Source organism: Pseudooceanicola aquaeponti (assembly GCF_050897975.1).
In the GTDB taxonomy this organism is placed as follows: Bacteria; Pseudomonadota; Alphaproteobacteria; order Rhodobacterales; family Rhodobacteraceae; genus Pseudooceanicola.
Genome location: NZ_JBPAXY010000008.1, coordinates 166,762 through 359,886, shown reverse-complemented (window position 1 = coordinate 359,886; position 193,125 = coordinate 166,762). Strand labels below are relative to the sequence as shown.

Sequence of the window (193,125 nt, the reverse complement as noted above, 5' to 3'; positions counted from 1 at the left end):
ACAAGCTCAAGAACGCCAGGCGTGTCGCGACCCGCTACGACAAGACGGCGGAAAGCTTCCTCGGCTTCATTGACATCACGTCGATCCGTCTCTGGATCCGCCATTTGTCAACATGACCTAGTTGCCCGAGGTGTCGTCTTCCGACGCGACTTTGGGGAGGACTGCTTTAGTCCTCGATGTCTTCTTCATCTTCCGGGTTTCTTCTCGCTCGCGGAGGATATTGTCGGCCTTCTGCTGTTCCAGATGCCCGAGTGATACGAGCTTGGCGATGGCAATCTTGCTCAACGTTGGCGCGATCGTCTCGACATATCCGTCGCGCACTTCAGCGGGCAGAGCCTCGATGATGTCGAGGGTCTTGTGCCCGATCTCAAGCCGCGCAAGGTCATCTTGCTTGGCCTTCTCGAGGGTGTATTCCGTGTCGACCTTGTCGGCACGTTGCCGCGCTTTCAGGCGGCGCTCTTTCAGTTTATCCAGGTCTTTCATGGCTTCTCCTATGCCTTGCGAACCAAGGAGGAGATGAGCAGGAAGAAAGGCGTGCGGCCTTTCTTTCTCAAGGGGTTTGTCGGGTCTCAGTATTTTGGATCTTCGGTCTTTCGGTCGCGGCGCGCCTCGACGACCGTCACGCGCTTCTCTTCTTCCCTGAGTTCAGCGGCAGCAGGGTCTACGCGCCGCAGAATGCCTTTCCGGAGCCCTTCGGGAATGGCTTCGATCAGAGCGGCGCGGAAAGTAGCGGCGGCTACGGCCAAGCTTTTTGCCTGCTCTATGCGCTCTGCGATCATGTGGTCTGCGTCTCGCAAAGCCTTCTTCTTCGTTTCCTCGAAGGCGCGGGTGGTCCTCTTCCGCAGGCGGCGTATCCGGTCTGGTTCGTCTCCGACGGGCGGCGGGAGTGCCTTACCCGTGCCTGCGATATCGAGCAGTGTCTCAGCATTCGCCATGTCCAGTTCTCGCTTCTCCATAGCCTCAGAGCGGCATGACAGGGCCGCGTCCCGCTGATCATGCTCTTCGATTGCCTCGGAGAGCGTCACCTCCTTCTCTTCATGTTGCCTCTTCTTTTCGGCAAGCGCGGCTTTCTCGGCCTCAAGCCGCGAAGCCTCTTGCTGCCGCCAGATATGGGGCGGCGTATGCTGTGGCGGCTTGGGCTTCTTCTCGCCCGCGGCTTCTGCCTCCCGGCGCTCCTTGGCGAGCGGCTGGCCGCGGGTCAGGCCGATCTCGCCGAAGAAGGCGCCCACGTCGTCCTGTGCCTGTTCGTAGCTCGCAAGCAGGGGCATGGAGTTCGGCACCAGCAGGCGCTGCCGTCCGCGGCGCTTGCTGGTCTTCTCCGCCCAAGGCGCAATGATTGCGTGGATATGGGGAGCCGTCTCGTCAAAGTCGGCGCGCGCAGTGATCACCGCATCGCCGAAGCGACTTTTGAGCCATCGGATGCCGCAGTCGACAAAATCATCCGCGCGCCTGGCCTGCTCGATCATGTCGACCTCGCCGAAGTCGTTCGTCGTGCCATCGAACCACTCGGCATTCGCCGTCAGGATGACTTCGCGCAGGGGACCACCCTTGGACGCCCGCCAAGGGTCCTGACGGCCAGCGCGCCCGCGTGCGAGGTAGTCCTTTTGGCGGTTCAAAGCCTTGAGCGCGTCGATCTCTTCCGCGAAGTTCTCGTCGGCAGCGGTCTCAAGCTCGAGCGTGAGCCGTGTTCGCCAAGTGTCGTCGCCGATCAGGTTTAGGCGATTGGCGTTGCGCATGTCAGGGTCGCAATGTTTCGATCCACGGCCCTTGCGGTCTTCGTGCAGGACATATCGGTCCAGCTGATGCGGGAACATCGACTGGAAGCGTAGAACGACCGGATGGGTCTTGGCGGCATCGGCGGGCACGGGCTGTCTCCTTTTGAGGCAGCCGGGAAATCGGTTCGTTCGAATCCGTTCGGAAATCGCGGGGACGACAAAGTGTTGGCCATCTACTCACTAGGAAAGTGACGCTCCGGGCCGTGGGCCCTCCTTGTCACTTTGCGTTCGCCGGGGGCTGTCGCCCCCGGACCCCGGCGTCGCTGACGCGCCGCTCGAAAGGCGTGTTGCCCTCTCGAGCTCTCCAAAGGCCTCCGGCCGGGGCAGGGCGTCGTTCCGCACTCCCCTGCACCCCTGCTCGGCAGGAGTCGCTCGCCACTCTCCCACCACCCGCTGGCAGCCGTCGGCTCGACCAGGGCGGCATTCCATCCGCCCTGGACCCACCCGGGCAGGGACACTCGCCGTTCCCTGCTCCCAAGGCCGCCTCAAGCGGGACCGGAAGGGCGTTTGCCACCCCTTCCGGCCTTCCCAGGCCTGAAGGAGGGCCGGTCCGGGCTGCGCGCGTCTTCGTGACGCGCAGCCCGGGCCAGCCTCCGAGAGAGAGAGGTTCGGAACGCGTCGATCATCCACAACAGGAGAGATTGATGCTCGATCAGAATACCCCAGACACCACCGAAGAGACCGCCGATTGGGCCAAAACCGTGCAACGCGGCGATATCGTGTTGTTCAAGTTCCCGATCCGGCTTGCCGGTGAAGGCGACAAGCCGAAGGTGCGGCCCTGCCTTGTGCTGGAGGTCGACGGCGACGGCGGTGAGCGGCGGATCGTGCTCGCTTACGGCACCTCAGCGTCCACCCCAGCCAATCGTGGCTACGAGATCGCGATAACCCATGTCGCGGACCTGCGAGCCGCCGGTCTGAACCGCGCAACCCGGCTTGTCGGTGCACGGTTGCTTTCGGTGAGTCCCAAGCACTCTGGTTTCAATGTCGGCGGCGCGGGGTCTCCGGTCGTCGGTCGCCTTACCGGCAATCGGCTCGAGCGGATGCAGCGGGTGCGCGCACGCCTGCACGCAGAACATGACATCGCTGCTGAACGCCGTTCGGAGTGCGGCCGAAAGCCGGTGACGGTCGAATATCGGGCTCGGCGAAAGACTCTCAAGGCTCGCAAAGCAGCAGCCTGACGACCGGCTGAGTGACCGGCCCCTCCTGTGAGGGCCGGTCCCGCACCGGTTCCCAGGCAATCAAAGGAAAACAGATGTTCCCAGCACCCACGACTTACCTGACCGCCAACACGCACCGGATGGTGCTTTTCCACGACCAGAAAATCCAAGCTGATTTCGCACGGATGGAGGACATCCACGCGGACGCTACCCAGCAGGTCCGCAATGCACTCGAAGCCATTGCTTTGCTTCCCTACGACAGTTTCAAGCCGATCCAGCGATGGGCCGACGATTTCACCAAGCTGGTCGAGAAGCATCGGCTTTTGTCCGAGGACTTCCGGCATGCTGCGCAATCTGCCTTGCGCGAGTTGGCAAAACTTGATCCCGAAGCAGCCCCGGGTGTGATCGATCGCACGATGCGTCACCTGCGCAATGCGTTGGAGGGATCCTATCGCGTTACCGATCTGCTCGCGGCTGACTTTGAGATCACCCGCTATCGCATCAGGCAGAGCTGACACCGAGATCGGCGGGTTTGACTCACCCGCCGTCAGGGCGCGCTGGTCTCACTCCCTTTCTGCTGTCCAGCCAGCGCGCCCGCACTTCCCAACAGAGCAGGCAAACCCCTTGAGGCATTTCCTCCGGGGGCCCTTGGTCTGTCTCCATTTCCCCGCCAGCACTGAAACCGAAGCCAGGAAGAGCACGAACAATGGCCACTGTCTCCACTCCAATAACTGCTGGCGCGGCTGCACTCGAAGAGTTCGGCCTCAACATGATCTCTGGCGAAGAACTCGCGCAGGCCGTCCGCTTTTCGGGAACGACCGGGCGGTTCCAGACCTGGTGCCGGCAGATCGGCATCAAGCCGGTGCCCGGGCGTCAAAACGTCTACGATCCAAAGCAGGTGCGTCATGCGCTCGATATCGCGCAGGGCATCATGTCGCCGCCCCCGAAAGTGGAAGAGGCCGCAAGCCTGACTGAGCAGCGGAGGGCGCGCCGTGCGGGAGCATGAGTTCAAAGGCGTGCATCGTGTGACCAAGGAACTCGCGGATGGGAATGCGCGCGTGTATCACTATGCCTTCCGTGGCGGACCGAAATTCTGGGACAGCTCGATGTCCTTCGGGCCGGGGTCCGATGAATATGCCTTCGCCTATGCGGATGTTCTGAGAGGTGCGGAAAAGCGCAGCGTGGGCCCGAAGCGGTCTTTGACCACGTCAGTCCTCGACCAATATCGTCGGTCGGCTCATTTCCAGAAACTCGCCCCACGGACGCGGTCCGACTACAACAAGTATCTCGACTCCTTCGATGCCGAATTCGGCGCCGACCCGATCAAGATGTTCGAAGAGCCTGAGTCCATCGGCGAAATCCGCGAGTGGAAGAACCAGTGGGCGCATTCGCCCAAGCAATACGACTATGCCACGACAGTCGTTACGCGCCTCCTGAACTGGGCGAAGGAAGAGGAGGGTGCAATTGCGGTGCATCATCACCATAGGGTCAAGCGGCTTTATGGCTCTGATCGCTCGGACATCATCTGGCTGCCTGAAGAACTGAATGCGATGCTTGCCGTGGCCGATGAGCGGGAGCGCCGTATTATCATCGCGGCGTCCGAAGGTGGGCTGACACCACAGGACATTGGCATTCTGACGCGCAGCCATGTTCAGAAAACGCCGATGGGTCGGCGGCTATACTTCCGGCGCACCAAGTCGGCCAAGCCAACCAGCATTCCCGTGACGCCAGCGTTTGCGTCGATCATCGATACGACACCGGCTGATCAGAAGTATCTCATTGTTTCGCTGAGTGGTCGGAAGTTGCAGGCGGTGCGTGCCTCACAGATTGTTTCCGACGTGAAGGCGCGGGCGAATGCCATGGCGAAGAAGGATGCGCGGCGTATTCACGTGCGCGATGAGCTGCGCCTTTACGATATGCGCGGCACTGCGGCGACGGAGCTGCTGCGCGCTGGTTGCACCTTGGACGAGATTGCCGCGACCATGGGGTGGGGCCTGCGCCACGCAGGCAACATGATCGAGAAATACGCGGCGGTCAGTCCTGACACATCCGACGAGGTTCTGCGCAAGCTGATGGTTGCGCGCACGCGGGCGCGTCAGGACGGCCACGAGTTCTAATCGAAGCGCGCCTGAAAACTCGTGGGCGTCAATGTCACATGGTGATCCAGCGGGGGCCGGAGCTCGAAAGCTCTCGGCCCTCGCGCGTTGTTGTAGATCCTGAAGAGATGCCAGGTGTCGCGGTTCGCCTCGGCGACGCGCAATTCGTTCTGCGAGATATGGAAGGGCGTCCGATCCCAGCCATTTGTCGTCTTCACTTCCAGCAGGCGCGGGGTGCCATCGGGAGCGTAGCTTGAGATGTCGTAGCCCGCGCCGTCGCCGATATCCTCGCTGACCCAAATCACCTTCCGCGCCAGATCATCTCGACCGGCATCTCTGAGCGTCGCACGTTCGTGGGCGAGGGCGCGTTCTTCCCCCAATCGTCCGAGGGCGCGATTTCGCTCTTGCTGGGCCGCGACATTGAAATGCCGAGCAATGGTGCGCATCTGCTCCGCCTCCTCCGGGGGAGGGGTGTTGCGCATTGTCGGTGGCGTGTCGACGAAGAGGCGAGGGTTTTGATAGGCCATCCCGGAAGGGGCCGCCTTGGGTAGCCTTTCGATCCATTCCGGATTGGCTTCGAGCCAGCGGTCGACGGCCTCGGCCAGCGCCATCTGCACGTTGAAGCGCGGCAGGTAGCCCTTGATGATTGGCTGACCAAACGCGGGCATCAGGGCCGAGATGTTTGCGTGCTTGAATTCGATGGAACCCTTTGAACGACCGATGCGATCTTGCAGCGCCCGGTTGTGCGCCGCTTTCACATATTTGCGGCCACAGAGATCATCCGCGAGCATGGCGAAGTAATCCGCCACGATCAGGTCGTTCTCTTCGTCTGTCCAAGGACCATCTGCCATTTCAGGACCTTAGCCACGGCCTCGCAACGTGTCACGCGCAGAGGCGAAATCCTACGAAACTGTAAACCGGCCTGTAAACCGGGCCGTTTTTCAGCCCGTCCCGGCAGCGAATTCGGCACTAATGTCGTTGAAAATAAGGTGGAGGCGAGTACCGGAATCGAACCGGTGTACACGGATTTGCAATCCGCTGCGTCACCACTCCGCCAACTCGCCATCCGTGGTGTGTTTCAGGCGTTTAGACGACTGAAGGGTAGAGCGCAAGAGGTTCTGCCATCGGCGCGCGCGGCCTCGCTGGTTTCGCCATTGTGCGGGCCGGGCGCGGGGCGGCGGGGCAGGGGCGGGCGTGGCCCGAAAGGCCGTGCGGTGTCTGTCTGGCAAGGCGCCAGGGGCCGCGCTTGGGGGACCGGCGCGGCGGGCGCGCCGGTCAGTGACAGATCGGTCTAGCCGAAATCGTGTTTCGACAGGGGCAGGCTGCGCACCCGCTGGCCGGTCAGCCGGGCCACGGCATTGACCACGGCGGGGGGAACGGCGGGCAGGCCCGGTTCGCCCACGCCGCCCATCTGGGCGCCGCTTTCGATCACCGCCACATGCATCTGGGGCATCATCTCGGGGCGCAGGATCTCGTAGCTGTCGAAATTGCGCGCAGTGGGCTCGCCGTTTTCATAGACCAGCTCTTCGACCAGGGTTTCCGACAGGCCCAGGGCCACGGCCGATTGCACCTGCGCCTCGATCACCGCCGGGTTGACGATCTGGCCCGGGTCGATCGCCGTCCAGATGTTGTGCACCCGCACCGCGCCCCGGTCGAGCGAGACCTCGGCCATTGCCGCCGCCTCCGAGCCGAAGGGCGAGGCCATGGCGACCCCGCGCGCCCGCATCGTGCCGTCCTCGGCCTCATAGGGACCTGGGCGCCAGCCGCCCGCCAGATCGGCGGTGCGGGTCAGCAGGGTGGTCAGCCGGTCGTTGCCCGACAGAAGCGACAGGCGCATCTCGTAGGGATCCAGCCCGCCCGCCTCGGCCATCTCGTCGAGGAAGCTTTCATACATGAAGTCATGCATCGAATGGCCGACCGACCGCCAATAGCCGATTACCGCCGGGTTGGGCATGTAGACCTGGCCGATCCGGCGGTTGGCGATGGCATAGCTCTTGCCCGAGATCCCCTCGGTGGCCGAGGCATCGCTGCCTGCGGGCGCGTTGTACCAACGTCCCGTGGGGCCTTCGCCCACCACCTCGGCGCTCAGCGCCACGGGGCCGTCGGGGCCCATGGCGCCACGGAACCGTGCCAGGCCCAGGGGGCGCGGGGCGTCGCGCAGGAAATCCTCTTCGCGGGTCCAGATCAGCTTCACCGGGCGGCCCACGGCGCGGGCCAGGGCGATGGCCTGGGGGAAGGGGTTGGCGGTCGGGTACAGGAAGTGACGGCCGAAGAACCCGCCCAGCATCTGGCTGTGGATGGTCACCTGGCCCGGCTCGATCCCGGCGGCCTCGGCCGCGGCGCCCTGGAACTGTTCGGGGGCCTGGTTCGGCAGCCACAGATCCAGCGTGCCATCAGCGTTGAACCGCGCGGTGGCCGAGGGCGGTTCGAGCTGGCCATGGACGACGAAGGGCGCGTCATAGGTTGCCTCGACCACCGTCTCGGCCCCCTCCAGCGCGGCCAGGGCGTCGCCTTCGGTCTCGACCGGGGTGAAGTCGCCATCGAAGCCCGCCAGGGTGTCGCGGAACCCGGCAGAGGAGAATTCGGCGGGCATCGGCCAGCGCGCCTCGCCCTCGGTCCAGGTGATCTGGGCGGCCTCGACCGCGCGGCGGGCCTGCCAGAACTTCTCGGCCACCACGGCCACGGCGCCGTCCAGCAGGTGCACCGAATGCACGCCGCGCATCGCCTCGACCTCGGCCTGGTTGGGGATCGCCTGCGGTGTCAGGCCCAGGCGCGGGGCGTGCTGGACGGCGGCCAGCAACATGCCGTCCACCTCGACATCCAGGGCATAGCGGGCCTGGCCGGTGGATTTGTCACGCACGTCAAGGCGCGGCATCCCGGTCTTCAGCCAGCGGAAATCGGCCTCGTCCTTCAGCGCCACTTCGGCGGGCACCGGCAGGTCCATGGCCGCCTCGGCCAGATCGCCATAGCTCAGCCGGTTGCCCGAGGCCGGGTCGACCACGGCGCCCGGTTCGGTGATGAGCGTGGCCGGGTCCAGATCCCACTGGGTGGCGGCGGCCTGCACCAGCATGGCGCGGGCCGAGGCGCCCAGCTGACGCATCACCGGATAGGCGGTGCGGGTCGACATGGATCCGCCGGTCAGGCGATAGCCGCCCATGATGCCGAAGGGGCCGCCCGGCGGGGCGATCTCGACGGCAAAGGCCATCGGGTCGAGGTCCAATTCCTCGCCCACGATCTGGGCCATGGCGGAATAGATGCCCTGGCCGCCCTCGATGAAGGGGCTGCGCAGGAAGGCGGTGCCATCGGGGCGCAGCTCAAGGAAGGCCTGCACGGCGGCGGGTTCTGCCGCGGCGCCCGCCTCCTGCGCCTTCGAGGCACGCAGCGGCAGGGAGGTGGCCAGCACCAGCGCGCCCGAGCCTGCCAGGAAGCCCCGGCGCGAGACGTTGACGGGGGCGGAGGCGGTCAGGATCTTGTCGAGAATACCCATGGATCAGCCCTCCGACGCGCTGTGCACGGCGGCACGGATCTTGTTGTAGGTCCCGCAGCGGCAGAGGTTGGTCATGGCCGCGTCGATGTCGTCATCGGTGGGGTTGGGCGTCTCGGTCAGCAGGGCCGTGGCGGCCAGAACCTGGCCCGACTGGCAATAGCCGCACTGGGGCACCTGGTTCTCGACCCAGGCCTCGACCACGCGGCGGCCAGTCTCGGTTTCCTCGACCGTCTCGATGGTGCGGATCTCGGCGCCTTCGACACTGTCGGCAGGGGTCACGCAGGACCGGGTGGCATAGCCGTCCACCAGCACGGTGCAGGCGCCGCATTGGGCCACGCCGCAGCCGTATTTTGTGCCCAGAAGGCCCAGTTCCTCGCGGATCACCCACAGCAGCGGGGTATCGGGCTCTACATCCACGTCATGTTCGGTGCCGTTGACTGTCAGCTTCATGGGGGCCTCCTTGCAGGTCCTATGTGGCGCGTCGGCGGCAGGGTGGCCCGGGGGAAGGGGCACGAGGGGCAGGCCGGCCGACGTCTGGATCATCAGGGTATAGAGTAGGGCGCCAGAGGCGATCCGCTAGGCCGGGCCCCGCGATAGGAGCGATGAGCGGACCTCATGAATGGGGTCCATACCTGCGGCGCGCGGGGCGCTGCGGCGTCATTTCCGTTGGAAATGCGGCCCCGCCCCTGTAGCACTGGGCGGCAAGAGACGGGCAGGGAGGGGGCCATGTCGCAGGCGGAAAGCTTCGACTATATCATCGTGGGCGCGGGCACGGCGGGCTGCCTGCTGGCCAACCGGCTGAGCGCCGATCCGGGCACCCGGGTCCTGCTGCTGGAGGCCGGGCCGCGCGACAGCTACCACTGGATCCACATCCCCGTGGGCTATCTTTACTGCATCGGCAATCCGCGGACCGACTGGCTTTACTCCACCGAAGGGGCGCCGGGGCTGAACGGGCGCAGCCTGCTGTACCCACGGGGAAAAACCCTGGGTGGCTGTTCCTCGATCAACGGCATGATCTACATGCGCGGCCAGGCGCGGGATTACGACAACTGGGCCCGGATCACCGGCGAGGGGGAATGGGCCTGGGATTGCGCGCTGGAGGATTTCAAGCGCCACGAGGATCACTATCGGCTGGACGGCGGCGCCGATCCGGTGACTGGCGACAACAGCCGCTTTTCCGACCTGCACGGGTCGGGCGGCGAATGGCGGGTCGAGAAACAGCGCCTGCGCTGGGACGTGCTGGACAGTTTCGCCGAGGCCGCCACCGAGGCGGGCATCGAGCCCACCGAGGATTTCAACACCGGCGACAATGCGGGGGTGGGCTATTTCGACGTGAACCAGCGCGCGGGCTGGCGCTGGAACAGCTCGAAGGCCTTTCTGCGCCCCGCCAGACACCGCCCGAACCTGACCATCTGGACCGAGGCCCAGGCCGAGCGGCTGACCTTCGCGCCCGAGGGCGCGCTGCGTTGTGACGGGGTGGTGGTACGCCGCGCCGGGCAGCAGGTCACCGCCCGCGCCCTGCGCGAGGTGGTGCTGTCGGCGGGCGCGGTGAACACGCCGGCCCTGTTGCAGCTGTCGGGGCTGGGCCCCGCGGGTCTGCTGCGCGAGACCGGGATCGAGGTGGTGCAGGACATCCCCGGGGTGGGCGAGAACCTGCAAGACCACTTGCAGATCCGCGCGGTCTTCAAGGTTGCGGGGACCAAGACCCTGAACGCCCTGACCGCCAGCCTGTGGGGCAAGGCGAAGATCGGGCTGGAATATGCCCTGCGCCGCTCGGGCCCCATGAGCATGTCGCCGAGCCAGCTGGGCGCCTTCACCCGCTCGGACCCCGACCGGCCCCATCCCAACCTGCAATACCATATCCAACCGCTGAGCCTGGAGGCCTTCGGCCAGCCCCTGCATCCCTTCCCGGCCATCACCGTCTCGGTCTGCAACCTGAACCCCACCTCGCGCGGCCATGTGCGCATCGCCTCGGCTGACCCGCGGGCGGCGCCGAAGATCGCGCCCAACTACCTGTCCACCGACGAGGACCGCCGCATCGCCGCCGCCAGCCTGCGCCAGGTGCGCGGCATCATGGCCCAGCCCGCCATGGCCCGCTACGCCCCCGAGGAATACAAGCCCGGCCCCAAGTACCAAAGCGACGAGGACCTGGCGCGGCTGGCGGGCGACATCGCCAGCACGATCTTCCACCCCGTGGGCACCGTGCGCATGGGCGCCGCCGAGGACAGCGCCGCGCCCCTGGACCCGCATCTGCGGCTGAAGGGCGTCGCCGGGCTGCGGGTGGCCGATGCCTCGGTCATGCCCGAGATCACCAGCGGCAACACCAATGCGCCCACCCTGATGATCGCCGAAAAGGCCGCCGCCTGGATCCGCCAGGGGCTGTAGGACAAGCTTTGAGGGTGCCAGGCGGCGTTTTGCTGCCTCTCTGCTGGGCGGCGGGGCGCGAAACGGGGGGCAGGGGGCGCTTCGCTCTTGACGATACGCGGGCCGAGGCCGCAAACCGCCCAAATGGCGGCCCGCCCCCCGACTCCCCCGCCCCCCGTGCCGCACGCCCTGACGTCCCCTGATCCCTGCCGGAGGCCTGCCTGATGGAAAACTCGTTCAAGGACCGTTTCACCACCGCCGCCCCCGTGGTGCCCCAGGGCGACGCCTTCTTCCCGCTGCCAGCCCCCGACAAGCCGCGCGTCTTCGCCTTCCTGCTGGTGCCGGGCTTCACCCTGCTGGCCTTCTCGGCGGCGGTCGAGGCGCTGCGGATCGCCAACCAGCTGTCGCAACATGCCCTCTATCAGTGGCGGGTGCTGTCGGTGGACGGGCAGGCGGTGACCTCCTCCTCGGGCATCCCGATCGGGGTCGAGGGGGCGATCGACCGGCTGTCGCGTGACACCAACCTGTTTGTCTGCTCGGGCAACCCGGCCTCCGAGGCGATGGTGCCCGCGGTGGTGGGCGCGGTGCAGCGCCATCACCGTTTCGGCGGCATGGTGGGCGGCATCTGCACCGGCGCCGTGGCCCTGGCCCGCGCCGGGCTGCTGTCGGACCGCGCCTTTACCCTGCATTGGGAGAACCTGCCCGCCTTCCGCACCCATTTCCCCGACCTGGTGCCGAAGGAAACCAAGTACGAGATCGACGGCCGCCTGATGACCTGCGGCGGCGGCTCGGCCGCCATCGACATGATGCTGGAACTGATCGGCCGCGACCATGGCGAGGAATTCGCCGCCATGGTCTCTGAAATGTGCCTGCGCAAGGTCCGCGTCGGTCGCGAGGAAGAACAGCGCAGCTCGACCTCGGTGCTGATCCGCACCCGCCATCCGGGCCTTCTGTCCATGGTCGAGCTGATGAAATCGCACCTCGAAGATCCGCTGACCATGGAAGAGCTGGCCCTGACCTCGGGCTATTCGCGGCGCCATATCGAGCGGCTGTTCATGTCGGTCTTCGGCAAGACCCCGGGCGAGTTCTATCGCGGGTTGCGCTTGGATCACGGGCGGATGCTGCTCAGCTCGACCGATCTGGAACTGATCGACGTGGCGACCGCCTGCGGTTACGCTTCGGTCGGACATTTCTCGCGCTGCTTCAAGACGCGGTTCGGGGTGGCGCCCACGGCCTATAACCGGGCCCTGGGCCGCGCCCGGCGCAGCACCCGGCGGGGCTGACCGTCGGGGCCTGGCCCCCGATCCCGTTCCGGCGGCGCGCGCGATCTGCGCAGCACCGAAGGAGACGGCCATGGCAAACCCCCTTTACGACACCCTGTTCGGGGCGCATCGCGGCAGCGGTCGCCCCTTCCTCTACCTGCCCGGAGAGGACACCCTCAGCTATGACGGCTTTCTCGACATTGCCGCGCGCTTTGCCCATGCGCTGACCACCTGCGGGCTGGGGCCGGGCGACCGGGTGGCCATCCAGGTCGAGAAATCGGCCAAGGCGCTGGCGCTTTATGCCGGGGCGATCCAGGCGGGGGTGATCGCCCTGCCGCTGAACACCGCCTATACCCCCGCCGAACTGGCCTATTTCGTCGAGAACTCGGGCGCCCGGCTGCTGGTCTGCGACCCGGCCCGCGAGGTCGAGCTGGCGGCGATGGCGGCAGGGTTCGGCGCGCGCTGCGAAACCCTGGGCGGCGACGGTCTGGGCTCGCTGAACGAGATCGCCGGGACCATGCCCGCGACCTTTGCCACCGTCGATCGCGAGGCCGACGACCTGGCGGCCTTCCTTTACACTTCGGGCACCACGGGGCGGTCGAAGGGCGCCATGCTGACCCAGGCCAACCTGCTGTCCAACGCCCAGACCCTGGTCGAGCTGTGGCGCTTTACCGACCAGGACGTGCTGCTGCACGCCCTGCCGATCTTCCATACCCACGGCCTGTTCGTGGCGACCAACGTGATCCTGGCGGCGGGGGGCGCGATGATCCTGCTGCCAAAGTTCGACCTCGATCAGGTGATCGCGGCCCTGCCGCAGGCGACCTCGATGATGGGGGTGCCGACCTTCTACACCCGGCTGCTGGACGATGCCCGCTTCACCCCCGAACTGACCGGGCACATGCGGCTTTTCATCTCGGGCTCGGCGCCCCTGCTGGCCGACACCCATGTGCAGTTCGAGGGGCGCACCGGCCACCGCATCCTGGAACGCTATGGCATGACCGAGACCAACATGAACACCTCGAACCCCTACGAGGGCGAGCGGCGGGCGGGCACCGTGGGCCTGCCCCTGCCGGGGGTCGAGCTGAAGGTGACCGACCCCGAGACCGGCGCCGAATTGCCGCGCGGTGAGGTGGGGGTGATCGAGGTGCGCGGCCCCAACGTCTTCAAGGGCTATTGGCAGATGCCCGAGAAGACGGCGGCAGAGCTGCGCGCCGATGGGTTCTTCATCACCGGCGATCTGGGGCAGCAGGCCGCAGACGGCTATGTCACCATCGTTGGCCGCGCCAAGGATCTGATCATCGCGGGCGGCTACAACATCTATCCGAAGGAAATCGAACTGGTACTGGACGACCAGCCCGGCGTTCTGGAAAGCGCGGTGATCGGCGTGCCCCATCCCGACCTGGGCGAGGCGGTGGTGGCGGTTCTGGTGCCGGAAAAGGGCGCCACGCTCGACCTGGCGCAGATCGAGGCGGCGGTCGGTGACGCCCTGGCCCGGTTCAAGCATCCCCGCCACTATGTCCTGGTGCCGGAACTGCCGCGCAACACCATGGGCAAGGTGCAGAAGAACCTCCTGCGCGAGACCCACGGCGGGCTGTTCGCCAAGGGGTGACGGGCCAAATCCCAAGGCGGGCGGATCCGGGGAAAGGAAGGGAAGCACCGGAGGCGGGGGACATGCCCCCGGTGCCCAGGGATCGCGACGAGGGTTACACGATCCCTAAAACCGATGCGCGGTCTTGTACGGGACGGGGGCATCGGACAGGAACTCAACGGTCCCAGCACCGAGGAAGTTCCCGCAAAAAGTCAGTCGCGGGCGAAAAAAGTTTCAGAGGCGTCGACCGGGGGCATCCGGTCCACGGCTTCGGTCTGGCAATCGCCCTGAAAACGGGCGCCCGCGGCCGAGACCAGGGCGCGGAACAGGCGGCGCTGGCGATGCGCATAGACCAGGTGTTCGGGGTGCCATTGCACGCCGATGGCAAAGGGATCGGCCAGGCTTTCCAGCGCCTGGGGCATCCCGCCTTCGTCCCGCGCCGACAGGCGCAGGCCCTGGCCCAGCTGGTCCACCGCCTGGCTGTGCAGGGCGTTGACCCTCATCGGCTGGGTGCCCGCCAGATCCGCCAGCCGGGTTTGGGGCAGCACCTCGACCCGGCGGCGCGGCAGGATGGTGCGATAGCGGCGCGAGGCGTCATAGACCGCGAAGGCATCCTGGTGCAGCGTGCCGCCCAGCACCACGTTCAGCATCTGCGCGCCCCGGCAGATGCCCAGCACTGGCAGGCCCTGACCGCGCGCCGCCTCGATCACCCGCGCTTCCATCCGGTCGCGGGCCGGGTCCAGGGTGACGCCCGCGCGCAGCTCGCCACCGTAAAGCATCGGCGCGATGTCGTCGCCGCCGCCGATCACCACCCCGTCCACCGCGGCCAGGTCCACCTCGGCCTCGGTGATCCAGCGCAGGGCGCGCCCCCCCGCCAGGGCCACCTGTAGGCGGATCAGCGGGAAGATGCGCCAGGCCGAGCGGGCCGAGACGGTGACCCCGATCCGGGGGCGCGCGGCGCGGTCCCCGTCGCTATCGCGGCGGCGCAGGATCATCCGCGCAGGCCCTCGGCCAGCCTGCGCAGGTCGCCATGCCCCGCCGGGGTCAGGATCTCTTCCGAGGCCTCGACCCAGCCGTTCAGTTGCAGGCGCACCCGGCCCACCGGATCGGCGCGCATCTCGCGCCAGCGGGCGGAAAGGCGGTCGAGCGTGGGCCGGTCCTCGGCCAGGCGTTCGATGGCGCACCACAGGGCCCATTCGCCCGACAGGCTCCAGCCCGGATCGTCGATGCGGCAATCGGGCATCCGGTAGTGATAGGCGGGCCGCGCCGAGACCGTGCCGCCCGCGCCACGCGCCAGGGCGTCGCGGGTCAGATCGGGGCACAGGTGGGCGAAGATCGGCAGCATGTCGAGGGCGTGGTTCCGCGAATGGGTGACGCCCAGATAGCTTTGCACCAGCGCCTCCAGCCGGTCCGGGCAGCCCTGGGCCAGCACGTCCAGCAGCCGTTGCGGATAGGGGTCGACGAAGGGCAGGGCGCGGCGCGACAGGTCCAGGCTGTAGGCGTCGCGCAGCAGCGGTTCGGCCAGGGCGAAGGCGGTCAGCACCGACCACAGGTGATCCGCCGTGGCGGCGGCGATCTGCACGTTCAGATGCAAGCCAAAGCCCAGCAGGATCCCCTCGTCGGTGCCGCTGGCCCCGGCGGCGCGGAACCGGGCCAGCACCGCGTCCAGATCGCCCAGCCGGGCGGGGTCGAAGGGGGCGGTGACCAGTTCCACCGGCACCACGTTGCGCGCCAGATCCAGCGCGGCGCGGCCCAGGGCGCTTTGGCCCCGGTCGCGCAGGGTGGTGTCCATGTAGATCTTGCAATCGCCGAAGGGGGTGCCGCTGACCGTGTAGTCGCCCGCCGTCTCGGACAGCTGCCCGCCCGTGACCTCGGCCAGGATCCGGGCGGCGCGGCCCTCGGTCAGGCCGCCGAACTCGACCTCGACCCCCAGCAGACGGGGCTGGCCCGCGTCATCCTCGGGCCGGGGCAGGGCGGCGGCGTTGGGGCGGGGCGACATGGCGGCGGGTCCTTTCGCGGCAGGGGGGGCGCCGGGCGCGGCCTGGCGGCGCCCGGGCCGGGGTCAGTAATCCAGCGGTTCGGGCTGGAAGCTGGCGACCTCGAAACTGATCGTGGCGCGGTACTCGTGTTCGCCGTCCTCGATCTCGATCTGGCTGCCCAGCTGGGTGGCGAAGGCGCGGATCAGCTGGTTGCCCAGCCCGGTGCTTTCGACATCCTCGATCATGTGGTGGCCGCGCCCCTTGGAATTGGCCACGCTGAGGCGCGCGCGCGTGCCCTCCTGCACCAGCGACAGGGTCATCCAGGGGGTGCCCGCATCGCTGCCGGTGTATTTCACCCCGTTGGCCATCAGTTCCGAGGCCAGCAGCGACAGCGGCACAGCCTGGTCGGGGTACAGGATCACGTCCTCGACGTCATATTTGACCCGGATGTGATGCCCCCCCGAAGAGGAGGCCTGCAAGGTCTGGTTGGCCACCTCGTGCACCAGCTTGCCGACGTTGACCTGGCCCTGGCTTTCCACCTGGTGCAGGTTGCGGTGGATCGAGGCCATGGCCAGCACCCGGTCCTGAAGCCGCGCCAGGATGGCCTTGGTTTCCGGCGAATGGGCGCGGCGGATGTTCATGTTCATGATCGAGCTGATCAGCTGAAGATTGTTCTTCACCCGGTGGTGCACTTCCTTCAGCAGCACATTGCGTTGGCGCACGGCGTTTTCCAGCTCGGCCTGGTCGTGCAGGATCGTCTCGGCCATGAGGATGAAATCCTCTTCCATGTTCTTCAGCTCATCGGCGGCATAGCGCATCGAGCGCGCGCCCTCGAAGGTGCGCACCCGTTCAAAGCGGCGCATCCGGCGCGACAGCTGGCGGATGTGGCGGCCCGCCATGCGGTCGATGGCCACCAGCCCGACCACGGCCGAGGCGATCCACATCAGCAGCGGGAACAGGATCACCGGCACCTGGACGCGGTCGCTCATGTCGTCGACAGAGGGCCAGATGCCCAGGGCGAAAACCTCGTCCTCGACGATGGGCACGATGACGTAAAGGCGGTCGTCGCCCAGGCGGCTTTGGCCGGAAAAGACCATCGGTGCCAGCCGCGCCATGTCTTCCGGGGTCGAGCGGATCGGCAGCAGCTCCTGGGTCAGATCGCCGCCTGGCCCGCCCTTTTCGGCATTGCTGGTCAGTACCTCGCCCAGGGCGTTGAAGGTTATCAGGTAATCGGGGGCGGCGCCGAAGCTGGGTTCCTGCGCCAGGTTCAGATTGGCATGGGGGACCGAAATGGCAGTGTAGCCCACGTAGTCGCCCTGGACCATGACCGGATGCGAGACCACCAGCACCGAGGTGCCGCTGATTGCCGCCTCATGGGCGACCATCACGCGCGGGCGGCGTTCGCGGATCAGTTCAAGGTGCGCGGCATCTTCCGAAACGTCCTGACCGACGCCCCGCGACGAACAGCTGACCTGACCGTCCACCGGCACGAAGGCGGCGACGCTGAAGTCGGGCATGGCCGCGTTGAACTCTTCCATCACCTGGCGACAGCCCGGCGCGTCGCCGCCCTGGGTTTGCACCATGCGCGCCAGGGCGGCCGTGGCGCCGAAGGCCTGTTGCAGCACCGCGCGTTCCTGTTCGACCCCCTGCTGGGTCAGGGCCAGCAGGGACAGGCGGGTGACTTCCTCGGCCTGCGAGGACACCTGATTGGTCTGATAGATCGCGATGGAGCCGATGGGGATCAGCGCCAGGGACAGGACCCCTGCGATCCGGACCGACAGGGACCGGAACCAGGGGGTATTCGCACTATGCGGCATTGGGTCTCCCGCCGGTCAACGCGCGGTCATCGGCTTTGAGGTGACCACGGCCATGGTGGCGGGGTCCGTCAGCTCCAGCGCTTCGTCATCGTTCAACTGCATCAGTTCCGCCAGCTTGGCCCGGCCACGGTTGGCGCGGCTCTTGATGGTGCCGACGGCCACGCCACAGCTTTCCGCCGCTTCCTCGTAAGAGGCGCCAAGCGCGCCCACCAGGACCAGCGCCTCGCGCTGTTCATCGGGCAGCTGGTTGAAGGCGGTGCGGAAATCGGCCAGGGCCAGACGGCCGTCATGGGCAGGCTTCTCGGACAGGCTTTCGGCAAAGACGCCGTCCACATCGGCCACTTCGCGGCGGGTCTTGCGCAGGGACGAGTAATAGGTGTTGCGCAGGATGGTGAAGAGCCAGGCGCGCAGGTTGGTCCCGGCCTGGAACTTCTCGATATTGGTCCAGGCCTTGACGATGGCGTCCTGAACCAGGTCGTCGGCGGTGGCCGAGTTCCGGGTCAGACCCAGGGCGAAGGCCCGCAGCGCCGGCAGGTGATCGACAAGTTCGTCGCGCGGATTGGGGCCCGACAGGCCGCTGGCCTCGGTCGCGGCGCTGCCCTTGGCAGGGGTCGCAGAGACGCTCATTCTCCATGCTCCTGCTGATCGGGGGCGGAGGCGTGGCTATCCTGCTCCTGAAGTTGCTTCAGCAGATCCTTGAACCGGTCGGGAACGTCCTCGTCCAGAGTGGTCTGGAACACGCGACGCAGGTTATCGTCGATCCCGCCGACTGCGCTTGATTTTGTCTGGCCCAATGTCATGTTCCCCTTTCGATAGTCCGAGAAATTCTCATCGCTGGCGGAACCCAACGTGTGATCCGGAGTTAGGTTCCTGAAAAATGCAAAAAAGGGGATAAAATGTCAGTCTCTTCCGGCAACGCATCGTCTACCGGTGATCTCGCAAGCCTGATCGGTGCGCACCTGCCCTTCCTGCGCCGCTACGCGCGGGCGCTGACCGGGGCACAGTCCAGCGGTGACGCCTATGCCGCCGCCACGCTAGAGGCGATCCTTCAGGACCGTTCGGTCTTTGAAGGGGGCATCGGCGAGAAGGTCGCCCTTTTCAAGGTTTTCCATACCATCTGGGCCAGTTCCGGGGCCCCCGTCGCCGTCGAGGCCGCGGGGCTTGAGGCGCAGGCGCAGCGGCATATGGCCAAGCTCAGCCCGAACACCCGCGAGGCGCTGCTGTTGCACACCATCGAAGATTTCAACGTCTCCGAAGTGGCCGCCGTCATGGGCACCGACGAGGCCGAGGTCGAGACCCTTCTCGACACCGCCCGCCAGGAGATGGCCGATGCGGTCTCGGGCCGGGTGCTGATCATCGAGGACGAGGCGATCATCGCCATGGACCTGGAGGCCCTGGTGGCCGAGATGGGCCACAAGATCACCGGCGTCGCCCGCACCCATACCGAGGCCGTGGCCCTGGCCAAATCCGAAACCCCGGACCTGATCATGGCCGACATCCAGCTGGCCGACAATTCCAGCGGCATCGACGCGGTGAACGAGATCCTGGGCGAGCTGGGCGAACGTCCGGTGATCTTCATCACCGCCTTCCCCGAACGGCTGCTGACCGGCGACCGCCCGGAACCGGCCTTCCTGATCTCCAAGCCCTATCGCGAGGATCAGGTGCGCTCGGCGGTCAGCCAGGCGATGTTCTTTGCCTCGACCGAGACGCTGAAGACCTGAGGGCGCCGCACAGCGCCGTTGCAAAGAAAGACCCCGTCGGTTGTGACTCCGGCGGGGTCTTTTCATTGTTGACGTTTCTTGCTCTGCCTGGGGCTCAGTACCAGCGCGAGTTGTCGTCGAACTCGTCCCGGTGCCGAGCCTCCGTTACATGCAGCAGGAGCGACAGGATCCCGAGCCCCGCAAAGAGCAGGAACAGGATCTGCGCGATCCCCGCAGAGGCTGCCGCGATCCCCGCATATCCGAAGACTCCGGCGATGAACGCGACAGCGAAGAACGTAATGGGCCAGATCATGGCGCACCTCCGTTTCTGTGCCGCTTAATGGCCTCTCGGCCGTCTCGGGGATTCAAACGCGGTACGCCACCGCAGGTTCCGCCGCACCCGCGGGGAATTCGGCGAAATTTATCTCAAATCGGGGGTGTTACGGTCTCTCACCGGTCCAGATCGTCACCTGCCGTGACGCCCGAGATCAGCTGATAGGACAGCAGGTCGGTCATCTTCGCCGGGTCGCGCAGCAGCGGGGTCACTCCCTGGCGCAGGCGCTGCAACAGGGTGTCGGGCGCCACCAGGACGCGGGCGGCCTGGGCGGCGTCGGGGCACAGGGTGAACTGCACCAGATCCCCCGGCCCGGCCTGCATCAGACGCGGCAGATCCTCGGGGTGCAGGGATCCGATGCGGGGATAGCCGCCGATGGTCTGGCACTCGGGGCCCAGCACATAGGGCGTGCCGTCGCCGGTGATCTGCACATCCCCCGCCTGGATCGGCTCCGAGGCCATGGCCCCGGCGGCCAGATGCCAGAGGGGCGGGCCCGCGCCCTGCGACCGGTCCAGCAGTTGCAGCGCCTGGCGGTTGCTGCGCGGGCCACGGGCGAACCGGGCGGCGCAGAAGGCCTCCAGCCGCTCCGGGCCGAACTGGTCGGTCTGCGGTCCGGGCAGCAGGCGCAGGGTGCCGCCGCCGAAACGTGGCGCGGGGCGCAGGGTGCAGGCGGGGCGGGCGGGATCAGGGTCGGGGCCGACCGGCAGGCGCGCGCCGTCGTCCAGGGGCGCGCCGATCCCGGCGGCCAGATGGGTGGCGCGGCTGCCCAGCAGGGCGGGTGTCTCCAGCCCGCCTGCCGGGGTCAGATAGCCCACGGCGCCGCCGGTCGCCCCGCCGATGCGCAGCACCTCGCCCGGGCGGACCGGATGGGCCGCGTGCCAGGCCAGGGGGCGCCCGTCCAGCTCGGCCTGCATCGGCGCCCCGGTCAGGGCCAGGCGCAGGGGGGCCGTCACCTCGAACCGGGCGCCCAGGCCCGGCATTTCGACCGCCGCCACCGGGGCGGGCAGGCCCAGCAGGGCCGCGGCCTCCCACAGGGCCAGGGGGTCGAAGGCGCCGCCCCGCGACAGGCCCTGCGCGCCATAGCCCGGGCGGCCCAGGTCCTGCACCGTCAGGGCGGGGCCGGGGGCGCGCAGGATCAGTTGGGCGGCGGGGGCGCTCATTGCAGCACCTCCAGCCGGGCGCCGCCCATCGGGTCCAGCCCCGCCAGCTCGGCCGCCGGGGCGATGTGAAAGCGGATCTCGTCGCCCGCCCGCAGCGGCATCGGCTCGGGCGCCTCGGGCTGGAAGGGGCGGAAGGCGCAGCGGCCACACTGCATCCAGCCGGTCGGCGAGGCATTGGCGAAAAGCACCAGTTGCCGGATCGCCAGGGTCAGCGCGCCCGCGGGCACGCGGCGCAGCTCGGCCCGGCGCGGCAGGTCGAAGGCGGGGGGCAGGAGGCCCAGATAGGGCTGGCCGGGGGCAAAGCCGATGGCCAGCACCCGGGGCCGCGCCGCCTGCAAGGCCGCGATCACCTGATCCTCGCTCTGGCCGCTTTCGGCGGCGATCTCGGGCAGGTCGGGGGCATCCGCCGCCTCGACGCTGACCGGCAGATGCCAGCGCCGCGCGGGCGGCGCCTCGGCCAGCGCCAGCCAGTCGCGCGCGGCCAAGAGCGCCCGGGCGTCTTCGAGGATCCGCGCGCCTTCGACCGCCAGCGGGTCATAGCGCAGCAGGACCGAGGCCGGGGCGGGGACCACCTCGCTCAGACCCTCCAGCGCGCCCGCCTCGGCGGCGAAGGCCTGGGCGGCGCGGTTGGCCGCCGCGCTGAAGGTCGTGCCGAAACGCACCAGGATCCCGTCCAGCCCGAGGGGCAGAAGGGCGGGCAGGGCGTCGGTGTCGGCGGCGGTCATCAGGCAGGCTCCGGGGCGCGGGCGAGGGAAAGGGCACAGCTTGCAACTCCGCCCCCGCTTGTCAATCCGGGCAGGGGGGCGGGCAGGGCAATGCCTGGACCGCGCAAAGGCACCCCTTTCATCCGACAGCCGGAAATACTCCGGGGGGACGCGCGCGGGACGCGCGGCCGGGGGGGGGGCAGCGCCCCCTTGCTTGCGCCGCCCCTCGCTTGCGCGCCGGGGCTTCGATCCGCCGCCGCGATCGGCTAGACTGGGGGCCGAGCAGACGAGGTGGGTGCATGACAACGACAACACAGGGCGCGGGCGCCCCGCGCCGGATCCCCCTGTGGCAGGGGCGGATCCGTGCCGCGCTGACCGCGTTGTTCCTGGCCGCCATGGTGATTCCGGGCCCCGCCGTCCGTGCGCAGGACTTCACCGGCCGCGCCACCCTGCTGCCCGGCCAAAGCGAAATCCGCGACCGGCGCGGCACGCTGGATCTGCGCCTGGAGCTGAGCCAGGGCGTACCCTACCGCATCTTCACCCTGGAGGATCCGCGCCGCATCGTGCTGGACTTCCGCGAGGTGGACTGGCGCGGGGTGGACCCCAAGGTGCTGCTGAATTCCGACCTCGCCTCGGGGCTGCGCATGGGCCAGTTCCGCCCCGGCTGGTCGCGCATGGTGATCGACCTGACCGCGCCCCTGGCCCTGGAAGAGGCCGAGATGCGCATCACCCCCGACAGTGGCCGCGCCCGGCTGACGGCGCGCTTTCGCCCGGTGACGCCCCAGGCCTTCGCCCTGCTGTCAGGCCTGCCGGAAACGCCGGGCTGGGGCGTCGAGACCGGCCCGGTGCTGATGCCAGAGGCGCCGCCGCGCGCCCCCGACGGGCCGCTGCGCATCCTGTTGGACCCGGGCCATGGCGGCATCGACCCGGGCGCCGAGCGCGAGGGCGTGGTCGAGGCCGACCTGATGCTGACCTTCGCCCGGGAACTGCGCGAGGCGCTGCGCCGCGCCGGGGCCGAGGTCTATCTGACCCGCGACAGCGACACTTTCGTCAGCCTCGAGGGGCGGGTGGCCATGGCCCACGCGCTGGAGGCCGATCTGTTCGTCTCGCTTCATGCCGATGCGCTGCCCTCGGGGCGGGCGCTTGGGACCACGGTGCATACCCTGGCGCGCTCGGCCAGCGACGAGGCCAGCCGCCTGCTGGCGGAACGCCATGACCGTGCCGACCTGCTGGCGGGTATCGACCTCAGCGACAGCGACGACCAGGTGGCGGGGGTGCTGATGGACCTGGCCCGGGCCGAGACGCAGCCGCGCAGCGAGCAATTGGCCGATGCCATCGTCGGTGCCCTGCGGGTCGAGGGGCTGCCGCTGAACACCCGGCCGCGCCGCTCGGCGGGCTATTCGGTGCTGAAGGCGCCCGATGTGCCCTCGGTGCTGGTCGAAACGGGCTTCATCTCGTCGCAGCGCGACCGCGAGAACCTGACCGATCCCGCCTTCCGCGCCCGCCTGGCCGCCGCCGTGCGCGACGGCATCCTGGCCTGGAAGATCGCCGATGACACCCTGGCGCCGCTGCGCCTGAAGTAAGGGCGGCGCCCCCGGGGCGCTGTTTCGCCGGGGCGCGGGCCGGGCCACCGCCCCGCCTGGCAAGGCAAAGGCGCCCCGCCGCCGGTGCCGGGCCCTTGCAGGGATGTGTTTTGACCGCTGCGGGCCCCGGGTCTATATGGTCGGGCCTAATCAGAGAGGCCCGGGCGCGTGATCAGATTCGTACTTTCCTTCTTCGGCGGTATTTTCACCCTGGTGACCGCCGGTATCGCGATGGTGGCCCTGTCGGTGGGCGCGATCTTCTGGGTCTATGGCCGGGATCTGCCCAGCCATGAGGCCCTGGCGCGCTATCAGCCGAAATCCATCAGCCGGATCTATTCCGGCGAGGGCCAGCTGATCGACGAATTCGCCCGCGAACGGCGCCTTTACACCCCCACGGACGAGATCCCGGACCTGGTGAAATTCGCTTTCATCTCGGCCGAGGACAAGAATTTTTACACCCACGCGGGCTATGACATCCGCGCCATCGCCGCCGCGGTGGTCGAGGCCGTCCGCTCGGGCGGGCAATCGGTGCGCGGGGCCTCGACCATCCCGCAGCAGGTCGCCAAGAACATGTTCCTCAGCGGTGACCGCAAGATCGAGCGCAAGGTGAAAGAGGTGATCCTGGCCTCGCGCCTGGTGGAAAGCCTGCCCAAGGACGAGATCCTGGGGATCTACCTGAACGAGATCTTCCTGGGCCAGAACTCTTACGGGGTGACCGCCGCCGCGCGGACCTATTTCAACAAGTCCCTGGCCGATCTGACCCCGGCCGAGGCGGCGATGCTGGCCTCGATGCCCAAGGCGCCCAGCGATTACCACCCGGTGCGCCGCGAGGCGCGCCTGCACGAACGCCGCGACTACGTGTTGGGCGAGATGGTGCAGAACGGCTATATTGACCAGGCCGCCTATGAAGAGGCGATGGCCACCCCGATCCAGTCGGTCCAGGGGGGCGATTTCGAACCCTTCCGCAAACAGCTGCCGCCGCGTGATTATTTCACCGACGAGATCCGCCGCCAGCTGTCGCAGGACTTCGGCGAAGAGGAATTCTTCTCGGGCGGTTTCACCGTGCGCGCCACGGTCGATCCCGAGATGCAGGAGGTGGCGGCCCGCGCCCTGCGCCACAAGCTGGAAGAGTTCGACCGCACCCTGGGCGTCTGGCGGGGCACCGAGGCGGTGATCGCCGCCGATCAGCTGGGCAGCGAAGAGGCCTGGCGCGCCGCCCTGGCCGAGGCCGAGGTGCCGCGCGACATCGACCTGGGCGGTCCATGGATCCCGGCGGTCGTGCGCGAGGTTGCGGCGCAAAGCCTGACCCTGGGGATCGAGGATGTGGCGCTGGACGACCCACGCGGCGCGGACGTGCCGCGCAGCGACATCCAGTGGCTGAAGGGCGATTTCTTCGACAATTTCGAGGTCGGCGACGTGGTGCTGGTGCGCGAGGCCAAGGCCAGTTCTGGCGCCTTCGATCACTGGTCCCTGCGCCAGGTGCCCGAGGTGCAGGGCGGCTTCATGGCGATGGACGTGAACAACGGCCGGGTGATCGCCATGCAGGGCGGCTTCAGCTATCAGGATTCGGTCTTCAACCGTGCCACCCAGGCGCGGCGCCAGCCCGGCTCCAGCTTCAAGCCCTTCGTCTATGCCTCGGCGCTGGACAGCGGCTATACCCCCGCCACGATCGTCATCGACGCGCCGATCGAGATCGACACCGGCGAGGGGATCTGGCGGCCCAAGAACTCGTCCAACAAGTTCTACGGGCCGACGCCCCTGCGCACCGGTATCGAGATGTCGCGGAACCTGATGACCATCCGCCTGGCGCGCGAGGTGGGCATGGACACGGTGGCGCAATATGCCGAACGCTTCGGCGTCTATGACGAGATGGGGCCCTATCTGGCCAACTCGCTGGGGGCGGAAGAGACGACGCTGTACCGCATGGTCGCGGCCTATGCGATGTTCGCCAACGGCGGCGAGCGGGTGGAACCCACCCTGGTGGACCGGGTGCAGGACCGCTACGGCAAGACGATCTATCGCCACGACCAGCGGATCTGCGTGGAATGCGAAGATCTGGCCCTGCCGCCCAGCCAGAGCCCGCGCATCCTGCCCAACCGGCAACGGGTGATGGACGCGATCACCGCCTATCAGCTGACCTCGATGATGCAGGGCGTGGTGCAGCGCGGCACGGCCTCGAGCGTGGTCAACCTGCCGGTGCCCACGGCGGGCAAGACCGGCACCTCGAACGACGCCCGCGACGCCTGGTTCGTCGGCTTCACCTCGAACATCGTGGCGGGCTGCTATATCGGCTATGACACCCCCCGGCCGATGCTGGGCGGGCGCGGCTATGGCGGCACGCTCTGCGGTCCGGTGTTCCAGGAGTTCATGACCGAGGCGGTGAAGAAGTTCGGCGGGGGCCCGTTCAATCTTCCCGAGGGCGGCCATTTCATCAAGATCGACCGCTACACCGGCGCGCGCCTGCCGCAGGAGGCCTCCGGCGCCAATGTGGTGGCCGAGTATTTCCGCGACGGCGAAGAGCCGATCTTCGGCATCTTCTACGATGGTGGCTTCGCCATGGGCTCGGACCTGCCGCTGTTTGATGGCGCCGCAGAGGCCCAGACCCAGGCGCAGCGCCAGGTGACCACCTCGACCGGGGAAACCGCCACGGTGGGGCCGAACGCGGGCTTCGGCACGCTGTCCTCGGGCGGGCTGTACTGAGCCTTTGGCGGGGCTGAACGTGACATGGAGAGGGGGCGGGGGCTCTGCCCCCCTTGAGCCCTCGCGGGCTCAATTCCCCCCGGGATATTTTTGGCAATGAGAAGAGGGGGCGGGGCGCGTGGCGGCGGGCGTGGCGTCCGGGCCCCTGAGGTGAGGCGTCTCTGTCTCGTCATGGGGGCGGCCTGATGGGCGCGGGCGGGGCTGCGGGCGCCCTTGTTCCGGCACGGGGCATGGGATAAACCCCGGGCTCAGACCTGCCAGTAAGGAACCACGATGCGCGCCGAGGCACAGAACACCGTTACCGAGATCGAGAAATCCCTGGAGCTGCTGCGCCAGCGGGTGGATTGGGAGACGGCCCAGCACCGGCTGGAAGAGTTCAATGCCCGGGTCGAGGATCCCAACCTCTGGGACGATCCGGCCAAGGCCCAGGCCCTGATGAAGGACCGCCAGGCGCTGGTAGATGCCATCGACACCCATAACGCCCTGCAACAGGAGCTGCGCGACAATGTCGAGCTGATCGAGCTGGGTGAGATGGAAGAGGATGACGAGGTCGTCGCCGAGGCCGAGGAGGCGTTGCGCGCGCTGAAGGCGCGTGCCGCCGAGAAGGAGCTGGAAGCGCTGCTGAACGGCGAGGCCGACGCCAATGACACCTTCCTGGAGATCAACGCCGGCGCCGGCGGCACCGAGGCCTGCGACTGGGCCTCGATGCTGCAACGGATGTATGTCCGCTGGGCCGAGAAGCGCGGCTACAAGGTAGAGCTGCAATCCGAGGAAGCGGGCGCCGAGGCGGGGATCAAATCCTGCGCCTACAAGATTTCCGGCCATAACGCCTATGGCTGGCTGAAGTCGGAAAGCGGCGTGCACCGGCTGGTGCGCATCTCGCCCTTCGGCAAGGGCACCCGCGAGACCAGTTTCGCCTCTGTCTGGGTCTATCCGGTGGTCGACGACAATATCGACATCGAGGTGAACCCCGCCGATATCCGTATCGACACCTACCGTTCGTCCGGCGCGGGTGGTCAGCACGTCAACACCACCGACTCGGCGGTGCGGATCACCCACCACCCGACCGGCATTGTCGTGACCTCTTCCGAGAAGTCGCAGCACCAGAACCGCGACATCGCCATGAAGGCGCTGAAATCGCGCCTCTACCAGCTGGAGCTGGACCGCCGGAACGCGGCGATCAACGAGGCGCATGAGAACAAGGGCAGCGCGGGCTGGGGCAACCAGATCCGGTCCTACGTCTTGCAGCCCTACCAGATGGTCAAGGACCTGCGCACCAACCACGAGACCTCGGACACCTCGGGGGTGCTGGATGGCGCGCTGGACGGGTTCATGGCCGCCACCCTGGCGCAGAACGTCGCGGGCAAGAGCCGCGCCGAGGCTGCGGGCGAGTAACGGCCGGGCGCCCCTTGGCACCGAATTGGGCCGGGAAGGGGGCGCCGTTCCATTCCGCTGACCTGGCGGTAACAGTTGCGAATCTCAATTCCATGCATTGGGATTGACCGGAAATTGACCATTCGGGTCTGATCAAATTCCGGCGCCAATCCAGAAATTATCTGTCTCAACGGCCCGAAACCCTCACTTTTTCGTTCTCGGCGCATTCGTCGCACGCAGGAAACCGTCGCATCGGCTAGTCTTTGCCTGTGTGCGGTGAAATTCGTTTGATTTTGCGACACCGCCACGCCAAGAGGCCCGATGCGCTGCGGGACCCCGTGCCCGGGGCGGCGCATGTGAATGTTCGCTTGTTTGCTTGTGTGCGGGTGCGGTCGGTCTGTTTCGGGACCGTCGTCGCCCGAGGGTTACCAGAAAGGTGGGGCAATGACACAAAAGGTATTGATCAGGGGGCCCTTCGGGTCAGGGGCGCCGACGGGTTGGACCCGGTCCTTTCCCAAGGGCAGCGTCAGCGGATCGCGCTGGATGCTGGACGTGGTCGCGGATCTGCGGGCCTATGCGGCCCATCACGACATGGGCGAGGCCGAAGAGATCCTGGCCGAGACCGAGGACCGGCTGAGCCAGGTGCTGGCCCACGGCTGATCGCCGGGCTCGCCGCAGCAGGCGGGACCGGCGCGCCCAGGCCCTCTAGCCGTCGATCCGTGCGGCGGCATAGGCGATGGCCTGTTGATAGACCGTCGCCGCGTTCCAGTCGTTCAGCACCCGGAAATTCGCCGTGCCTTCGCCATAGGGCTGGCCGGGTTTCCAGCCATGTCCTTTCAGGTAATTGGCCGTCGAGGCCAGGGCATCGGGGGCATCGTAAAGATTGATCCGCCCGTCGCCATTGCCGTCCGCGCCGTATTTCAACACATTGCCCGCCAGGAATTGCGTATGGCCGATTTCGCCATGGGCGGCGCCAATAGCATTGGCGGGCAGCCAGCCGCGATCGACCATTTCCAGCGCCGCCAGAAGATGGGCGGTAAAGAATTCCGACCGGCGGCAGTCATAGGCCACCGTCGCATTGGACGAGATCACCGGGTATTTGCCGAAGAATTGGCCAAAGCCGCTTTCCATGCCGTGAATGGCGATGACGATCCCGGCGGGCACGCCATAGGTGGCCTCGAGCCAGTCGTAGAAGGTGGCATCGCGGGCGCGGCGCTTGGCCCCCAGGGTGGCGATGTAGTCGACGCCGCGAATGCGTTTGAAATCCTCGAAGCTGTAGCGCACGCCGGTCTGCTTGCGGTCGGCGCCGATGGTGCCGTGGGAATACTGCGTGGCCGCCAGGGCGGCCAGGCCCGCCGCGCCGATACCCGCCGCGCGGGCCTCTTCGGCAAAGGCGGCCTTCCAGGTGGCGAAACCTGCCGAGGTATCGCCACAGGGGGCGGCGGCCAGCGGGCTGGCCAGGGCAAGGCATCCGGCAAGGGCCAGGCCGAGGCGGCGGAAAGGGGACAAATGGGTCATGAAAATACCTGCTGAAATCTGCGGAAGGCGCGCCGCAGAGCCTAGGGCGCGCGCGGCCTCCGGGCAAGAGGGGGCAGCCAGGGGCGAGGAAGCGCTTGATCGCCGGGGCCCGCCCGCTGCATCCTGATCCCGCGCCGGGGAGGCGACCGGGGAGGGTCGTGGCGCAGACCAAGGGGCCGCAGAGGGAGGAGAGCGGGATGGAGACCATGATCGAGGAGGCGCCCCGCGAGGGGGTGCCGCAGCTGCGCCCGGTGCGCCCGGAGATGCTGCGCGAGGCGCTGCGCCGGGGCTGGGCGGACCTGCGCCGCGCGCCCCTTTGGGGGCTGTTCTTCGCCGGGGTCTATGTGGTGATCGGCTGGGCCCTGGCCTGGGTGACCCTGGCCACCGGCCAAAGCTACTGGCTGATCTTCGCGGCGCTGTCCTTTCCCCTGGCCGGGCCCTTCGCGGCCGTGGGCCTTTACGAGGTGTCGCGGCGCCTGGAACGGGGCCAGCCGCTGGACCGGCGGGCGATCCTGACGGTGGTGCTGCGCCAGTCGCGCCGCCAGCTGCCCTCGATCTGCGCCATCATCATCTTCCTGCTGCTGTTCTGGTTCTTCCTGGGCCACATGATCTTTGCCCTGTTCCTGGGCCTGTCGGTGATGACCAATGTCTCCAGCTCGATGGAGGTTTTCCTGGCCCCCGAAGGTCTGATGATGCTGGGCTTCGGCTCGGTCGTCGGGGCGGGCTTCGCCCTGCTGCTTTACATGATCACGGTGATCGCCCTGCCGCTGCTGCTGGACCGCGAGGTGGATTTCGTCACCGCGATGATCACCAGCTTTGCCACGGTCACCGCCAGTCCCGGCCCGATGCTGACCTGGGCGGGGTTCATCGCCGTGGTGACCTTTCTGGCGCTTGTGCCCGGGTTCCTGGGTCTTTTCCTGGTGCTGCCGCTTCTGGGGCACGCCACCTGGCACCTTTACGACCAGATCGCGGGCGAGGGCTGAGGAAAGGGGCTATGCGCCGTCGCGCGCAGCGCGACACGTAAAGGAGGGGCTCTGCCCCCCTTGAGCCCGTGCCGGGCTCAATTCCCCCCCGGGATATTTTTGGCAAACGAGAAGAGGGGGGACGGCGCGCCGCCCGGGGCAGGGCGCGCCGGGGGCAGGCGGGCCCCGCTTTTATCCGATTGCCGGAAATACTCCGGGGGAGTTCGCCGTAGGCGGACGGGGGCAGCGCCCCCTTTGCCCCCTCGGGGCCCTGCGCGACGCCTCAGTAATCCTTCTCGAAGAAGACCCCCAGCCCGGTATCGCCGGTGGTGTCGAAAGAGCCCTTGGCACGGATATTGTCCGTCAGGTCGAGGTTGATCGACAGCGAGGTCTGGCCCTCGGCGGTCACCTCGGTCTCGGTATAGATGTTCTCGCTGAGGTACTTGCCCGCCGTGACCGAGGCCGAGCCGTCGGCGTCGGTGGCCACGTCGAGATTGTCCAGCCCGGTGCTTTCGCGCAGCCGGTTCAGGGTGCCGCCGCCGCCTTGGCCGGTCAGGGTGGCCACCGCCGCCGCCAGCTGGGCCGCCTGCACCGCCGAAAGCTCTGACAGGGGGCGGTCGAAGAAGAGCCGCGACAGGATCTCGTCCTCGGGCAGGCCGGGGTTGGAGGAGAAGGTGATCTCGGGTTCCGAGGCGGTGCCGTCGATGCCGATCTGGTAGATGTAGCTGCCCGATTGCGAGCTGGCGACGAAATGCAGGATCGGTTCGAAGCCGCCCGCCAGGCGCAGCTGGCCTTCGGACAGGTCCAGCCGTTTGGTCAGGATCGCCAGGCGGCCGCGCACCAGATCGAACTGGCCCACCGGGCGCGGGTCGGCGGTGGTGCCCGCCACGGTCAGATCGCCGCGCAGTTCCGCATCCAGACCACGGCCCCGGATGAAGACCGAGGTATCGGTCACCACCCGGATGTCGAGGCCCAGCCCCCCCGAGGCACCGCCGCCCGACGTCACCACAGAGGCGCCGTCGTTCTCGCCCGTCAGCCCGGCGCGGGCGCGGGTCACCTGGCTGGCCGCCGGTTCGGCCACATGGGTCATCTCGGGGATCGCTTCCTGGCCGCCGAAGCCGCCCGAGGGCACGCGCACCTCGGTGTCCGTCAGGCCGATGCGGCCCGAGATCGACCCGTTGCCGGTCAGCGGGCCCGAGACGTCCAGCGCACCGTTCAGCACCGTGGTCAGCAGCCCCGCCTGGGTGAAGACCACCCCGTCGATGCCGATGTCGAGGCCTGCAGTATAGGGCGCCGACAGGGCCAGGGGGCCCGCCACAGTCAGCCGCCCGCCCTCGGCGGGACGCGCCGACAGGTCAAGCCGCGCCTGACCGCCCGCCAGTTGCACCGTGCCGCCGATCCCCTCGATCACCTGGCTGAGGCTGGGGGCGATCAGCCGACCGTCGGACAGGGTGATCTGCCCCGAGACAGAGGACAGCGCTGGCTGGCCCGTCACCGCAAGGTCGAACCGTGCCAGGCCCGAGACCGAGCGCGGCGCGAGGAAGGGATTTGCCAGCCCCAGCGGGGCCGAGCCGGTCAGGGTGATGTCGACGCTGCCATCGGGGCGGGCCACCAGGCCCGCAAGCGTGGCGGCCGAGCCTGCGGGACCCGAGGCCTGGGCATTGACCTGCAAGGCGCCCTCGGCGCCCGGCGCCACGCGGCCAGTGACGGTCAGCGGCCCGGCAAAGCCCTCGGCCAGCCGTGCCACGTTGTCGAGCCCGGCAGAGAACTCCAGGGTGATCTCGCTGCCCGCCACCTGGCCCGAGGCCGAGGCGTCCAGCGCGGTGGAGGCGACCTGGGCCGTTTCGATCTGCACCACGCCCGCAGGCGTCAGCGTGACCAGGGCCGACAGGGTGGTGTCGCCCGCAAAGAGGGCGTCGAGCTGCGGGTTGCCGATGCCGATATCGCGGCCCGCGCCCTGCGCCTCGATCCGGTAGGCGCCACTGGCCGCGCCGGTGACCCGGGCGGTCAGCTCCAGCGGACCGGCAGAGGCGCCAAGGGGGGCGGCGGAATTGGGCAGGCGCAGCGCCACGTCAAGGCCGGTGTCGGCGCCCGCGACGGTGCCCTGGGCCGTCAGGTCCAGCCCGCCGGCGTCCAGCTGGGCGCGGGTGACGGTGATCCGCTCGCCTGCCAGGGTCACATCCGCGTCCAGTCGTGTGGGGCCGGTCAGCAGGTTGTCCACCGCCGCGATCCCGGTCCCGATGCGCTCGCCGCCGCCCGACAGAGTGGCGCGCAGTTCTTCGCCTGCGCTGGTCAGGCGGCCCGTCAGTTCCAGCGGACCCGCCTGGCCGCCGGTGAAGGTGGCGGAATTGGCCAGCCAGGCGCCGAAGTCCAGCGCCATATCGCTGTCGGTCCCGGCCAGCGGCCCCGAGGCGGTCAGGCGCAGGGCGTCGTTTTCGATCCGGGCGCGGTCGATGCGCGGCGCGCCCTCGCCCGGCAGGGTGACCAGCGCATCCAGCGTCAGGCCAGAGGCCAGAAGATCGTCCAGGGCGTCGATGCCAAGGGCCAGGCGGTCGCCGCCGCCCTGGGCGGTCAGGGTCATCGCCTGCGCCGTCTGGCTGACCGCCCCCGCAACGGTGAAGGGGGCGGGATCGCCCGCCACCCCGGTCAGCAGGTTGGCATCGGCCAGGGCCAGCTCATAGGTGATCTGGCCGTCGTCCGAGGCCAGGCGGCCTTCGCCGGTCAGGGACATCTCGTCGGTGCCGATCGCCAGGTCCGACAGGGTGATGCCGGTCTCGTCGCGGGTCAGGTCCAGCGCCAAGGTGGCGGGTGAGGCCAGCAGGGCGTCGGCCTGGGGAATGCCGGTGGCCAGGTTCCGGCCCGTGCCTTCTGCCGTGATCCGCCCGGTGCCCGCGGGCAACTGCATCTGGGCGTTGACAGTCAGGTCGGCCTGGCCCGCCAGGTCCAGCCCCGAGAGAGAGGCGAAGGCCGCCAGGTCCGCGACCTGGGCGCCCGCCTCGACCGTCAGGCCTGCCTGTTCACCCGCCTCGGTGGTGCCGTCATAGCGCGCCGCGCCGGTCAGGCGCAGGGCGGGGCCTTCGACCACCAGGTTTTCGATGCTGACCGGCCCGTCGCCGAAGGTGATGTCGGCGGCGCCGGTGATGCGGTCGCCCAGGGCCTGGGCCACGGCGGCGTCCTCTGCCGAGAGGCCCGAAGCGTCCAGCGCCAGGGCCAGGTCGCTGGCGCGCCCCTGGCGCAGCGGCCCCGACAGGGTCAGGCTCAGCGCCTCGGCGGAAAAGCCGGTGGCGCGGGCCGCCTCGGCCTCGAGCCGTGCCTCCATCTGGTTGGAACTGTCGCGGTCGAAGCTGGCCGACAGCCGACCCGAGGCCAGAGACAGACCCTCGCCCATGGGCAGATCCAGCCGCTCGGCGCCATCGGGGGCGGCCAGCAGCCCTTGCAGGTCAAAGCTTTGCGGGCTGCCCTCGGCATCCAGGGCCAGCCGCCCTTCCAGGTTCACCGAGGCCGAGCGCAGGCGGAAGAGTTGCAGATCCAGCGCGCCATCGGCGCCGGCGGTGCCGGTGGCGGTCAGGCCGATGTCGGTGCCCAGGAAGTCGCGATAGTCGGGCGCCAGCAGGGCGGTCAGGTCGCCGCCCAGATCGGCGGTGAACTCGCGCCCGCCATCGTCGCGGCCGCGCAGGGCCACCTGGCCGGTCAGCCGTTCTTCGCCATCGGTCAACAGCAGCAGGTCGGCGGTGTAATCGTCCAGCGGGCCGGTGCCTGCCACGGTCAGATCCACCGAGGGCGTGCCGGGCAGGTTCATCAGCGAGGCAACAAGGCCCCCCTGGGGTTCATTGGCGCGGATGTCCACGGCCAGCCGTTCGTTTTCGGGGGCGTAATCGGCGGCGATGGCGATCTGGCCGGGCCGGTCCAGCCGGTTGATCGCCAGATCGGTGGCCAGGGCGCCCGAAGCCAGGCTGGCGGCACCGTTCAGCGACAGTTCGGCCGCCTGGCCCACCACCGCCTCGCCCATGGCGAAACGGTCGATGGCCAGTTCGCCGATGGCAATCGCCACGGGCAGGTCGGGAATGGCAAAGCCCGAGGCCTCGGGCGAGGGCGCGGCGGGCTCGCTTTCGGGCAGGCGGGTCAGGGTGATACTGTCGGCGCGCAGGGTGTTCACGTCCAGCCGCCCGCGCAGCAGGGCGCCGCGGTTCCAGTCCAGCGTGGCGCCTTCCAGGTCCAGCCAGATCCCGTTCTCATCGGCGATGGTCAGGCGCTGCATCGTCGCCTGCGACGACAGGGCGCCCTCAAACCCGGTGATGTCCACAACCATCCCGTCCGACGACAGGGCGTTTTGCAGGGTGCGGGTCAGGAAGCCCTCGCCGTCGTCCTCGGCCGAAGGGGTCTGCTGGGCGGCGGCGGGCGTCAGGGCGAGGGTGGCGCAGGTGGCCAGCGCGAGGGAGCGGGAAAAACGCATCAGAAGCTCTGTCCAATTCCGACATAGACCGAGACCGAATCCGTCGCGCCGGTGACCGGCACGGCCAGGTCGGCGCGGATCGGCCCGATGGAGGTGTAGTAGCGCACGCCGACCCCGGCGCCGCCGTGCCATTCGCCGCCCGAGAAATCGGGATCGGCCGAGACATAGCCATAATCGACGAAGGCCGCCGCGCCCCAGCTTTCGCCGATGCGCGCCCGCAGTTCGGTCGAGACGGCGGCAAAGCCGCGCCCGCCGGTGGCGGTGTCGCCAGAGCCGACGCCCAGGGACTGGTAGCCCTGGCCGCGCACCGTGTCGCCGCCGCCCGACCAGAACAGCCAGTCGGCGGGCACCTCGTCGATCTCGGGGCCGGCCACCACGCCCATCTGGACGCGGGCCGCCAGCACGAAGCGGCCATCAGAAAAGCCGCGATAGCCGCGCAGGTCGGCAGTGCCCAGCACGCCGCTTTCGGTGTCCGACAGCCCTAGGAAGGGCATTGCCGTTACCTCGGCATAGGCGCCGTCTGTGGGGTTGGTGGCGCTGTCGCGATTGTCCCAGGTCAGCCCGCCGGTCAGCAGCAGATGGGTAAAATCGCGGGTGCCGTTCGCATCTTCGGTTTCCGAGATGCGGAAGCCCAGCTCGTAGTTGGCCGACAGGGTCTCGGTCAGGTAGCGATCGACGCCCACCGAGGCCTCGGCGAAGGTCGAGATGTAGTTCGGCTCATCCTCGCGCGCCAGGTCGAGGCCGAAGATCAGGCTGCGGTCGGGGCTGAGGAAGGCGGGGAAGGTATAGGTGGCGCCCAGGGCATAGTCGATGCCGCCGGTTTCACCACCGATGCCCGCCACCTCGGCGTCAAAACGCAGCCGGTCGGCGGCGCCGGTGATATTGCGGTGCAGCCAGTAGCCCGACAGGGTCAGACCGTCGACCGAGGAATATTCCACCCCCGCGCCCAGGCGGCGGGGCTTGGCGTCCTCGACCTCCAACGTCATGGGCAGGGTGTTGTTGGGCCCGATCTCTTCGGCCTCGGTCACCACGGCGCTGGCAAAGGCGCCTGCGGTGCGCAGCCGGGTCTCGGCGCGGGCGATTTCCGAAGGGGCATAGACCTCGCCCTCGGGGATCCCGGCGATGGCGCGGATCCGCTCGGGGCGCACGCGGCTCAGTTGCGAGGTTTCCGACAGGCGGGTCGGGCCGAAGGTCAGACGCGGGCCGGGGTCCAGGGTGAAGGCGGCATCGACGCGGCGCTCGGCGTGGTTGGCCACGATCCGCTGATCGGTGATGGCGGCCTTGGCATGGCCACGCTCGGCCCAGGCATTGCGGCCCGCCTGGGCGGCCTGGCGCATGACCACGGTGCCCGCCGGGTCGCCCGTGGCGAAACCCTCGGGCGGGCTGACGCCCTCGGGCAGGGGGGCCACCGAGGTGGTGCCGAAGGTGAAACGGGGGCCGGGAGTGACGGCGATGTCGATCCGGTTGACCTGCGCGTTGCGGTCCAGCACCGACAGGGTCGAGGCCTCGCGCCCGTCGATGCGGATCGAGATCGCGCCGGAGAAATAGCCGTCTTCGTAAAGCGCGGCCAGCAGGCGCCGGTAATCGGCCTGGGCCGCCGCGATCAGTTCCTGGGCATCGGTCGTGCCCTCGTCCTGGGCCGAGACCGCCAGCGAGGCGCCGCGCATCCGCCCTTCCAGATCCTCGTCCCCCGCGACGCTGACCGAGACCTCGGCGGCCGACAGCGCGCCGGGCAGGGGCAGGGCCAGGATCGCGGCGCCAAGCGTGGTGGCCCAAAGCGTGGCACGCAGGGTGGCGCGGGCAGCCCGGCGAGGGCGGGCGGACAGGGCGGGGGCGTCATCGGGGCAGCGAGGCGTCATCGGGCGCGGGGCCTTTCCTGTAGGCCCATCGGGCCAGGTCGTCGTCAGCGAGGCTTTCCAGGCGAACGGGGGGCAGAAACCCGCGTCCCGCAGGCGGCAGCAATGCGGGACAGCCAATCAGAGAGCGTCGCCCATCAAGCTAGTTCGACGAAAGGTAAATGACCAGCATTCCCGCGTCCCGACAGCCCCGATCCAGCGGAAAACCCCGTCCCTGCGATCCCGTATCGTTTGCGTCATCAGTCGCCTCTGATCCGCGCACCATCTGGAGGTATCGGGCCGGGCCGGATCCGCAACCAAGGGCTGTATCGCCGCGCTCGGGGGGCCGCACAAATGCGCAGCCCGGGGCAGGACATCCTGACTTGACCGGCGTGATCCCTGACGCGGCGGGTGACAAAAGCTGTCAGCTCGGCAAAACTTCTCTCAGGGATGGCGCTTTTTCGCCTATTCTACCCGAAAGTGCAGATTCTGACCGGTGCGATTATGCCAAAAGCCAAATTCTCCGCCCGGCCCCTGCGGGCCATTGCCGCCACTGTCCTATGCGGGCTGGCTCCGATGTTGGCGCCCACCTTGGCCCAGGCCGAACCCTTCGCGGCGGGCGCCTTCGACAGCTACCAGCCCGACCGGGCGCGCGGCGAACGCCTGTTCCAGCTGGGCGGCTGCGCCTCCTGCCACCAGGATCCGGCGGCGGTGCTGGATCCGGCGGCCCCGCTGCTGGCGGGGGGAATGAAGATCGACAGCCCGAATTACGGCCTGATCTCGGTGCCCAACATCACCGGCAGCGCGGCGGGGATCGGCGACTGGTCCCGCGCCGATTTCCTCAACGCCATGCTGTATGGCCTGTCGCCCGATGGGGGCGAGTACACGCCGCTGTTCCCGTATGAGTTCTATTCGGGGATGAAGCCCGAGCATGTCGTCGACCTTTTCGAATACCTGAAGGCTGAGGCGCCGAAGTCCGACCGGCCCAGCGAGGATCACGAACTGACCCTGCGCTACCGGCTGAAACGCTCGAATCCCTGGCGCTATTCCTTCGAGCCCGCGAGCTATGACGGCGCGGGCGACAGCGAGGTCGACCCCCTGGCCTGGGGGCAATATGTGGTGGAAAACGTCGCCGCCTGCGGCAGCTGCCACACGCCGCGCAACTCGGCCTTTATCCTGCAAGGCGACCAGGCGCTGACCGGCGGGATTTCCGTGCTGGGCGAAGTGGCGGGCGACATCACCCGGGGCGCCGTCTCGGGCCTGGCGCCCGAGGATTTCGTGGATCACGTGCTGGGGCAGGGGATGGGCCTGGACCTGACGACGCCGGTCAAGGGGTCGATGGCGCGGGTTGCGGGCCAGCTGGGCCAGGCGCCCGAGGCCGACCGGCAGGCGATCTTCCAGTACCTGGCGGATATGCAGGACCTGCCCAAGCCGGTGATCGAGATGGAATGCGCCGCGCCCACGCCGCTGGTGCAGACCGCCGCGCCGGACCTGACGGCCAAGGTCGACGCCTATTTCAATTCCGACTGCAAGGCCTGCCACGCCCGTGGCGGATCCGCCGCCGCCCAGGCCACGCTGGTCTCGGCCGCGAAAACCGCCGCCGACAGTTCGCTGGTGGTGCCGGGCGACCCGGGTGCCTCGGCCCTTTACAAGTCGCTGAACCGGATGCCCACAAGCCAGGCGGCCAGCGATGCCGACCGCGCCCTGATCGCCGAGTGGATCGAAAGCCTGGCGGTGAACGCCGAGCTGCTGACCGCCGAGGTGAAGACCCCGCCGCGCGATGCCTCGCGCAGCCCTGCGGGCTTTGCCTCGGAATTTGCCGCCGTGCAGCAACATCTGATCGCCCAGGACGAGCTCGACCGACCCTTCCTGCGTTACTTCTCTTTCGCCCATCTGGAAAACGGCCAGCTGCCCTGCCAGCCGATGGATGATTTCCGGATGCAGCACCTGTCGGGCTATGTGGCGGCGCTGAACAAGATGGTGAACTCGCTGTCGTGGGAGCCGCGCATCACCCAGGTGGCCCCGATCGCCGAGGGGGCGACGATCTTTGTCGCCGACATCCGCGACTACGGCTGGACCCCCTTCCAGTGGGAGGTGCTGGTCGCGGGCCAGATCCCCGGCATCGCCACCGCGCGGCCCTATCCCTACGGGCTGGACCCGCAGGGGATGAACGCCGACCCGAACCTGCGCCAGCTCAGCGCGATCACCGGCACCCAGGTGCCCGTCATGCGCGGCGACTGGTTCGTGTCCAACGCCGGGCTGCCCTTCACCTACAAGTTCATGCTGGGCCTGCCCGATGACGTCGCCACGCTGGAGGCCACCCGGCTGCGCATCGACCGCACCGCCGACATCCGCAATTTCGACGTGATGCGCGCGGGCTTTCTGGAAGGGGCCTCGGCGGTCAGCCAGAACAACCGCCTGATCGAACGGCTGGAGCAGCCCGCGGGCGGCTACTACTGGACCTCCTACGATTTCGACCGTGGCGTCGACCCGTCGCGGCGGCTGAAGGAAACGCCCCTGGGACCGGCGGCGGCCTTCCCCAACTCGCCCCATTTCGAGGAAGACGGGGGCGAGATGCTGTTCTCGCTGCCCAACGGGATGCAGGGCTATTACCTGACCGATCCGGCGGGCGGTTACCTCGACAAGGGGCCCACGGGGGTGGTCTTCCTGAAGGATCCCAGCCCGATCTACGGCACCACGATTTCCAACGGCAAGGCCTGCATGGTCTGCCATACGCGCGGCCCGATCGAGGCCTACGACAACCTGCGCGAGGCGGTCGAGGCGACCGGCGCCGATGCGCTGACGCTGATGGCGGTGCAGCGGCTGCACCCCGAGGATGATGTGCTGGAGGCGGCCTATGCCGAGGATACCGACCGCTATCTGACAGCCCTGTCGCGGGCGGGCGCCGAGATGACCATCATGGAAGGGCCGGGCCGTTTCCACCCGGAACCCGTGACCCATACCGCCAGCGTCTATGCCGAGAACCTGGACCGCGATCTGCTGGCGGCGCAGTTCGGCCTGACCTGGGAGGACTTCCAGGCGCGCATCCTGACCCTGCCACGCCATAGCGAGGCCTTCGCCCGGGTCTCGGGCTGGCTGGCCGAGATCGACACCCGGGGCGAGGTGGAGCGGCTGGACGTGGAACTGGCCTGGCAACAGGTGGCGGCGGGCCTTTACCTGACCACGCCGCGCGGCCATCCGGGCGTTGGCGCCCAGGCGATCCAGCAGCATCTGGCCTCTTACGTGCCGGGCCATGGGGTCACGCCCCAGGCCACCCCGGCAGCGGCCCATGTGCCCGCGCCGCCGCCCGCGCCCAAACCCGTGGCGCAGGACCGCCAGACCGTCACCAGCGCCCCCGGCGCAGTGAAGGCGGGTCGCCCCGGGCTGACCATCAACGTGGCGAACCAGCACCTGAAGGTCTGCGAGGGGGTCAGTTTTACCGTCCAGACCGATCAGGCCTGCCTGCTGGACGTGATCTATCCCGACACCTCGGTCGGCAGCTTCTTCCGCCTCAGCCCGGCGGCCATCGGCAACCCGGTCCTGATGCCGGGCGAGGTGCGCCAGGTGCCCCAGCCCGGGCGCGAGCTGCAATCGCATACGCCCTCCACCGGGGTTGATATCGCGGTGAACTGCTATCCGGGCCTGACCAGCTATGACCAGCTGGGCACCGACCTGATGGCAACGCTGGAAGAGTATCAGCGCACCGGCCCGGCCCAGACCAAGAACTTTTCCGAGGTGGTCAGCACCGTTACCCAGCAGACCCTAGCGCCCGCCCAGGGCGGCCAGCCCGATCCGCTGGCGGCCAGCCGGGTGCCGATCACCTCGGTCCTGCGCTTCACCATCGCCGAGGATCGCGCGGCGCTGGATGCCAACGGATCCTGCCTGCCGTGAGGCGGGGCGGATCCCAGACCTGCCATCGGGGCGCCACCGGTTCGACCGGCGGCGCCCCTGCCGCCGTCGCGATGACGACCCGCCCCCGGATCCTGCCCGGGGCCAAGACGACCATGGAGAAAGACGGATGACCCCGCTGCCTGCCACCCGCCGCCTTCTGCTGCTGCCTGTCCTTGCCCTTGCCGCGCTGCTGCTGCCCGCGCCTGCCGCAATGGCCCAGGACGTGGCCTTCAAGAACTTCTCCGAGGTGCGCGTCACCGGCCCCGTCACCCGCGAGGCCAGCGCCGACAACTACGCGCTGATCCTCTACAACTCGAACTACGACGACGACGCCATCAGCGACCTGGCGGTGACCGAGCTGGACGCCAAGGCGATGCAGAAGCTGTTCATCGACATGGGCTACCCGGAAGAGAACATCATGCTGGTCGGCGACGGCACCAAGCAAGAGATCGAGGATCAGGTCTATTTCTTCGCCGAAAAGCTGGATGGCGACGCTACGGTGGTCATCTACTATTCCGGCCACGGCATCACCTTTGAGGGCGACCCTTCGAACTACATCGTGCCGGTCAACATGACCGCCAGCGCGCCGGGGGCCGAACGCGCCACCCGCGAGGCCTTCTTCAAGCGCCGCGCGGTGAATTTCAACCGCGACATCCTGGGGGTGGTGAAGGCGGCGGGGCCCAAGGGGGTGGTGGTCTTCTACGACGCCTGCCGCAACTCGCCCCTGGCCTCTGCCGATCCGACCAAGGCCGTGGGCCAGGAACAGGGGTTTGTGCCGGCCAAGGTCGAGGGCACCGCGATCTTCTATTCCGCCCGCAACGGCGAGACCTCGCTGGCGGCCCTGTCCACCGACGATGACGTGCGCCTGTCGGTCTATACCCGGGTGCTGGTCACCCAGCTGTCGCGCAACCCCACGATCCGTCTGTCGGACCTGCACCGAGAGCTGCAATCCAGCGTCGCCCGCATGGCCCGCAACAAGCCGGGCGGCTCGCATTCCCAGAATCCGGTGATGGAAAACGGCCTCGATTACTCGCGCTCGGAACGTAACGAATTCTGCCTGGCGGTGGCCAATATCAACGGCGCCCCGGGCTGTACCGGGCCGGGCGGCGTGCCCGCGCCGATCGCGCCCGGCGCGCTGGACGCGGTCTGCACCTCGGCGCCCATTCGCGGCAATATCGACGCCATCGCCACCATCGAGCAGGCCCGGGCCGAGCGCGACCGCTATATCCAATGCGACGACCTGCGCGAGGCGATCAACGCCCGCATCGCCACGCTGGCCTGGGAAGAGACCAAGGCCGAGAACACCTGCGCCGCCTACCGCGCCTATCTGACCTTCCACGAGGGCAGCGCCCATACCGAGGCCGCCCGCGCCGCCGAAGCCGAGGCCTGCCGCCAGATGAGCCGGGACGAGATCAATGCCCATGTGGTGCGCTGCGAAACCACCGCCGCGCGGTTGGGTTCGGTCTTTTCCACCGTCGATGCCGCGACCCTGGCCGAGGCCGACCAAAGCTGCGCCATTGCCGCCACCGCCGATACGGTGGATGGCCGGGCGATTTCCTTCAGCCGCGCCCTGATCCTGCTGGAGCAGGGCGAACAGGCGCGCGGCCTCGACGCGCTGAAGTTCGCCGCCGGCACCGTGCCCCGCGCGGCGCTGAAACTGGGCGACGTGCTGTCCTCGCCCGAGATCCCGCTGCCGCAACGCGACCTGAACGAGGCGCTGTTCTGGTACGAACGGGCCGCCAATTCCTCGACCATCTCGGCCGAGGATCAGCGCCGGGCGCTGTTCCGGGTGATCGAGTTGCAAAACGAGATGGGCAACCCCTCGGCGGCGATGGATGCCTATTCCCTGCTGATCAACCGCGCCAGCGAGGCGCGCCAGGTGCTGGCCCATCTGCGCCAGTTCCCCGAAGGCCAGCCGGGCAAGCTCTCGCCCTCGGATGTCTACGAGATCCTGTTCTTCCGCTTTCAGGACGGCAACCTGGCCTATCAGATCGGCGAGGCCTGGGAGACCGGGGTGCATGGCGGCCAGAACCTGGAGCAGGCGCAGGTCTGGTACACCCGCGCCCAGGAACGCGGCAACATGCGCGCCCAGGGGGCGCTGGAACGGATCGGCGCGGGCGGCGGCACGGCGCCGGATGCCGAAAGCCTCTGGGCCGAGCTGATTTCCTGCCTGCAACAGGCCGAAGGCTCGCTCAGCGAGGCCGCCAGGCTGGAAAAGGGCGTGGCCTGCACCGACAGCTGGCTGACCCGCGCCAGCCGCGACGATTTCCGCCGCCCCGAGGTCGAGGAACACCGCGAGGCCCTGCAAACCGACCTGGCGGCCCTGGCCCGCCCGGCCAGCGGCGGGGGCGGCCTGGATCAGTTCCGCCAGCCCAGCGACCCCTGGGACGGGCGCAACGGCAGCTATGCCGGTCAGCGCGGCTATACCGACAATGGCCGCCGCAGCCCCAGCGTGGAATGCAAGAACCGCTACGATTTCACCGCCCAGGTCGACAACGGCACCGTTACCTTCTGGTCGGACGGGCGGACCTTCACCGGCCAGATCGACCTTGGCGGCAATATCTCGCTGGATCGCAACGGGCTGTCGCCCCGGTCGAAGACAGACTTCTGGATCCAGGGCAATGTGGCCAATGCGGCGATGTATTCGGGCTATTGCGGCAATGGTTATTTCCGCCTGAACGGCTATTGAGGCCTGGGCTCCCGGCCCACTCGACAGACGCCCCGCTCGACAGAAGTGAAGTGAGATACGAATGAGCATTCTGCGCACCGCCCTGGCCAAGTTCCTCTCTCCGGGTCTGATCGCCTGCGGGGTGATCCTGCCGCTGTCGGCGGTCTGGGCCGGGCCGCAACTGGGCAGCGCGCGCGCCCAGGCGGCGGAAGGGGCGGCGCCTGCGCCGGTGGCCACCGCCCCCCTGGCCTCGCTGGTGCCGCAAGAGGGCGGCGGCCTGGCGCCCGCGCGCAGCCTGCGCCCGCCCTCGGGCAGCGCGGGGGCAGGGGGCGCGGCCCCCGAGGCCCCTGAGACCCCCGTAGCCCCCGCCGGCGCGCCGGCGCCCCGGGTTGCCGACAGCACCCCGGCGCCCCTGGGCGCGCAGCCCGATCCCGAAAGCCGGATGATCGCCCGCTCGGTGATGGGGATGCTGTCCACCACCACCGAGGCGGGGCGCGACGGCGCGGTGGCGGCAGCCCTGGCCGCAGAGCAGGCCGCGAGCCCGGCGCCCGAGGGCCTGAGCGCCGCCGAGGCCGTGGCCGCCGTGACGCCCCTGCGCCCGCGCGCCCGGCCCCAGGGCCTGGCCGCCACCCCCGCCGCCTGGTTCAGCGCCCCCGACGCGCCCTGCCTGGCGGCGGCGGATTTCCCCGACCCGGACGTGCGCCGCAACGCCGCCCAGTTCGCCGAAGACGGCGATCTCTGCCTGTCGCGGCACAGCTTTTCCGAACATGGCCGCAATTGGCAACTGACCGTGGTGCGCAACCTCTCGACCCGGCGCGGGCCGGTCTGGGCGGTGCTGCACGACAACGAGAACGCCGCCTTCGACAGCGCCCTTTACGCCGTGCGCCGCTACGGCGGGGCGATGGTGGCGGTCGAGGCGGGCGAGAACCGGGTGTTCCAGGGCCAGGATCCGAACCGCAACTTTTCCCTGACCGCGTCAGAGGCCGCGACCTGCCGCGACATCTCGGCCAAGCCGACGCCGGGCTTTACCAAGGCGATCACCAGCTTCTTTTCCGACCGCTACCCGGTGCTGACCCTGCACAATAACGACGAGGGCTATTCCGGCGCGGGCGGGCGCGGCCATATCTCGGCCCGGCGTAGTTCGGCCTCTATGACGGGGATGATGACGCCCGCGCCCCAGGGCGCCCTGTCGGACGAGGATAACGCCATCCTGCTGGCCGACACCCGCCCCTTCGAGCAAAGCGCGGCCTCGCGCAAGGCCACGGCGGCCTTCCATGCCCAGGGGGTCAACGTGATCTATGAACACGTCCGGCCCGAACGGAACGATTGTTCCTTCTCGTTCTTTACCAAGATGAACGGGCTGGGCGAGTATTACAACATCGAGGCCCAGTTCGGCGCCGGAGAGGCGCAGCAGCGCATGGTCGATGTGTTGATGGGCTATCTCGATATCGCCCCGCTGTGGTAGGGGCGCCGGGGGCAGGCGGCGCCTGACCCCACGGCCCGGCCCCGCTCGATGCGGGGGCGGGGCGTGCCGCCCGGGGCACGCCCGGATCAGAACTCGAAATATTCGAAATGCAGCTTGCGGCCAAAGCGTTTGCGCAGCGCGTCGCGCACCATGGGCGGGCCACAGAAGAGGACCGCGCGCAGGTCCGGCGGCGTCTCTTCCGGCGCGCTCCAGCGGCCCTTTTCCTTCGAGGGATGCAGGGTGAAAGAGAAGTTGGGCACCCGCTCTGCTGCCGCCTCCAGCTCGTCCAGCGCCAGGGCCTCGTCGCGGGTGCGCACCAGATAGACCATCTCGACCGCGCAGGGCAGATCCTCGGGCAGGGAACGCACGAAGCTGAGGAAGGGGGTGACCCCGATCCCGGCGGCGATCCACAGCTGGCGCCCCTCGCGGGTGGGATAGCGGAAATGGCCATAGGGCCCTTCCACGGTCAGCCGGTCGCCCGGTTGCAGCGTGGGCAGGTGCGCGGTGAAATCGCCCAGGGCCTTGATGTTGAACTGCAATTCGCCGTTCTGCCCCTCGCCGCCCGAGATCGAGAACGGGTGTGCCTCGCGCAGGCCGGCGCGATTGGCGCGGATATAGGCGAACTGGCCCGCGCGATGCCGCAACCCCCGGCCCAGGGGACGGGCGCGGATGCCGGTCACATCGCCCTGGCGGGTGACCTCGACCACCTCGTATTTGCGCGCGCCGATCATCCGGGCGGCAAAGCTGGCGATCCACAGCAGGGCGCAGATCGCCCCCAGGGCGGCGAAGCCCTCGGCCAGGGTCTGGTAGGTCACCGGCATCTTCATGTTGAAGGCCAAGTGGAAGGTGGCCGCGCCGAAGGGCAGCAGCATCAGGTAATGGGTCCGCTTCCACCAGTGATAGGGCAGGGTGTAGCCGCGCAGTTTCATCCGCCGCAGGGCGCTGACCAGCCCCAGCACGATGAGCCAGTTGAAGGCCAGCTCGCCCCCCTCGATCGCCGCCTTGCAGCTGTCGTCGCAGGGGTAGAGGCGCCCCGAGAACTCGGGCGGGCCGATCCAGTGCAGCACGGCGGCGATCAGCGCCAGATAGCCGAACTGCCGGTGTTGCAGGAACATTTTGTCCATGCCGCCGAAGGCGCGTTCCACCGGGCGCAGCCGCGCTCCCAGCAGAAGGTTCAGCGCCATGGAGGCATAGGCCACCAGCCCCGCATAGACCGCCCCGATGGCATCCAGGTCGCCCGTGGGGTTCACCGCCAGAAGCACGACGCCGACGATCAGCACCAGCGCGATCTGCGGCAGCAGCCGCCTTGCCCAATCCATCGCCTGAAATCCCCCGGCTATCGCTGCGTCAAAATCCGTTGCTTGCCGGGCCTATCGCTCCGGCGCGGGCTCAGGATAGGCGGAGGGCCGCCGAGGGCGCAAAGGTTTTCCGGGCCGGGCGCGGGCTAAAGCGCGTCGTAGACCTCGGTGATCCTATGGCCGTCAAAGCGCAGCGGCGCGGCGCCCTGCAACCGCCAGACCGGCGCCGTCTCGCCCGCCAGCAGGCGGCAGGCGGTGGCGCTGTCGCAGACCGCCCCGCCGTAAAGGCGGTTGGCCAGGTTGATGATGCCGGTCTCATGCATGTGGCGGCTGCCCGATCCGCAGGCGTCCTTGGCCAGCAGCACCCGGTATCCCGCCGCCACCGCGTCGCGGCAGGTGGCGGCCACGCAGGCCTCGGTCCAGACGCCGCAGATCACCAGCCAGTCGGGCGCCGCCCCGGTCACGGCCTCGCGGAAGCCTTCGTCGGTGAAACACGACAGGTCGTTCTTCAGCACCACCGGCTCGTCGGGCAGCGGGGCCACTTCGGCGCAGAAATCGGTCAGGGCCGAGCCCGGGGCGGAAAAGGCCGGGCTGCCGCAGGGCATCACCGGCTCGAAGGGGCGGGGCGGGACGCGGGCGAAATCGCGCAGATAGCCCGCGTGCAACACGCCCGTCCCATGGGCTCGGGCAGCGGCCAGCAGCCGGGCGGCATTGCGCAGGACCTGGGCGTAACCCGCCACCAGATAGCGTGGATCGGCGCGGTGTTCCTCCTGCATGTCGATCGGCACCAGCAGGGCGCGGGTGGGATCGAGGGTCAGGGGCTGGTGCGGCAGGGGCGCTTCGGTCATGCGGGGCTCTTTGCTCGGGCGGTCGGGATCAGCTTGTGCGAGCCCGTGGCCCGGGGCCAGCCTGTCCGCGCCCCGCCAGGGGCGGGACGCGACATCGCCGGGGGGGGGGCTCTGGCACCGCTTGCGCCGCCGCCTCGCGCAGACAGATCCGCCCCGTCCCGCACAGGCCGTGGCCCAAACCCTTGACCTTTGACGCCAAAATGCGCCTCCTTGGGGGGACCGTATCCTTGCGGACAGAACTGGGGAGAAGGACAGTGCGCCAGGGGCCACCAGGGCCGGAGAGAACCGGACCGGGGCCGAGCGCCCGCGAATTGGGCAACAGCCCGGTTTCTCACCGTCTCTGCCGTGGGCTGTGGTCATCCGCCCCTCGCTTCCCCTTCGGGGCTCTGCGAGGATCGGGGTCCGGGCGCCGCCCATGGCGTGGGCCCGGCGCGGGACGGATGCAGGCAGGCTGGCCCGCCCGCCGCATCCGGGCGCAACAAAAGGGCGCCGAGACTGGGACAATAAGGGCTGAGGGAGACCATGACCGACAATCGGTTCTTTGACGAGATGCTGACCGGCGCCGGCGATGCGCGGGTCCCCTATGCCGACTATGCCAGCTGGTTTTCCGGCGAGGACCCGAAGGTCCTGCTGAAGAAATCCGCCGAGGCGGAGACCTTCTTCAGGCGCATTGGCATCACCTTCAACGTCTATGGGCAGAAAGAGGCGCAAGAGCGCCTGATTCCCTTCGACATCGTGCCCCGGATCATCGCGGCGCGCGAATGGCGCCTGCTGGAAAAGGGCATCGAACAGCGGGTCCGCGCCCTGAACGCCTTCCTGGCCGACATCTATCACCGCCAGGAAATCATCAAATCCGGCCGCCTGCCGGAAGAGATCATCGCCCGCAACGAGGCCTTCCTGCCGCAGATGATCGGCATGACGCCCCCGGGCGGCGTCTATACCCATATCGTCGGCACCGACCTGGTGCGCACCGGCGAGGATGAGTTCTATGTGCTGGAAGACAACGCCCGCACGCCCTCTGGCGTCTCCTACATGCTGGAGAACCGCGAGACGATGTTGCAGATGTTCCCCGAGCTGTTCACCAAGATGAAGGTGCGCCCGGTCTCGTCCTATCCGGCCGAGCTGCGCCGGTCGCTGTCGGAATGCGCCCCGCCGGGGTTCGATGGCAGCAAGCCGCGTGTGGCCGTGCTGACGCCGGGGATCCACAACTCGGCCTATTTCGAGCACAGCTTCCTGGCCGACCAGATGGGCGCCGAGCTGGTCGAGGCCAGCGATCTGCGGGTGGTGGACGGCAAGGTGCAGATGCGCACCACCATGGGCTACAAACCCATCGACGTGATCTATCGTCGCGTTGACGACGACTTCCTGGATCCGCTGTCCTTCAACCCCGACAGCCTGCTGGGTGTGCCGGGCATCATGGATGTCTACCGCGCGGGCAATATCACCATCGCCAATGCGCCGGGCACCGGCATTGCCGACGACAAGGCGCTTTACAGCTACATGCCCGATATCGTCGAATTCTACACCGGCGAAAAGGCGATCCTGAAGAACGTGCCCACCTGGCGCTGCTCGGAACCCGACAGCCTGAAATACGTGCTGGATAACCTCGCCGATCTGGTGGTGAAAGAGGTGCACGGCTCAGGCGGTTACGGGATGCTGGTCGGGCCTGCGGCCTCGAAGAAGGAACTGGCCGACTTCGGCGCCAAGCTGCGCGCCAAGCCGGGCAACTACGTGGCCCAGCCGACGCTGGCCCTGTCGACCGTGCCGATCATGACCAAGAAGGGGTTGGCGCCGCGCCATGTGGACCTGCGGCCCTACGTCCTTTGCGCGCCCGGACGGGTGCATATCACGCCCGGCGGGCTGACCCGCGTGGCGCTGAAGGAAGGCTCTCTGGTGGTGAATTCCAGCCAGGGCGGCGGCACCAAAGATACCTGGGTTCTGGGGGACTGATGACGATGCTGGGACGGACCGCAGGCGGACTTTTCTGGATGTTCCGCTATCTTGAACGCAGCGAGAATACCGCGCGGCTTCTCGAAACCGGGTTCCGCATGGCGCTGACCGTGCAGGACAATGCCGAAAGCGAATGGGAAAGCATCGTGATCACCGCCGGTGCGCGGGACGAATTCGTCAAGAAATACGATGAATTCGACCAGGCCAACGTGACCAACTTCCTGCTGCGCGACCGCGACAACCCCTCTTCGGTGATGTCGTGCATCGAGGCCGCGCGCTCGAACGGGCGGATGGTGCGCACGGCGCTGTCGACCGAGGTCTGGGAGGCGGTGAACGAAGCCTGGATGGTCCTGAAAGAGGATCTGAAGCGCCCGGTATCGGTCAAGAACCTGGCCGAGGTGCTGACCACGATCCGGCAGCATTCGTCGCTGGTGCGGGGCGCGTTGCATGGCACCATGCTGCGCAACGACATCTTCGATTTCTGCCGCCTGGGCACCTTCGTGGAACGGGCCGACAACACGGCGCGGATCCTGGATGTGAAATACTACGTCCTGCTGCCCTCGGCGGCCTATGTCGGCTCGCGCATGGACAATATCCAGTGGGAAACCATCCTGCGCTCGGTCTCGGCCTTCCGCAGCTATCGCTGGGTGAACGAGGGCGAGGTCAGTCCCAAGACCATCGCCGATTTCCTGATCCTCGACCGGCGGATGCCGCGGTCTCTGGCCTTCTGCTATTCCAAGATCGTGGGCAACCTGAACTACCTCAACGGGCCCGATCAGCCCGAACTGCCCTGCCTGCGCCTGGCGACGCAGACCCATGCGCGGCTGTCGGGGCGCGACATCGACGGGGTGATCGACGACGGGCTGCACGAATTCCTGAAGGTGGCGATCAACGACACCGGGCGTCTGGCCAGCCAGATCCAGGAAGATTTCAGGTTCTACGGGTGACGACATGCGGCTGAAGATTTCCCACACCACCACCTATTCCTACGACCGCCCGGTCGACTACGCGCTGTTGCAGCTGCGGCTGATCCCGCGCAGCGGGGCGGGGCAATCCGTCCTGTCCTGGGAAACCCGTTATGACGGCGCGACCCGTCAGGTCGCCTATGAGGACCATTTCCGCAACGCGGTCGAGATGGTGCAGATGGACGAGGGCGGGCAAAGCGTCTCGATCCATTGCACCGGCGAGATCGAGACCGAGGATCGGACCGGCGTGGTGGGACCCGGCTGTGGGCTGGCACCGCTGTGGCTGTACCGCCAGGCGACCCGTGCCACCACGGCGGGCCCGGTGATCCGCAAGCTGGCAGCAGGGGCCAAGGATACCCTGGCCGCGAATCCACTGTCGGGGGTGCATGACCTGTCGGCCCGGGTGGCCGAGGCGGTCAGCTATGCCAAGGGGACCACCCATGCGGCGACCTCTGCCGAAGAGGCGGCCGAGGCGGGGCAGGGGGTGTGCCAGGACCATGCGCAGATCCTGATCGCCGCGGCGCGCCATCTGGGCCTGCCCGCGCGTTATGTCTCGGGCTATCTGCTGCTGTCGGACCGGATCGACCAGGAGGCCGCCCATGGCTGGGCCGAGGTCTGGCTGGAGGGGCTGGGCTGGGTCGGCTTCGACGTCTCCAACGCGATCTGCCCCGATGACCGTTACGTGCGTGTTGCCGTGGGCCGCGATTATGCCGAGGCGGCGCCGGTGCACGGGCTGCGGCAGGGCGATGCCAGTGAAGAGCTTTGCGTTTCCTTGCAGGTTCAGCAATAGAGTGGCCCGGCCCGACTCGTTCGCGGGCAAGCAATCGGAGCTTTGACGCCAGATGACCTATTGCGTGGCCCTGCAACTGGATCGTGGCCTGCTGTTCATGTCGGACACGCGGACCAATTCCGGCGTCGACAATATCTCGACCTTTCGCAAGATGGTCCATTTCGAGGTGCCGGGCGAACGCTGCATCACCTTGATGACGGCGGGCAACCTGGCCACCACCCAGGCGGTGGTCAGCCTGTTGCAGGAACGTTCCAAAAGCCCCGATGAACGCAGCCCCGACATTCTGCAACTGCCCACCATGTTCCAGGTCGCCGGGCTGATCGGCCAGACCCTGCGCGAGGTGATCGCCCAGCATGACGACAACGGGCAGAAGGCCAGCTCGACCTTTTCCGCCACCATCCTGCTGGGTGGGCAGATCGCCGGGGGCGAGCCGCGGATCTACCTGATCTATCCCGAGGGCAACTTCATCGAGGCCTCGGCGGACACGCCCTTCTTCCAGATCGGCGAAACCAAGTACGGCCGCCCGATCCTGGTGCGCGCCTACGAGGCGGGGATGTCCTTTGAGGAGGCGATGAAGCTGATCCTGGTCAGCTTCGACAGCACCATCAAGGCCAACCTGTCGGTGGCCCTGCCGCTGGATTACCACGTCTACGAGACCGGCAGCCTGCGCCTGGGCAAGACCGGACGGATCGAGCAGGACGACCCCTATTACCAGGAAATCTCCTCGGGCTGGGGTGTGGCCCTGCGCGAGGCCTTCGCGGCCCTGCCCGAGTTTCGCTTCGACGACAGCGCCAGCGCGCCCGCGCCCGACACGGTGACCGGCCCGACGGGCTGAGCCCGTACGTTTGCCGCCCTGACCCGCGCGTCTTCCGATTGCCGCTGCCGCACCATGGCCCCGCGTGAGTACCGGGGCAGGGCGCGCCTTTGGCCCTAGATGCTCAACCGCCAGCGGTTCATCGCGCGCTCCAGCTCGGCCGAGCTTTGCGCGAAACGCGGCCCCGACAGTTCATCCTCGGCGGCGTCGCGGGCGCCGGTTTCGACCTTGGCGGCAATCGCCCCGGCGAGCTGGTGAAAGGCCGCATGGGCGCGGACCACGGCGCCATATTCGGCGCTGCCGCTGACCGTGCTGTCGCCGCGCAGCCCGTGCAGCCACTTGCCGAAGGCGCATTGATCGTCGACCGCGATGTCGCGCGCGGGCTTCGGCAGGACGCCCGTCTGCACCGCCTGGTTCAGCTTGCTTTTCCAGGCGCCATGGGCGGCCACCGCATCCTTGATCTGTCGGTCCAGTACCAGCTTGTCCATTCTCGCCCCTCCGCGGCGTGTCGATCCAGGCGTCGCGCCCGCGCAGCCTGGCCCGCGAGGGGTTAGGAAATCGTCAAAAGGCCGCCTCGAGTCGCCCCGTCCGGGCCGGTCCGCCCGGGTGGGGCCGTCACGGGCACGTCACAAAGCGCAGGCCGAAGATGCCGATTTTCGCACAAATGGCGGGCATGTGTTGTCAAATCTGCCTTCAGATTGGGCAAATTCCGGGGTCGCCCCGGCTTTTGCCCGGCCTCTTGGCTGTGAATGTAGGAAAACTTTGCCGAACCGGCGTTCATCATAGCGCGCCGCGCAAGACGGCGTCGAAAACAAAATGTGCGGTGGCATCCAATCTGGCGGTTCGGTCACCACCGCACGAGAAGCAACTTTTGATAAAGTCGCTCGGGGAGATATAGGACGGTTCGCCCGCGGTTCCAACCGCGACGGTCCCCCTGTGCCCGATGCGGCGCCACGAAGGGGAAATCCATCCTATGTCGCATTTCAAGAAAATGATGCTGAGCGCCACCGCAGCCACCGCGCTGCTGTCCGGCGCGGCCTATGCGCAGGACGACACGATCAAGGTCGGCATCCTGCATTCGCTTTCCGGCACCATGGCGATCTCGGAAACCACGCTGAAGGACACCATGCTGATGCTCATCGAGCAGCAGAACGCCAAGGGCGGCGTCATGGGCCGTCAGCTGGAAGCCGTGGTTGTCGACCCCGCCTCCGACTGGCCGCTCTTCGCCGAAAAGGCGCGCGAGCTGCTGACCGTCTCCGAAGTGGACGTGATGTTCGGCTGCTGGACCTCGGTCAGCCGCAAATCCGTCCTGCCGGTGATCGAAGAGTTGAACGGCCTGCTGTTCTACCCGGTGCAGTACGAGGGCGAGGAGAGCTCCTACAACGTGTTCTACACCGGCGCCGCGCCGAACCAGCAGGCGATCCCGGCCACCGATTACTTCCTGGATGAACTGGGGGTCGAGAAATTCGCCCTGCTGGGCACCGACTATGTCTATCCCCGCACCACCAACAACATCCTGGAAAGCTATCTGAAGGACAAGGGCATCGCCGAGGAAGACATCTTCGTCAACTACACTCCCTTCGGCCATTCCGACTGGTCCAAGATCGTCTCTGACGTGGTGGCCCTTGGCGCCGACGGCAAGAAGGTCGGCGTGATCTCGACCATCAACGGCGACGCCAACATCGGCTTCTACAAGGAACTGGCCGCCCAGGGCATCTCTGCCGAGGACATCCCCGTGGTCGCCTTCTCGGTCGGCGAAGAGGAACTGTCGGGCCTGGATACCTCCAACCTGGTGGGCCACCTGGCCGCCTGGAACTACTTCCAGTCCGCCGATACCCCCGAGAACGAAGAGTTCATCGCCGCCTGGAAAGAGTTCGCCGGCGAAGAGCGCGTGACCAACGACCCGATGGAGGCCCATTACATCGGCTTCAACATGTGGGTGAACGCGGTCGAGGAATCGGGCACCACCGACGTGGATACCGTGATCGAGGCGATGGTCGGCCAGACCTTCCCGAACCTTACGGGGGGCACCGCCGAGATGCTGCCGAACCACCACCTGACCAAGCCGGTGCTGATCGGCGAGATCTTGGAAGATGGCCAGTTCGACATCATCTCGGAAACCGATCCGGTGCCGGGCGACGCCTGGACCGACTTCCTGCCGGAATCCGCGGTGCTGAAGTCCGACTGGCCGGGTCTGGACTGCGGCATGTACAACACCGAGACCGAAAGCTGCGTGCAGAAACAGTCCAACTACTGATCTGACACCTGCGAACGATCCGGGCGGCCTCGCGCCGCCCGGTCTGGCCCGGGCGGGTCGGCATCCTCCTCCCTGCTGCCCCGCCCGCCGCCCCCCTCTCGCCGCCCTTGCCGCCTTTCGCCGCCCGCAGGATCCCAATGCCCAGACGCCTCTTCCCGGCCCTTGCGACCCTGCTGATCGGGCTCGCCGTCCTTCTGCTGCCTCCGCCGCCCGCCGCCCGGGCCCAAAGCGCGCCCGAGGCCACCGCCGAAGCCTCGCTTCAGCCGGTGCTTCAGGCCCAGGCCGAGGTCTTCCTTGAAAGCTCGCGCCGCACCATCCAGCCCGCCATCGACGCCGTGGCCGGATCCGGCCTGCCCCAGGCCCCCGATTTCCTGGTCGCCTGGGCCGAGCGCGAGATCTGGGTGCGCGAGGCGGACATGACCTTTTTCCGCGTCACCCGCGACGACGACCGCATCTATCACCTTTACGATCTCGACACCGGGGCCGAGGTGATGACCCTCGACGACGACGAGGGCTACGAGGATCTGCGCCCCAATTCCGGCATCCGCGCCCTGATCGGCGCCGCCCTGGTCCGCTTCCAGCTGGAAGATCCCGACCCCGCGATCCGCGCCGAGGCGCTGGACAGTATCGACCGCAACGGCGAGGCGGGCCACCTGGCGCCGCTGGCCGCCTCGATCGAGGGCGAGACAGATCCCGCCCTGCGCGCCCGCAAGGCGCAGCTGCTGACCCTGCTGACCATCCGCTATGCCGAGGACAAGGACGCGCGTATCGCCGCCATCGAAAGCCTGGCGGGCAATCTGGACGTGGCGGTGCGCGCCACGCTGAACCCGCTGGTGGCCACCACCCGCGCCGCCGCCGCCACGCTGCCTGAGGGCCGCAACATCGCCCGCCAACTGCGCCCGGGCTCTGACGCGCTGCCCCGCACCGAGGCCTATCAGCTGCTGGTCGACGCAGGGCTGGCGCCGCCTCTGGTCTCGGCAGGCGATCTGCGCGCCACCCTGGCCCAGCATATCGACGCGGGCGCCGTCGGTGGCGTGCCCCTGGCAGATCTCGCTGACCCCGGCGCCCGCGACCGCGCCTTCGACGGGCTGGTGGCCGCAGGCACGGTCGAGCCCGCCGCCACCGAGGCCGATATCGACGCCGCCCTGGCCGCCCATGTCTTCTTCGAGACCTACGCCGAAGCCGACCCCGATGTGACCGAGGCCGCCAATGCCGCGCTCAACTCGATCTCGCGCCGGGTGGCGCTGAACCAGGTGCTGGATCTGGCGCTGGATGCGCTGTCGCTGGGGTCGATCTACTTCCTGGCGGCCATTGGCCTGGCCATCACCTTTGGCGTCATGGGGGTGATCAACATGGCCCATGGCGAGTTCATCATGATGGGCGCCTACACCGGCTATGTGCTGCAACAGGTGATCCCCGACTATACGGTGTCGATCCTGGTCGCGATCCCAACGGCCTTTGCGGTGACCTTTGCCGCCGGTGTCGCCATGGAACGGCTGGTGATCCGCTGGCTCTATTCCCGCCCTCTGGAGACCCTGCTGGCCACCTTCGGCGTCTCCATCGCGCTGCAACAGCTGGCCAAGAACATCTTCGGCACCCAGGCGCGGCCCCTGACCTCGCCCGACTGGCTGAACGGGTCGTGGATCCTGAACGACATCGTCGGCATCAGCTATATCCGCATCGCCATCTTCGTGCTGGCGCTGATCTTCCTCGGCCTCTTCCTCTTCATGATGAAGAAGACGCGCCTCGGGCTGGAAACCCGCGCCGTGACCCAGAACCCCAAGATGGCCGCCTCGATGGGAATCAACCCCGACCGGGTGAACATGCTGACCTTCGGCCTGGGGTCCGGCATCGCGGGCATCGCGGGCGTGGCCATCGGCCTTTACGCCCAGGTCACCTCGGAGATCGGCCAGCAGTACATCGTGCAAAGCTTCATGACCGTGGTCGTGGGCGGTGTCGGCAATATCTGGGGGACGCTCCTGGGCGCGGGCATGATCGGTGCGCTGCAAAAGGGCATCGAATGGGTCTACCCCTCCAACACCCTGGCGGCCCAGACCTACATGATCGTCTTCATCATCATCTTCATCCAGTTCCGCCCCCGCGGCATCATCGCCCTCAAGGGCCGCGCCGCCGGAGATTGAGCCCCATGTTCTACCAGCTTCCCCCCGCCAATCTCGACCGCCCGCCGCTGCCCGTCATCGACGGTGGCCGCCCGGACACCGATGAGGAGGGCGCCCGATGATCCCGATGACCACCCCGCTGGCCGGCCTGATCTTCGCCCCCTGGCCCTCTCATTTGCTGGCTGAAAATATCCTGGGGGGAGGGGCCAGCGGCCCCGGGGGGGGCCGCCCCCCCCCCCCCCCCCCCCCCCCCCCCCCCCCCCCACCCCCGCCCCCAAGGGAGAGACGGCATGAGACAAAGCTTTGTCGCCCGCAACCCCTCGATCCTGATCTTCCTGGCGCTGCTGGCGCTCTTCACCCTGGCGGTGACGCTGATGTCGCATGCCTTCGGGGCCGAGCTGATCTCGACCTCCTTCATCAAGACCCTGGGCCGCACCCTCTGCCTGTGCCTCGTGGCCATCGCCATGGATCTGGTCTGGGGCTATTGCGGCATCCTCAGCCTCGGCCATTTCGCCTTCTTCGGGCTGGGGGGCTACATGATCGGCATGTGGCTGATGTATGCCCGGACCGAGATCATCGTGGCCGAAAGCCTGGCCAATGCCGCCATCCCGCCCACACCGGATGAGGTGCGCGATGCCATCGGCACCCAGATCTTCGGCGTCGTCGGCAGCTCGGACTTCCCGGCAATCTGGGCCTTTGCGCATTCGCTGCCGCTGCAACTGGCGCTGGTGGTGCTGGTGCCGGGGCTGCTGGCGCTGATCTTCGGCTGGCTGGCCTTCCGAAGCCGCGTCACCGGGGTTTACCTGTCGATCCTGACCCAGGCCATGACCCTGGCCCTGTCCCTCTACCTCTTCCAGAACGAAAGCGGGCTGCGCGGCAACAACGGCCTGTCGGGGCTGCAAAACCTGCCCGGCGTCGAGGCCTCGCAGGACTGGGTCTCGCTGTGGTTCCTCTGGGCCTCGGCCCTGGCCCTGGGCCTGGGCTATGTGCTCTGCGCCTGGGTGGTCTCGGGCAAGTTCGGCTCCGTGGTGCGCGGCATCCGCGACGACGAGGCGCGGGTGCGGTTCCTCGGCTATTCGGTCGAGGGCTACAAGCTTTTCATCTTCACCTTCACGGCCATCATCGCCGCCGTGGCGGGCGCCCTCTACTATCCGCAGGCGGGCATCATCAACCCGGGCGAAGTCGCCCCCATTGCCTCGATCTACCTGGCGGTCTGGGTGGCCATCGGCGGGCGCGGGCGGCTTTACGGCGCGGTGATCGGCGCGGCGCTGGTCAGCCTGGTCTCGACCTGGTTCACCGGCGGGCTGGTGCCCTCGGTCCCGCTGGGGTTTTACACCATCGACTGGGTGGACTGGTGGCTGGTCCTGCTGGGGCTGAGCTTCGTACTGGTCACGCTTTTCGCGCCGAAGGGCATCGGCGGGCTGGTCGATCTGGTCACCGCCCGGGTGGCGCCTGACCGCCACGGCTCCGACTACGGCCCCGACAAGGGCAGTTTGCGGGAAGAGGAGGGCCGGAAATGAGCGCGCTGCTAGAGGTCTCGGGCATCTCTGTCACCTTCGATGGCTACAAGGCCATCCGTAACCTGTCCTTCTCGATCGGCGAATGCGAGCTGCGCGCCATCATCGGCCCCAACGGGGCGGGCAAGACCACCTTCATGGATATCGTCACCGGCAAGACCAAACCGGACGAGGGCAAGGTCCTGTGGGGCGAGCTGTCGCGCAACCTGCTGAAGATGCGGGAATCGAAGATCGCCCAGGCCGGGCTGGGACGCAAGTTCCAGCGCCCGACGGTCTTCGAGGATCAGTCGGTCTTCGACAACCTGCTTATGGCCCTGAAGAACCCGCGCGGCGCCTTCGCCTGCCTTTTCTACCGCCCCACCAAGGCCGACCGCGCCCGGGTGGGGGAGCTGGCCGAAGAGGTGGGCCTGGCCGACCAGCTGACCCGCACCAGCGGAGAGCTGTCCCACGGCCAGAAGCAATGGCTGGAGATCGGGATGCTGCTGGCCCAGCAACCGCGGCTGATGCTGGTCGATGAACCGGCGGCAGGGATGACCCTGGCCGAACGCGAACATACCACCGACCTGCTGGTCAACCTGGCCAAGACCCGTGCCGTGGTGGTGGTGGAACACGACATGGAATTCGTGCGGCGGCTGAACTGCAAGGTGACGGTGCTGCACGAGGGCTCGGTGCTGGCCGAAGGCTCGCTTGACCATGTCACCGCCGACCCGCGGGTCATCGAAGTCTACCTGGGGCGCTGAGACGATGCTGGATGTGAAAGACCTGACCCTTCATTACGGGCAAAGCCAGATCCTGAACGGGATCGACCTGGCGGCGGCGCAGGGCGAGGTGACCTGTATCATGGGCACCAATGGGGTGGGCAAGACCTCGCTTCTGAAGGCGATCTCGGGCACGCACCCGCGCTCTGGCGGGTCCATGGCGCTGGATGGCGAGGACCTGGGACGGTTGCCGGCGCATATGCTGGCCCAGAAGGGCATCGGCTATGTGCCCCAGGGGCGGATGATCTTCCCGCTGCTGACCGTGCAAGAGAACATGGAAACGGCCTATGCCTGCCTGCCGCGCTCCGAACATTTCATCCCCGACGAGATCTACGAGCTGTTCCCGATCCTGAAAGAGTTCCTGAACCGGCGCGGCGGCGACCTGTCGGGGGGGCAACAGCAACAGCTGGCCATCGCGCGGGCCATGCTGACCAAGCCCAAGCTGCTGCTGCTGGACGAGCCGACCGAGGGCATCCAGCCCAATATCATCCAGCAGATCGGCCGGGTGATCGAATACCTGCGCGATCGCGGCGACATGGCCATCGTTCTGGTCGAGCAGTATTTCGAATTTGCCTATGGGCTGGCCGACAAGTTCTACGTCCTGCGGCGCGGCGCGGTCACCGCCTCGGGCAGCAAGACCGAGCTGACCAAGGAGGCGCTGATGGCCGAGGTCTCGGTCTGAGCCGCCCGCGTCACCTCTGGCGACACGTAGAAGGAGTGGGGCTCTGCCCCCCTTGAGCCCTCGCGGGCTCAATTCCTCCCGGGATGTTTCTGGCAATGAGAAGCACAAGGGGCGGGGCACGGCAAAGCCCAGGCCTTTCCCCGGCTGCAAACTCCGCCAACGGGCGCGCTGCGCCCTGTTGGCCTACGTGGCAGCCTGGGGGCGGTCGACCCTTTCGGGCGCCACTCCCTTGTGTTTCTCAATGCCAGAAATATCCCCGCCGGAGGCATCGCCCGTCAGGGCGATATTACACCTCCAGCCAGATGGTGATCGGCCCGTCATTGGTCAGGCTGACCTGCATGTCGGCGCCGAAGCGACCGGTTTCGACCGGCAGCCCTTCGGCGGCCAGGCGCGCGGCGAAATGCTCGTAAAGGCGGCGGCCCTCCTCTGGGGCGGCGGCGGTGCTGAAGCCGGGGCGGTTGCCGCTGCGGGTGTCGGCGGCCAGGGTGAACTGGCTGACCACCAGCGCCGCGCCGCCGATGTCCAGCGCCGAGCGGTTCATCTTGCCCGCCTCATCCTCGAAGATCCGCAGCTTGGCCGCCTTGGCCGCCAGCTTTTCCGCCTGGGCCTCGCTGTCGCCCTGCATGGCGCAGACCAGGATCATTAGACCTCGCCCGCAACGTCCGACGGTCTGGCCGTCGATATCCACCCTGGCTTTGCTTACCCGTTGCACCAGCGCCCGCATCGGCTGTCTCCTTCGTTTTCCGCCTTCTAGCCGATCCGGCCCGGCCGCGCGAGGGCGGCAGGGCGCGGCAAAGCGTCGGGCGTTCAAGGCGGCGGTAACAGATCGCACGAAAGATGACAGCAGGTTGCAGATGTGAGGATGAGAGGAGGTCCGCCATGGGACGCAATGACGATCTGATCCGCGAGTTGGAAGCAGCGCGGGATGCGCTCGACCGCTGGCGGACCCTGCATCTGGAGTTGGCCCTGCGCCTGCGCCGGGGGCGCCGGTCCGGCCTGGCGCATCTGCGGCCCCAGGACGAAAGCCAGTGCCGCCTGGGCCGCTGCCTGAGCGCGCTGCGTCGCCAGGCGCCGAAGGATCCCTATGTGGCCGAGCTGTGCCACCTGCACGACGATTTCCACGCCTACGCGGGGGCGGTGCAGCAGATGATCGCGCAAGGCAGGGCCGAGGCGGCGATCACCGCGCTGACGGGGATGGAATTCGAGGGCCGGCGCGGCGCGCTGACCGACCGCATCACCGAGCTACTGGCCGAAGCAGCGGCCTGACCCCCGAGGACGCCCGTCAGGGCCGAGGAAGGCCCCGGTGGGCGGCGCTTACAGCTCGGTGCCCTCGGGGGCGGGCATCAGCTCGGCGGCGATCTCTTCGATGATCGGATGCGCCTCGTCCAGGGACATGCCCGGGCGCAGACGCGCATCGTAGAGGATGCGCAGCATCGCCTCGTCCTGCACCGTCAGCAGGGCAAATTCGCCGTCATCGTTGAAGATCGAGGGCCGCGCCGCCAGGCTGTCGTTGCGCAGGCCCAGCCCCTGGGCGATCTCCTCGTGGAAACAGGCGCGGCGCATCAGCTCGGGCAGTTCGGCCCGTACCAGCGCCACGGCGCGGTCATAGGTCGCCGGATTGCCCGCCCCGGCAAAGCCCATGACCAGGCAGGGCACGTCGCGGGGCAGGGTGCGCAGGGTGTTCAGGGTGCGGGCCGAGAGGTTGGGCACCAGGGCGCGCAGCCGCTCTGTCGCCTCGGCGCGGTCGTCCTCGCCCATCACCAGCACATGGAAATTGCCGCCGTTGCCCGTGCCCAGGCTCATCGCATGACCAGTGGCCCGGGACAGGCGGCGGACATAGCCGCGCAGCACCGCCCGGTCGTCGTCGCGGGTGGCCTCGGGGACCGAGGCGCCGAACTCGACCCGCATCCGCACCGGTTGCTGCCAGCGCAGCAGCTGGCCGGGCATGTCGTCGCCCGGTTCCAGCCCGTCACCCTGGCGATGCTCGCTGTAGAAGGCGATGCGTTCGAAATTGCGCACCAGATCGGCGCGGTCATAGGTGGTATCGGCGCCGCCACCGCCATCCATGCGCAGCAGGCCCCGGGCCAGGTCGCGGGTCTGGGCCTCGGCGTAATGGGCCGCCAGCAGGCGGCTTTCGACCGAGGCGACCTGCGGCTGCGCCAGCCCTTCGGCGCGCGGCACCGGGCGCAGGCTTTGCCGGGGCGGGCCCTTCTGGCCCAGCAGGTCGGTGAAATCGGCGCAGCCCGCCAGCAAGAGCGGCAGGCTGAGCGCCAGGGGCAGGATCAAGGGCCGGGGCTGACCGCTGCGACGCGGGGCCGGGTGGGTGGTCGTCGGCGCCCGCCCGCCGAGGAGGGCCCGCAGCAGGCCCCACTGCCGCCCTGCGAAGGGGCGCGATACGTGGCGCGAAAAGCCGCCGAATGGCGGCGCGGCTCTTTGTTTCATGGCCCTTCGGTCCCCACCGAACACGATTTACTGCCTCTCCCATACGACAGGACAGCGCCGCAGGGAAGCGCCCCACAGGTCGTGCAGGGCCCCCAGGGCCCCCGTCTGGGCGGGCTTTTGCCGGTTCCGGGGGCCATTGTCCGGGTGGCGCGCAGCTCCGGCCGGTCTCAACCCCGTTCGGAGAGGGCGTGGGCGCGGGCGCCTTGTTCCGGGGCGCTGGCCCCCTTGTTTGATGCGCGCTCTGGCTCGCTGCGGGGCGGGCTCAGGGCCTGGATCAGGCTGTTCAGCCCGTCCAGGGCGGCGCTGTGCCGCTCTTGGCTGTCTTCGGCCAGGGCCTGGCCCTGGATCAGCGCGGAAAGGCAGTGATCGTGCTGCGCCGCCCGGGCGCCCGGGGCCGAGGGGCCAAGCGGCAGGGCGCGGGTCAGCAGGTCCGACAGGTGCCGCAGCAGGGCCTTGTCCCCTTCTTGCGCCAGGCGCACGGGCGGTAGGGCGCGGGCGATCTGTCGCCGGGTCTGGCTGAGCGCTTCGAGCCGGGCAGCCAGCGCCGCGCAGGCTGGGGCGGGGGGAAGGGCGCGCGAGGTGCCTTCGGGGCGGGCCGCGCCCGCCAGGCGCAGCCGTTCCTGGCCCGCCGCCAGCACCAGCGCCAGTTCATCGTAATGGTCCAGGCCCTGTTCATAGAGCAGGTCCAGGGTGCGGATCCGGGCCAGCAGGGCGCGATGGCGCACCAGCAGGTCGCCCGCCAGCCGGTCCAGCTGGCGGCGCGTTTCGGCCGGGCGCGGCCCCAGGCGGCCCCGGCCCGCCGCGCCGGCCGCGCGTCGCGTCAGGAGGGGGCGCAGCCGCCGCCAGAGGCCGCCGCCGGCCCGGCCAGGGGCAGGGGGTGGGGCGCTAGCCAGCACAGTGGCCAGATCGGTCAGGGGGGCTGTCAGACGGCCCGGGGCGGCCTCGGTCAGGCTGCGGCGCATCTCGCGCAGGATCCGCACCAGGGCCTCTTCCTCAGCGCTGCCGAAGCGGGCCAGGGTCTGGGGACTGTCGATGTCCAGCGCGGCCATGCGGGCGCGGATCTGCTCGGCGAAGGCATCGCTGACCGCCTCCAGCGCCAGCGGGCTGTCGGCGGGCGAGGGTTCGGGCAGTTCCAGCGCCGCGACATCCTCGATCTGCTGGCGCGTCTGCTGGGCTGCGGCGCGAATGGCCTCCGACATCTGGTGCTCTCCTCCTCCTTGTCCGGCTCCTTGTCCGGTCCCGCAGCGGCGGGGCGCGGGCAGCGGGGCCGGTCCTGGGGGCTGTGGTCGGGCCACACAGGAGCGGGCCGGTGCCCGGGGTGCCCCGACTCTGCCGCCTTTGGGCGGTCTCTCAGTGAAACACCGGAATGTAACATTTCTTCGGGCCTGCCGCAGAATGTCACCCCGGCGCGGCGGCCGCCCTGCGAGGTTCCGCCACGCTAGGCAAGGACGCCCCGGGGGAAAACCCCCGGGGCGCCACGATCCCCCGTCCGGGGGGAAATGTCATGAAACTGTCAGATCCGGCGCCTGGCCAGGCAGCAGGGGCTACCGCCCGCCACGCGGGCCACGGGGCGGTTTCCCGTTGCCCGGGCGTCCACCAGGGCCGCCCGCACCGCCGCTGCCGCCGCGTGGGCCGCGCCCGGCAGGCTTGCCCCCCTCGGCGCCCGCGCGGGGGCCGAAGCCGGATTTGCCACCCATACCGGGCTTGCCTGCGCCGGGCTTGCCGGAGCGTGCCTTGCCGGGGGCGAAGCCGCCCGGGCGGGCGCCCTCGGAGCCGTCGCCGACGCGGGCGCGGTCCTTGCCCGGCCCGCCCGGCTTGCCGACGGTCTTGCCCCGGGGCGCCTCGGCGCGACCGATCAGGCCGCGCGCGGCGCCACCGCCCTTGCCGCCGGACCGACCCGGGCCCTTGGCTGCGCCGCCGCGGCTGCCCTGACCCGCGAAACCGCGGGCGGGCACGCTCTCGGCGGCCTCGGCGCCCTTGCGCGGCTGGCGTTTGGGGCGCGGCGCGGCGTCGGGGTCGATCTCGATCCCCAGCTGATCGCGCAGCACGCGGGGGCGCAGTTCCTCGACCTCGCCCGCCTTCAGGGTGCCCAGCTGGAAGGGGCCATAGCTGACCCGGATCAGCCGGTTCACCACCAGGCCCACGTTTTCCATGGCGCGGCGGATCTCGCGGTTGCGACCCTCGCGCAGGCCCACGGTCAGCCAGGCATTGGCGCCCTGCTGGCGGTCCAGGCTGACCTGCATCGGCTGGAAATGCTCGCCATCGACCACCACGCCCTCGCGCAGCGGCGCCAGGGTGGCATCGCTGGGCGCGCCCTTGACCCGCACGCGGTACTTGCGCACCCAGCCGGTCTCGGGCAGCTCCAGCCGCCGTTTCACCTCGCCGTCATTGGTCAACAGCAGCAGCCCCTCGGAGTTGAGGTCGAGGCGGCCGACGCTCATCACCCGGGGCAGATCCTCGGGCAGGGCGTCAAACACCGTCTCGCGGCCCTGTTCGTCCTTGGCGGTGGTCACCAGCCCCGTGGGCTTGTGATAAAGCCAGACGCGCGGCGGTTCCGCCGGGCCAAGGGGCTTGCCGTCCACGGTGATCCGGTCGGCGGCGGTGACGTTCAGCGCCGGGCTGGTGATCACCTTGCCGTTGACGCTGACCCGGCCTGCCTCGACGATCTTCTCGGCATCGCGGCGGCTGGCCAGGCCCGCGCGGGCCATGACCTTGGCAATCCGGTCGCTGCCGCTGCCCGGGGTCGGGGCGGCGGCGGGCGGCGTGGCGCTGCCTTTCGGGCCGGGGCGCCGGGGGCGGCCGGGTTTGGCGGAACGGTCGGGGCGGGGGGCGCCGCCGGGCGGGGTCGGTTTTTTCGGGCTCATGCCCCGGCTCTAGCGCAGCTTGGGCGCTTGCGAAAGCGTTCTTCGCGCGCCAGACAGGGGCATGAGCGCAGCACAGCCCCCCTTTACCTCGCATATGGACGCGGCCCTGGACGAGGCCCGCGCCGCTGCCCGGCGCGGCGAGGTGCCCGTGGGCGCGGTGCTGGTCGATGCGGCGGGCCAGGTGGTGGCCCGGGCCGGGAACCGCACGCGCGAGCTGTCGGATCCCACGGCCCATGCCGAGGTGCTGGCGATCCGCGCGGCCTGCGCGGCGGCGGGGTCCGAGCGGCTGCCGGGCCATGTCCTTTACGTCACGCTGGAGCCCTGCCCCTTCTGTGCCGCCGTGATCTCGGCCGCACGCATTGCGCGGGTGGTCTATGGGGCGGCGGACCCGAAGTCGGGCGGGGTGGCCCAGGGGCCGCGCATCTTCGCCCACCCCCAGGCGCATCATGTGCCGGAGGTGGTCGAGGGGGTGGGGGCCAGTGAGGCCGAGCGCCTGCTGAAGGGGTTCTTCGCGGCGAAGCGGTGAAGGCGTGACGGAGGCAGGGGGGCTCTGCCCCCCTCTTGAGCCTGCGGCTCAATTCACCCCCGGGATATTTTGGGCCAACAAATAGGGGGAGGCGCCGCGCGTGGGTGGCGGTGGGCGCACCCGGTGGGGCGCTGGCCCTGCTGATGTTGTCGCCACGAAAAACGGCCCGTCCCCGGGGGGCGGGCCGTTGCAGTCTCGTGCCTTGGGCGGGGTCAGCCGCGGAAGAAGCCTTCGTAGATCGGTTCCAGCGTGCCGGTCTCGAACAGCGAGGAGACCGAGGTGCCGTTCCAGATGTTCAGGATCGCCTGGGCGAACATCGGCGCGGTCGGCAGGACGCGGATCTTTTCGCAGGCCTCAACCGGGGCGGTGGCGGCGATGGAATCGGTGATCACCAGGTTTTCCATCACGGAATTGGTGATCCGCTGCACCGCCGGGCCAGACAGGACGCCGTGCGAGATATAGGCGTGTACCTCTTTGGCGCCGAAATCGAGCAGCAGTTCGGCGGCCTTGCACAGCGTGCCGGCGGTATCGCACATGTCGTCGACGATGACGCAGATCTTGTCCTTCACCTCGCCGATGACGGTCATCTCGGCCACTTCGCCCGGCTTTTCGCGGCGCTTGTCGACGATCGACAGCGGCGCGTTGATCCGCTTGGCCAGTTCGCGGGCCCGGGCCACGCCGCCGACGTCCGGCGAGACGACCATGATCTCGTCGATGCGGTCCTTGAATTTCTCTTTGATATCAAGGGCGAAGATTGGGCTGGCGTAAAGGTTGTCGACCGGGATGTCGAAGAAACCCTGGATCTGGGCGGCGTGCAGATCCATGGTCAGCACCCGCTCGACGCCCGCCTCGACCAGCATGTTGGCGACCAGCTTGGCGCTGATCGGCGTGCGGGCCTTGGTGCGGCGGTCCTGGCGGGCATAGCCGAAATAGGGGATCACGGCGGTGATGCGGCTGGCCGAAGAGCGGCGCAGCGCGTCGGTCATGATCAGCAGTTCCATCAGGTTGTCGTTGGCCGGGTTCGAGGTCGACTGGATCACGAACATGTCCTCGCCGCGGACGTTCTCGAAGACCTCGACGAATATCTCGCCGTCGTTGAACCGCTCGACGCGGGCGTCCACGAGACCCACGTTCATGCCGCGATGCATGGACATGCGGCGCGCGATCGCGGTCGCCAGCGGCATGTTCGAATTGCCCGCGATCAGCTTGGGTTCGATGATATTCGGCATGAGGATGTCTCCGGGAGGCAGCAGGCCCGACAGGGGCAGGGGATGACAGATTCGTGACGTTGAACACGCCTTAGCACCCCGGTAACGTCTTGCCAAACCACGCCGCACGGGAGGGGCCGCCAGGATGACGCGGATCATCGACTATTATTTCACCACCATTTCGCCCTGGGCCTATCTGGCCGGGGACGAACTGGAACGGATCGCCGCCGAACATGGGGCCGAGATCCGCTATAAACCCGTTGATCTGATGGCGGTTTTTTCCCAAAGCGGCGGCGCGCCCCTGGGCGAACGGCCTCAGGCGCGGCGCGACTACCGGATGCAGGAACTGCGCCGGGCCAGGGCCAAGACCGGCCTCGATCTGGTGCTGGAACCGGCCTTTTTCCCGACCAACCCGGCGCCCTCCTGCTATGCCATCATCGCCGCCGACCGGGCCGGCGGGGGCGACACCGGCCTGCTGGTGCGCCTGCTGATGCGCGCCTGCTGGGCGGAAGAGAAGAACATTGCCGAAGATGAGGTGATCCGCGCCGCCCTGACGGCGGCGGGTTTCGACCCCGCGCTGGCCGACAGCGGGTTGCTGACCGGGGCCGAGATCTTCGCGCGCAACACCGAAGAGGCGGTGGCGGCGGGGGTCTTCGGCTCGCCCTTCTACATCGTGGACGGGACCGAGCGGTTCTGGGGCCAGGACCGCCTGGCGGATCTGGCGGCCCATCTGGAGGGCAAGCTGTGAGCGTTGCCGAGCTGCCCGGGATCGGGCTGCGACACTGGGGTGAGGCCGGGCCCAAGCTGTTGATGATCCACTGTTCCCTGGCGCATTCCGGGGCCTGGGGCGGGGTTGCCCGGGCGCTGGACGGTCTGGCGCAGATGCGCGCCTTCGACCTGCCGGGCCATGGCCGCAGCGCCGACTGGGATCCCGAGCAAAGCTTTCAGCAGCAGGCCCGCGACATGGCGGTGCGGGTGATCGAGGACTGGGGCGGCCCGGTCGATCTGGTGGCCCATAGTTTCGGCGCCACCGTGGCGCTGCGCCTGGCGGTGGACCGGCCTGATCTTGTGCGTTCGCTGGCGCTCTACGAGCCGGTCTTCTTTACCGCGGGTTTCCGCGCCTTTCCGGGGCTGGAGGCCCAGCACGACGCCGAATTGCAGGGCTATGCCGAGGCCTGGGCGGCGGGCGACCGGATGGAAGCGGCGCGGCATTTCATGTCGGTCTGGGGCGATGGCCGCCCCTGGGAGGCCCTGCCGGAGGCGCAGCGTGCGGGCTTTGCCGCGCGGATCCATCTGATCCATGCCATCCGCGACACGAATTACGGTGATCCCTCCGACATGCTGGCGGGGGGCAAGCTGGCGGCGCTGCGTATTCCGGTGCTGCTGATGGATGGGGCCGACAGCCCGGTTTACGTCGGGCGGATCAACCAGGCGCTGGCGGCCGAGATCCCCGGGGCGCGGCGCGAGGTGATCGCCGAGGCCGATCACATGGGGGTGCTGACCCAGCCCGAGACGGTGGCGGCGCTGGTACGCGACTTCCTGAACCTGACCCCCGCGCGGGCCGCTGAGAGCGTCGCCCGGGCCTGAAAAGGCCCGGGGTGGCGCCCCGGCTGGCGGGTGCGAGCGGGAAAGCAATATCACTTTCCGAACATTTGGGGCGGAATGGTCGGGCGCGGCCTTCTTCGCGCGAAGCCTGAGCTTCGCCGCGCAAGCGATTTTGCTTTCTGACTGAATCCCCTGCGGCCGGTGCTGCCGTCCGGTGGGGCGGCTAGCAGAGTCTCAACCTGGTGAGAAAATTCACCAGGTGAGGGGCCTAGCCCGCCGCGATCTCGAGGAAGCGGGTGATTTCCTCTTCGGGCAGCGACCAGTCGCAGACGAAGCGGGCCTGAAGCGGGGTCTCGTCCGGGCCCTCGACCGATCCGTCGAGGTAGTAGACCGCGCCCGCGGCCTGAAGGCGGCGGTGCATGAGGCGGGGCAGCGAGGCGAAGGCCAGGTTGGCCTGGGGCTCTTGCAGGAATCTGGCGCCGAGGGCGCGCAGACCGTCGGCCAGCATCCGCATCCGGGCGTTGGACCGCCGCGCCAGATCCAGCCACAGATCATCGGCCAGATAGGCCTCCATCTGGGCCGAAAGATAGCGATGCTTCGAGAAGAGATGCGCGCCGCGCTTGCGGCGCAGCTCGAATTCGCGGGCCTTGGCGGGGTCGAAGAAGATCACCGCCTCGACACCGACACAGCCGTTCTTGGTGCCGCCGAAGCTGACCGCGTCGACCCCGGCGCGCCAGGTCATCTCGGCGGGGGAACAATTCAGGGCCACCAGGGCATTGGCGAAACGCGCCCCGTCCAGATGGGTGGGCTGACCGGCGCGGGCGGCGATGGCCGACAGTTCGGCGATCTCGGCGCAGGTATAGATGCGGCCCTTTTCGGTGACCTGGGTGATCGACAGCGGCCCGGGCTGGGCATTGTGCACCGAGATCTCGGCGCTGTCGCCCATGGCGGCGGCCAGGGCGGCGGGGTCGATCTTGTCGCCTTCGCCCACGGGGAAGAGCTTGCCCGCGCCCATGTAGAACTCGGGCGCGTTGCATTCATCCTCGTAGATATGGGCGACGGGCGAGCAGAAGACCTGCTGCCAGGGCTGGGCGAGGGTGGCCAGGGCCAGGGAATTGGCGGCGGTGCCGGTGGCCACCAGGTAAACCGCCGCCTCGGGCGCCTCGAAGATCTCGCGCAGACGGGCGCGCACCCGCTCCATGGCCACGTCGGCGCCATAGGGCATGGCATAGCCGGTATTGGCGCGGATCAGCGCCTCGGCGATGGACGGGTGGGCTGGCCCGGCATTGTCGGATGCGAAATACATCAGAGCGGCTCCTCTATGATGTGATCTTCCCAGTCGTCGTCATCGACCTCGAACTCGGGCACGGTCATGCCGCGCACCGAAACCCCGGCGCGATGCACGCTTTCGGGATCGCCGGAAATCAAGGGATGCCAATCATATAGCGGCTGACCTTCATGCAGCAGACGGTAGGCGCAGGTCTGGGGCATCCAGTACAAATGCTGGTCCAGGGTGCGGGCGGTCAGGCTGATGCATTCGGGTACGAACTGGTGCCGGATGGGGTATTGCGAACACAGGCAGGTGGCGTCGTCCAAGAGGCGGCAGGCGACCCGGGTCAGGGCGACCTCGCCGGTCTCCTCGTCCTCAAGCTTGTTCAGGCAACATTTGCCGCAGCCGTCGCAAAGCGCCTCCCACTCGCGCTGCGTCATCTTCTTCAGGGGCACATGCTCCCAGAAGCGGTCGCGCAGGCCAGAGCGGTCGATCGGATCGCTCATAGCGCCGCCAGGATCTCGCGCGCCTGGGCGCAGTCGCGGTCCATCTGCTCGATAAGCGATTGGATTCCGTCGAATTTCATCTCGGGGCGCAGAAAATCGACCAGGCCCACGGAAATCTCGCAGCCGTAAAGATCGCCGCGGAAATCGAACAGGAAGCTTTCCAGATTCGGCTCGGCCCCGTCGAACATCGGCCGCATCCCGAGGTTGGCGGCGGACAGATAGCTGCCCTTGTGCGGCCCGGTCAGCACATCCACCAGCGCCGCATAGATGCCGAAGCGCGGACGGTGCAGCCCGGTGATCGCCATGTTGGCGGTGGGAAAACCCAGGTCGCGGCCGCGCTGATCGCCGCGAATGACCGTGCCCTCGATCCGGTGCCAGTGGCCCAGCATGGCGGCGGCGTCGCGCGGGCGGCCTTCGGCCAGGGCGGTGCGGATCTCGGTCGAGGAAATCTCGCGTTCGCCACTTTCCAAAAGCTGCGCAACCGAGACGCCAAAACCGTATTCCTCGCCAAATTCTTTCAAAATCTCCACATTCCCGGCGCGCTTGGCGCCAAAGTGGAAATCGGCGCCCACGACCACATGGCGCAGGCCCAGCCCGTTGACGATGACCTTCTCGACGAAGTCCTGGGGCGTCAGCGCGGCCAGGGCATGAGTGAAGCTCAGCTCGTAAAGCACGTCGACGCCAAGTTTTTCCAGCCGGTGCGCCCGGGCGGCGGCGTTGGTCAGGCGGAAGGGCGGGCTGTCGGGGGCAAAGACCTGCCGCGGGTGCGGTTCGAAGGTCATGATGCCCAGAGGCGCGCCCAGCTTCTCGGCCTCGGCGCGGGCGATGTCGATCACCGCCTGGTGGCCCAGATGGACGCCATCGAAATTGCCGATCGCGGCAACGGCGCCCCGGTCGGTCTCGGCGGTGAAAATGTAATCCCGGACGGTCTTCATGCAGCAGGGCCTATCCCCGAAACCCGGACAAGGCAAGGGGCGGGCAAAGGCCCGCCCCCCGATGATCTGAGCAGAGGCGCGCAGTGCCTCTGCAAGCCGCTCTTACATCTCGGGATAGAGCGGGAAGTTGACGCAAAGCGCCTCGACCTCGGCCTTCACCTTGGCCTCGACCTCGGCATTGCCCTCGTCGCCATTGGCGGCCAGCCCGTCGACCACTTCGACGATCCAGTCGGCGATCTGGCGGAACTCGGCCTCTTTGAAACCACGGGTGGTGCCCGCCGGGGCGCCCAGACGGATCCCGCTGGTCACAAAGGGTTTTTCCGGGTCAAACGGCACGCCGTTCTTGTTGCAGGTGATGTTGGCGCGGCCTAGGGCGGCCTCTGCGGCCTTGCCGGTCACGCCCTTGGGGCGCAGGTCGGCCAGGCACAGGTGGTTGTCGGTGCCGCCGGAGACGATGTTGATCCCGCCCTTCATCAGCTGGTCCGCCATGGCCTGGGCGTTTTTCACCACCTGGGCGGCGTAGTCCTTGAACTCGGGGCGCAGCGCCTCGCCGAAGGCCACGGCCTTGGCGGCGATGACATGCATCAGGGGCCCGCCTTGCAGGCCGGGGAAGACGGCCGAGTTGATCTTCTTGGCGATCGCCTCGTCATTCGACAGGATCATGCCGCCACGGGGGCCGCGCAGGGATTTGTGGGTGGTGGTGGTGACCACATCCGCAATGCCGATGGGCGAGGGGTGCTGACCACCCGCGACCAGGCCCGCGATATGGGCCATGTCGACCATCAGGTAGGCGCCGACCTCATCCGCGATCTCGCGGAAGGCCTGCCAGTCCCAGACGCGGGAATAGGCAGTGCCGCCGGCGACGATCAGCTTGGGCTTATGCTCCAGCGCCTTGGCGCGGATGTCGTCCATGTCCAGCAGCTCGTCCTGCTGGCGCACGCCGTAGGAGACGACATTGAACCACTTGCCGGACATGTTCACCGGCGAGCCGTGGGTCAGGTGACCGCCCGAGTTCAGGTCCAGGCCCATGAAGGTGTCGCCCGGTTGCAGCAGCGCCAGGAACACGGCCTGGTTCATCTGGCTGCCCGAGTTGGGCTGCACGTTGGCGAAGTTGCAGCCGAACAGCTCTTTCGCGCGTTCGATGGCCAGCTCTTCGGCGATATCGACGAACTGGCAGCCGCCGTAATAGCGCTTGCCCGGGTAGCCTTCGGCATATTTGTTCGTCATCACCGAGCCCTGGGCCTGCAACACGGCCAGAGAGACGATGTTTTCCGATGCGATCAGCTCGATCTCATGGCGCTGGCGCCCCAGCTCCTTGGTGATCGCGCCGAAGATCTCGGGGTCGCGGCTCTCCAGAGCCTCGGTGAAAAAGCCGGTGTCCGACATGGGCGTCCTCCTTGGTCAGGTTCTGCGCTAGTTAGCGCGCATGGGGCGCGGTCGGAAGGCCCCAAATCGTCATGATGATCATGAAAAGCGGCGTCGGTGCCCGGTTTGCGGCCGGGGCTGGTGCCTCGGGGACATTTGTGATTGTTTCGGACCCGGATGGGGGCTTTCGGAAACCGGCGCTGGTCGGTGTACCTGGCCCCGCGCGGGAGACGACAGCAGATGCCCATCAAGATTGCCTTTACCGCCAGCCGGGGCCAGACCGCCCAGGCGGCGCGCAAAGCGCTGTCCGCACGCTATGGCGCCGTGCCCGAGGCCGAGGCCGACGTGATCGTGGCCCTGGGCGGCGACGGGTTCATGCTGGCCACGCTGCACCGCACCCAGGCCCTGGCGGCGCCGGTCTATGGCATGAACCGGGGCACCATCGGCTTTCTGATGAACGAATTTTCCGAAGACGACCTGGTCGAGCGGCTGTCGGGCGCCGAGGAAGAGGTGATCAACCCGCTGCTGATGCGCGCCACCCGGGCCGACGGCAAGGTGCAGGAGGCCCTGGCGATCAACGAGGTCTCGTTGCTGCGCGCGGGGCCCCAGGCGGCCAAGCTGAAGATTTCGGTCGACGGCCGGGTGCGCATGGACGAGCTGGTTTGCGACGGCGCCCTGGTGGCCACGCCCGCGGGCTCGACCGCCTATAACTACTCGGCCCATGGGCCGATCCTGCCCATTGGCTCGGACGTGCTGGCGCTGACCGCCATCGCCCCCTTCCGCCCCCGCCGCTGGCGCGGGGCGCTGCTGCCGAAAGAGGCGCTGATCCGCTTTGACGTGCTGGAGCCGGAAAAACGCCCGATCATGGCCGATGCGGACAGCCGCCGCTCGGTCTCGAACGTGCTGTCGGTCGAGATCGGCTCGGAACCCCGGGTGGAACACCGCATTCTCTTCGACCCCGGCCACGGGCTGGAGGAACGGCTGATCCGAGAGCAATTCTCGTGAGTGTCACCTTGCGGCCCCTGGCGCCCGGCGACCTGGGCTGGATCGTGGCCGCCCAGACGCGTCTTTACGTGGGCGAAATGGGCTGGGCCGAGGGGATGGAGGCGACCTTGCTGCGGATCGCCCTGGACTTCGCCGAGGCCCGCGACCCGCGCAGCGCGGGCTGGATCGCCGAAGGGCCCCAGGGGCCCCTGGGCGCCGTCCTGGTGGTGCCCCAGGCGCCGGATGTGGCGCAGCTGCGCCTGCTGCATGTGGAAAAATCCGCGCGCGGCCAAGGGGTTGGCGGGATGCTGGTGGATGCGGTGCTGAACTTCGCCAAGGCCCAAGGCTACGCCCGCATCCTGCTGGAGACCAAGGACGTGCTGACCCCTGCCCATGCGCTTTACCGCGCGCGCGGCTTCGCCCTGATCTCTGAGCGGGCCGAGGCCGCCTATGGGCAGCCCATGCACGACCAGCTTTGGGCGCGCGATCTCTGAGGGGAACCCGGGCCGGGGCCTTTGGGTTGATCTGGTGACGGAGGGGCGCCCCCCTTCTGCCGCAGATGACCCGAAAGGAGGTTCCCGATGAACTGGGATCGTATCGAAGGCAATTGGAAGCAAGTGAAAGGCGAGGCCGTGGCCCAATGGGGCAAGCTGACCCATGACGACATGGATGTGGTCAATGGCGAGCGCCAGAAGCTCGTGGGCCTGATCCAGGAACGCTATGGCCTGGCCAAGGACGAGGCCGAACGCCAGGTGGACGACTTCGTCGCCAAGCACTGATCTACTTGGATGGATTGAGGGAAAGGGCGGTGCCTTCGGGCCCGCCCTTTTCGCGTTCCGGCTTTGCCAGCGCCTGCGGCGGGCGGGCAGGGGGCGCTGCCCCCCTTGCGTCTGCGACGCAATTCCCCCCGGAGTATTTTCAGCCTTCAGAATGGGAAAGGGCGCGGGCTGCTCGCCTTGCGCCCTTGGGCCCGGGGGCTGACTCTTTTTCTATTCGTCGGCCAGAAATACTCCCGCCGGAGGCAGGCAGGCGCGCGGTCCCCTGGGGCCGCGCGCCTGCCTTCTTCTGGGGCCGGTCACGCGCCCTGCGGTTCCGGGGCGAAGCCGATCGTTTTCAGCGCCACGGCGATCTCGTCCAGGATGGCCGGGTCGTCGATCGTCGCGGGCATCTTGAAGCTTTCGCCATCGGCGATCTTCACCATGGTGGCGCGCAGGATCTTGCCCGAGCGGGTCTTGGGGAGGCGATCGACCACCACGGCCTGTTTGAAGGCCGCCACCGGGCCGATCTGGTCGCGCACCAGGGCCACGCATTCCTTCACGATCTCGGCCGGGTCGCGGTTAACGCCCGAGCTGAGGCAGAGGAAGCCGACCGGCACCTGGCCCTTCAGCGCGTCCGAGGCACCGATCACCGCGCATTCGGCCACGTCGGGGTGGTTCGCCAGCACCTCTTCCATGGCGCCGGTGGACAGGCGGTGCCCGGCCACGTTGATCACGTCATCGGTGCGCGCCATGATGTAAAGATAGCCGTCTTCGTCGATCATCCCCGCATCGCCGGTCTCGTAATAGCCCGGGAAGGTGGTCAGATAGCTTTTCTTGAAGCGCTCTTCGGCATTCCACAGCGTCGGCAGGGTGCCCGGCGGCAGGGGCAGCTTGATGGCGATGGCGCCCAGCTCGCCCGGGGCCATGGGATTGCCGCCCTCGTCCAGCACCTGCACGTCATAGCCCGGCATCGGCACCGAGGGGCTGCCCGGTTTCACCGGCAGCAGCTCGATCCCCAGCGGGTTGGCGGCGATGGCCCAGCCGGTTTCGGTTTGCCACCAGTGGTCGATCACCGGCACGCCGAAGTGTTTCTCGGCCCATTCGATGGTCGCCGGATCGGCCCGTTCGCCCGCCAGGAAGATGGCCTGAAGCTCGTGCTGGGCATAGCGGCGGATCCATTCGCCGTCGGGATCCTCGCGGCGGATCGCCCGCAAGGCGGTCGGGGCGGTGAAGAAGCTCTTGATCCGGTTGTTCTGGATGATCCGCCAGAAGACGCCGGGGTGGGGGGTGCCAACGGGCTTGCCCTCGAAGACCACGGTGGTGGCTCCGGCCAGCAATGGCCCGTAGCAGATATAGCTGTGGCCCACGACCCAGCCCACGTCCGAGGCGGCCCAGAAGCGATCCCCGGCCTCGATATTGTAGATGTTCTTCATCGACCAGTTCAGCGCCACCAGGTGACCGGCGGTGTGGCGCACCACGCCCTTGGGCTGGCCGGTGGTGCCGGAGGTGTAGAGGATATAGGCCGGGTGGTTGCCCTCGACCGGCACGCAGTCAGCGGGTTTTACCCCGTACTGGAAGCCGTGCCAGGAGAAGTCTCGCCCCTCGATCAGCTTGGCAACCTCTTGTTCACGCTGGAAGATCACGCAGAACTCGGGCTTGTGCTCGGCCTGTTCGATGGCGGCGTCCAGAAGCGGCTTGTAATGCACCACCCGGTTGGGTTCCAGGCCGCAGGAGGCGGCGATGATCGCCTTGGGGGTGCAGTCGTCGATGCGCACCGCCAGCTCATGGGCGGCGAACCCGCCGAAGACCACCGAATGCACCGCGCCCAGGCGGGCGCAGGCCAGCATGGCCTCCAGCGCCTCGGGGATCATCGGCATGTAGATGATGACCCGGTCGCCCTTTTCCACGCCGCGCATCCGCAGGGCGCCCGCCAGGCTGGCGACGCGCTTTTGCAGCTCGGCATAGGTGATGCCCTTGGTGGCATGGGTGATCGGGCTTTCGTGCTGGATGGCGATCTGATCGCCGCGGCCCGCCTCGACATGGCGGTCGACCGCGTTCCAGCAGGTGTTGACCATGCCGTCGGCGAACCATTCCCCGGCCGGTCCGGCGTCGGGGAAACAGGCCTGGCTGGGCGCCGTGGCCCAATCGATGCCCTGTGCGGCATCCATCCAGAATGCTTCGGGATCTGCCTTCCAGGCGTCATAGACCTCGGAATAGGTCATTGGCCTCCTCCTCCTTAAACCCAATGATCCGAAGGTAAGGGAGGAGTTCGCGAAGGGGCAAGCGCAGAGGAGGTGCCTGCGTCAACTTGGTATGCAGAATTTGCAGGTCCGGCATGTTAGCGCCTGCAAACTTTTGCAAAGTCCCTGACGCTATGCAGAAATCGGCAAAGTCGGCGGGGTTTTGCAAATTTTGCAAACTGTGGGCTGCAAATCCTGCGCGGCAAAGGTCGGTCTGCCGCGCAGGGATTCGGGGGGCTGCCGCCCGCCGCTTAGCCGTAGTGGGCCACCGGGGTCCCGGCGATGGCGGCCATGTTCAGCAGCCCGCGCGCGGTGATCGAGGGGCTGACGATATGGGCGCAGTTGCCCATGCCCATCAGGATGGGCCCCACCTCCAGGGCGCCGCCCTTCATCTTCAGGATGTTGCGCACCCCCGAGGCCGCATCGGCCTGGCCGAAGACCAGCACATTGGCGGTGCCCTCCAGGCGCGAACCGGGGAAGACCCGTTCGCGCAGCTCGGCATCCAGGGCGGTGTCGACGTTCATCTCGCCTTCGTAAGAGAAGTCGCGGGGCTTGGCGTCCAGGATCTCCATTGCGCCGCGCAGACGGCGGGCGGTCTCGGTGTCCTGGTTGCCGAACTGCGACCTGCCGCAAAGCGCGATCTTCGGCTTCAGGCCGAAGCGTTTGACGTGGCGGGCGGCGCCGATCACCGCCTGGGCGATCTCTTCCGAGGTGGGTTCGGACCAGACATGGGTGTCGGCCAAAAACAGCGGCCCGTCTTCCATGATCATCAGCGACAGGGCGCCGTGCGGCGTGCGCCCGGGGCGACCCAGGATCTGTTCGATATACTTCAGATGCCAGCGGTATTCGCCGAAGGTGCCGCAGATCAGGCTGTCGGCCTCGCCGCGATGGACCATCACCGCGCCAATGGCGGTGGTGTTGGTGCGCATAATCGCCTTGGCCAGATCCGGGGTCACGCCGCGGCGCGCCATGATCTTGTGATAGGTCTGCCAGTAGTCGCGATACCGCGGGTCGTTTTCCGGGTTCACCACGTGGAAATCCTCGCCCGGGCGGATGGTCAGCCCGGCGCGTTCGCAGCGCGCCGAAATCACCTCGGGGCGGCCGATCAGGATCGGCTGTTCCGGGGTCTCTTCCAAGATCGCCTGGGCGGCGCGCAGCACGCGGTCATCTTCCCCATCGGCAAAGACGATGCGCCGCGCGGCGGTGCTGGCGGCGTCGAAGACCGGGCGCATGAGCAGGGCGGATTTGAACACCGAGGAGTTCAGCTTGGCCTTGTAGGCGGCCATATCCTCGATCGGGCGGGTCGCTACGCCGGTTTCCATCGCGGCCTTGGCCACGGCCACCGAGACCACGCCCGACAGGCGCGGATCGAAGGGTTTGGGGATCAGGTAATCGGCGCCGAAGGTCAGCCGCTCGCCCTGGTAGGCGGCGGAGACCTCGGCCGAGGTGGTGGCCCGCGCCAGGGCCGCGATCCCTTCGATGCAGGCGATCTGCATCGCATCGTTGATCTCGGTCGCGCCCACGTCCAGCGCGCCCCGGAAGATGAAGGGGAAGCACAGCACGTTGTTGACCTGGTTGGGAAAATCGCTGCGCCCCGTGGCGATGATCGCGTCGGGGGCCACGGCGCGGGCCTCGTCCGGCATGATCTCGGGGGTGGGGTTGGCCAGGGCAAAGAGGATCGGGCGCGCCGTCATCTTCTGCACCAGCTCGGGCTTCAGCACGCCGGGGCCGGAGAGCCCGAGGAACATGTCCGCGCCGTCGATCACCTCGTCCAGGGTGCGCTTGTCCGACGGCTGGGCAAAGGCCGCCTTCTGCGGGTTCATATCCTCTTCGCGGCCCTCGTAGACCAGCCCGTGGATGTCGCACAGCCAGACGTTTTCGCGCTTCACACCCAGTTTCAGCAGCATGTTCAGGCAGGCGATGCCCGCCGCCCCGCCACCCGTCGAGACGATCTTGATATCCTCGAAGGACTTGCCCGCCACGCGTAGCGCGTTGGTGGCCGCCGCCCCCACCACAATGGCGGTGCCGTGCTGGTCGTCGTGGAAGACGGGGATGTTCATCCGCTCGCGGCACAGCTTTTCGACGATGAAGCAATCGGGGGCCTTGATGTCCTCAAGGTTGATCGCGCCAAAGGTCGGCTCCAGCGCGCAGACGATATCGGCCAGCTTCTCGGGGTCGGGCTCGTTCACCTCGATGTCGAAGGCGTCGATGCCCGCGAACTTCTTGAACAGCACCGACTTGCCTTCCATCACCGGTTTCGAGGCCAGCGCGCCGATATTGCCCAGCCCCAGCACCGCCGAGCCGTTCGACACCACCGCCACCAGGTTGCCGCGCGAGGTATAGCGCGAGGCGGTCTGGGGATCGGCCTTGATTTCCAGGCAGGCCTCGGCCACGCCCGGGGAATAGGCCAGCGACAGGTCGCGGCCGTTGGCCAGGGGCTTCGTCGCGCGCACCTCCAGTTTCCCGGGCTTGGGATTCTCGTGATAGCCCAGGGCGGCGGCGCGGAAGGTCGATTTGTCGGTGGTCGGGCCGGTGTCGGACATGGGGTGCCTCTCTCTCCGAAAAGTAGTTTGGCGTTAAACTATCTTGGACGCGGGGGAAAGCCCCGCCTTTGGACAGGTCCGCCGGGCAGCGGAAACCGGCGGGGGATGCGGAAAGTTTCGGTCAGCGGGGCAGGGGCGGGGGCCGGGCAGCCGTGCCCCCTTGCAAACCCTGCGCGGCCCCGAAAGACTGCGCCGCAAATCGCCGCTGCGCCGCTTTTCGCGCGCGGGTGTTTCAGGACAATGAAAATCACGGAGAAGATGATGACGGATCTGCTGACGGCGGCCACGGCCGTGTATGAAAAGGCCTATGCCCCCTATTCGCGTTTCAAGGTCGGCGCCGCCGTGCGCACCCCCTCGGGTGCCGTCTATTCCGGCTGCAACGTGGAAAACGTGGCCTACCCCGAAGGCACCTGTGCCGAGGCGGGCGCCCTGGCGGCCATGGTCGCGGGCGGCGAGACCGAGATCACCGAGGTTGCGGTGATCGCCGATGCCACCGCCCCCGTGCCGCCCTGCGGCGGCTGCCGCCAGAAGCTGGCCGAATTCGGCAAACCCGACATCAAGGTGACCATGTACACCCTGTCGGGCGAAAAGCTTGAGACGACCCTGGCCGAGCTGCTGCCGGGCAAGTTCACCAAGGACCACATGAAAGACTGATCATGGATGCGCGTCACATCATCGCCACGCTGCGTGACGGCCATGTGCCGCGCGCCGAGGAAATCAGCTGGTTCGCCCAAGGTCTGGCCAACGGGCATGTGACCGACGCCCAGGCGGGGGCCTTTGCCATGGCCGTGCTGCTGCGCGGTCTGGGCGAAGAGGGGCGCGTCGCCCTGACCCGCGCCATGCGCGACTCGGGCCGGGTGCTGAGCTGGGATCTGCCCGCGCCCGCGCTGGACAAGCATTCCACCGGCGGGGTGGGCGACTGTGTCTCGCTGGTGCTGGCGCCGATGCTGGCGGCCTGTGGCGCCTATGTGCCGATGATCTCGGGGCGGGGTCTGGGCCATACGGGGGGCACCCTGGACAAGCTGGAGGCGATCCCGGGCCTGTCGACCGAGCTGTCCGAGGCGGCCTTTCGCCGGGTCACCGCCGAGGCGGGCTGTGCCATCGTCGCGGCCTCGGCCGACATTGCCCCCGCCGACCGGCGCCTTTACGCGATCCGCGATGTCACCGCCACGGTCGAAAGCCTGGATCTGATCACCGCCTCGATCCTGTCGAAAAAGCTGGCGGCGGGGCTGGACGCGCTGGTGCTGGACGTGAAATGCGGCGCGGGCGCCTTCATGAAAACCCAAGAGGACGCCGCTGAACTGGCCCGCGCCCTGGTCTCGACCGCCAATGCGGCGGGCTGCCCGACCGAGGCGCTTTTGACCGACATGAGCCAGCCGCTGGCGCCCGCCCTGGGCAATGCGCTGGAGGTGGCTGAAAGCATGGAAGTGCTGTCGGGCGCCAAGCGCGGGCCTCTGGCCGAGCTCACCATCGCCCTGGGCGCCGGGCTGCTGGTGCAGGGCGGGCTGGCCGAGACGCCCGAGGCGGGCGCGGCGCGGCTGGAAGAGGCGCTGAGCAACGGTGCCGCGATGGAGCGGTTCGGGCGCATGGTGGCCCTGATGGGTGGCCCCGTCCGCTTTGCCGAGGATTGGCGGCGCCTCCTGCCCGAGGCCAATGTGATCCTGGAGGTCACCGCCGAAGGCCCCGGCCATATCACCGCCATGCAGGGCGAGGCCCTGGGGCTGGCCGTGGTCGGCCTGGGCGGCGGGCGGCAGGTGGAAAGCGACCGGATCGACCCTTCGGTCGGCCTGTCGGATCTGCTGCGCCTGGGGCAGCGGGTGGAAAAGGGCCAGGTGCTGGCCCGGGTCCATGCCGCCCGGATCGAGGCCGCAGAGGCTGCCGTGGCCCAGGTGCGCGCCGCCATCACTATTACCGACAGCGCCGCCGCGCCCGCCCCGGCGCCGCTGGTTCTGCAAAGGATCACCGCATGACCCGCGCCTTTTTCGTCGTCATGGACAGTGTCGGCATCGGCGGTGCGCCGGATGCCGACCGTTTCTTCAACGGCACCACCCCCGATAGCGGCGCCAATACCCTGGCCCATATTGCCCAAAGCTGCGCCGCGGGCCGCGCCGAAGAGGGGCGCAGCGGGCCTCTGCGCCTGCCCAATCTGGCCGCCCTTGGCCTGGGCGAGGCGGTGAAGCTGGCCTCGGGCGATGTCGCCCCGGGCATAGAGGCGCCCCTCACCGGGCATTACGCCGCCGCCACCGAGGTCTCGCCCGGCAAGGATACCCCCTCGGGGCATTGGGAGCTGGCGGGGGTGCCCGTGCCCTGGGACTGGCACTATTTCCCCGATACGCAGCCCGCCTTCCCCGAGGCGCTGGTGGCCAAGGTCTGCGACATGGCGGGCACCGAGGGCATCCTGGGCAATTGCCATGCCTCTGGCACCCAGATCATCGCGGAACTGGGAGAGGAGCACATGCGGACGGGTTGGCCCATCTGCTATACCTCCGCCGACAGCGTCTTTCAGATCGCCGCGCATGAGGGCAGCTTCGGCAACGACCGGCTGCAAAAGCTCTGCGCCGATCTGGCGCCTGTGCTGCACGAGATGAAGGTGGGCCGCGTCATCGCCCGGCCCTTCGTGGGCGAGCCGGGCGCCTTTGTCCGCACCGCCAACCGCCACGACTACGCCATTGCCCTGCCCAGCCCGGGCCTGTGCAACTGGGCCAAGGACGCGGGCCGCCCGGTCCATGCGGTGGGAAAGATCGGCGACATCTTTTCGATGTCGGGGATCGACGACGTGGTAAAGGGCAGCGATGCCGAACTGATGGACCAGCTCGACCGGCTGGTGGCCGGGGCCGAAGAGGGGTCGCTGACCTTCGCCAATTTCGTGGAATTCGACAGCCTCTATGGACATCGGCGCGATATTTCGGGATATGCCCGCGCGCTGGAATGGTTCGATGCCCGGATCGGCCAGGTGATCGCGGCGCTGCGCCCCGGCGACCTGCTGCTGATCACCGCCGATCATGGCAACGACCCCAGCTGGACCGGATCGGACCACACGCGCGAACGCGTGCCGGTGCTGATCGCGGGCCTTGAGGGGGCGGGCGCCCTGTCGCCCGTGCCCTGCCAGTTCACCGACGTGGCCGCCACCCTGGCCGCGCATCTGTCGATCCCGGCCCAGGGGCCGGGCAGGAGCCTGATATGAGCCGTGCCGAAGAGGGCGCCGATTTCGCCGCCTTGCCCAAGCTGGAACTGCACCTGCACCACGAAGGCGCGGCGCCGCCCGCCTTCATCCGCGGCCTGGCCGCCGAGAAGAAGGTGAATATCGACAAGGTCTTCGACGAGCGCGGCCACTATGCCTACGACGACTTCTGGCATTTCCTGGACGTCTACGAGGCCGCCACCTCGGTGCTGAAATCGCCCGAGGACTACGCCCGGCTGACCACCGCCGTGCTGGAGGAAAGTGCCGCCTCGGGCGTGATCTATACCGAGACCTTCCTGTCGCCCGATTTCTGCGGCGGCCGCGATCTGGGCGCCTGGCGCGAATATCTGCACGCCATCCGCGAGGCCGCCGATGCGGCCGAGCGGGATCTGGGCATCGTCACCCGGGGCATCGTGACCTGCATCCGCCATTTCGGCCCCGACAAGGCCCGCGAAACCGCCCTTTGCGCCGCCGAGACGGCGGGCGACTGGATCGTGGGTTTCGGCATCGCGGGGGATGAGAAGGCCGGCAAGCCGCGCGACTTCGCCTATAGCTTCGACATGGCCCGCGAGGCAGAGCTGGCGCTGACCGCCCATGCGGGCGAATGGGGCGGCCCGCAGTCGGTGCGCGACGCGCTGGATGCGCTGCGCCCGGCACGCATCGGCCACGGCGTGCGCGCCATCGAGGATCTGGAGCTGGTCGACCGCCTGGCCGAAGAGGGCGTGGTGCTGGAGGTTTGCCCGGGCTCGAACGTGACCCTGGGGGTCTATCCCGACGTCGCCCGCCACCCTATCCAGATGCTGCGTGAACGCGGCGTGAAGGTCACCGTTTCCACCGATGACCCGCCCTTCTTCCACACCACCATGGCGAAGGAATACGAAGCATTGCATCATGCCTTCGGCTGGGAGGAAGAGGTCTTTTCCCAGATCGCCCGCACCGCCCTGGACGCCGCTTTCTGCGACCAGGCCACCAAAGACACACTCGCCAAACGCCTGGAGATCTCTGCATGACCGATCATCTGACCATCGTCACCCACCCGCTGGTGCAGCACAAGCTGACCCTGATGCGCGAGGAAGAGACCTCTACCGCCAAGTTCCGTCAGCTGCTGCGCGAGATCTCGCAGCTGCTGGCCTATGAGGTGACGCGCGAGATGGAGATGACCACCAAGACCATCCGCACGCCGATGTGCGAGATGGACGCGCCCCTGCTGGACGGCAAGAAGCTGGCGCTGATCTCGATCCTGCGGGCGGGCAACGGCCTGCTGGACGGGATCCTGGAGCTGGTGCCCGCCGCCCGCGTGGGCTTTGTCGGGCTTTACCGCGATGAAGAGACGCTGCAACCGGTGCAATACTACTTCAAGGTGCCCGAGAACCTGGAAGACCGGCTGGTCATCGCCGTGGATCCGATGCTGGCCACCGGCAACAGCTCGGTCGCGGCCATCGACCTGCTGAAGAAGGCGGGCGCCACCAATATCCGCTTCCTCTGCCTGCTGGCCGCCCCCGAAGGCGTGGCGCGGATGAAAGAGGCGCACCCCGATGTGCCGATCGTCACCGCCTCGCTGGATGAGAAGCTGAACGACCAGGGCTATATCGTTCCGGGCCTAGGGGATGCGGGCGACCGCATGTTCGGCACAAAATAAGCCAAGGCCGCTTTACTCGGGCCCGGCTCTGCGGCAGAGTCGGGCCAACATCTGTCGGGGGGCATGATGACGCTGCTGCATATGAAATATCTTCCTGTTGCCTGTCTGGCCCTTGGCCTGTTGATCGACCCCTCGGTGGGCTCGGCCCAGTCGCTGCGCCGCGATGACGGCCCGGCGGAAATCCCGCCCGCCTCGTTCCAGGGCAGCCAGTATGTGGACAGCGAGGGCTGCATCTACATCCGGGCCGGTGTCGATGGCGCCACCACCTGGGTGCCGCGCGTCAGCCGCGACCGCAAGGTGGTCTGCGGCTATCAGCCCAGCCTGGCCGCGGGCCAGGGCAGTCCGGCGCCCGCCGGGACCGCCACCGCCGCTGCGGGCGTGACCACGATCACCGCCGCCGTGCCCGAGAACGCCGCCCCGGCGCCTGCCCCTGCCACGCCCGCCTCCGTGGCCGCTGCGCCCGCGCCGACCCCGGCCCGGGTGCCAAGCGCGCAACAGCGCCGCGCCGCCACCCAAAGCGCCCAGGTCCCCGCCACGCAAGGATCCGGCGGCCTGCGCTATGCCGCCCGCCCGGCGGTCGAGCAACGCCCCGTCCTGCCCGCCGCGATCACCCCCGCGCCGCGCCCGCAAGTGGTGCGCCCCGCCGCTCTGGCCAGCGGCGCCACCGCCTGTCCGAACCTCTCGGCCGTGGGCCAGCGCTATGTGCGCCCCGGCCCCTACGAGATCAGCTGCGGCCCCAGTGGCTATACCCCGCCGCAGATGCACACCTCGTCCTACCAGCGCCCCGTGCCTGGGCAGGTGGTGAAGCCGGGCCAGGTGGCGCCCGGCACCCGGGTCGTGCCCAAGCATGTCTACGACAACCGCGTCCTGGCCCATGGGGCCAATGCGCCGCAGGTGCCCGAGGGCTATCAGCGGGTCTTTGACGATGGCCGCCTGAACCCCTACCGGGCCGAGCAGACCTTCGAGGGCAAGGCCCGGATGGAGCTGATCTGGACCAACACCGTGCCCCGTCGCCTGATCGAGGTCGAGACGGGCCGCGATGTCACCGCGCGCTTCCCCGGGCTGCGCCCCGGCCAGACCGGGCCGGTCTCGCCGGTGATCTCGACCCAGACCCGCGCGCCCGCCGCCGTGCCGCCGCGCCCGGTGCAGACCCAGGTCGCGCGCGGGGCGGCCTATCGCTATGTCCAGGTGGGCAGTTTTGCCGAGGCGGGCAACGCGGGTAGCACCGCGCGGGCTTTCGGCGCCTATGGGGCGCGGATCGTCGACAGCGGGCGCTACAAGGTGGTGCTGCTTGGCCCCTTCGGGTCCGAGGCGGATATGGCTCATGCCCTGTCGGCGGCGCGCCGCGCGGGCTTTGACGACGCCTTCCCGCGCAACTGATCCCGGGGCCGCCGGACGCGGTAAATCGTTGAAATCCATGCAGGACCGGGCGGCAACGCGCGGTCCTTCTCTTTTGCGTGGGGACGGTGGGCCTAGCCGCCGCAGATCCCTTGCAGGCGCAGCCAGTCGCTGTCGCGCAGCACCGGTTCCGGCGCGCCCGAGGGGTAGGGGTCGGCCTCGATCAGCTGCAAGGTGGTCTCGCCGGTAATGTCGACGGCAAAGCCATAGGGCCGGGTCTGGATGCCCGCGGCGGCAAAGCCCGCCAGCAGGGCCTCGGTGGGCAGGGCGCGGGGTTCGGCGCTGACCAGGGAGCGGGCATGGTCGCCCAGGTTGTCGGCGCTCAACTCGCCGGTGGTCAGCAGACGCAGCACGGCGCCGGTGCCCGCCTCGTCCAGCAGCCGCGCCATGGGATCCTGGGCCCGGGCGCGCAGGTATTCGGCCACCACATAGCCGGCGGCGATCTCGGGATCCTCGAAATCCTCGACCACGCTGCGCGACAGCAGCAGCAGGTTGCCCGGCAGGTGCAGGCTGTCATGCAGCCCGGTGCGCATGACGTAAAGATCGGGGGGCGTGCCGCCCTCGGGGGTGATGCGCGCGGCCAGCAGGGCCAGGGCCTCGGCGCCGCCGGGGCCAGCGCAGGGCGGGCCGGTCAGGGTCTGCACCTCGTCAAACAGCTGGCGGCCGATCTCGTCGCGTTTCACCTGGGGTAGGACGGAAAGGGCGTGGGATTGCAGCGCGCCCGGCAGCCAGAACAGGCCAAGGGCCAGGATGCCCGCGGCGAAACCACCGACAACGCCCAGGCGCAGGCGCCCCCGTTGCGGGCGCCGCCGGGCCACGGCGCTGCGCAGCTGTTCCAGCGCGTCGATCATCTGGCCCTCGTCCTCGGCCAGTTCCAGCGTCTCGTCGGGGTCGCCGTCGGGGTGGTAGATCGCGGGCAGGGCGCCGGGATTGGCGCGGGTCAGGGCAGAGATCGACCAATGGGTCAGGGGGCGGTCCTGGCGGTCGGCGATGGTGATCGTGGCCTCGCCGATCGAGATGATCACGTCGCGGCGCTGACCCTCCGGGCCCTCGCGCCACAGCGCCGCGGCCTCCAGCCGCTGATACTTCTCCAATGCCGTCATGGGCCTGCTGCGTCCGGGCTGCTCTGCTGGGGGCAGGGCGGGCGCGCCCCTCTGCGCGGGCGGCGGTCCGGCCCCGGTCCCCCGGGTTCGGCGGACAATAGCACGAGGCGGCGAAGACCCGCAATTGCGCAGAGGCCGCGCCCCTGCCGCGCCTTTTCCCGCGCCCGGGGCTGCGCTAGCCTCGGCCCATGATCCTGTCGCGCGGCCGCCGCTATATCTTCATCCACATTCCCAAGACCGGCGGCACCTCGATGGCGCTGGCGCTGGAAGGGCGCGCGATGAAGGACGACGTGATGCTGGGGGACACCCCCAAGGCGCGGCGCAGGCGGCGCCGTGTGGCGGAGGTGAGCGCGCGCGGGCGGCTGTGGAAGCACTCTACCCTGGCGGATATAGAGGGGCTGGCCTCGCCCGAGGAAATCGCTGATTTCTTTGTCTTCACCCTGGTGCGCAATCCCTGGGACCGGATGGTCAGCTACTATCTATGGTTGCGGAGACAACGCTTTGCCCATCCCGCCGTGGCCCTTGCGAAGGCGCTGTCCTTCAGCGACTTCATTCGCGCGCCGCTGATCGTGCGCAGCATCGAATCGACGCCCTATGGCAGCTATCTGCGCGAATCATCGGGGCGCGAGAAATGTAACGTTTTCATCCGATTGGAGTACTTCTGTGAAGACTCTGATCCTCTTTGGCGTCACCTTGGCTTCCGTTTGACGCTGCCGCGCGTCAATGCGGTTGACGTTGATGTCAAGTCGCAACTTGTATACCGCGACGAAGATCGTAATTTCATCGCGGATCTCTGCGCGGAAGATATCGAACGCTTCGGATATGGTGGTTTTTCAGGCGAAAACTGGCGCAGTTGAGCGTCACTCGAAAACAGTTCGTTAAAAAACCGTAAATTGTTTCCCGATTTCGCGCATTGCCCCTTTCCTGCCCGATTTCGTCCCAAGACCCGTCTTAGTTGTAGGGCGCAATGGGTCACATAAGCGGGTCGCAGAAGCGGCCAATGCGCAATCGGGAAACGACAGAATGTTTGAGATCAAAACACGGCGCGACGCGCTGAGACGATCCGCGGAGGCCGAGGTGGGACACGGCTCCGATGCCGAGGTCGGTCCGGAAACGGCCCTGTCCGGCATTGTCGCGGGTACTCGTGTTGCAACGGCCGTCGGCTGGCGCAATGTCGAGGAACTTGAGCCCGGCGATGCGGTGCTGACCTTCGACAGCGGTCTGAAGGCGGTCCAGAACATCAAGCGCAAGGCGCTGTGGGATGGCAACGGCACCTGCCCGTCGCGCTATCAGCCACTGCATGTGCCGCGCGGTGCCATTGGCAACCGCGAAGAGATGCTGCTGCTGCCGCGCCAGGGTGTGCTGGTGGAAAGCGATATGGCCGAGGAAGAGCTGGGCGATCCCTTTGTCCTGATCCGCGCCGAGGCGCTGGACGGGGTCTGCGGCATCTCACGCCGCCGTCCGATCTTCGCCCCCGAGGTGTTCGTGCTGGAATTCGAGGAAGATCAGGTGATCTTCGCCAGCTCCGGCGCGCTGTGCGTCTGCCCGGCGGCCGGTGACATGCTGAGCCGTCTGTTCAGCCGCAACCAGGAAGCCACCAGCGATTACACCATCCTCAGCCAGGACACCTCGCGGGATCTGATCGAAAAGATCACCTGGGAGCTGGAAGAGAAATGGGCCTTCGCCCTGGCCCGTCGCGGCCAGCCCGAGGGCGGGCGCAGCGCGGCCCGGCAACAGGAGATGCGCGCCTCCCGCTAAGGGGGCGCCGCCCGCCGGTCGCGGACCGGGGCAGGGCGCAAGACATTCGGCTGGGGGGCCGCCGACCGGGATCCGTGACGGATCCGCCGCCAGGCGCGGCCCAGGCCCCCGATGCGACCGGGGGTGCACTCCCCAGTCAGACAGAAGAATACGGTGGGCCCTCGGGCCCGCAGGAACCTCGCCCCGTCTGCCGATCGGGTGCCCTGAGTGACCGGACGTGTCCCCCGTTCGGTTCGTTTCCCCAAACAGGGTCCGGTCAGAACACGTGCAGAGAAAGGCCAGTGGCAGCGGCGGCGATGAGCGCGCCGGCGGTCAGTTCGACCAAGGAAAGAAGCGGAGCGGGCCCTTTGTCCCAACCACCCGTCTCCGTGGACCTGTCGAGCGCGCCGGTGCGCAGAAATACCGAGGCCAGCGCGACCGCAACGGTTACGCTGGCTACCCCCAGCCCCATGGCGAAGGCCCCGGCCACGCCCGAGGCGAAGATATCCATCCGCCAGGTCAGGATCAGCAGGAACAGCGCGCCGGTGCAGGGCCGGATCGCCACCGTGCCGATCAGCAGCACCGCGTCGCGCAGCGAGGCGACCTTTGCCGCCTCTTCCGCCGTGGGCCCGTGGCGATGGCCGCAGGCGCAGGTACCGTCGGCCCCGTGATCGTGGGTGTGATGATCGTGGTCATGGTGCCCGTGGTCGTGGTGGTGGTCATGGGTCTGCGTCCGGGCCAGCCGCACCGCCCGGCGCCGGATCTGCACCGCCTGCCACAGATGGCGCAGCCCGCGTAGCGCCAGCCACAGGCCGACCAGGCCGATGGCCGCATAGGACAGGGGCGCCAGCCAGGTTTCGGCCAGGCCCACCATGTGGCTGCGGCTCCAGCCGAACAGAAGGACGCCTGCGCCCACCAGCAGCACCGCGCTGGCCGATTGCGCCAGGGACGAGGCCAGGGCGAGGCCCGAGAGGCGCAGCGCGCTGACCCGTTGCGAGACGCCATAGCCGCCGATCAGGATCTTGCCATGGCCCGGCCCCGCGGCGTGAAAGACCCCGTAGGTGAAACAGATCCCCAGAAGCAGGGCCAGCGCCCCCGGCTCGCCCGCGCGCAGGGCCCGCAGGGTGCCCGCCATGGCGTTCTGCGCATCGCGCTGCCCCTCGGTGGCCCAGGCTTCCAGGGCGCGCATCCCGCCATAGCCCCAAAGATAGACCGCCAGCGCCAGCAGGCCCGCCAGCATCCCCGCGGGCAGGGCGATGCGCGCCAGGCGCCAGATCTGCCGCAGTCGGGGGGCGGGCAGCGGAGAGGACAGGCTGGGATCGCTCATGCCGGGGCCTCGCAAGTCAGGCGGATGGTATCGGCGAAGGTCTCGCCGACCTGCGGATAGCCTGTGGCATCGGGGGGCAGTTCCGACAGCTCGGCCGCCAGGGCCTCATAGGCGTCGTCGATCTCGGGCGGGATGATGTCGAGGGCGCAGCGTGCCGCGCCGGGGCCAGTCAGGGTGACGCCCCCTTGCAGGTCATAGGCGGTGTAGAACCCCGGATCATAGGCCTTCACCACGGCGCCGTCGGCGGCCAGCGGTGCCAGGGGCGCACGGCGGTGACGGCTGGCATAGACATTGGCGTCAAAGCTGACGCCCAGCCCCTCGGGCGGGCCCAGGGGCACGTCGTGCCCGTCCGGGGCGGTGACGTAAAGATCGCCCGCGAAGCCCTCCATCCAGTTCAGATCGTAGCCGTCCAGCTCGTCCAGCTCGGCCTCGGTCAGGATGCCGTCGTAATCGGGATCCAGCGACAGTTCGTCCAGCAGCAGCATGGAATACATCTCGTCATAGGCCCAGGTGACCTCGATCCCGGCCAGCTGCCCGGCGGCGTCGACCTCCAGCGCCAGGGTGGTCGAGATGAACACATGGGGGTGCGCCCGGGCCAGGCTGGCGGGCGCCAGCAGCGCCAGGGCGGCCAGCAGGGGGGCGGGGCGGGGGATCAGCGACATCATGAGCGCAATCTATCCCCCGAGCCGCGTCTGGGAAAGCGCCCATGAAGTCCTCCGCTCGTCCCGCGCGGGCCCGTGCCGATACCGGGCGCGCGGGCCCCTATTGGCCCGTGCCGGGCCGATGCCTCCCTAGCGGGGATATTTTGGGCAATGAGAAGAGAGGGGGATGGCACCCCAAAGCTCCGGCGCGCCCGCCCGGCTGCCAAAGTCCGCCAACAAGGGCGGCGTACCCAGTTGGCCTACGTCACAGCCGGGGGGGCGCCGGGGCTTTGAGGGGCTCCCCCTTGCCCTTCTCATTGCCCAAAATATCCCGGGGGGAGTCTCCGGCACGGAGACGGGGGGCAGAGCCCCCCGCCCCCTCTACGTGTCGCGCGCGCCGCGCGATTGGGGGCCGGCATGAAAAAAGCCGCCCGGGATCTCTCCCGGACGGCCCTGTCACTTGCGCTTTGGCGCCGCTCAGGCGGCCTTGGCCTCGGGGCCGAAGCGGCCGTAGAAGCTCTGGTTCTTCTCCGCCATCTCGCGCAGCAGCGCCGGGCAGGCGAAACGCGGGCCATAGGTGGCTTCCAGATGGTCGCAGCGCTCGGCCGCATAGGCCGCGCCCAGCATGTCGAGCCAGCCGAAGGGGCCGCCGGACCAGGGGGCGAAGCCCCAGCCGAGGATGGCGCCCACGTCACCCTCGCGGATGTCCATCAGCACGTTCTCTTCCAGCGCACGCACCGCTTCCAGAACCTGGGCGAACATCAGGCGATGCTGCACCTCGGTCAGGTCGGGCTGGGTTTCGGCCAGGGGGTATTTCTCCTCCAGACCGGCCCACATGCCGGTGCGCTTGCCCTTCTCGTCGTAGTCGTAGAAGCCCGCGTTCGACTTGCGGCCCTTGCGGCCGATGTCGAACATCCAGAACATCAGATCGTCCACCCCGGCCGCATCGGCCGGATAGGCATCGCCCATGGCTTCCTTGGTGGCCTTGGCGATCTTCACGCCCAGATCGATCGAGGTCTCGTCGATCAGTTGCAGCGGGCCCACGGGCATCCCCAGCAGGCGGGCGGCGTGATCGACCAGCACCGGGCTGACCCCCTCGCTGACCATCCGCGCGCCTTCGTTCAGGTAGGGGATGATGCAGCGGTTGGCGTAGAAGAACCGCTCGTCATTGACGACGATCGGCGTCTTGCGGATCTGGCGCACGTAGTCCAGCGCCTTGGCCACCGCGCGGTCGCCCGTCGCCTTGCCCTTGATGATCTCGACCAGCAGCATCTTCTCGACCGGCGAGAAGAAGTGAATGCCGATGAACTGCTCAGGGCGCGAGCTGGCCTTGGCCAGGCCGGTGATCGGCAGGGTCGAGGTGTTGGAGGCAAAGATGCAATCCTCGGGGATCACCGCCTCGACCGCCTTGGTGATCTCGGCCTTGACGCCCGGATCCTCGAAGACCGCCTCGATGATCAGGTCGCAGCCTTCCAGCGCGGCGTAGTCGGTGGTGGCAGTGATCAGCGACAGCATCGCCTCTTTCTTCTCTGCCGTCACCTTGCCGCGCTTGATGCCCTTGTCGAGATAGCTCTCGGTATAGGCCTTGCCCTTGTCCGCGGCCTCTTGCGTCTGGTCGATCAGCACCACCTGCATCCCGGCCTGGGCCGAGACCAGCGCGATGCCCGCGCCCATCATGCCCGCGCCCAGAACGCCCAGCTTCTTGACCGTCTGATCCGGGGCCTCGGGGCGGTTCGCGCCCTTCTCCAGCGCTTCCTTGTTGAGGAAGAGCGAGCGGATCATGTTCCCCGAGCTGGGGTTCATGATGACATTGGTGAACCAGCGCGCCTCGATCTTCAGCGCGGTGTCGAAGGGCACCATCAGGCCTTCATAGACCGCCGACAGCATGGCTTTGGGCGCGGGGTAGGCGCCCCAGGTATTGGCCATGATCATGGCATTGGCGCCGACCATGGTGTTGAAACCCGCCGGGTGATAGGGCGCGCCGCCGGGCACCTTGTAGCCCTTGGCATCCCAGGGTTTCACGATGTCGGCGTCCTTGGCCGCCAGCACCCAGGCGCGGGCGGCGGCCATCGGATCCTCGGAGACCTCGTCGATGATGCCCGCCTTCACGGCGCCCTTGGGGTCGCTCAGCTTGGCTTGCAGCAGGAAGGGCGAGGCGCCCATGACGCCCAGCTTGCGCACCAGCCGCGTGGTGCCGCCCGAGCCGGGGAAGATGCCCACCTGAATTTCCGGCAGGCCGATCTTGGCCTTGGGATTGTCGGCGGCAAAGACGCGGTGCGTCGACAGCGGCAGTTCCAGCCCGATGCCAAGGGCGGTGCCCGGCAGCACGGCGGCAATCGGCTTGCCGCCCTTCAGGGTCTTGGGGTCCATCCCCGCGCGCTCGATCTTGCGCAGCAGGTGGTGCAGGGACATGACGCCCTCGAAGACGCCCTCGGCACCCTGCTCCTTGAAGCCCGCGAGCACGTTCAGATCCATACCGGCGGCGAAAGTGTCCTTGCCGGAGGTGATGACGATGCCCTTCACGGCCTCATCGGCCAGCGCATCGGTGACGGCGGCGTCAAGTTCGCCCGCGCCAGCCATGCTCAGCACGTTCATCGACTTGCCCGGCACGTCCCAGGTGATCACGGCGACGCCATCGGCGCCTTTTTCCATGGTGAATTCAGCCATTTTCCTGATCCTCCCTTACACCAGTTCGATGACGGTCGCGGCGCCCATGCCCGAGGCCACGCAAAGCGTCGCCAGGCCGGTGGATTTGCCGGTGCGTTCCAGCTCGTCCAGCAGGGTGCCGATGATGATGGCGCCCGATGCGCCCAGCGGGTGACCCATGGCGATGGCACCGCCGCAGGTGTTCAGCTTGGAATGATCCACGTCGAAGGCCTGCATGAAGCGCAGCACGACCGAGGAAAACGCCTCGTTCACCTCGAAAAGGTCGATGTCGCCGATCTCCATCCCCGCGGCCTTCAGCACGCGTTCAGTGGCCGGCACGGGGCCGGTCAGCATGATGGTCGGATCGGTGCCGATCTTGGCGGTGGCGCGGATGCGGGCGCGGGGCTTCAGCCCGTATTTCTCGCCGAATTCCTTCGAGCCCACCAGGATGGCGGCCGAACCGTCCACGATGCCCGAGCTGTTGCCCGCGTGGTGCACGTGGTTGATCGCCTCCAGATGCGGATACTTCAGCATCGCCACTTTGTCGAAGCCGGGCATCACCTCGCCCATGTCCTTGAAGGCCGGTTTCAGCCCGCCCAGGGTCTGCATGTCGGTGCCGGGGCGCATGTATTCGTCATGGTCCAGGATCGGCAGGCCGTTCACGTCGCGGATGGTGATGATGGACTTGTCGAAACGCTTCTCTTCCCAGGCCACACCGGCGCGGCGCTGGCTTTCCACGGCGAAGCTGTCGACGTCATCGCGCGAGAAGCCGTATTCGGTGGCGATGATATCGGCGCTGATGCCCTGAGGGACGAAATACTGTTCCATCGCCACGGTGGGGTCGATGGCGACGGCGGCGCCGTCGCTGCCCATGGCCACGCGGGACATGCATTCCACGCCGCCGGCGATATAGGCCTCGCCTGCGCCGCCCTTCACCTGGTTGGCGGCCAAGTTCACGGCTTCCATGCCGGAGGCGCAGAAGCGGTTGATCGACAGGCCCGGGATGCGTTCGTCCAGGTCCGAGGCCAGCACGGTGGTCCGCGCCAGGCAGCCGCCCTGCTCGAACGCCTGGGTGGCATTGCCCCAGATCACGTCCTCGACGGCGTGGCCGTCCAGACCGGACCGCTCCTTGATCGCGTTCAGCATCTGCTTGCCGAGCGCGACCGAGGTCACCTCGTGCAGGCTGCCGTCCTTGCGGCCCTTGCCGCGCGGACTGCGCACGGCATCATAGATATAGGCTTCGGTCATGGGATCCTCAGCTCCTTCCTTGAAATGCGGGCAGGCTCCTCCGCCGCCCGTTCCCTGATACTGTCGGGTCTCGGGGCGCGCATTTCCATCGCGACGTTGCGTGAGTTTCGCTGACGTGCCGCCACGTCCACGTCAACTTTCGCCCGCGCGCGCCCCGCGGGACTCACATCCCCCGGTCAGAGGGGCGGCCCGGCATCAGGTCATAGGGATGCTTCCAGCCCGGCAGGCCCTGGATGTTGGACAGCCAGCGGTCGATATTGGGCCAGTCGGCGCGGTCGAAGGTGAAGGGTTCGGGGTAGAATAGGTAACCGCAGCAGGAGAAATCGGCATTGGTCGGCCCCTTGCCCACCAGCCAGTCGCGCCCCTCCAGGGCCTGATCCAGGGTGCGGAAGGCGGCCTTCAGCCGGGCGGCGGTGAAGTCGATCACCTCACGCGGGCGTTTCTCTTCGGGGAGGAAGTTCATCAGGAAGCGCAGGGTGCCGCAGACCGAGGACATCTTGTGATTGTCCCAGAAGCACCAGCGCATCACCTGAAGGGTCTCTTCGCGGGTCGCGCCGCCGAACTTGCCGGACTTGTCCGAGATATACATCTGAATGGCCCCCGACTGGCTGAGCAGGGTGGGGCCGTCGACCATCACCGGCGCCTCGGCCATGATGTTCATCTCGGTATATTCCGGGCTGCGCGCCGCGCCGTTGAAAAAGTCGAGCTTCACCGGCGCCCAGTCGAGGCCGGAAAGCTCCAGCGGCAGGGCCGCCTTGTAGGAATTGCCGCTTTCGCCGAAGCAATAGAGTTTGATGGTCATGGGTGATCTCCGTCCCTTTGGTTGCGCCGCGGGGGTTTCACACCCCCGCACCCCCGTGGAGTATTTACAGCCCAGTGAGGAGAGCAGGTAACGCCCAATTAACCAAGCCCCGTCATTGTGATCCGGCGTTACAGGCTGGAGAGCCGATGGACGCGCCCGGTGACGCCTCGGTCTGATATATCTGGTAGCCAATCCGGTGAGGCGGACCGGGGCGGAGCTTCCTCTCGCCCGCTGGGGCAGAGGCACCCTTGCTCTTTTCACTGGGCCTGAAAATACTCCCGCCGGAGGCTTTGACCGCTGGCGACCCGCGCGCGGGCGCCGTGACGGCAGGTCGTCAGCGCTTGCGCGCTTCCAGCTCGGCGTTGAAGACCCGCAGGCGGTGGGTCAGGTTTTCCTCGTGGGTGACGCTGTCGAAATTCTCGAAGAGGAAGGACAGGGCCTCGCCCTCGTCCAGACCTGCCTCGCGGGCGAAACGGCGCAGGCGGCGGTAACCGTCTTCGGTCATGGCCACGGGAAATCGGCGGGTCAGGCGGAAACGTTTGGGCATGTCCCAGACCTAGCGCAGCGGCGGCGCCCTGTCTGCGGTCAATATCCGCTGTCGATCGCATCGGTCCGCGCTGTGTCGCGCAAGGCGCGCAAGGCGGCAAAAAGAGGGGCGCGCGGCCATCCCCGACCGCGCGCCCGGACCCGTGAGTGGGCCTTTCTTTCGTGACGCGCGCGGCTCGGGCCGCGCGCGGGCCGGATCAGAACGCCTCGGCGTCCAGCGACATCACCGTGTCGGCGCCCGACAGGATGCGTTGCAGGTGCATCGCACAGGCCGGCATCCGGCGCGCCATGTAGTAGCGGCCCGTCACCAGCTTGGTCTGGTAGAACTCGGCATTGCCTTCCCCGGCGGCCAGCTTGGCTTTGGCAGCCAGCGCCATCTGCGTCCAGACGTAGCCCAGGCAGACATGGCCGAACATGTGCATGAAGTCATAGGACCCGGCCAGCGCGTTGTTCGGGGTCTTCATCGACTGCATGAAGTACATCGCCGCTTCCTGAAGCTGCTTCGAGGCCACTTTCAGCGGCTCGACGAACTCCTTGGCGATCTCTTCGTCCTGGGCGGCGGCTTCCTTGCAGAAGTCCTTGATCATCTGGAACAGCGCCATGGCGGGCTTGCCGCCGTTGGACGACAGTTTCCGGCCCACCAGGTCCAGCGCCTGCACGCCGTTGGCACCTTCGTAGATCTGGGTGATGCGCGCGTCGCGGGTGAACTGCGACATGCCCCATTCCTCGATGTAGCCATGGCCGCCATAGACCTGCTGCGCCTGGACGGTGGCCTGGAAGCCCTCGTCGGTCAGGAAGCCCTTCAGCACCGGGGTCAAGAGCGAGATCAGCCCTTCGGCCTCGGCATCCTGGTTGCGATGCGCGCGGTCCAGCATGGTGCCGCCCCACAGGCCGAAGGCCCGGGCACCCTCGATGAAGCTTTTCTGATCCATCAGCATCCGGCGCACGTCGGGGTGCACGATGATCGGATCAGCGGGGCCATCGGGGTTCTTGGTGCCGGTCACGTCGCGGCCCTGAAGACGGTCCTTGGCGTAGATCACGGCGTTCTGATAGGCGGCGACGGCCTGCGAAAGGCCCTGCATCCCGACGCCCAGACGGGCCTCGTTCATCATGGTGAACATGGCGCGCATCCCCTTGTGCGCCTCGCCCAGCAGATAGCCTTCGGCCTCGTCGTAGTTCAGCACGCAGGTGGCGTTGCCGTGGATGCCCATCTTCTCTTCGACCTTGCCGACCGAGACGCCGTTGCGGGCGCCCAGGTTGCCCTCGTCGTCGACCAGGAACTTGGGCACGATGAACAGCGACACGCCCTTGATGCCCTCGGGGCCGCCGGGGATCTTGGCCAGCACCAGGTGGACGATGTTCTCGGCCATGTCGTGGTCACCGGCCGAGATGAAGATCTTCTGGCCGCTGATCTTGTAGGTGCCGTCCTCTTGCGGTTCGGCCTTGGTGCGCATCAGGCCCAGGTCGGTGCCGCAATGGGGCTCGGTCAGGTTCATGGTGCCGGTCCAGTCGCAGCTGACCATCTTCGGCAGCCACTTGGCCTTCTGCTCGGCGGTGCCGTGGGCATGGATGGCGGAATAGGCGCCATGGGTCAGGCCGGGGTACATCATCAGCGCCTGGTTGGCGGCCGAGAACATCTCGCCGGTGGCCACCTGCATCAGGTAGGGCATCCCCTGACCGCCATATTCGGGGTCGCAGTCCAGCCCGGTCCAGCCGCCTTCGCGCAGCTGGTCAAAGGCCGCCTTGAAGCCCTCGGGGGTGCGCACGACGCCGTTTTCCAGGGTCACGCCCTGCTGGTCGCCGATGGCGTTAAGGGGCGCGATGACCTCGGACGAGATCTTTGCCGCCTCGCCAAGGATGGCGCCGGTGAAATCCGCATCAAGCTCGTCATAGCCCGGAACGTCCTGTTCCGAGATCTTCAGGACTTCGTGCAGTACGAACTGCAGGTCCTCGACGGGGCCGGTATAGCTGGGCATGTTCTCTCTCCCTTCGCTTTCCTGCCCGGGTGCTGCGCATCCCGGACGTTTATTCTGCGGCGTCGTTTGCCTGCATCTCGGCAATCACGTTCGCCACCCAATCCATCTGCTCTTTCAGCTCGCCGATCGCCAGGTTCAGCTCATCCCTCTGGGCCTCCATGGAGTGCAGACGCTCGCGCGCCACTTCCAGGGTCTTGGTCAGCTGGGTCTGTTGCTGGTCGCCCATGTCGTACAGGTCGAGCAACTGCCGGATCTCCTCCAGGCTGAAGCCGAAGCGCTTGCCGCGCAGGATCAGTTTCAGCCGGGCCCGGTCGCGCCGCGTGAACAGCCGTTTCTGGCCTTCGCGGATCGGAAAGAGCAGCTCCTTCGCCTCATAGAACCGCAACGTGCGCGGGGTCACCTCGAAGGCGTCGCACATGGCACGGATCGTCATCAGATCGTCGGTGTCTGTCATTTCCACCCCTCAAAATTTTATCGTTCGGTAAGGAATGCAGGCCACATTCTTTCGATACAACGCTGATCTAAGTTGACGTAAGTGATACGTCACGTCACTTGCCGGCTGACGTAAGATCAGGCGTGTTCGCGGCCCGGCGGCGCAATTTCCTTCCCCTGAAAATACGGTGCCGCAGGGCGTGTGGCCAGGGCGCCCGGGGCCCTGCGCCGGCTTTTGCGGCGCCGTCACGCGGGCGGGCGAGCGATTCGTTCGGGAATCTGCCTGCGGTTTGGGCGCGCCGGACACGCCGGGGCCACCGCCAGGGCGGCGGGTCTTCGGGGCAGGGGCGGGGGGCGTTTGGGGGCTAGTGCGGGTCCAGCTCGCCCGAGGTGGCGTCGCGAAGCTGGCGCAGCTCGTCCATGGCCTCGTCGATCTGGCGGCGCTGCTCTTCCAGCTCGGCCATCTGGCGGTCCGCCATCTCGATCCAGGTCTTCATCTGCGCCTCGGAGCCCTGCTGTTCGCGCATCTCCAGCCATTGCCGGATCTCTTCGAGGCTAAAGCCGAAGCGGCGGCCGCGCATGATCAGGGTCATGCGGGCGATCTCGCGCGCGGTGTAAAAGCGCGAGCGGCCCTCGCGGTCGGGCTGCAACAGCTCGATATACTCGTAATACCGCAGGGTGCGCGGGGTCACTTCGAAGCGCTCGCACATCTCCTTGAAGCTGAGACGGGCATCGGCATCGGCGGCGGCGCTGGCAGAGGAGATCTGATCGGTCATGGGCCCATGCGGTCGTGAACTGTCTACCTGTGAAACTATGCCGCCCGGATGCGAAGGGCAACAGCGGGGTGCTTGCCCCCGGCGCGGATCGGAGGTTTGATGCGCGGCAAGACCCGCCCCGGGGGCCCGCCGTCGGCGCAGGCCCGCCCCTCCCACCCTGCGGGCGCACGGTCACGAGAGGATCCCATGGACGAAACCCCGGCGCTTCAGATCGCGCAGCAATTCATCACCAGCCTGCCCCATGCCCGCGCCCTGGGCCTGTCGGTGGTCGAGATCGGCCCCGGCCGGGCCAGTTTCTCGATGCCCTATGACGAAAGGCTGATCGGCGATCCGGAAACCGGGGTGCTGTCGGGGGGCGCGGTCTCGGCCCTGCTGGACACCACCTGCGGCGCGGCGGTGATGAGCCACCCCGAGATGGCCGGGCTGACCGCGACGCTGGATCTGCGCATCGACTACATGCGCCCCGCCGTGCCGGGCCAGACCCTGCGGGCCGAGGCGGAATGCACCCATGTCACCCGCTCGGTGGCCTTCGTGCGGGCCCGCGCGCTGGATGACGACCCGGACAATCCGGTGGCCACCGCCGCCGGGGCCTTCACCTTTACCAAGCGCGAGGATCAGGCATGACGGCCCGGCGCCCCCCCGAACCCGTGCAGGTGATCAAGCAGCGCCGCGACGCGGCCCTTCAGGCGCTGGTCTCTGCGGTGCCCTATATCGGCTTCCTGGGCCTGCATTTCGACCGCCGCGGCGATGAGCTGACCGCGATCATGCCCTTTGACGACAAGCTGATCGGCAATCCCGAGCTGCCCGCCCTGCACGGTGGCGCCACCGCCGCCTTCCTGGAGGTGACGGCGGTGATCGGCCTGGCCTGGGCGCATTACTGGCCGCAGCTGGAAAGCGGTGCGCTGGATCCCGAGGCGATGGCGAGCGGGCAGTTGCCGCGCCTGCCAAAGACCATCGGGATCACCGTCGATTACCTGCGCTCGGGCCTGCCGCGCGACGCCTATGCCCGGGCCGAGGTGACCCGGTCGGGGCGGCGCTATGCCTCGGTCCGGGCCGAGGCCTGGCAGGACAACCGCGACCGCCCGATTGCCCAGGCCACGGCGCATTTCCGGATGCCGCTGCCGCCGCGCGGCGGCGCCCAGGGCGAGGGCGCGGCGTGACGACGGCGACCGGGGCCGAGGTGCTGCCCGCCGGTGAAGAGCTGCGCCGCCTGACCCACGGCCGGGTGCTGAAGATCGCCGTGCCGGTGGTGCTGTCCAATGCCACCGTGCCGATCCTGGGGGCGGTGGATACCGGGGTGATCGGCCAGATGGGCGAGGCTGCGCCGATTGGTGCCGTGGGCATCGGCGCCATTGTCCTGGCCGCGCTTTACTGGATCTTCGGCTTTCTGCGCATGGGCACCACCGGGCTGACCGCCAATGCCGCAGGGGCAGGGGACCAGGCCGAGGTCGCGGCCCTGCTGACCCGGGCGCTGATCCTCGGCTTCGGCGCCGGTCTGGCGATCCTGGCGCTGCAACTGCCGCTGTTCTGGCTGGCCTTCCAGGCCTCGCCCGCCAGCGCCGAGGTCGAGGAGATGGCCCGGGCCTATATGTCCATCCGCGTGCTCTCGGCCCCGGCGGCCATTGCCATCTACGGAATCACCGGTTGGCTGATCGCGCAGGAGCGGACCACCGGCGTGCTGATCCTTCAGGTCGGGATGAACCTGATCAACATCACCCTGGATTTGGTCTTTGTGCTGGGGCTGGACTGGGGTGTCGAAGGGGTGGCCCTGGCGACGCTGATTGCCGAATATTCCGGCCTGGCCCTTGGCTTCTGGCTGTGCCGCGCGGCCTTCCGGGTGCCCGCCTGGCGCGACTGGGCGCGGGTCTTCGACGCCACCCGGCTGCGCCATATGGCGCTGGTCAATCGCGACATCCTGCTGCGTTCGCTGATGCTTCAGGGGATTTTCATCTCGTTCATGTTCCTGGGCGCGGATTTCGGCGATGTGCAACTGGCGGCCAATCAGGTGCTGCTGCAATTCCTGGAGATCACCGCCTATGCGCTGGACGGTTTCGCCTTTGCCGCCGAGGCCCTGGTGGGCCAGGCCATGGGCCGGGGCGACCGGGCGGGCCTGCGCCGTTCGGTGCTGCTGTCGGGGGGCTGGGGGGCGGCGATCTCGGTCCTGATGGCGCTGGCCTTCGCCCTGTTGGGCGGACTGGTGATCGACCTGATGACCACGGCGCCCGAGGTGCGCGAGGCGGCGCGGCGCTTCCTGCCCTGGATGGTGGCGGTGCCGGTGCTGGGCTTCGCCTCCTGGATGCTGGACGGGGTCTTTATCGGCGCCACCCGGGCGCGGGACATGCGCAACATGATGGCGCTGAGCCTGGGCGTCTATGTGCTGGCGGCGCTGGCGCTGGTGCCGATGCTGGGCAATCACGGCCTTTGGGCGGCCTTCCTGATCAGCTTTGTCGCCCGGGGGGTGACCCTGGGGCTGCGCTATCCGGCGCTGGAACGGGCAGCGGTGCGGGGCTGACGACGAGGGGTGGTCGCCGGTTCGGGTTTGGTGTGCCGGGGCGGGCGGGGTCAGAGCAGCTCTTGCGCCTTTTCCGGCGGGCGGGCGATGACGGCGCGGTTGTCGCGGATCACCACCGGGCGTTCGATCAGCTTTGGATGGGCGGCCATGGCGGCGATCAGCTGCTCCTCGGGGGTGTCGGGGCCGAGGCCCAGTTCCCTGAAGAGCGCCTCCTTGGTCCGCATCATCTGGAGCGCGGGCAGGCCCAGCAGGGTTTGCAGCGCGCGCAGTTCCGCCTCGGAGGGCGGCTCGTCGAGGTAGCGGCGTTGGGTGAATTCCACCCCAGCCTCTTCCAGCAGGGCCAGGGCCTGGCGGGATTTCGAACAGCGGGGGTTGTGCCAGATCGTGATCATAGCCAGTCCTTTCGGCCCGTGCCCACGGCCTCGGCCACATTGGAGAAACCGTCGCGGGCCAGCAGATCGTGCAGCCCTTCGGCGATGCGCGGCACCAGCGACAGGCCCTCGTAGACCAGCGCCGAGTAGAGCTGCACCGCCGAGGCGCCGGCGCGGATCTTCTGATACGCCTCTTCGGCCGAAGAGACCCCGCCCACTCCGATCAGCGGCACGCGGCCTTCGGTCAGCTGCGACAGCCGCGCCAGGACGCGGGTGGATTTGTCGAAGAGGGGCGCGCCGGAGAGGCCGCCCGCTTCGGGCGCCTGGGGGGCGCGCAGCCCGTCACGCGCGAGCGTCGTGTTGGTGGCGATGACCCCGTCGAGTGAGAGTGCCGTGGCCACTTCGGCGATGTCGGCCAGCCCTTCGGCGTCGAGGTCGGGGGCGATCTTGAGGAAAATGGGAATGCGCCGGTCGAGGCTGTCGCGGGTGGCCAGCACCCCTTCCAGCAGGGCGGTCAGCGCCGCCTTGCCCTGAAGGTCGCGCAGCTTTTCGGTGTTGGGCGACGAGACGTTGACCGTGGCGAAATCCAGATGCGCCCCGCAGCAGCCCAGCACGGCGGCGAAATCGCCCGCGCGGTCGGCGCTGTCCTTGTTGGCGCCCAGGTTCAGCCCGATCACCGCGTCGCGGGGGCGGGCGGCCAAGCGGGCGGCGATCGCCTCCATCCCCTGGTTGTTGAAGCCGAAGCGGTTGATCACGCCCCGGTCCTCGGTCAGGCGGAAAAGGCGCGGTTTCGGGTTGCCGGGCTGCGGGCGGGGGGTGGCCGCGCCCACCTCGACGAAACCGAAACCGGCGCGCGACAGGGGCGCCAGGGCCTCGGCGTTCTTGTCATAGCCCGCGGCCAGGCCCAGGGGATTGGCCAGGTGCAGCCCCGCCACCTGGGTGCGCAGCCGGTCAGAGGTGACCAGGCCGGGCAGCGGCGCCAGCCCGCTGCGCAGGGCGAAAAGCGACAGGGCATGGGCGCGTTCGGGGTCCAGCCGGTGCAGGGCCATCAGGCCCAGCTTTTCCACGCCGCGATCCCAGGCGCCGGGAATATCGGTGCCGGTGGTGGAACTGCGGCTCATGCCATCCCCTCCGGGAAGCGATGCGCGCCGTTGTCCAGCGGCAGGGGCCAGTGGGCGGTCACCTCGGCCAGGGCCAGGGGGCGGTAGAGATGGGGGAAGAGGGCGCCGCCGCGCGACACCTCCCATGTCAGGGCCTCGCCCAGCTGGTCGGTCTCGACGGCGGCCAGCACCAGCCCCTCGACCCCGGCGAAATGCTTCGCCGCCGTCTCGGCCGCCTGTTCGGCGGTCGAGAAGTGGATATAACCGTCGGCCAGGTCGATGGGGGCGCCGGCGGTCTCGCCTGCGGCCACGAGGTCCTGCCATTCGGCAGCGCGGAAGATCTTGTAAATCAGCATGGGGCTGCAATGCCCCGAAACGCGGCACCGGTCAACGGCGCCGCGTGGGGGAGGGCGGCCTAGGCGCCCAGATCGGCCAGGATCCGACGGATCAGGGCGATGTCCTGGGGGCGCGACAGGGTGGGGGCATGGCCGCAATGGTCGATCACCGTGCAGCCCGCGCGCGGCCCCTCGGCGCCCATGCGCGCGGCGATCTCGGCCGGGAAGAGGTCGCTATCGGCACCCCGGATCGCATGGACGGGAATGGCGATGCGCGCCCAGCGGTCCCAGGTGGTCATCTCCTCGGGCGAGGCGGAGAACTGCACCGTGATCTTCGGGTCGTAGTGCAGGGTGAACATGCCGTTGCCCTTGCGTCGGACCGAGGCCCGGGCCATGCGCCGCCAGAAGGCATCCGAGGCGGGGCCGAAGGGGATATAGGCCTGGCGGAACCAGACCTCGGCCTCGGAGACCGTGCGCCATTCGGGGGCCGAGCCCGCATAGGCCAGGATCCGGTCGATGGCCGGTTGCGGCACTTCGGGGCCGATGTCGTTGATGATCAGGCAGGACAGCCGCTCGGCCAGGGGACCAGAGGCCATGCGCATCCCGATCAGACCGCCCATCGAGGTGCCGATCCAGGCCGCCCGGGTGATGCCGTAGCGGTCCAGCAGGTCGCCCGCGATCCCGGCGTAGTATTCCACCGAATATTCCGCCTCGGGGTTGGTGGACCAGCTGGACAGGCCGCGCCCGATGGTGTCGGGGCAGAGCACGAAGAAGCGGTCCGACAGGGCGCGGGCCAGCTCGTCGAAGTCACGGCCCGTGCGGGCCAGCCCGTGCCACATCACCAGCGGCGGATTGGCCGGGTCGCCCCATTCGGTCACATGCAATTCGTGATCCAGAACGGGGACGAAGCTGAAGCGGGGATCGGGGCTCATGCGCTTTTCCCCCGGGCCGAAAGGGTCCCTGCAATCCCCTTGGGGAAGAAGTAGACCAGCAGGATGAAGACGATGCCCAGCCACAGCAGCCAGCGATCCGGCGACAGGATGTCGGGCAGGACCGGCACATTGGCCAGGGCCTCGGCGGCAGAGCCCATCAGGTCGCGCAGGTAGTATTGCGCCAGCACCAGCAGGGTGGCGCCAATGACCGCGCCCCACATGGTGCCCATGCCGCCGATCACCACCATCAGCAGGATGTCGATCATGATATCGAAGGACAGCGCGGTTTCCGGCCCGGTGTATTTCAGCCAGACCGCATAGACCGTGCCCGCCAGCGAGGCGATGACGGCGGCGACGCAGAAGACGAAGGTGCGATAGGCTACGACGCGATAGCCGATGGCCTCGGCCCGGGCCTCGTTCTCGCGGATCGCCTTCAGCACGGTTCCGATGGGGGCGGCGACCAGGCGCAGCATGACCAGGAAGAGGACCAGAGAGCTGGCGAAGACGAAGTAATAGGCCGCCAGCTTGCCGTTCAGGCGCACGCCGAAGAGGCTGACCACCTTGCCGTCGGCATCCACCAGCAGCTTGGTGGCCGGTTTGAAGAGGTCGGGGGCCTTGTAGGTGATCCCGTCCTCGCCGCCGGTCAGCCCCGACAGCTGCGAGGCCAGCACCAGCGCCACCGAGGCGGTGGCCAGGGTGATCATGGCAAAGAAGATCGCCTTGACCCGCAGGGACAGCAGGCCCACGGCTACGGCTACCACCAGCGACACGGCCACGCCCGCCAGACCGCCAAGCGCTACGGCGTCCCAGCCCGGGCCCATGCGGTCCAGGGCGATGGCGGCGCCATAGCTGCCGAAGCCGAAGAACATCGTATGGGCAAAGCTGACGATGCCGGTATAGCCGATCAGCAGGTCATAGCTGGCCACCAGCACGATGAAGACGCAGATCCGCGCCGCCACCTGGATAGAGCGCACGTCCTGGAACAGGAAGGGCCAGAACAGCAGCGCCGCGGCGATGGCCAGAACGGCCAGTTTCACGATGGGGGAGGTTTGGTTTTTCATCTCGGCCTCACTTCACCGCCGGCTTCAGGCCGTTGGGCCGCCACATCAGGATGACCATCATCAACAGCATGTTCGACGCCAGCGACAGTTTCGGCGCCAGAAAGCCCACATAGTTGGACATCAGCCCGACCATGATTGCCCCCAGAAGCGTTCCCTGGACGCTGCCCAGACCGCCGATGATGACGACGATGAAGACGACGATCATCATATCGGCGCCCAGATGCGGCGTGATCAGCGTCTCATAGCCCGCCCACATGGCGCCGCCGAGGGCGGCAAGGGCGCTGCCTGCCATGAAGACGCCGATGAACAGCCGGTCGATGCGGAAGCCCAGGGCCTCGACCATCTCGCGGTTTTCCACGCCCGCGCGGATCAGCAGGCCCAGGCGGGTGCGGTTCAGCACCCAGTAAAGGCCCGCATAGACGATCAGCCCCAGCACGAAGGCGAAGAAGCGGTAGATCTCGATGGTGACGTCGCCGATCACGAAGGCCCCTTCCAGGAAGGCCGGGCGCCCGACGCTGAACGGCGTGCCGCCCCAGATCGCCAGGATCAGTTCCTCGACAACGATCAGAGCGCCCATGGTGATCAGGATCTGGCGCAGGTGGTCGGAATAGACCGGCTTGATGATCACGGTTTCAAAGAACCAGCCCGCGATCAGGCCAAAGATCATCGCCGCGCCGAAGGCCGCGACCAGGGCCGCGATGTTCAGCATCAGCGAGGGCGAGCCCAGCCAGCCGCCCAGCGAGGCCAGCACGCTGGCGGCGATGAAGGCGCCGAGCGACACAAAGGCCGAATGGCCGAAGTTCAGCACGTCCATCAGCCCGAAGACCAGGGATAGGCCCGAGGCCATCAGGAAGATCATCATCCCCATGGCCAGCCCCGCCACGGTCAGCGTGGCCCAGGACGAGGGCGCGCCGATCAGCACGAAGCAGACCGCGGCCACGGCGACCGGCAGCAGGTAGACCCCGCCCAGCCGGTCGATGGTTTCATTCAACTTGTCCATTGTCTCTCCTCGGGCCTCCTCACGCGGACAGGGACAGCAGGCGATCCTGCAAGTCCTTGTCGGCCACGAAATCCGCCATTGTGCCGGTATGGGCGACGCGGCCGTCCTCGATGACGGCCATGTCGCGACCCAGCGAGCGGGCAAATTCGAAATTCTGTTCCACCAGCAGGATGGTGGTCTTGTCCGAGATCTCGCGGAAGGCCTCGGCCATGTTGTCGACGATCGAGGGCGCAAGGCCCTTGGTGGGTTCGTCGATCAGGATCAGTTCGCGCGGCTCGATGATGGCGCGGGCCACCGACAGCATCTGTTTCTGCCCGCCCGAAAGGGCGCCCGCAGGCTTGTCCCAGAACTTTTCGATGGCCGGGAACAGCTCGTAGATCCATTTCAGCCGGGTCTTGTCGAAACTGCCGTTGGCCGAGGCCAGGATCATGTTCTCTTCCACGGTCAGCCCGCCGAAAATCCCCATGTCCTCGGGGACAAAGGCGATGCCCAGGCGCGAGATGTCGGCGGTGTGCATCCCCGTGATGTCGGTGCCCCGAAAGGTGACCGAGCCGGGCGAGGGGGACCACAGCCCCATGATGGATCGCAGCGTCGTGGACTTGCCCGCGCCATTGCGGCCCAGCAGGCAGAAAACGCCGCCCTCGGGCACGTCGAAGGTGACATCGTGCAGCACATGGTACTGCCCGATCGAGGTCTTCATGTTCTTCAGCGACAGAAGGGTCATGCGGCATCCACCCCCTTGCCCAGGTAGACATCCTTGACCAGCTGGCTCGACATCACCTCGTCGGGTTTGCCATCGGCCAGCAGGGTGCCGTTGTGCAGCACGATGATCCGGTCGGCGAGCGCCCGGACCACATCCATCTTGTGTTCCACCAGCAGCACGGTCTTGGACTGGTCGTGCTTGATCTCGGCGATCAGCTCCAGCACGTCGGGGGCATGGTCCAGGCTCATCCCGGCGGTGGGTTCGTCGAACATGTAGATGTCGGGCTCCATCGCCATCAGCAGGGCGACCTCCAGCTTGCGCTGGTCGCCGTGGCTCAGCTCCGAGGCGGGCTGATGCGCCACATCCTGCAACTTGGTGGCCTCAAGATAGCGTTCGGCGCGGGCGGTCAGCTCGGTCAGGGCGCTGGCGGCGCGGAACATGCGCCAGCCGTCGCCCGAGCGGGCCTGCACCGCCAGCCGGATATTCTCCAGCACCGACAGGGCGGGAAAGAGGTTGGTCAGCTGGAAGGCCCGGCCGACCCCGTGGCGGGCCCGCGTCGAGGGGGCCATCGCCGTCAGGTCGGTGCCGTCCTTCAGTACGCGGCCCGAGGTGGCGCGCAGCTGGCCGGAAATCAGGTTGAAATAGGTGGTCTTGCCCGCGCCATTGGGGCCGACGATGACCGTCAGCTCGCCAGGGCGGAACGCGCAGTTGACGGCGTTCACGGCCACATGGCCGCCGAACCGGATCGTCAGATCCTGCGTGATGAGAGAGGGTTGGGACATGGGAAACCTGGGGTCAGCCGGGGCGCGCGCAGGCCCGGAGGCGGCGGCGCAGCGGCGATCTTTCAAGGGAAAATCCCCGGGCCGGGGATGGACCGGCCCGGGGGAAGGGATCGGCGCGATCAGTTCTCGCGGCCGATCGGGATCTCCATCTCTTCCGGCTTGATCTCACGCACCAGCTCGGGGATGGCCCAGTCGACATCCTCGTCGACGCGGATCTTGAAGTGGTACATGGATTGCAGCGCCTGGTGATCTTCGGGACGGAACATCATCGGGCCCTTGGGGGTCTCCCAGGACATGCCTTCCATGGTCTCGATCAGGGTCTCGGTGTCCCACTCCTCGGCGGTTTGCAGCGCCTTGACCACGGCCATGGCGGCGGCCATGCCCCCTGCGGTGAAGAAGTCCGGCGGGGTCTCGAAGCGTTCCATGTGGGTGGCGACCAGCCAGTCGTTCACCTCGTTCTGGGGCGCCTCATAGTAGTAGTAGATCGCGCCTTCCATGCCCGGCACCCGCTTGTAGGTGGGCAGGACAGGCAGGATGTGACCGCCGGTCGAGATCTCGATGCCGTAGCGCTCGGGCTGCATCGCCTTGATCTTGCCCATCGGGTCGCCGCCACCGGCGACGTAGATCATGATGACCTTGCGGCCCTCGTGATCCTTAAGGGCGTTGAACATGCGTTCGGCCGAGGCGGTGAAGTCGGTGGTGCCCTGGGGCACGTATTCCTCGGTCACCACGGTGGCGCCGGTGCCGTCCAGCGCGGATTTGAAGGCGGTGATGCCGTCGCGGCCAAAGGCGTAGTCCTCGGCCAGGGTGGCGACGAAGAGGTTTTCATCGGGCGCCAGCGCCAGCGCCTGGGCCTGCATGTCCATGGACGAGTTGCGCGAGGTCTTGAAGATGTAGCGGTTGCTGTCGGGGCCGGTCAGGCTGTCGGCCACGGCCGGTTCCACGATCAGGATCTTCTCGTATTCCTCGGCAATGGGCAGCATCGACAGGGTCACGCCCGAAGAGGTCGCGCCGACGGCCAGCAGCACGTCGTCATCGCCATAGGCCTCTTCCAGGACCGCGCGGGCCACGTCCGGCTTGAACTGGGTGTCCTTGTGGATGATCTCGATCGGATGACCGTTGACCTCGTTGGTGCCGCCGGTGGCATATTCGATGCCCAGCTCGAACCCGGTCTGGGACTGCTTGGAAAAGGCCTCGAAGCTGGAGCCGGACATGCCGTGCACCAGGGCGATCTTCACCGGCTCCTGGGCCTGTGCCGCCCCTGCGACGCTCAGGCCGAACGCAAGCGCGCCGACCAGTGTGAACACTGATTTCATGGGTCCTCCCTCCCTGAGGTTCGTCTGGACGGTCGCATTGCGCGAACCCGTCCATTTCAGTATCTCCTTGCGGCAGGAAGATCCCATTGCCCGGGGTCGGGAGCAATATCGTGGAACTACTTATCACCGAGGCCTACCGTTCCGGACGGTTCGAAGAGATCGCCTTCCTGCACGCGCCGGTCGGTCTTGTGGTGACCGAGGACCGGGTGATCCGCGATTGCAACATCGCCTTCGCCGAGATGTTCGGCTATGGCCGCGACCAGCTGCGCGACCAGACCTTTTCCATCCTCTACCCCTCGCGGGAAGAGTTCGTGAACATCCGCGACCGGGGCATCCGCACCCTGGCGGAAAAGAACGTCTACTGGGACGAGCGGATCATGGCGCGGCGCGACGGCACGCTGTTCTGGTGCCGGGTGCGGGGCCATTCCTTCACCCCCGACACGCCGCTGACCCGCGCTGTCTGGTCCTTTGCCGACCTGTCCTCGATCCGGCCCTACAACGAGCTGACCCGGCGCGAGCGCGAGATCATTTCCTTCCTGGCAGACGGTCTGACCTCGAAAGAGATCGCGCTGAAGCTCGACATCTCGCACCGCACGGTCGAGGTCTACCGCGCCAAGCTGCTGAAGAAGTTCGGCGTGGTGAACACCTCGTCGCTGCTACAGGCGCTTGGCCATATCGACGCCGATCACGTGGTCGACCGCAGCTAAGGGGCGGGGGCCATTGCGGCCCCGGGAACTGCGGACCCGACGCGCCCCGAGGGAATGTAAGGCGGCAATGTGGCGACCGCGTTGCGATTGTCTCTGATTATGTGGGTAGTTCCGGGGTCGTCCGGGCATTGTTGCCGTCTGGTGGCCGCTGTGCCTTACTTTCGCCACGGTTGATCGCCTTAAGGTTGTGGTGTCGTGACGGGGGCGCCAGGGCTTTGCTGCAGCGGGGCAGGGGGAAACAGCCGCGAATCCCGACGCCCGCGCCGACCCTCGCAATAGGGTGCAAAACGCGGATTTCGAACATTCGCAGGCGTATTACGACCAATGTCTAATGCGTTTGTGGCGCCGGGGTGGCCAAATCTGGCTGATGCCGTGACGGGATGGTTGCGCTTACCTGCACGTCAATCTGGCGGATTAGGGGGAAATCTTCCCGGTTTCCGAGCCGATTTCCCCGATTTGGGTGACATCTGCCCCGATTCGGCGGCGCGCGGTCCGCGCCAGGGCCGGATCGTTGCGCGACAGGCCCCCGGGGCAATCTTTTCTACCAAAAACCGACTGTTTTCGACTAGTATGTCGTCAGGATACAGCTTTGCTCCGTCACCCTGACACACACACACACCCGATGGTCATTGAGTGTATCTTGGCAGTGAGAGGCTCCCGACAGGGACCTCTCACTCGCCCTATGGGTGAAAATCTAGCCGTTTCATCCGCTATGACGCTCTTGCAGGGACGCCCTTGCATTCTTGTATTCCCGCTAAAAGTGTGTCGCTGCTGCCCTGCGTGCAAGCTATACGCAGTCGGATTTTCCCAGCTTTGACAAGGCTTTGAGCTGCTAAGGTGCTGTATACAGGCGCTTTTGGCGGGCCTGTCGTTCGTGTCCACTCAACTTTAACGTAAAGCTGTCGTTGCACGTATTTCGGTTCCCGACCGCGAAAATTCCGGCAAGCTGTCCTTGTGTGTGTCAGTTGTGAGTGCGGAGTTTACGTGTGGAACCGTTACTAGTGTCGCTCTTCGGCATGATGGCCTCGGGCTATGTCGCCGAAGACAGTACTTTGGGTAAAATCCTCGGTGTCGAAGGAGAGGACGAGGGAGACGACGAAATCGCAGAAGACCAGGAGCCGGCACAAGACGGCACCTCGATCCTCGATTTCGCCTTCCCCGATGACGCCTCTGCCGATGACGGAGGGCAAGAAGAAGGGGAGCCGGCCGACCAGGCCGGTTCCCCGGATAACCAGGCCGCGACGGGAGAAGCCGCGGCACTTGATCCGACGCTGGCCCAGCAGGCCGCCGGCGCGGAGGATGCACTGTCGGCCGATACGGTGGACGTGCAAGAGGACGACACGGTCAAGTTCGATGTCGTCACCGGCCTGGCAGGGGCAGCGCCCGCGCTGATCTCGGGCTTTGACAATGCCAGCCATGACCCCAGCCTGAAATCCGACCAGGTCTATCTGTATGACAGCGAAGGCACGCTGATCCCGGAAAGCGACTTTGTCGCCGGGGACCGGATCCTGTCGATCGTCGACATGGAAGACGGCTCTGGCGCGGCGCTGTACCTGGACGATGAACTGGTCGCGGTGGTCGAGGATTACACCGCCGACGAGCTGGCCGCCGATACCTCCTGGGTCGGCAACTTCACCGGCGGCGAGGGCGAGGTGGTCGAGATCACCGAGCCGGAAACCACCAACATCTTTGCCGATCTCGACGAGGAGGAGGCCGAAGAGGCCGAGGCCCCCGCCGCCGCAGAGGCGCCCGCGGCTGAGCCCGAGGCAGAGGTTGCCGCCGAGGCAGAGCCCGAGGACGACCCTGTGGCCGAGGCCCCGACGGAAGAGCCCGAGCTGGCCGCCGCAACCCAGGCCGCCGAGCCCGAAGCGGAGGCTCCGCTGGAGGCCCAGGCCGGGGACGAGACCCTGGCAGGCGCCGAGGCCGCGGATACCCTGGCCGCCGAGGACGAGACCGCCGAGGAGGACGCGGCAGCGCCCGAGCTGGCCGCCGCCACCCAGGACGACAGCGCCGAGACCCCGACGCCCACCAAGACGCTGGTGGTCGAGGGCGCCACCGCGACCGGCAACAGCGTCGCCGACGCCATGTTCGGCGGCAACGTGATCTTCGGTATCAACTCGGTGGGCGGCGATCTGAACGCCAACCTCGAAGATGCGCTGGACGCGACCGATATCGACCACATCCGCTTCCCCGCCGGCAAGGGCGATGGCATTGCCTCGGAAGAGGGCGACAAGTGGCTGAACATCGTCGATCTGGACTACGACGCCGAGGGCAACGCCGCCCTGTCGCAAGAGGTCACCGACCTGCTGGACTGGGCGCGCGATCCCAATGGCGATGGCGATTTCTCGGACGCCAAACAGGTCACCCTGGTGATCCCGACCCAGCACCTGAGCGTCGAGGAGTACGAGGAATTCGGCACCGACATCGAGATGTTCTCGCAGCTGGTGATGGAGCAATACGGCGACGTGGTCGCGGGCTTCGAGGTCGGCAACGAATACTGGACGACGATTGGCGAGACCGAATACGGCGCCAAGGCGAACATCGCCGTCAAGGCTCTGGCCGACGGGATGGAGGCCGCAGGCATCGACGCCGAGGACCAGCCCGACATCGTGGTGCAGATGGCCACCCCCACGGGCGCCTCGGACTTCCACGCCAGCGTGGCCGACGGTTCCTGGATCGAACGGCTGGAGGGCGCCAACCAGGCGATCATCGACCAGCTGGACGAAGAGGCCCGCGCGGATCTGGATGGGGTGGTGGAACACTACTACTACCGCCAGGACCACGACACCTACGAGGACAGCCTGGAAGAGTTCAACTACATCGAGAAGGACTACGACGTCTGGGACGCCGCCTTCGACAAGGAGCTGGACCTTCACATCACCGAGTGGAACATCAAGACCTCGAACACCGCCGAGACCGGCATGAAGGCCGCCTCGACCATGCTGGAGCAGTTCGAGAACATGATCGAACAGGGCGTGGATCACGCCGACGCCTGGGCGGTGATGCACAATACCTCGACCGATTTGGCGGGCGACCGCGACGGCGAGGTGCAGGTGGACGATCAGGGCCGGGTGACCAGCTCGATCAACGGCGCCACCTTCGATCTGATGTCCACCGCCCTGCCGGGCAAGGAACTGCTGGAGCTGGACATTCCCGGCGATGACGGCAGCATCGAGATCAACGCCTATGCCGATCAGGACGAGACGGTGGTCTACCTGTCCTCCCGCTCGCTGGAGGTGGAGACGATCGAGATCGACCTGCGCGAGCTGGTCGGCGGCGATGTCGAGGGCGCCACCGGCGTCAAGATCGGCATCGACCAAAGCACCTCGAACGGCTGGCACTGGGTGTCGGGCGAGGGCCGCGTGGATGCGGATTATGTCGAGATCAACGGCGAGAAGTATTACTACAATGAGCATGACGTCGGCGCCGAGCTGACCGATTATGCCTACGACAGCTCGGTCATCACCGTGACCCTGAAACCCTATGAGGTGCTTCAGGTGACCATTCCGGGCTCGGCGGTCGATCTGTCGGACGGCACAGGGGCGGATGACCTGGCCGGGTCGGCTGGCAATGACGACCTGACCGCGCCCGACGCGGGCAGCGTCACCCCGCCCGATGCGGCAGAGCCGGTGGTCGAGGCGCCGGTCGCCGAACCCGAAGACACCGTCTCGCTGGACGATCACCTGGTGGGCACCGGCTATGCCGATTACCTCAAGGGTTTTGAGGGCGACGACACGATCGACGGCGACCGCGGCGACGACACGCTGGCGGGCAGCCAGGGCAACGACATCCTGAACGGCGGGGCGGGCGAAGACCTCCTGAACGGTGGCCAGCAGGATGACCGCCTGTTCGGCGGCTCGGGCGATGACGAGATGATCGGCTGGACCGGCGAGGACTACCTGAAGGGCGGCCATGGCGATGACCTGATCGACGGCGGTCAGGGCAATGACACCCTGGCCGGGTCGCAGGGCAACGACACGATGTATGGCGGCGCGGGGGCCGACGAGATGAACGGCGGCAAGGACGATGATTACATCTCGGGCGGCGCAGGTGCCGACACGCTGACCGGCTGGTCGGGCAACGACACTTTCGCCTTCGCCGAAGGCGACATGGTCGAAGGCGATGTGATCACCGACTTCCAGCCTGCCAAGGACGTGATCGAACTGGACGTGCCGGGGCTGACCTCGATTGCCGATCTGGTCTTCAGCCAGCGCGCCGAGGGCGGCGTCCTGGTCGAGATCCCGGGCCATGGCACCCTGCTGCTGGAGGGCGAGCTGACCGTGGCCGAGGTGGCCATGGACGAGAACTTCATCTTCCTGGCGGGGGCCTCTTCGGCCGCTGCCTGAGGCAAGCGATACCGGCCGGGGCGGCACATCGCCCCGGCCCGAGAATTCGACCGATCCGGGTGCCCCGGTTCTGCCCGAAGGGGCAGGGCGGGCCCGGGTCGGAGCAGCAATCCCGGGCGCACAGGGCCCGGGCGGATCCGCGCCCCGCAGGGCGCCCGACAGCGAAGGACGAAGGACAGACCCAGATTGCGACCCGCCCGGGCCTGCCCCGGGGCACGGGTCATTTCATTTGCGGGGGGGGGACACGGTTCCACACATCCCTTCTCGCAAAGTGCGGGCGGGCCCGGCACGGCCCACCCGCGGCTTCCGGCGGTTGACGGCACTCACACACACAACCAACCGCCGCAAGCACCCCCGCGCGCCTCGGGCCCATTGCCCGGGGCGCGCACCCGTTCCGGCCTGGCCACGCCCAAGGCGTGCCCCCCGGGGGGTATTCACTGGGCATCCGGGGATGCCGATCTCGCTGAGTCCCAACAGGCCCCAGTATAGGGACCGACGCGCCCCGGAAAAGAGGGCGCCTGCGCCGCGCCGCCGCGACGCTGCGGCCACCGCCCTGTCGCCAGACCGCGCGGCCTTGCCTTTCCCGGCGCGCTGCCGCAGCCTTTGGCGGACATTCTCCCGAAGGACAGACCCATGAGCCGTTCCGCCGCCCCCTCCGCCGTTGCCCGTTTCCTGGCCAGCCGTTTCGACGATCTTCAGGCCCTGCGCCGCGACATCCACGCCCATCCCGAGCTGGGCTTCGAGGAAACCCGCACCGCCGCCCTGATCGAGGAACGCCTGCGTGCCGCGGGCTACGAGGTGACCACCGGCATTGCCCGCACCGGCATGGTGGCGACGCTGAAACGTGGCGAGGGGCCCGCCATCGGCATCCGCGCCGACATGGACGCCCTGCCGATGGACGAGCAGACCAACCTGCCGCACGCCTCGAAGTTGGCGGGCAAGATGCACGCCTGCGGTCATGACGGCCACACCGTCAGCCTGCTGGCCACCGCCGAGGCCCTGGCGGCCGAGGGCAAATTCTCGGGCACCGTCCACCTGATCTTCCAGCCCGCCGAGGAAGGGCTGGCGGGCGGTGCCAAGATGGTCGAGGAGGGGCTGTTCGAGCGCTTCCCCTGCGACCGGATCTTCGGCTTCCACAACGAGCCGCGCATGATGCTGGGCCAGGCGGCGACGCGCAGCGGGCCGACCATGGCCTCGGCGGATGAGTTCCGCATCACCTTCACCGGCAAGGGCGGCCATGCCGCCGTGCCGCATATGGCCAAGGATTGCGCCCTGGCCCTGTCGGAACTGGTGGTGGCCCTGCAACAGCTGGTGGCACGACGCATCGACCCGCTGCATTCGGCGGTGGTTTCGGTGACCCAGATCCATGTGGGCTCGGCCCATAACGTGATCGCGGGCGATGGCTGGATCGGCGGCACCGTGCGTTGCCTGGTGCCCTCGGACCGCAAGGTGCTCGAAGAGGGGATCCGCTCTATCGCCCAGGGCCATGCCGATGCCGCCGGGGTCGAGATGAGCTTTGACTGGTCGGGGGGCTATCCGCCGCTGGTCAACGACACGGCGGCGGTGGCCGATGTGGCCGTCGCCCTGTCCTCTGACGCGGCCCCGGTCACCTATTCCGAGGCCACGCCGATTATGGCGGGCGAGGATTTCGCCTTCATGTTGCAGGAAGTGCCCGGCGCCTACGTCTTCTTCGGCATGTCCGAAGAGGGGGCGCCCTCGCCGATGGTTCACGATCCGGCCTATGATTTCAACGACAAGCTGATCCCCATCGTGGCCGAAAGCATGGTCGCCCTGGTCGAGGCCGAGGCCCCCGCGACCTGATCCTGTCCCCTGCCGCGCGCGCCCCGGGTCTGCCAGGGCGCGCACCCCGCCGCGCCTGACGCAGGGGCAGGGTTGGGCGCTATGTGACAGTTTTGTGACTCTTTTGATCGTCTGGTCAGATCGGGCGCTGCACCGGGCCATTGTCACGCCCCTGACGCAGAGATCGGCTTTGACAGGGGGCATTCGCCGGGGCAGCATCCCGGTATAAGAATTGACCTTAAAGGGGAGTTACCCGATGTCCGTCCGTCTTCTGACGAGCGTGGCCGCCCTGGCGCTGAGCGCCGGCACCGCCATGGCCGATTATTCGCTGACCATTCTTCATACCAACGATTTCCACGCCCGTTTCGAACCGATTTCGAAATACGATTCCGGCTGCTCGGCCGAGGACAACACCGAGGGCAAATGCTTTGGCGGCTCCGCCCGCCTGGTGACCGCCGTGGAAGAGGCCCGCGCCCGCGCCGGCAACTCCATCCTGGTGGATGGCGGCGACCAGTTCCAGGGCACGCTGTTCTACACCTACTACAAGGGCAAGCTGGCCGCCGAGATGATGAACAAGCTCGGCTATGACGCAATGACCGTGGGCAACCACGAGTTCGACGACGGCCCCGAAGTGCTGCGCGGCTTCATGGATGCGGTCGACTTCCCGGTGCTGATGTCCAACGCCGACGTCTCGGGCGAGCCGCTGCTGGCCGATGTGCTGATGAAATCGACCACCATCGAGGTGGGCGGCGAGACCATCGGCCTGATCGGCCTGACGCCCCAGGACACCGACGAGCTGGCCTCGCCCGGTGACAACATCATCTTCACCGACCCCTCTGACGCCGTGCAGGGCGAGGTCGACAAGCTGACCGAAGCGGGCGTGAACAAGATCATCGTCCTGTCCCACTCGGGCTATGGCGTCGACCAGACCGTCGCCGCCAATACCACCGGCGTGGACGTGATCGTGGGCGGTCACTCGAACACCTACCTCAGCAACATCGCCGACAACGCCGAAGGCCCCTATCCGACCATGATCGGCGAAACCGCCATCGTCTCGGCCTATGCCTACGGCAAGTTCCTGGGCGAGCTGAACGTGACCTTCGACGACGCAGGCACCCTGCTGTCCGCCGAGGGTGAGCCGCTGATCATGGACGCCGCCGTGGCCGAGGATGACGCCACCGTGGCGCGCATCGCCGAAGCTGCCGCGCCGCTGGACGAGATCCGCAACATGGTCGTGGCCGAGACCACCGAAGAGATCATCGGCTCGCGCGATGTCTGCCGGGCGATGGAATGCGCCATGGGCAACCTGATCGCCGACGCCATGCTGGAGCGGGTGGCCGACCAGGGGATCCAGATCGCCATCGAGAACGGCGGCGGTATCCGCGCCTCGATCGACGCGGGCGAGGTGACCATGGGCGAAGTGCTGACCGTTCTGCCCTTCCAGAACACCCTGTCGACCTTCCAGGTGACCGGCGCGACCTTCCTCGAAGCGCTGGAAAACGGCGCCAGCCAGATGGAAGAGGGCGCAGGCCGCTTCCCGCAGGTCGCGGGCGTGACATTCACCGTCGATCCCGCCGCCGAGCCCGGCGCGCGGATCTCCGAGGTGATGGTGGCAGGCGAGCCGATCGACCCGGAAAAGGTCTATGGCGTGGTCTCCAACAACTACGTCCGTAACGGCGGCGACGGCTACGGCATGTTCAAAGATGCCATGAACGCCTATGACTTCGGCCCCGACCTGGCCGATGTGATGGCGGAATACCTGGCCGAAACCGGGCCCTACACCCCCTATACCGACGGCCGTATCACCGTGAAGTGACGCCGCGCGCCCGGTCCCGCCGTCGCGCGGGCCCGGGTCTCGGACAGGAAAGAACGCCCGCCGGTAGACCGGCGGGCGTTTTGCTGTCGGGCTGTCCGGCGCGGGGCCGGCTGGGCCGGTCGATCAGTTGGGGCGAATATTCTCGCCGCCGCCCGCACGAATGCGGCGGGGGCGGTCGTCCTGAATATCCGCACCGCCGAGGGCCAGGCCGAAGTCGAAGCCGCCGCCGTTCAGGCTGACCCCGGCTTCGGCGCCGATGTAGATATCCTCCATCAGCTGGGCGACCCCGGCCGAGGCGCGCCAGCTTTGCGAGGTGAACATATAGTCCATGCCGATCATCGCCACGGTGCTGTCTTCCTCGTCATCCGAGAAGACGCGGACACCGGCGCCGACCTGCGGGCCGGAGCCGCCGAAGGCGAAGGTCACGCCGAAGCCCAGCATGGGGTCGGCGGCGGCCGAGCTGGCAAGGCCCAGGGCCAGAAGAAGGGCGGGAATGCCGAAACGGGAATTTTTCATGAAATATGACCTCAGATTGAAAAGTGAGATCAGTTTCCTACAGAGGTTGCCGTTGGGTCAATATTCCAATTGTGACACCCTGGGGCGGGGCGGCGGCCCGGAGAGAGGCAAAACGCCCGCCGGGTGACCGGCGGGCGTGGCAGAGCATCGTTTCGCGTGGCCGCCCCTCTGGGCTAGCCATCCTGGTTGCCATTGGGCGGCGGCGAGGGCGGAACGTTGATCTGGCTGCGGTCGATCTCGTCTTCGGTATCTGCCGCGCCCAGCGACAGGCCGAAGTCGAAACCGCCGCCGTTCAGCTTCAGCCCGACATCGGCGCCGATGTAGGAGCCGTCCATCAGATGGGCGACACCGGCGGTGGCGCGCCAGCTTTGCGAGGTGAACATATAGTCCATCCCGACCGAAGCCACGGTGGTGTCTTCCTCGTCATCGGAAAAGACCCGCAGGCCCAGGCCCACATCGCTGCTGCCGCCGCCGAAGGCAAAACTGACCCCGAACCCGACCAGTGGGTCGGCGCTCGCGGGGGCGGCCAGTCCCAGACCCAGGGCCAGAGTGGCGGCGCTCAAAAGCTTGGCTGTCATGACATCCTTGTCCTGTTGTTGGTTCGTCGGCGTCAGTCTGGCAGCTGGGGTCGCTGGAACAATGCCCCTATTTAGGGGGTATACCCATTTTCTCGGGGCCGCGCCTTTCGGGTACGCCTCAGGGCTGTTCCGCAGGCGTGGCCAGCGCCAGGGCCAGGGCCTGGCTGTTGCGCGCCCGGTCGCCGCCGGTCAGCTCGGTCAGGGTGCTTTGGGCGGTGACGCCGTCAAAGCCCGCGTCGCCGAGCGCGGCCATATAGGCCTCGGGGCTTTGCCCGCCCAGCTGGGCCAGGGTGGCGACGGGGGCCCGCGACAGGGCGCCGAAGACCTGGGCCGGGTTCAGCTGCGGTCCGGACTGCGGCGTCAGGTTGATCGAGGTCAGCATGGTCACCACCACGCCCAGGGCCAGGATCGTGGCCGCCAGCGGCTTGCGCAGGGAATTGCGGAAGGGGCGCCAGTTGGTGAACAGGTGCAGCCCCACCACCGCCATCACCCCAAAGCCGATCTAGATATGGGCATCGCGCGACAGGGCGCCGCCCTGGTGCAGGAACAGCAAAACGCCGGTGACGGCGGTGACAAGAAAGCTGGCCGCGGTCAGGGGCGTGGCCCATTTGCGCAGGGCGGCGGTGGATAGGGACATGGCTGGGTCTCCCGGGCTGGTGTCGGACCCGCGCAGGCGGCCCTTGGGGGCGGGGCGCGGTCCTGGTGTCAATGGGGATGATACGCAGGCCCGCTTTCCTTCCGTCGCCTCGCGCGGCCCGTTTCGCGCCTCTTTTCGCGGTCGGGCCTGCGACATCCTGGCCGGGCAGGGCTTGCCGCGCCCCGGGGTGCCCCCCTATCTTCGGGGAAAGGAGCGCGCCCATGGATCACCCCCTGATCGACCTGATCAACAGCCGCATCAGCGAAGCCGAGGCGCAGGGCGACTTCGATGATCTGCCCGGGGCGGGCAAGCCGCTGCCACCGGTGGACGACCCCGAAAACGCCCTGCTCAACCGCATGGTGAAGGAGGCGGGCGGCGAGCCCGAGTTCGTCACCCTGTCCAAACAGCTGCGTGCCCTGCGCGCCGAGCTGCGCGAGACCGGGGATCGCACCCGGCGTCAGGAGATCCTGAAAGAGCTGTCGCTGATGGATGCCCGTATCGCCATGGCCCGCAAGGCCTACAGCCGGTAGGCGCCATGTGCGGGCGCATCGCCAATACCCTGCCGCAGGATGCCATGGCGCGGCTGTTCTCGGCGCGGCCCGACAATGATCTGCCCGCCGGGCCCGACTACAACCTCTGCCCGACCGAGCCCCTGGCGGTGGTCCGCGCGGGGGCGGGCGAGGCGCCACGCCGGTTGTCTGCCATGCGCTGGGGCTTTCTGCCCAGCTGGTACAAGACCCCGACCGATGGCCCCTTGCTGATCAACGCCCGGGCCGAGACGATTGCCGAAAAGCCCGCCTTTCGCGAGGCCTGCCGCCAGCGGCGTTGCCTGGTGCCGGTCAGTGGCTTTTACGAATGGCACCGCGCCGAGGGGCAAAAGCTGCCCTGGTATTTCAGCCGCGCCGATGGCGCGCCGCTGGTGCTGGCGGGGATCTGGCAGGACTGGGGCGCGGGCGAGGACCGGCAGGCCACGGTGGCGCTGGTCACCACCTCGGCCAATGCGCTGATGGCGCCGGTGCATCACCGGATGCCGGTGGTCGTCGAAGAGGGGGACTGGCCGCTGTGGCTGGGCGAGGCGGGCCATGGGGCCGCGCCCCTGATGCGCCCCGCCGCCGAGGGCGTGCTGCGCGGCTGGCGCGTGTCGAGTCGGGTGAATTCCAACCGCGCTGCCGGGCCCGAGCTGATCGCCCCGCTGGTCGAGGACGACCCCGAGCCGATCTGAGCCGCGTGGGCCCGGCTGGGGCCCTGCCGCCAGGGCGCGCCGCTACGGGGCCTTAGCCGCCGGGGCCGCCGTTCAGCACATTGCCCTGTTCATCCACCGTATAGACATGCTGCCGGGTGGTCAGGATGCGCTGCACCGCTTCGTTGATGTTGAACTTCTCCGCCAGGCTGGTGGCCACATAGGGGTAATCCTGCGGGTCGGTCTCGTCGTCGTTCGGTGTCTCCAGCGCGCGGCCGGAATAGGTGGAAGAGTAGGTGTAGTAGCCGTAGCTGTAATAGGTCGTGCCGGTGAAATCCCAATCCGTGTCGTGGTCCAGCAGGATCGGATAGGTATTGCCGTAATAGAGCGTCCCCGAGGCCCAGCTGTCGTCGTTGGCCTCGATCAGCTGGTTGCGGTTGGTCAGGTTCACGAACATCAGCGTGTCACCCAGCTGGGCGTGCACCTCGTCGGGGAAGAAGCCATAGCCCACCAGATAGATCACATGGGTGATGCCCGTGGGCTCGACAGGTTCGGGTTCGGGCTCAGGGTCCGGTTCGGGCTCCCAACCGCCCCAGCCCCCGCCCCAGCCCCATTGCGCCGCGGCGGGCAGGGGGGCGAGGGACAGCCCCAGCAGGGCCGCCAGCATCAGCAGGAAGGGGGCACGGGGGCGAAGACGGGTCGGTCGGGTCAACATGGCGATCACGGGCACTCGGAATCAGGTCAGGATCTGTCCTAGTCCCAGAATGCGGCTGTTTTTTGGCCGGTTTGGTGCGATGCGCCGCCGCCGCGCGGGAACCCTTGCGGGGGGATCGGCGTTGGCCCGGTGACAGATAGATGCCAGTCACCGCAAGGAGATCCCAGATGGCCACCGCGAAAACCACCACCGCCGCCAACAGCAAGACCACCGATCCCGCCGATCCGGCCGCCATCCAGGCGCAGCTGGACGCCGTGCGCGCCGACATCGCCGAGCTGACCCGCACCATCGGCGCCTACGGTCAGGCCCAGGGCGAACAGCTGAGCGCCTCGGCCAAGGCGCGCGCCGAGAAGCTGCGCGGGGACGCCGAGGCCGGGCTGGCCGAGGCCGAGGCCCGCGCCCGCGCCGCCTATGGCCAGGCCGAAACCGCCGTGCGCGACAATCCCGCTTCGGCCATGGCGATTGCCGGGGGCGTGGGCTTCCTGCTGGGTCTGGTCCTGTCGCGTCGCTGACGGGGGCGCCGGATGCTCAGCTTCCTGTCTTTCGCCCTGCGCCGGATGGCGCTGCGCGCCGGCGCCTCGCTGGCGGGCGCGGTGCTGATTGCCGTCGGCCTGGCCTTCTTTACCGGGGCGCTGTGGCTGGTGCTGGTCGAGATGCGCGATGCCCTGTTCGCCGCCCTGGTGCTGGGCGGGCTTTACCTGGGGCTGGGGCTGATCGTGCTGGCGCTGGCGCTGCGCCACCCGCGCCGCAAGCTGCCCTACGGCTATCCGCCCGCCGCCCCGGCGCCGCCCGCGCCGGGCGCCGCCCCCGGCGCGACGATGCCCGGCCTGATGGGCGCCCTGATGCAGGGCGTGGGCGCAGGCATGGCCGCAGGCGCCGCCCGCCGCGACCCGGGCGCGCCGCGCTAATGTGACCCGGGAGCGCCGGTGCCGAGACGGCCCCGGCGTCCGACCCCGGCCCGGTTCGGGGCCGGGCGCCACCCGTCCGGCCCGGGCGTCTGCGCGTCCATCGGTCTTTTGATCGGTCAAAAGAAATATTTTCGACAAACCTTTGCTGCAAAAGAGCTTAACGCCGCGCCCTGGCGTGAAAACCTCCGCTGTAAGGGCGCCTTTGCCGATCTCCCCCCCTTCCCTCGGGCGCCATTCTGGTCTTTGGTAGCCTCGACTGTGGTGTCCGGGTGTTCGATCTGAACCCCAGGGGGAGCTTCCATGCGCATTGCCATTATCGGGGCCGGGGTGATCGGCCTGAACACCGCCCTTGCGTTGATTTCGCGTGGCGCCGAGGTGACCGTTTTCGACCGCGAAGGGGTGGCGGCGGGGGCCTCGCGCGGCAATGCCGGGATCTTTGCCGATTATGCGGTGTTGCCCGAAAGCTCGCCCGACATGCTGCGCCAGGTGCCCCGGATGCTGTTGCAGCCCGACGGCCCGCTGTCGCTGCGCTGGCGCTATCTGCCCCGGATCGCGCCCTGGCTGCTGCGCTTTCTGGCGGCCGGACGGCCCGCGCGGGTGAAGCACATCACCCTGGCCATGGCGGCCTTGATGGATCATGTGCGCGGCGACTGGGATCAGGTGCTGGCCGAGATCGGGGCCGAGGATCTGCGGGTCACCCGGGGTGCACTTCTGGCCTATACCAGCCGCCGCGCCTTCGAGGCCGACCGCGCCGCCTGGCAGGCCAAGGCCGAACACGGCGCCTGTGACGTCGAGCCGGTGATGGGCCAGACCCTGCACGACATGGAACCGGCGCTGAACCGCGATCTGCTGCATTACGCGATCCACCTGCCCAACCTCAGCCACTGCCTGAACCCTCATGGCCTGGTCGAGCGGCTGGCCCAGGCCGTGCGTGACCGGGGCGGCGAATTGCGCCACCACGAGGTGACGGGGCTGCACCCGACCGAAGCCGGGGTGCGCCTGCACCTGCCGGATGGCGCGGCGGTGGATTTCGACCGCGCCGTGGTCTGCGCCGGGGCCCATTCCGCCGCGCTGACCCGTTCGCTGGGGCTGAAGATCCCGCTGGAGACCGAACGCGGCTACAATGTGACCCTGCCCGCGCCGGGGGTGGCCCTGTCGCGCCCGGTGTCGATCCCGGAAAAGGGCTATTACATGACCCCGATGTCGGTGGGGCTGCGCATCGGTGGCGGGGTGGAACTGGCCGGGCTGAAGGCGCCGCCGCGCTGGTCGCGGGTCGAGGTCATGGCGCGCCATGCCGAAACCGTGCTGCCGGGGCTGAACCGTGCCGGTGAGGCGCGCTGGATGGGCTTCCGCCCGGCGATGCCCGACACGCTGCCGGTCATCGGCCCGGTGCCGGGGGCGGAACGGGTGCTGCTGGCCTTTGGCCACGGCCATCTGGGCCTGACGATGGGCGCCACCACGGGGCGGATGATCGCGGGCCATGTCTATGGCAGCAACCACCGTATCGACCCGATCCCCTACCTGCCGACCCGCTTTACCTGATTTGCCGAGGGAAGGGGGCACCTGCTGCGCCCCCCGCAGATCCCGGCGGGGTCTATCCTGCGGCCTCTGGCGCGCCCTCTGCGGCCAGGGTCTTGCGCGCCTGCATATGGGTGCGGGCCTGATTGACGGTTTCCACCGCGCAAAGGCGTCCGTCGCGCAGGCGGCGCAGGATCAGGGTGGCGTCGTCGGACACATCCTCCAGATCCCCCTCGATATCGGTCGCATCGCCGGGCTGTGCCAGGCCCGCGATCTGCAAGCGCGCGCTGCCCTGATGGGACCAGAACCAGGGCGGGCCCTGAGGCGGCGGGGCCTTGTCCGTCAGGATCGCCGCCACCCGGCGCGCCTGTTCCGAGGCGCAGGCCACGGATTCCAGCCGCACCGGCGCTGGCGCAAAGGGATTGGGCGCCTCGGCGCAATCGCCGATGGCGAATATGGCCGGGTCGCTGGTGGCATGGCTGGCATCGGTGCGGATGCCATTGCCGATGGTCAGGCCCGCGGCGGCGGCCAGCTCGACGTTGGGCATCACGCCCGCGGCCAGTAGCAGGGCGTCGAAGGCCTGGGCCTCTCCGCCCGCCAGCAGCAGCTGGCCCGGGCGCACCGCCTCGATCCGCGCGTTCAGCCGGATGTCGGTGCCCCGGGCCGCGTGGAAGCGGCGGAACCAGTCCGACAGCTCGGCCGAGACAGAGCGGGCCATGAGGCGCGGCGCGGCCTCGAACAGCGTGACCCGGGTGTCGCTGCCATGCAGGGCGGCGGCGGTTTCCAGGCCGATGAAGCCGCCACCGATGATCGCCAGGCGGCCCGTGTCGGGCAGGGCGGCGATCAGGCGGCGGGTGTCGGCCGCATTGCGCAGGGCCAGGGGCGCGGCCTCGGCCAGGCCGGGCAGGGGCGGCAGGCGATTGCGGGCGCCCGTGGCCAGGACCAGGTGGTCATAGGGCAGGGCGCTGCCGTCCTCCAGCAGGACCTGCCGGTCGGCCCGCCGGATCTCTTGCACCCTGACGCCCCGCCGCAGGGCGATGTCCTGCTTGGCATAGAGAGCCTCGCCCCGCAGCGGCAGCCAGCCTGCCGCGCCGCGCGATTTCAGCACGTCCTTGGACAGGGGGGGGCGCTGGTAGGGCAGTTCCGGGTCATCGCCCAGCAGGGTGATCGGCCCCGCATATCCCTGTTGGCGCAGGCCGAAGGCGCAATCGACCCCGGCCTGGCCACTGCCGATGATGACGATGCCGCTCATCGCATCAGATCCGGCAGGAAGAGGGTGATCGAGGGGAAGGCGATCAGCAGGGTCATCACCACCACCTCGCACATCAGGAACCAGCCCACGCCGCGGAAGATGGTCCACATGGGCACCTCCTTGCCGACCACGGATTTCACCACGAAGACGTTCATTCCCATGGGGGGCGTGATCATGCCGATCTCGATATACTTGACGACGATGATGCCGAACCAGATCAGGTCCAGGTCCAGCGCCTTCATCATCGGCAGGAAGACCGGCATGGTGATCAGCATGATCCCCAAGGGGTCCAGGAACATCCCCAGGATCAGGAAGACGATCGACAGGGCAATCACCACCATCAGCGGATCCCCGGCCCAGCCCCCGACCATGTCGACCAGCATGGAACTGACCCCGGTCAGCGACAGCAGGCGGGTGTACATGACCGCGCCCATGCCGACGAAGAAGATCTGCGCGGTGACCGACATCGTCTCTTTCAGCGCCTCCAGGAAGCGGCGCGGCGTCATGCGGCCCTGCACCAGGGCGATGGCCAGGGCCAGGGCGGCGCCCACGGCGCCTGCCTCGGTCGGCGTGACGATGCCGCCGTAAAGGCCGCCGATGATGCCCAGGATCAGCACGCCAAGCGGCCAGGTTTCCTTCAGCGAGGACATGCGGTCGCGTTTCAGCGTCGCCAGGTCCGCGTCGTCCAGCCTGGGCGCCAGGGCCGGGTTCAGTCGGCAGCGCACCAGGATCATCACCACATAGGCCGCGCCGGTCAGCAGGCCGGGGATGATGCCCGCAATCAGCAGCCGCGAGATCGAGACCTCGGCGAAGACCCCGTAGAGGACCAGCAGGATCGAGGGCGGGATCAACGCCGACAGCGTGCCTGCCGAGGCAATGACCCCGGTGGCCAGACCCTTGTCATAGCCGGTGCGCAGCATCTCGGGGATGGCCAACCGGCCCATGGCCGCGGCCGAGGCCAGGGACGAGCCGCAGGCGGCGGCGAAGCCCGCGCTGGCCATGTTGGCGGCCACGGCCAGCCCGCCGGGCAGGGCCGAGAACCACAGCCTTGCGGCGCGGAAGAGGGCGCTGGAAATCCCGGTCTGGTTGGCAATGGCGCCCATCAGAAGGAACATCGGGATGGCCGTCAGATCCCAGCTGGCGGCGAAGGCAAAGGGCGTCTCGCGCAGGATCGACAGGGCAATGGGCCAGTTGCGCACATAGGCCAGGCCACAGACCGAGACGACGCCCAGGGCGACACCGATGGGGGTGCGCAAGCCGATGAGGGTCAGCAGGATGGCCAGGGTGACGAGGCCGAAGATCAGGCTGTCCATGTCATTCAGTCTCCGTCTGCGAGGTCGGGGTCGGGGTGGTCAGCCGTTCGGCCAGGCGCAGCAGCAGCACCAGCACCATGGCGGCGCCCGCCACGGGCAGCAGCCAGCGGGTGGGCCAGATCGGAAGGTAGCCGCCGAAGATCTCCCAGACCTCGGCGCGGCGGGTCTTGGCCATGGCGGAAACCCAGGTCTGCCAGACGAAGGCGCCGACATAGGCGATGGTCAGCAGTTCGACGAAGATTTCCGAGCCCTTGCGCAGCCCGTCGGGCATCAGCGAGGTGAACAGGTCGGCGCTGACATGCTGGTCACGCAGGGTGACCCAGGCCAGCGGCAGGAAGGCCACGGCGATCATGTAGTAGGTGGCGGTGATCTCGCCGGTGCCGGGCAGGGGGTGGTGGAAGACGGTGCGCGAGACGACGTCGACGGTGACATGGATCATCATCAGCGCACCGGCCAGCAGCGCGACGTAGAACAGGGCATCGGCCACGCGCGACAGCATTCGGTTCAGGCGGGTCATGACGCCTCCGGTTGCAGGGAATTGGGGACGGGATGGGGAGCGGGGAAGCTGGGAAGGGCAGGGGGGTCGGGGCGCCGCAGCGCCCCGACCGGCCAAGCTTGGGGATCAGAGCGACCCGGGGTCGACCTTCGAGAAGACCTCGTCCCAGAGCTTGGCGGAGAAGGCCTCGACATCGGTGCCGATCTCGGCCGAGTAGCCGCGCCAGGTCTCGACATTGGCCAGGTAGGTGTCGATCAGGGCGCCGGGATCGCTGACACCAAGCTGCGTGCCGTTCTCGATCAGCCGCGCGCGGTCGGTCTCGACGAAGCCGTCGACCATGGCGGTGATATCCGCGCCCGCGGGGACCAGCTCGACCCCCATCTCAGCCTGCTGGGCCTCGAAGCTTTGCTGGTCGCGCAGGACGTAGTTGCCGATCGTGTGCTTGGCGGTGACCAGGGCCGAGGCGCGCAGATGGGCGGCCTGGGCCTCGGGGCTGAGGTCCAGGAAGGTCTCGCGGTTCATCAGGAAGCCGACGGCAGGCCCCGAGACGCCAAGCGGCAGGTCGGTGACATGCTTGGCATATTCGCCGTAGCCGTAGGTTTGCAGCCATTCCCGCGCCGCCATCAGGCAATCCAGGCCGCCACGTTGCAGCAGGCTGACCGCCTCGGTCAGGGTGACGGACATCGGGGTGGCGCCGCCCAGGGCCGCCATTTCGCCATAGCCGCCGGTGGCGCGCACGCGCATCCCCTTCAGGTCGGCCATGGTGGCGACGGGTTTGGTGCACATCAGCCGGTAAGAGGCCGAGGCGAAGCCGCCCAGGGGCAGCACGTTGTTGTCCTTCGCCTCTTCCAGGCACTCGGGGCAGTCGAGGAAGATCGTCTGCGCCGCGGCCCCTGCCACGGCCACCGGGTCATCGCCGGGAACCACGGTGGAATACAGCAGCGTCAGCGAGGGCATTGCCTCGGGCGTGTAGACCGGGATCGCAAGGCCCGCCTGCATCAGGTTGTCGTCCACCGCCGCCAGGGTGCCGCGCCCGTCGGACAGCTGGCCACCGGCGATCAGTTCCCACTGGATCTCGCCGTCGGTCTCGGCCTCGATCTGGGCGAAGGCCTCGGGCAGGGTGTCGGTGTTGAGATAGTCCGAGGCCGGCGGCCAGGAGCCGTAGATCGGCGTGTCGGCCAGGGCCGTGCCGGCGAACAGGGCCGCCGTGGCGGCGAGGGTCATCGTGATCTTCATCTTGGGTTCCTCCCTTGAAATGGTCCCTTGCTGGACCGCCGCGCCCTCCTCCGGCGCGGCAAGACTGGTCATGGTCGTCAGGCGGGCTCTACCTCGACGGGGATCGAGTGATAGCCGCGCAGCCAGTTGATATGGATGCGTTCCGGGGTGCCGGTCAGGTGGATACGGCGCACCTTGCGGGCCAGGGCGGTCAGCACGCTTTCCGCCTCGAGCCGGGCCATCATCTGGCCGACACAGCCGTGAATGCCGGTGCCGAAGGCCAGGTGGCCGACCGGGCGCCGGGTGATGTCGTAGCTGTCGGGATCGTCCCAGCGGGCCGGGTCGCGGTTGGCGGCCGACAGCCACATCAGCACCTTTTCCTCGGGCCCCATATGCACCCCGGCGAACTCGGTCGCGGCGCGGGTCGTCCGCCCGATCACCGGGCTGGGCGCGCGGAACCGCAGGCCTTCCTCGAAGGCGGGGCGGGCGAGGGACAGATCGGCGCGCAGCATGTCCCATTGCTCGGGGCGTTCGATCAGCGATAGCAGGGTCAGGCCGATACCGAAGACGGTGGTGTCGATCCCGGCCGAGATGAAGGCGCGGACCAACATGCCCGCGTCCTCGTGGCTGATCTCGCCCGCATGGGCGGCGGCGTAGATCTCGGCGCCGAAGCTGTCGGGCAGGATGTTCTCTTCGCGCATCTGCTCGGTCACATAGGCGAAGGTGCCGTTCTCCTCGACGATGCGGCGAGCCTCCTGGTACAGCTCGTTCTTCGGTCCCATCGCGTTGAAATTCAACGTGGAATAGGGCATCAGATGCGACCGGCCCTCGGGCCGCAGCCCGGCGGCGTCGGGCAGCACCTTGAAGGGAAAGGCGAAGGCCAGGTCGGCGGCGATGTCGAAGCGGCGGCGCGCCACCAACTCGTCGACCATGCGCTCGGCCTCGGCGGCCAGCCTGTCCGCCAGGGCGCGCAGGGCGCGCGGCGACAGCACCTTGGCCAGGACCTGGCGGTTAGGGGTGTGCACCGGCGGATCGGCTTCCAGGATGATCGAGGGTTTGCGCCAGGGTTCATCGCGCACGACATTGGTCATCCCGGTGCCAAAGGCCGACGAAAACCGTTCCCAGTCGCCGAAGATCTCGCGGATCTCGGCATCGCGCCCCGTGGCCCAGAACCCGTATTTCGGGATCCAGACCATCGGCCCGGCCTCGCGGATCGCACGGTCCAGCGTATCGGGGTCGTTGCGGGCCTCGGCGCAGAACGGATCAACGTCGAGCACCGGCCGCGTGTCGGTCAGTGTCATGATCTGGGGTCTCCTCCTCAGATTAGTTTAATGAGCAACAAATTTACTTTGCAACTCAATTCTGGTGCTGCGGCAAAATTCTCCGCATTGGGATTGGCTCAGAGGGCGCGGGCGGCGGCGTCGAGCCAGAGGGCGACGGCATGGGCGCCGGGGTCCACATGGCCCAGAACGCGATCACCCACATAGCTGGAGCGGCCCCGGCGGGGGCGCATCTGCTTGGTCGCCTCGGCGCCGTCGCGGGCCGCCTGGGCGGCGCGGCGCAGGGCCTCCGCCGGATCCTCGGCGGCGGCCATGGCCTGGGCGGCGGGCCGCAGCGCATCGACCATGGTCCGGTCCCCCGGTTCCGCCCCGCCAAGCGCCTGAAGGGCCTCGACCCCGGCGGCGAAGGCCCGGGCCAGCTGCGCGCCGGGCGTGCCCTCACCCTCGTCCAGGGCATTGCCCGCGGCGGTGGCCAGGATCGCGTAAAGCGGGCCCGAGGTGCCGCCCGTGGCGCGCCGCACGATGGCCCCGACCGCACGCCAGAAGGCCGCGCCCGAGAGGGTGGCAAGCTGGGTCTCGGCGGCCAGAAGGGCCTCGGCCCCCGAGGCGAGAGAGCGGCCGATGTCGCCGTCGCCCACGATCTGATCCATGCGGGTCAGTTCGGGTTCGGCGGCGATGATCGCCTCGCAGCAGGCCAGGGTGACGCGCAGCAGCGCCGGATTGCCCTGGCCGGTGCCGGCCTCTGCGGGCGGTTCGGCGGGGGCGGGCACCACGGGGGTTGCGGCGGGGCAGGTGGCCGGGACCCAGGCGGGGGCGGCTGCTGGCGCGTCCAGGCCCGTGCGGCTGCCTTCGTCCAGCCGCATCAGCGACAGCGAGACCCCGGCCATGTCGATGGCGGTCAGCAGCGTGCCGGCGATCACCCGCTCGACCCGCAGGCCCTGGCGGGCGCAGGCGGTCAGGGCGTCGCCGGTGACGATGGCCAGCTCCATGGGCGGGGTGGCGCCCAGGTTGTTGACCAGCAGGCAGACGGGGGTGTCGGCGGCCAGGGCGCGGTCGGCCACGATCTTGTCGATCATCAGCGCGGTCAGCTCGCGCGAGGAGGACAGGGCGACCCGGTCCAGCCCGGCCTCGCCATGGATGCCCAGGCCCAGCTCGATCTCCTCGGGTCCCAGTTCGAAATTCGGACGCCCGGCGGCGGGCACGGTGCAGGGCGACAGGGCCACGCCCATGGAGCCCACGGCGGCGATGGCCGCCTCGGCCCGGGCCTTGACCTCGGCCAGGGGCAGCCCGGCTTCGGCGGCGGCGCCTGCGATCTTGTGCACCAGCACGGTGCCCGCGATGCCGCGCCGCCCGGCGGTCTCCTCGGCGCTGCCCAGGGCGCAGTCGTCATCGACCACCACCAGTTCGGTCTCGATCCCCTCGCCGCGCGCGATCTCAGCCGCCAGGCCGAAGTTCAGCCGGTCGCCGGTGTAGTTCTTCACGATCAACAGGACGCCCCCCGGCCCGGCCACGGCGCGGATCCCGTCCAGAACCTGATCGGTGGAAGGCGAGGCGAAGACATCCCCCGCCACGGCCGCGGTCAGCATCCCCGGACCCACAAAGCCCGCATGGGCGGGCTCGTGCCCCGAACCGCCCCCCGACAGCAGCGCCACCTTGCCCGCGCCGGTCACCGCCTCGAGATCGGCGCGCAGCACGATGGTGCGCCCCTCGATCAGGCGCAGGCCCGGCTGGCTGCGCACATAGCCCGACAGGGCATCGGGCACGACCGAGGCCACCTCGTTGATCAGCTTTTTCATTGGTTCCTCCCATTGCAGTTTGCAATTAAACTTGTTTCCGTAGCATCTGACGACACCAGAAGGAGAGCGCCGATGGCCGATGACCAGATTGTCACCGATGGGGATCTCTCCGTTCGTGCCGAAAGCTACGCCCCCTATTTCCTGTCGTTGATCAACAACCGCCTCTCCTGGGGGGCGTCGCAGCTGTATCTGACCCTGTTCGACCTGGGCCTGAACGAATGGCGCATCCTGTCCGCGCTGCGCAACGAGCCCGGGGTGCAGGCCCTGCGCGTGTCGGAAATGGTGGCGATGAACAAATCCGTGGTCAGCCGCTCGACCCGCCGGCTGGAAGAGCTGGGCCTGGCCGTGGCGCGGCTTGAACTGGGCAAGCGGCGCCTTTTCCTGACGCAGAAGGGCGCCGAGATGCACGACCGGATCATCGAGATCGCCCTGCGCCGCGAGGCCGCGCTGCTGGACGGGATCGAGGGCGAAGAGCGCGAGGTGCTCTTCGGCCTGCTGCGCCGGATGACCGAGAACCTGTCGAAGGTCGAGGCCGTGGATCGCGAACTGGCCGGCAAGAGCTGAGCTCGCATTGGCCTAGTACTGGCAGGAGGGCATCTGCACGATCATGCCGTCCATCTCGGGGGTGACAGGGATCTGACAGCCCAGGCGGCTGCGCTCGGTCACCTCGTCGGCGGCGCTTTCCAGCATGTCATCCTCGATCGGGGCGCGGGGCGGCACGCGGCCCTCGTCGGCCTCGGCGATATAGACGTGGCAGGTGGCGCACATGGCCGAGCCGCCGCATTCGCCCACGATGCCGTCGATCCCGTTGCTGATCGCGGCCAGCATGAGGCTGGTGCCGGGGTCGACCTCGACCGGGTGGTCCTCGCCCTGGGATGTGCGGAATACGATTCTGGTCATGTTGGTCCTCCTTACGGGCGTTTATATAGCAACTAGTTTAAGTTGCAACAATTCAGGCCTTGCCCGAAGCCTGCCCGAGGATCTGCAAAACGGGGGAGGGCGGAGTGCTGTGCGCCGCCACCGCGCCCGCGCTGCGACGAGGCGCGCCTTGCCTTCGCCGGTGCTTCGGCCTATGACCGCGGCAAGGTGCCGGGCACCTGCCGCCTGCGGACGCAAGTCACGGTGAAGCCCGGATCAAGACGACATCTCACCCTCGAAGCATTTCGCAGGTGGGCAATGCAGGCTCCCTCCCGATCCGAAATGCCTCTTTGGAGGAGTGAGCGATGTCCGTCCGACACGCCCCTGTCCCCTGTGACAATCCCTTTCTGACCCGGCCCGTCTGGCGCCTGGTGCTGTCCAACGCCCTGCCGATGGCCATCGTGCTGTCCATGGGCGGCCTGCTGAGTGTGGTCGACGGCGTCTTCGTCGGCCGTTTCGTCGGGGTCGACGGGCTGGCCGCCGTCAGCGCGGCCTTTCCGGTGGTCATGCTGCTGACCGCCCTGACCGCGCTGATCGGCGGCGGCATGTCCAGCTTTCTGGCCCGCCAGCTGGGCCGCGGCGCCCGCGCGGCGGCGGCAGGCACCTTCGCCTCGGCCCATGGGCTGGCGGTCGCGCTCAGTGTCGGGCTGCTTGGCGCGGCGCTGGCCTTTGGCCCGGCGGTGGTCGGCGCGCTTTCGGCGGGGGATCCGGTGGTGGCACGCCTGGCGGCGGACTATCTGCTGATCCTGATCCTGGGGGCGCCGGTGCAGTTTGCCCTGGGGGTGCAGTCCGATGCCCTGCGCAACGAGGGCCGGGCCGGGCAGATCGCCCTGCTGTCGGTGCTGGTCAACCTGGTGAACCTTGCCGCGAACTATGGCGCTATCGTGCTTCTGGATCTCGGCGTGATCGGGTCGGCCTTCGGCACGGTGACGGCCCAGGGGCTGGGTCTGGCCCTGGCTGTGGCGCTGCGGGCGACCGACCCCGAGTTGCTGCCGCTGGCGGCGTTGCACCGCCACCCCTGGCATGGGGGCTGGGGGCGGATCCTGGCACTGGGCCTGCCGCTGTCGCTCAGCTTTGCGGGCATGGCGCTGGTCGCGGGCACCGTCCTGCTGGCCCTGCGGGCCGTGCCCGGTGCTGGCCCCCAGGTGGCGGCCTATGGGGTGGTGACCCGCCTGCTGGGCCTGGCCTTCCTGCCGTTGATGGCAATGGCGCTGACCACGCAGAGCATCACCGGCCACAATGCCGGGGCCGGTCGGATGGATCGGGCCCGGGCCGCGCTGCGCCTGGCCGTGGGCGGCGCCTTCCTCTGGGGGCTGGCCGTCTCTTTGCTGGGGCTTTGCGCGGGGCGCTGGCTGGGGGCGCTTTTCTCGGACGACGCTGGGGTCATCGCCGCCACCGCCACGATCCTGCGCCCGATGACGGCGCTTTACGCCTTCAGCGGTCCGATCCTCGTTCTGGCGATGCATTACCAGGCCCTGGGGGCGCCGCTGCGCACCGCCGTGCTGACGCTGGTGAAACCCTGGCTGCTGACGCCCGGGCTGGTCCTGGGCGGCGCGGCGGTGGTCGGGCCCGAGGGGCTGTGGCTGGCCTTTCCCGTCGCCGATGCCTCGCTGCTGCTGCTGACACTTGCTATGCTGATCGGGTGGCCTTCGGTCGCCCCGGTCCCGGTCGGGTTCGATGCAAAGGAGGAGGGGGCATGACGCAGCCATCCCTTGAGACCGTGAAGGCCCAGGCCAAGGCCCTGCGCCAGGCGCTGCGGGACAGTGGCACGGCGGTCAGCCACGCCCAGGCTCTCGAACTGGTCGCCCGGCAATACGGGGCGCGCGACTGGAACACGCTTCATGCGCGGTTGACGCGCGGCAATGCCCCGCCCGCCCTGGCGCTTGGGGATCGGGTGACCGGGCGCTATCTGGGGCAAAGCTATCGCGGCCGGATCGTGAGCCTGTCCGGGCCGCCGGGGCATCGCCAGATCGAGATCGCCTTCGACGAGCCGGTCGACACGGTGCGCTTCGACAGCTTCTCGAACTGGCGCCGCCGGGTGCGCGGAACCATCGGCGAAGACGGCATCAGCCCGCGTCGCACGTCGGACGGCACGCCGCATCTGACGGTGGCCCTGGCGCCTTCTGGCACGTAGTCGTGGGGCGGGGCCTTGGCGGGCAGGTCACGGGGGCGATAGGGTCCCTGATCTGCGGGTCCGGGCCCCCTCATGGCAGGGCGTGCGAAATCTGCATCTTGCTTGGGCCCTCGGAAGGCAAGGGTCAGGGGGGCACCAAGAGATGACGGTTGCCACGCGCCGCTGGTCCTTGGGCCTGCCCAACATGATCTCGATGCGGTCGCGCCGTTTGCATCGGTGCTAGCCCTCTGCGTGGCAGGGCCTTGCGTGGCGATGGTCCTGAAGGGGCATTCGACCGGTGTCTTGCGGTGCTTTGGTCGGGGACGCCGGCGCCTATGCCCTGCTCGCTGCAACGTTTCCACCGGCTGTCGAGCCTCTTGGGCGGCTCATGTTCCTTGGCGGCGTCTTTTCCGTGCAAGCCATCGCAATGGATGAAGGCGCCCCTCGGAACAGGCTTGTCATCGCCCCGGGACTTGCCCGCGACTTCGGGGGGAAAGGTCGCCCATGCCACCGTTCCGCTGTCCGCGCCGGGACGCACGTTGCACAGTGAAAATCAATGCCGCCTGACCCTAGTTTCCCTGCCGGGCGCCGACCGAGGCCAAGAGCCAATCCAGAAACGTCTGAGCGGTGTGGGCGCAGCGGGTGCTGGTGGTGACGTAATAGGCCGTTCCCAGATCGACTTCTGCATCAGGCCACTGGCGCAGCGCGCCGTCACGGACCGCGCCATGGGCGATGGAATGCCAGCCCAGCATCACGCCGCGCCCGTCCAGCACCGCCTGGGCGGCCTGGACGTAGTTGTTGAAGGTCTGCCCCGACAGGCGCGCGCGCTGGATGCCGCGGGCCTTCAGGTAATCTTCCCACCCGGCCCAGTGCTGATTGTGGGGGCTGCGCACATGGATCAGCGGCGCCTGATCCAGGCCGATCCCCTGGGCCTGCAACCGATCCAGCAGGGCGGGGGCGGCCACCGGGCAGACGCGCTCATCGAACAGCTTGAAAGTGCTGCCCTCGTGCCAGCGGCCGGTGCCGTAGCGGATCGCGATGTCGATCCCCGGCGACAGATGCGGCAGATCGGTAGAGGGGGCCTGCACGTTGACCGTGATCTCGGGGTGGCGGGCGTAGAAGTCGGGCAGGCGGGGCATCAGCCAGTAGGTGGCCATGCCGAGGGTGCAGGACACGGTGACCTGCGCCCCGTCCTGACCGCTGAGGGCGCGGATATCCTCCAGCGCGGCGGCGATCTGGCCCAGTCCATCGCGCAGGGCGCGCGCCAGCAGTGCGCCCGCCTCGGTCAGCTGGGCGGGCCGCGTGGCACGGTCGATCAGCGGCACGCCCACATGGGCCTCCAGCGACTTCAGAGCCTGGCTGACGGCGGGCTGGGTCACGTTCAGCCGCGCTGCCGCCAACCGCATGGACCCATGCCGGGCGACGGCTTCGAAGGTGGTCAGCAGACGCAGGGGCGGAAAGCGATCCAAGATAACCTCTGGGTTAAGTTACCTTCAGGCTAATCCGGCTGTTCGGCTTTTGGAAGGCGTGAGATGCTTCTTTTGCCAACCCGCCTCTGCCTCCCTCCAACGCATTGAGATAAAAGATGAATGTTATGACTTCCCCCGTCGCTGCCCCGGTTCTGAAGGACAAGGGGCTGGAGATCGTCCTGTCGGACGGTCAGCCGCATTACTTCAACTACTACTGGCTGCGCGACAACTGCCCGACCTCTTTCAGCAGCGCCACGCGCGAGCGCAGCTTCGACATCTTCCACCTTGACGCCGCCCCGGTCGCGGCCAGCGCCGAGGTGATCGGTGATGCGCTGAAGATCACCTGGACGGGCGAGGATCACGTGACCCGCTTCCCGCTGGCCTGGCTGGAAGGCTACGCCACCCCGGGCCGTCGCCCCGATCCGGCGGACCTGCCGCGCCAGGCCTGGTTCGGCGATCACTACCCGAACGTGCCGCGCTTCAGCCAGCCCGCGCTGCTGGCCGACCCCGCGACCCGCGCCCGCTGGATCGAGGCGCTGCTGGTCGAGGGCTTCGCCATCGTCACCGACATGCCCGACAGCGACGCGGGCCTGACCGAGACCGCCGAACTGCTGGGCCAGATCCGGCCGACCTTCTTTGGCGCCTATTTCGACGTGAAGACCCACATCAACCCCACCAACACCGCCTATACCGCCGCCGCGCTGGAGTTGCACACCGACACCCCCGCCGAGGAACATGCACCGGGCGTGCAGTTCCTGCATTGCCGCGCCAATACGGTGGACGGGGGCGAAAGCCTCTATGCCGATGGCGTGGCCGTGGCCAATGATTTCCGCCACCGCGACCCCGAGGGTTTCCGCCTGCTGGCCGAAACGCCGGTGCCCTTCTTCTGCGAACATGACAGCTACGACATGCGCTCGCGTCAGACGGTGATCGAGCTGGACCAGCACGGCGAGGTTTCGGGGCTGACGATCAGCCAGCACATGCTGGACATCTCGGACCTGGATCAGCACCTGCTGGACGCCTGGTATCCGGCCTTCTGCCGTTTCGGGAAGATGTTGCAGGAAGAGAAATACATGATGACCTTCCTGATGAAGGCGGGCGAATGCATGGTCTTCGACAACCACCGCATCGTGCATGGCCGTGCCGCCTATACCGCCGAAAGCGGCGACCGCTACCTGCGCGGCACCTATGTGGACCGGGCCGAGATGCGCTCGACCTATCGGGCGCTGGTCAGCGAAGGGCGGTTCAAGGCATGAACGCGCCCGTTGATCCCGCAACCCTGGATCCTGCCGTGCTGCGGCAGGACCTTTCTGCCGCCTTCCGCATCTGTCACCAGCTGGGCTGGAGCGAGTCGGTGGGCAACCATTTCAGCGCCGCCGTTTCGGAGGATGGGGCCGAGTTCCTGCTGAACCCCTGCTGGCAGCATTTCGCGACGATCCGGCCGCAGGACCTGCTGCGCATCGACGCCCGCGACGGTCGGGTGATCGAGGGGCAGGGGGCGCCCGATGCCTCGGCCTGGTGCGTCCATGGCACGTTGCACCGCAAAAAGCCCGAGGCGAAGGTGATCCTGCACGCCCATTCGCCCTATGCGACCGCGCTGGCCTGCCTGAAGGATCCAACGGTCGTGCCCATCGACAACAACACCGCGCGTTTCTACGGGCACACGGCCTATGACCTCGACTTCGGCGGCATTGCCGATGCCGAGGAAGAGGGCGAGCGCCTGGCCGAGGCCCTGGGCGACAAATCGGTGCTGGTCATGGGCAACCACGGTGTCACCATCGTCGGCGAAACCGTCGCGGCGGCCTTCGAGGATCTCTATTTCTTCGAGAAGGCGGCCCAGACCCTGATCCTGGCGCGCTCCAGCGGGCAGCCGCTGGCGGTGCTGTCGGATGCGGTGGCGCAGAACACCGCCGACGGCTGGCGCGCCTATGCGGGCATGGCGGACCGTCACTTCGCCTATCTCGCCGCGCAGCTGCCGGCGCTGTAACGCCGCCGCTCTCTCGATCCCGCGCCCTCGCTGCGATATGCAGCGGGGGTGTTTTCGTTTCCCGCCCCCCGTTCCCGGAGGTCCGCCATCAACCGCTATCCGTCCATCCAGGCCCTGCGGGCCATCGAAAGCGTGGCGCGCAACGGGGCGCTCTGGCGCGCCGCGACAGAGCTGAACGTCACCCGCAGCGCCATCAGCCACCAGTTGCGCCTGCTGGAACGCGACCTGGGGTTCAAGATCCTGGAACGCAGCGGCAACCGGACCGAGATCACGCCGCGCGCCCGCGCCTATGCCGAGGACGTGCGCCGGGCGCTGAACATGATCGCCAGTTCCACCGCGCGGGTGGCGCAAGAGGGGCTGACCGGGTCGCTGACCATCAGTGCCACGCCCGGTTTCGCCGATGGCTGGCTGTGCCTGCACATCAGTGATTTCCTGGCCGAACATCCCGATGTGGTGGTGACCGTCCTCAGCTCTCAGCGGATGGCGGATACCAGCAATCCGGCGGTCGATACCTTCATCACCTTCGGCGATGACAGCCGGGCCCATGTGGCGGTCGAGCCGCTTCTGTCGGTCGAGTTCACCCCGCTGTGCAGCCCGGCCTATCTGAGCCGCTTCAAGAACTTCAACGATCCAAGCATCCTGAAGGGCGCCACCCTGCTGCACATGAGCGATTTCACCGACTGGGAAAACTGGATGCGCCTGTCGGGCCTGCCGCCGGAAAGCGCCCATCGGGGGGTCTGCTACTCGGATATGAACATTGTCCATACGGCTGTGATGGCGGGCGAGGGAATCGCGATCGGCGATACGGTGCTCTGGGGCAAGGACCTGCGCGAGGGCCGGTTGATGCGTCCCTTTGCCCGATCCTTGCACTTCGACACCGGATATTTCCTTTGTACTCCCGAAGAAAATCTGTCGAACCCGGTCGTGGTTGAATTCCATAACTGGTTGAAAACACGGCTTGAAGTGAGCCGCATTCGCCCGGAAAGTTCCGCGTGACAAACGTCATTTGTTGCCCGGCTGAATAAGTTTCATTTGCAGTTCACCTCTCTGCCTCGCACCCTCGGCCCATAACGGACAGGAATGAAAAGAGAGGCGATTGTGGCCAACACAACGCAGATCGAAGCACGTTCGGTCGGAAAAAAGTTTGGGAAATTCCACGCCTTGCAGGACATTTCCCTGGAAATCGCCGAGGGCGAGTTCCTCTCGCTTCTGGGCCCGTCGGGCTCTGGCAAGACCACCTTCCTGACCCTTCTGGGCGGCTACGAGGATGTCACCTCGGGCGAGCTGCTACTGGAAGGGCAGGACATGACCAACTGGTCCGCCAATCAGCGTGGCTTTGGCATGGTCTTTCAGGGCTACGCGCTGTTTCCCCACCTGACGGTGGCCGAGAACATCGCCTTCCCGCTGAAGGTGCAGAAGCGCAGCAAGGCGCAGATCGCGGACCGCGTTGCCCAGATGGTCGAGATGGTCGGCCTTTCGGGGCACGAAGCCAAGAAACCGCGGGCCCTGTCGGGCGGGCAGCAACAGCGGGTCGCCCTGGCGCGGGCCCTGGCCTATGAACCCAAGGTGCTGCTGCTGGACGAACCCTTTTCGGCGCTGGACAAGAACCTGCGCGGCCAGATGCAGGAAGAGCTGCGGCGCCTGCACCGCGACCTGGGCACCACCTTTGTCTTCGTGACCCATGACCAGGAAGAGGCGCTGGCGCTGAGCTCGCGCATCGCCATCTTCAACCATGGCAAGCTGCAACAGCTGGGCACCCCGGGCGAGGTCTACGAACGGCCCGCCAACCGCTTTACCGCCGAATTCCTGGGCGACATCAACATCCTGTCGCTGGACCCTTCGGCCGCTGGCATCGCCGGCACCGCGCTGGAACTGCCGCCCAATGCCGGCGCCTTCCAGCACGTCGCGATCCGTCCTGAACACATGCGCCTGGCGGGTGAGGGGGACGGCAACCAGCTGCCCGCCAAGGTGCGCGACCGCGTCTATCTGGGCGCCAAGTCGCGGCTGCTGCTGGAGACGCGGGCGGGTGAAGAGCTGATGCTTTACCTCGACAACGGCACCGGCGCGCCGCCGCCCGCGCCGGGCAGCGAGCTGCGCATCGCCTGGGATACCGGCGACAGTTTCGCCCTCTGATCCCCCCGACCATTTCGAAAGACCCCCACCCGGAGCGCCCCCCCCGCGCGCCCCGGGGCCGGGGAAGACTGACCCGGAAACCAGAAACAACAGGTGAGAGAATGACCAACCACTTCCAGCAAGACCTTGTCGAGATCCTGAAAGAGCGCGCCGCCAAGGGCCAGATCTCGCGCCGCCAGATGATGCAGGGTTTCGCCGCCCTGATGGGCACCACAGCCCTGGGCCTGGGCGCCAGTAAGGCCCAGGCGGCAGAAGGCCGTCTGGTCTTCGTGAACTGGGGCGGTGATGCCCTCGACACGATGGACGAGGCCTTCGGCACCCCCTTCACCGCCGAAAGCGGCATCCAGGTGCTTTACGACGGCTCGGGCCCGACCGAGGGCGCGATCACCGCACAGGTGCAGGGCGGCCGCCCGACCTGGGACCTGGTGGATGCCGACCCCTTCTCCTCGCAGGCGCTTGGCCGCAAGGGCATGATGGAACCGATCGACTATGCCATCGTCGACCCCGCCAAGCAGCGTGAGGGCTTCGGCTGGGAGTATTCTTCCTCTGCCTACTTCTATTCCTACGTCATCGCCTATGACGCGACGAAGTTCGACACGCCGCCGACCTCGATTGCCGACTTCTTCGACGTCGAGAAATTCCCCGGCAAGCGGTCCATGTACAAATGGGGCGCAGGCATGTGGGAAGCGGCGCTGCTGGCCGATGGCGTGGCGCGCGAAGACCTCTATCCGCTGGATCTGGAGCGGGCGCACGCCAAGATCGAAGGCTTCAAGGAGCATATCGGTGCCTTCTGGGGTGGCGGCGCGGAAAGCCAGTCGCTGCTGCTGAACGGCGATGTCTCCATGGCGCTGATCTGGAACACCCGCGCCAGCCTGCTGGACAAGGACACCGAGGGCGACATCAGCTTTGTCTGGGATGACGGTATCGTCGGCCCGGGCGGCATCGGCGTGGTCAAGGGCAACCCGGGCGGCACCGAGGCGGCGATGCGCTATATCGCCAGCACGCAAGAGCCCGAGCGCCAGGCGAAGTTCTTTGAATTGATGGGAAATGGCCCGTCGAACCCGGCGGCGGACAGCCTGATCCCGGAAGAGCTGCGCAAGTACAACCCGATGGACCCGGAAAACCTGCCCAAGCAGGTCGCGCTGGATACGGACTGGTACGAAGAGAACTACGGCGCGGCGCTCGACGCCTACCTGCAAATCATCTCTGCCTGACCTGTCCGTCCTCGCCGCCCCCTGACATCTCCCCCTCGCCCGAGCGGGGGGCGGCGACCCTGAAGGAGCTTCCATGCGCGCCTCGCTCGTCCTCATCGCCCCCGTGTTGCTGTTTCTGGGAGGCAGTTACCTTCTGCCCTTCCTCGGCATCATGCAGCTGAGTTTCACCGACCCGGATCCGGGGCTGGCCCAGTACCAACAGGTCCTGTCCGATCCGCTGACCCTGTCGGTGATCTGGCGCACCCTGCGCCTGTGCGTGATCGTCACGGCGGTCTCGGTCAGCTGCGCCTATGTCATCACCCTGCTGTGGGTGCGGGGCAGCCCGGTGGTGCGGCTGCTGACCGAGCTTTGCATCATGATTCCCTTCTGGATTTCCGTCCTCAGCCGCGCCTTCGGCTGGCTGTCGATGCTGTCGAACCGGGGCCTGCTGAACACCTGGTTGCAGGACCTCGGGATCATCGACAGCGCCATCCAGATGACCCGCAATGAATTTGCCGTGGTCGTCGGCATGTCCCACTACCTTATTCCCTTCGCCGTCTTCCCGCTGGCCACGGCCATGCGCAACGTGGACGAGCGCGTGTTGACGGCCGCCGACGGCATGGGGGCCTCGCGCCTGCGCATCTTCTGGCAGGTCTTCCTGCCGATGACGTCGAGCGGGATCATGGGCGCCACCCTGCTGGTCTTCGTCTTCTCCATCGGCTTCTACGTCACGCCCGCGCTTCTGGGGGGCGGCCAGTCGGTGCTGATCGCGGAACTGATCTACCTCTGGATCTTCCAGATCCCGCAATGGGGCGTCGCCGCCGCCATGAGCGTGGTGCTGATGATCGCCGTCGGCGGGATCCTCTACCTACTCATGCGCCGCTACGGGGAGATGGCCAAATGACCCGACTGCGTCCCGGCGTGATCGCCACGCTTCTTTCCGCCTTCGTCGCCCTGTTCCTGCTGATGCCGCTGATCGCGGTGGTGCCGGTCAGCTTCACCTCGAAACGCTACCTGTCGCTGCCCAATGGCGACTGGTCCTGGCGCCACTACCTGTCGCTGCTGGAAGATCCCGACTGGGGCGCCAGCCTGTGGACCTCGGTGCAGGTGGGCGTGCTGGCCAGCCTGCTGGCGGTGATCCTGGCCACGGCCTTCTGCATCGGGTTGTGGATGCTGCGCCCGCGCTTTTCCGGGCTGATGACCGGCTTTGTCCTGCTGCCGATGGTGGCGCCGCCGGTGGTGTCCTCGCTGACGCTCTACTTCTTCCTGACCAAGCTGTCGCGCTGGAACGGGGTCGTGGCCTACGACAAGCTGGGCGGGGTGGTGCTGGCCCATATGGTGATGGTGATCCCCTATGCGGTGGTCGTGGTCATGGTTGCGCTCAGCCAGCTGGACCGGCGCATGGACCTGGCGGCGCAAAGCATGGGCGCCTCGGTCGCCACCCGCGTTTTCGGGGTGATCCTGCCCAACATCCGCTTCGGCCTCCTGGGCGCCTTCTTCCTCTGCTTCCTGCTGTCGTGGGACGAGATCGGCGTGACCCTTTTCGTCACCTCGGTGGAAACCATCACCCTGCCGCGCCGCATGTGGATGGGCCTGCGCGACAATGTCGACCCGGCCATCGCCGCCCTGTCGGTCGTGCTGATCTGCGTGGTCACCGTCGCGATCCTGATCCGCGCGGCGCTGCAATTCCGCAAGGCGCGCCAGGCGCGCTGAGCCCCGAAAACCACCGTGCGGGGCAGCCCCCGCGCGGCCCCCAACTCTCCCCTCAAGAACCACATGGTGCCCCGATGCATTTTGGACTGACCGAAGAACAGGAGATGATCGTCTCCACCGTCCGCAGTTTCGTCGAGAACGAGATCTACCCCCACGAGGCCGAGGTTGAACGCCTGGGCGAAGTGCCCGCCGAGATCGGGCAGGAGATCAAGCGCAAGTGCCTCGATCTGGGCTTTTACGCCTCGAACTTCCCCGAAAGCGTCGGCGGGCCGGGCCTGTCCCACGTCGATTTCGCCCTGGTCGAACGCGAGTTGGGGCGCGGTTCGATGGCACTGACGCACTTCTTTGGCCGACCGCAGAACATCCTGATGGCCTGCGAGGGCGAGCAGGTTGAGAAATACCTGCTGCCCGCCGTGCGCGGCGAGAAGATGGACGCGCTGGCGATGACCGAACCCGACGCGGGCTCGGATGTGCGCGGCATGAAATGCACCGCCGTGCGCGAGGGCGGCGACTGGGTCGTCAACGGTTCGAAACACTTCATCTCGGGCGCGGAACACGCGGATTTCGTGATCGTTTTCGTCGCCACCGGCGTGGATGAAACGCCGCGCGGCCCCAAGAAGCGGATCACCTGTTTCCTGGTGGATCGCGGTACGCCCGGTTTCGAGATCGCGCGCGGCTACAACTCGGTCTCGCACCGGGGCTACCAGAACTCGATCCTCTATTTCGACAACTGCCGCCTGTCGGACGCGCAGGTGCTGGGCGAGGTCGACGGCGGTTTCGACGTGATGAACGAATGGCTTTACGCCACCCGGATCACCGTCGCCACCAACTCGGTGGGCCGGGCGCGCCGGGTCTTTGACCACGCGCTGACCTATGCCGCCGAGCGCAAGCAGTTCGGCCAGCCGATCGGCAAGTTCCAGGGCGTCAGCTTTCAGATCGCCGACATGATCACCGAGATCGACGCCGCCGACTGGCTGACCCTTTCCGCCGCCTGGCGCCTGGACCAGGGGCTGCCCGCCAACCGCGAGATCGCCTCGGCCAAGGTCTATGCCTCGGAAATGCTGGCGCGGGTCACCGATGCGGCGCTTCAGATCCATGGCGGCATGGGGTTGATGGACGAACTGCCCATCGAACGCTTCTGGCGCGATGCCCGGGTCGAGCGCATCTGGGATGGCACCTCGGAAATCCAGCGGCACATCATCAGCCGCGAACTGTTCCGCCCGCTGGGAGCCTGAGGGATGGCGCCGCTCAGCCGCTTCCTGTCGCCCCGTGCCATCGCCGTCGTCGGCGGTGGCAGCTGGTGCGAGGCCGTGGTGCGCCAGTGCCGCGCCACGGGTTTTGCCGGGCCGATCTGGCCCGTGCACCCCAAGAAGGCAGAGGTCGGCGGGCTGCCAGCCTATGCCAGCCTCGACGCGCTGCCCGGCGCGCCCGATGCCGCCTTCATCGGGGTGAACCGGGAGCTGACGGTGCAGGTCGCGGGCCAGCTGTCGGCTATGGGCTGTGCCGGGGCGGTCTGTTTCGCCGCCGGGTTCAGCGAAGCTGTCGCGGAACTGGCGGACGGGGACGCGTTGCAGGCCAAGCTGGTCAAGACCGCCGGTGATATGCGCGTGCTGGGCCCCAATTGCTACGGCATCGTCAATGCGCTGGACGGCGTGGCCCTTTGGCCCGACCGCCACGGCATGAACCCGGTTGACAGCGGCGTCGCCGTCATCGGCCAGTCGTCCAACGTGCTGATCAACCTGACCATGCAGCGCCGGGGCCTGCCGCTGGCCGCCGTGGTGGCGGCGGGCAATCAGGCGCAGACCTCGATGTCCGATCTGGGCATCGCCTTGCTGGAAGATCCCCGCATCACCGCCCTTGGTCTGCATATCGAGGGTATCAGCGATCTTCCGGCGTTTGAGGCGCTGGCGGCCCGCGCGGCGGAACTGGGCAAGCCGATCGTTGCGCTGCGCGTCGGGGCCTCGGAACAGGCGCAGGCGGCGGCGGTGTCGCATACGGCCTCGCTGACCGGGTCCAACGCTGGGGCGGTGGCCCTGCTGAAACGTCTTGGCATCGCCCAGGTGGACACGCCGAGCGAGCTGATCGAGACGCTGAAGATCCTGCATGTGACGGGCGGTCTCACCTCGGCGCGGATCGCCTCGGCCAGCTGCTCGGGCGGTGAGGCCTCGCTGACGGCCGACATGGGCGCGGGGGCCGGGGTCACCTATCCAGCGCTGACCGAGACCCAGAAGACGGGCCTGCGTGCCGCGCTCGGCCCCAAGGTCGCCCTGGCCAACCCGTTGGATTACAACACCTACATCTGGGGCGACGAGGAGGCGCTGACCGCGACCTTCACCGCCCTGTGCGATCGGGAAGCAGACCTGGGCATGGGCTGCGTCGTGGTCGACTACCCCCGCGATGACCGCTTTGACGCCCCCGACTACGACCAGGTGATGCGCGCCGTGGCCGCGACCCGCGAGGCCACCGGCACGCCCATGGCCATGGTCTCGCTGCTGGCCGAGGGCCTGCCCGAGGCGGTGGCGCAACGTGCCCTGGCCCTGGGCATCGTGCCCCTCTGCGGCATGGGCGACGCGCTGACCGCGATCCGCGCCGCCGCCCAGGTGGGCCGCGCGGGCGGCGCCAACACCCGCCCCGCGCCGGTGACGCTGCCGGTCGAAGGACAGGGGACCCCGCGCGTCTTCTCCGAAGCAGAGGCCAAGCTGTTGCTGTCCGCGGCCGGTGTCCGCGTGCCGGGCTCGGCCCGTGCGGCGACGGCGGAGGATGCGGCCAGTTCCGCCGCGCAGATCGGCTTTCCCGTGGTGCTGAAGGGCGAGGGGATCGCCCACAAGACCGAAGCGGGGGCCGTGGTGCTGAACCTTGCGGATGCCGCCGCCGTGGCCGAGGCCGCAGGCGCCATGCCGGCCTCCAGCTTCCTGGTGGAAGAGATGATCACCGGCACTCTGGCCGAGCTGATCCTTGGCGTCACCCGCGATCCGGCGCATGGGTTCGTGCTGACCCTGGGCCTGGGCGGCATCCTGACGGAACTGATCCGCGATACGGCCTCGGTACTGATTCCCGCCAGCCGGGACGAGGTCCGTGACGCGCTGGCCAGCCTGCGCACCGCGCCGCTGCTGACCGGCTATCGGGGCCGCCCCGCCGCCGACATCGAGGCAGTGATCGACACCGTCATGGCCCTGCAAACCCTGGTGCAGCAACACGCAAGCGCGCTGCACGAGATTGAAATCAACCCGCTGATCTGCCGCGCCTCGGGCGCGGTGGCGGCGGATGCCCTTATCAGGATGGAAGAATGATCGACAACGTCTTGACGACGCGCCGCGGCGCGGTGCTGGAAGTCACGCTGAACCGGCCCAAGGCCAATGCCATCGACATGGCCACCTCGCGCCGCCTGGGCGAGATCTTCACTGCCTTTCGCGATGACCCCGAGCTGCGCGTGGCGATCCTTACCGGCCAGGGAGAGAAGTTCTTCTGCCCCGGCTGGGATCTGAAGGCGGCAGCCGAAGGCGAGGCGGCGGATGCCGATTACGGCGTCGGCGGTTTCGGCGGCCTGCAAGAGCTGCGCGGGCTGAACAAGCCCGTCATCGCCGCCGTCAACGGTATCGCCTGCGGCGGCGGGCTGGAGCTGGCGCTTGCCGCCGACATCATTCTGGCCGCCGATCACGCCACCTTCGCCCTGCCGGAAATCCGCTCGGGCACCGTGGCCGACGCCGCCACGATCAAGCTGCCCAAGCGCATCCCCTATCATATCGCGATGGAGCTGCTTTACACTGGACGCTGGTTCGACGTGGAAGAGGCGCATCGCTGGGGGCTGGTGAACCGGGTGATCCCGGCGGCCCAGCTGATGGCCGAGGCGCGCAAGATGGCGGATGAGCTGGCCGCCGGTCCGCCGCTGGTCTTCGCCGCCATCAAGGAGGTGGTGCGCGAGGCCGAGGACATGAAGTTCCAGGACGCGCTGAACCGCATCAACGGCAGCCAGTTCGAAACGGTCGAGCGGCTTTATCGCTCGGAGGACCAGAAGGAAGGCGCCCGCGCCTTTGCCGAGAAACGCGATCCGGTCTGGAAGGGCCGGTAAGGGAGAGACGACGATGCCTTTGCAGATGAACCGCAAACCCTTCATCACCGCCGCCATTACCGGCGCGGGCCTGACCCAGGACAAAAGCCGCCTGGTGCCCCGCTCGCCCGCCGAAATCGCCGAGGCCGCCATCGACGCCGCCCGGGCGGGGGCGGCAGTGGTGCATTGCCACGTCCGCGACCCCGAAACCGGCGCGCCCTGCCGCGACCGGGCACTGTTTCGCGAGGTGACCGACCGCATCCGCTCGTCCGAGGTGGATGTGGTTCTGAACCTGACCGCCGGAACGGGGGGCGACCTGACCTTTGGTGACCCGGAAACGCCGATGGACCTGGACGCGGCCAATACCGACATGATCGGCGCCACCGAGCGCATGGCCCATATCCGCGACTGCCTGCCCGAGATCTGCACGCTGGATTGCGGCTCGATGAACTTTGGCGATGGCGACTACGTCATGACCAACACGACCAACATGCTGCGTGCCATGGGCGCGATGATGACCGAACTGGGCGTGAAGCCCGAGATCGAGGCCTTCGACACCGGCCACCTGTGGTTCGCCAGCCAGCTGGTGAAGGAAGGGGTGCTGGCAGATCCGGCCCTGGTGCAGCTGTGCATGGGCATTCCCTGGGGCGCGCCCAACGACCTGAACACCTTCATGGCCATGGTCAACAACGTGCCCGCGGGCTGGACCTGGTCGGCCTTCTCGCTGGGCCGGGACGAGATGCCCTATGTCGCCGCCGCCGCCCTGGCGGGGGGCAATGTGCGCGTCGGGCTGGAAGACAACCTCTATCTTGAACGCGGGGTCATGGCGACCAATGCGCAGCTGGTGGAAAAGGCCGTGACGATCCTGGATGGCCTCGGCGCCACGCCCATGGGTCCGCAAGAGGTGCGCGACCTGCTGGGCCTGGTGAAACGCGACATGCCGGTGCCGGCATGAGCGGCGGGGCGAAGAAGGCCGCGATCATCGGCGGCGGTGTCATCGGTGGCGGCTGGGCCGCGCGCTTTCTGCTGAACGGCTGGGACGTGGCGGTCTTCGATCCCGACCCCGAGGCGGGCCGCAAGATCGGCGCGGTGCTGGACAATGCCCGCGCCTCGCTGCCCGCGCTCTATGACCGCCCGCTGCCGCCCGAAGGCCGACTGACCTTCTGCGATACCCTGGCCGAGGCCGTGACAGGCGCGGACTGGGTGCAGGAAAGCGTCTCCGAACGGCTGGAACTGAAACAGAAGGTTTATGCCGAGATCGCCGGGCATCTTCCCGAGGGGGGCTTCATCGCTTCCTCGACTTCGGGGTTCAAGGCCTCGGACCTGGCGGCCGAAGGTGCGCCGGTCGTGGTGGTGCATCCCTTCAACCCGGTCTATCTGCTGCCCCTGGCCGAGATCAGCGGAGCGGAAGAGCTGCGCGCCAAGGCCCTGCCGGTGGTCCAGGCCATCGGGATGTATCCCCTTGTCCTGAAGACGGAAATCGACGCCTTCATCGGCAATCGCCTCCAGGAGGCCGTCTGGCGCGAGGCGCTGTGGATGCTGAAGGACGGCATCGCCACGACCGAGGAAATCGACGAATCCATCCGCATGTCCTTTGGCCTGCGCTGGGCGCAGATGGGCATCTTCGAGACCTACCGGATTGCGGGCGGCGAGACCGGCTATGCCAATTTCCTGGCGCAATTCGGCCCCTCGCTGAAATGGCCCTGGACCAAGTTGATGGATGTGCCCGATCTGGATGACGATCTGATCGCCAAGATCACCGACCAGTCCGAAGCGCAGTCGGGGCACCTGAGCATCCGCGAGCTGGAGCGCCTGCGCGACGACAACCTGGTGGCCATCCTGCGCGGCCTGCGCCGGACGGGCAGCGGGGCCGGGGGCGTGATCCTCGCCCATGAGGACAGCCTGGCCACCGGTGGAGAGATCGACGGCCTGCCCGTCACCCTGCGCCGCGCCGTGCCCGTCACCTGGACCGATTACAACGGCCATATGAACGAGGCCGCCTATCTGGAACTGGGCACCTGGGCCACCGACGGGCTGATGCAACTGGTGGGGGCGGATGCCGCCTATATCGCCAGCGGCAAGAGCTATTTCACCGTCGACACCCGCATCCGCTATCTGGACGAGGTGCACCGCGATGCGGTCCTGACCGTCACCACCCAGGTGCTGGAGGGCGAGGGCAAGAAGATGAAGCTGTTCCATCGGGTGCTGAAAGAGGACGGGACCCTGGCGGCGACGTTGGAAACCCTGCTGCTGCACACTGACCTGACCACCCGCCGGGCCTGTCCGCCAGAGCCCGCCGTGGCCCAGGCGCTGGCGGCCCTGGCCCTGGCCCATGCGGGCCGCGACGCCCCCGGCGCGGGCGGCGCCGTGGGCACACGCAACTGACAACCGGAGAAGACCCATGTCCCCCGAAGAACGGAAAACCCGCGAAGAGCTGGCCGCCTGCTATCGCCTGGCGGCGCTGCATCGTCTGACCGACCTGATCTATACCCATATTACCGCCCGCGTGCCGGGCGAGGAGGGGCATTTCCTGATCAACCCCTACGGCTGGCGATGGGAGGAAATCACCGCCTCATCGCTGGTCAAGATCGACGTCGAGGGCAACAAGGTGGACGGCAGCCCGCACCGGGTGAACCCGGCGGGTTTCACCATCCATTCGGCGGTGCACATGCATCGCCACGATGCGGCCTGGATCATGCATACCCATACCCGCGCCGGTGTCGCGGTGTCCTGCATGGAAGAGGGTCTGCTGCCGCTGAACCAGATCTCGCTGCAATTCCACAACCGCACCGCCTACCACGATTTCGAGGGGATCGCCCTGGACCTGGAAGAGCGCGAACGGATCGTGGCCGACTTCGGCGCGCATCCGGTGCTGGTGCTGCGCAATCACGGGCTGATCGCCACGGGGCGGTCCGCGGCCGAGATGTTCAGCAACATGTTCTACCTGGAACGCGCCTGCGAGATCCAGGTGGCGGCGCTGTCCACCGGGCGCCCGCTGCGAATGGTGGACGAGGAGATCGCCACGCGGGTTCATGGCCAATACGTGCAGATGAACGAGGAAGACGGCGACCTGGCCCTGGAATGGGCCGCACACCTGCGCTCGATCGAGGGGCTGGGCAGCGATTACCGGGGCTGATGCCCGGGGCACGCCTGCAAAGGGCAGGGGGCGTGGCCGTCAGACCGCGCCCCTTGTCGTCGTCAGTATCCGGCGGCGCGGTCCACCGCATAGGTCAGGGGCAGGCCGTCGCGGGCCTCGCGCGCGCTTTGCAGCAGCTGGCGGGCCACGGCACGGTCGGTGGCGGCGCTGGCCACATGGGGGGTGATGCGCAGGGCCGGGTGCTGCCACAGGGGGTGGTCGCGGGGCAGGGGTTCGTCGCGCAGGACATCCAGCGTGGCACCCGCCAGATGCCCCTCGGCCAGAAGCGCCAGCAGATCCGCCTCGACCAGATGTTCCCCGCGCCCGATCTGGACCAGCCAGCCGCCCGGCGCCATGCGCGCCAGCAGCGCCCGGTCCAGCACGTCGCGGGTGGCCGAGGTCAGCGGCAGGACGTTGATCAGGAATTCGGCCCCCTCGGCGGCGCGGGGCAGGCTGTCGTCGCCGTGCAGGTAGCGCACCCCGGGCAGGGGATCGTCGGGCGCCCGGCGCACCGCCACGCGCACGTCAAAGCCAAGCGCGGCGATGGCCCGGGCCACCGCGCGGCCCATGCTGCCCCCGCCCAGCACCGCGACCTGCACATCGCCGGGGCGACGCAGGGGCAGTTCCTGCCAGACCCCGTTCCGGGCGTTGGCCGCCATCTGCTCGAACCGGCGCTCGACGTGCAGCACCTCGTGCAGGGCGAAACCGGCCATCTGCATGGCCTGGTCCGGGTCGCGCACACGGCAGACCGGCAGCCCCTCGGGCAGGCCGGGATGGGTCAGCAGGGCGTCGACACCGGCGCCCACGCCCATGGCGAAGCGCAGGTTGGGGTAGGGGGCGAAGGCCCGGGGCCCCGGCTGCCAGCAGAGCGCAAAGCGGATCTCTGCCGGGTCGGTGACCGCGCGTGGCTCCAGCAGCTCGATCCCTTCGGCACCAAGCGCGGCCAGGGCCGGGCCGTAATGCGCCGAAAGGTCGTGGCTGTCCGAAAGGTAGACCCCGCGCATCGTCGTCTCGGTGGGCATCGCCTGTCTCCTGGTCATCGTCGTTGCCCGGCTTATCCTTGCCCGGCAGCACAAGTTCAACCGAGGGCCGTCTGGTGCCCCCGCACGGCGGCGCGGGTCGGCCTTTAAATCAGCAAAGAAGAAAGGGTTTCCCTTGAAACAGGTCACACTTCGCGCCCCCGGCGGGCTGGACAACCTGGTCGTGCAAGAGGCCGCCGCCCCGGCGGCGCCGGGCGCGGGCGAAATCACCCTGCGCCTGCGCGCCAGCTCCTTGAACTACCACGACTACCGCGTCTGCGCGGTGGAAGGGGCGCTGCCCGACGGGCGCATTCCCATGGCCGATGGTGCCGGCGTGGTCGAGGCCGTGGGCCCGGGCGTGACCGATCTGGCCCCCGGCGATCATGTGGTCTCGGTCTTCTTCCCCGACTGGCAGGAGGGCGACGACCGGCCCAGCAGTTTCGTCACCACCCCGGGCGACGGGCGCGACGGCTACGCGCGCGAGGCGGTGACGCTGTCCGCCACCTGGGTGACCCGCGCCCCCGAGGGCTGGAGCCATGAGGAAGCGGCGACGATCACCACCGCCGGGGCAACCGCCTGGCGCGCGCTGGTGGTGGATGCGGGCCTCAAGGCCGGGGACGTGGTGGCGGTGCTGGGCACCGGCGGCGTGTCGATCTATGCGCTGCAACTGGCCAAGGCCATGGGGGCGCGGGTCATCGCCACCTCCTCCTCGGACGCCAAGCTGGAGCGGCTGCGGGAACTGGGCGCCGATCACGTCATCAACTACCGCAAGACCCCCGACTGGGGCGCCGAGATGCAGCGTCTGACCGGCGGGCGCGGCGTCGATATCGTGGTCGAGGTCGGCGGCCCGGCGACCCTGGCGCAATCCATCGTGGCCGGGCGCCCCGGTGCCCATATCGCGCTGATCGGCGTGCTGACCGGACGCGCGGGCGAGGTGCCGACCGCGGCGCTGATGGCGAAGCAGCAGCGCCTTCAGGGGCTGATCGTCGGTTCGCGCCAGCACCAGCTGGATTTCGTCCGCGCCCTGAACGTGCTGCCCCTGCGGCCGGTGATCGACCGCAGCTTTGCCCTGACGGAGCTGGCCGAGGCCTTCCGCTATCAGGAAAGCGGGGCGCATTTCGGCAAGATCTGCGTGACGATCTGATCCGGCAGGACCCCTGGTGGCAGCGCAATCAAGTGCTGCCGCCTCCGGCCGATACGACGGCGCGCGCTTTGCTGGCCGCGCCCCTTGTCCGGGCGGGAAGCGCAAGACAGAGGTTTGATTACTGCTGTTCATTCACTGCCCGCCATCGCGTCACCCTAGCCCCTTTGCGGCAGGGCTGTTTGCGCCTTGCGGATCCGCTGGTCGGGGCGGGCGCTGGATCATGTTCAGGCGGTTGCAGTCTGCTTTGGCGGCGGGCTGAGGCCGCAACCATCCATGGAAACGCAGAGGCAGACTATGACCTGAACTGGCAGGGATAAGCCCGGCGCGCTCGTCGTTCGCCCGTTGCGACTTGCGCCTTGGCGCGAACCGACCCGCGTCTTCTGGATGCTTTCGGGCATCAGTTTCTCCTGTCGCTTGAACTCTGGGGGTCTGATTGCCGCGATGGGAACTGTCACGCTGAAGAGGCGCTAATGCGCGCGCTGGACTGGCGGCACCTGAAAAGAGCGCACGTGTCCCACGCGCCTATCCTGCATGGGACACAAGGGTGCCCAATGCTCTGTAACGCATGGAGATTTTCGTGGAAAATGGAGCGGGCGACGGGAATCGAACCCGTATCTCTTGCTTGGAAGGCAAGGGTCTTACCATTACACAACGCCCGCAGACCGGCCCCCTTCCTATTGGATCGGATTCTGGCGGTCAAGATCCCCCCTTACCCGGTGGTGCCGCCTCGGCGCCATCGAGGCGCCTCGGCGGCGGGGCGCGGTTCGCCCCGGTGGTGCGGCTTGGTTGGCTTGGGTCTGTTCCGGGCTCTTGCGTTTGTTTTCGGCCCGTGCGGGGCCGAAGCCTCCGGCGGGGATATTTCTGGCAATGAGAAACGTAAGGGGGTGGCCCCTGAAAGCCCCGATCGCCCCCCGGCTGAGATCTGGGCCAACGGCGGCGCTGGCACCCTTGTTGGCGGACTTGGCAGCCGGGGGAGGGCTGGGGCTTTGGGGTGCATCGCCCCTCTTTTCTCATTGCCAAAAATATCCCGGGGAGAATTGAGCCGCAGGCTCAAGGGGGGCAGAGCCCCCTGCCGCCTGCCTGGATAGCAAAAGGCCCGCCACGAGGGGCGGGCCTTTCGGGTGTCAAAGGGCGCTGGACGCCTTAGAGCTTCTCGAGCAGCTCGGGCACGGCGTCGAAGAGGTCGGCGACCAGGCCGTAGTCGGCAACCTGGAAGATCGGCGCCTCTTCGTCCTTGTTGATCGCCACGATGACTTTCGAGTCCTTCATCCCCGCGAGGTGCTGGATCGCCCCCGAGATGCCGACGGCCACGTAGAGCTCGGGCGCCACGACCTTGCCGGTCTGACCCACCTGCCAGTCGTTCGGCGCAAAGCCCGAATCGACCGCCGCGCGCGATGCGCCCACGGCGGCGCCCAGCTTGTCGGCCAGTTTCTCGATCAGCGCGAAGTTCTCTTCGGACCCCACGCCACGGCCACCGGAGACGACGATGCCGGCCGAGGTCAGCTCGGGGCGGTCCGAGGTCGCGACCTTGTCTTCGACCCAGCTCGACAGGGCCGGATCGGCGGCGGCGGCGACGCTTTCCACGGGCGCCGAACCACCGTCACCGGCGGCGTCGAAGGTCGAGGTGCGGAAGGTGATAACCTTCTTTTCATCCTTCGACTTTACGGTCTGAATCGCGTTGCCGGCATAGATGGGACGCTCGAAGGTATCGGCGTCGACCACGGCGGTGACGTCAGACAGGATCATCACGTCCAGCAGGGCGGCGACGCGGGGCAGGATGTTCTTCGCATCCGTCGTGGCGGGGGCCACGATGTGCGAATAGTCCGCGCCCAACGAGGCGACCAGGGCCGAGACGGGCTCGGCCAGGCGGTGGCCGTAAAGGGCGTCCTCGGCGACCAGCACCTTGGCGACACCGACGATCTTGGCGGCCTCTTCGGCGGCGCCCTGGGCGCTTTCGCCGACGCACAGCACGGTCACGTCGCCCAGGGTCGCGGCGGCCGAGACGGCCTTGGCGGTGGCATCCAGGCCCAGGGCCCCATCGGTGATTTCAGCAAGCAGAAGAACGGCCATTACACGATCCCCTTCTCTTTCAGTTTCGCCACCAGCTCGTCGACCGAGCCGACCATCTCACCGGCCTGACGGGCCTCGGGCTCGGCGGTCTTGAGCACTTCGAGCCGCGGCGCCGGATCGACGCCCAGATCCGCGGGCGTCTTCTCGTCCAGCGGTTTCTTCTTGGCTTTCATGATATTGGGCAGCGAGGCATAGCGCGGCTCGTTCAGGCGCAGGTCGGCGGTGACCACGGCGGGCAGTTTCACGCTGATGGTTTGCAGACCGCCGTCCACCTCGCGGGTGACCTTAGCCGCGTCGCCCTCGACGGTGACGGCGCCGGCGAAGGTCGCCTGGGACCAGCCCAGCAGGGCCGAGAGCATCTGGCCGGTGGCGTTCATGTCGTTGTCGATCGCCTGCTTGCCGGCGATGACCAGCTGCGGCTGTTCCTCGTCGACGATGGCCTTCAGCATCTTGGCGACGGCCAGGGGTTCGATGTCGGTATGCACATCATCGGCGGCGACCACCAGGATGGCGCGGTCGGCGCCCATGGCCAGCGCGGTGCGCAGGGTTTCCTGCGCCTGCTTCACGCCGATCGACACCGCGACGACCTCGGTCGCCACACCCGCCTCTTTCAGACGGATCGCCTCTTCAACGGCAATCTCGTCGAACGGGTTCATCGACATCTTCACATTCGCAAGATCGACACCGCTGCCATCGGGTTTGACCCGCGCCTTGACGTTGTAATCAATGACCCGCTTCACGGGCACGAGGACTTTCATGGCTCACTCCTTCTCGACCGGGACGGGACCGCCCCCTGACGGAGCCCCGTGGTAAAGCGCCCGCCGACGCCGTTCAAGTAGAATGTTGACAGTTGACAGGTAGCGAGGCATCGCCTTAGATCGGGCCAAGAGAGGGAGGAAGATTGACGCCATGACTGACAAGCTCGGGGGCCCGGCCGGGTCCGGGTCCTTTCAGGATCTGTCGGATCGCCGCAAGGCGCTCAAAGCGCTGGTGGCCGAAGGAAATGCGGCCCTGCTGCCGGGGGCGGCGAACGCTCTGACCGCCCGCATCATCGAGGATCTGGGGTTTCGCGCCGCCTATCTGACCGGGGCGGGGCTGACCAACACCCATCTGGGGATGCCGGATCTGGGCATCGTCACCGCCAGCGACGTGGTCGAGACCACCAGCCGGATCAGCGATGTCTGCCAGCTGCCGCTGATCGTGGATATGGATACGGGCTTTGGCAATGCGCTGAACACCTATACCACCGTGCAGCGGCTGGAACGCGCGGGTGCTGCGGGGATTCAACTGGAAGATCAGGTCTTTCCCAAGAAATGCGGCCATTTCTCGGGCAAGGATGTGGTGCCCCTGGACGAGATGCTGGGCAAGCTGAAGGCCTGCCTGGATGCCCGCCGCGACAGCGACACCCAGATCATCGCGCGCACCGATTCCCGCGCCGTGCTGGGCTTCGACGCGGCGATCGAGCGCGCCCATGCGATGATCGAGGTGGGCGCCGACATCATCTTCGTCGAGGCCCCCGAAACCCTGGAAGAGATCCGCGCCATCGGCCAATTGCCGGCGCCGCAGCTGATCAACCTGGTGGTCGGCGGCCGCACCCCGATGGCGGGGCTGGACGATCTGAAAGAGGCCGGTTTCTCGCTTGTGCTCTATGCAAATGCCGCGCTTCAGGCTTCAGTGAAGGCGATGCAGGAGGTGTTGGGCTCGTTGAAGGAACACGGCTCCTTGCAGGAAGTCTCCGACCGGCTGGCCGAGTTCACCGAGCGCCAGCGCATTGTCGGCAAACCGGCCTTTGACGCGTTGTCCGACCGTTACGAAGGCGCCTGAGCGGGCGAGGCGTGATGCAACTGAAAGAGATACCGGCCCTGTTCATGCGCGGCGGCACGTCCAACGCGCTGGTTTTCCTGCGCGAGGATCTGCCCGCCGATGCCGGGGCGCGGGATGCGATGATCCTGTCGGCCATGGGCTCGCCCGATCCCTACGGGCGGCAGCTGGACGGGATGGGCGGGGGGATTTCCTCGCTGTCGAAGATCTGCATCCTGGCCCCGCCCAGCCGGGCCGATGCCGATATGGACTATACCTTCGGCCAGGTCTCGGTGGGGGCGGCTGTGGTGGATTACGGCGGCAATTGCGGCAACATGAGTTCCGCCGTGGGCCCGGCGGCCATCGACCTGGGGCTGATCCCCCCGCCGCCTGACGGCCAGACCACGGTACGCATCCACAACACCAACACCGGCAAGATCATCGCCGCCCATTTCCCGGTCCGGGGGGGGCGGCTTGATCCTGCCGGGGACCTGGCCATCGACGGGGTGGCGGGAACGGCGGCGCCGATCCGGCTGGCCTTCCTTGATCCGGGCGGCACCAGGACCGGGGCGCTGCTGCCCACCGGGCGCGCGGTCGAGACCCTGACCCTGCCCGACGGCCGCGCGGTCCGCGCCAGCCTGGTGGATGCGGCGAACCCCTGCGTCTTCGTCGCCGCCGCCGATCTGGGCAAGACCGGCACCGAGGATCCCGAGGCGTTGGAGGCCGACGCGGGGTTCATGGCCGCGATGGAGGCGATCCGTTGCGCAGGCTCGGTCCAGATGGGGCTGACCGCCGATCTGGCCGCCGCTGCCGCCCTGCCCAGCATCCCCAAGGTCGCCATCCTGGCCGCGCCGCAGGACAGCCGCACCCTGGCGGGGGCGGTGTTGCCCGCGGGCGAGGTGTCGATCCTGGTACGCATGATCTCGATGGAACGGCCGCACCGCGCGGTGCCGATCACCGGATCGGTCTGCCTGGCCCTGGCCTGTCGCACACCCGGCACCCTGGCGGCCGAGGCCTGCACCTCGACCGAGGGGCCGATCACCATCGCCCACCCCTCGGGGACCATCCTGGTGGACGGCGAGGTCGACACCAGCGGCGCTGTGCCCCGCGCCCTCAGCGGCTCGGTCTTCCGCACCGCGCGCAAGCTTTTCACCGGCGTGGTGCATTACACCGCGGAGGGGTGAGGGCGTTCCGACATTGCGACCAAGACAACAGGGCCGGTCATTGACCGGCCCTGTTGTTGTTTCGGCGGTGCTGCTTGGCCTTCTTGATCCTGGAAACGCAGAAGGGGCGGCCCGAAGGCCGCCCCCTGAATTTCTTCGAGCCGTCGCTTACGCCTTCACGTAATCCGCGGCACTTTCGCCGGCCAGCTTGCCGAAGACCGAGCCGGACATCAGGCCGGTGCCGCCGGGGTAGTTCTCGTAGAAGAGGCCGCCGATCAGCTCGCCCGCGGCATAAAGGCCGGGGATCGACTGGTCGGTCATGTCCTGCACCTCGCCCTTGGTGTTGATCTGCAAACCGCCGAAGGTGAAGGTGATGCCGGTGGTGCAGACATAGGCCACATAGGGCGGCTGGTTGATCGGCAGGGCCCAGTTGGTCTTGTTGGGCTCCAGCCCCTGGGTGGTCACCCCGTCCAGCACCGCCGGGTTGTAGTCGCCGCCCTGGCAGGCGTCGTTGTATTCCTGCACCGTCGCGGCCAGCTTGGCGGGGTCGAGGTCCAGCTGTTCGGCCAGCCCTTCGATGGTGTCGGATTCCGCCTTGGTCACCTCCTTGATCCGGTATTCGTCGCGCAGCTTGTCGACGGTCTGCTGGTCGAAGATCTGGATCGCGGTGCGGTTCGGCTGGGCCATGATTTCGCGGCCGTATTTCGCATAGGTCAGGTTGCGGTAGTCCGCGCCCTCGTCGACGAAGCGTTCGCAGTCGGTGTTGACCATGATCCCCAGCGGATAGGAATGCTTCTGGAAGTTGTCGAGGATCCAGCGGTCGCCATAGGGCGGGGCGGAGATGTCCCATTCGCAGGCATGGCAGGACGACCAGTTGCCATAGGGCTTGGCGCCGATGTCCAGGGCCATCTTGATGCCTTCGCCCATGTTGTGGCGCGTGCCACGCACCCGGCACAGATCCCAGCCGACGCCCAGGTAGCGCACCCGCCATTCGGGGTTGGATTCAAAGCCGCCGCTGGCGATGATCACGGCCTTGGCGGTGATTTCCCCATAGCCTTCCTTGGTGCGGGTCTTCACCCCGGTCACGGTGCGGTCATTGTCTTGCAGCAGGCCGATGGCGGCGGTGCCATAGCGGATCTCGATGCCCAGCTTGCCCGCCTCGGCCAGCTCGGCCTCGACAAGGCCCGCGCCGCCGCCGACCGCCTCGATGTTCACGCCGCCGTAGAAATGGTGCTTGCCCTCCACCAGGTAGGACTGGCGCCCGAACATCGGCACGAAGCGGATGTTGTGACTGCGCAGCCAGCCCATGGTCATGCGCGAGCGGTCCACCAGCAGGTTGGCCAGATCCTCGTCACACTGATAGCGGGTGACCTCGCGCATCTGGTCCATGAAGAATTCGCGGCTGTGCGGCGGCAGCACGATCATCTCGCGTTCGCTGTCCGACAGGTCGGTCAGGATGTCGTCGGTGACATCGTCCAGCCCCTCATGGGCAAAGCGGAAGCCACCGGCGGTGAAGTAGGAGTTGCCGCCTTTCTCTTCCTCGGGCGCGCGTTCCAGGACCAGGGTCTTGGCCCCGTTTTCATGCGCCGACAGGGCCGCACACAGGGCCGCATTGCCGCAGCCCACGACGATCACATCGTATTCACTCACGTTCAGTCTCCTTTGGTCGTTTGCCGCGTCGCGCGGCGTCAGGGGGCGCAGCGGGCCCGGCCGCGCCAGGGCGCGGGGCGGGCGGGCTGCAAATCTGGGGGTCAGCCGCCGAGGTAGGCCCGGCGGACGTGTTCGCTGGCGGCCAGCTCGGCGCCGCTGCCGCTGAGGGTGATGGCGCCGCTCTCGATGACATAGGCGCGCTGGCTCAGGCGCAGGGCCATGTTGGCGTTCTGCTCGACCAGCACGATCGAGATCCCTTCCTCGCGGTTGATCTCTTCGATGATCTTGCCGATCTCCTGCACCCGGATCGGTGCCAGCCCCAGCGAGGGTTCATCCAGCAACAAGAGCTTGGGTCGCGCCATCAGGGCCCGACCGATGGCCAGCATCTGCTGCTCGCCCCCGGACATCGAGCCCGCCATCTGGGTGCGCCGCTCGCGCAGGCGGGGGAAATAGGCATAGACCCGTTCCATGGTGCGCGCGATCTCGTCCTTGTCGGTCTTCAGATAGGCGCCCAGTTGCAGGTTCTCTTCGACGCTCATCATCGGGAAGACGCGGCGGCCCTCGGGGGACAGGGTGATGCCCATGGCCACCATTGCCGGCGGCGCCTTGCCCGAGATCTGCGTGCCGCCAAAGGTGATGCGGCCCTTGTCGGGCGGGGTCAGCCCCATGATGGCGCGCAGCGTGGTGGTCTTGCCTGCCCCGTTCGAGCCGATCAGGGCCACGATCTCGGCCTCGCCCACCTCCAGCGAGACATCGCGCAGCGCCGAGCGCACGCCATAGCTCACGTCGATATTCTCAACACTCAGTCTGGTCACGACACCACCTCCGTTCCGAGGTAGGCCTCGATGACTTTCGGATTGTTGCGGATCTCGTCGGGGCTGCCCGCGGCGATCAGCTCGCCATGGTCCAGCACGATGATCCGGTCGCAGATGCCCATGACCAGGCGCATGTCGTGTTCCACGATCAGCACGCTGGCCTGGCCGCTGTCATGGATGCCCCGGATCAGCGCGCCCATGGCCAGGCTTTCCTCGGGGTTCAGCCCGGCGGCGGGCTCGTCCATCATGATCAGCTTCGGGTTCGAGGCCAGGGCCACGGCCACGCCCAACCGGCGCTGGTCGCCATAGGGCAGGGCGTCGGCCAGTTCCCCGTGCACATGGGCGATGCCCACCTGTTCGAGGATCTCCATGCAATGGGTGCGGGTCGCCGCCTGGGCCCGGGCCGAGGCGCGGGTGCCCAGAAGCGAGCCCAGGAAACTGTCCTGGCTGCGCACGAAGGCGCCGCGCACGACGTTTTCCAGCACCGTGGATTTCGGAAAGACGCTGGTCGCCTGATAGGTCCGCGCCAGGCCCATCTGGACGATGTCGCAGGTGCGCCGCCCGATCAGGTTCTCGCCCTCGAAGGTGATTGCGCCGCCCGAGGCGGGCAGGGTGCCGCTGACCACGTTGAAACAGGTCGTCTTGCCCGCCCCGTTGGGGCCGATCAGGCCGACGACCTCGCCTTCCTCGACGGTAAAGGACATCTCCTTGATGGCCTCCAGCCCGCCGAAGCGCTTGCTCATCTTGTCGACGTTGAGAAGGGTCGTCATTTGGCACCCCCGATCCGCATCAACCGGCCAGGCAGCGAGATCAGCCCGCCGGGCATGATGCGCAGCACGACGATCATGATCGCGCCGTAGATGATGTGTTGAAGGCCTTCGAAATCGCGCAGGAATTCGGGCAGGGGCGTCAGGAAGGCCGCGCCCAGTACAGCGCCCCAGAACAGAGAGCGCCCGCCCACCACCAGCATGGTGATATAGGCCACCGAGTTATGGAATGTGAAGGTGTCGGGCGAGATGAAGCGGATGTAATGGGCCATCAGCGCGCCCCCCAGCCCGGCGATGCCAGAGCCGATGGCGAAGGCGATCACCTGGTAGCGCGCGGTGTCGATGCCGCAGGTTTCCGCCAGGTTGTGGTTCTGTTCGATGGCGTTGAAGGCCCGCCCGAAGGTCGAGCGGTTCAGCGCCCAGACAAACAGCAGCACCGCAAGGAACATCGCGAAGGCCAGGTAGAAGAACATCGGGCGCGGGCCGAAGCTGATCCCGAAAAGCGAGATCGCCTTGATGCCGATCAGCCCGTTGGCGCCATTGGTCAGGCTGGACCAGTTCAGCGCCAGCAGGGTGAACATCTGGCCGAACAGGAAGGTCACCAGCACGAAGTAGACGCCGCGCAGCCGCAGGATCACCGCGCCAAGGGCAGCGGCCAGGGCCGCGGTCATCAGCGTCGCCAGAACCAGCGACAGGGCGGGCGGCAGGTTCAGCCGCATCGAGATCAGGGCGGACATATAGGCGCCCAGCCCCGCGAAGGCGGCATGGCACAGCGACAGCTGGCCGACCGAGTAGATCACCCACAGGCTGAGCGCGAAGATGCCGCTGAGCAGGGTCAGGTTGGCGATATGCACGTAGAAGAGGTTGGGCAGCAGACCGGGCGCAAAGCCGGCCGCGACACAGGCCGCGGCGACCAGACCCAGGCGCAGCCAGAGCGCGCCGGGGCGGCCCGTGATCTCTGCATCCGGTGCGTTTTCGTTGAGAATAGTCACTTAGGCCTCCTTGCGCCCCATAAGCCCAGAGGGGCGGATCAGCAGAATGGCGATGACGAGACCCAGTTCGAGCATGTCGGCGACGACAGACCCCAGGAAGGTCGCGCCGTAGCTTTCGATCATGCCCAGAAGCAGCCCGCCAAGGACCGCCCCGGGGATCGAGCCGAGCCCGCCCAGGATCACCACGATGAAGGCCTTCAGCATCGGCGCGGTGCCGACGAAGGGCGACACCGAGAAGACCGGCGCCATCAGCACGCCTGCCACGGCGGCCAGGGCCACGCTCATCCCGAAGGCGAAGGGGAAGATGCGTTCCACGTCGATCCCCTGGATCAGCGCCGCTTCCTGGTCCTGGGCCACGGCACGCATGGCGCGGCCGGTGCGGGATTTCTGCATGAAGAGCCAGAAGAGGCCGATCACCAGGGCGGCGGCCAGGATGACGAAGATCCGCGACCACGAGAAGACCACGGGGCCCACGTGCACCAGGCCGCTGACGACGTCGGGCATCGGGCGCGGCGAGGCGCCAAAGAACATCAGCGCACTGTTTTGCAGCACCACCGAGATCCCCAGCGTGGCGATCATCCCGGTCAGCTCATCCGTGCGCAAGGGCCGGATCAGCAGCCATTCGATGATCGCCCCGGCAATGCCGACAACGGCGATGGCAATCAGGATGGTCAGGGCGAAGGGCAATTGCCATTGCGCATAGGTGAAGAAGGCGACGAAACTGCCGGCCATGTAGAATTCGCCATGGGCGAAGTTCACGATCCGCATGATCCCGAAGACCAGCGTGAAACCGATCGCCATCAGCGCATACATCATGCCGATGACAAGACCGTTCACCCCGGATTGCACCAGGAGGGTCAGAATATCCATTTGAAGTCTTCCGTTTGGACGGGTCGGCGGCGGCACGCGCGTCTGCGCGCGCCGCCGCGCCAGGGCTTATTCGCAGGCGTCGACGGTGCAGGTGGCGACGACCTGGGCCACGCCCCCGGTCACCTGGCCGATCGCATAGGGCACCGATTGCTGGCGCGTCGTGCCCCACCAGTCCTCACCGATCCAGCTGACCACGCCCGCTGGGCCTTCGAAGCCGGTGATCTTGGCCATTTCGGCGACGATGGCGTCGCTGTCCTCGATGCTGCCCGCGGCCTTCATGCCTTCGAACACCATCTGGATGTTGGAGTAGAACAGCGGGCTGAAGGCGTTCATGTTGCCGCCATAGGCCGCGACATAGCGCTCTTGATAGGCTTGGACCGAGGGCAGGCTGCCGTCGAATTCCATGTGCACGTAAAGGCCTTCCGAGGCCTCGGGGCCGGCCACCGCCAGGATGTCGTGGGTGGCGTCGCCGCCGGTCCGGATGATGTTGCCGTCAAAGCCCAGCTCGCGCAGCTGGCGCACCAGCAGGCCCGCGGTCTGCGGCGGGCTGCCGTCCAGCTCGAAGGTGTCGATCCCCTGGGCCAGCAGGCGGGTCAGCAGCGGCACGAAGTCCACCCGGCCGCGTTCGTAGAACTCGACCGCCGAGGCATCGGCGCCCGCTGCCTCATAGGCCGAGGAGATGTCGTTGGACATCGACTGGCCGGTTTCGTCGTTGGGGAAGAGCGAGCCCACCTTCTTGGCGCCCAGCCCGTTGACCACCCAGTTGATCTGCGGCGCGGCATAGACCTGCGTCGGCAGGATGGCGCGGTAGCTGTAGGGATGTTCGGGCGCCGCCGCGATCGGGGTGAAGCCGCCGGTGATGGTGATCTTCTTGTTCTCGGTCGTGGTCGGCACCAGCGCCGCCAGCGGGGCAGAACCCAGCGGGCCGACGATGAAGGCGGCCTCGTCCTCGTAGATCAGACGGTTGACGGCGGTCAGCGCGTCGTTCGGGTTGTAATGGCTGTCATAGGCGGCGATCTCGACCGTATAGGTGGTGCCCCCCACTTCGAGCCCGCCTGCGGCGTTCACGTCTTCGACCGCCAGTTCCAATGCGCCCTTCATGGCCGCGCCCCAGGCGGCGCCGCCGCCCGACAGGGGGGCCACAAGGCCCACCGTCATGGTCTCGGCGGTGGCGGTAGAGGCCAGGGCGATTGCCGAGACTCCAAGGGCCAATGCAGAAAGTTTCACGTTATTCCTCCCTCTATGAACTCGCACGCCTCCCAACGCGCGATGCCGGATTTGTGGCATACGAATCTTAGCCACGTCAACTGTTGACACTTAACACGCTGCCGGGTCAATCCTAAAGTCAACTGTTGACACTCTGCGGCGCAGCCCGCAAGTTGACGTCACAAGGATGGAGGAGATCATGCTCGAATATGGGCTGTTTATCGGGGGGTCGTGGTCGGCCCCCCTGTCGGGACGTGCGTTCGATGCGACGAACCCGTTTACCGGCGAATGCTGGGCCCGGGTGGGCGAGGCCGATGCACGTGACGTGGACCGAGCCGTGGCCGCCGCCACCGAGGCGCAGCCGGGCTGGGCCGCGACCAATGGCGCCACCCGCGCCGCGATCCTGCACCGGATCGCCGATGTGATCACCGAAAACGCCAAGCAGATGGCGATCTTCGAAAGCACCGACAACGGCAAGATCATCCGCGAGACAGAAAGCCAGATGCTGTTCGCGGCCCGGCTGTTCCGCTTTTACGCGGGCTATGCCGACAAGCTGTTCGGCAGCACCATCCCCCTGGATGGGCCCTCTGTCCTCGACTACACCACCCGCGAGCCCTACGGGGTGGTGGCGCTGATCACCGCCTGGAATTCGCCCATCACCCTGCTGTGCAACAAGCTGCCCGCGGCGCTGGCGGCGGGGAACACGGTGGTGGTGAAACCCTCGGAACATGCGTCGGTCTCGACGCTGGAGCTGTGCAAGCTGTTCCAGGCGGCGGGCCTGCCCGAGGGGGTGGTGAACGTGGTCACCGGCGCAGGCCCCACGGGCGCGGCCCTGGTGGCCCATCCCGGCATCGCCAAGGTCAGCTTTACCGGCAGCCCGGCTGTGGGGCGCAAGATCGCGGCCACGGCGGGCGAGCATCTGAAACCCGTCACGCTGGAGCTGGGGGGCAAATCGCCCAACATCATCTTCGACGATGCCGACCCCGAGGCCGCCACCGTCGGCGCCCTGGCCGGGATCTTCGGCGCCACCGGCCAGACCTGCGTCGCGGGCTCGCGCCTCTTGGTGCAGCGCGGCCTTTATGACGAGATCGTCCGTCGCCTGGCCGAGCGCGCCCGCGCCATCCGCCTGGGGGACCCGCTGGATCCAACCTCGGAAATGGGCACCGTGGCCAACCGCCCGCAGTTCGACCGCATCCTGGCCTCGATCGACGCCGCCCGCGCGGCAGGCGCGCGGCTGATCACCGGCGGCGGCGCAGCGACGGGCGATCATCTGGGCAAGGGCCTGTTCGTGCAGCCCACGATCTTTGCCGATGTCGATAACGCGATGGAGATCGCCCAGGCCGAGATCTTCGGCCCGGTGCTGTCGATCCTGCCCTTCGACACCGAGGAAGAGGCGGTGCGCATCGCCAACGACATCCCCTTCGGCCTGGCCGCCGGCATCTGGACCCGCGACATCTCGCGCGCCATGCGCCTGGTGCCGCAGATGAAATCCGGGGTCGTCTGGGTGAACACCTACCGCGTGGTTGCCGCGCAGGCCCCCTTCGGCGGCACCAAGGAAAGCGGTTTCGGCCGTGAACGCGGCGAACAGGGGATCATGGAATTCACCACGTTGAAGAACGTGATGATCGACTACTCGGATCAGACCCGCGACCCCTTCGCGATCAAGAACTGACCCGCACTTCTGGGAGGAAAAGATGGAAATCAAGAACGGCCGTTTCATGGTGACCGGGGGCATCAGCCTCATCGGGTCGCATGTGACAGAACAACTGCTGGCGCAGGGCGCGAAAGAGGTCATCCTCTTCGACAACTACTCGCTGGGCTCGAACGACATGATCGCCCATATCCTGGCGGATGACCGGGTGCGGCTGGTGCGCGGCGACATCACCCGCATCAACGAACTGTACGATGCGCTGGACGGCGTCGACGGTATCTTCGCCATCGCGGGCTTCCTGACGCTGCCCTTTGCCGCAAATCCGGCGCTTGGGCTGACGGTCAACGCCCTGGGCCATGTCAACGTGCTGGAGGCGGCGCGGTATCGCGGCGTGAAGAAGGTGATCTTCTCGTCCTCGGTCGCCACCTATGGCGATCCGGAACCGGGAACCATCGACGAGGAACGCCCCTTCCGCTTCCACTCGATGACGCCGCCGGGCGTTCTTTATGGCTCGACCAAGATCATCGGCGAACAACTGGGGCGCCTCTATTCGGACAAATACGGCGTGCAAAGCGTCTCGCTGCGCTATGCCACGGTCTATGGCGAGCGGCAGCATTACCGGGGCGTCAACGCGCTTTATATCATCGACACCTATGACAAGCTGATGGCCGGTGAGGCGCCGCAGATCCCCGGCGATGGCAGCGAGGTGCACGATTATGTCCATGTGGCGGATGTGGCCCGCGCCAACCTGATGGCGATGGAAAGCGATGTCACCGCCGAGGCCTTCAATGTCGCCTCGGGCACCGCCACCACCCTGAACCGCCTGTTCGAGATCGTGGCCGGGATCGTCGGCTCGGACCTGAAGCCGGTCTACAAGGACAAGGAAGGCGCGGTGCGGGTCACCACCTCGACCTCGCTCGACTTCTCGATCGAGAAGATCGAGCGGCTGATCGGCTGGACCCCCCAGGTCGGCATCGAAGAGGGCATCGCCCGGCTGATCAAGTGGCGCCAGGCGCAGGGCTGACAGCCGGAAAGGGAGGAGGACCCATGTCGGAATACGAGATACACGCGATCAAATACGCCGCGATGGATCGCAACAGGTCGGACAATTTCCTGAGCCATGACCCGCATGACGGGCCCATGCCAATGGATTTCTTCGTCTGGCTGGTGCGGGGCGAGGCGGGCATCTTCGTCATCGACACCGGGTTCGACGCCCCGACCGCCGCGCGCCGGAACCGCAAGGTCTGGCGCCCGGTGGCCGAGGGGCTGAAGGCGGCGGGGGTCGACCCCGCCACCGTCCGCGACGTGGTGATCACCCATATGCACTATGACCACTGCGGCAATCACGACCTGTTCCCGCAGGCGAAATACCACCTTCAGACCCGCGAGATGGCCTATGCCACCGGCCCCTGCATGTGCCATCACGCCCTGAACCACACCTTCGAGGTGGCAGATGTGCAGACCATGGTGAAGCGGGTCTTCGAGGGCCGCGTCTGTTTCCACGACGGCGCCCGCGAGATCGCCCCGGGCCTGTCGGTCCACTGGGTGGGCGGCCATTCCAGCGGCTTGCAGGTGGTGCGCGTGCGCACCCGCCGGGGCTGGGTGGTGCTGGCCTCGGACGCCTCGCATTACTACGACAATTTCGAACGCGCCGCCCCCTTCCCGGTGGTGGTGGACGTGACCGAGATGCTGAACGGCTACGACACGATGCAGGCGCTGGCCTCGTCGCCCGCCCATATCGTGCCGGGCCATGATCCGCTGGTGCTGCGGCGCTACCCCGCTTCCGGCTTTGGCGACGGGATCGTGCGGCTGGACGCCGACCCGATTGCCCAGCCCTGACGACAGGACAGACCATGAAAGATACCACCGGCCCCGCAGGCCCCTCTGCGGCCATCGCCGCCTTCGCCGCCAGCACGCGCTATGACGACATCCCGGCCCCGGTGCTGGAGCGCGCGCGCATCCACATCCTGGACGGGCTGGGCCTGGCCGTGGCCTCGGGGCGCTTTCCCTTCGCCGCCCCGGTGTTGGCCGCGGTCGAAGAGCTGGGCCAAGGCCCCTGTACCGTGATCGGCAGCACCAAAGGTGCCACCCTGCGCGACGCGGCCATGGCCAATGGGGTGCTGATCCACGGGCTGGACTATGACGACACTCATTTGCAGGCCATCGTCCATCCGACCTCGGCCGTGCTGCCCGCCGTGCTGGCCATCGCCGAACAGAAGGATCTGACCGGGCGCGAGGCGCTGACCGCCTTCTGCATCGGGATGGAGGTGGCCATTCGCCTGGGCGCCGCGATCAACGGCGGGATGCATCACACCGGCTTTCACGCCACCGGGGTGATCGCGCATTTCAGCTCTGCCGTAGCCGCGGGCGTCCTGATGGGCGCAACCGAGCGGCAACATATCGACGCCATCGGCATTGCCGGGTCCACCGCCTCGGGCATCCAGGTCTTCCTGGAAGAGGGCGCCTGGACCAAGCGGCTGCACCCGGGCTGGGCGGCGGCGGGGGGCATCACCGCCGCCACGCTGGCGCGGCACGGTTTCGTCGGTCCGACCCGGGCGCTGGAAGGGCGCTTTGGCCTCTTCCAGACCCATTTGCACGACTGGGTGAAGGACGTGCAGGCGCAGTACCTGACCGAGGGGTGGGGTGAGACATGGATGATGGCCGATACGGCGCTGAAACCCTATCCGGTCTGCCATTTCATCCACGGCGCCGCCGATGCGGCGCTGGATCTCTACCACCAGATCGACGGCGCCGAGATCGACAGCGTCGACATCTACCTGGCCCGCGACACGATGAAGATCGTCGCCGAGCCTATCGAGCAGAAGCGCCAGGCGCGCAACGAATACGAGGCCAAGTTCAGCGCCCCCTTCGTGGTCGCCGCGACCCTGCTGAAGGGCCGTTTCGGCCTGCCCGAGCTGACCGATGAGGCCATCGCCGATCCGGCGGTGCAGGCCCTGTCGGCGCGCTGCACCTGCCACGAGGATCCCGACAGCCTGTTCCCCGAGTATTTCTCGGGCGGGGTGCGCATCCGCCTGGCCGACGGGCGCGAGCTGTCGCGCCATGTGCCGGTCAACAGCGGGGCGGGGGATCGCAAGATGACCCTGGACGAGACCACCGAGAAGTTCCTGCAAAACACCGGCATGGTGATCGACGAGGCCGCCGCGCTTAGGGTCCGCGCGGCGGTGGTCGGCCTGGACGATCTGAAGGTGACCGAGCTGATGGCCCGGCTGCGCTACGACGCGGGCTAGGGCCCGCTCAGCCCTCGGCGGTCGAGGCGGCCTCTGCCTCGGCCCGCTCCAGCGCCATGCGCGCATGGGTGCGGGCGTTGGAAATATGCGTCCGCATCGCCGCCTCGGCGGCATCCGGGTCATGGGCGGCCAGGGCATCGACGATGGCATGATGTTCCGCCAGCGCCTGTTCCGCCCGGCCCACCATGGTAGAGGACTTGTAGCGGTAGAGGCGCAGCAGGTCATAGAGGTCTTCGGTCAGCAACGAGATCAGGAACCCGTTGCCCGAGGCCTGCACGATGCGGAAGTGAAAGTCGAAATCGCCGCTCTGCTGGTAATAGCCCTTCTCCAGCGAGGTTTCCTGGTGGGTCTCCAGCAGCTTGCGCAGCTCGCCCACCTCGTCATCGCCGATCTGACCGGCGGCCAGGCGCGCGGCCATGCCTTCGAGGGATTCGCGCACCTGCAACAGCTCTTCCAGCCGTTCCGGCGACAGATCCACGACCCGCACGCCCTTGTTCGCCGTCCGCTCCAGCAGGCGGCGCCCTTCCAGACGCCGGATCGCCTCGCGCAGGGGGCCGCGGCTGATGCCGTAATCGGCGGCCAGCACCTGTTCGAACACGCGCTCGCCGGGGGCCAGTTCGCCGCCGATAATGGCCTCTTCCAGCCGCTCGGCCACGGTGTCTACCAGGGATTTGGCTTGAATCTTCATGCGGTCGGGGTCCTCGCTACCAATCACGAAAGCAAACTGCCTTGGGGATCAGTCTAAAGTGTAAACAATTGACAAACAAGATCGAGACGCCGCTGCCCTGACGACAGTTCGGCGGTCTGGCCCGCCGGTCAGGCTGGCGGTGCGGCGGGGGCGCGGCAATCTGGCCTTTGGTCCTATGCCGGGCGGGCGATCTGCCCGGCCAGGCAGCGCCACAGCCTTTCGCCGGGCGGAGGGGGGCGGAAAGGCTGGTCTTTCTACACGGGTTCGTGACATTCTGCGCCGGATGTTTAAAAACCGCCAGCCAACGCCAGGGGAGGGGAGTTGCATGGAGGAGCTGAAACAGGCCGTCAGGCCCGTGACGCAAGAGGAGGAGGCGATGCCGGTCCATCAGGACGGGGGGGGCGCCATGGCCCGGGCCAGCACCGGGGCCGGGGGCCCTGACGGGCCCGCGGGGCGGCGCCTGGATCTGGATCACTACGCGCCGTTTCTGCTGGCCGCGGTCCATACCGCCTGGAGCCGCCAGATCGCCGGACCGTTCCGCGACGAACATGACCTGGGCGTGGTGGAATGGCGGGTGCTGGCCTTGCTCAGCGTGCATCCCGGGGCCTCGGCCTCGCAGCTGTGCGCGCTGCTGCGGATGGACAAATCCGCCATCAGCCGTTCGCTGCATCTGCTGTCGAACCGTGGCTACCTGGACTGGAAGGCCAGCGCGGGCGACATCCGCCGCCGCAGCTGGTGGCTGTCGGACAGCGGCCAGGAGCTGTTCGAGGCGCTGCTGGAGATCGCCCTTGCGGCCGAGGCGCGCCTGCTGGAGGACGTCAGCGAGGACGAGCTGGAGGGGTTCCTGGCCGTGATGCGCAAGTTTCTGGCCAACCTGGAACGCCCCGAAGAGGCCTGAGGACCCCGCAAGGCAAGCGGCACCAAAAAGGGGGCGGCCCGGGCATCGGGCCGCCCCCTTGTCATGTCCGGGCAGGGGCGCCGGGCGCTAGACCAGCGAGGGCAGGAACAGCACCAGCGACGGGAAGATCACGATGATCGCGGTGACCACCAGATCCGACAGCAGGAAGGGGCCCACGCCCTTGAAGACCTGCATGGTAGTGACGTGTTCCGAGGCCACGTTGCGGATGACGAAGACGTTCAGCCCCACGGGCGGGGTGACCATGCCGATCTCCAGCAGCTTGACCACCAGCACGCCGAACCAGACCAGCGAGATCCCTTCCGCATTCAGGATCGGGATGAAGATCGGCAGGGTAACCAGCATGGCACCGAAGGGCTCCATCACCATCCCCAGCAGGAAGTAGATCACCACCACGATCAGCATCAGGTGGTAATAGCTGAGGTCGGCGCCGCTGACCTGGGCGGCGATGAAGTTCGACAGGCCGGTGATCCCCAGGAAGCGGGTGAACATGGCTGCCCCGATGCCGATGATCAGCAGCGACGCGGTGGTCTGCAAGGTCTCCAGCAGAGAGGTGCGCAGCACCTTCCAGTTCATCCGCCCGACCATGGCGGCACAGATCAGCGCGCCGGCGGCGCCCACGGCGCCCGCCTCGGTGGCGCTGAACAGGCCCGAGAACATGCCGCCGAAGACCAGCACGATCAGCACCAGCACCGGCCAGGTGTCGATCAGCGCCTGCCCCAGGGGCGGGGTCTCGCCCTCGATCGGGCGCGGCGGCACCAGGTCGGGGCGGATCCAGGCGCCGATCAGGATGACCACCGAATAGGCGACGGCGGTCATGATGCCGATGGTGACGCCGCCCATGAAGACCTGGGTGATCGAGGTCTCGGCGAAGACCCCGTAGATGATCATGATGATCGAGGGCGGGATCAGCGCGCCGATGGTGCCGCCCGCGGCGATGGCACCCGCGGCGATCGAGGGCGAATAGCCCGATTTCACCATCTCGGGGATGGCGATCCGGCCCATCGAGGCAGCCGTGGCGATCGAGCTGCCGCAGACGGCGGCAAAGCCCGAGCAGGTGAAGACCGAGGCGATGGCCAGCGCCCCCGGCACCCGTTTCAGCAGCACCTTGGCGGCGGTGAACACGCCCGAGGTCAGGTTGGCATGGAAGGCCACGAAGCCCATCAACAGGAACATCGGCACCGCCGACATCGTCCATTTGGCAGCGAAGTCATAGGGCGTGTTTTGCAGGATGCCGATGGCGGGCCCGGTGCCCAGCAGGCTGACGATACCGCCGAAGCTGACGGTGATCATCGCCAGCGCCACCGGCACCCGCAGGATCAGCAGAAGCAGCAGGGCGGCAATGCCGTAGAAACCGGTTTCAACACTCATGGGTGGGCACTTTCCGGGCTAGAGCCGTGGTCGGAGGGACCTTTCAGCAGGAGGATCACCCGCAGCGCCGTCATCAGCGCCGCCAGGAAGAACCCTGCGGTGGGAAGGAAATAGCTGGGCCAGACCGGCAGCTGCCGACCCAGAACATCAACGAAGGTGCCGATCTCCATGTTCTTCAGGGCGACGGACCAGGTGACCCAGCCCAGCGAGGCATAGATCACCGTGGCCAGCAGGCCCACGGCGGCGTCGGACAGGCGGCGGCCCATCGGGCCCAGCACCATTTCCATCACCTCGACGGTGATCATGGTGCGTTGCCGTTCGACCCAGGCCAGCGGCAAAAAGACGATCAGCACCATGTAGTAGCGCGACACGACCTCGTTGGTGGCCGGAACCGGCAGATCAAGCACGTTGCGGGAAATCACGTCGATCGAGACATGCACCAGCATCGCCATCAGACCGATGGAGCCGATCAGGGCCAGCCCCTGCGACAGGAGGTCAGCGGCTTTTTCAAGACGTTTCATGACAGGTGTCCTGGGCGTGAAAAGGGGGGAGTTCTAGGAAGGAAAGGCGGCCGGACAGGGCCCGGCCGCCAATGCGCGTTCAGATCAGGTCAGCCGCCATAGGTGGCGAAGTCGACCTTGCTCCAGACCTCGTCCCAGACGCGCTGCGTGATGGCGTCCTTGTCGTGGCCCAGCTCTTCCGAGATGGCTTCCCATTTCTCGATCAGGCGCACGAATTCCTCGACGCGCTCTGCCGCATCGTCCATGCCGAAACGCTCGGCCGAGATCTCGGCGGCGGCGGCGCGGTCGTCGATGGCGAACTGGGTCGCGGCCTCGACGAACTCGGGCGAGGCTTCCTCGATGGTGATCCCGGCTTCCAGTGCCTTTTCACGGGCGATCTGCGGGAAGTCGTAGCCCCAGCGTTGGGTCATGTCCGCGTTCGCCTTGTTGGCGGCACGGGCCATGGCGGCACGTTCGTCTTCGGTCAGGCTGGCCCAGGTGGGTTGCGCCACGGTCATGTTCGAGGTCGAGAAATAGGTGCCCAGCGGGATCAGGGTCACGTTCTTCACCAGCTCGATCAGGCGGAAGGCCAGCAGGTCACCGATAGAAGCCATGGAACCGTCGATGGTGCCTTGCGACATCGCCTCGAAGGTTTCCAGAACCGACACGCTGACCGGGGTGGCGCCGAAGTTTTCGGCCCAGCGGGCATAGGGGGCACCGCCCGAGCGCAGGCGCAGGCCCGCCACGTCTTCGGCGGTACTGACCGGGGTCTTGGTCAGCAGGGCGTATTGGTCGGACGAGCCCGAGCCCAGGTAGACCATGCCGAAGTCCGACAGCTCTTCCTGGCAGGAGGCGCAGTTGACGGTGTATTCGGTCAGCGCCGCGCCCATGGCATGGGCGTCACGGCCCGACAGCGACAGTTCACCGGCCAGGGCGAAGTTCGGCAGCTCGGCGGGGAAGTAGAGCGGCAGCAGGTTGCCCACGTCCACCAGACCGGTTTGCAGCGCGTCCTTCATCTGGCCCAGGCCGACCACTTCGGTGCCCAGCTCGATGGTGCCGAGCGAGCCGTTCGACTCTTCCGGCAGGTATTCCGCGAAGGGCTTGTAGAGGAAGCCGTTCGACGGGTGTGCGGGCGGGGCGCCCGAGGCGATGCGCAGGTCGCGCGCATCCGCGGTTGCGGCGAAGGCCATCCCTGCCACCGCTGCGATCATCATCGTTTTCTTGAAAGCCACCATTTTCTCCTCCCTGGTTGCTCTAGTCTCAGATCTTCAGGAGACGCCTCGCGTTTTCCTTCAGGATCAACGGCTTGACTTCCTCCCGGAGGTCAAGTTCTTCGAATTCGGCCAGCCAGCGGTCCGGCGTGATCGCCGGCCAGTCCGAACCGAAAAGCATTTTGTTCTTCAGGATCGAATTCGCGTATTTCACGAAGATCGGCGGGAAGTACTTGGGCGCCCAGCCGGACATGTCGATGTAGACATTCGGCTTGTGCTGGGCGACCGACAGCCCCTCTTCGGTCCAGGGGAACGACGGGTGCGCCAGCACGATGGGCATGTCGGGGAAATCCACCGCCACATCGTCCACATGCATAGGATTGGAATACTTCAGCCGCATTCCCATGCCCCCCCTCATGCCCGATCCCACGCCGGTCTGGCCGGAGTGGAACAGCGAAATCGCCCCTTCCTCGGCGATCGCTTCATAAAGCGTATAGGCCATGCGGTCGTTGGGGAAGAAGCCTTGCATCGTGGGGTGGAACTTGAAGCCCTTGACGCCGAACTCGCGCACCAGGCGGCGTGCCTCGCGGGCGCCGGCCTTGCCCTTGTGGGGGTCGATCGAGGCGAAGGGGATCAGAACGTCGCCATTCTCTGCGGCCAGTTCGGCCACCTCCTCGTTGGAATAGCGATGGAACCCGGTCTCGCGCTCGGCATCGACGGGGAAGATCACCGCGCCGATCTTGCGCTCGCGGAAATACTCGGCCGTCTGCGGCACTGTGGGCAGCATCCCGTCGGCCCCGGCGGGGTTTCTGAAATACTTCGCCATCCCGGCCTGGAACTCGGTGTAACCGTCATCGCGGTCGCACTTGCAGGGTTCTTCGGCATGGGTGTGGAAGTCGATGGCGATCAGCTCATCAACATTCATCGTCCGGGTCATCGGAATCCTCTCCCTTGGTCTTGTCGAGGCCGGTCATCTTGATCAGCAACCGGCGCAGTTCCGCGCCCTCGGCGGGCGTCAGGGCCCGCTGGGTGCGGCGTTCGATCTCGGGGAAGCGGGCGGTGATCCGCGCGATCGTCGCTTCCCCCTCTTTCGTCAGGCGCAGCTCGATGGCGCGGCGGTCCTCGGGGGGAACGCTGCGCGACACCAGACCCGTGCTCTCCAGCTCACGGATCATCTTCGACATCTGCGCCCGCTTGATCTTCAGCGTCTTCGACACCATCCCCTGCCGGATGCCGGGGTTTTCCCGGATCAGATCCAGCACGGTGACCACGCCAGGGCGGACGTTCTCATCGCCGAGCACGGCGAAGAAATGCCCGAAAGAGCCCAGCTGGGCGACGCGCAGCAGGAACCCGAGAGAGCCCTGAAGGCTTTCGGTCGAGATCTGCTGGCTGTCGGTGGCGGTGTCGGGGCTGGCCATGATCAGTCCGCCAGCACTTTCTTGGCGCGTTTTTCCAGGAAGGCGCGCAGCCGTTCCTGCGCCTCGGGCGTCATCGAGGCCAGGGCCGAGACCATGGATTCGACGAACAGGCCGTCCTCGCTGGACATGTCGCGGATGCGGGGCAGGGCGTTCATCACCGCGTAGTTAGAGAACTGCGAGTTGCTGGCCGCCTCTTCCGCCAGGGCGATGGCCTTCTCGACCGCGCCGCCTGCGGGCGTCAGATAGTTGACGCCGCCCCAGCGTTCCATTTCCTCGGCCTTGGCCACCCGGCCGGTCAGCATCATGTCGGTCATCCGGCTGGTGCCGATCAGCCGCTCGATGCGGACAGAGCCGCCGCCGCCGACGAAGATCCCGCGCTGGCCCTCGGGCAGGCCGAAATAGGTGGTCTCATCCGCCACGCGGATCTGGCAAGAGGCCGCCAGTTCGAAGCCGCCGCCGACGACCGCGCCATGCAGGGCGGCGATGAAGGGGATCGTGCCGCGCTGCATCCGGTCGAAGACCTCGTGCCAGCGCCGCGAGCCCATGATCGAATCCAAGAGCGGCTTTTCCGAGTGCTCGGCCAGGTCCAGACCGGCGCAGAAATGCTGGCCCTCACCGAAGATCACCGCGGCCTTCGCCTCGGCCCGGGCGCGCTCGATCATCAGCGCCATCTCTTCGATCACCGCATCGCTGATCGCGTTCCGCTTTTCCGGTCGGGTCAGACCGATCAACGCGATTTCGCCGCGCAACTCATAGGAAATAAACGATTTTCCGCCGGTCTCCGCCATCGGGCCGTACTCCTTCCACATCGTCTTTCGACTGTTATTTGTTTCCTAGTAGACAAAATAAAATTGCTGAGTCAATCTCTGATCAACCAAGCCCGGGCAGTGAGGAGAGTTTTGCCCGGGTGTTTTGGAAACGGAGGAGACACATGTCCGACACTTCTCGGGCCCAGGATTTCTGGGCGCCCGTCATTCGTCACGAGACCCGCGAAGACGGCTCGATTCTGGTCTGGCAGGAAGAGGAGCTCGGCTCCTATCCGCGTTGTATGACCGAGAGATTCATGCACTGGGCCGAGGTCGCTCCGGACCGCGACTGGATCGTCGAGCGCGGCGGCGAGGACGACGCCTGGCAGCCCATGACCTACGGCGAGGCGGCGCAGAAGATCCGCGCCATCGGCTCGGCGCTGCTGGCCATGGGCCTGTCGCCGGAGCGGCCGCTGCTGATTCTGTCGGGCAACTCGGTGCGTCACGCGATCATGGCCCTGGCGGCCCAGCATGTGGGCGTCCCCTCCGCCGCCCTGGCCCCGGCCTATGCGCTGGCCAAGGGCGACCTGGGCAAGCTGATGGACGTGGCAGCGCAGCTGACCCCGGGCATGGTCTATGCCGAGGATGCGACCCCCTTTGGCCGCGCCATTCATGAGGTCTTCGACGCTTCGGTGCCCGTGGTCTGTGTCTCGGGCCAGCTGAAGGACCGCGCGGTGCTGCACTTCGACGACCTGGCCGCCACCGCGCCCTCGGCCGAGATGGAAGCGGCCTTTGCCGCGCTCGACGCCGACACCGTGGCCAAGTTCCTCTTCACCTCCGGCACCACCGGCTCGCCCAAGGCGGTGATCCAGACCCAGCGGATGCTGTGTTCCAACCAGGTGATGATCAACGACAGTTACCGTTTCCTGAACCACGAACCGCCCGTGGTCTGCGACTGGGCGCCGTGGAACCACACGGCGGCGGGCAACAAGGTGTTCAACCTGGTGATCTACAACGGCGGCACCCTTTACATCGACGATGGCAAGCCGACGCCGAAGGACATCGGCCGGACCATCCGCAACCTGCGCGACGTCTCGCCCACCTGGTATTTCAACGTGCCGCTTGGCTACCAGATGCTGCTGGACGCGATGGAGCGTGACGCGGATCTGCGCAAGACCTTCTTCAAGCGAGTCAAGATGCTGATGTACGCCGGTGCGGGCATGTCGCAGCCGGTCTGGGACCGCATCACCCGCATCGCCGATCAAGAGGTCGAGGGCGGTGTCGTTCTGGCCACCGGCTTTGGCTCGACTGAAACCGGGCCCTTCTCGCTGATGTGCTGCGAAAAGCAGGAAACGGCGGGCAACCTGGGCGTGCCGTCGCGGGGCATCACCCTGAAACTGGCCCCCGAGGGCGGCAAGTACGAGGCGCGGGTGAAGGGGCCCAACATCACCCCCGGCTACTGGCGCAACGAAAAGCTGTCGGCCGAGGCCTTTGACGAAGAGGGCTTCTACCGCTTCGGCGACGCCTTCCGCTTTGTCGAGCCGGGCAACCCGGCGGCGGGCTTCTACTTCGACGGGCGCCTGGCCGAGAACTTCAAGCTGGCCTCGGGCACCTGGGTCGCCGTGGGCGCCCTGCGCGCGCAGCTGACCAATGACCTGAAGGGCCTGGCCTCGGACGTGGTCGTGGCGGGCGAGGGGCACACCGAACTGGGCGCGCTGGTGGTGCCCGACTGGGACGCCCTGGCGGCCATGGTGGATGAGGACGTCACCGACGAGGCCCTGCTGAACCATCCCAAGGTGCGCCGCGTGGCCGCCGACCTTCTGGATGCCCATGCGGCCCGGGCCACCGGCTCGGCCAGCCGGGTGACCCGGATGATGTTCCTTGAGGTGCCGCTGTCCTTCGAGAAGGGCGAGGTGACCGACAAGGGCTCTATCAACCAGCGGGCGGTGTTGCGTCACCGCGCCGATCTGGTCGAGAACCTGTGGTCCGAGGATCCGCGGGTGATCTCTTTGCATATGGAAAGGACCTGACACTATGAACCTTACGGATGCACATATCGCCGTCACCGGCGGCGGATCCGGCCTGGGCGCGGCCACCGCGCGCCGCCTGGCCAAGGCGGGCGCCAAGCTGACCATCATCGACCGCAACGCGGCGGCGGCAGAGGCCGTGGCGGCAGAGCTGGGCGGCGTGGCCAAGGCGCTGGACGTGGCCGACCCGGTGGCGGCGGAAACCGCCCTGGACGAGGCGATCGCGGCGCAGGGCCCCCTGCGGGGCCTCGTGAACTGCGCCGGTATCGGCGAGGCGGGCCGCGTCGTGGGCCGCGAAGGCCCGCTGCCCTACGAGGACTTCGAACGCACCATCCGCGTCAACCTGCTGGGCTCGTTCAACATGCTGCGGCTGGCCGCCGCGCGCATGGTGCCCTCGGATCCGCTGGCCGATGGCGAGCGCGGCGTGATCGTCAACACCGCCTCCGTGGCGGCCTTCGACGGGCAGATCGGCCAGGCGGCCTATTCGGCCTCGAAGGGCGGCATCGTCGCCATGGCCTTGCCGATCGCGCGCGAGCTGGCGAAGTTCGGCGTGCGGGTGAACACCATCGCGCCGGGCCTCTTCCTGACCCCGCTGCTGGAGGGCCTGGGCGAAGAGGTGCAGAAATCCATCGCCGCCACCATCCCCTTCCCGCAGCGCCTGGGCGACCCTGATGAATATGGCCGCACCGTGCAGTACATCTTCGAGACCGCCTATCTGAACGCCGAGGTGATCCGCCTCGACGGCGCCGTGCGGATGCAGGCCAAATGACGGCGGAGCTGATCTCCGACATCCTGCATCTGACCCCCGGCTGGGCCGAACAGGCCGCAGCTGCGGGGCTGGAGAGGGAAGACACCACGATGATCCTCGGCGAGGCCGCGCGCCTGGCCGAGGAGGTTCTGGCCCCCCTGGCAGGGCGCGCCGACGAAGAGGGCTGCCGGGTCGAGAACGGCCGGGTGCGCACCCCTGCGGGCTATGCCGAGGCGCTGGCCAAGCTGGGCGCCGATGGCTGGCTGGCCGCCGACCTGCCCGAGGACTTCGGTGGGCAGGGCCTGCCGACGGCGGTGCATGTGGCCGCCTCGCTGGCCTTTGAAGGCGCCGCGATGCCCTTCATGATGATCGGCGGCTCGACCCGGGCGGGCGCGCATTGCCTGATCGCCGCCGCGCCGGATCTGGCCGCCACCTGGGCGCCGAAACTGGCCTCGGGCGAATGGACCGCGACGATCTGCATTTCCGAACCCGACGCGGGCTCGGACGTGGGGCGCATCCGCACCCGGGCGGTGGATCTGGGTAACGGCCAGTGGTCGATCACCGGGCCGAAGTGCTGGATCTCCTTTGGCGATCACGACATGGCGGCGCGCATCGGCCACCTCTGCCTGGCGCGCACCGGCACGCCGGAAGAGGGCACGCGCGGCCTGTCGCTCTTCCTGGTGCCCGACGTAAAGGACGACGGCAGCCGCAACGCGATCCGGGTCGAGCGGATCGAGGAAAAGCTGGGCCTGCACGGCTCGCCCACCTGTGTCCTCAGCTTCGAGGGCGCCGAGGGGCAGATGGTGGGCGAACCGGGCCGGGGCCTGGTCACGTTGTTCCGCATGATCGAGCTGATGCGGCTGCAAACCGGCTGTCAGGGCGCGGGCCTGGCCCTACGCGCGGCGGCCCTGGCACGGCACTACGCGGGCGAGCGGTTGCAGGGCGGCAAGCCCTCGGAACCGCCGGTGCCGATCCTGTCGCACCCCGATGTGCGGCGTCAACTGCTGGACATGCAGTCCAAGGCGGCGCTGCTGGCGGCCCTGGTGGCCGAGGCGGCGGTGACCACCGACGCGGCCCGTGCGGGCGATGCCGAGGCCGAGATGCGCTCGGCCTTCCTTCTGCCGCTGGCCAAGAACTTCGGTGGCGAACTGGCCTTCGAGGTGGCCTCTGGCGCGGTGCAGGTGCTGGGCGGGGCGGGTTATACCCGCGAATGGCCCGCCGAACGCTATCTGCGCGATGCGCGGATCATCACCATCTACGAAGGCACGACGGGGATGCAGGGCCAGGACTTCCTGATGCGCCGCCTGCTGAAGGACGAAGGGCGCAGCCTTGACGCCTTCGCCCGCGCCGCCCGGGCCGAGCTGACCGCCTCGCCCCATGAGCCCGAGGCGGCCCGCGCCGCCGAGATGCTGGACCGCTTCATCGCCCTGGCCGACCGGCTGATGTCCTCGGGCGCGCCGGCGCAGGTCCTGCTGGGTCAGGCCGATGGCTATCTGCGCGCGGGCTGGGCCGCCGTGGCGGCGCTGATGGCCACGCGTCTGGCGGGGCTGGGCCCCGAGGGGCAGGGCTGGGCACGCTACCGCCTGCATTTCGCCGAAGCCGAGATGGTCCGGGCCGAGGCCGCCTGCACCCTGCCGCCCGAACTGCTGGAGGGGGTCGCCTAGGCGCTGCGCCGATCCGGTGCCAGGCTTTCGACGGGCAGCTACAGCAATGTGGCTGCCCGTTTGTCCCTGGCCCAAAGAGGCACCCGGCCCGCGTCGGGGTTAACAGCCGCAAAGATATATGGAGAAAGACCTTGAACGGTTGTTCGGCTTCGCGTCAGATGCTCAGACGGTGCCGTGTGGTTGGGGCCGTTGTGGTGTGAGTGACCTGTGTCTGAAGGACCTGTTGTGACATGAGTATGGATGTCGCGGCCCTGCGCAAGGGTACGCCGGCCCTGCCGGGCCTGGCGCATTTCAATGCGGCCAGCAGTGGCCTTGTGCCGTCGGAAGTGGTCGAGGTCCTGCAACTGCATCTGGCCGAAGAGGTGCGCACCTCGCCCCATGCCGCCGGGCTGGCCGCCGCCGAGGCGATCGAGAATGCCCGCGACGAGATCGCCTGGCTGATCGGCGCCTCTGCCCCCGAGATCGCCTTCACGACCGGCAACAGCGAGGGCTGGAACCTGGCCCTGCTGTCGATGCCGCGCTTTCGCCCCGGTGACCGGATCCTGGTGGGGGGCGGCGAATGGGGCGGCAATATTCTGACCCTGGCGCAGGAATGCGCCGCCGCGGGTGCCCGGCTGGAACGGATCCCGGAACTGCCTGATGGCCGGATGGACCTGTCGGGCCTGGAAGAGATGATCGACGACCGGCTGCGGCTGATCGCGGTGACCTGGGTCGGGGCGCATCTGGGCCATGCGGCGCCGGTGGCCCGCATCGGCCAGCTGGCCCGCGCCGCCGGGGTGCCCTTCCTGCTTGACGCGGCGCAGGCCGTGGGCGTGCTGCCGGTGGATGTGAACCGCATCGGCTGCGACGTGCTGTCGGCGGCAGGCCGCAAGGGGCTGCGCGGGCCCAAGGGCTCGGGCTTCCTCTTCGTGCGCGAGGGCTTTCTGGAAGAGCTGATGCCGCGCCCGATGAACCTGCGCGCCGCCTCTCTGGTGGCGGGCGAGGTGGTGCAGCGCCGCGATGGCGGCCGCTTCGAGGCGGCAGAATTTGCCCCGGCCCTGCGTTTGGGGCTGGGGGCGGCGGTGCGCCTGGCCAACCGCCTGGGCGCCGAGGCGATCCGCGACCGGGTGCTGACGCAGACTGACCGGCTGCGCGCCGCCCTGGCCGGGGTGCCGGGCCTGGTGCTGCGCGAAAGCGGCCCGGCGGAAAGCCATATCACCACCTTCTTCCATCCCCGGATCGCGCCGGAACAGCTGCAACTGGCCCTGGCACAGCGCGGGGTGACGATCAACACGGTCAACACCTCTTATGCGCCCTTCTCGACGGTGCCGATGCCCCAGGGCGCGGTCTGTCGCGCCTCGGTCAGCTATCTGACCAATGCCGAGGAAATCGCCCGCCTGACCGCTGCCTTGCAGGAGATCGTCCAGATCTTCCCCTAGGGCCAGGCGGGCAGGTCGGGGGCATAGCGGGCGCGCAGATAGCGGGCCAGGGCGGCAATGTCCGCCTCGGGCAGCTCGGCGGCAAAGCCCGGCATGTCGCGCAACGATGTGTTCAGCGGCGCCGCCAGCCCCTCGCGGATCACCGTCATCGCCGTCTCCGGCCCCGGCGCACGCAGCGCGGGCGACTGGCCCAGCGGGATCTGGGCGGCGGTCAGCAGATCGGCAAAGGCCGGTTCGTGGCAGCTGGCGCAGGCGCTCTCGAACAGGCGATGCATCCGGTCGGGGGCCGTGGGCAGGACGGGATCCGGCACCGGCACGGGCGCCCCCTCGGCCAGCGAGGCCAGGTAGGTGGCCATGGCGCCCAGATCCGCCTCGGGCAATTGCGACGTGCCTTCGATCACCTCGGCCATGGGGCCAGAGGCCGCCGAGAGGCCCGGCGCGCTGCCGGTTTTCAGATAGCGGGTCAGCGTCGCCACGTCCCAGCCGCGCGCACCCGCCTCGGGGCCCGTCAGGGCCGGGGCGAACCAGTCGCGGATCATCGCCCCGGTCAGCGGGCGGGCGCGGTCCTCGGCGCCAAGCGCGCCGCGCGGGCTGTGGCAGGCGGAACAGTGGCCCACCGTCTCCACCAGATAGCGGCCCCGGTTCCAGACCGCATCCTGCGCCGGGTCGGGGGCCAGCGTCTCGGCCCGGTGGAACAGCGCGTTCCAGGCCGCCATGGCCGGGCGCGGCACCTGCATCCGGGCGGCGGGCACCTCGGCCCGGACCGGCTCCAGCGACTGGATATAGGCGTAGAGGGCCTGAAGGTCGGCCTCGGCCATCCGGGCGAAAGAGGTATAGGGGAAGGCGGGGTAAAGGTTGCGCCCGTCGCGGCTGACGCCATGGCGCATGGCGCGGGCGAAGGCGGCATAGGACCAGCGGCCCAGCCCGGTCTCGGGGTCGGGCGTCAGGTTGGTGGAATAGACCGTGCCGAAGGGCGTCTCGACCGGCTTGCCGCCTGCGTTCCTCAGCCCGCCATTGGCGGTGTGGCAGGACGAACAGTTGCCAAGCGCAAAGAGCGTCTCGCCCCGCGCCAGTTGCTCCGCCGTGGCGGCGATCTGCGGTGTCACCGGCGCGATGGCGCGGTGCAGGGGCAGCGAGACCGCGCCCAGCCCCGCCAGCCCCAGCACCCCGATGGCCCCGGCGGCCAGGCGCGCGCGCAGCGGCAGGCGCGGCTTGCGCGGCGGCGGGGCGGGCAGGGCGGCGGCCTGCGATGTGGGGGCTGCGGTGCCAAGCGCGGCGCGCATCTTCTCTGGCGTGAAGGGCGCCTCGCGCATCCGCACCCCGGTGGCGTCGAAGATCGCATTAGCGATGGCGGCGGCGGCGGGCACGGCGGCGCTTTCGCCGACGCCCAGGGGCGGCGCCTCGGAGCGTTCCACCAGCAGGGTGCGGATCTCGGGCAGCTGCGGGAAGGTGGCGATGGGATAATCGGCAAAGCTTTGATCCGTCACCCGGATCTCGTCGAAACTGACCTCTTCGCTCAGCACCCGGCTGGCGGTCTGGATCACGTTGCCATGGATCTGCTGGCGCACCCCGTCGGGGTTGATCACCAGCCCCTGGTCCTGGCCGACAAAGACCCGGGTCAGGGTGACCTCGCCGGTCAGGGTGTCGACGGTGACATCGACGACCCAGGCGGCGGCGGCGGCGGCGACGCCCGGAAAGGGGCCGTGGACATAGGTGGCAAAAGCGAAGCCCTGGCCATAGGCCATGCGCCCCTCGCGGCGCAGGCGCGGACCGCCATGTTCGCTCCACCCCGCCTCCTCGGCGGTGCGGCGCACCAGCTCGGCCTGGCGCGGGTCGTCCATGTGGCGCAGGCGGAAGGCCACCGGATCCTCGCCCGCCTCCGCCGCCAGCTCGTCGATATAGCTTTCATGGGCGAAGGTATTGGGCAGCGCCGAGACGCCGCGCAGCCAGGCGGCACGGACGATGGGGGCCATGTCATGGGCCAGGATGCGGCGGTGCGGGATGCGGTAGGGCGGCACGGCGGTGCGGTCGCCCATGGTGTCGGGGCGCGGCTCGGGCGAGATCCGGCCTGTCAGCAGCAGCGCCAGGTTGGGGCCCCGGTTCGAGGGGTACCAGCTTTGGAAGTCGTAGGCGTGAAAGGCCTTCGCCGTGTCCAGACCGCCCCTGATCTCCATCAGCTGGGCGGCGCCCTTGGGTTCCCACAGGCTTTCCTGCGCCCGGGTCAGCTGCACCCGCACGGGCCGCCCGCAGGCGCGCGACAGCAGCAGCGCATCGCCCGCCACGTCATCGGCGCAGTTGCGCCCGTAGCAGCCGGCGGCCTGATGGCGGCGGATCTCGATCTGCTCTTCCGGCAGGTCCACCAGCAGCGCCAGATCACCGCGCAGCATGTGGGGGTTCTGGGTGCCCGACCAGACCAGCGGCGCGCCGCCGTTCCAGTCGGCCACGGCGCAGCTGGGCCCGATCGAGCCGTGCATGTGCCAGGGCCAGACATAGCGCCGGTCCAGCCTGTGCTCCGTCTCGGCCAGGCCAGTGTCGATGTCGCCGCTTTCCAGCAGCAGGCGCGGGGTGGCGGGCTGGGCCTTCAGGGTCTCGGCCACGTTCTCCATCTCGGGCAGGGGCGGCGGGCGGCGCCAGTCGACGGGAAGGGCCTCGGCAATGGCGCGCGCCTGGGGGGCGGTTTCGGCGAGAGCGGCCAGGAAATCGCCCTGGTGGTGCAGGCCCAGATAGCCGGGCATCCCCTCGACGGCGGCGGCGTCATAGCCGATCAGGCTGTGCCCGATGAAGGCGCCGCTGTCGCGGCCCGCATAGGGGGGGCGGATCACGTGGCCATGGACCATGCCGGGCAGGCGCACGTCCTGGATATAGTCGAACTCGGCCCGCAGTTTCGCGGGCAGGTCCAGGCGCGCGGCCTTGCGGCCCACCACGCGGTACTGGGCGGGATCCTTGACCGGCACGTCCTCGTCCAGGGGCAGGACCTGGGCCTGGTTCTGCAACAGCTGGCCATAGGGCAGGCGGCGGTCCTGCCACAGGCAGGCGCCGTCCTGGGTGGTGATCTCGGCCTCGGGCACGTCCCATTGGCGCGCTGCCTGGGCCAGCAGCCAGGCGCGGGCCTGGGCGGCGGCCTGGCGCAGGGGCCGGGCGGTGATCTGGATGGTTTCCGAGGCGATGGTCGGCCCCTGGTTCGGCGTATGGGCCGTGTCGCCCAGGTGGATGGTCACCGCCGCCAGCGGCAGGTCCAGTTCCTCGGCCACGATCTGGGTCAGGGCAATCCCGATGCCGGTGCCCAGATCCACATGGCCGTTATAGCCGGTGGCCTGGCCCTCGGGGGTCAGGGTCAGGAAGACCTCGCGGCCCTTGTCGCTGTCACGGTAGATAGTCAGGGCATGGGTCATGGCCGGGCGCTCCTCCGCCCTTGGGGGCCTCCTCGCGGGCGGCACGGCGGCTGGCGCAGGGTGCGGACGTCACGCATGGCGGGCCTCCCGCAGCAGCTCGGCGGCGCGGCGCACCGAGGCGACGATCTCCACATGCGCCCCGCAGCGGCAGAGGTTGTGGCGCAGGGCGGCGCGGATCTCGGCCTCGGTCGGGTCGTCATTGTCGCGCAGCAGAGTCGTGGCGCTCATCACCATACCGTTGAGGCAATAGCCGCATTGCGCCCCCTCCATCTCCTGGAAGGCCTGCTGGGCGGGGGACAGGGCGCCGGTTGCCGGATCGGCCAGCCCCTCCAGCGTGGTGACCGCCCGCCCGGCCACCCGTTCGGCGCGCAGCACGCAGGACCGCGCGGGCGCGCCATCCACCAGCACCGTGCAGGCGCCGCACTGGGCCAGGCCGCAGCCGTATTTGGGCCCGTTCAACCCCAGCTCTTCGCGCAGCTGGTCCAACAGCGACAGCCCCGCCGCCCCGCCGCAGGTCACCGCCCGCCCGTTGAGCGTGAAGCTCAGCTCGTCCCGCATCTGTCCTTCCCCGGGCGCAGGGCTGCGCCTCTCTCTCGCTGGCCCGGCCGCGTTTCCTTGCGGCGGGTAAATTGCTTGCACGCGAACAATGTCGCGAAACCTCCCCCAAGGCCAGAGCCAGTGAGCCACGGATGCGGCGGCGGCTCAAGTTTGACCTGCGGCTGCGTAAGAGCTGGGCAGGGGCGGCGGCGCGCCCGGGCGGGGCGGGGGCGGCGCGCCTGCCTCTGGCGCGCCCTGCCAGCCCCATCACGGCCCCGCCGCTTGACCGGCGCCGCCCGGGGGGGCATGAAGCCCCTGTTTTGCCCCTGCGAAGGAAGGAGCCTGCCTTGGCCCGCCGTCCCGTGTCCGATCCCGGCCAGCTTGACCGCGACCCCTCTCGCCGGGTGGGGGCGCTGCGCGAGCTGTGGCCCTTCCTGCGCCCCTATCGCCCGCTTCTGTTGGGGGCGCTTCTGGCGCTGGTGCTGACCGCCTCGGTCTCGCTGATCCTGCCCCTGGCGGTGCGCCGGGTGGTGGACAATTTCGAGGACGGCGCGGCGCAGATCCTGGATCAGTATTTCCTCGCCGCCATCGGCGTGGCGGCCCTGCTGGCCCTGGGCACGGGGCTGCGCTACACGCTGGTCACCACCCTGGGCGAACGCGTGGTGGCCGACATCCGCAAGGCCGTCTTCGGCCGCGTCATCGGCATGAGCCCGGCGTTCTACGAGACCACGATGACCGGCGAGGTCCTCAGCCGGATCACCACCGACACCACGCTGATCCAGTCGGTCGTGGGCTCTTCGGTTTCGGTGGCGCTGCGGAACGTGCTGATCTTCTTCGGCGGTTTCGTGATGATGCTGCTGACCTCGGCCAAGCTGACCGGCCTGGCCCTGCTGATCGTGCCGCTGGTGGTGGTGCCGATCCTGACCCTTGGGCGGCGCCTGCGCAAGCTCAGCCGCGAGAACCAGGACTGGATCGCCGAAAGCTCGGGCAATGCGTCAGAGGCGCTGTTGTCGGTGCAGACGGTGCAGGCCTTCACCCACGAGGCGCAAAGCCGCGCCGCCTTCGACAAGGTGACCGAGGCCAGCTATCGCTCGGCCATGCGGCGGATCCTGACCCGGGCGGTGATGACGGTGATCGTGATCTTCCTGATCTTCGCGGGCATCGTCGGCGTGCTGTGGATCGGCGCCAATGATGTGCGCAGCGAGGTGATGACCACCGGCGGGCTGGTGCAATTCGTGATCTATGCGGTGATGGTGGCGGGATCCGTCGCCGCCCTGTCCGAGATCTGGGGAGAGCTGCAACGGGCCGCTGGCGCCACCGAGCGGCTGGTCGAGCTGCTGACCGTCCGGGATGCAGTGCAGGATCCCGCCGCGCCCCTGGCGCCCCCCAGCCCCGCCGAGGGGCGCATCGCCTTCGAGGATGTCACCTTCCACTATCCCTCGCGCCCCGCCCGCGCGGCCCTGGACGGGGTCAGCCTGCGGGTGAACCCGGGCGAGACGGTGGCTGTGGTCGGCCCCTCGGGGGCGGGCAAATCCACCCTGATCCAGCTGATCCTGCGCTTCTACGATCCCGAAACCGGGGCGGTGACCCTGGACGGGACGGACCTGCGCCAAATGGCCCGCGACGCCTTCCGCCGCCATGTGGCCCTGGTGCCCCAGGATCCGGTGATCTTCGCCGCCTCGGCGCGTGACAACATCCGCTTCGGTCTGCCCGGCGCCAGCGATGCGGCGGTCGAGGCCGCCGCCCGCGCCGCCGCCGCCCATGAGTTCATCGAGGCCCTGCCGCAGGGCTACGACAGCCCGGTGGGCGAACGCGGCGTGATGCTGTCGGGCGGGCAGAAGCAACGGATCGCCATCGCCCGCGCCATCCTGCGCGACGCGCTGGTCTTGCTTCTGGACGAGGCCACCTCGGCCCTGGACGCGGAAAGCGAGCGCTTGGTGCAACAGGCGATCGAGACGGTGTCCGAGGGCCGCACCACGATCATCATCGCGCACCGCCTGGCCACGGTGAAACGCGCCGACCGGATCGTGGTGATGGAAGAGGGCCGCATCGTCGCCCAGGGCCGGCACGAGGATCTGGTGGCCGAGGGCGGCCTTTACGCCCGCCTGGCCCGGCTGCAATTCACCGACGGCGCCGAGGCGGCCTGAGGCCCCGCGCGGGGCGCTGTCGGGCGGGGTTCCGGCGCCCGTCCGCCCCCCGCCGACAGCCCGCGCCAGGCCCGTCCGGGGCCTGCGGGCCAGGGCTCTGGGTGGATACGCTAACGTAGGGGAAAGGCTGACTTCTCCATCATTTCTTCTCGCCAAGCGCCTTTCCATGCTAGGCTTTACGTCACGTTGCGGATCGGAGGGGAAACGCAGCGTCATGCTTGCCTTCAGGGCGGCGACAGAAAATCTAGCGAAGAGCGCAAGGAGGCGCGTGAGGCGATGGGAGGAGAACGCATGACCTTTACAGGCGTGCCGGATTGCAAGCGGATCGAAGCGGAAATGCCCTGGGAGGCCCGGGACGTTCCGAAGACGGTTTACGGAATGATCGAACGGACCACGGCGGCTTTTGGCGCCAACAAGGCCGTCACGTTCCAGCTTGAATCGGGGCCGAAGGACAAGGCCGAAACCCTGAGCTGGAGCCAGCTGAAGGGCAAGGTGGCGCAATGTGCCAACCTGTTCCGCGCCCTTGGCATCGGCGAGAATGACGTGGTCGCGCTGGTCATGCCCAATTCGATGGAAACCGTGATTGCCACCCTGGGCGGCATGACGGCGGGCATCGTCAACCCGGTCAACCCGCTGCTGGAACCCGAGCAGATCTCGGCCATCCTGCGCGAGACCGGCGCCAAGGTCGTGGTGACGCTGAAATCCTTCCCCAAGACGGATGTGGCGCAGAAGGTGGCGCAGGCGGTGCTGTTTGCGCCCAATGTGCGCACCGTGCTCGAGGTGGACCTGAACCGCTACCTCAGCCCGCCGAAAAGCTGGATCGTGCCGCTGATCCGCCCCAAGACGCCCGAAACCCATCACGCCGACGTGCTGAACTTCGTCGAGGAACTGGCCAAGCAGCCGACCGAACTGGCCTTCGCCGACAGCCAGACCGACCGCATCGGCGCCTATTTCCACACCGGCGGCACGACGGGGATGCCCAAGGTGGCGCGCCACCTGCATTCGGGGCTGGTCTACAACGCCTGGGTGGGGGCCTCGCTGCTTTACACCGAAGAGGACAGCATCATGTGCCCGCTGCCCCTCTTCCACGTCTTCGCCTGTCACGTCATGCTGATGGGAGCCTGCATGTCGGGGGCCCATGTGGTCTTCCCGACGCCCGCGGGCTATCGCGGCGACGGGGTCTTCGACAATTTCTGGAAGCTCTGCGAGCGCTACAAGACGACCTTCATCGTCTCGGTGCCAACCGCGATCTCGGCGCTGATGCAACGTCCGGTGGATGCCGATATCTCGACGGTGAAGCTCTGCTTCTCTGGCTCGGCGCCCCTGCCGGTGGAGCTGTTCAAACGCTTCGAGGCGGCGGCCGGCCTGAAGATCCTCGAAGGCTACGGGCTGACCGAGGCCACCTGCCTGGTGTCCTGCAACCCCGACCAGGGGGTGCGCAAGAACGGCTCGGTCGGTGTGCCCTTCCCCTATACGGACGTGCGCATCCTGACCACTTCGGGCGGCGGCGAACCGCGCGAATGCGGCGTGGATGAAGTGGGCGAGATCTGCGTCGCCAACCCCGGCGTCTATGCGGGCTCGACCTACACCGAAGAGGCGAAGAACCGCGAGCTCTTCCACTATGACCGCTACCTGCGCACGGGCGACCTGGGCCGTCTGGATGCCGATGGCTATCTCTTCATCACCGGACGCGCCAAGGATCTGATCATCCGCGGCGGCCACAATATCGACCCGGCCGAGATCGAAGAGGCGCTCCTGGCCCATACCTCGGTCGCCTTCGCGGGCGCCATCGGCCAGCCCGACGCGCGCACCGGCGAGCTGCCCTGCGCCTATGTCGAGCTGGTGGCGGGCGCAGAGGTCACCTCGGAAGAGCTGCTGGCCCACTGCAAGGTGCACGTCCACGAGCGCGCCGCCATCCCGAAATATGTCGAGGTGATGGACGAGCTGCCCAAGACCGCCGTCGGCAAGGTGTTCAAACCCGCCCTGCGCAAAAGCGCGATCCAGCGGGTCTACAACGCCGCCCTGGCCGAGGCAGGCATCCCGGCCAAGGTGGTCGAGGTGGTGGACGACAAGAAACGCGGCCTGACCGCCCGCATCGCCCCCAAGGGCGAGGTGGACGAAGCCGCGCTGAAAACCCTGCTGGGTAATTTCACCAACCCCTGGGAATGGGCCGAGGACGTGTCGGAACCGGCCTGAGCCGTCCGGTCGGTTCCTGGCCGAACGAAATGAGGAAAGCCCCGGTCGTTTGATCGGGGCTTTTTGCTTGGGGTTTCCCCTGCGGGGAAAGCCTCCGGCGGGAGTATTTATGGCCATCGAATGGAAGGGGCGAGGGCACCCCGGCGGCAAAGGAGGTCGCCCCCCTGCCTCCATTCGGCGGCTGGAAATACTCTGGGGGGAGTCGCGCCGAAGGCGGGGCGGGGGGCAAGGCCCCCCCTCTTCGGTCCCTCTGCCGCCTTCCGGCAACGGGGGGCAAGGCGCCCCTCGCGGAAAAGAGAAAGGCTCCCCCGCATCGCTGCGGGGAAGCCCTCATTCTTCTGTCGCTGTCGCGCGGGGTGCGCGCGATCAGGCGATGTCGAACCGGTCGGCGTTCATCACCTTGGTCCAGGCCGCCACGAAGTCGGTCACGAACTTCTGGCCCGCGTCGTCCTGGGCATAGACCTCGGCATAGGCGCGCAGGATCGAGTTCGAGCCGAAGACCAGGTCCAGCCGCGACGCCGTGCCCCGGATCTTGCCGGTCTGGCGGTGGCGGATCTGATAGCTGCCATCCTCGGCCGCGACCCAGGTGTAGGTCATGTCGGTCAGCGTGGTGAAGAACTCGGTGGTCAGCGCGCCGGGCGTCTCGGCGAAGACCCCGTGGCGGCTGCCGCCGTGGTTGGCGCCCATGGCGCGCATCCCCCCCACCAGAACCACCATTTCCGGCGCCGTCAGACCCATCAGCTGCGTGCGATCCAGCATCAGCTCTTCGGGGGCCACCGCATAGTCCTTCTTCAGCCAGTTGCGGTAGCCGTCGTGGATCGGCTCCAGCGGTTCGAAGCTTTCGGCGTCGGTCATCTCGTCCGTGGCGTCGCCCCGGCCCGGTGCGAAGGGCACCGTCACGTCGACGCCTGCCGCCTTGGCGGCCATCTCGACGCCGAGGTTGCCCGCCAGCACGATGGTATCGGCCACCGAGGCGCCGAACTGCGCGGCCAGGGGTTCCAGCACCGACAGGACGCGCGCCAGGCGGTCAGGCTCGTTGCCCTCCCAGTCCTTCTGCGGTGCCAGGCGGATGCGGGCGCCATTGGCCCCGCCGCGCATGTCGGACCCGCGATAGGTGCGGGCGCTGTCCCAGGCGGTGGTGACCATATCCTGAAGCGACAGGCCCGAGGCTGCAATGGCCGACTTCAGCCCGCCGATATCATAGCCCGTGGCGCCTGCGGGGATCGGATCCTGCCAGATCAGATCCTCGGCGGGCACATCGGGGCCGACATAGCGGACCTTGGGGCCCATGTCGCGGTGGGTCAGCTTGAACCAGGCGCGGGCAAAGGTGTCACGGAAGTACGCGGGATCCGCCATGAATTTCTCGCAGATGGCGCGGTAGGTCGGGTCGACCTTCATCGCCATATCCGCGTCGGTCATCATCGGGTTGTTGCGCTTCGTCGGGTCCGAGGCATCGCGGGGCTTGTCCTCTTCCTTGATCTCGACGGGTTCCCACTGCCAGGCACCGGCGGGGGATTTGCGCAGCTCCCATTCATGGCCGAAGAGCATGTCGAAGAAGCCCATGTCGAACTTGGTGGGCTCGGTCGTCCAGGCGCCTTCCAGGCCAGAGGTCACCGCATTGGCCGCCTTGCCGCCCATGTTGGGGTTCACCCAGCCCATGCCCTGGGCCTCGGGGCCTGCGGCCTCGGGGTCGGGGCCCAGGGCCTCGGCATCGCCATTGCCATGGGTCTTGCCGACGGTGTGGCCCCCGGCGGTCAGCGCCACGGTTTCCTCGTCGTTCATTGCCATGCGGGCGAAGGTCTCGCGCACCTGGGCGGCGGTCTTCATCGGGTCGGGCTTGCCGTTCACCCCTTCGGGGTTCACGTAGATCAGGCCCATCTGGACGGCGGCCAGGGGGTTTTCCATGGTCTCGGGCGCGTCCACGTCCTCATATCGCGTGTCCGAGGGCGCCAGCCATTCCTTCTCGGCGCCCCAATAGGTGTCCTTCTCGGGGTGCCAGATGTCGGCCCGACCAAAGGCAAAGCCGAAGGTGTCCAGACCCATGTCCTCATAGGCGACGGTGCCCGCCAGGATGATCAGGTCGGCCCAGGAAACCGCATTGCCGTACTTCTTCTTGATCGGCCACAGCAGGCGGCGGGCCTTGTCCAGGCTGACGTTGTCGGGCCAGGAGTTCAGCGGCGCGAAGCGCTGGTTGCCGGTGCCGCCGCCACCGCGACCATCGGCCAGGCGGTAGGACCCCGCCGCGTGCCAGGCCATGCGGATCATCAAGCCGCCGTAGTGGCCCCAGTCCGCCGGCCACCAGTCCTGGCTGTCGGTCATCAGCGCGTGCAGATCGGCCTTCAGCGCCGCCACGTCGAGGGTTTTCAGCGCTTCGCGATAGTCGAAACCGGCCCCCATCGGGTCCGTCTTGCGGTCATGCTGGTGCAGGATGTCAAGGTTCAGCGCGTTCGGCCACCAATCGGTGACCGAGGTCCCGCTGGATGTCATCCCCCCATGCATCACCGGGCATTTGCCGCCCGTGTTCACGTCGTTTCCGTCCATTGTCTGTCTCCTGGTCGATGCTGCGTCTCTCTGGCGACCGCCGCGCCCGGCCCGGTCGGGTGGGGCAGGGCGGTCTCTCCTCCTCTTGCGCGTCTCAACGGGTAGCAGGGCGCTTTCATAAGGTACAATTGGATTTGTAAAAGTTCTAAATAGGATTTTGTTATCGCCAGGCGCCGCAGCCCCGGTGCGCCGCCCGGGCCTGGGCCACGCGGGACAGGGGGCGCGGGCCAAGGGTCTGGCGTCACGGCCTTTTCTGCGCGGGCTCGGGTGACAATCCCGCGGGGCGCGGCTAGGGTCGCGCCGAATGTCCAGCGGAGGCCCGCCCGTGTCCGGATCAGCCAAGCCCCAGAATGGACGGGTGCGCCCGGCCGAGACCAATATCGCCGACCTGCGCGCCTTCGTGGCGGTGGTCGAGCAGGGCTCTTTCTCGCGCGCGGCGGCGCATCTGGGGATCAGCCAGCCCACCGTCTCGGTGCGGCTGCAAAACCTGGAGGATCACCTGGGGCTGCGGCTGATCGACCGGCGCCAGAGTGGCGCCGTGCCCACCGAGACGGGGCGCCCGGTTTACAACCGCGCCCGCCGCCTGCTGACCGAGGCCGAAGAGTTCGAGACCACCGCCCGCGAGCTGGAGGCGCTGCAAAAGGGCCATCTGCGCATCGGCTTCACCTCGCCCTCGACCACCCTGTCGATTGTCGGGGAATACCGCCGCGCCAATCCCGGGGTGGACCTGGAACTGGTGCAGTACAACACCTGGGATCTGCAAGCGGCGCTGAAACGCGGCGAGGTGGACCTGGGGGTGATGACCCTGTTCGAGCCGCTGCCCGAACCCTTCCTGTGCCTGCGCGTCCTGCCGCAGCGCCTGGCGGCCATCGTGCCGCGCAACCACCCGCTGGCGGTGGCGGGGCCGGTGCCCTGGGCGGCGCTGCTGGACCAGCCGCTGGTGCTGCGCAAGCCGCCCTCGATGACCTTCTCGCAGATCGAGCGCGAGCTGTCGCAGCGCGGTCGCGCCATGACGCCCTACCTGTCGCTGCCCTCGCGCGAGGCGGTGAAGGACGCGGTGATCGCCGGGCTGGGGGTCGGGCTGATCTATGCCTCGGAAGTGGGCGAGGACCAGCGCCTGGCCACGGTCGAGATCGCCGACGCCGCCGAGGGCACGGCCCTCTACGTGGTGGCCTTCGACGATGTGCAGGGGCTGCCGGCGGTCTCGGCCTTCCTGGACTGCGCGCGGATGTTCCTGCGCTAGGCCGCCCCGAAGCGCCTCCCCACCCCTGATTGTCCCGGAAACCCCGGACTGGACCGCCCCGGCGGGGCCGTTGTCATGGTCTTGTCATTCTACATTTAAATCATCGTCACCAAGGTCATTAATAAGACCTATAGCAAAGGCGGGCGTCATGATCCGCCGGACAGTGAAAGGACACCCGCATGTTGGATGCATTCGCAGCCCCGGGCCGCTTCTGGCGCGGCAATCTTCATGGTCATTCCAACCGTTCCGATGGCGCGCTGAGCCCGGAAGAGGTCTGCGCCACCTATCGCGCGGCGGGCTATGATTTCACCTGTGTCACCGATCACTTCCGGCCCAACTACGACTTCCCCATCACCGACACGACCCAGTGCCGCACCGACGGGTTCACCACGCTGATTGGCGCCGAGCTGCACGCGCCCGACACCTCGCGGGGCGAGCATTGGCATATCCTGTCGGTGGGCCTGCCCTTCGACTTTGCCCCGCCCGCCGAGGATGAAACCGGCCCCGAACTGGCGCGCCGGGCGCGGGACGCGGGGGCCTTCATCGCCATCGCCCACCCCCATTGGTATCAGCTGCAAGCCGAGGACGGGCTGGCGCTGGACGCGGCCCATGCGGTGGAACTGTACAACCACACCAGCCAGGTGAACTGCGACCGGGGCGACGGCATCGTCTTTTACGACGACATGCTGATGCACGGGCTGCGCCTCACGGCCATCGCCACCGACGACAGCCACTTCAAGGCCGACGACGCCTTCGGCGGCTGGGTCATGGTCAAGGCGGAAGAGAACACGCCCGAGGCCCTGCTGGCGGCGCTGAAGGCCGGGCGGATGTACGCCAGCCAGGGCCCCGAGATCCACGACATCACCCGCGAGGGCGACGAGCTGGTCATCACCTGCTCGCCCGCCGCCACCATCGCCCTGCTGGGCCCCGTTTCGATGAATGCGCGCCAGCATGGCCGCAACCTGACCCGTGCCCGCCTGCCGCTCACCAAGTTCCTGGGCAGCTGGGCAAGGGTGGCGGTGACCGATGCCTCTGGCCGCCGCGCCTGGACGAGCCCGCTGTGGCTTGACCTCTGATCTTTGATCCCTCTCCTACAGGAGCCAATCCGATGAAATCCTTCCTGACCACCACCGCGCTGGCGCTGACGCTGGTTGCCGGGGCCGCCCAGGCGCAGGACCTGCGCGTGGCGCTGTCGACCTTCGAGGCCCGCCTTGATCCGCAGGACACGACCGGCAACTCCGGCGCGCCCTTCCTCTATCAGATCTTCGATACGCTGATCGAACGCGACAGCTTCTCGAACCCGCTGACCTTCAAGCCGGGCCTGGCCACCGCCTGGACCCAGATCGACCCCACCACCTGGGAACTGACCCTGCGCGAGGGCGTGACCTTCCACAATGGCGATACCTTCGACGCCCATGACGTGGAATTCTCGCTGGACCGCATGTTCCACCACGAAGACCCCGAGTTCTTCTCGGCCTGGGGTCGCTGGGCCTATAACTTCGCCGATGTCGAGGTGGTCGACGACATGACCGTGCGCATCACCACGCACCGCCCCGAACCGCTGTTCGAGACGCTGATGTCGGCGCGGTCCTTCGGCATCGTGTCGAAGGAATACTACGAAGAGAAGGGCTTTGACGATGCGGCCCTGGCGCCCGTGGGCACCGGCCCCTACCAGGTGACCGACTTCACCCCCGACGAAAAGCTGCGCATGACGCGCTTCGACGGCTACTGGGGCCCCCCGGCGGCGCTGGACAGCGTCGAGATGTACCACGTGCCCGAAGTGGCCTCGCGGGTGACCGGCATGGTCAATGGCGAGTTCGACCTGGCCACCAACATCCCCCCCGATCAGGCCCCGTCGCTGGATGTCGAGGGCGTCAAGACCATGGGCGTGACCTGGCCGATGTTCCACGTCTACGTGCTGGCCATGAACACCGCGCCCACCGACAACCCGCTGGTGCGTCGCGCCATGCGCCTGTGCACCGACCGCCAGGCCCTGGTGGACGGTCTGTGGGAAGGCAAGGCCGGCACGCCGACCGCGCACCAGTTCCCCGAATACGGCGCGCCGCTGTATATGGACGATCTGGAAACCATCAAATACGACCCCGAAGCGGCCAAGGCCCTGCTGGCCGAGGCGGGCTATGACGGTGCGCCGATCATCGCGCAGTTCCCCAACTCCTACTACCTCTACGGCGATCTGGCCGCCCAGGTCATTCAAAGCCAGTGGGCCGAGTGTGGTCTGAACCTGCAGATCGAGGAAGTGGACAGCCTGGATTACGAGCGGCTGAACATGCGCGGCTGGTCGAACCCGATGTATTACCCCGACCCGATGGGCGCCATGGACACCCATTGGTCCGAGAAGTCCTGGACCGTGTCGCGCAACCTGTGGACGCCGCAGTCCCCCGAGTGGGCGCCGACCTATGAGACCGCCCGTTTCGCCACCGATCCGCAGGAACGCCGCGCCGCCTACAAGAAGCTGCTGGAGCTGTCGGAAGAGGAGTCCGGCTGGCTGCTGCTCTACAAGCCGCACGAGCTTTACGCGATGCGCGAGGACATCTCCTTTGAG

Annotated in this window: 166 protein-coding genes, 2 tRNA genes and 2 pseudogenes (1 of these 170 only partly in view); 86 read left to right on the top strand and 84 right to left on the bottom strand. The window is 67.8% G+C overall.

The window, feature by feature from the left end; translation table 11 throughout:
* Positions 1-116: pseudogene (locus ACRARE_RS20685) on the top strand (IS5/IS1182 family transposase); the annotation flags it as partial.
* 1 nt (position 117) lies between these two features.
* Here the strand turns inward: ACRARE_RS20685 and ACRARE_RS20680 are convergent.
* Together ACRARE_RS20680 and ACRARE_RS20675 are read right to left on the bottom strand one after the other, a co-directional pair.
* Positions 118-483: a glycoside hydrolase gene (locus ACRARE_RS20680; protein WP_432658371.1), complete on the bottom strand. Its 366-nt coding sequence runs from the start codon at positions 481-483 to the stop codon at positions 118-120.
* An 86-nt stretch (positions 484-569) separates the two neighbouring features.
* Positions 570-1,865 (bottom strand): plasmid recombination protein, encoded by a 1,296-nt coding sequence (locus ACRARE_RS20675; RefSeq protein ID WP_432658370.1) that lies wholly within the window; start codon positions 1,863-1,865, stop codon positions 570-572.
* 554 nt (positions 1,866-2,419) lie between these two features.
* Between ACRARE_RS20675 and ACRARE_RS20670 the strand changes: the two genes are divergently transcribed.
* The 4 genes from ACRARE_RS20670 to ACRARE_RS20655 all read left to right on the top strand — a co-directional run bounded on the left by ACRARE_RS20670 (position 2,420) and on the right by ACRARE_RS20655 (position 5,049).
* Positions 2,420-2,953, top strand: a complete 534-nt coding sequence (locus ACRARE_RS20670) for a hypothetical protein (protein WP_432658369.1) — start codon at positions 2,420-2,422, stop codon at positions 2,951-2,953.
* A 74-nt stretch (positions 2,954-3,027) separates the two neighbouring features.
* Positions 3,028-3,447 carry a hypothetical protein gene (locus ACRARE_RS20665; protein WP_432658368.1) on the top strand — a complete coding sequence of 140 codons (420 nt, stop codon included), beginning with the start codon at positions 3,028-3,030 and terminating at the stop codon, positions 3,445-3,447.
* Positions 3,448-3,638: 191 nt separating this feature from the next.
* Complete coding sequence (locus ACRARE_RS20660; protein ID WP_432658367.1) at positions 3,639-3,938, top strand: hypothetical protein; 300 nt, start codon at positions 3,639-3,641, stop codon at positions 3,936-3,938.
* Between the two features lie 19 nt (positions 3,939-3,957).
* Positions 3,958-5,049 carry a tyrosine-type recombinase/integrase gene (locus tag ACRARE_RS20655; RefSeq protein ID WP_432658366.1) on the top strand — a complete coding sequence of 364 codons (1,092 nt, stop codon included), beginning with the start codon at positions 3,958-3,960 and terminating at the stop codon, positions 5,047-5,049.
* On the opposite strand, the gene ACRARE_RS20650 is transcribed toward ACRARE_RS20655, so the two are convergent.
* The 4 genes from ACRARE_RS20650 to ACRARE_RS20635 all read right to left on the bottom strand — a co-directional run bounded on the left by ACRARE_RS20650 (position 5,046) and on the right by ACRARE_RS20635 (position 8,965).
* Positions 5,046-5,879, bottom strand: coding sequence for a protein NO VEIN domain-containing protein (locus ACRARE_RS20650; protein WP_432658365.1), 834 nt, complete (start codon positions 5,877-5,879; stop codon positions 5,046-5,048). The two genes, ACRARE_RS20655 and ACRARE_RS20650, sit on opposite strands and share 4 nt — an antisense overlap.
* 139 nt (positions 5,880-6,018) lie before the next feature.
* Positions 6,019-6,092: transfer RNA gene (locus ACRARE_RS20645), tRNA-Cys, on the bottom strand.
* Positions 6,093-6,319: 227 nt separating this feature from the next.
* Entirely contained in the window at positions 6,320-8,515 is a 2,196-nt protein-coding gene (locus ACRARE_RS20640) for a xanthine dehydrogenase family protein molybdopterin-binding subunit (protein WP_432658364.1), read from the bottom strand.
* Positions 8,516-8,518: 3 nt separating this feature from the next.
* Complete coding sequence (locus ACRARE_RS20635; protein WP_432658363.1) at positions 8,519-8,965, bottom strand: (2Fe-2S)-binding protein; 447 nt, start codon at positions 8,963-8,965, stop codon at positions 8,519-8,521.
* Positions 8,966-9,241: 276 nt separating this feature from the next.
* On the opposite strand from ACRARE_RS20635, the gene ACRARE_RS20630 reads away from it, so the two are divergent.
* The 3 genes from ACRARE_RS20630 to ACRARE_RS20620 all read left to right on the top strand — a co-directional run bounded on the left by ACRARE_RS20630 (position 9,242) and on the right by ACRARE_RS20620 (position 13,750).
* The gene (locus tag ACRARE_RS20630; RefSeq protein ID WP_432658362.1) at positions 9,242-10,900 is read left to right on the top strand and encodes a GMC family oxidoreductase; all 1,659 of its coding nucleotides are present in this window, start codon (positions 9,242-9,244) and stop codon (positions 10,898-10,900) included.
* A 203-nt stretch (positions 10,901-11,103) separates the two neighbouring features.
* Positions 11,104-12,162, top strand: coding sequence for a GlxA family transcriptional regulator (locus tag ACRARE_RS20625; RefSeq protein ID WP_432658361.1), 1,059 nt, complete (start codon positions 11,104-11,106; stop codon positions 12,160-12,162).
* Positions 12,163-12,232: 70 nt separating this feature from the next.
* A complete protein-coding gene (locus ACRARE_RS20620) occupies positions 12,233-13,750 on the top strand; it encodes a malonate--CoA ligase (RefSeq protein ID WP_432658360.1) in 1,518 nt (505 codons plus the stop codon).
* Positions 13,751-13,941: 191 nt separating this feature from the next.
* Here ACRARE_RS20620 and ACRARE_RS20615 read toward each other — a convergent pair whose 3' ends face one another.
* From ACRARE_RS20615 to ACRARE_RS20595, 5 genes are all read right to left on the bottom strand, one after another.
* Positions 13,942-14,724, bottom strand: coding sequence for a gamma-glutamyl-gamma-aminobutyrate hydrolase family protein (locus ACRARE_RS20615; RefSeq protein ID WP_432658359.1), 783 nt, complete (start codon positions 14,722-14,724; stop codon positions 13,942-13,944).
* Positions 14,721-15,728: an amidoligase family protein gene (locus ACRARE_RS20610; protein ID WP_432658358.1), complete on the bottom strand. Its 1,008-nt coding sequence runs from the start codon at positions 15,726-15,728 to the stop codon at positions 14,721-14,723. The genes ACRARE_RS20615 and ACRARE_RS20610 overlap by 4 nt, the downstream gene beginning before the upstream one ends.
* A 63-nt stretch (positions 15,729-15,791) precedes the next feature.
* The gene (locus tag ACRARE_RS20605; RefSeq protein ID WP_432658357.1) at positions 15,792-17,525 is read right to left on the bottom strand and encodes a sensor histidine kinase; all 1,734 of its coding nucleotides are present in this window, start codon (positions 17,523-17,525) and stop codon (positions 15,792-15,794) included.
* Positions 17,526-17,540: 15 nt separating this feature from the next.
* Complete coding sequence (locus ACRARE_RS20600; RefSeq protein ID WP_432658379.1) at positions 17,541-18,098, bottom strand: RNA polymerase sigma factor; 558 nt, start codon at positions 18,096-18,098, stop codon at positions 17,541-17,543.
* Positions 18,099-18,148: 50 nt separating this feature from the next.
* Entirely contained in the window at positions 18,149-18,373 is a 225-nt protein-coding gene (locus tag ACRARE_RS20595) for a NepR family anti-sigma factor (protein ID WP_432658356.1), read from the bottom strand.
* A 48-nt stretch (positions 18,374-18,421) separates the two neighbouring features.
* On the opposite strand from ACRARE_RS20595, the gene ACRARE_RS20590 reads away from it, so the two are divergent.
* A complete protein-coding gene (locus ACRARE_RS20590; RefSeq protein ID WP_432658355.1) occupies positions 18,422-19,246 on the top strand; it encodes a response regulator in 825 nt (274 codons plus the stop codon).
* Positions 19,247-19,340: 94 nt separating this feature from the next.
* Here ACRARE_RS20590 and ACRARE_RS20585 read toward each other — a convergent pair whose 3' ends face one another.
* From ACRARE_RS20585 to ACRARE_RS20575, 3 genes are all read right to left on the bottom strand, one after another.
* Positions 19,341-19,538: a DUF1328 family protein gene (locus ACRARE_RS20585; protein ID WP_432658354.1), complete on the bottom strand. Its 198-nt coding sequence runs from the start codon at positions 19,536-19,538 to the stop codon at positions 19,341-19,343.
* 137 nt (positions 19,539-19,675) lie between these two features.
* Positions 19,676-20,719 (bottom strand): 5-oxoprolinase subunit C family protein, encoded by a 1,044-nt coding sequence (locus ACRARE_RS20580; RefSeq protein WP_432658353.1) that lies wholly within the window; start codon positions 20,717-20,719, stop codon positions 19,676-19,678.
* Positions 20,716-21,444 (bottom strand): 5-oxoprolinase subunit B family protein, encoded by a 729-nt coding sequence (locus ACRARE_RS20575; RefSeq protein ID WP_432658352.1) that lies wholly within the window; start codon positions 21,442-21,444, stop codon positions 20,716-20,718. Before ACRARE_RS20575 ends, ACRARE_RS20580 begins: the two co-directional genes overlap by 4 nt.
* Positions 21,445-21,722: 278 nt before the next feature.
* On the opposite strand from ACRARE_RS20575, the gene ACRARE_RS20570 reads away from it, so the two are divergent.
* The 4 genes from ACRARE_RS20570 (at position 21,723) to ACRARE_RS20555 (ending at position 27,740) form a co-directional block, all read left to right on the top strand.
* Complete coding sequence (locus ACRARE_RS20570; RefSeq protein ID WP_432658351.1) at positions 21,723-23,006, top strand: N-acetylmuramoyl-L-alanine amidase; 1,284 nt, start codon at positions 21,723-21,725, stop codon at positions 23,004-23,006.
* 168 nt (positions 23,007-23,174) lie between these two features.
* A complete protein-coding gene (locus ACRARE_RS20565) occupies positions 23,175-25,706 on the top strand; it encodes a penicillin-binding protein 1A (RefSeq protein ID WP_432658350.1) in 2,532 nt (843 codons plus the stop codon).
* Positions 25,707-25,979: 273 nt separating this feature from the next.
* Positions 25,980-27,101, top strand: coding sequence for a peptide chain release factor 2 (gene prfB / locus ACRARE_RS20560; protein WP_432658349.1), 1,122 nt, complete (start codon positions 25,980-25,982; stop codon positions 27,099-27,101).
* Between the two features lie 423 nt (positions 27,102-27,524).
* Positions 27,525-27,740 (top strand): hypothetical protein, encoded by a 216-nt coding sequence (locus ACRARE_RS20555; protein WP_432658348.1) that lies wholly within the window; start codon positions 27,525-27,527, stop codon positions 27,738-27,740.
* Between the two features lie 45 nt (positions 27,741-27,785).
* Here ACRARE_RS20555 and ACRARE_RS20550 read toward each other — a convergent pair whose 3' ends face one another.
* Positions 27,786-28,598: a lytic murein transglycosylase gene (locus ACRARE_RS20550; RefSeq protein WP_432658347.1), complete on the bottom strand. Its 813-nt coding sequence runs from the start codon at positions 28,596-28,598 to the stop codon at positions 27,786-27,788.
* Positions 28,599-28,795: 197 nt separating this feature from the next.
* Here ACRARE_RS20550 and ACRARE_RS20545 point away from each other — a divergent pair, with 197 nt between their 5' ends.
* A complete protein-coding gene (locus ACRARE_RS20545; RefSeq protein ID WP_432658346.1) occupies positions 28,796-29,581 on the top strand; it encodes a DUF2189 domain-containing protein in 786 nt (261 codons plus the stop codon).
* Between the two features lie 262 nt (positions 29,582-29,843).
* Here the strand turns inward: ACRARE_RS20545 and ACRARE_RS20540 are convergent, their stop codons facing one another.
* Together ACRARE_RS20540 and ACRARE_RS20535 are read right to left on the bottom strand one after the other, a co-directional pair.
* Positions 29,844-34,013, bottom strand: coding sequence for a translocation/assembly module TamB domain-containing protein (locus ACRARE_RS20540; RefSeq protein WP_432658345.1), 4,170 nt, complete (start codon positions 34,011-34,013; stop codon positions 29,844-29,846).
* Positions 34,013-35,872 carry an autotransporter assembly complex protein TamA gene (locus ACRARE_RS20535; protein ID WP_432658344.1) on the bottom strand — a complete coding sequence of 620 codons (1,860 nt, stop codon included), beginning with the start codon at positions 35,870-35,872 and terminating at the stop codon, positions 34,013-34,015. The genes ACRARE_RS20540 and ACRARE_RS20535 overlap by 1 nt, the downstream gene beginning before the upstream one ends.
* Positions 35,873-36,424: 552 nt before the next feature.
* Here ACRARE_RS20535 and ACRARE_RS20530 point away from each other — a divergent pair.
* The 3 genes from ACRARE_RS20530 (at position 36,425) to ACRARE_RS20520 (ending at position 43,872) form a co-directional block, all read left to right on the top strand.
* Positions 36,425-39,739 carry a c-type cytochrome gene (locus tag ACRARE_RS20530; RefSeq protein ID WP_432658343.1) on the top strand — a complete coding sequence of 1,105 codons (3,315 nt, stop codon included), beginning with the start codon at positions 36,425-36,427 and terminating at the stop codon, positions 39,737-39,739.
* A 127-nt stretch (positions 39,740-39,866) separates the two neighbouring features.
* Entirely contained in the window at positions 39,867-42,428 is a 2,562-nt protein-coding gene (locus tag ACRARE_RS20525) for a caspase family protein (RefSeq protein ID WP_432658342.1), read from the top strand.
* Positions 42,429-42,489: 61 nt separating this feature from the next.
* A complete protein-coding gene (locus ACRARE_RS20520) occupies positions 42,490-43,872 on the top strand; it encodes a hypothetical protein (RefSeq protein WP_432658341.1) in 1,383 nt (460 codons plus the stop codon).
* An 86-nt stretch (positions 43,873-43,958) separates the two neighbouring features.
* On the opposite strand, the gene ACRARE_RS20515 is transcribed toward ACRARE_RS20520, so the two are convergent.
* Complete coding sequence (locus tag ACRARE_RS20515) at positions 43,959-45,191, bottom strand: ferredoxin reductase family protein (protein WP_432658340.1); 1,233 nt, start codon at positions 45,189-45,191, stop codon at positions 43,959-43,961.
* A gap of 125 nt (positions 45,192-45,316) precedes the next feature.
* Positions 45,317-46,018 (bottom strand): isochorismatase family protein, encoded by a 702-nt coding sequence (locus tag ACRARE_RS20510; RefSeq protein WP_432658339.1) that lies wholly within the window; start codon positions 46,016-46,018, stop codon positions 45,317-45,319.
* Positions 46,019-46,540: 522 nt separating this feature from the next.
* Between ACRARE_RS20510 and ACRARE_RS20505 the strand changes: the two genes are divergently transcribed.
* The 4 genes from ACRARE_RS20505 to ACRARE_RS20490 are packed head-to-tail and all read left to right on the top strand — an operon-like array spanning position 46,541 to position 50,558.
* The gene (locus ACRARE_RS20505; protein ID WP_432658338.1) at positions 46,541-47,968 is read left to right on the top strand and encodes a circularly permuted type 2 ATP-grasp protein; all 1,428 of its coding nucleotides are present in this window, start codon (positions 46,541-46,543) and stop codon (positions 47,966-47,968) included.
* 5 nt (positions 47,969-47,973) lie between these two features.
* Positions 47,974-48,915: an alpha-E domain-containing protein gene (locus tag ACRARE_RS20500; RefSeq protein WP_432658378.1), complete on the top strand. Its 942-nt coding sequence runs from the start codon at positions 47,974-47,976 to the stop codon at positions 48,913-48,915.
* Between the two features lie 4 nt (positions 48,916-48,919).
* Positions 48,920-49,723: a transglutaminase family protein gene (locus ACRARE_RS20495; RefSeq protein WP_432658337.1), complete on the top strand. Its 804-nt coding sequence runs from the start codon at positions 48,920-48,922 to the stop codon at positions 49,721-49,723.
* Between the two features lie 52 nt (positions 49,724-49,775).
* A complete protein-coding gene (locus tag ACRARE_RS20490) occupies positions 49,776-50,558 on the top strand; it encodes a proteasome-type protease (RefSeq protein ID WP_432658336.1) in 783 nt (260 codons plus the stop codon).
* Positions 50,559-50,653: 95 nt separating this feature from the next.
* On the opposite strand, the gene ACRARE_RS20485 is transcribed toward ACRARE_RS20490, so the two are convergent.
* A complete protein-coding gene (locus tag ACRARE_RS20485) occupies positions 50,654-51,025 on the bottom strand; it encodes a CZB domain-containing protein (RefSeq protein WP_432658335.1) in 372 nt (123 codons plus the stop codon).
* A 503-nt stretch (positions 51,026-51,528) separates the two neighbouring features.
* Here ACRARE_RS20485 and urtA point away from each other — a divergent pair.
* The 5 genes from urtA to urtE all read left to right on the top strand — a co-directional run bounded on the left by urtA (position 51,529) and on the right by urtE (position 57,871).
* Positions 51,529-52,794 (top strand): urea ABC transporter substrate-binding protein, encoded by a 1,266-nt coding sequence (urtA, locus tag ACRARE_RS20480; protein ID WP_432658377.1) that lies wholly within the window; start codon positions 51,529-51,531, stop codon positions 52,792-52,794.
* 137 nt (positions 52,795-52,931) lie between these two features.
* Entirely contained in the window at positions 52,932-54,935 is a 2,004-nt protein-coding gene (urtB, locus tag ACRARE_RS20475) for an urea ABC transporter permease subunit UrtB (protein WP_432658334.1), read from the top strand.
* Between the two features lie 269 nt (positions 54,936-55,204).
* A complete protein-coding gene (gene urtC / locus ACRARE_RS20470; RefSeq protein ID WP_432658333.1) occupies positions 55,205-56,434 on the top strand; it encodes an urea ABC transporter permease subunit UrtC in 1,230 nt (409 codons plus the stop codon).
* Positions 56,431-57,171, top strand: a complete 741-nt coding sequence (gene urtD / locus ACRARE_RS20465) for an urea ABC transporter ATP-binding protein UrtD (protein WP_432658332.1) — start codon at positions 56,431-56,433, stop codon at positions 57,169-57,171. The genes urtC and urtD overlap by 4 nt, the downstream gene beginning before the upstream one ends.
* A 4-nt stretch (positions 57,172-57,175) precedes the next feature.
* Positions 57,176-57,871 (top strand): urea ABC transporter ATP-binding subunit UrtE, encoded by a 696-nt coding sequence (gene urtE / locus ACRARE_RS20460; protein ID WP_432658331.1) that lies wholly within the window; start codon positions 57,176-57,178, stop codon positions 57,869-57,871.
* A 286-nt stretch (positions 57,872-58,157) separates the two neighbouring features.
* Here urtE and dtd read toward each other — a convergent pair whose 3' ends face one another.
* Entirely contained in the window at positions 58,158-58,595 is a 438-nt protein-coding gene (gene dtd / locus ACRARE_RS20455) for a D-aminoacyl-tRNA deacylase (protein WP_432658330.1), read from the bottom strand.
* A gap of 155 nt (positions 58,596-58,750) precedes the next feature.
* Between dtd and ACRARE_RS20450 the strand changes: the two genes are divergently transcribed.
* Entirely contained in the window at positions 58,751-59,137 is a 387-nt protein-coding gene (locus tag ACRARE_RS20450) for a hypothetical protein (RefSeq protein WP_432658329.1), read from the top strand.
* 48 nt (positions 59,138-59,185) lie between these two features.
* Here ACRARE_RS20450 and ACRARE_RS20445 read toward each other — a convergent pair whose 3' ends face one another.
* The 3 genes from ACRARE_RS20445 to ACRARE_RS20435 form a co-directional block, all read right to left on the bottom strand.
* On the bottom strand, positions 59,186-60,313 hold the full coding sequence (locus tag ACRARE_RS20445) for a DUF2927 domain-containing protein (RefSeq protein ID WP_432658328.1): 1,128 nt from the start codon (positions 60,311-60,313) through the stop codon (positions 59,186-59,188).
* 167 nt (positions 60,314-60,480) lie between these two features.
* Positions 60,481-61,512, bottom strand: a complete 1,032-nt coding sequence (locus ACRARE_RS20440) for a hypothetical protein (protein WP_432658327.1) — start codon at positions 61,510-61,512, stop codon at positions 60,481-60,483.
* A gap of 345 nt (positions 61,513-61,857) precedes the next feature.
* Positions 61,858-63,177, bottom strand: a complete 1,320-nt coding sequence (locus tag ACRARE_RS20435; protein WP_432658326.1) for a pseudouridine synthase — start codon at positions 63,175-63,177, stop codon at positions 61,858-61,860.
* Between the two features lie 61 nt (positions 63,178-63,238).
* On the opposite strand from ACRARE_RS20435, the gene ACRARE_RS20430 reads away from it, so the two are divergent.
* Positions 63,239-63,703: a nucleoside deaminase gene (locus ACRARE_RS20430; protein WP_432658325.1), complete on the top strand. Its 465-nt coding sequence runs from the start codon at positions 63,239-63,241 to the stop codon at positions 63,701-63,703.
* A 212-nt stretch (positions 63,704-63,915) separates the two neighbouring features.
* Here ACRARE_RS20430 and ACRARE_RS20425 read toward each other — a convergent pair whose 3' ends face one another.
* Positions 63,916-64,932: a ribose-phosphate pyrophosphokinase gene (locus tag ACRARE_RS20425; protein WP_432658324.1), complete on the bottom strand. Its 1,017-nt coding sequence runs from the start codon at positions 64,930-64,932 to the stop codon at positions 63,916-63,918.
* A 124-nt stretch (positions 64,933-65,056) separates the two neighbouring features.
* Between ACRARE_RS20425 and ACRARE_RS20420 the strand changes: the two genes are divergently transcribed.
* Entirely contained in the window at positions 65,057-65,659 is a 603-nt protein-coding gene (locus ACRARE_RS20420; protein WP_432658323.1) for a 2-hydroxychromene-2-carboxylate isomerase, read from the top strand.
* Positions 65,656-66,498 carry an alpha/beta fold hydrolase gene (locus tag ACRARE_RS20415; protein WP_432658322.1) on the top strand — a complete coding sequence of 281 codons (843 nt, stop codon included), beginning with the start codon at positions 65,656-65,658 and terminating at the stop codon, positions 66,496-66,498. The genes ACRARE_RS20420 and ACRARE_RS20415 overlap by 4 nt, the downstream gene beginning before the upstream one ends.
* A 226-nt stretch (positions 66,499-66,724) precedes the next feature.
* Here ACRARE_RS20415 and ACRARE_RS20410 read toward each other — a convergent pair whose 3' ends face one another.
* The 4 genes from ACRARE_RS20410 to glyA form a co-directional block, all read right to left on the bottom strand.
* The gene (locus ACRARE_RS20410) at positions 66,725-67,762 is read right to left on the bottom strand and encodes a threonine aldolase family protein (RefSeq protein WP_432658321.1); all 1,038 of its coding nucleotides are present in this window, start codon (positions 67,760-67,762) and stop codon (positions 66,725-66,727) included.
* Positions 67,762-68,232, bottom strand: a complete 471-nt coding sequence (locus ACRARE_RS20405; protein ID WP_432658320.1) for a YcgN family cysteine cluster protein — start codon at positions 68,230-68,232, stop codon at positions 67,762-67,764. Before ACRARE_RS20405 ends, ACRARE_RS20410 begins: the two co-directional genes overlap by 1 nt.
* Positions 68,229-69,167 (bottom strand): bifunctional riboflavin kinase/FAD synthetase, encoded by a 939-nt coding sequence (locus ACRARE_RS20400; RefSeq protein WP_432658319.1) that lies wholly within the window; start codon positions 69,165-69,167, stop codon positions 68,229-68,231. The genes ACRARE_RS20405 and ACRARE_RS20400 overlap by 4 nt, the downstream gene beginning before the upstream one ends.
* Before the next feature lie 102 nt (positions 69,168-69,269).
* Complete coding sequence (gene glyA / locus ACRARE_RS20395; RefSeq protein WP_432658318.1) at positions 69,270-70,553, bottom strand: serine hydroxymethyltransferase; 1,284 nt, start codon at positions 70,551-70,553, stop codon at positions 69,270-69,272.
* A gap of 219 nt (positions 70,554-70,772) precedes the next feature.
* On the opposite strand from glyA, the gene ACRARE_RS20390 reads away from it, so the two are divergent.
* The 3 genes from ACRARE_RS20390 (at position 70,773) to ACRARE_RS20380 (ending at position 72,295) form a co-directional block, all read left to right on the top strand.
* Complete coding sequence (locus tag ACRARE_RS20390; RefSeq protein ID WP_432658317.1) at positions 70,773-71,537, top strand: NAD kinase; 765 nt, start codon at positions 70,773-70,775, stop codon at positions 71,535-71,537.
* Positions 71,534-72,010, top strand: coding sequence for a GNAT family N-acetyltransferase (locus ACRARE_RS20385; protein ID WP_432658316.1), 477 nt, complete (start codon positions 71,534-71,536; stop codon positions 72,008-72,010). The genes ACRARE_RS20390 and ACRARE_RS20385 overlap by 4 nt, the downstream gene beginning before the upstream one ends.
* A gap of 87 nt (positions 72,011-72,097) precedes the next feature.
* The gene (locus ACRARE_RS20380) at positions 72,098-72,295 is read left to right on the top strand and encodes a CsbD family protein (RefSeq protein ID WP_432658315.1); all 198 of its coding nucleotides are present in this window, start codon (positions 72,098-72,100) and stop codon (positions 72,293-72,295) included.
* A gap of 296 nt (positions 72,296-72,591) precedes the next feature.
* Here ACRARE_RS20380 and ACRARE_RS20375 read toward each other — a convergent pair whose 3' ends face one another.
* Both ACRARE_RS20375 and ACRARE_RS20370 read right to left on the bottom strand, forming a co-directional pair.
* Positions 72,592-74,496: a propionyl-CoA synthetase gene (locus ACRARE_RS20375; RefSeq protein ID WP_432658314.1), complete on the bottom strand. Its 1,905-nt coding sequence runs from the start codon at positions 74,494-74,496 to the stop codon at positions 72,592-72,594.
* A 269-nt stretch (positions 74,497-74,765) separates the two neighbouring features.
* Positions 74,766-77,057, bottom strand: coding sequence for an NADP-dependent malic enzyme (locus ACRARE_RS20370; protein ID WP_432658313.1), 2,292 nt, complete (start codon positions 77,055-77,057; stop codon positions 74,766-74,768).
* Positions 77,058-77,318: 261 nt separating this feature from the next.
* Here ACRARE_RS20370 and ACRARE_RS20365 point away from each other — a divergent pair, with 261 nt between their 5' ends.
* From ACRARE_RS20365 to ACRARE_RS20340, 6 genes are all read left to right on the top strand, one after another.
* Positions 77,319-77,711 (top strand): cytidine deaminase, encoded by a 393-nt coding sequence (locus tag ACRARE_RS20365; protein ID WP_432658312.1) that lies wholly within the window; start codon positions 77,319-77,321, stop codon positions 77,709-77,711.
* Positions 77,712-77,713: 2 nt separating this feature from the next.
* Positions 77,714-79,027, top strand: coding sequence for a thymidine phosphorylase (locus tag ACRARE_RS20360; protein WP_432658311.1), 1,314 nt, complete (start codon positions 77,714-77,716; stop codon positions 79,025-79,027).
* Positions 79,024-80,241: a phosphopentomutase gene (locus ACRARE_RS20355; protein WP_432658310.1), complete on the top strand. Its 1,218-nt coding sequence runs from the start codon at positions 79,024-79,026 to the stop codon at positions 80,239-80,241. The genes ACRARE_RS20360 and ACRARE_RS20355 overlap by 4 nt, the downstream gene beginning before the upstream one ends.
* The gene (locus tag ACRARE_RS20350) at positions 80,238-81,248 is read left to right on the top strand and encodes an adenosine deaminase (protein WP_432658309.1); all 1,011 of its coding nucleotides are present in this window, start codon (positions 80,238-80,240) and stop codon (positions 81,246-81,248) included. Before ACRARE_RS20355 ends, ACRARE_RS20350 begins: the two co-directional genes overlap by 4 nt.
* A complete protein-coding gene (upp, locus tag ACRARE_RS20345) occupies positions 81,245-81,877 on the top strand; it encodes a uracil phosphoribosyltransferase (protein ID WP_432658308.1) in 633 nt (210 codons plus the stop codon). The genes ACRARE_RS20350 and upp overlap by 4 nt, the downstream gene beginning before the upstream one ends.
* A gap of 66 nt (positions 81,878-81,943) precedes the next feature.
* Positions 81,944-83,257, top strand: coding sequence for an SPOR domain-containing protein (locus ACRARE_RS20340; RefSeq protein WP_432658307.1), 1,314 nt, complete (start codon positions 81,944-81,946; stop codon positions 83,255-83,257).
* A 92-nt stretch (positions 83,258-83,349) separates the two neighbouring features.
* Here the strand turns inward: ACRARE_RS20340 and ACRARE_RS20335 are convergent, their stop codons facing one another.
* Entirely contained in the window at positions 83,350-84,378 is a 1,029-nt protein-coding gene (locus ACRARE_RS20335) for a hypothetical protein (protein ID WP_432658306.1), read from the bottom strand.
* A 188-nt stretch (positions 84,379-84,566) separates the two neighbouring features.
* Between ACRARE_RS20335 and ACRARE_RS20330 the strand changes: the two genes are divergently transcribed.
* Together ACRARE_RS20330 and ACRARE_RS20325 are read left to right on the top strand one after the other, a co-directional pair.
* Positions 84,567-85,235 (top strand): sulfotransferase family 2 domain-containing protein, encoded by a 669-nt coding sequence (locus ACRARE_RS20330; RefSeq protein WP_432658305.1) that lies wholly within the window; start codon positions 84,567-84,569, stop codon positions 85,233-85,235.
* 166 nt (positions 85,236-85,401) lie between these two features.
* Positions 85,402-86,136, top strand: a complete 735-nt coding sequence (locus ACRARE_RS20325) for a Hint domain-containing protein (RefSeq protein WP_432658304.1) — start codon at positions 85,402-85,404, stop codon at positions 86,134-86,136.
* A gap of 256 nt (positions 86,137-86,392) precedes the next feature.
* On the opposite strand, the gene ACRARE_RS20320 is transcribed toward ACRARE_RS20325, so the two are convergent.
* The 9 genes from ACRARE_RS20320 to ACRARE_RS20280 all read right to left on the bottom strand — a co-directional run bounded on the left by ACRARE_RS20320 (position 86,393) and on the right by ACRARE_RS20280 (position 96,509).
* Positions 86,393-87,355, bottom strand: coding sequence for a nickel/cobalt transporter (locus tag ACRARE_RS20320; protein ID WP_432658376.1), 963 nt, complete (start codon positions 87,353-87,355; stop codon positions 86,393-86,395).
* A gap of 83 nt (positions 87,356-87,438) precedes the next feature.
* The gene (locus tag ACRARE_RS20315) at positions 87,439-88,107 is read right to left on the bottom strand and encodes a DUF1007 family protein (protein WP_432658303.1); all 669 of its coding nucleotides are present in this window, start codon (positions 88,105-88,107) and stop codon (positions 87,439-87,441) included.
* Positions 88,108-88,560: 453 nt separating this feature from the next.
* Complete coding sequence (locus ACRARE_RS20310) at positions 88,561-90,750, bottom strand: 3-hydroxyacyl-CoA dehydrogenase NAD-binding domain-containing protein (protein ID WP_432658302.1); 2,190 nt, start codon at positions 90,748-90,750, stop codon at positions 88,561-88,563.
* Between the two features lie 15 nt (positions 90,751-90,765).
* Positions 90,766-91,977: an acetyl-CoA C-acetyltransferase gene (locus tag ACRARE_RS20305; protein WP_432658301.1), complete on the bottom strand. Its 1,212-nt coding sequence runs from the start codon at positions 91,975-91,977 to the stop codon at positions 90,766-90,768.
* Positions 91,978-92,140: 163 nt separating this feature from the next.
* A complete protein-coding gene (locus ACRARE_RS20300; RefSeq protein ID WP_432658300.1) occupies positions 92,141-92,779 on the bottom strand; it encodes a glutathione S-transferase family protein in 639 nt (212 codons plus the stop codon).
* Between the two features lie 334 nt (positions 92,780-93,113).
* Positions 93,114-93,326 (bottom strand): hypothetical protein, encoded by a 213-nt coding sequence (locus tag ACRARE_RS20295; RefSeq protein WP_432658299.1) that lies wholly within the window; start codon positions 93,324-93,326, stop codon positions 93,114-93,116.
* 196 nt (positions 93,327-93,522) lie between these two features.
* Positions 93,523-95,301, bottom strand: a complete 1,779-nt coding sequence (locus ACRARE_RS20290) for an acyl-CoA dehydrogenase C-terminal domain-containing protein (protein ID WP_432658298.1) — start codon at positions 95,299-95,301, stop codon at positions 93,523-93,525.
* A gap of 49 nt (positions 95,302-95,350) precedes the next feature.
* Positions 95,351-95,755, bottom strand: a complete 405-nt coding sequence (locus ACRARE_RS20285; RefSeq protein ID WP_432658297.1) for a MerR family transcriptional regulator — start codon at positions 95,753-95,755, stop codon at positions 95,351-95,353.
* Between the two features lie 343 nt (positions 95,756-96,098).
* Positions 96,099-96,509, bottom strand: a complete 411-nt coding sequence (locus tag ACRARE_RS20280; protein ID WP_432658296.1) for a MerR family transcriptional regulator — start codon at positions 96,507-96,509, stop codon at positions 96,099-96,101.
* 186 nt (positions 96,510-96,695) lie between these two features.
* On the opposite strand from ACRARE_RS20280, the gene ACRARE_RS20275 reads away from it, so the two are divergent.
* From ACRARE_RS20275 to ACRARE_RS20265, 3 genes are read left to right on the top strand one after another with little or no spacing between them, the layout of a single operon-like run.
* On the top strand, positions 96,696-97,133 hold the full coding sequence (locus tag ACRARE_RS20275; RefSeq protein ID WP_432658295.1) for a PaaI family thioesterase: 438 nt from the start codon (positions 96,696-96,698) through the stop codon (positions 97,131-97,133).
* Complete coding sequence (locus ACRARE_RS20270; RefSeq protein WP_432658294.1) at positions 97,130-97,669, top strand: PaaI family thioesterase; 540 nt, start codon at positions 97,130-97,132, stop codon at positions 97,667-97,669. The genes ACRARE_RS20275 and ACRARE_RS20270 overlap by 4 nt, the downstream gene beginning before the upstream one ends.
* Complete coding sequence (locus ACRARE_RS20265) at positions 97,666-99,021, top strand: MATE family efflux transporter (protein WP_432658293.1); 1,356 nt, start codon at positions 97,666-97,668, stop codon at positions 99,019-99,021. The genes ACRARE_RS20270 and ACRARE_RS20265 overlap by 4 nt, the downstream gene beginning before the upstream one ends.
* A 50-nt stretch (positions 99,022-99,071) precedes the next feature.
* Here ACRARE_RS20265 and arsC read toward each other — a convergent pair whose 3' ends face one another.
* The 9 genes from arsC to ACRARE_RS20220 form a co-directional block, all read right to left on the bottom strand.
* Positions 99,072-99,413, bottom strand: a complete 342-nt coding sequence (gene arsC / locus ACRARE_RS20260) for an arsenate reductase (glutaredoxin) (protein ID WP_432658292.1) — start codon at positions 99,411-99,413, stop codon at positions 99,072-99,074.
* Positions 99,410-100,513, bottom strand: coding sequence for a quinone-dependent dihydroorotate dehydrogenase (locus tag ACRARE_RS20255; protein ID WP_432658291.1), 1,104 nt, complete (start codon positions 100,511-100,513; stop codon positions 99,410-99,412). Before ACRARE_RS20255 ends, arsC begins: the two co-directional genes overlap by 4 nt.
* A complete protein-coding gene (locus ACRARE_RS20250) occupies positions 100,510-100,848 on the bottom strand; it encodes a DUF952 domain-containing protein (protein ID WP_432658290.1) in 339 nt (112 codons plus the stop codon). The genes ACRARE_RS20255 and ACRARE_RS20250 overlap by 4 nt, the downstream gene beginning before the upstream one ends.
* A 59-nt stretch (positions 100,849-100,907) precedes the next feature.
* Entirely contained in the window at positions 100,908-101,759 is an 852-nt protein-coding gene (locus ACRARE_RS20245; protein WP_432658289.1) for an alpha/beta fold hydrolase, read from the bottom strand.
* Complete coding sequence (locus ACRARE_RS20240; protein WP_432658288.1) at positions 101,756-102,820, bottom strand: branched-chain amino acid ABC transporter permease; 1,065 nt, start codon at positions 102,818-102,820, stop codon at positions 101,756-101,758. The genes ACRARE_RS20245 and ACRARE_RS20240 overlap by 4 nt, the downstream gene beginning before the upstream one ends.
* Before the next feature lie 7 nt (positions 102,821-102,827).
* On the bottom strand, positions 102,828-103,820 hold the full coding sequence (locus ACRARE_RS20235) for a branched-chain amino acid ABC transporter permease (protein ID WP_432658287.1): 993 nt from the start codon (positions 103,818-103,820) through the stop codon (positions 102,828-102,830).
* Positions 103,821-103,839: 19 nt separating this feature from the next.
* Positions 103,840-104,544 (bottom strand): ABC transporter ATP-binding protein, encoded by a 705-nt coding sequence (locus ACRARE_RS20230; RefSeq protein WP_432658286.1) that lies wholly within the window; start codon positions 104,542-104,544, stop codon positions 103,840-103,842.
* Positions 104,541-105,305, bottom strand: coding sequence for an ABC transporter ATP-binding protein (locus tag ACRARE_RS20225; protein ID WP_432658285.1), 765 nt, complete (start codon positions 105,303-105,305; stop codon positions 104,541-104,543). Before ACRARE_RS20225 ends, ACRARE_RS20230 begins: the two co-directional genes overlap by 4 nt.
* Before the next feature lie 119 nt (positions 105,306-105,424).
* Positions 105,425-106,621: a substrate-binding domain-containing protein gene (locus tag ACRARE_RS20220; RefSeq protein WP_432658284.1), complete on the bottom strand. Its 1,197-nt coding sequence runs from the start codon at positions 106,619-106,621 to the stop codon at positions 105,425-105,427.
* A gap of 110 nt (positions 106,622-106,731) precedes the next feature.
* Between ACRARE_RS20220 and ACRARE_RS20215 the strand changes: the two genes are divergently transcribed.
* From ACRARE_RS20215 to ACRARE_RS20200, 4 genes are all read left to right on the top strand, one after another.
* Entirely contained in the window at positions 106,732-107,328 is a 597-nt protein-coding gene (locus ACRARE_RS20215) for a LuxR C-terminal-related transcriptional regulator (RefSeq protein WP_432658283.1), read from the top strand.
* A 986-nt stretch (positions 107,329-108,314) separates the two neighbouring features.
* A complete protein-coding gene (locus ACRARE_RS20210; RefSeq protein ID WP_432658282.1) occupies positions 108,315-111,674 on the top strand; it encodes a calcium-binding protein in 3,360 nt (1,119 codons plus the stop codon).
* A gap of 633 nt (positions 111,675-112,307) precedes the next feature.
* Positions 112,308-113,495, top strand: a complete 1,188-nt coding sequence (locus ACRARE_RS20205; RefSeq protein WP_432658281.1) for an amidohydrolase — start codon at positions 112,308-112,310, stop codon at positions 113,493-113,495.
* A 235-nt stretch (positions 113,496-113,730) separates the two neighbouring features.
* On the top strand, positions 113,731-115,290 hold the full coding sequence (locus ACRARE_RS20200) for a bifunctional metallophosphatase/5'-nucleotidase (protein WP_432658280.1): 1,560 nt from the start codon (positions 113,731-113,733) through the stop codon (positions 115,288-115,290).
* 123 nt (positions 115,291-115,413) lie between these two features.
* Here ACRARE_RS20200 and ACRARE_RS20195 read toward each other — a convergent pair whose 3' ends face one another.
* From ACRARE_RS20195 to ACRARE_RS20180, 4 genes are all read right to left on the bottom strand, one after another.
* On the bottom strand, positions 115,414-115,806 hold the full coding sequence (locus ACRARE_RS20195) for a hypothetical protein (RefSeq protein ID WP_432658279.1): 393 nt from the start codon (positions 115,804-115,806) through the stop codon (positions 115,414-115,416).
* A 173-nt stretch (positions 115,807-115,979) separates the two neighbouring features.
* A complete protein-coding gene (locus tag ACRARE_RS20190) occupies positions 115,980-116,384 on the bottom strand; it encodes a hypothetical protein (RefSeq protein ID WP_432658278.1) in 405 nt (134 codons plus the stop codon).
* Between the two features lie 118 nt (positions 116,385-116,502).
* Complete coding sequence (locus ACRARE_RS20185) at positions 116,503-116,871, bottom strand: hypothetical protein (protein ID WP_432658277.1); 369 nt, start codon at positions 116,869-116,871, stop codon at positions 116,503-116,505.
* 15 nt (positions 116,872-116,886) lie between these two features.
* The gene (locus ACRARE_RS20180) at positions 116,887-117,021 is read right to left on the bottom strand and encodes a hypothetical protein (protein WP_432658276.1); all 135 of its coding nucleotides are present in this window, start codon (positions 117,019-117,021) and stop codon (positions 116,887-116,889) included.
* Positions 117,022-117,242: 221 nt separating this feature from the next.
* Here ACRARE_RS20180 and ACRARE_RS20175 point away from each other — a divergent pair, with 221 nt between their 5' ends.
* Both ACRARE_RS20175 and ACRARE_RS20170 read left to right on the top strand, forming a co-directional pair.
* The gene (locus ACRARE_RS20175) at positions 117,243-117,551 is read left to right on the top strand and encodes a DnaJ family domain-containing protein (RefSeq protein ID WP_432658275.1); all 309 of its coding nucleotides are present in this window, start codon (positions 117,243-117,245) and stop codon (positions 117,549-117,551) included.
* Positions 117,552-117,556: 5 nt separating this feature from the next.
* Positions 117,557-118,243: an SOS response-associated peptidase gene (locus ACRARE_RS20170; protein ID WP_432658274.1), complete on the top strand. Its 687-nt coding sequence runs from the start codon at positions 117,557-117,559 to the stop codon at positions 118,241-118,243.
* 52 nt (positions 118,244-118,295) lie between these two features.
* On the opposite strand, the gene ACRARE_RS20165 is transcribed toward ACRARE_RS20170, so the two are convergent.
* The gene (locus tag ACRARE_RS20165; RefSeq protein WP_432658273.1) at positions 118,296-118,913 is read right to left on the bottom strand and encodes a cupredoxin domain-containing protein; all 618 of its coding nucleotides are present in this window, start codon (positions 118,911-118,913) and stop codon (positions 118,296-118,298) included.
* A gap of 170 nt (positions 118,914-119,083) precedes the next feature.
* Between ACRARE_RS20165 and ACRARE_RS20160 the strand changes: the two genes are divergently transcribed.
* The 3 genes from ACRARE_RS20160 (at position 119,084) to ACRARE_RS20150 (ending at position 121,366) form a co-directional block, all read left to right on the top strand.
* Positions 119,084-119,428 carry an ElaB/YgaM/YqjD family protein gene (locus ACRARE_RS20160; RefSeq protein ID WP_432658272.1) on the top strand — a complete coding sequence of 115 codons (345 nt, stop codon included), beginning with the start codon at positions 119,084-119,086 and terminating at the stop codon, positions 119,426-119,428.
* Between the two features lie 12 nt (positions 119,429-119,440).
* Positions 119,441-119,824: a phage holin family protein gene (locus ACRARE_RS20155; protein WP_432658271.1), complete on the top strand. Its 384-nt coding sequence runs from the start codon at positions 119,441-119,443 to the stop codon at positions 119,822-119,824.
* 300 nt (positions 119,825-120,124) lie between these two features.
* Complete coding sequence (locus ACRARE_RS20150) at positions 120,125-121,366, top strand: NAD(P)/FAD-dependent oxidoreductase (RefSeq protein ID WP_432658270.1); 1,242 nt, start codon at positions 120,125-120,127, stop codon at positions 121,364-121,366.
* A gap of 52 nt (positions 121,367-121,418) precedes the next feature.
* Here the strand turns inward: ACRARE_RS20150 and ACRARE_RS20145 are convergent, their stop codons facing one another.
* The 6 genes from ACRARE_RS20145 to ACRARE_RS20120 form a co-directional block, all read right to left on the bottom strand.
* Positions 121,419-122,594 (bottom strand): NAD(P)/FAD-dependent oxidoreductase, encoded by a 1,176-nt coding sequence (locus tag ACRARE_RS20145; RefSeq protein ID WP_432658269.1) that lies wholly within the window; start codon positions 122,592-122,594, stop codon positions 121,419-121,421.
* On the bottom strand, positions 122,591-123,907 hold the full coding sequence (locus ACRARE_RS20140) for a TRAP transporter large permease (RefSeq protein WP_432658268.1): 1,317 nt from the start codon (positions 123,905-123,907) through the stop codon (positions 122,591-122,593). Before ACRARE_RS20140 ends, ACRARE_RS20145 begins: the two co-directional genes overlap by 4 nt.
* A gap of 1 nt (position 123,908) precedes the next feature.
* The gene (locus ACRARE_RS20135) at positions 123,909-124,424 is read right to left on the bottom strand and encodes a TRAP transporter small permease (protein ID WP_432658267.1); all 516 of its coding nucleotides are present in this window, start codon (positions 124,422-124,424) and stop codon (positions 123,909-123,911) included.
* A 105-nt stretch (positions 124,425-124,529) separates the two neighbouring features.
* Positions 124,530-125,639, bottom strand: coding sequence for a TRAP transporter substrate-binding protein DctP (gene dctP, locus ACRARE_RS20130; RefSeq protein ID WP_432658266.1), 1,110 nt, complete (start codon positions 125,637-125,639; stop codon positions 124,530-124,532).
* A 77-nt stretch (positions 125,640-125,716) separates the two neighbouring features.
* Positions 125,717-126,919, bottom strand: a complete 1,203-nt coding sequence (locus ACRARE_RS20125) for a cytochrome P450 (RefSeq protein ID WP_432658265.1) — start codon at positions 126,917-126,919, stop codon at positions 125,717-125,719.
* Between the two features lie 98 nt (positions 126,920-127,017).
* On the bottom strand, positions 127,018-128,694 hold the full coding sequence (locus ACRARE_RS20120) for a dihydroxyacetone kinase family protein (RefSeq protein ID WP_432658264.1): 1,677 nt from the start codon (positions 128,692-128,694) through the stop codon (positions 127,018-127,020).
* 72 nt (positions 128,695-128,766) lie between these two features.
* Between ACRARE_RS20120 and ACRARE_RS20115 the strand changes: the two genes are divergently transcribed.
* Entirely contained in the window at positions 128,767-129,258 is a 492-nt protein-coding gene (locus tag ACRARE_RS20115; RefSeq protein WP_432658263.1) for a MarR family winged helix-turn-helix transcriptional regulator, read from the top strand.
* A gap of 12 nt (positions 129,259-129,270) precedes the next feature.
* On the opposite strand, the gene ACRARE_RS20110 is transcribed toward ACRARE_RS20115, so the two are convergent.
* Positions 129,271-129,594, bottom strand: a complete 324-nt coding sequence (locus ACRARE_RS20110; protein WP_432658262.1) for a 2Fe-2S iron-sulfur cluster-binding protein — start codon at positions 129,592-129,594, stop codon at positions 129,271-129,273.
* Positions 129,595-129,917: 323 nt separating this feature from the next.
* Here ACRARE_RS20110 and ACRARE_RS20105 point away from each other — a divergent pair, with 323 nt between their 5' ends.
* Together ACRARE_RS20105 and ACRARE_RS20100 are read left to right on the top strand one after the other, a co-directional pair.
* On the top strand, positions 129,918-131,312 hold the full coding sequence (locus ACRARE_RS20105) for an MATE family efflux transporter (protein WP_432658261.1): 1,395 nt from the start codon (positions 129,918-129,920) through the stop codon (positions 131,310-131,312).
* On the top strand, positions 131,309-131,746 hold the full coding sequence (locus ACRARE_RS20100; RefSeq protein WP_432658260.1) for a glyoxalase superfamily protein: 438 nt from the start codon (positions 131,309-131,311) through the stop codon (positions 131,744-131,746). The genes ACRARE_RS20105 and ACRARE_RS20100 overlap by 4 nt, the downstream gene beginning before the upstream one ends.
* Before the next feature lie 27 nt (positions 131,747-131,773).
* Here the strand turns inward: ACRARE_RS20100 and ACRARE_RS20095 are convergent.
* Positions 131,774-131,962: pseudogene (locus ACRARE_RS20095) on the bottom strand (hypothetical protein); the annotation flags it as partial.
* A 332-nt stretch (positions 131,963-132,294) separates the two neighbouring features.
* Positions 132,295-133,194, bottom strand: a complete 900-nt coding sequence (locus ACRARE_RS20090; RefSeq protein WP_432658259.1) for a LysR substrate-binding domain-containing protein — start codon at positions 133,192-133,194, stop codon at positions 132,295-132,297.
* A 125-nt stretch (positions 133,195-133,319) separates the two neighbouring features.
* On the opposite strand from ACRARE_RS20090, the gene ACRARE_RS20085 reads away from it, so the two are divergent.
* The 13 genes from ACRARE_RS20085 to ACRARE_RS20025 all read left to right on the top strand — a co-directional run bounded on the left by ACRARE_RS20085 (position 133,320) and on the right by ACRARE_RS20025 (position 147,404).
* Positions 133,320-134,450, top strand: a complete 1,131-nt coding sequence (locus tag ACRARE_RS20085; RefSeq protein WP_432658258.1) for a TauD/TfdA family dioxygenase — start codon at positions 133,320-133,322, stop codon at positions 134,448-134,450.
* The gene (locus ACRARE_RS20080; protein WP_432658257.1) at positions 134,447-135,181 is read left to right on the top strand and encodes a class II aldolase/adducin family protein; all 735 of its coding nucleotides are present in this window, start codon (positions 134,447-134,449) and stop codon (positions 135,179-135,181) included. The genes ACRARE_RS20085 and ACRARE_RS20080 overlap by 4 nt, the downstream gene beginning before the upstream one ends.
* A gap of 48 nt (positions 135,182-135,229) precedes the next feature.
* Positions 135,230-136,177, top strand: a complete 948-nt coding sequence (locus tag ACRARE_RS20075) for a LysR substrate-binding domain-containing protein (RefSeq protein ID WP_432658256.1) — start codon at positions 135,230-135,232, stop codon at positions 136,175-136,177.
* A 165-nt stretch (positions 136,178-136,342) separates the two neighbouring features.
* Entirely contained in the window at positions 136,343-137,314 is a 972-nt protein-coding gene (locus ACRARE_RS20070) for an ABC transporter ATP-binding protein (RefSeq protein WP_432658255.1), read from the top strand.
* Between the two features lie 101 nt (positions 137,315-137,415).
* On the top strand, positions 137,416-138,528 hold the full coding sequence (locus ACRARE_RS20065; protein WP_432658254.1) for an ABC transporter substrate-binding protein: 1,113 nt from the start codon (positions 137,416-137,418) through the stop codon (positions 138,526-138,528).
* A gap of 73 nt (positions 138,529-138,601) precedes the next feature.
* Positions 138,602-139,411 (top strand): ABC transporter permease, encoded by an 810-nt coding sequence (locus ACRARE_RS20060; protein WP_432658253.1) that lies wholly within the window; start codon positions 138,602-138,604, stop codon positions 139,409-139,411.
* The gene (locus tag ACRARE_RS20055) at positions 139,408-140,220 is read left to right on the top strand and encodes an ABC transporter permease (protein WP_432658252.1); all 813 of its coding nucleotides are present in this window, start codon (positions 139,408-139,410) and stop codon (positions 140,218-140,220) included. The genes ACRARE_RS20060 and ACRARE_RS20055 overlap by 4 nt, the downstream gene beginning before the upstream one ends.
* Before the next feature lie 74 nt (positions 140,221-140,294).
* Positions 140,295-141,455, top strand: coding sequence for an acyl-CoA dehydrogenase family protein (locus tag ACRARE_RS20050; protein ID WP_432658251.1), 1,161 nt, complete (start codon positions 140,295-140,297; stop codon positions 141,453-141,455).
* Between the two features lie 3 nt (positions 141,456-141,458).
* Positions 141,459-143,510 carry an acetate--CoA ligase family protein gene (locus ACRARE_RS20045; RefSeq protein ID WP_432658250.1) on the top strand — a complete coding sequence of 684 codons (2,052 nt, stop codon included), beginning with the start codon at positions 141,459-141,461 and terminating at the stop codon, positions 143,508-143,510.
* Positions 143,507-144,289, top strand: a complete 783-nt coding sequence (locus ACRARE_RS20040; RefSeq protein ID WP_432658249.1) for a carnitinyl-CoA dehydratase — start codon at positions 143,507-143,509, stop codon at positions 144,287-144,289. Before ACRARE_RS20045 ends, ACRARE_RS20040 begins: the two co-directional genes overlap by 4 nt.
* A 13-nt stretch (positions 144,290-144,302) precedes the next feature.
* Positions 144,303-145,223 (top strand): 3-dehydrocarnitine:acetyl-CoA trimethylamine transferase BcoG, encoded by a 921-nt coding sequence (bcoG, locus tag ACRARE_RS20035; RefSeq protein WP_432658248.1) that lies wholly within the window; start codon positions 144,303-144,305, stop codon positions 145,221-145,223.
* Positions 145,220-146,653, top strand: a complete 1,434-nt coding sequence (locus ACRARE_RS20030) for a carnitine 3-dehydrogenase (protein ID WP_432658247.1) — start codon at positions 145,220-145,222, stop codon at positions 146,651-146,653. Before bcoG ends, ACRARE_RS20030 begins: the two co-directional genes overlap by 4 nt.
* The gene (locus tag ACRARE_RS20025) at positions 146,601-147,404 is read left to right on the top strand and encodes a class II aldolase/adducin family protein (protein WP_432658246.1); all 804 of its coding nucleotides are present in this window, start codon (positions 146,601-146,603) and stop codon (positions 147,402-147,404) included. The genes ACRARE_RS20030 and ACRARE_RS20025 overlap by 53 nt, the downstream gene beginning before the upstream one ends.
* 62 nt (positions 147,405-147,466) lie before the next feature.
* Here ACRARE_RS20025 and ACRARE_RS20020 read toward each other — a convergent pair whose 3' ends face one another.
* Positions 147,467-148,426 (bottom strand): NAD(P)-dependent oxidoreductase, encoded by a 960-nt coding sequence (locus ACRARE_RS20020; protein ID WP_432658245.1) that lies wholly within the window; start codon positions 148,424-148,426, stop codon positions 147,467-147,469.
* A gap of 133 nt (positions 148,427-148,559) precedes the next feature.
* On the opposite strand from ACRARE_RS20020, the gene ACRARE_RS20015 reads away from it, so the two are divergent.
* Complete coding sequence (locus ACRARE_RS20015; RefSeq protein WP_432658244.1) at positions 148,560-149,567, top strand: zinc-dependent alcohol dehydrogenase family protein; 1,008 nt, start codon at positions 148,560-148,562, stop codon at positions 149,565-149,567.
* 585 nt (positions 149,568-150,152) lie between these two features.
* Here the strand turns inward: ACRARE_RS20015 and ACRARE_RS20010 are convergent.
* From ACRARE_RS20010 to ACRARE_RS20000, 3 genes are all read right to left on the bottom strand, one after another.
* A tRNA-Gly gene (locus ACRARE_RS20010) sits at positions 150,153-150,226 on the bottom strand.
* Between the two features lie 484 nt (positions 150,227-150,710).
* Complete coding sequence (locus tag ACRARE_RS20005; protein WP_432658243.1) at positions 150,711-151,637, bottom strand: electron transfer flavoprotein subunit alpha/FixB family protein; 927 nt, start codon at positions 151,635-151,637, stop codon at positions 150,711-150,713.
* Positions 151,637-152,395, bottom strand: coding sequence for an electron transfer flavoprotein subunit beta/FixA family protein (locus ACRARE_RS20000; RefSeq protein WP_432658242.1), 759 nt, complete (start codon positions 152,393-152,395; stop codon positions 151,637-151,639). The genes ACRARE_RS20005 and ACRARE_RS20000 overlap by 1 nt, the downstream gene beginning before the upstream one ends.
* A gap of 151 nt (positions 152,396-152,546) precedes the next feature.
* On the opposite strand from ACRARE_RS20000, the gene ACRARE_RS19995 reads away from it, so the two are divergent.
* Together ACRARE_RS19995 and ACRARE_RS19990 are read left to right on the top strand one after the other, a co-directional pair.
* A complete protein-coding gene (locus ACRARE_RS19995; RefSeq protein WP_432658241.1) occupies positions 152,547-153,461 on the top strand; it encodes an isocitrate lyase/PEP mutase family protein in 915 nt (304 codons plus the stop codon).
* Between the two features lie 14 nt (positions 153,462-153,475).
* Complete coding sequence (locus ACRARE_RS19990) at positions 153,476-154,621, top strand: 2-methylaconitate cis-trans isomerase PrpF family protein (RefSeq protein ID WP_432658240.1); 1,146 nt, start codon at positions 153,476-153,478, stop codon at positions 154,619-154,621.
* A 147-nt stretch (positions 154,622-154,768) separates the two neighbouring features.
* On the opposite strand, the gene tcuA is transcribed toward ACRARE_RS19990, so the two are convergent.
* The 6 genes from tcuA to ACRARE_RS19960 form a co-directional block, all read right to left on the bottom strand.
* Positions 154,769-156,250, bottom strand: a complete 1,482-nt coding sequence (tcuA, locus tag ACRARE_RS19985) for an FAD-dependent tricarballylate dehydrogenase TcuA (RefSeq protein WP_432658239.1) — start codon at positions 156,248-156,250, stop codon at positions 154,769-154,771.
* 101 nt (positions 156,251-156,351) lie between these two features.
* Positions 156,352-157,065, bottom strand: coding sequence for an ABC transporter ATP-binding protein (locus ACRARE_RS19980; protein ID WP_432658238.1), 714 nt, complete (start codon positions 157,063-157,065; stop codon positions 156,352-156,354).
* Entirely contained in the window at positions 157,062-157,835 is a 774-nt protein-coding gene (locus tag ACRARE_RS19975) for an ABC transporter ATP-binding protein (protein ID WP_432658237.1), read from the bottom strand. The genes ACRARE_RS19980 and ACRARE_RS19975 overlap by 4 nt, the downstream gene beginning before the upstream one ends.
* The gene (locus ACRARE_RS19970) at positions 157,832-158,824 is read right to left on the bottom strand and encodes a branched-chain amino acid ABC transporter permease (RefSeq protein WP_432658236.1); all 993 of its coding nucleotides are present in this window, start codon (positions 158,822-158,824) and stop codon (positions 157,832-157,834) included. The genes ACRARE_RS19975 and ACRARE_RS19970 overlap by 4 nt, the downstream gene beginning before the upstream one ends.
* Positions 158,825-159,694 (bottom strand): branched-chain amino acid ABC transporter permease, encoded by an 870-nt coding sequence (locus ACRARE_RS19965; RefSeq protein ID WP_432658235.1) that lies wholly within the window; start codon positions 159,692-159,694, stop codon positions 158,825-158,827.
* A gap of 66 nt (positions 159,695-159,760) precedes the next feature.
* The gene (locus ACRARE_RS19960) at positions 159,761-160,921 is read right to left on the bottom strand and encodes an ABC transporter substrate-binding protein (protein ID WP_432658234.1); all 1,161 of its coding nucleotides are present in this window, start codon (positions 160,919-160,921) and stop codon (positions 159,761-159,763) included.
* 178 nt (positions 160,922-161,099) lie between these two features.
* Here ACRARE_RS19960 and ACRARE_RS19955 point away from each other — a divergent pair, with 178 nt between their 5' ends.
* From ACRARE_RS19955 to ACRARE_RS19940, 4 genes are read left to right on the top strand one after another with little or no spacing between them, the layout of a single operon-like run.
* Positions 161,100-162,572 (top strand): aldehyde dehydrogenase, encoded by a 1,473-nt coding sequence (locus ACRARE_RS19955; protein ID WP_432658233.1) that lies wholly within the window; start codon positions 161,100-161,102, stop codon positions 162,570-162,572.
* 22 nt (positions 162,573-162,594) lie between these two features.
* Positions 162,595-163,575: an NAD-dependent epimerase/dehydratase family protein gene (locus tag ACRARE_RS19950; protein WP_432658232.1), complete on the top strand. Its 981-nt coding sequence runs from the start codon at positions 162,595-162,597 to the stop codon at positions 163,573-163,575.
* 23 nt (positions 163,576-163,598) lie between these two features.
* Positions 163,599-164,390 carry an N-acyl homoserine lactonase family protein gene (locus ACRARE_RS19945; RefSeq protein ID WP_432658231.1) on the top strand — a complete coding sequence of 264 codons (792 nt, stop codon included), beginning with the start codon at positions 163,599-163,601 and terminating at the stop codon, positions 164,388-164,390.
* A gap of 14 nt (positions 164,391-164,404) precedes the next feature.
* Positions 164,405-165,799, top strand: coding sequence for an MmgE/PrpD family protein (locus tag ACRARE_RS19940; protein WP_432658230.1), 1,395 nt, complete (start codon positions 164,405-164,407; stop codon positions 165,797-165,799).
* Between the two features lie 7 nt (positions 165,800-165,806).
* Here ACRARE_RS19940 and ACRARE_RS19935 read toward each other — a convergent pair whose 3' ends face one another.
* The gene (locus ACRARE_RS19935) at positions 165,807-166,487 is read right to left on the bottom strand and encodes a GntR family transcriptional regulator (protein ID WP_432658229.1); all 681 of its coding nucleotides are present in this window, start codon (positions 166,485-166,487) and stop codon (positions 165,807-165,809) included.
* 325 nt (positions 166,488-166,812) lie between these two features.
* Here ACRARE_RS19935 and ACRARE_RS19930 point away from each other — a divergent pair, with 325 nt between their 5' ends.
* Positions 166,813-167,385: a MarR family winged helix-turn-helix transcriptional regulator gene (locus ACRARE_RS19930; RefSeq protein WP_432658228.1), complete on the top strand. Its 573-nt coding sequence runs from the start codon at positions 166,813-166,815 to the stop codon at positions 167,383-167,385.
* 87 nt (positions 167,386-167,472) lie between these two features.
* Here ACRARE_RS19930 and ACRARE_RS19925 read toward each other — a convergent pair whose 3' ends face one another.
* From ACRARE_RS19925 to ACRARE_RS19900, 6 genes are all read right to left on the bottom strand, one after another.
* Complete coding sequence (locus ACRARE_RS19925) at positions 167,473-168,774, bottom strand: TRAP transporter large permease (protein WP_432658227.1); 1,302 nt, start codon at positions 168,772-168,774, stop codon at positions 167,473-167,475.
* Positions 168,771-169,295: a TRAP transporter small permease gene (locus tag ACRARE_RS19920; RefSeq protein WP_432658226.1), complete on the bottom strand. Its 525-nt coding sequence runs from the start codon at positions 169,293-169,295 to the stop codon at positions 168,771-168,773. The genes ACRARE_RS19925 and ACRARE_RS19920 overlap by 4 nt, the downstream gene beginning before the upstream one ends.
* A gap of 89 nt (positions 169,296-169,384) precedes the next feature.
* Positions 169,385-170,509, bottom strand: a complete 1,125-nt coding sequence (locus ACRARE_RS19915; protein ID WP_432658225.1) for a C4-dicarboxylate TRAP transporter substrate-binding protein — start codon at positions 170,507-170,509, stop codon at positions 169,385-169,387.
* Between the two features lie 25 nt (positions 170,510-170,534).
* Positions 170,535-171,410, bottom strand: coding sequence for an amidohydrolase family protein (locus tag ACRARE_RS19910; protein WP_432658375.1), 876 nt, complete (start codon positions 171,408-171,410; stop codon positions 170,535-170,537).
* The gene (locus ACRARE_RS19905; protein WP_432658224.1) at positions 171,400-171,903 is read right to left on the bottom strand and encodes a MarR family winged helix-turn-helix transcriptional regulator; all 504 of its coding nucleotides are present in this window, start codon (positions 171,901-171,903) and stop codon (positions 171,400-171,402) included. The genes ACRARE_RS19910 and ACRARE_RS19905 overlap by 11 nt, the downstream gene beginning before the upstream one ends.
* A gap of 2 nt (positions 171,904-171,905) precedes the next feature.
* Entirely contained in the window at positions 171,906-172,691 is a 786-nt protein-coding gene (locus ACRARE_RS19900) for a crotonase/enoyl-CoA hydratase family protein (RefSeq protein WP_432658223.1), read from the bottom strand.
* Positions 172,692-172,834: 143 nt separating this feature from the next.
* Here ACRARE_RS19900 and ACRARE_RS19895 point away from each other — a divergent pair, with 143 nt between their 5' ends.
* From ACRARE_RS19895 to ACRARE_RS19880, 4 genes are all read left to right on the top strand, one after another.
* Positions 172,835-174,679 carry a feruloyl-CoA synthase gene (locus tag ACRARE_RS19895; RefSeq protein ID WP_432658222.1) on the top strand — a complete coding sequence of 615 codons (1,845 nt, stop codon included), beginning with the start codon at positions 172,835-172,837 and terminating at the stop codon, positions 174,677-174,679.
* Between the two features lie 4 nt (positions 174,680-174,683).
* Positions 174,684-175,445 carry an SDR family NAD(P)-dependent oxidoreductase gene (locus tag ACRARE_RS19890; protein ID WP_432658221.1) on the top strand — a complete coding sequence of 254 codons (762 nt, stop codon included), beginning with the start codon at positions 174,684-174,686 and terminating at the stop codon, positions 175,443-175,445.
* Positions 175,442-177,088, top strand: coding sequence for an acyl-CoA dehydrogenase family protein (locus ACRARE_RS19885; RefSeq protein WP_432658220.1), 1,647 nt, complete (start codon positions 175,442-175,444; stop codon positions 177,086-177,088). Before ACRARE_RS19890 ends, ACRARE_RS19885 begins: the two co-directional genes overlap by 4 nt.
* 230 nt (positions 177,089-177,318) lie before the next feature.
* Entirely contained in the window at positions 177,319-178,506 is a 1,188-nt protein-coding gene (locus ACRARE_RS19880) for an aminotransferase class V-fold PLP-dependent enzyme (RefSeq protein ID WP_432658219.1), read from the top strand.
* Here ACRARE_RS19880 and ACRARE_RS19875 read toward each other — a convergent pair.
* Positions 178,503-181,898: a molybdopterin cofactor-binding domain-containing protein gene (locus ACRARE_RS19875; RefSeq protein WP_432658218.1), complete on the bottom strand. Its 3,396-nt coding sequence runs from the start codon at positions 181,896-181,898 to the stop codon at positions 178,503-178,505. The genes ACRARE_RS19880 and ACRARE_RS19875 overlap by 4 nt on opposite strands.
* Before the next feature lie 69 nt (positions 181,899-181,967).
* On the bottom strand, positions 181,968-182,456 hold the full coding sequence (locus ACRARE_RS19870; RefSeq protein WP_432658217.1) for a (2Fe-2S)-binding protein: 489 nt from the start codon (positions 182,454-182,456) through the stop codon (positions 181,968-181,970).
* Between the two features lie 326 nt (positions 182,457-182,782).
* Here ACRARE_RS19870 and ACRARE_RS19865 point away from each other — a divergent pair, with 326 nt between their 5' ends.
* Together ACRARE_RS19865 and ACRARE_RS19860 are read left to right on the top strand one after the other, a co-directional pair.
* Positions 182,783-184,582 carry an ABC transporter transmembrane domain-containing protein gene (locus ACRARE_RS19865; RefSeq protein WP_432658216.1) on the top strand — a complete coding sequence of 600 codons (1,800 nt, stop codon included), beginning with the start codon at positions 182,783-182,785 and terminating at the stop codon, positions 184,580-184,582.
* A gap of 291 nt (positions 184,583-184,873) precedes the next feature.
* The gene (locus ACRARE_RS19860; protein ID WP_432658215.1) at positions 184,874-186,778 is read left to right on the top strand and encodes an acyl-CoA synthetase; all 1,905 of its coding nucleotides are present in this window, start codon (positions 184,874-184,876) and stop codon (positions 186,776-186,778) included.
* A gap of 366 nt (positions 186,779-187,144) precedes the next feature.
* Here ACRARE_RS19860 and katG read toward each other — a convergent pair whose 3' ends face one another.
* Positions 187,145-189,319, bottom strand: a complete 2,175-nt coding sequence (gene katG, locus ACRARE_RS19855; protein ID WP_432658214.1) for a catalase/peroxidase HPI — start codon at positions 189,317-189,319, stop codon at positions 187,145-187,147.
* 325 nt (positions 189,320-189,644) lie between these two features.
* On the opposite strand from katG, the gene ACRARE_RS19850 reads away from it, so the two are divergent.
* The 3 genes from ACRARE_RS19850 to ACRARE_RS19840 form a co-directional block, all read left to right on the top strand.
* A complete protein-coding gene (locus ACRARE_RS19850) occupies positions 189,645-190,562 on the top strand; it encodes a LysR family transcriptional regulator (protein ID WP_432658213.1) in 918 nt (305 codons plus the stop codon).
* A 179-nt stretch (positions 190,563-190,741) separates the two neighbouring features.
* Positions 190,742-191,638 carry a CehA/McbA family metallohydrolase gene (locus ACRARE_RS19845; RefSeq protein WP_432658212.1) on the top strand — a complete coding sequence of 299 codons (897 nt, stop codon included), beginning with the start codon at positions 190,742-190,744 and terminating at the stop codon, positions 191,636-191,638.
* Positions 191,639-191,670: 32 nt separating this feature from the next.
* Positions 191,671-193,125 carry the 5' portion of an ABC transporter substrate-binding protein gene (locus tag ACRARE_RS19840; RefSeq protein WP_432658211.1) on the top strand. The gene runs 66 nt beyond the window's last position, so only the first 1,455 of its 1,521 coding nucleotides appear in the window; the start codon lies at positions 191,671-191,673; the stop codon falls past the right edge of the window.

What these genes read in the sequence shown, in the direction of transcription:
- ACRARE_RS20680 (WP_432658371.1), bottom strand. Translation starts at nt 483, where the DNA reads ATGAAAGACCTGGATAAACTGAAAGAGCGCCGCCTGAAAGCGCGGCAA.
- ACRARE_RS20670 (WP_432658369.1), top strand. Translation starts at nt 2,420, where the DNA reads ATGCTCGATCAGAATACCCCAGACACCACCGAAGAGACCGCCGATTGG.
- ACRARE_RS20665 (WP_432658368.1), top strand. Translation starts at nt 3,028, where the DNA reads ATGTTCCCAGCACCCACGACTTACCTGACCGCCAACACGCACCGGATG.
- ACRARE_RS20660 (WP_432658367.1), top strand. Translation starts at nt 3,639, where the DNA reads ATGGCCACTGTCTCCACTCCAATAACTGCTGGCGCGGCTGCACTCGAA.
- ACRARE_RS20650 (WP_432658365.1), bottom strand. Translation starts at nt 5,879, where the DNA reads ATGGCAGATGGTCCTTGGACAGACGAAGAGAACGACCTGATCGTGGCG.
- ACRARE_RS20640 (WP_432658364.1), bottom strand. Translation starts at nt 8,515, where the DNA reads ATGGGTATTCTCGACAAGATCCTGACCGCCTCCGCCCCCGTCAACGTC.
- ACRARE_RS20635 (WP_432658363.1), bottom strand. Translation starts at nt 8,965, where the DNA reads ATGAAGCTGACAGTCAACGGCACCGAACATGACGTGGATGTAGAGCCC.
- ACRARE_RS20630 (WP_432658362.1), top strand. Translation starts at nt 9,242, where the DNA reads ATGTCGCAGGCGGAAAGCTTCGACTATATCATCGTGGGCGCGGGCACG.
- ACRARE_RS20625 (WP_432658361.1), top strand. Translation starts at nt 11,104, where the DNA reads ATGGAAAACTCGTTCAAGGACCGTTTCACCACCGCCGCCCCCGTGGTG.
- ACRARE_RS20620 (WP_432658360.1), top strand. Translation starts at nt 12,233, where the DNA reads ATGGCAAACCCCCTTTACGACACCCTGTTCGGGGCGCATCGCGGCAGC.
- ACRARE_RS20615 (WP_432658359.1), bottom strand. Translation starts at nt 14,724, where the DNA reads ATGATCCTGCGCCGCCGCGATAGCGACGGGGACCGCGCCGCGCGCCCC.
- ACRARE_RS20610 (WP_432658358.1), bottom strand. Translation starts at nt 15,728, where the DNA reads ATGTCGCCCCGCCCCAACGCCGCCGCCCTGCCCCGGCCCGAGGATGAC.
- ACRARE_RS20605 (WP_432658357.1), bottom strand. Translation starts at nt 17,525, where the DNA reads ATGCCGCATAGTGCGAATACCCCCTGGTTCCGGTCCCTGTCGGTCCGG.
- ACRARE_RS20590 (WP_432658355.1), top strand. Translation starts at nt 18,422, where the DNA reads ATGTCAGTCTCTTCCGGCAACGCATCGTCTACCGGTGATCTCGCAAGC.
- ACRARE_RS20585 (WP_432658354.1), bottom strand. Translation starts at nt 19,538, where the DNA reads ATGATCTGGCCCATTACGTTCTTCGCTGTCGCGTTCATCGCCGGAGTC.
- ACRARE_RS20580 (WP_432658353.1), bottom strand. Translation starts at nt 20,719, where the DNA reads ATGAGCGCCCCCGCCGCCCAACTGATCCTGCGCGCCCCCGGCCCCGCC.
- ACRARE_RS20575 (WP_432658352.1), bottom strand. Translation starts at nt 21,444, where the DNA reads ATGACCGCCGCCGACACCGACGCCCTGCCCGCCCTTCTGCCCCTCGGG.
- ACRARE_RS20570 (WP_432658351.1), top strand. Translation starts at nt 21,723, where the DNA reads ATGACAACGACAACACAGGGCGCGGGCGCCCCGCGCCGGATCCCCCTG.
- prfB (WP_432658349.1), top strand. Translation starts at nt 25,980, where the DNA reads ATGCGCGCCGAGGCACAGAACACCGTTACCGAGATCGAGAAATCCCTG.
- ACRARE_RS20555 (WP_432658348.1), top strand. Translation starts at nt 27,525, where the DNA reads ATGACACAAAAGGTATTGATCAGGGGGCCCTTCGGGTCAGGGGCGCCG.
- ACRARE_RS20550 (WP_432658347.1), bottom strand. Translation starts at nt 28,598, where the DNA reads ATGACCCATTTGTCCCCTTTCCGCCGCCTCGGCCTGGCCCTTGCCGGA.
- ACRARE_RS20545 (WP_432658346.1), top strand. Translation starts at nt 28,796, where the DNA reads ATGGAGACCATGATCGAGGAGGCGCCCCGCGAGGGGGTGCCGCAGCTG.
- ACRARE_RS20540 (WP_432658345.1), bottom strand. Translation starts at nt 34,013, where the DNA reads ATGCGTTTTTCCCGCTCCCTCGCGCTGGCCACCTGCGCCACCCTCGCC.
- ACRARE_RS20535 (WP_432658344.1), bottom strand. Translation starts at nt 35,872, where the DNA reads ATGACGCCTCGCTGCCCCGATGACGCCCCCGCCCTGTCCGCCCGCCCT.
- ACRARE_RS20530 (WP_432658343.1), top strand. Translation starts at nt 36,425, where the DNA reads ATGTTGGCGCCCACCTTGGCCCAGGCCGAACCCTTCGCGGCGGGCGCC.
- ACRARE_RS20525 (WP_432658342.1), top strand. Translation starts at nt 39,867, where the DNA reads ATGACCCCGCTGCCTGCCACCCGCCGCCTTCTGCTGCTGCCTGTCCTT.
- ACRARE_RS20520 (WP_432658341.1), top strand. Translation starts at nt 42,490, where the DNA reads ATGAGCATTCTGCGCACCGCCCTGGCCAAGTTCCTCTCTCCGGGTCTG.
- ACRARE_RS20515 (WP_432658340.1), bottom strand. Translation starts at nt 45,191, where the DNA reads ATGGATTGGGCAAGGCGGCTGCTGCCGCAGATCGCGCTGGTGCTGATC.
- ACRARE_RS20510 (WP_432658339.1), bottom strand. Translation starts at nt 46,018, where the DNA reads ATGACCGAAGCGCCCCTGCCGCACCAGCCCCTGACCCTCGATCCCACC.
- ACRARE_RS20505 (WP_432658338.1), top strand. Translation starts at nt 46,541, where the DNA reads ATGACCGACAATCGGTTCTTTGACGAGATGCTGACCGGCGCCGGCGAT.
- ACRARE_RS20500 (WP_432658378.1), top strand. Translation starts at nt 47,974, where the DNA reads ATGCTGGGACGGACCGCAGGCGGACTTTTCTGGATGTTCCGCTATCTT.
- ACRARE_RS20495 (WP_432658337.1), top strand. Translation starts at nt 48,920, where the DNA reads ATGCGGCTGAAGATTTCCCACACCACCACCTATTCCTACGACCGCCCG.
- ACRARE_RS20490 (WP_432658336.1), top strand. Translation starts at nt 49,776, where the DNA reads ATGACCTATTGCGTGGCCCTGCAACTGGATCGTGGCCTGCTGTTCATG.
- ACRARE_RS20485 (WP_432658335.1), bottom strand. Translation starts at nt 51,025, where the DNA reads ATGGACAAGCTGGTACTGGACCGACAGATCAAGGATGCGGTGGCCGCC.
- urtA (WP_432658377.1), top strand. Translation starts at nt 51,529, where the DNA reads ATGATGCTGAGCGCCACCGCAGCCACCGCGCTGCTGTCCGGCGCGGCC.
- urtB (WP_432658334.1), top strand. Translation starts at nt 52,932, where the DNA reads ATGCCCAGACGCCTCTTCCCGGCCCTTGCGACCCTGCTGATCGGGCTC.
- urtC (WP_432658333.1), top strand. Translation starts at nt 55,205, where the DNA reads ATGAGACAAAGCTTTGTCGCCCGCAACCCCTCGATCCTGATCTTCCTG.
- urtD (WP_432658332.1), top strand. Translation starts at nt 56,431, where the DNA reads ATGAGCGCGCTGCTAGAGGTCTCGGGCATCTCTGTCACCTTCGATGGC.
- urtE (WP_432658331.1), top strand. Translation starts at nt 57,176, where the DNA reads ATGCTGGATGTGAAAGACCTGACCCTTCATTACGGGCAAAGCCAGATC.
- dtd (WP_432658330.1), bottom strand. Translation starts at nt 58,595, where the DNA reads ATGCGGGCGCTGGTGCAACGGGTAAGCAAAGCCAGGGTGGATATCGAC.
- ACRARE_RS20450 (WP_432658329.1), top strand. Translation starts at nt 58,751, where the DNA reads ATGGGACGCAATGACGATCTGATCCGCGAGTTGGAAGCAGCGCGGGAT.
- ACRARE_RS20445 (WP_432658328.1), bottom strand. Translation starts at nt 60,313, where the DNA reads ATGAAACAAAGAGCCGCGCCGCCATTCGGCGGCTTTTCGCGCCACGTA.
- ACRARE_RS20440 (WP_432658327.1), bottom strand. Translation starts at nt 61,512, where the DNA reads ATGTCGGAGGCCATTCGCGCCGCAGCCCAGCAGACGCGCCAGCAGATC.
- ACRARE_RS20435 (WP_432658326.1), bottom strand. Translation starts at nt 63,177, where the DNA reads ATGAGCCCGAAAAAACCGACCCCGCCCGGCGGCGCCCCCCGCCCCGAC.
- ACRARE_RS20430 (WP_432658325.1), top strand. Translation starts at nt 63,239, where the DNA reads ATGAGCGCAGCACAGCCCCCCTTTACCTCGCATATGGACGCGGCCCTG.
- ACRARE_RS20425 (WP_432658324.1), bottom strand. Translation starts at nt 64,932, where the DNA reads ATGCCGAATATCATCGAACCCAAGCTGATCGCGGGCAATTCGAACATG.
- ACRARE_RS20420 (WP_432658323.1), top strand. Translation starts at nt 65,057, where the DNA reads ATGACGCGGATCATCGACTATTATTTCACCACCATTTCGCCCTGGGCC.
- ACRARE_RS20410 (WP_432658321.1), bottom strand. Translation starts at nt 67,762, where the DNA reads ATGTATTTCGCATCCGACAATGCCGGGCCAGCCCACCCGTCCATCGCC.
- ACRARE_RS20405 (WP_432658320.1), bottom strand. Translation starts at nt 68,232, where the DNA reads ATGAGCGATCCGATCGACCGCTCTGGCCTGCGCGACCGCTTCTGGGAG.
- ACRARE_RS20400 (WP_432658319.1), bottom strand. Translation starts at nt 69,167, where the DNA reads ATGAAGACCGTCCGGGATTACATTTTCACCGCCGAGACCGACCGGGGC.
- glyA (WP_432658318.1), bottom strand. Translation starts at nt 70,553, where the DNA reads ATGTCGGACACCGGCTTTTTCACCGAGGCTCTGGAGAGCCGCGACCCC.
- ACRARE_RS20390 (WP_432658317.1), top strand. Translation starts at nt 70,773, where the DNA reads ATGCCCATCAAGATTGCCTTTACCGCCAGCCGGGGCCAGACCGCCCAG.
- ACRARE_RS20380 (WP_432658315.1), top strand. Translation starts at nt 72,098, where the DNA reads ATGAACTGGGATCGTATCGAAGGCAATTGGAAGCAAGTGAAAGGCGAG.
- ACRARE_RS20375 (WP_432658314.1), bottom strand. Translation starts at nt 74,496, where the DNA reads ATGACCTATTCCGAGGTCTATGACGCCTGGAAGGCAGATCCCGAAGCA.
- ACRARE_RS20370 (WP_432658313.1), bottom strand. Translation starts at nt 77,057, where the DNA reads ATGTCCGACACCGGCCCGACCACCGACAAATCGACCTTCCGCGCCGCC.
- ACRARE_RS20365 (WP_432658312.1), top strand. Translation starts at nt 77,319, where the DNA reads ATGACGGATCTGCTGACGGCGGCCACGGCCGTGTATGAAAAGGCCTAT.
- ACRARE_RS20360 (WP_432658311.1), top strand. Translation starts at nt 77,714, where the DNA reads ATGGATGCGCGTCACATCATCGCCACGCTGCGTGACGGCCATGTGCCG.
- ACRARE_RS20355 (WP_432658310.1), top strand. Translation starts at nt 79,024, where the DNA reads ATGACCCGCGCCTTTTTCGTCGTCATGGACAGTGTCGGCATCGGCGGT.
- ACRARE_RS20350 (WP_432658309.1), top strand. Translation starts at nt 80,238, where the DNA reads ATGAGCCGTGCCGAAGAGGGCGCCGATTTCGCCGCCTTGCCCAAGCTG.
- upp (WP_432658308.1), top strand. Translation starts at nt 81,245, where the DNA reads ATGACCGATCATCTGACCATCGTCACCCACCCGCTGGTGCAGCACAAG.
- ACRARE_RS20340 (WP_432658307.1), top strand. Translation starts at nt 81,944, where the DNA reads ATGACGCTGCTGCATATGAAATATCTTCCTGTTGCCTGTCTGGCCCTT.
- ACRARE_RS20335 (WP_432658306.1), bottom strand. Translation starts at nt 84,378, where the DNA reads ATGACGGCATTGGAGAAGTATCAGCGGCTGGAGGCCGCGGCGCTGTGG.
- ACRARE_RS20330 (WP_432658305.1), top strand. Translation starts at nt 84,567, where the DNA reads ATGATCCTGTCGCGCGGCCGCCGCTATATCTTCATCCACATTCCCAAG.
- ACRARE_RS20325 (WP_432658304.1), top strand. Translation starts at nt 85,402, where the DNA reads ATGTTTGAGATCAAAACACGGCGCGACGCGCTGAGACGATCCGCGGAG.
- ACRARE_RS20320 (WP_432658376.1), bottom strand. Translation starts at nt 87,355, where the DNA reads ATGCTGGCGGGCCTGCTGGCGCTGGCGGTCTATCTTTGGGGCTATGGC.
- ACRARE_RS20315 (WP_432658303.1), bottom strand. Translation starts at nt 88,107, where the DNA reads ATGATGTCGCTGATCCCCCGCCCCGCCCCCCTGCTGGCCGCCCTGGCG.
- ACRARE_RS20310 (WP_432658302.1), bottom strand. Translation starts at nt 90,750, where the DNA reads ATGGCTGAATTCACCATGGAAAAAGGCGCCGATGGCGTCGCCGTGATC.
- ACRARE_RS20305 (WP_432658301.1), bottom strand. Translation starts at nt 91,977, where the DNA reads ATGACCGAAGCCTATATCTATGATGCCGTGCGCAGTCCGCGCGGCAAG.
- ACRARE_RS20300 (WP_432658300.1), bottom strand. Translation starts at nt 92,779, where the DNA reads ATGACCATCAAACTCTATTGCTTCGGCGAAAGCGGCAATTCCTACAAG.
- ACRARE_RS20295 (WP_432658299.1), bottom strand. Translation starts at nt 93,326, where the DNA reads ATGCCCAAACGTTTCCGCCTGACCCGCCGATTTCCCGTGGCCATGACC.
- ACRARE_RS20290 (WP_432658298.1), bottom strand. Translation starts at nt 95,301, where the DNA reads ATGCCCAGCTATACCGGCCCCGTCGAGGACCTGCAGTTCGTACTGCAC.
- ACRARE_RS20285 (WP_432658297.1), bottom strand. Translation starts at nt 95,755, where the DNA reads ATGACAGACACCGACGATCTGATGACGATCCGTGCCATGTGCGACGCC.
- ACRARE_RS20280 (WP_432658296.1), bottom strand. Translation starts at nt 96,509, where the DNA reads ATGACCGATCAGATCTCCTCTGCCAGCGCCGCCGCCGATGCCGATGCC.
- ACRARE_RS20275 (WP_432658295.1), top strand. Translation starts at nt 96,696, where the DNA reads ATGGACGAAACCCCGGCGCTTCAGATCGCGCAGCAATTCATCACCAGC.
- ACRARE_RS20270 (WP_432658294.1), top strand. Translation starts at nt 97,130, where the DNA reads ATGACGGCCCGGCGCCCCCCCGAACCCGTGCAGGTGATCAAGCAGCGC.
- arsC (WP_432658292.1), bottom strand. Translation starts at nt 99,413, where the DNA reads ATGATCACGATCTGGCACAACCCCCGCTGTTCGAAATCCCGCCAGGCC.
- ACRARE_RS20255 (WP_432658291.1), bottom strand. Translation starts at nt 100,513, where the DNA reads ATGAGCCGCAGTTCCACCACCGGCACCGATATTCCCGGCGCCTGGGAT.
- ACRARE_RS20250 (WP_432658290.1), bottom strand. Translation starts at nt 100,848, where the DNA reads ATGCTGATTTACAAGATCTTCCGCGCTGCCGAATGGCAGGACCTCGTG.
- ACRARE_RS20245 (WP_432658289.1), bottom strand. Translation starts at nt 101,759, where the DNA reads ATGAGCCCCGATCCCCGCTTCAGCTTCGTCCCCGTTCTGGATCACGAA.
- ACRARE_RS20240 (WP_432658288.1), bottom strand. Translation starts at nt 102,820, where the DNA reads ATGAAAAACCAAACCTCCCCCATCGTGAAACTGGCCGTTCTGGCCATC.
- ACRARE_RS20235 (WP_432658287.1), bottom strand. Translation starts at nt 103,820, where the DNA reads ATGGACAAGTTGAATGAAACCATCGACCGGCTGGGCGGGGTCTACCTG.
- ACRARE_RS20230 (WP_432658286.1), bottom strand. Translation starts at nt 104,544, where the DNA reads ATGACCCTTCTGTCGCTGAAGAACATGAAGACCTCGATCGGGCAGTAC.
- ACRARE_RS20225 (WP_432658285.1), bottom strand. Translation starts at nt 105,305, where the DNA reads ATGTCCCAACCCTCTCTCATCACGCAGGATCTGACGATCCGGTTCGGC.
- ACRARE_RS20220 (WP_432658284.1), bottom strand. Translation starts at nt 106,621, where the DNA reads ATGAAATCAGTGTTCACACTGGTCGGCGCGCTTGCGTTCGGCCTGAGC.
- ACRARE_RS20205 (WP_432658281.1), top strand. Translation starts at nt 112,308, where the DNA reads ATGAGCCGTTCCGCCGCCCCCTCCGCCGTTGCCCGTTTCCTGGCCAGC.
- ACRARE_RS20200 (WP_432658280.1), top strand. Translation starts at nt 113,731, where the DNA reads ATGTCCGTCCGTCTTCTGACGAGCGTGGCCGCCCTGGCGCTGAGCGCC.
- ACRARE_RS20195 (WP_432658279.1), bottom strand. Translation starts at nt 115,806, where the DNA reads ATGAAAAATTCCCGTTTCGGCATTCCCGCCCTTCTTCTGGCCCTGGGC.
- ACRARE_RS20190 (WP_432658278.1), bottom strand. Translation starts at nt 116,384, where the DNA reads ATGACAGCCAAGCTTTTGAGCGCCGCCACTCTGGCCCTGGGTCTGGGA.
- ACRARE_RS20185 (WP_432658277.1), bottom strand. Translation starts at nt 116,871, where the DNA reads ATGGCGGTGGTGGGGCTGCACCTGTTCACCAACTGGCGCCCCTTCCGC.
- ACRARE_RS20180 (WP_432658276.1), bottom strand. Translation starts at nt 117,021, where the DNA reads ATGTCCCTATCCACCGCCGCCCTGCGCAAATGGGCCACGCCCCTGACC.
- ACRARE_RS20175 (WP_432658275.1), top strand. Translation starts at nt 117,243, where the DNA reads ATGGATCACCCCCTGATCGACCTGATCAACAGCCGCATCAGCGAAGCC.
- ACRARE_RS20170 (WP_432658274.1), top strand. Translation starts at nt 117,557, where the DNA reads ATGTGCGGGCGCATCGCCAATACCCTGCCGCAGGATGCCATGGCGCGG.
- ACRARE_RS20160 (WP_432658272.1), top strand. Translation starts at nt 119,084, where the DNA reads ATGGCCACCGCGAAAACCACCACCGCCGCCAACAGCAAGACCACCGAT.
- ACRARE_RS20155 (WP_432658271.1), top strand. Translation starts at nt 119,441, where the DNA reads ATGCTCAGCTTCCTGTCTTTCGCCCTGCGCCGGATGGCGCTGCGCGCC.
- ACRARE_RS20150 (WP_432658270.1), top strand. Translation starts at nt 120,125, where the DNA reads ATGCGCATTGCCATTATCGGGGCCGGGGTGATCGGCCTGAACACCGCC.
- ACRARE_RS20145 (WP_432658269.1), bottom strand. Translation starts at nt 122,594, where the DNA reads ATGAGCGGCATCGTCATCATCGGCAGTGGCCAGGCCGGGGTCGATTGC.
- ACRARE_RS20140 (WP_432658268.1), bottom strand. Translation starts at nt 123,907, where the DNA reads ATGGACAGCCTGATCTTCGGCCTCGTCACCCTGGCCATCCTGCTGACC.
- ACRARE_RS20135 (WP_432658267.1), bottom strand. Translation starts at nt 124,424, where the DNA reads ATGACCCGCCTGAACCGAATGCTGTCGCGCGTGGCCGATGCCCTGTTC.
- dctP (WP_432658266.1), bottom strand. Translation starts at nt 125,639, where the DNA reads ATGAAGATCACGATGACCCTCGCCGCCACGGCGGCCCTGTTCGCCGGC.
- ACRARE_RS20125 (WP_432658265.1), bottom strand. Translation starts at nt 126,919, where the DNA reads ATGACACTGACCGACACGCGGCCGGTGCTCGACGTTGATCCGTTCTGC.
- ACRARE_RS20120 (WP_432658264.1), bottom strand. Translation starts at nt 128,694, where the DNA reads ATGAAAAAGCTGATCAACGAGGTGGCCTCGGTCGTGCCCGATGCCCTG.
- ACRARE_RS20115 (WP_432658263.1), top strand. Translation starts at nt 128,767, where the DNA reads ATGGCCGATGACCAGATTGTCACCGATGGGGATCTCTCCGTTCGTGCC.
- ACRARE_RS20110 (WP_432658262.1), bottom strand. Translation starts at nt 129,594, where the DNA reads ATGACCAGAATCGTATTCCGCACATCCCAGGGCGAGGACCACCCGGTC.
- ACRARE_RS20105 (WP_432658261.1), top strand. Translation starts at nt 129,918, where the DNA reads ATGTCCGTCCGACACGCCCCTGTCCCCTGTGACAATCCCTTTCTGACC.
- ACRARE_RS20100 (WP_432658260.1), top strand. Translation starts at nt 131,309, where the DNA reads ATGACGCAGCCATCCCTTGAGACCGTGAAGGCCCAGGCCAAGGCCCTG.
- ACRARE_RS20085 (WP_432658258.1), top strand. Translation starts at nt 133,320, where the DNA reads ATGACTTCCCCCGTCGCTGCCCCGGTTCTGAAGGACAAGGGGCTGGAG.
- ACRARE_RS20080 (WP_432658257.1), top strand. Translation starts at nt 134,447, where the DNA reads ATGAACGCGCCCGTTGATCCCGCAACCCTGGATCCTGCCGTGCTGCGG.
- ACRARE_RS20065 (WP_432658254.1), top strand. Translation starts at nt 137,416, where the DNA reads ATGACCAACCACTTCCAGCAAGACCTTGTCGAGATCCTGAAAGAGCGC.
- ACRARE_RS20060 (WP_432658253.1), top strand. Translation starts at nt 138,602, where the DNA reads ATGCGCGCCTCGCTCGTCCTCATCGCCCCCGTGTTGCTGTTTCTGGGA.
- ACRARE_RS20055 (WP_432658252.1), top strand. Translation starts at nt 139,408, where the DNA reads ATGACCCGACTGCGTCCCGGCGTGATCGCCACGCTTCTTTCCGCCTTC.
- ACRARE_RS20050 (WP_432658251.1), top strand. Translation starts at nt 140,295, where the DNA reads ATGCATTTTGGACTGACCGAAGAACAGGAGATGATCGTCTCCACCGTC.
- ACRARE_RS20045 (WP_432658250.1), top strand. Translation starts at nt 141,459, where the DNA reads ATGGCGCCGCTCAGCCGCTTCCTGTCGCCCCGTGCCATCGCCGTCGTC.
- ACRARE_RS20040 (WP_432658249.1), top strand. Translation starts at nt 143,507, where the DNA reads ATGATCGACAACGTCTTGACGACGCGCCGCGGCGCGGTGCTGGAAGTC.
- bcoG (WP_432658248.1), top strand. Translation starts at nt 144,303, where the DNA reads ATGCCTTTGCAGATGAACCGCAAACCCTTCATCACCGCCGCCATTACC.
- ACRARE_RS20030 (WP_432658247.1), top strand. Translation starts at nt 145,220, where the DNA reads ATGAGCGGCGGGGCGAAGAAGGCCGCGATCATCGGCGGCGGTGTCATC.
- ACRARE_RS20025 (WP_432658246.1), top strand. Translation starts at nt 146,601, where the DNA reads ATGCGGGCCGCGACGCCCCCGGCGCGGGCGGCGCCGTGGGCACACGCA.
- ACRARE_RS20020 (WP_432658245.1), bottom strand. Translation starts at nt 148,426, where the DNA reads ATGCCCACCGAGACGACGATGCGCGGGGTCTACCTTTCGGACAGCCAC.
- ACRARE_RS20005 (WP_432658243.1), bottom strand. Translation starts at nt 151,637, where the DNA reads ATGGCCGTTCTTCTGCTTGCTGAAATCACCGATGGGGCCCTGGGCCTG.
- ACRARE_RS20000 (WP_432658242.1), bottom strand. Translation starts at nt 152,395, where the DNA reads ATGAAAGTCCTCGTGCCCGTGAAGCGGGTCATTGATTACAACGTCAAG.
- ACRARE_RS19995 (WP_432658241.1), top strand. Translation starts at nt 152,547, where the DNA reads ATGACTGACAAGCTCGGGGGCCCGGCCGGGTCCGGGTCCTTTCAGGAT.
- ACRARE_RS19990 (WP_432658240.1), top strand. Translation starts at nt 153,476, where the DNA reads ATGCAACTGAAAGAGATACCGGCCCTGTTCATGCGCGGCGGCACGTCC.
- ACRARE_RS19975 (WP_432658237.1), bottom strand. Translation starts at nt 157,835, where the DNA reads ATGACGACCCTTCTCAACGTCGACAAGATGAGCAAGCGCTTCGGCGGG.
- ACRARE_RS19965 (WP_432658235.1), bottom strand. Translation starts at nt 159,694, where the DNA reads ATGGATATTCTGACCCTCCTGGTGCAATCCGGGGTGAACGGTCTTGTC.
- ACRARE_RS19955 (WP_432658233.1), top strand. Translation starts at nt 161,100, where the DNA reads ATGCTCGAATATGGGCTGTTTATCGGGGGGTCGTGGTCGGCCCCCCTG.
- ACRARE_RS19950 (WP_432658232.1), top strand. Translation starts at nt 162,595, where the DNA reads ATGGAAATCAAGAACGGCCGTTTCATGGTGACCGGGGGCATCAGCCTC.
- ACRARE_RS19945 (WP_432658231.1), top strand. Translation starts at nt 163,599, where the DNA reads ATGTCGGAATACGAGATACACGCGATCAAATACGCCGCGATGGATCGC.
- ACRARE_RS19940 (WP_432658230.1), top strand. Translation starts at nt 164,405, where the DNA reads ATGAAAGATACCACCGGCCCCGCAGGCCCCTCTGCGGCCATCGCCGCC.
- ACRARE_RS19935 (WP_432658229.1), bottom strand. Translation starts at nt 166,487, where the DNA reads ATGAAGATTCAAGCCAAATCCCTGGTAGACACCGTGGCCGAGCGGCTG.
- ACRARE_RS19930 (WP_432658228.1), top strand. Translation starts at nt 166,813, where the DNA reads ATGGAGGAGCTGAAACAGGCCGTCAGGCCCGTGACGCAAGAGGAGGAG.
- ACRARE_RS19925 (WP_432658227.1), bottom strand. Translation starts at nt 168,774, where the DNA reads ATGAGTGTTGAAACCGGTTTCTACGGCATTGCCGCCCTGCTGCTTCTG.
- ACRARE_RS19920 (WP_432658226.1), bottom strand. Translation starts at nt 169,295, where the DNA reads ATGAAACGTCTTGAAAAAGCCGCTGACCTCCTGTCGCAGGGGCTGGCC.
- ACRARE_RS19915 (WP_432658225.1), bottom strand. Translation starts at nt 170,509, where the DNA reads ATGGTGGCTTTCAAGAAAACGATGATGATCGCAGCGGTGGCAGGGATG.
- ACRARE_RS19910 (WP_432658375.1), bottom strand. Translation starts at nt 171,410, where the DNA reads ATGAATGTTGATGAGCTGATCGCCATCGACTTCCACACCCATGCCGAA.
- ACRARE_RS19905 (WP_432658224.1), bottom strand. Translation starts at nt 171,903, where the DNA reads ATGGCCAGCCCCGACACCGCCACCGACAGCCAGCAGATCTCGACCGAA.
- ACRARE_RS19900 (WP_432658223.1), bottom strand. Translation starts at nt 172,691, where the DNA reads ATGGCGGAGACCGGCGGAAAATCGTTTATTTCCTATGAGTTGCGCGGC.
- ACRARE_RS19895 (WP_432658222.1), top strand. Translation starts at nt 172,835, where the DNA reads ATGTCCGACACTTCTCGGGCCCAGGATTTCTGGGCGCCCGTCATTCGT.
- ACRARE_RS19890 (WP_432658221.1), top strand. Translation starts at nt 174,684, where the DNA reads ATGAACCTTACGGATGCACATATCGCCGTCACCGGCGGCGGATCCGGC.
- ACRARE_RS19885 (WP_432658220.1), top strand. Translation starts at nt 175,442, where the DNA reads ATGACGGCGGAGCTGATCTCCGACATCCTGCATCTGACCCCCGGCTGG.
- ACRARE_RS19880 (WP_432658219.1), top strand. Translation starts at nt 177,319, where the DNA reads ATGAGTATGGATGTCGCGGCCCTGCGCAAGGGTACGCCGGCCCTGCCG.
- ACRARE_RS19875 (WP_432658218.1), bottom strand. Translation starts at nt 181,898, where the DNA reads ATGACCCATGCCCTGACTATCTACCGTGACAGCGACAAGGGCCGCGAG.
- ACRARE_RS19870 (WP_432658217.1), bottom strand. Translation starts at nt 182,456, where the DNA reads ATGCGGGACGAGCTGAGCTTCACGCTCAACGGGCGGGCGGTGACCTGC.
- ACRARE_RS19860 (WP_432658215.1), top strand. Translation starts at nt 184,874, where the DNA reads ATGACCTTTACAGGCGTGCCGGATTGCAAGCGGATCGAAGCGGAAATG.
- katG (WP_432658214.1), bottom strand. Translation starts at nt 189,319, where the DNA reads ATGGACGGAAACGACGTGAACACGGGCGGCAAATGCCCGGTGATGCAT.
- ACRARE_RS19845 (WP_432658212.1), top strand. Translation starts at nt 190,742, where the DNA reads ATGTTGGATGCATTCGCAGCCCCGGGCCGCTTCTGGCGCGGCAATCTT.